185 protein-coding genes, 8 tRNA genes, 4 pseudogenes and 1 riboswitch (1 of these 198 cut by a window edge) are annotated in these 230,686 nt (G+C 40.7%); of the genes and pseudogenes, 117 read left to right on the top strand and 80 right to left on the bottom strand.

Annotation, left to right across the window (positions count from 1 at the left end; translation table 11 throughout):
- From C9J47_RS13825 to C9J47_RS13790, 7 genes are all read right to left on the bottom strand, one after another.
- Positions 1-1,198 carry the 5' portion of an EAL domain-containing response regulator gene (locus C9J47_RS13825; RefSeq protein WP_107254053.1) on the bottom strand. The gene continues 29 nt to the left of window position 1, outside the view, so the window shows 1,198 of its 1,227 coding nt (coding positions 1-1,198); the start codon lies at positions 1,196-1,198; its stop codon lies beyond the left edge, outside the window.
- Positions 1,195-5,289 (bottom strand): transporter substrate-binding domain-containing protein, encoded by a 4,095-nt coding sequence (locus C9J47_RS13820; RefSeq protein WP_107254052.1) that lies wholly within the window; start codon positions 5,287-5,289, stop codon positions 1,195-1,197. The genes C9J47_RS13825 and C9J47_RS13820 overlap by 4 nt, the downstream gene beginning before the upstream one ends.
- Positions 5,283-6,941, bottom strand: coding sequence for a response regulator (locus C9J47_RS13815; RefSeq protein WP_170107509.1), 1,659 nt, complete (start codon positions 6,939-6,941; stop codon positions 5,283-5,285). The genes C9J47_RS13820 and C9J47_RS13815 overlap by 7 nt, the downstream gene beginning before the upstream one ends.
- A 360-nt stretch (positions 6,942-7,301) precedes the next feature.
- Positions 7,302-9,578 (bottom strand): formate C-acetyltransferase, encoded by a 2,277-nt coding sequence (pflB, locus tag C9J47_RS13810; protein WP_107254050.1) that lies wholly within the window; start codon positions 9,576-9,578, stop codon positions 7,302-7,304.
- A gap of 213 nt (positions 9,579-9,791) precedes the next feature.
- The gene (locus C9J47_RS13805) at positions 9,792-11,306 is read right to left on the bottom strand and encodes a DUF3360 family protein (protein WP_107254049.1); all 1,515 of its coding nucleotides are present in this window, start codon (positions 11,304-11,306) and stop codon (positions 9,792-9,794) included.
- Between the two features lie 478 nt (positions 11,307-11,784).
- Positions 11,785-13,521, bottom strand: coding sequence for a 30S ribosomal protein S12 methylthiotransferase accessory factor YcaO (gene ycaO, locus C9J47_RS13800; protein ID WP_107254048.1), 1,737 nt, complete (start codon positions 13,519-13,521; stop codon positions 11,785-11,787).
- Positions 13,522-14,049: 528 nt separating this feature from the next.
- Positions 14,050-15,798 (bottom strand): methyl-accepting chemotaxis protein, encoded by a 1,749-nt coding sequence (locus C9J47_RS13790; RefSeq protein WP_245903467.1) that lies wholly within the window; start codon positions 15,796-15,798, stop codon positions 14,050-14,052.
- Between the two features lie 938 nt (positions 15,799-16,736).
- On the opposite strand from C9J47_RS13790, the gene C9J47_RS13785 reads away from it, so the two are divergent.
- The 3 genes from C9J47_RS13785 (at position 16,737) to C9J47_RS13775 (ending at position 20,033) form a co-directional block, all read left to right on the top strand.
- Positions 16,737-18,104 (top strand): M20 family metallopeptidase, encoded by a 1,368-nt coding sequence (locus C9J47_RS13785; protein ID WP_107254046.1) that lies wholly within the window; start codon positions 16,737-16,739, stop codon positions 18,102-18,104.
- Positions 18,101-19,582 carry a YfcC family protein gene (locus C9J47_RS13780; RefSeq protein ID WP_006232838.1) on the top strand — a complete coding sequence of 494 codons (1,482 nt, stop codon included), beginning with the start codon at positions 18,101-18,103 and terminating at the stop codon, positions 19,580-19,582. Before C9J47_RS13785 ends, C9J47_RS13780 begins: the two co-directional genes overlap by 4 nt.
- Positions 19,583-19,739: 157 nt before the next feature.
- Positions 19,740-20,033 (top strand): ArsR/SmtB family transcription factor, encoded by a 294-nt coding sequence (locus tag C9J47_RS13775; RefSeq protein WP_006232839.1) that lies wholly within the window; start codon positions 19,740-19,742, stop codon positions 20,031-20,033.
- Positions 20,034-20,048: 15 nt separating this feature from the next.
- Here the strand turns inward: C9J47_RS13775 and C9J47_RS13770 are convergent, their stop codons facing one another.
- Positions 20,049-21,776, bottom strand: coding sequence for an ABC transporter substrate-binding protein (locus tag C9J47_RS13770; protein ID WP_107254045.1), 1,728 nt, complete (start codon positions 21,774-21,776; stop codon positions 20,049-20,051).
- Between the two features lie 898 nt (positions 21,777-22,674).
- Between C9J47_RS13770 and C9J47_RS13765 the strand changes: the two genes are divergently transcribed.
- The 4 genes from C9J47_RS13765 (at position 22,675) to C9J47_RS13750 (ending at position 25,889) form a co-directional block, all read left to right on the top strand.
- Positions 22,675-23,445, top strand: coding sequence for an ABC transporter ATP-binding protein (locus tag C9J47_RS13765; protein WP_107254044.1), 771 nt, complete (start codon positions 22,675-22,677; stop codon positions 23,443-23,445).
- A gap of 131 nt (positions 23,446-23,576) precedes the next feature.
- Complete coding sequence (locus C9J47_RS13760) at positions 23,577-24,353, top strand: ABC transporter substrate-binding protein (RefSeq protein WP_107254043.1); 777 nt, start codon at positions 23,577-23,579, stop codon at positions 24,351-24,353.
- A gap of 114 nt (positions 24,354-24,467) precedes the next feature.
- The gene (locus C9J47_RS13755; RefSeq protein WP_107254042.1) at positions 24,468-25,208 is read left to right on the top strand and encodes an ABC transporter permease; all 741 of its coding nucleotides are present in this window, start codon (positions 24,468-24,470) and stop codon (positions 25,206-25,208) included.
- Between the two features lie 3 nt (positions 25,209-25,211).
- Complete coding sequence (locus tag C9J47_RS13750) at positions 25,212-25,889, top strand: ABC transporter permease (RefSeq protein ID WP_107254041.1); 678 nt, start codon at positions 25,212-25,214, stop codon at positions 25,887-25,889.
- Between the two features lie 108 nt (positions 25,890-25,997).
- On the opposite strand, the gene grxB is transcribed toward C9J47_RS13750, so the two are convergent.
- The 3 genes from grxB to C9J47_RS13735 all read right to left on the bottom strand — a co-directional run bounded on the left by grxB (position 25,998) and on the right by C9J47_RS13735 (position 29,301).
- A complete protein-coding gene (gene grxB, locus C9J47_RS13745; protein ID WP_107254040.1) occupies positions 25,998-26,648 on the bottom strand; it encodes a glutaredoxin 2 in 651 nt (216 codons plus the stop codon).
- A 75-nt stretch (positions 26,649-26,723) separates the two neighbouring features.
- Entirely contained in the window at positions 26,724-27,530 is an 807-nt protein-coding gene (gene xthA, locus C9J47_RS13740) for an exodeoxyribonuclease III (protein ID WP_107254039.1), read from the bottom strand.
- 187 nt (positions 27,531-27,717) lie between these two features.
- Complete coding sequence (locus C9J47_RS13735) at positions 27,718-29,301, bottom strand: Na+/H+ antiporter NhaC family protein (protein ID WP_107254038.1); 1,584 nt, start codon at positions 29,299-29,301, stop codon at positions 27,718-27,720.
- A gap of 82 nt (positions 29,302-29,383) precedes the next feature.
- Positions 29,384-29,555, bottom strand: a riboswitch (Lysine riboswitch).
- Between the two features lie 188 nt (positions 29,556-29,743).
- Between C9J47_RS13735 and C9J47_RS13730 the strand changes: the two genes are divergently transcribed.
- Complete coding sequence (locus C9J47_RS13730) at positions 29,744-31,651, top strand: BCCT family transporter (RefSeq protein ID WP_107254037.1); 1,908 nt, start codon at positions 29,744-29,746, stop codon at positions 31,649-31,651.
- Positions 31,652-31,758: 107 nt separating this feature from the next.
- Here C9J47_RS13730 and C9J47_RS13725 read toward each other — a convergent pair whose 3' ends face one another.
- The gene (locus tag C9J47_RS13725) at positions 31,759-32,718 is read right to left on the bottom strand and encodes an endonuclease/exonuclease/phosphatase family protein (protein WP_107254036.1); all 960 of its coding nucleotides are present in this window, start codon (positions 32,716-32,718) and stop codon (positions 31,759-31,761) included.
- Positions 32,719-33,027: 309 nt separating this feature from the next.
- Here C9J47_RS13725 and C9J47_RS13720 point away from each other — a divergent pair, with 309 nt between their 5' ends.
- The 3 genes from C9J47_RS13720 to C9J47_RS13710 all read left to right on the top strand — a co-directional run bounded on the left by C9J47_RS13720 (position 33,028) and on the right by C9J47_RS13710 (position 36,433).
- A complete protein-coding gene (locus C9J47_RS13720; RefSeq protein WP_107254035.1) occupies positions 33,028-33,942 on the top strand; it encodes a LysR family transcriptional regulator in 915 nt (304 codons plus the stop codon).
- Positions 33,943-34,236: 294 nt separating this feature from the next.
- Positions 34,237-35,304 (top strand): alanine/ornithine racemase family PLP-dependent enzyme, encoded by a 1,068-nt coding sequence (locus tag C9J47_RS13715; RefSeq protein ID WP_107254034.1) that lies wholly within the window; start codon positions 34,237-34,239, stop codon positions 35,302-35,304.
- Positions 35,305-35,470: 166 nt separating this feature from the next.
- Positions 35,471-36,433, top strand: coding sequence for a glutathione S-transferase family protein (locus C9J47_RS13710; RefSeq protein ID WP_107254033.1), 963 nt, complete (start codon positions 35,471-35,473; stop codon positions 36,431-36,433).
- Positions 36,434-36,480: 47 nt separating this feature from the next.
- Here the strand turns inward: C9J47_RS13710 and C9J47_RS13705 are convergent, their stop codons facing one another.
- The 8 genes from C9J47_RS13705 to C9J47_RS13670 form a co-directional block, all read right to left on the bottom strand.
- Entirely contained in the window at positions 36,481-38,205 is a 1,725-nt protein-coding gene (locus C9J47_RS13705) for a response regulator (protein ID WP_107254032.1), read from the bottom strand.
- A gap of 140 nt (positions 38,206-38,345) precedes the next feature.
- Positions 38,346-38,430 (bottom strand) — tRNA-Tyr (locus C9J47_RS13700).
- Between the two features lie 101 nt (positions 38,431-38,531).
- Positions 38,532-38,616 (bottom strand) — tRNA-Tyr (locus tag C9J47_RS13695).
- A 100-nt stretch (positions 38,617-38,716) separates the two neighbouring features.
- Positions 38,717-38,801: transfer RNA gene (locus C9J47_RS13690), tRNA-Tyr, on the bottom strand.
- Between the two features lie 99 nt (positions 38,802-38,900).
- Positions 38,901-38,985, bottom strand: a tRNA-Tyr gene (locus C9J47_RS13685).
- A gap of 129 nt (positions 38,986-39,114) precedes the next feature.
- Positions 39,115-39,199: transfer RNA gene (locus C9J47_RS13680), tRNA-Tyr, on the bottom strand.
- A 144-nt stretch (positions 39,200-39,343) separates the two neighbouring features.
- Positions 39,344-39,428, bottom strand: a tRNA-Tyr gene (locus C9J47_RS13675).
- 114 nt (positions 39,429-39,542) lie between these two features.
- Positions 39,543-39,627: transfer RNA gene (locus C9J47_RS13670), tRNA-Tyr, on the bottom strand.
- A gap of 191 nt (positions 39,628-39,818) precedes the next feature.
- On the opposite strand from C9J47_RS13670, the gene C9J47_RS13665 reads away from it, so the two are divergent.
- From C9J47_RS13665 to C9J47_RS13645, 5 genes are all read left to right on the top strand, one after another.
- The gene (locus tag C9J47_RS13665) at positions 39,819-40,928 is read left to right on the top strand and encodes an efflux RND transporter periplasmic adaptor subunit (RefSeq protein ID WP_146150848.1); all 1,110 of its coding nucleotides are present in this window, start codon (positions 39,819-39,821) and stop codon (positions 40,926-40,928) included.
- Complete coding sequence (locus C9J47_RS13660) at positions 40,928-44,059, top strand: multidrug efflux RND transporter permease subunit (protein ID WP_107254030.1); 3,132 nt, start codon at positions 40,928-40,930, stop codon at positions 44,057-44,059. Before C9J47_RS13665 ends, C9J47_RS13660 begins: the two co-directional genes overlap by 1 nt.
- A gap of 259 nt (positions 44,060-44,318) precedes the next feature.
- Positions 44,319-45,437: a 23S rRNA pseudouridine(2604) synthase RluF gene (rluF, locus tag C9J47_RS13655; RefSeq protein ID WP_107254029.1), complete on the top strand. Its 1,119-nt coding sequence runs from the start codon at positions 44,319-44,321 to the stop codon at positions 45,435-45,437.
- Between the two features lie 104 nt (positions 45,438-45,541).
- The gene (locus tag C9J47_RS13650; protein ID WP_107254028.1) at positions 45,542-45,844 is read left to right on the top strand and encodes a PTS fructose transporter subunit IIB; all 303 of its coding nucleotides are present in this window, start codon (positions 45,542-45,544) and stop codon (positions 45,842-45,844) included.
- A gap of 1 nt (position 45,845) precedes the next feature.
- Positions 45,846-46,652 carry a PTS sugar transporter subunit IIA gene (locus C9J47_RS13645; RefSeq protein ID WP_107254027.1) on the top strand — a complete coding sequence of 269 codons (807 nt, stop codon included), beginning with the start codon at positions 45,846-45,848 and terminating at the stop codon, positions 46,650-46,652.
- Positions 46,653-46,704: 52 nt separating this feature from the next.
- Here the strand turns inward: C9J47_RS13645 and C9J47_RS13640 are convergent, their stop codons facing one another.
- Positions 46,705-47,550 carry an AraC family transcriptional regulator gene (locus tag C9J47_RS13640; RefSeq protein WP_107254026.1) on the bottom strand — a complete coding sequence of 282 codons (846 nt, stop codon included), beginning with the start codon at positions 47,548-47,550 and terminating at the stop codon, positions 46,705-46,707.
- A 419-nt stretch (positions 47,551-47,969) separates the two neighbouring features.
- Here C9J47_RS13640 and manA point away from each other — a divergent pair, with 419 nt between their 5' ends.
- The 3 genes from manA (at position 47,970) to aroC (ending at position 52,948) form a co-directional block, all read left to right on the top strand.
- Entirely contained in the window at positions 47,970-49,175 is a 1,206-nt protein-coding gene (manA, locus tag C9J47_RS13635) for a mannose-6-phosphate isomerase, class I (RefSeq protein WP_425440603.1), read from the top strand.
- Between the two features lie 512 nt (positions 49,176-49,687).
- Positions 49,688-51,583, top strand: a complete 1,896-nt coding sequence (locus C9J47_RS13630; RefSeq protein WP_006232864.1) for a PTS fructose transporter subunit IIABC — start codon at positions 49,688-49,690, stop codon at positions 51,581-51,583.
- A gap of 279 nt (positions 51,584-51,862) precedes the next feature.
- Positions 51,863-52,948: a chorismate synthase gene (gene aroC / locus C9J47_RS13625; RefSeq protein ID WP_107254025.1), complete on the top strand. Its 1,086-nt coding sequence runs from the start codon at positions 51,863-51,865 to the stop codon at positions 52,946-52,948.
- Between the two features lie 73 nt (positions 52,949-53,021).
- Here the strand turns inward: aroC and C9J47_RS13620 are convergent, their stop codons facing one another.
- Positions 53,022-53,663 (bottom strand): trimeric intracellular cation channel family protein, encoded by a 642-nt coding sequence (locus tag C9J47_RS13620; protein WP_107254024.1) that lies wholly within the window; start codon positions 53,661-53,663, stop codon positions 53,022-53,024.
- Positions 53,664-54,230: 567 nt separating this feature from the next.
- Here C9J47_RS13620 and C9J47_RS13615 point away from each other — a divergent pair.
- From C9J47_RS13615 to C9J47_RS13545, 15 genes and pseudogenes are all read left to right on the top strand, one after another.
- Positions 54,231-55,466 carry a CDP-glycerol glycerophosphotransferase family protein gene (locus tag C9J47_RS13615; RefSeq protein ID WP_245903465.1) on the top strand — a complete coding sequence of 412 codons (1,236 nt, stop codon included), beginning with the start codon at positions 54,231-54,233 and terminating at the stop codon, positions 55,464-55,466.
- A 276-nt stretch (positions 55,467-55,742) separates the two neighbouring features.
- The gene (gene pseB, locus C9J47_RS13610) at positions 55,743-56,756 is read left to right on the top strand and encodes a UDP-N-acetylglucosamine 4,6-dehydratase (inverting) (protein ID WP_107254023.1); all 1,014 of its coding nucleotides are present in this window, start codon (positions 55,743-55,745) and stop codon (positions 56,754-56,756) included.
- On the top strand, positions 56,753-57,931 hold the full coding sequence (gene pseC / locus C9J47_RS13605; protein ID WP_107254022.1) for a UDP-4-amino-4,6-dideoxy-N-acetyl-beta-L-altrosamine transaminase: 1,179 nt from the start codon (positions 56,753-56,755) through the stop codon (positions 57,929-57,931). Before pseB ends, pseC begins: the two co-directional genes overlap by 4 nt.
- Positions 57,931-58,611, top strand: a complete 681-nt coding sequence (gene pseF, locus C9J47_RS13600) for a pseudaminic acid cytidylyltransferase (protein ID WP_107254021.1) — start codon at positions 57,931-57,933, stop codon at positions 58,609-58,611. Before pseC ends, pseF begins: the two co-directional genes overlap by 1 nt.
- Before the next feature lie 9 nt (positions 58,612-58,620).
- Entirely contained in the window at positions 58,621-59,676 is a 1,056-nt protein-coding gene (gene pseG / locus C9J47_RS13595) for a UDP-2,4-diacetamido-2,4,6-trideoxy-beta-L-altropyranose hydrolase (RefSeq protein WP_107254020.1), read from the top strand.
- Entirely contained in the window at positions 59,673-60,209 is a 537-nt protein-coding gene (gene pseH / locus C9J47_RS13590) for a UDP-4-amino-4,6-dideoxy-N-acetyl-beta-L-altrosamine N-acetyltransferase (protein WP_107254019.1), read from the top strand. The genes pseG and pseH overlap by 4 nt, the downstream gene beginning before the upstream one ends.
- A gap of 1 nt (position 60,210) precedes the next feature.
- Positions 60,211-61,263 carry a pseudaminic acid synthase gene (gene pseI / locus C9J47_RS13585; RefSeq protein ID WP_107254018.1) on the top strand — a complete coding sequence of 351 codons (1,053 nt, stop codon included), beginning with the start codon at positions 60,211-60,213 and terminating at the stop codon, positions 61,261-61,263.
- A 12-nt stretch (positions 61,264-61,275) separates the two neighbouring features.
- Positions 61,276-63,099 carry a hypothetical protein gene (locus tag C9J47_RS13580; protein WP_107254017.1) on the top strand — a complete coding sequence of 608 codons (1,824 nt, stop codon included), beginning with the start codon at positions 61,276-61,278 and terminating at the stop codon, positions 63,097-63,099.
- Positions 63,086-64,048 (top strand): hypothetical protein, encoded by a 963-nt coding sequence (locus C9J47_RS13575; RefSeq protein WP_107254016.1) that lies wholly within the window; start codon positions 63,086-63,088, stop codon positions 64,046-64,048. Before C9J47_RS13580 ends, C9J47_RS13575 begins: the two co-directional genes overlap by 14 nt.
- 325 nt (positions 64,049-64,373) lie before the next feature.
- A complete protein-coding gene (locus C9J47_RS13570; RefSeq protein WP_107254015.1) occupies positions 64,374-65,048 on the top strand; it encodes an acylneuraminate cytidylyltransferase family protein in 675 nt (224 codons plus the stop codon).
- Between the two features lie 320 nt (positions 65,049-65,368).
- Positions 65,369-66,510: pseudogene (locus C9J47_RS13565) on the top strand (ISAs1 family transposase).
- A gap of 52 nt (positions 66,511-66,562) precedes the next feature.
- Positions 66,563-66,958: an FAD synthase family protein gene (locus C9J47_RS13560; RefSeq protein WP_211321751.1), complete on the top strand. Its 396-nt coding sequence runs from the start codon at positions 66,563-66,565 to the stop codon at positions 66,956-66,958.
- Positions 66,958-68,076, top strand: coding sequence for a CDP-glycerol glycerophosphotransferase family protein (locus C9J47_RS13555; RefSeq protein WP_245903464.1), 1,119 nt, complete (start codon positions 66,958-66,960; stop codon positions 68,074-68,076). Before C9J47_RS13560 ends, C9J47_RS13555 begins: the two co-directional genes overlap by 1 nt.
- Positions 68,060-69,955, top strand: coding sequence for a hypothetical protein (locus C9J47_RS13550; RefSeq protein WP_107254013.1), 1,896 nt, complete (start codon positions 68,060-68,062; stop codon positions 69,953-69,955). Before C9J47_RS13555 ends, C9J47_RS13550 begins: the two co-directional genes overlap by 17 nt.
- A complete protein-coding gene (locus C9J47_RS13545) occupies positions 69,921-70,715 on the top strand; it encodes a hypothetical protein (RefSeq protein WP_107254012.1) in 795 nt (264 codons plus the stop codon). Before C9J47_RS13550 ends, C9J47_RS13545 begins: the two co-directional genes overlap by 35 nt.
- On the opposite strand, the gene C9J47_RS13540 is transcribed toward C9J47_RS13545, so the two are convergent.
- Positions 70,686-71,855, bottom strand: a complete 1,170-nt coding sequence (locus tag C9J47_RS13540; RefSeq protein WP_170107508.1) for a CDP-glycerol glycerophosphotransferase family protein — start codon at positions 71,853-71,855, stop codon at positions 70,686-70,688. The two genes, C9J47_RS13545 and C9J47_RS13540, sit on opposite strands and share 30 nt — an antisense overlap.
- 54 nt (positions 71,856-71,909) lie before the next feature.
- Between C9J47_RS13540 and C9J47_RS13535 the strand changes: the two genes are divergently transcribed.
- Positions 71,910-72,866 carry an NAD-dependent epimerase/dehydratase family protein gene (locus C9J47_RS13535; protein ID WP_107254010.1) on the top strand — a complete coding sequence of 319 codons (957 nt, stop codon included), beginning with the start codon at positions 71,910-71,912 and terminating at the stop codon, positions 72,864-72,866.
- A 30-nt stretch (positions 72,867-72,896) separates the two neighbouring features.
- On the opposite strand, the gene C9J47_RS13530 is transcribed toward C9J47_RS13535, so the two are convergent.
- On the bottom strand, positions 72,897-74,801 hold the full coding sequence (locus C9J47_RS13530) for a polysaccharide biosynthesis protein (protein ID WP_107254009.1): 1,905 nt from the start codon (positions 74,799-74,801) through the stop codon (positions 72,897-72,899).
- A gap of 240 nt (positions 74,802-75,041) precedes the next feature.
- On the opposite strand from C9J47_RS13530, the gene C9J47_RS13525 reads away from it, so the two are divergent.
- From C9J47_RS13525 to C9J47_RS13515, 3 genes are all read left to right on the top strand, one after another.
- A complete protein-coding gene (locus tag C9J47_RS13525) occupies positions 75,042-75,605 on the top strand; it encodes a sugar transferase (RefSeq protein ID WP_107254008.1) in 564 nt (187 codons plus the stop codon).
- Positions 75,606-75,679: 74 nt separating this feature from the next.
- Positions 75,680-76,213, top strand: coding sequence for an elongation factor P hydroxylase (locus C9J47_RS13520; RefSeq protein ID WP_107254007.1), 534 nt, complete (start codon positions 75,680-75,682; stop codon positions 76,211-76,213).
- Positions 76,214-76,263: 50 nt separating this feature from the next.
- Positions 76,264-76,533, top strand: coding sequence for a YfcL family protein (locus C9J47_RS13515; protein WP_107241470.1), 270 nt, complete (start codon positions 76,264-76,266; stop codon positions 76,531-76,533).
- Positions 76,534-77,430: 897 nt separating this feature from the next.
- On the opposite strand, the gene C9J47_RS13505 is transcribed toward C9J47_RS13515, so the two are convergent.
- The 4 genes from C9J47_RS13505 to C9J47_RS13490 form a co-directional block, all read right to left on the bottom strand.
- Entirely contained in the window at positions 77,431-79,611 is a 2,181-nt protein-coding gene (locus tag C9J47_RS13505; protein WP_107254006.1) for a YjbH domain-containing protein, read from the bottom strand.
- Positions 79,611-80,474, bottom strand: coding sequence for a capsule biosynthesis GfcC family protein (locus C9J47_RS13500; RefSeq protein WP_245903462.1), 864 nt, complete (start codon positions 80,472-80,474; stop codon positions 79,611-79,613). Before C9J47_RS13500 ends, C9J47_RS13505 begins: the two co-directional genes overlap by 1 nt.
- 18 nt (positions 80,475-80,492) lie before the next feature.
- A complete protein-coding gene (locus tag C9J47_RS13495; protein WP_107254004.1) occupies positions 80,493-81,197 on the bottom strand; it encodes a YjbF family lipoprotein in 705 nt (234 codons plus the stop codon).
- A gap of 159 nt (positions 81,198-81,356) precedes the next feature.
- Complete coding sequence (locus tag C9J47_RS13490) at positions 81,357-81,665, bottom strand: hypothetical protein (RefSeq protein ID WP_107254003.1); 309 nt, start codon at positions 81,663-81,665, stop codon at positions 81,357-81,359.
- 615 nt (positions 81,666-82,280) lie between these two features.
- Between C9J47_RS13490 and C9J47_RS13485 the strand changes: the two genes are divergently transcribed.
- The 26 genes and pseudogenes from C9J47_RS13485 (at position 82,281) to wecA (C9J47_RS13360) (ending at position 109,850) form a co-directional block, all read left to right on the top strand.
- Positions 82,281-83,417: a polysaccharide export protein gene (locus C9J47_RS13485; RefSeq protein WP_107254002.1), complete on the top strand. Its 1,137-nt coding sequence runs from the start codon at positions 82,281-82,283 to the stop codon at positions 83,415-83,417.
- Between the two features lie 64 nt (positions 83,418-83,481).
- The gene (locus tag C9J47_RS13480; RefSeq protein ID WP_245903459.1) at positions 83,482-83,754 is read left to right on the top strand and encodes a four helix bundle protein; all 273 of its coding nucleotides are present in this window, start codon (positions 83,482-83,484) and stop codon (positions 83,752-83,754) included.
- A gap of 157 nt (positions 83,755-83,911) precedes the next feature.
- Positions 83,912-84,352, top strand: coding sequence for an arsenate reductase/protein-tyrosine-phosphatase family protein (locus C9J47_RS13475; protein WP_107254001.1), 441 nt, complete (start codon positions 83,912-83,914; stop codon positions 84,350-84,352).
- Positions 84,353-84,431: 79 nt separating this feature from the next.
- Entirely contained in the window at positions 84,432-86,606 is a 2,175-nt protein-coding gene (locus tag C9J47_RS13470; RefSeq protein ID WP_107254000.1) for a polysaccharide biosynthesis tyrosine autokinase, read from the top strand.
- A 237-nt stretch (positions 86,607-86,843) separates the two neighbouring features.
- Positions 86,844-87,959 (top strand): dTDP-glucose 4,6-dehydratase, encoded by a 1,116-nt coding sequence (gene rfbB, locus C9J47_RS13465; protein ID WP_107253999.1) that lies wholly within the window; start codon positions 86,844-86,846, stop codon positions 87,957-87,959.
- On the top strand, positions 87,959-88,852 hold the full coding sequence (gene rfbA, locus C9J47_RS13460) for a glucose-1-phosphate thymidylyltransferase RfbA (RefSeq protein ID WP_107253998.1): 894 nt from the start codon (positions 87,959-87,961) through the stop codon (positions 88,850-88,852). Before rfbB ends, rfbA begins: the two co-directional genes overlap by 1 nt.
- Entirely contained in the window at positions 88,853-89,731 is an 879-nt protein-coding gene (gene rfbD / locus C9J47_RS13455) for a dTDP-4-dehydrorhamnose reductase (protein WP_107253997.1), read from the top strand.
- 15 nt (positions 89,732-89,746) lie between these two features.
- Positions 89,747-90,292: a dTDP-4-dehydrorhamnose 3,5-epimerase gene (gene rfbC, locus C9J47_RS13450; protein ID WP_107253996.1), complete on the top strand. Its 546-nt coding sequence runs from the start codon at positions 89,747-89,749 to the stop codon at positions 90,290-90,292.
- 136 nt (positions 90,293-90,428) lie between these two features.
- Complete coding sequence (locus C9J47_RS13445) at positions 90,429-90,827, top strand: sugar 3,4-ketoisomerase (protein ID WP_107253995.1); 399 nt, start codon at positions 90,429-90,431, stop codon at positions 90,825-90,827.
- Positions 90,824-91,342, top strand: coding sequence for a GNAT family N-acetyltransferase (locus C9J47_RS13440; protein ID WP_107253994.1), 519 nt, complete (start codon positions 90,824-90,826; stop codon positions 91,340-91,342). The genes C9J47_RS13445 and C9J47_RS13440 overlap by 4 nt, the downstream gene beginning before the upstream one ends.
- Before the next feature lie 348 nt (positions 91,343-91,690).
- Positions 91,691-92,717: pseudogene (locus C9J47_RS13435) on the top strand (ISAs1 family transposase).
- Between the two features lie 185 nt (positions 92,718-92,902).
- On the top strand, positions 92,903-94,003 hold the full coding sequence (locus tag C9J47_RS13425; protein ID WP_107253992.1) for a DegT/DnrJ/EryC1/StrS family aminotransferase: 1,101 nt from the start codon (positions 92,903-92,905) through the stop codon (positions 94,001-94,003).
- A 192-nt stretch (positions 94,004-94,195) separates the two neighbouring features.
- Positions 94,196-95,074 carry a hypothetical protein gene (locus C9J47_RS13420; RefSeq protein WP_107253991.1) on the top strand — a complete coding sequence of 293 codons (879 nt, stop codon included), beginning with the start codon at positions 94,196-94,198 and terminating at the stop codon, positions 95,072-95,074.
- Positions 95,064-96,524: a lipopolysaccharide biosynthesis protein gene (locus C9J47_RS13415; protein ID WP_107253990.1), complete on the top strand. Its 1,461-nt coding sequence runs from the start codon at positions 95,064-95,066 to the stop codon at positions 96,522-96,524. The genes C9J47_RS13420 and C9J47_RS13415 overlap by 11 nt, the downstream gene beginning before the upstream one ends.
- Complete coding sequence (locus tag C9J47_RS13410; RefSeq protein ID WP_107253989.1) at positions 96,511-97,902, top strand: hypothetical protein; 1,392 nt, start codon at positions 96,511-96,513, stop codon at positions 97,900-97,902. Before C9J47_RS13415 ends, C9J47_RS13410 begins: the two co-directional genes overlap by 14 nt.
- A gap of 33 nt (positions 97,903-97,935) precedes the next feature.
- A complete protein-coding gene (locus C9J47_RS13405; RefSeq protein ID WP_107253988.1) occupies positions 97,936-98,844 on the top strand; it encodes an alpha-1,2-fucosyltransferase in 909 nt (302 codons plus the stop codon).
- The gene (locus C9J47_RS13400) at positions 98,837-99,694 is read left to right on the top strand and encodes a glycosyltransferase family protein (protein WP_107253987.1); all 858 of its coding nucleotides are present in this window, start codon (positions 98,837-98,839) and stop codon (positions 99,692-99,694) included. The genes C9J47_RS13405 and C9J47_RS13400 overlap by 8 nt, the downstream gene beginning before the upstream one ends.
- Positions 99,684-100,919 carry a hypothetical protein gene (locus tag C9J47_RS13395; RefSeq protein ID WP_107253986.1) on the top strand — a complete coding sequence of 412 codons (1,236 nt, stop codon included), beginning with the start codon at positions 99,684-99,686 and terminating at the stop codon, positions 100,917-100,919. The genes C9J47_RS13400 and C9J47_RS13395 overlap by 11 nt, the downstream gene beginning before the upstream one ends.
- Positions 100,920-100,949: 30 nt before the next feature.
- Positions 100,950-101,702: a glycosyltransferase family 2 protein gene (locus tag C9J47_RS13390; RefSeq protein WP_170107507.1), complete on the top strand. Its 753-nt coding sequence runs from the start codon at positions 100,950-100,952 to the stop codon at positions 101,700-101,702.
- Between the two features lie 136 nt (positions 101,703-101,838).
- Positions 101,839-103,713, top strand: a complete 1,875-nt coding sequence (locus C9J47_RS13385) for an acyltransferase family protein (RefSeq protein ID WP_107253984.1) — start codon at positions 101,839-101,841, stop codon at positions 103,711-103,713.
- Between the two features lie 263 nt (positions 103,714-103,976).
- Positions 103,977-104,930, top strand: a complete 954-nt coding sequence (locus tag C9J47_RS13380) for an NAD-dependent epimerase/dehydratase family protein (protein WP_107253983.1) — start codon at positions 103,977-103,979, stop codon at positions 104,928-104,930.
- 456 nt (positions 104,931-105,386) lie between these two features.
- Positions 105,387-106,325, top strand: a complete 939-nt coding sequence (gene galU / locus C9J47_RS13375; RefSeq protein WP_107253982.1) for a UTP--glucose-1-phosphate uridylyltransferase GalU — start codon at positions 105,387-105,389, stop codon at positions 106,323-106,325.
- 89 nt (positions 106,326-106,414) lie between these two features.
- Positions 106,415-107,515 (top strand): UDP-N-acetylglucosamine--undecaprenyl-phosphate N-acetylglucosaminephosphotransferase, encoded by a 1,101-nt coding sequence (gene wecA / locus C9J47_RS13370; RefSeq protein WP_107253981.1) that lies wholly within the window; start codon positions 106,415-106,417, stop codon positions 107,513-107,515.
- Positions 107,516-107,589: 74 nt separating this feature from the next.
- Positions 107,590-108,233, top strand: a pseudogene (locus tag C9J47_RS13365) (phosphohexomutase domain-containing protein); the annotation flags it as partial.
- A 63-nt stretch (positions 108,234-108,296) separates the two neighbouring features.
- Positions 108,297-108,434 carry a hypothetical protein gene (locus C9J47_RS27605; protein ID WP_425440602.1) on the top strand — a complete coding sequence of 46 codons (138 nt, stop codon included), beginning with the start codon at positions 108,297-108,299 and terminating at the stop codon, positions 108,432-108,434.
- Positions 108,435-108,743: 309 nt separating this feature from the next.
- On the top strand, positions 108,744-109,850 hold the full coding sequence (wecA, locus tag C9J47_RS13360) for a UDP-N-acetylglucosamine--undecaprenyl-phosphate N-acetylglucosaminephosphotransferase (RefSeq protein ID WP_107254167.1): 1,107 nt from the start codon (positions 108,744-108,746) through the stop codon (positions 109,848-109,850).
- A 35-nt stretch (positions 109,851-109,885) separates the two neighbouring features.
- On the opposite strand, the gene wecA (C9J47_RS13355) is transcribed toward wecA (C9J47_RS13360), so the two are convergent.
- Positions 109,886-110,962: a UDP-N-acetylglucosamine--undecaprenyl-phosphate N-acetylglucosaminephosphotransferase gene (wecA, locus tag C9J47_RS13355; protein ID WP_107253980.1), complete on the bottom strand. Its 1,077-nt coding sequence runs from the start codon at positions 110,960-110,962 to the stop codon at positions 109,886-109,888.
- A 353-nt stretch (positions 110,963-111,315) separates the two neighbouring features.
- Here wecA (C9J47_RS13355) and C9J47_RS13350 point away from each other — a divergent pair, with 353 nt between their 5' ends.
- Together C9J47_RS13350 and C9J47_RS13345 are read left to right on the top strand one after the other, a co-directional pair.
- On the top strand, positions 111,316-112,677 hold the full coding sequence (locus C9J47_RS13350; protein WP_211321750.1) for an MBL fold metallo-hydrolase RNA specificity domain-containing protein: 1,362 nt from the start codon (positions 111,316-111,318) through the stop codon (positions 112,675-112,677).
- Between the two features lie 103 nt (positions 112,678-112,780).
- Positions 112,781-113,074, top strand: coding sequence for a hypothetical protein (locus C9J47_RS13345; RefSeq protein ID WP_425440601.1), 294 nt, complete (start codon positions 112,781-112,783; stop codon positions 113,072-113,074).
- 81 nt (positions 113,075-113,155) lie between these two features.
- On the opposite strand, the gene mnmC is transcribed toward C9J47_RS13345, so the two are convergent.
- Positions 113,156-115,186 carry a bifunctional tRNA (5-methylaminomethyl-2-thiouridine)(34)-methyltransferase MnmC2/FAD-dependent 5-carboxymethylaminomethyl-2-thiouridine(34) oxidoreductase MnmC1 gene (gene mnmC / locus C9J47_RS13340; protein ID WP_107253977.1) on the bottom strand — a complete coding sequence of 677 codons (2,031 nt, stop codon included), beginning with the start codon at positions 115,184-115,186 and terminating at the stop codon, positions 113,156-113,158.
- 219 nt (positions 115,187-115,405) lie between these two features.
- Between mnmC and fabB the strand changes: the two genes are divergently transcribed.
- The 11 genes from fabB (at position 115,406) to purF (ending at position 131,320) form a co-directional block, all read left to right on the top strand.
- On the top strand, positions 115,406-116,620 hold the full coding sequence (fabB, locus tag C9J47_RS13335; RefSeq protein ID WP_107253976.1) for a beta-ketoacyl-ACP synthase I: 1,215 nt from the start codon (positions 115,406-115,408) through the stop codon (positions 116,618-116,620).
- A gap of 415 nt (positions 116,621-117,035) precedes the next feature.
- Positions 117,036-118,202, top strand: coding sequence for a nucleotide sugar dehydrogenase (locus C9J47_RS13330; RefSeq protein WP_107253975.1), 1,167 nt, complete (start codon positions 117,036-117,038; stop codon positions 118,200-118,202).
- Between the two features lie 59 nt (positions 118,203-118,261).
- The gene (locus C9J47_RS13325) at positions 118,262-119,437 is read left to right on the top strand and encodes a 4-phosphoerythronate dehydrogenase (RefSeq protein WP_107253974.1); all 1,176 of its coding nucleotides are present in this window, start codon (positions 118,262-118,264) and stop codon (positions 119,435-119,437) included.
- Positions 119,434-120,447, top strand: coding sequence for an aspartate-semialdehyde dehydrogenase (locus C9J47_RS13320; protein ID WP_107253973.1), 1,014 nt, complete (start codon positions 119,434-119,436; stop codon positions 120,445-120,447). The genes C9J47_RS13325 and C9J47_RS13320 overlap by 4 nt, the downstream gene beginning before the upstream one ends.
- Positions 120,448-120,676: 229 nt before the next feature.
- The gene (locus C9J47_RS13315) at positions 120,677-124,933 is read left to right on the top strand and encodes a FimV/HubP family polar landmark protein (protein ID WP_107253972.1); all 4,257 of its coding nucleotides are present in this window, start codon (positions 120,677-120,679) and stop codon (positions 124,931-124,933) included.
- A gap of 121 nt (positions 124,934-125,054) precedes the next feature.
- Positions 125,055-125,840, top strand: coding sequence for a tRNA pseudouridine(38-40) synthase TruA (truA, locus tag C9J47_RS13310; RefSeq protein ID WP_107253971.1), 786 nt, complete (start codon positions 125,055-125,057; stop codon positions 125,838-125,840).
- Between the two features lie 230 nt (positions 125,841-126,070).
- Positions 126,071-126,994, top strand: coding sequence for an acetyl-CoA carboxylase, carboxyltransferase subunit beta (accD, locus tag C9J47_RS13305; protein WP_107253970.1), 924 nt, complete (start codon positions 126,071-126,073; stop codon positions 126,992-126,994).
- A 228-nt stretch (positions 126,995-127,222) separates the two neighbouring features.
- Positions 127,223-128,488, top strand: coding sequence for a bifunctional tetrahydrofolate synthase/dihydrofolate synthase (gene folC, locus C9J47_RS13300; protein ID WP_107253969.1), 1,266 nt, complete (start codon positions 127,223-127,225; stop codon positions 128,486-128,488).
- Between the two features lie 77 nt (positions 128,489-128,565).
- Complete coding sequence (locus tag C9J47_RS13295) at positions 128,566-129,153, top strand: SPOR domain-containing protein (protein WP_107253968.1); 588 nt, start codon at positions 128,566-128,568, stop codon at positions 129,151-129,153.
- 64 nt (positions 129,154-129,217) lie between these two features.
- Positions 129,218-129,709, top strand: a complete 492-nt coding sequence (locus C9J47_RS13290) for a CvpA family protein (protein ID WP_107241473.1) — start codon at positions 129,218-129,220, stop codon at positions 129,707-129,709.
- 93 nt (positions 129,710-129,802) lie between these two features.
- The gene (gene purF / locus C9J47_RS13285) at positions 129,803-131,320 is read left to right on the top strand and encodes an amidophosphoribosyltransferase (RefSeq protein WP_107253967.1); all 1,518 of its coding nucleotides are present in this window, start codon (positions 129,803-129,805) and stop codon (positions 131,318-131,320) included.
- Between the two features lie 113 nt (positions 131,321-131,433).
- On the opposite strand, the gene C9J47_RS13280 is transcribed toward purF, so the two are convergent.
- Positions 131,434-132,033 carry a Yip1 family protein gene (locus C9J47_RS13280; protein WP_107253966.1) on the bottom strand — a complete coding sequence of 200 codons (600 nt, stop codon included), beginning with the start codon at positions 132,031-132,033 and terminating at the stop codon, positions 131,434-131,436.
- 245 nt (positions 132,034-132,278) lie between these two features.
- Complete coding sequence (locus C9J47_RS13275; RefSeq protein ID WP_107253965.1) at positions 132,279-133,157, bottom strand: LysR family transcriptional regulator; 879 nt, start codon at positions 133,155-133,157, stop codon at positions 132,279-132,281.
- A gap of 374 nt (positions 133,158-133,531) precedes the next feature.
- On the opposite strand from C9J47_RS13275, the gene C9J47_RS13270 reads away from it, so the two are divergent.
- Positions 133,532-134,581, top strand: a complete 1,050-nt coding sequence (locus C9J47_RS13270; protein ID WP_107253964.1) for a response regulator — start codon at positions 133,532-133,534, stop codon at positions 134,579-134,581.
- Positions 134,582-134,700: 119 nt separating this feature from the next.
- On the opposite strand, the gene C9J47_RS13265 is transcribed toward C9J47_RS13270, so the two are convergent.
- On the bottom strand, positions 134,701-136,086 hold the full coding sequence (locus tag C9J47_RS13265; protein WP_107253963.1) for a peptide MFS transporter: 1,386 nt from the start codon (positions 136,084-136,086) through the stop codon (positions 134,701-134,703).
- Between the two features lie 406 nt (positions 136,087-136,492).
- Between C9J47_RS13265 and rfaH the strand changes: the two genes are divergently transcribed.
- Positions 136,493-136,990, top strand: a complete 498-nt coding sequence (gene rfaH, locus C9J47_RS13260; protein ID WP_006232979.1) for a transcription/translation regulatory transformer protein RfaH — start codon at positions 136,493-136,495, stop codon at positions 136,988-136,990.
- Between the two features lie 211 nt (positions 136,991-137,201).
- A complete protein-coding gene (galU, locus tag C9J47_RS13255; protein WP_107253962.1) occupies positions 137,202-138,110 on the top strand; it encodes a UTP--glucose-1-phosphate uridylyltransferase GalU in 909 nt (302 codons plus the stop codon).
- Between the two features lie 55 nt (positions 138,111-138,165).
- Here the strand turns inward: galU (C9J47_RS13255) and folD are convergent, their stop codons facing one another.
- The gene (gene folD / locus C9J47_RS13250; protein WP_107253961.1) at positions 138,166-139,023 is read right to left on the bottom strand and encodes a bifunctional methylenetetrahydrofolate dehydrogenase/methenyltetrahydrofolate cyclohydrolase FolD; all 858 of its coding nucleotides are present in this window, start codon (positions 139,021-139,023) and stop codon (positions 138,166-138,168) included.
- A gap of 362 nt (positions 139,024-139,385) precedes the next feature.
- On the opposite strand from folD, the gene C9J47_RS13245 reads away from it, so the two are divergent.
- The 8 genes from C9J47_RS13245 to C9J47_RS13205 all read left to right on the top strand — a co-directional run bounded on the left by C9J47_RS13245 (position 139,386) and on the right by C9J47_RS13205 (position 149,110).
- Positions 139,386-139,462: transfer RNA gene (locus tag C9J47_RS13245), tRNA-Arg, on the top strand.
- Between the two features lie 593 nt (positions 139,463-140,055).
- Entirely contained in the window at positions 140,056-141,357 is a 1,302-nt protein-coding gene (tig, locus tag C9J47_RS13235; RefSeq protein ID WP_107253959.1) for a trigger factor, read from the top strand.
- Between the two features lie 105 nt (positions 141,358-141,462).
- Entirely contained in the window at positions 141,463-142,086 is a 624-nt protein-coding gene (clpP, locus tag C9J47_RS13230) for an ATP-dependent Clp endopeptidase proteolytic subunit ClpP (protein WP_107253958.1), read from the top strand.
- A gap of 115 nt (positions 142,087-142,201) precedes the next feature.
- A complete protein-coding gene (gene clpX, locus C9J47_RS13225; RefSeq protein WP_107253957.1) occupies positions 142,202-143,482 on the top strand; it encodes an ATP-dependent protease ATP-binding subunit ClpX in 1,281 nt (426 codons plus the stop codon).
- A gap of 137 nt (positions 143,483-143,619) precedes the next feature.
- Positions 143,620-145,992 carry an endopeptidase La gene (gene lon, locus C9J47_RS13220; protein ID WP_107253956.1) on the top strand — a complete coding sequence of 791 codons (2,373 nt, stop codon included), beginning with the start codon at positions 143,620-143,622 and terminating at the stop codon, positions 145,990-145,992.
- A 238-nt stretch (positions 145,993-146,230) separates the two neighbouring features.
- Positions 146,231-146,506, top strand: a complete 276-nt coding sequence (gene hupB / locus C9J47_RS13215; RefSeq protein ID WP_006232987.1) for a nucleoid-associated protein HU-beta — start codon at positions 146,231-146,233, stop codon at positions 146,504-146,506.
- Positions 146,507-146,777: 271 nt separating this feature from the next.
- Positions 146,778-148,649: a peptidylprolyl isomerase gene (gene ppiD, locus C9J47_RS13210; protein WP_107253955.1), complete on the top strand. Its 1,872-nt coding sequence runs from the start codon at positions 146,778-146,780 to the stop codon at positions 148,647-148,649.
- A gap of 194 nt (positions 148,650-148,843) precedes the next feature.
- Positions 148,844-149,110 (top strand): ComEA family DNA-binding protein, encoded by a 267-nt coding sequence (locus C9J47_RS13205; RefSeq protein WP_245903474.1) that lies wholly within the window; start codon positions 148,844-148,846, stop codon positions 149,108-149,110.
- A gap of 122 nt (positions 149,111-149,232) precedes the next feature.
- On the opposite strand, the gene C9J47_RS13200 is transcribed toward C9J47_RS13205, so the two are convergent.
- From C9J47_RS13200 to rrtA, 3 genes are all read right to left on the bottom strand, one after another.
- Entirely contained in the window at positions 149,233-149,412 is a 180-nt protein-coding gene (locus C9J47_RS13200) for a hypothetical protein (protein WP_107253953.1), read from the bottom strand.
- Positions 149,413-149,508: 96 nt separating this feature from the next.
- The gene (locus C9J47_RS13195) at positions 149,509-149,847 is read right to left on the bottom strand and encodes a TehB family protein (protein WP_107253952.1); all 339 of its coding nucleotides are present in this window, start codon (positions 149,845-149,847) and stop codon (positions 149,509-149,511) included.
- A gap of 141 nt (positions 149,848-149,988) precedes the next feature.
- Complete coding sequence (gene rrtA, locus C9J47_RS13190) at positions 149,989-150,558, bottom strand: rhombosortase (protein WP_245903457.1); 570 nt, start codon at positions 150,556-150,558, stop codon at positions 149,989-149,991.
- Positions 150,559-150,567: 9 nt separating this feature from the next.
- Between rrtA and C9J47_RS13185 the strand changes: the two genes are divergently transcribed.
- Complete coding sequence (locus C9J47_RS13185; RefSeq protein WP_107253951.1) at positions 150,568-151,221, top strand: tRNA-uridine aminocarboxypropyltransferase; 654 nt, start codon at positions 150,568-150,570, stop codon at positions 151,219-151,221.
- Between the two features lie 95 nt (positions 151,222-151,316).
- Here C9J47_RS13185 and C9J47_RS13180 read toward each other — a convergent pair whose 3' ends face one another.
- From C9J47_RS13180 to C9J47_RS13170, 3 genes are all read right to left on the bottom strand, one after another.
- A complete protein-coding gene (locus C9J47_RS13180; protein ID WP_107253950.1) occupies positions 151,317-152,684 on the bottom strand; it encodes an anti-phage deoxyguanosine triphosphatase in 1,368 nt (455 codons plus the stop codon).
- Positions 152,684-153,268, bottom strand: coding sequence for a 5'-deoxynucleotidase (gene yfbR / locus C9J47_RS13175; RefSeq protein ID WP_006232994.1), 585 nt, complete (start codon positions 153,266-153,268; stop codon positions 152,684-152,686). The genes C9J47_RS13180 and yfbR overlap by 1 nt, the downstream gene beginning before the upstream one ends.
- 223 nt (positions 153,269-153,491) lie before the next feature.
- Entirely contained in the window at positions 153,492-154,706 is a 1,215-nt protein-coding gene (locus tag C9J47_RS13170; protein ID WP_006232995.1) for a pyridoxal phosphate-dependent aminotransferase, read from the bottom strand.
- A 599-nt stretch (positions 154,707-155,305) separates the two neighbouring features.
- Here C9J47_RS13170 and C9J47_RS13165 point away from each other — a divergent pair.
- The 5 genes from C9J47_RS13165 to menE are packed head-to-tail and all read left to right on the top strand — an operon-like array spanning position 155,306 to position 161,629.
- Complete coding sequence (locus C9J47_RS13165) at positions 155,306-156,619, top strand: isochorismate synthase (protein ID WP_170107511.1); 1,314 nt, start codon at positions 155,306-155,308, stop codon at positions 156,617-156,619.
- A 56-nt stretch (positions 156,620-156,675) separates the two neighbouring features.
- Positions 156,676-158,391, top strand: coding sequence for a 2-succinyl-5-enolpyruvyl-6-hydroxy-3-cyclohexene-1-carboxylic-acid synthase (gene menD, locus C9J47_RS13160; protein WP_107254165.1), 1,716 nt, complete (start codon positions 156,676-156,678; stop codon positions 158,389-158,391).
- A complete protein-coding gene (gene menH, locus C9J47_RS13155; RefSeq protein WP_107253948.1) occupies positions 158,375-159,205 on the top strand; it encodes a 2-succinyl-6-hydroxy-2,4-cyclohexadiene-1-carboxylate synthase in 831 nt (276 codons plus the stop codon). The genes menD and menH overlap by 17 nt, the downstream gene beginning before the upstream one ends.
- A 25-nt stretch (positions 159,206-159,230) precedes the next feature.
- Positions 159,231-160,205 carry an o-succinylbenzoate synthase gene (gene menC, locus C9J47_RS13150; RefSeq protein WP_107254164.1) on the top strand — a complete coding sequence of 325 codons (975 nt, stop codon included), beginning with the start codon at positions 159,231-159,233 and terminating at the stop codon, positions 160,203-160,205.
- On the top strand, positions 160,193-161,629 hold the full coding sequence (gene menE / locus C9J47_RS13145; protein WP_107253947.1) for an o-succinylbenzoate--CoA ligase: 1,437 nt from the start codon (positions 160,193-160,195) through the stop codon (positions 161,627-161,629). The genes menC and menE overlap by 13 nt, the downstream gene beginning before the upstream one ends.
- A 72-nt stretch (positions 161,630-161,701) precedes the next feature.
- On the opposite strand, the gene C9J47_RS13140 is transcribed toward menE, so the two are convergent.
- From C9J47_RS13140 to C9J47_RS13130, 3 genes are all read right to left on the bottom strand, one after another.
- Positions 161,702-163,579, bottom strand: coding sequence for an MFS transporter (locus C9J47_RS13140; RefSeq protein WP_107253946.1), 1,878 nt, complete (start codon positions 163,577-163,579; stop codon positions 161,702-161,704).
- Positions 163,580-163,591: 12 nt separating this feature from the next.
- Positions 163,592-164,188: a TetR/AcrR family transcriptional regulator gene (locus tag C9J47_RS13135; protein WP_107253945.1), complete on the bottom strand. Its 597-nt coding sequence runs from the start codon at positions 164,186-164,188 to the stop codon at positions 163,592-163,594.
- 243 nt (positions 164,189-164,431) lie between these two features.
- Complete coding sequence (locus C9J47_RS13130; protein ID WP_107253944.1) at positions 164,432-164,827, bottom strand: NINE protein; 396 nt, start codon at positions 164,825-164,827, stop codon at positions 164,432-164,434.
- Between the two features lie 395 nt (positions 164,828-165,222).
- Between C9J47_RS13130 and C9J47_RS13125 the strand changes: the two genes are divergently transcribed.
- Entirely contained in the window at positions 165,223-166,092 is an 870-nt protein-coding gene (locus tag C9J47_RS13125) for a Tim44 domain-containing protein (protein WP_107254163.1), read from the top strand.
- A gap of 458 nt (positions 166,093-166,550) precedes the next feature.
- A complete protein-coding gene (locus C9J47_RS13120) occupies positions 166,551-166,796 on the top strand; it encodes a TIGR02647 family protein (RefSeq protein ID WP_011219274.1) in 246 nt (81 codons plus the stop codon).
- Positions 166,797-166,827: 31 nt separating this feature from the next.
- On the opposite strand, the gene C9J47_RS13115 is transcribed toward C9J47_RS13120, so the two are convergent.
- Entirely contained in the window at positions 166,828-167,076 is a 249-nt protein-coding gene (locus tag C9J47_RS13115) for a YkgJ family cysteine cluster protein (RefSeq protein ID WP_107253943.1), read from the bottom strand.
- Positions 167,077-167,338: 262 nt separating this feature from the next.
- Between C9J47_RS13115 and C9J47_RS13110 the strand changes: the two genes are divergently transcribed.
- Complete coding sequence (locus C9J47_RS13110; RefSeq protein ID WP_006233007.1) at positions 167,339-167,773, top strand: YcgN family cysteine cluster protein; 435 nt, start codon at positions 167,339-167,341, stop codon at positions 167,771-167,773.
- A 133-nt stretch (positions 167,774-167,906) separates the two neighbouring features.
- On the opposite strand, the gene dusC is transcribed toward C9J47_RS13110, so the two are convergent.
- Positions 167,907-168,857: a tRNA dihydrouridine(16) synthase DusC gene (dusC, locus tag C9J47_RS13105; RefSeq protein WP_107253942.1), complete on the bottom strand. Its 951-nt coding sequence runs from the start codon at positions 168,855-168,857 to the stop codon at positions 167,907-167,909.
- A gap of 90 nt (positions 168,858-168,947) precedes the next feature.
- Positions 168,948-169,661, bottom strand: a complete 714-nt coding sequence (locus C9J47_RS13100; protein ID WP_107253941.1) for an NAD(P)H-binding protein — start codon at positions 169,659-169,661, stop codon at positions 168,948-168,950.
- 317 nt (positions 169,662-169,978) lie between these two features.
- On the opposite strand from C9J47_RS13100, the gene C9J47_RS13095 reads away from it, so the two are divergent.
- Both C9J47_RS13095 and C9J47_RS13090 read left to right on the top strand, forming a co-directional pair.
- Complete coding sequence (locus C9J47_RS13095; protein WP_107254162.1) at positions 169,979-170,626, top strand: YecA family protein; 648 nt, start codon at positions 169,979-169,981, stop codon at positions 170,624-170,626.
- Positions 170,626-171,057, top strand: a complete 432-nt coding sequence (locus tag C9J47_RS13090) for a (deoxy)nucleoside triphosphate pyrophosphohydrolase (RefSeq protein WP_245903456.1) — start codon at positions 170,626-170,628, stop codon at positions 171,055-171,057. The genes C9J47_RS13095 and C9J47_RS13090 overlap by 1 nt, the downstream gene beginning before the upstream one ends.
- A 79-nt stretch (positions 171,058-171,136) precedes the next feature.
- Here C9J47_RS13090 and dsbB read toward each other — a convergent pair whose 3' ends face one another.
- Positions 171,137-171,667: a disulfide bond formation protein DsbB gene (gene dsbB / locus C9J47_RS13085; RefSeq protein WP_107253940.1), complete on the bottom strand. Its 531-nt coding sequence runs from the start codon at positions 171,665-171,667 to the stop codon at positions 171,137-171,139.
- Between the two features lie 103 nt (positions 171,668-171,770).
- Positions 171,771-173,363 carry a Na(+)/H(+) antiporter NhaB gene (gene nhaB, locus C9J47_RS13080; protein ID WP_107253939.1) on the bottom strand — a complete coding sequence of 531 codons (1,593 nt, stop codon included), beginning with the start codon at positions 173,361-173,363 and terminating at the stop codon, positions 171,771-171,773.
- 453 nt (positions 173,364-173,816) lie between these two features.
- Here nhaB and fadR point away from each other — a divergent pair, with 453 nt between their 5' ends.
- Positions 173,817-174,668, top strand: a complete 852-nt coding sequence (gene fadR, locus C9J47_RS13075; protein WP_107253938.1) for a fatty acid metabolism transcriptional regulator FadR — start codon at positions 173,817-173,819, stop codon at positions 174,666-174,668.
- 107 nt (positions 174,669-174,775) lie between these two features.
- Here the strand turns inward: fadR and C9J47_RS13070 are convergent, their stop codons facing one another.
- The 3 genes from C9J47_RS13070 to C9J47_RS13060 form a co-directional block, all read right to left on the bottom strand.
- Positions 174,776-176,305, bottom strand: coding sequence for a SpoVR family protein (locus tag C9J47_RS13070; protein ID WP_107253937.1), 1,530 nt, complete (start codon positions 176,303-176,305; stop codon positions 174,776-174,778).
- A 62-nt stretch (positions 176,306-176,367) separates the two neighbouring features.
- A complete protein-coding gene (locus C9J47_RS13065) occupies positions 176,368-177,639 on the bottom strand; it encodes a YeaH/YhbH family protein (RefSeq protein WP_107253936.1) in 1,272 nt (423 codons plus the stop codon).
- A gap of 51 nt (positions 177,640-177,690) precedes the next feature.
- Positions 177,691-179,625: a PrkA family serine protein kinase gene (locus tag C9J47_RS13060; protein WP_107253935.1), complete on the bottom strand. Its 1,935-nt coding sequence runs from the start codon at positions 179,623-179,625 to the stop codon at positions 177,691-177,693.
- Positions 179,626-180,228: 603 nt separating this feature from the next.
- Between C9J47_RS13060 and C9J47_RS13055 the strand changes: the two genes are divergently transcribed.
- A complete protein-coding gene (locus C9J47_RS13055; protein ID WP_011219262.1) occupies positions 180,229-180,609 on the top strand; it encodes a VOC family protein in 381 nt (126 codons plus the stop codon).
- 170 nt (positions 180,610-180,779) lie between these two features.
- On the opposite strand, the gene C9J47_RS13050 is transcribed toward C9J47_RS13055, so the two are convergent.
- Positions 180,780-181,655, bottom strand: coding sequence for a D-hexose-6-phosphate mutarotase (locus C9J47_RS13050; RefSeq protein WP_107253934.1), 876 nt, complete (start codon positions 181,653-181,655; stop codon positions 180,780-180,782).
- A 351-nt stretch (positions 181,656-182,006) separates the two neighbouring features.
- The gene (gene gap / locus C9J47_RS13045; protein WP_006233021.1) at positions 182,007-183,002 is read right to left on the bottom strand and encodes a type I glyceraldehyde-3-phosphate dehydrogenase; all 996 of its coding nucleotides are present in this window, start codon (positions 183,000-183,002) and stop codon (positions 182,007-182,009) included.
- 336 nt (positions 183,003-183,338) lie between these two features.
- On the opposite strand from gap, the gene msrB reads away from it, so the two are divergent.
- The gene (msrB, locus tag C9J47_RS13040) at positions 183,339-183,728 is read left to right on the top strand and encodes a peptide-methionine (R)-S-oxide reductase MsrB (RefSeq protein ID WP_245903454.1); all 390 of its coding nucleotides are present in this window, start codon (positions 183,339-183,341) and stop codon (positions 183,726-183,728) included.
- 103 nt (positions 183,729-183,831) lie between these two features.
- On the opposite strand, the gene C9J47_RS13035 is transcribed toward msrB, so the two are convergent.
- Complete coding sequence (locus C9J47_RS13035; RefSeq protein ID WP_107253932.1) at positions 183,832-184,644, bottom strand: DUF2989 domain-containing protein; 813 nt, start codon at positions 184,642-184,644, stop codon at positions 183,832-183,834.
- Between the two features lie 258 nt (positions 184,645-184,902).
- Between C9J47_RS13035 and C9J47_RS13030 the strand changes: the two genes are divergently transcribed.
- Positions 184,903-185,208 carry a YeaC family protein gene (locus tag C9J47_RS13030; protein ID WP_107253931.1) on the top strand — a complete coding sequence of 102 codons (306 nt, stop codon included), beginning with the start codon at positions 184,903-184,905 and terminating at the stop codon, positions 185,206-185,208.
- A 9-nt stretch (positions 185,209-185,217) separates the two neighbouring features.
- On the opposite strand, the gene C9J47_RS13025 is transcribed toward C9J47_RS13030, so the two are convergent.
- The 3 genes from C9J47_RS13025 to sppA form a co-directional block, all read right to left on the bottom strand.
- Positions 185,218-185,886, bottom strand: coding sequence for a glutathione S-transferase family protein (locus tag C9J47_RS13025; RefSeq protein WP_107253930.1), 669 nt, complete (start codon positions 185,884-185,886; stop codon positions 185,218-185,220).
- 84 nt (positions 185,887-185,970) lie between these two features.
- Positions 185,971-186,981, bottom strand: a complete 1,011-nt coding sequence (ansA, locus tag C9J47_RS13020; protein WP_107253929.1) for an asparaginase — start codon at positions 186,979-186,981, stop codon at positions 185,971-185,973.
- An 85-nt stretch (positions 186,982-187,066) separates the two neighbouring features.
- Positions 187,067-188,920, bottom strand: coding sequence for a signal peptide peptidase SppA (gene sppA, locus C9J47_RS13015; protein ID WP_107253928.1), 1,854 nt, complete (start codon positions 188,918-188,920; stop codon positions 187,067-187,069).
- A 159-nt stretch (positions 188,921-189,079) separates the two neighbouring features.
- Here sppA and C9J47_RS13010 point away from each other — a divergent pair, with 159 nt between their 5' ends.
- The 5 genes from C9J47_RS13010 to C9J47_RS12990 all read left to right on the top strand — a co-directional run bounded on the left by C9J47_RS13010 (position 189,080) and on the right by C9J47_RS12990 (position 196,313).
- On the top strand, positions 189,080-191,095 hold the full coding sequence (locus C9J47_RS13010; protein ID WP_107253927.1) for an NADPH-dependent 2,4-dienoyl-CoA reductase: 2,016 nt from the start codon (positions 189,080-189,082) through the stop codon (positions 191,093-191,095).
- A 124-nt stretch (positions 191,096-191,219) separates the two neighbouring features.
- Positions 191,220-191,768 (top strand): NAD(P)H nitroreductase, encoded by a 549-nt coding sequence (locus C9J47_RS13005; RefSeq protein WP_107253926.1) that lies wholly within the window; start codon positions 191,220-191,222, stop codon positions 191,766-191,768.
- A gap of 258 nt (positions 191,769-192,026) precedes the next feature.
- Positions 192,027-193,070 carry a selenide, water dikinase SelD gene (selD, locus tag C9J47_RS13000; RefSeq protein WP_281258959.1) on the top strand — a complete coding sequence of 348 codons (1,044 nt, stop codon included), beginning with the start codon at positions 192,027-192,029 and terminating at the stop codon, positions 193,068-193,070.
- Positions 193,070-194,158, top strand: a complete 1,089-nt coding sequence (mnmH, locus tag C9J47_RS12995) for a tRNA 2-selenouridine(34) synthase MnmH (protein ID WP_107253924.1) — start codon at positions 193,070-193,072, stop codon at positions 194,156-194,158. Before selD ends, mnmH begins: the two co-directional genes overlap by 1 nt.
- A gap of 205 nt (positions 194,159-194,363) precedes the next feature.
- A complete protein-coding gene (locus tag C9J47_RS12990; RefSeq protein ID WP_107253923.1) occupies positions 194,364-196,313 on the top strand; it encodes a DNA topoisomerase III in 1,950 nt (649 codons plus the stop codon).
- On the opposite strand, the gene C9J47_RS12985 is transcribed toward C9J47_RS12990, so the two are convergent.
- Positions 196,310-197,932 carry a GGDEF domain-containing protein gene (locus C9J47_RS12985; protein WP_107253922.1) on the bottom strand — a complete coding sequence of 541 codons (1,623 nt, stop codon included), beginning with the start codon at positions 197,930-197,932 and terminating at the stop codon, positions 196,310-196,312. The genes C9J47_RS12990 and C9J47_RS12985 overlap by 4 nt on opposite strands.
- A gap of 266 nt (positions 197,933-198,198) precedes the next feature.
- Between C9J47_RS12985 and C9J47_RS12980 the strand changes: the two genes are divergently transcribed.
- The gene (locus C9J47_RS12980; protein ID WP_107241410.1) at positions 198,199-198,474 is read left to right on the top strand and encodes a hypothetical protein; all 276 of its coding nucleotides are present in this window, start codon (positions 198,199-198,201) and stop codon (positions 198,472-198,474) included.
- Between the two features lie 130 nt (positions 198,475-198,604).
- Here the strand turns inward: C9J47_RS12980 and C9J47_RS12975 are convergent, their stop codons facing one another.
- Both C9J47_RS12975 and C9J47_RS12970 read right to left on the bottom strand, forming a co-directional pair.
- Positions 198,605-200,464, bottom strand: a complete 1,860-nt coding sequence (locus C9J47_RS12975; protein ID WP_107253921.1) for a DUF3413 domain-containing protein — start codon at positions 200,462-200,464, stop codon at positions 198,605-198,607.
- A gap of 53 nt (positions 200,465-200,517) precedes the next feature.
- Positions 200,518-200,730 (bottom strand): YejL family protein, encoded by a 213-nt coding sequence (locus C9J47_RS12970; RefSeq protein ID WP_006233037.1) that lies wholly within the window; start codon positions 200,728-200,730, stop codon positions 200,518-200,520.
- 89 nt (positions 200,731-200,819) lie between these two features.
- Between C9J47_RS12970 and yejK the strand changes: the two genes are divergently transcribed.
- The 3 genes from yejK (at position 200,820) to C9J47_RS12955 (ending at position 203,782) form a co-directional block, all read left to right on the top strand.
- Complete coding sequence (gene yejK, locus C9J47_RS12965; protein WP_107253920.1) at positions 200,820-201,833, top strand: nucleoid-associated protein YejK; 1,014 nt, start codon at positions 200,820-200,822, stop codon at positions 201,831-201,833.
- 230 nt (positions 201,834-202,063) lie between these two features.
- Positions 202,064-203,284 carry an Hpt domain-containing protein gene (locus C9J47_RS12960; protein WP_107253919.1) on the top strand — a complete coding sequence of 407 codons (1,221 nt, stop codon included), beginning with the start codon at positions 202,064-202,066 and terminating at the stop codon, positions 203,282-203,284.
- Positions 203,285-203,401: 117 nt separating this feature from the next.
- Positions 203,402-203,782 carry a nitrous oxide-stimulated promoter family protein gene (locus tag C9J47_RS12955; protein WP_245903452.1) on the top strand — a complete coding sequence of 127 codons (381 nt, stop codon included), beginning with the start codon at positions 203,402-203,404 and terminating at the stop codon, positions 203,780-203,782.
- A gap of 153 nt (positions 203,783-203,935) precedes the next feature.
- On the opposite strand, the gene C9J47_RS12950 is transcribed toward C9J47_RS12955, so the two are convergent.
- The 4 genes from C9J47_RS12950 to nhaC all read right to left on the bottom strand — a co-directional run bounded on the left by C9J47_RS12950 (position 203,936) and on the right by nhaC (position 208,233).
- Positions 203,936-205,072 carry a M20 family metallopeptidase gene (locus tag C9J47_RS12950; RefSeq protein ID WP_107253918.1) on the bottom strand — a complete coding sequence of 379 codons (1,137 nt, stop codon included), beginning with the start codon at positions 205,070-205,072 and terminating at the stop codon, positions 203,936-203,938.
- Positions 205,073-205,180: 108 nt separating this feature from the next.
- Positions 205,181-205,642: a YjiG family protein gene (locus C9J47_RS12945; RefSeq protein ID WP_107241416.1), complete on the bottom strand. Its 462-nt coding sequence runs from the start codon at positions 205,640-205,642 to the stop codon at positions 205,181-205,183.
- Positions 205,642-206,373: a nucleoside recognition domain-containing protein gene (locus C9J47_RS12940; RefSeq protein ID WP_107253917.1), complete on the bottom strand. Its 732-nt coding sequence runs from the start codon at positions 206,371-206,373 to the stop codon at positions 205,642-205,644. Before C9J47_RS12940 ends, C9J47_RS12945 begins: the two co-directional genes overlap by 1 nt.
- A gap of 420 nt (positions 206,374-206,793) precedes the next feature.
- Positions 206,794-208,233, bottom strand: a complete 1,440-nt coding sequence (gene nhaC / locus C9J47_RS12935) for a Na+/H+ antiporter NhaC (protein ID WP_107253916.1) — start codon at positions 208,231-208,233, stop codon at positions 206,794-206,796.
- A gap of 774 nt (positions 208,234-209,007) precedes the next feature.
- Between nhaC and asd the strand changes: the two genes are divergently transcribed.
- Positions 209,008-210,123, top strand: coding sequence for an aspartate-semialdehyde dehydrogenase (asd, locus tag C9J47_RS12930; RefSeq protein ID WP_107254159.1), 1,116 nt, complete (start codon positions 209,008-209,010; stop codon positions 210,121-210,123).
- Between the two features lie 96 nt (positions 210,124-210,219).
- Here asd and C9J47_RS12925 read toward each other — a convergent pair whose 3' ends face one another.
- The 3 genes from C9J47_RS12925 to sodB all read right to left on the bottom strand — a co-directional run bounded on the left by C9J47_RS12925 (position 210,220) and on the right by sodB (position 215,394).
- On the bottom strand, positions 210,220-213,318 hold the full coding sequence (locus C9J47_RS12925; RefSeq protein ID WP_107253915.1) for an efflux RND transporter permease subunit: 3,099 nt from the start codon (positions 213,316-213,318) through the stop codon (positions 210,220-210,222).
- Positions 213,318-214,502, bottom strand: coding sequence for an efflux RND transporter periplasmic adaptor subunit (locus C9J47_RS12920; RefSeq protein WP_107253914.1), 1,185 nt, complete (start codon positions 214,500-214,502; stop codon positions 213,318-213,320). Before C9J47_RS12920 ends, C9J47_RS12925 begins: the two co-directional genes overlap by 1 nt.
- Before the next feature lie 307 nt (positions 214,503-214,809).
- Positions 214,810-215,394: a superoxide dismutase [Fe] gene (gene sodB / locus C9J47_RS12915; protein ID WP_011219237.1), complete on the bottom strand. Its 585-nt coding sequence runs from the start codon at positions 215,392-215,394 to the stop codon at positions 214,810-214,812.
- Positions 215,395-215,653: 259 nt separating this feature from the next.
- Between sodB and C9J47_RS12910 the strand changes: the two genes are divergently transcribed.
- The gene (locus C9J47_RS12910; protein ID WP_006233051.1) at positions 215,654-215,995 is read left to right on the top strand and encodes a Grx4 family monothiol glutaredoxin; all 342 of its coding nucleotides are present in this window, start codon (positions 215,654-215,656) and stop codon (positions 215,993-215,995) included.
- Positions 215,996-216,077: 82 nt separating this feature from the next.
- Here C9J47_RS12910 and C9J47_RS12905 read toward each other — a convergent pair whose 3' ends face one another.
- Both C9J47_RS12905 and C9J47_RS12900 read right to left on the bottom strand, forming a co-directional pair.
- Positions 216,078-216,344 (bottom strand): Rho-binding antiterminator, encoded by a 267-nt coding sequence (locus C9J47_RS12905; protein ID WP_107253913.1) that lies wholly within the window; start codon positions 216,342-216,344, stop codon positions 216,078-216,080.
- Positions 216,345-216,520: 176 nt separating this feature from the next.
- The gene (locus C9J47_RS12900; RefSeq protein WP_107253912.1) at positions 216,521-217,843 is read right to left on the bottom strand and encodes a Na+/H+ antiporter family protein; all 1,323 of its coding nucleotides are present in this window, start codon (positions 217,841-217,843) and stop codon (positions 216,521-216,523) included.
- 305 nt (positions 217,844-218,148) lie between these two features.
- Here C9J47_RS12900 and C9J47_RS12895 point away from each other — a divergent pair, with 305 nt between their 5' ends.
- Positions 218,149-218,754, top strand: a complete 606-nt coding sequence (locus C9J47_RS12895) for a peroxiredoxin (RefSeq protein WP_107253911.1) — start codon at positions 218,149-218,151, stop codon at positions 218,752-218,754.
- Between the two features lie 108 nt (positions 218,755-218,862).
- On the opposite strand, the gene C9J47_RS12890 is transcribed toward C9J47_RS12895, so the two are convergent.
- The 3 genes from C9J47_RS12890 to rnt form a co-directional block, all read right to left on the bottom strand.
- Positions 218,863-221,325: a VolA/Pla-1 family phospholipase gene (locus C9J47_RS12890; protein ID WP_107253910.1), complete on the bottom strand. Its 2,463-nt coding sequence runs from the start codon at positions 221,323-221,325 to the stop codon at positions 218,863-218,865.
- Positions 221,326-221,357: 32 nt separating this feature from the next.
- The gene (locus tag C9J47_RS12885; protein ID WP_107253909.1) at positions 221,358-222,617 is read right to left on the bottom strand and encodes an outer membrane protein transport protein; all 1,260 of its coding nucleotides are present in this window, start codon (positions 222,615-222,617) and stop codon (positions 221,358-221,360) included.
- A 434-nt stretch (positions 222,618-223,051) separates the two neighbouring features.
- Positions 223,052-223,723: a ribonuclease T gene (gene rnt / locus C9J47_RS12880; protein WP_107253908.1), complete on the bottom strand. Its 672-nt coding sequence runs from the start codon at positions 223,721-223,723 to the stop codon at positions 223,052-223,054.
- Positions 223,724-223,893: 170 nt separating this feature from the next.
- Between rnt and motY the strand changes: the two genes are divergently transcribed.
- Positions 223,894-224,784, top strand: coding sequence for a flagellar protein MotY (motY, locus tag C9J47_RS12875; protein ID WP_107253907.1), 891 nt, complete (start codon positions 223,894-223,896; stop codon positions 224,782-224,784).
- A gap of 169 nt (positions 224,785-224,953) precedes the next feature.
- Here the strand turns inward: motY and C9J47_RS12870 are convergent, their stop codons facing one another.
- Entirely contained in the window at positions 224,954-225,397 is a 444-nt protein-coding gene (locus C9J47_RS12870) for a DUF2753 domain-containing protein (protein WP_107253906.1), read from the bottom strand.
- A 103-nt stretch (positions 225,398-225,500) separates the two neighbouring features.
- The gene (locus C9J47_RS12865; protein ID WP_107253905.1) at positions 225,501-226,112 is read right to left on the bottom strand and encodes a superoxide dismutase; all 612 of its coding nucleotides are present in this window, start codon (positions 226,110-226,112) and stop codon (positions 225,501-225,503) included.
- 163 nt (positions 226,113-226,275) lie between these two features.
- Between C9J47_RS12865 and C9J47_RS12860 the strand changes: the two genes are divergently transcribed.
- Positions 226,276-226,614, top strand: a complete 339-nt coding sequence (locus C9J47_RS12860; protein WP_107253904.1) for a hypothetical protein — start codon at positions 226,276-226,278, stop codon at positions 226,612-226,614.
- A 50-nt stretch (positions 226,615-226,664) separates the two neighbouring features.
- Here the strand turns inward: C9J47_RS12860 and gloA are convergent, their stop codons facing one another.
- The 6 genes and pseudogenes from gloA to C9J47_RS12830 form a co-directional block, all read right to left on the bottom strand.
- Complete coding sequence (gloA, locus tag C9J47_RS12855; protein ID WP_107253903.1) at positions 226,665-227,057, bottom strand: lactoylglutathione lyase; 393 nt, start codon at positions 227,055-227,057, stop codon at positions 226,665-226,667.
- Between the two features lie 24 nt (positions 227,058-227,081).
- Entirely contained in the window at positions 227,082-227,723 is a 642-nt protein-coding gene (nth, locus tag C9J47_RS12850; protein ID WP_107253902.1) for an endonuclease III, read from the bottom strand.
- Between the two features lie 142 nt (positions 227,724-227,865).
- Complete coding sequence (locus C9J47_RS12845) at positions 227,866-228,567, bottom strand: electron transport complex subunit E (protein WP_107253901.1); 702 nt, start codon at positions 228,565-228,567, stop codon at positions 227,866-227,868.
- Positions 228,564-229,199, bottom strand: coding sequence for an electron transport complex subunit RsxG (gene rsxG / locus C9J47_RS12840; protein ID WP_107253900.1), 636 nt, complete (start codon positions 229,197-229,199; stop codon positions 228,564-228,566). The genes C9J47_RS12845 and rsxG overlap by 4 nt, the downstream gene beginning before the upstream one ends.
- Positions 229,200-229,209: 10 nt before the next feature.
- Positions 229,210-230,259: an electron transport complex subunit RsxD gene (gene rsxD, locus C9J47_RS12835; protein WP_107253899.1), complete on the bottom strand. Its 1,050-nt coding sequence runs from the start codon at positions 230,257-230,259 to the stop codon at positions 229,210-229,212.
- A 3-nt stretch (positions 230,260-230,262) separates the two neighbouring features.
- Positions 230,263-230,686 (bottom strand): annotated as a pseudogene (locus tag C9J47_RS12830) (electron transport complex subunit RsxC); the annotation flags it as partial.

The following is a 230,686-nucleotide window of genomic DNA, read 5'->3' as shown; positions in this document are numbered from 1 at the left end:
AATTAAGGTGACGGACTTTGTATTGCCACTCATTGTGCCATGTTGACAGCATGTTCGCATGCATAGGGGCGGCAATGAAATAACCTTGTGCTAGATCGCAGTCAAGTTGTTGCAGTTGATGCCATAACGACTGGTTCTCAATGCCTTCAGCTACTGATGTTAACCTTAGGCGTTGCGTTAACAACAAGCTGGACTCAACAATGGCATGTGCAGTGCGGCTTGTTGGTAAGGCTTGAATGAAGCTCATATCTAGTTTTAATGATTCAAATGGCAGTGTTTCGAGTTGTTTAAGTGATGAATAGCCTGTACCAAAATCATCGATAGATAGCTTGAAACCATGCATCCCCAAGCGAGAGGCGGCTTCTAATGCTCGACCGGTATCTTTAAGCGCATTAGACTCTGTGATTTCAAAATACAGATGGCTGCTAAGGGAATGATGCTCATTAGTTAGCATCAAAACCTGATCAACAAACCCATCTAATACTAATGTATCTGGCGTAATATTAACGGCAACTTTGCGTTGGCAGAGCTGTTTTTGATGCTTAATGATGTAGTGAATACTTAGCATGGCGAGCTCTGCATCTTTGCCCATAGCAGATAATTGCGGTAAAAATCGGTCGGGTACAATCACGCCTAAGGTTGGGTGTTCAAGTCTGATTAAGGCTTCACATCCTACCCATTCCCCTGTTTCAAGTTTAACTAAAGGCTGAAAATAAGGGATAAGCCAACGTTGATCTAATGCTTGTTGTAATGTGGTGAGGCTAAGCTTCTCTGTACATAGAGAAGAGTAGCTTTCCACCTCTATGGAGAGTGACTGGTGTTGCCGTGCATGTTCTAACAGATCCGCCATAACATTCATTTTTGCAGGCTTTATTAATGAACCGAGTAGGTTGAGATCATAGCTTGCACACATTTTACTGACGGCATTGATGACTTTTGGGCTGGTGGCACTGGTAATGATGATGAACCCAGAAAAAGCCTGTTCAGCAATACGGCTTAAAAAGGTGATGCCATCCATTTCGGGCATATTTAAATCACAAATAAGTACATCAGGCTGAAAGTCACCCATTAAAGATAAGGCCTCAATACCTGAAGCAGCACCCATGACTTTATCTGTGCCCTGTACAATAATTTGATTTAATTGTGTTAGTAGAATATGGCGTTGGAAGTCATGATCTTCGATGAGTAATATTTTCATACAAGGCTTTCAACCTGTTGTTCTAGCGAGTGAATTAGTCTGTTAATTTTATCCAATATATTAGGTATATAACTGACGTCACGTTGTTTATTGGTGCTTTCCATCTCTTCGCATGTTGTGGCAAGGGCATTGAATTCCATCATTCTTGCTGCCCCTTTCATCCGGTGACTAATAAGGTGAATCGACTCTTGGTTATCGTGTTCAATAGCGTTCTCAAGCTCATCGAAATCAAGGTGGCATGACTGAACATACTGCTGCAAGATTGTTGTGCATACATCAATATCACCAAAGATAGTACTTAGTTTTGTGATATTAATAGCAGTGTGATGACTAGTCTCTTTTTCTGGAATTAATAGTGCCTTATTCACTGACTCAAACGCCGATAAGAGTGGGAATGCCTCGTTATTGGCCGCATCATCAACCATCAGGTCATTAAAATCCCCCAAATCCCAAGGATCAGATTCAGCCGGCACAGCAAGGGCTGGCGGCGTTGGTGACGCCGAAGTAATCGGTAACCATTGGCTTAACGTTTGTTGGAGGTGCTCTAATGATACTGGTTTAACTAAGTAAGCATCAAAGCCATGCTGTGCACTGCGCTCTTCTTCACCCGATAATGCATTGGCGGTTAGGGCTATTATTGGTAACGGCAGCGCTGCGCGAGACTTTTCATCAAGGCGAATTGCAGCAGTAAGACCGTACCCATCAAGCTCTGGCATATGGCAATCGGTCAGCAATAAATCATACTGTTGATCTGCCATCGCTTGTAAGGCTACTTGCCCGTTATCAACAATATCTGCCGCATAACCAAGATGGTGTAACTGTTGTTGAATGATTTGTTGGTTGATCGGGTGATCTTCGGCAACCAATATCAATTTATGCTGAGCAATCGCTTGTTCACGGGTTACTGGGCTAAGCGGTGTCACTAGCACCTGCTTGGATGGTGATGCTAGGTGATGGGGGGATGTCAGTGCGTGATATAGCTGATCAGACATTAATGGGTTTTGTGAGATAATCCAGCCTAGATCGCTGGGTTCTAAAGAAAGCATATTACGCTGGCGAATGTGTACCCAGCGTACTGCTGGTAAATGTAATGCTGCCCAAGCAGGTGTTATGTTTTGTTCATGGCACCATGTATCAGGTACAAAAATGACATCAAGCTGCTGTTCTGCGGCAATCATCTGTAGCTGACATTTGGTGGTAATAGTCAGTGGCAGGCACGTATTATCCCAGACTTGGAGATAACTATTTAGTATTTCATTATCAATAAGTGCTGGTGTGACAATGCCACAAGTGAGTGATAACTGGGGCTGTTGAGTACACTTGATAACGGGCATATTGATATTGAAGCTAAATGTGGTGCCTTGGTTGATCTGGCTGCCGACATTTATCTCACTGTCCATTAGCTGGATCAATTGACGACAGATAGATAGACCTAACCCTGTACCACTGAAGCGACGTTCGCTACTTAGATCGACTTGTTCAAAGGGTTGAAATAATTTTAATTGATCAGCTTCAGTGATACCTATGCCTGTATCATTCACCGTGAAGCGTAGTATTTGTTGACCACTATTTTCATCATGGTTGATAACATCGATCAATAATGAAACGGTACCGCTTTCTGTAAACTTAATAGCATTATTCAGTAAGTTATTGATAACTTGCTTTAATCGCAACTCATCAATGAGAACAGTATGGGCAATGGTCGGATCAACCCACAAACGAAAGTTAACGCCTTTCTGTTCGGCATTAACGACATGCGGTTGCACCAGTTCATTCATAAACGACGATATTTGCGAGGGTTCTGGTGCTAAGGTAAGTTTTCCCGCTTCGTTTTTAGAAAAATCCAATACATCATTAACAATATTGAGCAGGTTACGGCCAGACTGAGTTAAGTTCTTGTGGATCCCTTGAAGTTCTGGTTGCTGTGCATATGGGATCATCAATTCTAAGAGGCTGAGAATACCACTGATAGGGGTGCGTATTTCATGACTCATCATAGCAAGGAAGCGAGATTTCGCTTCGGTTGCTGACTCTGCTTGCTGACGAGCATGTTCAACTTCAAGTTGCTGACGTTTCATCTGGCTGATATCAATAATAATACTGTTCCACTGCCAGCCTTCGTCTTGCGGGGTAATATGGCAACGAAGTTCTACCCAGCGATCATTGGTTTCCACTGATTCTAGCTTTAGCTCTGTTTTCCAATATCCCTGTTGCGTTGCGGTACGAATAGCATTGAAAATTGTTTCACTATCGTCACGGCGATGCAGTAGCTGAAACATGATTTCAGGTTTCTGATATAACTTATTTGCGTTGATGCCGAGCAAATCATGTACTTTTTCACTGACGAATAATAGCTCGATATCTGATGGGTCATCGCTACGTTGAAGGTGTTGCAGTAATACGCCATCAAAATTATTGGTCAGGTAAGTCAGCTTTTGCTCTGCGGCTTTTCGTTGGCCAATTTCAAGGCTTAGCTTTCGGTTCCAGTAAACAACGAAGCTGACAATAAGCACCACACAGCCAATGATAATCAGTCCCCATAGCAATATTCTCTGATAAGGGATCCCCGACGTTAGCCTTACGGTATTCCACTTACTTTCAATATTAATGAGCTTTTGAGGGGGAATCGCATTCATTGCTTTATTTAATAAATCGCGTAACAGGACATTGTTTGAAGCAACAGCGATACCGACTGGCTGATATTGAAAATCCAGTTTACTCGGTATGATATTCAATCGACCTAAATACTCGTTTTGTAAGAAAACGGACGCACTTGAAAGTGATATTACCGCGGTATCAATGTTGCCGTTAACAATGGCATCGAGTAATTCTGCATTCGAATTGTAGTTTTTTTGTGGGTTGCTGCTATATAGCTGTTTGGTCAGCACTGAACCAAAACGATTGGAGACCGTCCCGATAATCATCTTTTTGTTGATATGCTGTATTGCGCTATTTGCCTTGCCCACCATTATCCACTGTTCTTCACTGTAAGGGGTGGTACATGAAACTAATTTTGCCCGCTCGGGTGTACAGGTAACCGCAGCGACAACATCTATTTTCCCTTCATTCAATTGCTTTAAAATATCTGGGAAGTCGGTTTTAGCTAAAGGCACCAAGGTGATTTTAAGTTGGCGTGCAATCAAAGATAAGACATCGGCCCCTCGACCTGCCATTAGATTGTCTTTGTCGGTAAATTGGTAGGGAAAATCATCAGGGTGATACGCGACTCTCAATGTAGAGTGTTCTTCCAGCCACTTGGCTTCCTCATTATTTAGATTGAGGTAATTTTGATGGGAAATAAATCGTTGTTGTGACTTGGTTAGCCAAGTGTCATAGATTCCCGTTAAAAGATGCTGGTCAAGGGCTTGGTATCCTTTATTTAAATCGTCGATTAGTGCTGACTGTTCACGGTGAGCTGCCATATATAATCGCTCATAGGGTAAGTCAGGCAAAACATGTAAATAGAGATCATTGTTGGCATTCTCATGGGTACGCATGTCATCGAGGGTGATTGAATTGCCAATGTAGACATCAGCTACCCCTTGAAGGACAGCGTTAAAAGCTTGATAGCTTGTCGGGAAGTTAACCATTTGAAGTTTGGCGGACGAAAGCTTAGTCAGCTGCTCGCCAATCGCAAAACCTTGTTCAACAGCGATAAGTTGATGATCAATTTGTTTAAAGTTGGTGATGCTTGGGGTTTTGCTGATCATCGCCATCGATGTGGTCAGTATTGGTTTACTGAAAGACATCACTTTTTGGCGCTCAAATGTTGAAGATACGCCGACAAGAATGTCGACTTCATGGTTATTAAAACCATTGAGTACATCTTGATACGTAGGATAGGTGATTGCTTGTATCCTATAGCCACGCTTTTTCGCTATTTCATGCATTAAAGAGGGTAACAAGCCTGATACTCGGCCTTTTTTTGATACATAAGAAAAGGGAGTCCAATCGAATGCCGGAAAGCCTATGCGCAACGTTTTCAGCTCGTGATTTGAATCTATGTAACCGTTCGAATTGTGATCAATATTCTCAGCCCAAGAAGTGAATGGTAGGGCGAATAAAATCAGTAGCATCATGCTTTTTAACATGTGATTGTGTGTCCTAAGCCTTTGGTCGTCATGAGTTCGACAGGGGTATGTAAGATTGAATATTGGCTTTTTAAATCCTGATACCAAGTAGGTATGGCATGTTGTGATTCGAATACCCAGCGCGCTTCCATGATGATCTCTCGTTGGCTATGGCTTACATTCAACTGACCTTCACACAATATTTCGACTAGGCATCGTGCGAGAGTTGTATCGAAACGATTGTCTGGCCAAAGAGCAAAAATGCTTTGACCTGCTACATCCCCTGTTTGTTGTTTGTATAGTGCTAAAGCGTGTTGATACTCATGGGTTTCGTTTGATAATGATGATTCGATGGTATTAATCCAAGCCTGTTTTATACGCTGGTGGGTTAAGCGTGCTTCGCTAGTAATTAGATTTTCTAATTGCGTAAAAGCCATTAGCATTGGCTTTGTCATACCAAGCAACTGATAGGTATTAAATAAAACGGCATGAAATTCAAAGCTTGTCTGTGTTTGCTCATTAGGTTCAATGCGTTGTAAGTAACGATAAGCAATAAAAGTATTGCCTGATTTTGCCGCTTGCCAAGCCTGTAAAACAAAGACAAAAGGACGATCAATGATTGTGATCCCTTTTTGCTGAGTAAATTTGCACCACATACGCTCAATTGAGATGGGTTTATTGAGTGGGTTTTGTTGAAGTAGCCCCCAAGCAAGTAAGCAATAATAATGTTTATTATCCCAAATTGAATTAGGTAAATGGTTAGCAGCTTCTCGCAAATGACGGAGCAATTCAGCTGTTGGGTGTAAGGTTAGCTCAAGCCAAATCATGCCAAACAAACGCTCAAGGTTACTTTGACTCATGCTATGTGCCTGTGCCCAGTATTGGTATGTTTGTGTAATATCACCACGGCATAATGCTAAGCGCGCACTGAATTCGATAATGAGCAAGTGGTTGGGATATTGGCCTCGTAATGGCTCAATAATTTCTTTCGCTTCAGCGTATTGCTGCTGGCTAAGATACAGCTCAGCCAAATACAGCTGAGCTGGCAAGTAATCATGCTTTTGAGTAAAGCTCCGCAGCAATGATATAGCCGTGGGAATAACGTTATTTGGTACATCTGTTTTGCTAGTCAGTGTATCTGGCGGTGTGCTGTTGACCAGGCTTTTGCACAGGGCTGTAATTGCATGTTGAAATGCGGATTGGGTTGTTGCTTGTTGAAGTGCTTTTCGTGCCCCTTGAATACCGTCTGACTTAAATGCCGCAAAGACATTCTTGTTCAGTTGATGTTGCTTAAAATTAGCGGCGAGGCGTTGGTGTAATACTTCTATACGCAGGGGCTTAACAAGATAATCATTAGGTTCATATTCAGAAAACCCCATGAATACGGGCTTCGAATCATCTGCAGTTATGATGAAAATAAGCGGCTCATGTTTGATGATCTGAGATTGGTGTAGGCGCTCAAGTAACTGGAGACCTGTACTACCAAATCCTAAATTGAAATCAATAAAAATAATGTCATAGCAATGAGCCTGACACATTTTCATCGCATCTGAAGCATTTGTTGAAGTATGAATACGATTCGCTGTGAAGTCACACTTTTGGAGAATCAACTTGGTTGTTTGCTGAATGATAGCGCTGTCATCGATAACGAGAACAAATTTTTCTTGCAGCATAAACAATCGCAAACCTTGTGTGTAGAAAAGCATCACAGATATATGATGGGGTATATTAGATGCGGATAATAATGAAAATAGAGGTGTTAGGCAATATACAGAATGGTATCCAGAATAAAATACAGAAAAAAACAGATAAAAGGTTTTATAGACAACCATTCTGTATCCTTGGTGATACTTTTGAGGGATAAAAAATACAGCTGTAGGCGGATGTCTTTGTTTTAGGGTGAGAGTTTGAAAGACATTGATAGGAATATAGCGATGATGTGGGCAGATAACAAAAAACCGACTATAAAGTCGGTTTTTTATTAGGACAGCGAGAGAAGACTAATGATTAGTTTCTCGTTACTCAGCTCTAAATTATAGAGATGCAGTGAAAGTACGTGCGATTACGTCTTTCTGCTGTTCAGTTGTTAGAGAGTTAAAACGCACTGCGTAACCCGATACACGGATAGTTAGCTGTGGGTAGTTCTCTGGGTGCTCAACGGCATCAAGAAGCGTTTCACGGTTTAATACGTTAACGTTCAAGTGCTGACCGCCTTCGATGCCAGCTTCATGGTGGAAGTAACCATCCATAAGACCTGCAAGGTTAGCTTTTTGAGTATCTGCTTCTTTACCTAGTGCGTTTGGCACGATAGAGAATGTGTAAGAGATACCATCTTTTGCGTCAGCAAACGGTAGTTTACCTACAGACGTTAGAGAGGCTACAGCACCTTTCTCATCACGACCGTGCATTGGGTTTGCACCCGGTGCGAAAGGAGCGCCAGCACGACGACCGTCTGGTGTGTTACCCGTCTTCTTACCGTATACAACGTTAGATGTAATAGTAAGGATTGACTGAGTAGGGATAGCATCACGGTACATTTTCAACTTACGGATTTTGCCCATAAATGTTGAAACTAGTTCACAAGCGATGTCATCTACACGTGAATCGTTGTTACCGAATTTAGGGTAATCACCTTCGATTTCGAAGTCGATAGCAATACCGTCTTCGTCACGGATAGGCTTAACTGTTGCGTACTTGATAGCAGACAGTGAGTCAGCTGCAACAGAAAGACCAGCGATACCACAAGCCATTGTACGACGAACGTCACGGTCATGAAGCGCCATTAGCGATGCTTCGTAGCTGTACTTGTCGTGGCTGAAGTGAATGCTGTTTAGCGCAGTCACGTATTGTGTTGCTAACCAATCCATGAAGTGATCTAGACGATCCATCACATCAGCGTAATCTAGAACTGCATCAGTTACAGGTGCAGTCTTAGGACCGATTTGGATTTTAAGCTTCTCATCAACGCCGCCGTTGATAGAGTAAAGCATTGTTTTAGCAAGGTTAGCACGTGCACCGAAGAACTGCATTTGCTTACCAACAACCATTGGAGATACACAACAAGCGATTGCGTAGTCATCTGAGTCCATGTCTGGACGCATTAGATCATCGTTTTCGTACTGGATAGAAGAAGTATCGATAGATACTTTCGCACAGAAACGCTTGAAGCCATCAGGTAGCTGCTCAGACCAAAGAACAGTGATGTTCGGCTCTGGAGAAGGACCCATAGTGTATAGGCTGTTTAAGAAACGGAAGTTTGAACGTGTTACTAGTGTACGACCGTCAAGACCCATACCACCCATTGATTCTGTTGCCCAGATTGGGTCACCAGAGAACAACTCATCGTATTCAGGCGTACGTAGGAAACGAACCATACGTAGCTTCATTACGAAGTGGTCAATCATTTCTTGTGCTTGAACTTCTGTGATTACGCCAGCTGCGATATCACGCTCAATGTACACATCTAGGAACGTAGATGTACGACCTAGAGACATTGCAGCACCGTTCTGTGATTTAACTGCAGCTAGGTAGCCGAAGTAAGTCCACTGAATTGCTTCTTGTGCACTTGTAGCAGGACCAGAAATATCGTAGCCGTATTTAGCTGCCATAGTTTTGATCTGACCTAGAGCACGGTGTTGCTCTGCAATTTCTTCACGAAGTTGCATTGTCATTTGAAGATCTTCGCCTAACTCGAAACGCTCTTGTAGAGACGTAAACTGAGCGAACTTGTCTTTCATTAGACGATCGATACCGTATAGCGCTACGCGACGGTAATCACCAATGATACGACCACGGCCGTATGCATCTGGAAGACCAGTCAGTACACCAGACTTACGACATTTCATGATGTCAGGCGTGTAAATATCGAATACACACTGGTTGTGTGTTTTACGGTATTCAGTAAAGATTTTAGAAACTTCAGGATCTAGTTCGCGATCGTACGCTTTACAAGAACCTTCAACCATACGGATACCACCGTTAGGGATGATAGCGCGCTTTAGTGGAGCTTCAGTTTGAAGACCAACAATCGTTTCAAGATCTTTGTTGATGTAACCTGCATCGTGTGCAGTGATAGTAGAAATAACTGAAGTATCAAAATCAACAGGAGCGTGAGTGCTGTTTTCCTGCTTGATTCCTACCATTACTTGTTCCCAAAGCGTTGCCGTTGCTGGCGTTGCTTCAGATTCTAGGAAAGACTCGTCACCGACATACGGTGTGTAGTTCTTTTGGATGAAATCACGAACGTTTACATCGTTCTGCCATTCGCCTGCAGCGAAACCTTCCCAAGCTTTAGCAAATTGCTCTGCCATGTTATACCTACCTGTTTCTATTCAGTAGAAAAAATACGTACTGATTACGATGCAATTACGCAATCAATCATCATAAATGATGAACAGTACACTTTTATTAACAATAATACGGATAATGAAAAATTACAGCTTAACTAAATTAAGATTTCATTATTCGTATTAGTGCTTATTTTCAAGTAAAGCAGGGCAGTGCAAGCGCACTGCCCACGGGTATTACAATAGTGATTGAATACCGTATTGACCTTCTAGCATACCGACAGAAAGCATCGCAACTAGACAGATAATCAATACTGATGCTGGGATGATAATACGGTCGAAGATAGACAGTGTTTTAGCACGTTCTTTATCACCGATTAGGCCGTTGTTATCAAGTAGCATAGTGAGTGCCCAAGCCAGTACAGGGTTAGTCACTGCTGCTGCAAAGATACAAATACCAGCAGACTGAGAGTCTTTAGTATCACGAACCATTTGCATACCAGCTTCTAGAAGAGGAAGAAATACACCTACAAGAAGCGCAATACGCATTACTGGTGGCCATACCGCAACATCCATTGGGAAACCAAGGATAGCAACAATAATACACAAACTACCCAGTAAGATACCGCCCGCTGGAATTGGACGCTTAGCAATAGCTGCTGGGATCATGTACGTTCCCCAAGATGATGTAATGTTACCACCACCAACCGCTGTACCTACAATTTGGCGTAGTGAACACGTTGTCATTGTATCATCAACGTCCATCAGTACATTCTTTGCGCCACGAGGGTAGTTTAGCTCTTGGAAAATACGATGACCAAGAAAATCTGGTGACCACATTGCTACTGCTAGAATGGCAAACGGTAATGATGCAAGGAAGTGCTGAAAGTTTGGTAAGCCAAGCATCCAACCTTGATCTGTGCTACCCCACCAGTATACAGGATTTAGATTTGGCAGACCCATTTCAGTTTCAAATGTTAGGTCAAAACCTGCACCCAGTGCCAAAGCAATAGCTAGGCCAGTTGCCGCACAAGCAGGAATCGCTAGCCAACGCTTGCCGATACGAGCAAGGAAAGCATAAAGCACGATATTAACAGCAAGTACCACTAAGCCAATATACCCGAAGCTGCCTTTCGCGGCATCGGCTGTTTCAAGGCTTGTTGCCCAAGACTGGATATCACCAATTTGGCTCATTGCTCCCGTGAAACCGAGAAAAACGAGTAAGCCCCCAGCAACCCCTTCACCGGTCAGGTTCACCAGTTTAGAGCCACCTTTAAAGTAACTCAGTAATAAACCGAATACACCTAAAAGAATTGCAAGAGCAAGAGGGTGTGCACCGGCTAGGGCAATCGTACCAATTAATGGAATCATTGGTCCGTGGTTACCTGCTAAGTTAGCCCTAGGGTTAAAGAAACCAGAGGCTAAAATACAGAAGAGTAATGCTGGGATAAGCATTTCTACACGAGCGACTTCAATGGCAAATTCTTTACCAAGCTCAACATGGTCCCAAGCTTGCGTTAGTCCATCAGCCCAAGACATCATTACCGCAGAATACATTGCGATGATGCCGATAGTACCTGCAAGTGCGGGAACTAAATCTTCCCATTCAAAACGGAAATCACGACCAGGAAGGTTTAACTTCCAGCGGCGTGGCTTCATTATTTTCAATTCGTTATCTAGATACTCAGAGCGGCTAGAGAAGTCAGATGCAGGGCGGTGTTGCTCCTGATAACTTCTTTCTTCTGATGACATATTTGCCTCGTTTCTACGTTAAATAATAATGTTAAATAATAATTTTTTTTATGGTGACCTGTTTGCCGTTCTCTACTAATAACTCACCCTCAAGTAGGAACTGCTATATCAGTGTAATTATATTTCACCAAATTTTAGCAAAGTATACGGGTTGAAGTGGAAGATGGAATTGATCTTGATCACTACCCCTCAAAAAATGTAGTAAAATAACTAAAAAAAATTGAACGAAAAAATAATTTGTTAAAAAATATTGTAGTAAGTGAGTAGGTTATGTGAGTTTGTAATAACCAAAAAATGAAAGAAGATTTGTTAACTAACTATTTTAAAACGAATATAGCTTTGTAGTGTGGGTTTTACGGTCTACAGGGAGTCTACACCAAAAGAGGCAGCCTGGAAGCTGTTAATTACTCGTAATGTGAAGGAATATGAAAGATAAAGCCAGCAACAAAGCTGGCTTTAGAAAGCAATATATCGGTCTCTATTGACCAATATGCATTTTTTGGTATGACGATAGTAACTGCAGATGCGACGGGTATTGGCTCATCGTGAGATCGCCGCCTGTGACACCATAGAAGCGAACCGTTCCTTCAATAGATCCCCATGCTGCGGCAACGGTTTCTACGCCATATTGCAGTTCGAAATCAGCTTTAGCCTGAGCTGGGTCGCTTTTTTCATCAAGTGCAAGATTAAGGCTGGCCACTAGGCAATGGAAGAATTGGATACGTTCAGGACTGTAAGTGGTTGCATTAACCTCAAGGCACCAAGTTGCCAGTTCGAGGGCTAACTCTAGATCGCCACCAGCGAGTGCGAGTAGACATTTTACTTCGCCAATGCGCAATGTTTGCCATGCATCGCCGACTTGCGGTGCTAGGCCGATGATTTCAGCAAGCAGTACAGAGTCATCGTATCCTTCTTCTTCTAAAATACCGTACATTTCTGCGTACTGTTCACCTTCCCAATCTACATTTGGTAGGGCAAGGAATGTCTCACGCAGCTCCAACGCAACGTTATTGTTGCTTTCGATGAGTGTTTCAATCGGGTAAATTTCAGACCAGCTTGGCACTATAATACGACAACAATTCACACCAAGATGCGAGTAATCAGCAATGTAAACATCAGCTCTTGCTTTGGTCATAATCGCCATTAAGTGGCTGAATGATTCTTCAGAATTGCCAGTGAAATTCCAATCAACAAAATCATAGCTTGCATCTGCTTTAAACAACTCACCAGAAACCATCACACATGAGAAGTTCGGTGTATGTGCCGTTTGTTCATTGTGCTGACTGTTATCATCGACTGTTGGCTGTGGGTAAATGCCTAGCTCGATCAGTGTATCGTTCTGCAGTAACTCGGTTACCACTCGCTCAAGTGCAACCTCAAAATGAAGATGAGCCTCAAATGCTGCTAAGCACACATCATTCCCTGGAACCGGTAACATCGCACAAAGCACTGGGAATTCACCGCCCAGTGATGCGTCGTAACATGTCACAGTTAATCCTTTTGCGGCTAATGCTGCAATAGACTCAGTGATTGCTGGGTAGCGAGCCATTACCTCTGCTGGAATTACCGGTAAGCTGATGTCTTTAAGAATAATGCGGTTTTTAATTGCACGAGCAATCACTTCAGATAAACACTGGGTACGTGCCTCTGCTTGCGTATTTCCTGAAGCAATACCATTCGACAAGTAAAGGTTACTAATGATGTTAGCTGGAATATAGACGGTTTCATTGTCAAATTGACGTTCAAACGGTAAACAACATACGCCACGATCCATATTGCTCGATTGTAGATCAACTAAATCGGTACCCAGTAGCTCAAGAGTCGGATCGTAATATTGTGTTAAACGTTCATCCAACATGCCTTCTGGCGGTAAGTTATCTTCACCAATATCAAACCATTTTTCGTTACTGTAGTGAACAACATCGCCATTAGCTAGTGCTTGACCCAAGTAATAGTCATTATAAAAAGCATGGGTTGATAGGCATTCAAAGAATTTACCTAATGCAGACGCAAGGGCTGCTTGCTGTGTTGTCCCTTTACCTTGAGTGGCATTCATCGGTGCATCGACATCACGAATTTGTACTGACCAGACATTCGGTACAGGATTAAACGAAGCAACCTCTTCTATATTGAAACCCAATTTTTTTAATTGAGTTTGGAAATGCTCGATAGATTGTTCAAGTGTGGCATCTTTACCTGTAACAGATGTTTTCATTATATGTCTCTTCAGTAAAAGCTATCGTCAGTATTGATAGGCGCGGAGTATATACCCAAAACACTTGGATGTCAGAAACCGAGGGCATAGATTCCACGCATTCGACTGGCATCGAACAGGTTTTGAAATTGGTTGATTTAACTGTTGAATAAAATGAAGTCATTTACGTTATTGGGGTTATTTTTTACCTAAGTTAGTCAGTTCTGGCTAATAAAACTCGTGATGATAAAGCATATTAGGACGAATGCGGAAGATAACGAAATAATAATTCGTAATGGAATATTTTTAATAGGATTTAACATGAATATCGCAATGCTTATTGTTTTATATTGTAATGATTTTTCGTCAGTCTATATGTCATATATATGCATTGTAAACCGTAGTATTTGAATTTAAGGAGAGAATTATTGGCGAGTGCTGGTTGATTGTTAAGATTAATGATTACGGGGTGGTTTTTTATTTGGAAGCTTGGATGGGAAAGGTTAGTAAATAAAAGGAAGTGGCATTACAGCCACTTCCTGATGAATATTATTGCGCGACCTGGAATTCACCCAGACGGTTTCTCTGATCTTCTGCCAGTTGTGATAAATGGCTACTGGCTTCAGCTGTCTGGCTGATGCCGGCCACATTCTGGCTGATGATGTCATTAATAGTATTTATATTCAGTGTAATATCACCAATGGCTCGGCTTTGCTCGTCAACTGAGGTGGTGACATCGGCGTTGACCTGGCTGATATGATCCAGTGCCCGGGTGATAGAGTCAATCTGGCTACTGGTTTGTTCAGCGATTTCGTTAGTGCTTTTCACTTTGTCTAGGCTGTCATTCACCGCGGTAACGACGACTGACGATTTGTGTTGCAGCAGCTCGATAATGGTCTGAATTTGTTGGGTTGAATCCTGCGTTTTGGCTGCTAGCACTCTGACTTCATCGGCAACCACGGCAAATCCGCGGCCACTTTCGCCGGCTCGTGCCGCTTCAATCGCCGCGTTGAGTGCGAGCAGGTTGGTTTGCTCTGAGATACTGTCAATCACAGTGATGACTTCACTGATTTTGACGCTTTGTTCGTTAAGGTCGACAACCTGACTTGATGTCTCTTCAAGTTGTGTCGTAAGTTCTTGTGATAATTGGCGGGAATGCAGGGCGATAGCTGTGCCTTCAGCGCCCAAGGTCAGTGCTTGTTGGGCACTTTCATCAGCTGTTTTTGCATAGCCGTCAACCAGTTCGGCGGCTGCAGATAGTTCTGTTACAGCGGTGGTTATTTGCTCTACTTGCTGTTGCTGTTCTCGGCCGTTGACTTCACTTTGGGTCATCACTGCGGCAAGTTCAGTTGAAGAGGTGGCGACTTCATCACTAACGCCACGCAGTGCGCGGATAGTGTGGCTAAGTTGAGAAATAGCATCATCGAGGCTGGAACCCAGCATGCCGATTTCATTCTTTCCGCTGATGTTTGTGCGGGTATGCAATTTACCGTCGGCTAAATCTTTCACTGTTAAATAAAGCGTGTTCATTACACCACTAATGGCATTTGACAGTAACATGCTGATTGCCAACGCTAGTAGAGTTGCAATCGCGGTCGCTGTTAACTGACTTGTGGTGACCGACTCTAATAACTCTGATGTTCTGTCAGAAAGCTGTTCAGTTTTATTAATCGATTCTTTTGCCAGGGTGGTAATTAACTGGGTGTTTTCATTACCAAGCCTGATCATGTGCGCAACATTCTCTCTTTTCTCATTTTGTAGCTGAAGAATGTCTTGAAGCTGTTTTTCCCAAAGACGGGCGTTATTTACTAGCTCTTTGTTTTCAGACCAGTTTTCAAAAGGCTGAAGCAGAGTGATGAGCGACTGGGTTTGATCTAATGTTTTCTTCGTTGCAGTGCGGCTCTTGCCTTTAACGCCTTCAGCGATATTAAACAGCATCAGCCCTGCGGTATCTGCCATTTGTGATATATCTTGATTCCATTGCTTCAGATCATCTGCGCTTCTATTTTGGGTTATCTGAAAGTCAGCTTCACTGAGATCAGTGCTGATCCAGCTGGTTGCATCGTATACCTCTTTGATTTTACGACGCTGTTCTCTTAGCAGCTCCGAACTCTGTGTATATTGCTGGTAATTACGGATGAATGTTTCCAGTGTTTGTCTGACTTTTGGAGTCACGGCGCTGTTATCTGTCTGTATTATGCGATTATAGCTTTTCTGAACTTGCGCATAATTTTCGTTATTAACGCGCACCATTTCGTCTAGGCGTTCATAAAACCCTAGCGCATAAATAGAACTCATCCGGCTTACGTCCTGTAGGTCCTGAAATTCTTTCAATGTGTTGTTAAGTGCGATGAAGTCATCGACATTGTCAGTGTTTGTTTCAACTTCTGATAACAGGCTCTGGCTGATTATGATGGTAATGATGAAACATAACACAGCAAAGGCTGAAGATAGCGAAAGTAATATTCGCAATGGTATATTTTTAATTGAATTTAGCATGAGATATCAACGTCGTAATGTTTTTAATAAAATAGAGGAATAATACTTATTGAGTGAGATTATTAATCAATATGCAATAGCGCTGTATTAACTGATATCAATAGTGTCAGTTATTATAATTTTGCTGAATATTATATAGCCAATGGTTGTACTTTAGTAGATGTATTAAATTTATATTTTAATATGGAATATAATAACGAATATCTTATTTTTCATTATACTTGGTAATTGTTCATAATTGATCGCAATTTATAATAATGGGTAATATTGACGACTTATTTATAATTTATCTTGTGTGTAGAACGGCTATGCATTGTTATACCCAAGTTACCTCAAGATGCTCGTTTCAGCGAGAATTTGTTGCCCCAAGACAAGATGATAATTTATCGTTTGAGGTGTTCTACTTTAAATGATCAGCACTATATTGAGTCTAATTAAACGAGAACTCTCGAGTGGATCAGCGTTTGCGCTTCTACGCCATATGTAATTGAAAGGTAGTGCTATTCCAGCACGTAAAATCCCCGACATTAAAGAATGTTCGCTTTATGATCGCTATCCCATTTAGATCCTTAATCAAGTGAAATTTGTCACAGATTGTTACTGCTTGTTGTAGCAGAATCATCCGGTATAAGGAAATCTCGTTGAATATTTATACCAATAATTAAATATCCTTCATTATTTTAGTCTGCATTTCTCTTTTTATGTCGACTAAAATGTAAGGGGAGCAGAGGGATACGATGAAAGCGAAAATAGCGTTAAATATAGATGGTATGCGTGATGATTATATCGAAGCAGTTAAGCGGCTAGTTACCATTCCGAGTGTTTATGATGAGGCAACAGCATCTGAACAAGATCGAGTACCGTTTGGTCAACCTATTGATGATTGTCTAACGCAAACATTGGCACTATGCCAAGAGATGGGTTTCTCGGTGTATAAAGATCCCGATGGTTATTATGGGTATGCCGATATTGGGCAAGGCGAACAAATGATCGGGGTGCTAGGTCACCTTGATGTTGTGCCTACGGGGGAGTTGTCAGCATGGGATTCACTGCCATTTGAGCCAGAAATTCGAGACGGACGTTTGTACGGTCGTGGCACGCAGGACGATAAAGGACCGACGTTAGCGGCTTTATTTGCTGTTAAAGCCTTATTGCAAAGTGGTGTGGTGTTAACGAAGCGAATTCGCTTTATTTTTGGTACTGATGAAGAAACATTGTGGCGTTGCATTGAACGTTACTTAGAAAAAGAAGAAATCCCCCAGTGTGGCTTCACACCTGATGCTAGTTTCCCTCTAATCCATGCTGAAAAAATGCTGATTCAATCGTGGTTGCACGGTGATGGTGACTCCTCGCTATTTCTTGAGTGTGGCGGGGCATTGAATGCCGTTCCTGAATTAGCACGATACCAAGGTCTATTAAGCGATAGCTTAGTGAGTGCACTTGATGAATTCGGGTTTGATTTTAGCTGTGAAGACGATGAAGTTACCGTATTTGGTAAAGCTGCGCATTCAGCCTCTGCCGATACCAAAGGCGTCAATGCTATCGCTCGCTTATGTATCGCATTGAAGAAGATTGGTGTGACTCATCCTCTTGTGGTCTTTATTGCTGAACAAGTTGGGCAAGATGCGAATGCTACAAATATCTTTGGTGATATTGAAGATGTGAGTGGTCGTCTAACGTTCAATGTTGCACAGCTAGATATATCGAAAGAGCACAGTAAGTCGGGCATTGATATTCGGGTTCCCGTTACCTTTAGTAAAGAAGATTTTGATAACGATATTTTGGCTGTGGTTGAGCAGTATGGCTTACATTATGAAGAGTTTGACGTATTACCTTCATTGTATATGCCAAAAGATAGCCCGATCATTCAGACATTGATGCGCGCTTATCAAGAAATAAGTGGTGATGTTGACAGTAAGCCGATGACGTCTGGCGGGGCAACGTATGCTCGAGCCATGCCGAATTGTGTGGCGTTTGGCGCTATTTTTCCTGGGCGCGATAAAGTTGAACATATGCCAAATGAATACTTAATCATTGATGACATGCTCAAGGCGATGAATGTCTACGCCAATGCAATTCATCAGCTGCAAGGAGTGGAGTTATGACAGCGGCAACAGAAACAAACAAGGTAAAGAAGTCTTTTAAGATGCCTACGGTGTACACCATCTTATTCATTATTATCGGCTTGGTTGCGTTACTGACATGGGTAATGCCAGCGGGTAAATATGATTATATGGTGAACGGGACTGATCAAATCATTCCTGCTGCCGAAGTGCTGGACTATAGCGGAGGTGAGCGTTTATTACCGATCCCTGGTACGTATAATGAAATTGAGTCAACGCCGCAGGGTTTCATTGATGTATTGATGGCTCCAATCAAAGGCTTCCATAAAGCCGTTGATGTTGCGTTATTTGTATTGGTGATTGGTGGTTTCTTAGCTGTAACCATGCGAACGGGTGCAATGGATTCAGGTGTTGCCGCTATTGTTCGTCGGTTTAAAGGCCGAGAGCAAATGATGATCCCTGTGTTAATCACACTTTTTGCTGTTGGTGGTTCGACTTATGGTATGGCGGAAGAAACCGTCGCCTTTTGGGCGGTGATATTACCCGTTATGGCGGTAGCGGGTTATGACCGTATGGTCGCTGCTGGTATTATTTTGCTCGGCTCTGGTATCGGGGTGTTGTCATCAACTGTTAACCCATTTGCGACAGGTATTGCCTCGGGCTTTGCTGGTTTACCGATTGGTGATGGTATTGGTTTGCGCTTGGTGCAGCTTGTCATTTTGATTGTACTGGCTTCATGGTATGTCATGCGCTATGCCGCTAAAGTCAAAGCTGATAAATCTGCATCTGTATTGGCTGATATCGAATTTAATGATGAATTCTCGAAGATTAAAGAGGACTTAGGCGAGTTTACCACCAAGCAAAAACTCACCATGGGTGTATTCTTTGGTGCGTTCATGGTTATGATTTACGGGGTTATTCCTTGGGAAGACATGGGTATCACGGTTATCCCAACCTTGTGGTGGTGGTTTGATGAGCTTTCTACACTATTTTTAGCATCAGCAATTTTGATTGCGGTTATTAACCGTATGTCAGAAGGTGATTTCATTAAAACCTTCTTAGAAGGTGCAAAAGATTTGATCGGCGTTGCGCTGGTGGTTGCTGTTGCGCGTGGTATTTACGTTGTGATGGATAATGGTGCCATTATTGATACCATTTTGAACTGGGCTGAAGGCGCGGTTACTGGTCTATCATCTGGTGTGTTTGTTGTAGTGACGTACTTGGTACATATTGTATTAAGCTTCTTCATTCCATCAACCTCTGGGCTGGCAACTGTTTCAATGCCATTAATGGCACCTTTAGCTGACTTCTCGGGTATTGGGCGAGATTTGATCATTACGGCTTATCAATCAGCGAGTGGTTGGATCAATATGTTTGCACCGACTGCGGGGCACTTAGTAGCTGGTCTGGCATTAGCGAAAATACCTTATGAGCGTTTCTTAAAGTGGGTAATGCCGTTTGTTGTCATGGTATTTGTCGTGACTATCGTGATCCTATTTGCAGGGGCTGCGTTGTCATAATCATTCGGTAAGCATTTTTTGTACAAATCTGGTGAGAGGTGAATATAGGAGGGTTAACCTTCGGTATTCACCTCTTTTCTATTATAATGATCGAATCAAAACGCGTTAGAACTCAGATCTAGCGATACAGACAACAGAGTAGCTAACAGGATAGATAATGGAATTAGAGTTTGTCGCAAAAGCACTAAAAGAGTTAGGTCATCCTACACGGCTGTTTATTTTTAAACACCTGGTTAAATCGGGTCATGATGGGTTACCTGTTGGGCGATTACAGGAAGAGTTATCTATTCCTGGGTCAACCTTATCGCACCACATCTCCAGTTTAATGTCTGCAGGTTTAGTAAAACAACACCGAGACGGACGTACATTATACTGTCTTCCACAATATGATGTTTTAGAGGGCGTAATCGGTTTTCTACAAGATGAATGTTGCAGTACGCCCACAGAATAAAAGAACTGCCGATAATTAAGGTGCAGCTTTGATATCAACCGTTTTCATCGCGACTGGTTTTAGCGCCAATACATGTAATAAACGTTCTGGTGCTTGCGGCCATACAAGTGGGCTTGCTTTGGGGTTTTCTTCATTAAACCATCCTGTAAATCGTTGTGTGTTGTACTGGAAAAACTGCACCGTGTTATACAGAGGTACTGTGATTTGTTTACTGGCAACGATATTACTGAGATCGTAAATAATAGCCTGACGTTTCTCTGGCGTTGAAGCTATCGGGAATTGTGCCAGCAACTCATCTATTTTTGTGTTTTTGTAGAAATGTTTGGCATAGCGAGGGTGTTGTGGTGCTTGATAAGCGCTATTAAATGCTGAGTCAAAATACTTATAGGGTGTCGGACCTTGTGGGTAATTCGTTAAAGCCGCCGTAAAATCACCCGCGCTTAGCCTTTCATTAAATTCTCTAAAATCTACCTGTAGTGTGCTGACTTTAATGCCTACTTCTTGCAGCATGTCAGCAAGGAGTAAAGCGGTGGTATCAAAATCAGACCATCCATTAGGTGTCAAGATTGTTAATCCGAGTGCTTTGCCCGACGGTAAATCTCGCCAGCCATCATTATTACCGTCTCTAACATGCAGTTCATCTAATAACTCTTTGGCCAGCAAAGGGGTATAGCGCATGTATTGTTGATACTTTTCATTGCTCAATGGATCTTCCCATTGCTCAAAACCTTGGCTCATACCTGATGCTAAGTGTGACACTTCCCCCTGACCGAATGCCGCTATATCAATCAAAAATTGACGACGAATGCTCATCGAAATTGCACGACGAAATTCGACGTGGCTGATTAATGCCTGTAATTCTGGATCGGCTGCTTTGAAATTGAAAAATAAACTGATGGTGCTCGCAGGGGGCAACCAATATTTAAAATGGGGCGAAAAAGAGGCGTAGTTGCGTTCTATATCAGGAATGAATGACCCGGTCCAGTCAAACTCTCCGGTCATGATTCGAGATATGAAATCGTCATTATTGATGACTTTGGGATAGCGAAGGCAATCAATGTGCCTTTGCTCTGCTTGCCAGTAATAGGGGTTTTTACACTGCAAATAGCCACTTTGGTTTAAGGATTCAATTGATGTAAACGGACCCGTACCAATGGGGGTAGGGTTTGCGTATCGAAGTGGATCAGCAATGAGTCCCCATTGGTGTTGAGGAACAATAGGGAGTAATACTAATGTAAACGCGATTAGGGCATTGGGTTTGTTTAGTTTGATGTAGATTTCATTAGCACTTTTTTTATTTACCGACTTTATCCATTTGTTTATGCCGTGTGAATCAAGTGCTGGAAATTTTTGGACTAATGAAAATGAAAATAGAACGTCATCGACGGTAAAAGGGTACCCATCAGACCACTGAACGCCTTCTCGCAGGGTAAAACTAATGCCACTAAGGTCATTATCAAGCTTGTAGTTTGTTGCGAGTCGGTATTCTGGTTGGTTATTCTGTCGGGTATTAAAAATAATCATAGGTTCAAAAATGAACTCATGTGTCGTTGGCATACTAGACGTTGAATAAGGGTTAAAGTTTGCAACTATCTGATCTTTATACTCAGGAACAAGGGTAAGAATAGTGTTCTTTTTAACGCCTTCTTCTTGCGCTAGAACAATATTGGAAAAGATAGATAAAAGAAGGGATAACAGCGAGAAAATAACGCGAACGTTCAGTTGAAATGATAATTGAAACATATACTAACCTAATACAGCTAACAACAAGACAAAAATATGTCATTTCATTAATTTACAGTATGCATATAGTGTTGGCAAATAGTGCTACGCGAGTATTGTGGCCTCACAGGAAGTAACACAAGTGTAAACAAATCTGGGGCATAGGGCTTATTTAGTTTGATGTAGATCCCGTTTGAACTCTGTTTTTTTACTGACTTTACCCATTGATTTATGCCATGTGAGTCAAGTGCCGGATATTATTGACCTGTGGAAATGAAAACAAAATATCATCAATAGTAGAGGTTTTTCCTTCTACTTATTGAGCACCCTCTAATAGGGTGAAAAGTACGCCGATAAACTCATCATCAAGCTTGTAGCCTATAACGAGCCGATATTTTGGTTGATTATTCTGTTGGATATTAAAAATAAGTTGTGGTTAAAAAGTGAACTCACACGTCATTGAGATGCTAGGCATTGAGTAAGGGGTAAAAATTGCAATTATCTGAACTTTATTCTGAGAAATAAGGGTAAGAACACTGCTCTTTCTACCACCGTCTTCTTGTGCCAGAATAATATTGGAAAGCTAGATAAGAGAAGGAGTAACAGCGAGGAAACAACACGAAAGTTCAATTGGAATGATAATTGAAACATATACCAACCTAATACCGCCAACAACAAGACAAAAACATGTCATTTCAATATTCTAATTTACAGCCTACTCAATATCTTGAGAAATAACACTAGATACGCATTTGCGGGTAAACATTCACTTTGGCTGAATATTCATACCAAACCCATAAAGTTAACAAAATGTTGCCTATTGTGTTTTGTGGTGATACCTTCGTGAATGTGCTTGTAAAACCGACAAACATTTTGCGAGCAATTTCTCGATTTTATGGAGCTACAGGAGTTAGCGCACATGACAGATGTAGTGGCGCTTGAAGTAAAGGACTTACATAAATCTTTTGGTCAGAATGAAGTCTTAAAAGGGATTTCGTTGACGGCTCACCGAGGTGATGTGATCTCTATTATTGGGTCGTCAGGCTCAGGTAAAAGTACCTTTCTTCGATGTGTCAATTTGTTAGAAATTCCGACTCAGGGTGAAATTTGGGTCAATGGCGAACTCATTCAAATGAAGAATAATCGTCGTGGTGAATTTTTACCGGTTGATGAAAAGCAAGTTCAACGTATTCGTTCCCGTTTAGCTATGGTCTTTCAAGGGTTCAATTTATGGTCGCACATGACGGTTCTAGGAAACGTTATTGAAGCACCTATTCATGTTTTAGGGATACCTAAAGCAGAAGCAATTGAAAAGGCAGAAGCTCTGTTAAAGAAAGTCGGTCTTTATGAACGACGTCATTATTACCCAGGTCACTTATCGGGTGGACAGCAACAACGTGCAGCGATAGCTCGCGCATTAGCGGTTGACCCTGAAGTGATGCTTTTTGATGAACCTACCTCAGCGCTTGATCCTGAATTAGTTGGGGAAGTATTAGGGGTAATGCAAGATTTGGCACAAGAAGGTCGTACCATGTTAGTGGTTACCCACGAAATGGCGTTTGCCCGTGACGTATCAAATCAAGTGATGTTTTTACATCAGGGGATTGTGGAAGAACAAGGTCACCCTGAAAAATTATTTAAAAATCCAGAGTCAGAACGATTACAGCAATTTATCTCTTCCATTTATTAGTGAGATAAAGGTATTCACCTCTGGATACGTGTTTATACAAGATTGGATGTATCTGTAACATTGAGTAAAAAAGTGGCTGCTGAACGATGTTGGGGCATGCAGCAGACAGTACATATTATAGGAGAAGTAAGATGAAAAAATGGATTTTAGCAGCAGCAATGGTTTCGGCACTGGGTGCAACATCTTTACAAGCAAAAGAGTACACAGAAGTACGCTTTGGTATTGAAGGTGCTTACCCTCCATTTAGTTGGACAGAGCCAAACGGTGATCTGAAAGGGTTTGATGTCGACATGGCCAATGCGCTGTGTGAAGAACTTCAAACGAAATGTAAGATTGTTGCTCAAGACTGGGATGGCATTATTCCTTCTCTACTTGCACGTAAATATGATGCAATTATTGCTGCAATGTCTATTACTGAAGAACGTAAGAAAAAAATCGACTTTACAGGCAAATACGCACTTATTCCGAACAAGTATGTTGCTAAAAAAGGCACTGTAATCGACTTTTCGAAAGAAGGCTTAAAAGGTGTGAAAATTGGTGTTCAGCGTGCGACAACGCATGATAAATACCTAACCGATAACTTTGGCGACTCTGTCACGATTGTTCGTTACGGTTCTTTTGATGATGCTTACCTTGATCTTAAAGCCGGTCGTATTGCTACCGTATTGGGTGATGCTTCTGCACTGGAAGAAGGTTTAATTAATAAAGAAGGCGGTGAAGGGTATGAGTTTATTGGTCCTTCATTAACCGATCCTAAATGGTTTGGTGAAGGTTTTGGTATTGCATTACGCAAGCAAGACAAAGAACTGACTAAAAAGCTAGATGCCGCGATTATTTCACTACGTGAAAAAGGTATTTACCAAGAAATTGCAGCTAAGTACTTTGCTTATGATGTTTACGGTCAATAATCAGATATTTTGTTATTAACTTAATATTACCTATGTAAGCTTTGATGACCGAAGCTGTATTTTCAAGGGCCCAGAGTCTATATGTAGCCTTTGGGCCTTTTTTGGAGATCTGTCGTGTTAGATTTAAAAGGATATGAATGGGCATTGGCAGAAGGCGCCTGGGTAACAGTCCAGGTTGCATTGTTGTCACTCTTATTCGCAGTAATCTTAGGTATGCTTGGTGCGTTGGCAAAACTATCGCCATACCGTTGGGCAAAAGCCATTGCCACCATCTATACCACAGTCATCCGTGGTATTCCTGACCTAGTATTGATGATGCTGATTTTCTTCGGTGGGCAAATGCTGCTTAACGATAGTTTGTATCGTATCAATGAATGGTTTAATGAGTATTTTACATCCAGCGATCCAACCCATGAGTGGACGGCTTATTTACCTGACTATATAGAGATAAGCCCTTTTGTGGCTGGTGTCTTAACCATTGGTTTTATCTTTGGTGCTTATATGGCAGAAACATTTCGTGGCGCAATATTGGCTGTCGATAAAGGGGAGCTTGAAGCTGGCAAAGCGTATGGCATGAGTAGTTTTAAGTCGTTCCATCGAATTCTATTACCGCAAATGATCCGGCATGCATTACCGGGTTTTGGTAATAACTGGTTAGTACTACTGAAAACAACAGCGCTGGTATCGATTATTGGTTTAGACGATATGGTACGTAAAGGGTCGTTGGCCGCTGGCGCAACGCAAATGCCGTTTACCTTTTATATGACTATCGCGGTTATTTTCTTATTGTTCACTACATTGTCTACATCAGCACTTAAGTGGGCTGAGCGTCGATTTAGCATTCATACGAGGTAATATATGGACTTTAGTATTCTTTTTGAAAGCTGGGACCTTTATCTTGATGGATTTATCACTACGGTGTGGATGGTCGCGGTTGCATTGGTTGTGGGGTTAATCATTGCCATACCCGTTGGTATTGCCCGCAACAGTAAAAATCCGATAATTTATTTTCCAGCATGGGCTTATATTTATTTTTTCCGCGGTACGCCTTTATTAATCCAGCTGTATTTAGTGTATTACGGGTTAAGTCAGCTTATTGAGGTGCAAGGTACCTTGTGGCAAGAAGCATGGTTTTGTGCACTTTTTGTCTTTATCTTAAATACTGCCGCTTATACCTCAGAGATTATCCGAGGGGCAATTAATAGTTTACCGAAAGGGGAAATTGAAGCTGCGAAAGCGTATGGAATGAGTACACCACAAGCATTTCGCCGTATTATTTTACCCAGTGCGATGCGCCGAGCATTGCCGGCATACAGTAACGAAGTGATTTTCATGGTTCATGGTTCTGCAGTAGCAGGTATCGTAACCATTGTTGATTTAACGGGGGCGGCTCGTATCGTTAATTCGCGTTATTATGCGCCATTTGAATCTTACCTTTTTGCAGGTATGTGTTACATGGTACTTACGTTTACTATTATCTGGGGCTTTAAGAAGTTAGAGCAACGTTGGTTGCAACACTTAAGGCCGATTGTGTAATTCCGCTTACTAACAAGCGAGTAGGCTAGAACAGAAACAATATTAAAGCAGCCCAGATGTTCCCGTTACCAATGGAAATATCTGGGCTTTTTTGTGTGATGAGTATAATTAAAGCGCAACGTCATCGTATAAATTGATGTTTGTTAATGCAGCAACTTCATCAATGTATTGGCGTACTTGCGTTGGAAATACTAGCCCTTTAACAACGGTTAAGTTGCGTAAAGAAGGGAACAGGTTTACATCATCGTACGTTAGATTGTTATCACGCTCAGATGGTAGTATTAACCAATCGAGCTCCGTTAATACTGCATTCAATGCTGTGATATATTGCGCGGAATGCGTAAAAGCATCATCAAATGATTCATTAATCATTGCGGACTTTTTGTCATGAAACCAATCTTTGGCTTCTTGGCACTGAAATTCAGGTAAATCAATTTTTAGCCAACGAGGGTAAAGCAATAAGCTACTGTATGGACGTGTTTTCTCTGACCATTGTGCGATCTTATTTGCATCCATGCTTTGCCCTAAAGAAGGCTTGCCATCGAGTTGATCGATATAAGCCGCAATATCAAGGCTCTCGGCCATGTAACTGCCATCTGGCTTTTGTAAAATAGGAACTAAGTTAGCACCGACTTTTTCAATACGTGCTTCAATATCGTGATTCTGTAAGGCAACGAATTCAATGTCAGCTTTTTTATAACCGACAACCATCATCGCTTTTATACAAAACGGACAATGATCAAAAATAAATAATTTCATGGGCTTTCCTACGAGTGCTCAAGAGAAAAGGTGCAAGCTTGTTTTCATGAGCTTGCACTGAAGGTTGAAGGTGATTTATTTAAATGTTGACCATATAGGCGCATGATCAGATGGCTTTTCAATACCACGTAATTCGTAATCAATGCCAGCATCGATACAACGATCAGCAAGTGATGGTGTAGCAAGTACAACATCAATACGCAAACCACGGTTATCGACAAAACCTTTTGAGCGATAATCGAACCACGAGAATTGGTCATCTACGTCAGGGTGTAACTGACGGAACGTATCGGTGAACCCCCAGTCCATTAAGGTTTTTAGCCATTCACGTTCAATGAGCTGAAATGAACATTTCCCGGTTTTTAGCCAGCGTTTGGCATTGGCTGGGCCGATACCGATATCTAAGTCAATTGGGCTAATATTAATGTCACCCATCACAATCACTTCTTCTTCGTTAGTGTGGTGAGTGTTCAAGTAATTCATTAAATCAGCATAGAACTTTTCTTTTGCGGGGAACTTTGTTTCGTGGCTTAGGTTTTCACCTTGTGGGAAATAGCCATTTAACACCGTCACTTTCTTGCCATCTTCCTGTTCAAAGGTTGCCATGATCATGCGACGTTGCGCATCTTCATCATCAGTTGGAAATCCCTTTTGAACGCTAACGGGCTCTTGTTTACACAACATAGCCACACCGTAATGGGCTTTTTGACCATGGTGATAAACTTTGTAGCCCATGGCTTCAACATCAGCTAATGGAAAGGCTTCATCATGTACTTTGATTTCTTGTAGACCAATCACATCGGGTTGGTGCTTTTCAATCAAAGCTTGAAGTTGGTGAAGACGAGCGCGAAGACCATTAATATTAAATGAGATGACTTTCATGTTCTAAATTCCAATTATTATGAGCTTGTTAACTGGTGATTCTCGATATTAGCATACCCCCTTGAAGTACTGTTATACCTAAGCTACTTCAAGGTGGCTTACTGAACGTCAAGCTCTCTACTTTCACATCAAGTGCCTGAGGACATTTGATGTGAAAGGGATAAGGTAATTGGAGGGTGAGCGTCTACTATCGGGCTTCGGCCATACTCATAACAGGTTGGTTTTTACGTAAGGCAAATAAGCAAAACATCACAAACCACAGACCACTGACAATAAGTCCTGCCCATGTTGAATGGGTATAACCGATCGCGATGTAGCCAAGCAGGGCGCCAAAGGCAACAGAAACCGCATAAGGGAGTTGGGTGAGTACGTGATCCATATGGTGGCAACCAGCACCGGTAGCAGACAGAATACTGGTACTGGAAATAGGTGAACTGTGGTCACCAAAAACAGCACCAGCAAGAACGGCAGACAGCATTGGCAGTAACATGCTGATATCACTCGCGGCGGCAATATCGCCTGCTAGCGGTAACATAATCCCAAAAGTTCCCCAGCTGGTGCCCGTTGCAAATGCCATCGCACAAGACAGTACAAAGACCACTGCTGGCAGCATTTCAATAGGGATATTGCCACTGGCCATAGAAGCTAGGTACATGCCTGTTTCCATGTCGCGTACGACAGAACCGATTGTCCAAGCAAAGAACAGAATAATGATAGCGGGTAGCATCGCGCCAATACCTTGCGGCGCAGCTTCTAGCCATACCTTCGCACTTAACTTCAAGCGAAGTGCCAATACCACAGAGACCACCAGACTACAGATCGCCCCGTATACCAGTGAAGAACCGACATTGGTGTGTTCGAAAGCACCGATCACGCTAAAATCGAGACCTTTCGCCGTTAGCACTGCTGCACCGGATTGGACCATGAAGTAGACCGCCGCCGCAGTCAGCGTCAGGATAGGAAGTACCATGTCTATCATGCCGCCATTGCTGCCTTCAGGCGTTTCAATATCAAGACCGGGTGGGCGACCACGAGATTCATCCCATAATTGTCCTTCTAGTGCCCGTTTTTCATGTTTACGCATTGGACCGATATCAAGCTGAAAAGCAATAACACACAACACCATGACAAGGGTAAATACCGCGTACAAGTTCATCGGGATCATCTCGACAAAAGCTGAAATAGGGCTTTGGTCTGTGACGTTATGCGCGACCATAATGCCGCCAATTAGCGCGATAATATAAGCCCCCCAAGACGAGATAGGCATTATCACACAAACGGGGGCTGCGGTTGAGTCGAGCAAATAAGCCAGCTTGGCACGTGAAATTTGGAAGCGGTCGGTGACTGGGCGACAGATGGCACCTACAGACAAGCTATGGAAGAAGTCATCAATAAAAAAGATAAATACCATTAGACCTGTTAACGATTTTGCACTGCGGCGATCCTTACAGCGTACAGCTGCCCAATCGGCAAAGGCTTGAGTCGCACCAGAGACGCTCATCAGGCTGATCAATGCACCAAGCAATAACATGAAGATGATCATATTGGCGTTATCGCTGTTTAGGCTGCCATTAACCCACACAATGCTAAGTACTTTATCAAATAGGTAGTTTAGCGCAGCAGTGGGTGAAAAATGCGTCAGCATAAGGGCGCCGGAAACAATGCCAGTTCCGAGTGATAACAGTACTCGTCGAGTAGTTACAGCTAGAATGACCGCCAACAATGGGGGAAGAACCGACCAAGCGGAATCTGAATAATGGATGAGGTTCATGATCTCTTTACACCTATAAAAAAAGGTGGAGATCTACCAAAAAGAGGTGTAACGAAGACGTCTGAAGAAGTGACTTGTTACCCCTTCAGGTAGCGCTCCATAGGAAAAAACTATGGCAGTCCTGCGCCTATTCGACGCAGACCCAGCAACTGAGTGTGATAACAACAGTTACTTCGGCGCTGACTCCTTTCTCCGGCATCGTCGGTATCATCCTCCGCACGGTTACTTATAGGCAGCGCACCTCTACTGATTAAGGGTTTGCGCTGTCTATACTATCAATAAGTCATCACAGAGCAAGTGTTAAATAGTGGTATTTATTGATATTACGCAACAATCTACTGCTTTCATCGTAACGATGAAAAGATAGATTTGGTGACAGCGGCCTTTATGCATGACTATCTACCTATCTATACATGGAATTTTTCATTATTAAGGAGCAAGCATGATAGATAAAAAACACTTTGAACTGATCGATAAACCAACCTTTTTTGGTGCATTAGGGCTATTGGTCTCGGTTGTGGTGCCATTGTTACTGTTTCCGGTACAAGGGGCTGAATGGATTGCGGTTGCTAAAACGTTTATGACCGATAAACTCGGTTTTCTTTACCTCGCTTTAGGCATCTCTGCTTTCTTTTTCATGATATATATCGTGTTCAGTGATATTGGCCAAATTAAGCTAGGTGATGCTGACGAAAAACCTGAATTTGCTACGGCATCTTGGGCCGCGATGCTATTTTGCGGGGGGATCGGTGCCAGTATTTTGTATTGGGGAACCATTGAGTGGGCTTATTACTATCAGAGCCCACCATTTCAGCTTGAGTCCGGTAGTGAAGAAGCCGTTCGATGGGCTGCGACCTATGGTATTTTCCACTGGGGTCCAATCGCGTGGTCTATTTATCTGATTCCAGCGATTCCCATTGCATACTTTTTCTACGTAAGAAAGCAACCAGTATTGAAAGTGTCGGCGGCGCTCATGCCCGTTATCGGTGAAGCTCGCAGCCACGGTAAACTTGGTAAGTTCATTGATATCCTGTTTATTTTCGGCTTGCTTGGCGGGGCCGCGACAACGCTTGGCCTTGCTGCACCTTTGATTAACGAAGGAATAAGCTACCTCTTTGGCATTCCATCAACCACAACCACACAGATTGGTGTGTTGCTGCTTTGTACGGCACTGTTTGCTTACTCTTCTTACAAGGGGATGGATGAAGGCATTAAAGTGCTTAGTAACATTAACTTCTGGGGTGCGCTGGGGTTACTGGTTTTCGTCTTGTGTGCCGGTCCTACGCTCTTTATGTTAGAAACGGGCTTAGATTCTATTGGGCGTATGCTGTCTAACTTTTTTGTGATGGCGACATGGGCAGAGCCGTTCGGTGGCTATGGTACGTTTGAAGATACGCATTTCCCACAAGATTGGACCATTTTCTACTGGGCGTGGTGGCTAGTATTCGCACCAAGTATGGGTTTGTTCGTAGCACGTATTTCTCGTGGTCGTACTATCAAGCAAATGGTGTCAGGCGCGATTTTCTTTGGCTCGTCGGGTTGTGCGCTCTATTTCATGATTTTGGGTAACTACGGCCTGTCTCTGCAGCTTTCCGGTCAGCTGGACGTTGTCAGTATCTTGAATGAAGACGGTCCAACTCGCGCCATTTTCTCGATTCTTGAACAGCTGCCAATGAGCACCATGGTCATCGCTGTGTTCACTCTCTTGTGTATTATCTTTACGGCGACAACGTTTGATTCCATCTCGTTTATTTTGGCTTCTGTTGTACAAAATAACGTGACAGAAGATCCGATGCGTTGGAACCGTTTGTTCTGGGCATTCACACTTTCATTCATGCCTTCAGTGCTGATGTTTATGGGGGATCTGTCAACGTTACAAACGGCTGCGATTGTCGGTGGTCTGCCATTACTTATTATTGCTGTTATGTTGATGATTTCTGGTGTGAAAGCCGCAACGCTCGATTTGGCTCACCAGGAAGGATATATCGATCCAGTGATCAACATTGAAGATTTCCCAGATGTCGATCCATGGTCAAAAGAAGGTATGGCGATGGCGCAATTTGAACGCTTGAAAGACGAAGCTATTGCGGCTGCGGAAGAAGAGCGCGACAAACTCAATGCTATCTGGGTGCTGAAGAAAGAAATCCGTGCCACAGCCCTGTCAAAAGGCGAATCAGGCATGGAATTAGGTGATGCACCTCAAGAACAATTGGATGAAATCAAGCGTCTTACCGATGAAGCGATGGCAGCTAAAGATCACAAGCTGCAAGCCTCTGAACAAGCGCAAGAAGCGCGTAAGGTATTTGATGATCTAATGCGCGATCGTCAAGAAATGGAAGTGGAAGCATAATCTTGGCAACACCGTAGAATAATTGCAAGCCGTCCTTATATGGGCGGCTTTATATGCGTGTCACAGATACAGAGGCAATACAGCGTTGTAGCTGTGAGGGATGAATATTATAGATTCAATGATAGTGCAATCGGACAATGATCACTTAGGTTGAATGCTTTGACTACCTCTACGTCAGTGGTGAGTTCGCGAAAGCTGTTGTTGACCATTTTCCGTTTGGCTCGTCCATCAAGCACAATGTGATCAATGAAATTGGGATAGTGACGGATTTGCCTGTGTTTTCTCCGTTTGCTATGAATTTTTATACGACATTGACTCTTTTTACCTTCGGTAGCGGCATAGAGTGATAATCCGGTAGGGCGTCCGTCATCCAGTTGTTGCCAAATTTTGTCATTGTGCAATGTGAGCCGTCGATTGAAATCCCCCAATATCATAAAAGGTAGAGGCTCAGCCGCTCGACGGTCTACCCATTGCTCCAGTACTTCAAATTGTCGGTTGAGCTGACGACAAGCCCTATTTTTGGTGCTTTTCTGTTGGCTATAGCAACCACTTTTCAAATGAATAGTCAGCAACCTCAGAGCCGGTTTCCCGTCGTTCAGTAGCGTAATATCAACCCCATAGCGCAAGCTCTTATTTCCTCTTAGATCCAACTGATGTAAATCTGCATTTCGCACGTATGAAATTCCTTCTCGAATGGCAAAGCCGACAAATTGAGGCCAGGGTTGTGCGTAGCGTTTGTCATTGTATTGGCTCTCTCGCTGTCGATGGGAGAACTCAAAGGTATATTCGTCATTCGTTAATACTTTTGAGATAGCTTGGCGATCCGCGACTTCTTGGAAGGCCAAGATATCAGCATCTAACTGGGTCGCTATATTGGCCAGTTGCTGATAATCAACATGGGTGCGCTGGGACGGAGGGTTTTTAATAACAATAGGATCGGATGAGAGCCATTGCAGATTCCAGCTGGCAATGGTCAGTGTGTTTACAGTATGTATGTTCGGTTTGGAAAAGCTACCGTTTACCAGTGTCAAGGCACTGATTAAAAAGAGTGGGAATAGCCATTGCATACAGTCTGTCCGAATGAAATGCCTAATGTGGCTACTTTTTGAATGGATGGGATCAACGATCTATACATGTTGCGAGTCGGCGAACGTTTTGCTGAAAGAAGGCTGGTGCGTTGGGTTATGATTGCGGTCCACATCTATAACCGAAGAATGAGGAGGATTCGGAGCCAAAACTGTTGCGTACGAATATTTTTTCAGGTTAGCCTATGATCGAGGGTGAGGTTTGATATTTATTTTGGAAGCATTATCACGCTTTTATTGTATTTGTATGTATGGTAAGTTTGAAAATTCTCATTCAAGATGCCTAATTAAATGAAACCAATAGATAATCTTGATATCCGCCTATTAAAGCTCTTTCTTATCATTGCTGATAGCGGCGGATTTTCTGCAGCCCAATATCAATTAAATATGCATCAATCGAGCATAAGTAAAAAAATGGGTGATTTGGAAACTCGCTTGGGCATGACATTATGCCAACGAGGAAGAAGTGGATTTAAATTAACCAGTGATGGGTTGAAGGTCTATGAGGCAAGCAAACAGTTATTTAATTGCATCGATGATTTTCAAGTGAAAGTCGATGAAATTCGTAATGTATCGAGCGGCAGTATTAATATTGCTTTTACGGATAACTTAGCAACCAATAAAAATTGTCGGATCCAAACTGCGATCAATACCTTTTGTAATACGCATTCAAAGGTCAATATTAATACCCAGATCTATGATTCATCTTTGATTGAAAAAAGTATATTGGAGAATAAACTAGACGTTGGTATAACCTCTCCAGAAGTGCTTAAAAGCGGTCTTAAATATATTTATATTTTTAATGAACAACAGCAATTATATTGTTCACCATCACATCTAATATTAGCTTTAAATCGCGAAGTCACTGTAGAAGATATTCTGGTACACCCTGTTGTTGATCGTGGGTTGACCCATCATGTGACTCCTCTCAGTTATGCCAGTGAGCATCTGTATAAGTCTACAACGACCAATATGGAGGCGACAGCTCATATGATTCTCTCTGGCCACTTTATTGGCTATCTTCCAGATCACTATGCACAGATATGGATTGAGCGTGATGAGATGGTGAGAATTTCTGCTATTCATGGGTTGGAATATAACCCTAGCTTTTATCTGACTATTAATGAGAAAAATGACTTATCGTATGCGACAAAAGCACTAGTCACAGCAATATTAGATGCGCATGATGTTAATGCTAATTTCTAGTGAGAGTTTTTATTAAGAAGAACGAACTGATTATTTTTTCTTCATAGTAATATATTTATGATCAACTAGTTGTATAGTGTGTTTGTCTTGTTTTATATGCACTCTGTGTGATTATTAAACGAATAATGTACCTTGCATGCATAAGCTGCTCACTCTACTGGTTGATTTATAAAACTCTGTTTGATTACATTGTTAAATGGCTAAGTAAACATCATAAAATTACTATTTAATAGCTCGAATAAATCTATATAACTACCGTTTCTTTTGATTTTGGTTATTTATAGGTTAGTCCATATGCAATATCCCTCTTTATCGATCAACCTTCGAATAATCGAAAATAATACTCGTGAGCTGGTTCAGCTTTGTTGCAATAAGGGTATTATTCCTGTGGGTATAACCAAGCTGGTGGAAGGTTCGGAGCCGATTGTTCGTGCGATGATATTTGGCGGGATCCAAACTATCGGGGATACGCAAATTCAAAACCTGATGAAGTTAAAAGATCTTCCGATCCGAAAAATGTTGCTCCGACGGCCGTTACTCTCGGAAGTCGAGGGGGTGGTATATCATGCTGATATTTCACTGCACTCTGATCGAGCGGTATTAGAAGCATTATCTCAAGCAGCAATAAAGGCGAATAAGCGTCATGAAGTTATTATTATGCATGATTTGGGCGAGCTGCATAAAAAGACTTTCGATGACTCTAAAACTGAAGAACTGGCGGAGTTAGTACTGATGCTTCCAGGGCTTACATTCGTTGGTATTGGCAGTCATTTGGAGTGTTATCATGAGGTTGAATCTACGACCGACAGTGGTACTCTGCCCGTTCATCAGGAAGAGCATACTGAATGGGGGAGTTACTGCGATTTAGATGCTATTTCGGGCGCAGGCGTAACTGGTATTGTGTTGATGATGCCAAGAGAAGGAACACCACGGTTTAATCAACTACGTCTAGGGGCGTCGTTGATCATGGGAGAGGGATTAAATAATGAGTCCATCATCGATATATCGCAGGCACCAATGTACTTACAGGTTGAAGTGATTGAAATTAAAGAAAAGTCTTCAATTCGACTTCATTCTATTGAATTAGATACTTTAGACAATGAATTCTATTTCACTGATCGTGGTGCCAGATTAAGAGCTCTATGTGCGATAGGTGAACAAGATGTCGATATTAGCCAGTTAACGCCAGTTGATGATGGGATTACCATTGTCGGTAGTAGTCATAATTGCCTAATACTCGACATCACTGATGCGACTTCTTGTTATCAAGTTGGAGATGCGCTTAGTTTCTACCTTACATATAATGGTGCATTACAATGTATTACGTCAGAGTATATACATAAACGCTACAGTTTTGCATAACGACTATATTACTTCTAACTATTGATGGCCTTAACGTACAGCGGCATCGAGTCTGCCGTCAGCTTATTCAAAAAATTCAACCATCACCATCAATTCATCACTGCCGATCTTGTTGATAAATCCACATATACTCTAATTGAACGTTTTTTGAGTTAAGGGGGGGGTCATGGGTAAATTAGTTAAAGGTGTATGGCACGATGTGTGGTACGAAACAGATACAAGCGATGGCAAATTTGTTCGTGAAGAAGCAGGTTTTCGTCACTGGTTAACGCCAAATGGAGAGAATGGCCCTGATGGTCAACAAGGCTTTAAAGCTGAATCTGGACGCTATCATTTGTATGTGTCTTTGGCTTGCCCTTGGGCTCATCGCACACTTATCTTTCGTCAGTTAAAAGGATTAACCCCTCATATTGATGTGACGGTTGTCAGTGCAGACATGTTAGAAAAAGGCTGGGTATTTGATGAACCTGAACCCCTTTACGGTTTCAATTTCATGCATCAGGTATATACCCAAGCAAAGCCGGATTATTCGGGGCGTGTGACTGTGCCTGTATTATGGGATAAGCAGACACAAACAATTGTGAGCAATGAATCGTCAGAAATTATCCGAATGTTTAATACTGCGTTTAATGATTTAACGGGTAATCATGATGATTATTACCCGCAAGCACTCCATCCTGTTATCGAGCAATGGAATGATTATATTTACCCTGCCATTAATAATGGGGTATACCGTTGTGGTTTTGCGACCACCCAAGAAGCGTATGAAGATGCTTTTTCTGAGCTGTTTTCAGCCCTTGATACCGTAGATGCACATTTAGCGACAAATCGTTATTTAGCCGGAGAGCAATTAACTGAAGCTGATTGGCGTTTATTCACGACCTTAATCCGTTTTGATGCTGTTTATGTTGGGCATTTTAAATGTAACTTAAAACGTATTGCGGAATACCCTCATATTCAAGGTTATATGAAGGAGTTATACCAATTTACAGGTATTGCTGAAACCGTCGATTTTTATCATATTAAACGTCATTATTATTTTAGTCATACCATGATTAACCCAACGGGTATTGTCCCTATGGGACCAGCACTCGATCTTATTACGTTTCATGGTCGGGATGCTATTTAATATCAATGTTGTGAGCTTGTTTTTTGTAATAAGTGCAAGCTTGCAGATCAAGAGATAAAAGTGGTGACGGTATTTTTACTGTGGTAACGACGCAGGTAAGGATCAATGGTGATGTTATGTTGCGTTTTTGTCATTTTTATCAATAAGCATTGAAATATATTGTTTCGCCATTCTGTAAGAACACTAGGCAGTGGCATCATATTAATCGCCTTTATACTTTCTTTGATCTTGTCTTGATCATAAAGGTTTAATTGATAAAGGCTTTGTAGGCGCCCAAGGTGAGCTTCGCTACAGAGTGGATAGCGGCTGATGATGTCATTGTAATGCTGCAAAGTCACAAGATCTGCAATGTGATCTTGTTCTAATAGCATTTTTGCTTCTTTCAAGTCAATCATCAAGGCCTGGATACTATTAATCGACGTGGTATTTTTCTTGAGTTCTGTAAGTCGGTTTTGGCTATGCCCATCAATACGGTCACGTTGTTTAAATACTTGGTAAATATCAAAAATTAGCTGTGCCTCACCAAGGTGGAACAATGCTGGCAATATTTCGATTAATATTACAGAAGGCAGCTTTGCGATAGCGTCAAAATGTGCTGATAAGCTAACCATCAGTCGGCGCTTAGCTTTTAAAGGTTGATCGTTAGCTAACGAAAAGCGTGCCAGCGTTATCTGACCATAGAGCGTTAAGAAGGGTTGTTGTATGGGTAATAATCGGTTGATAGCCAGTTGATGAATACCTTTGAGTTGTTGAATGAGTTGTCGTTGTAGACGGTGTGAGGTTTGAGCAAAGTACAGTTGCTCAAAAATGGCGGTAAATTCAGCCAAACGGGTTACCCAAGAAACATCAATAATGGGCAGATGAGATGCCAGTACTTTCCCGGCTTTTATCAAACTCTCAGAGTCATTAAGGTTGGCTGCGAGCTGAGCAACTAGCAAGACGCGATGAGTTACACTGGGTGTATAGTTTAAGGCCTGTTTAGCACTGCTAAGAGCATCGTGATATTGCTTATTTTCTTCCTGATATAGTGAAAGAAAGTCATAGGCATCGACATAGAGTGGAGAGCGTGCGACTAGCTGTTGTAGCTTGTGGATTGCAGTATTGATATCTCCTTCATGGTGACTAATACGTGCATCAACGAGACTGATTTTATGGGTTGGATTTTGTGTTATCAGCAATCTTGTCAGTCGTTTAACTTGCTCCCAATCCTTTTGTTCGATTAGCAGATCGAGTAATAATCCTTCAACTTTATGATGATGACCATACTCACTCAGTTGTTGCTTGGCAATACGAATGGCGAGTGGAATATCATTATTTTCAAGTGCAGCGTAAATGGGTTTACGTTGAGCACAATCATTACAGATTTCTTCCAGTTTTTGCTTTAGACCAGATATCGTAATGGGTTTAGAAAGAAAGCTATCTGGTTCAATACTGAGTGTCGTTAAAATGACTTCCCTAGAATGGTCACCAGAGAGAACGAGAATACCGCAGTCGGAAGATAAGAGTTTCTTTTGGCGCAGTAATGTCGTGAGTTCGTTACCATTGAGGGCTTTGTTTAAGTGATAATCTGTTAGTAGAAGCTGGTAGTGATTATTTTGACAGTAACGAATAGCTTCTTCATAACTGAACGCCATATCGATATTGGTGGTGTGTATCCCAATGTTTTTCAGCAAGCTTTTTAATAAAACCGCAGCAGTACGCTGATCGTCAACAATCAGTATTTTTAGTTTTGACCAATCAATCGTTGGTAAGCGCTTCATTTGTTCGGGCATACATGTCCTTTGTGGAATATGCACTTAAGTGTATTTATGTATCTTAGCTGTTTTTTGGGCAAGCATATCTAAAAAAAAGGCGAAAAGAGTGATAAATTTGCACAAAAAAAGCCAGCTGCTTGCGCAACTGGCTTGAATGATGGTGGAGGGAGAAGGATTCGAACCTTCGAAGGCGGAGCCGTCAGATTTACAATCTGATCCCTTTGGCCACTCGGGAATCCCTCCACGGGATTTGTCTGCTTGTTTGTCAACAAGCGGTCTTGCGATGAAAACCGTTTCGTTGTTCAACCTCGTGACAGAAGGTTGCGAAGCCATTTTCAAAATGATGGTGGAGGGAGAAGGATTCGAACCTTCGAAGGCGGAGCCGTCAGATTTACAATCTGATCCCTTTGGCCACTCGGGAATCCCTCCACGGGATTTTTCTACTTGTTTTTCACAAGCGGTCTTGCGATGAAAACCGTTCCGTTGTTCAACCTTGTGACAAAGGTTGCGGTAACCATTTTCAAAATGATGGTGGAGGGAGAAGGATTCGAACCTTCGAAGGCGGAGCCGTCAGATTTACAATCTGATCCCTTTGGCCACTCGGGAATCCCTCCACGGGATTTTTCTGCTTGTTTTTCACAAGCGGTCTTGCGATGAAAACCGTTTCGTTGTTCAACCTTGTGACAAAGGTTGCGAAACCATTTTCAAAATGATGGTGGAGGGAGAAGGATTCGAACCTTCGAAGGCGGAGCCGTCAGATTTACAATCTGATCCCTTTGGCCACTCGGGAATCCCTCCACGGGATTTTTCTGCTTGTATTTTTACAAGCTGCTTTTTATAAACTGTCTTTCAATAAGCAGTTTGCGATGAAAACCGTTTCGTTGTTCAACCTTGTGACAAAGGTTGCGGTAACCATTTTCAAAATGATGGTGGAGGGAGAAGGATTCGAACCTTCGAAGGCGGAGCCGTCAGATTTACAATCTGATCCCTTTGGCCACTCGGGAATCCCTCCACGGGATTTATCTACTTGTATTTTTACAAGCTGCTTTCCATAAACTGTCGTGCTACAAACTGTCTTTCAGTAAGCAGTTTGCGATGAAAACCATTCCGTTGTTCAACCTTGTGACAAAGGTTGCGGTAACCATTTTCAAAATGATGGTGGAGGGAGAAGGATTCGAACCTTCGAAGGCGGAGCCGTCAGATTTACAATCTGATCCCTTTGGCCACTCGGGAATCCCTCCACGGGATTTTTCTACTTGTTTTTTACAAACTATCTTTCAATAAGCAGTTTGCGATGAAAACCGTTATCTTTATCAACCTTGTGGTTAAGATTGTAATAACCATTTTCTAAATAATGGTGGAGGGGGAAGGATTCGAACCTTCGAAGGCAGAGCCGTCAGATTTACAATCTGATCCCTTTGGCCACTCGGGAACCCCTCCACAAGTGCGGAGCGGATAATAACAAACATTTAGACCCTGTAAACCTTTTTCCTTATAAATTTTGTGCGCTTGCTGAATTTTTCATCATATAGGCGGAGATGTACTGTTTATTGCTTAACTTTACACTTCTTTACCCTCTTTCAGCATCGGTTCAGATATCATTTAGTCAGTCCTTTATTAGTGGTTTTAGCATGAAAAAAATAGTTGTTGCTGTTCTAGTTACTGCAGCGTTGACTGGCAGTGGGATTTTCTCTATTCAAAATGGTGTCTTTTCTCAAGGCACTGCTCACGCTGCAGAACAAAAAGCTGGGTCAGCACGCGTTATTGCGGTGACAACCGGTGAGGTCTCTTCTCATCCTATAGCTCAATCGCTTTCTTTAATTGGTAAGTTAGAGGCTGAGCGCTCTGTGTATATTGCGACAGAAGTCGCGGCTAAAATTGATGCGATTCCTGTTCGAGTGAACAGTAAAGTGGAAAAAGGTGATTTGCTGGTCCAGCTTGATGATGCCAAAGCAGAGGCGGCATTGGATGAAGCACAAGCTTATCTCAATGATGAAAGACGCAAATATAAAGAATTCGAACGTTTGGTAAATCGCGGTGCAATTACCCAAACTGAACTAGATGCGATGCAGGCCAGCGTGAATATAGCAGAAGCCCGATTAAAAGCGGCGCAAGCGGCATTGAGTGATTATGCCATTCGTGCCCCGTTTGATGGCACGGTTGGTTTAATTGATTACAGTGTGGGCCATATGGTGACTATGGGTGGTGAGCTTTTCACGCTTGATGATTTATCAGGTATGCGCCTTGATATTCAGGTTCCTGAGCAGTACTTATCATTTTTGTCGGCTGGTATGAAAGTGAGCGCGACCAACCAAGCATGGGCTGGCAAGACATTTAATGGTGAAATTCAAGCCATTGATTCTCGCGTACAAACGGATTCACTTAACATTAAAGTACGCGTGTTATTTGATAACCAAGCCGGATTCTTAAAACCGGGTATGTTAATGGCAGCAACGATTGGCTTTGTGCCACAAGAAGCGGCAATTATTCCGGTACAAGCATTGGAATATTCAGGCACTAAACGTTTTGTCTATTTAGTGAATAATGAAAGCATTGCTACACGTACCGAGGTCATATTGGGTGCACGTATCGATAATGAAGTGGTGATTGAATCGGGTATCGAGGTTGGTGACCGTATCGTAGTGCAAGGTTTAGTGAATATGCGTGACGGTTTGAAAGTGGATGATTTAACCGCAAAAAAGCCCCAAAGCTTGCCCCTAACAGCGGAGACTGATGTCTAATGTGGTTATCTGATGTCTCTGTTAAACGCCCTGTGGTCGCAATAGTACTGAGCTTACTATTATGTGTTTTTGGTATGGTCTCTTTTTCTAAGCTGGCTGTGCGTGAAATGCCCGATGTAGAAAATCCTGTCGTTACGGTAATGACTAACTACAGCGGGGCATCGGCAACGGTCATGGAAAGCCAGGTGACCAGCCCAATTGAAGATGAACTGTCTGGTATTAGTGGTATTGATAATATTACGTCGGTGACCCGAAATGGTATGTCCCGTATTACTGTTGAATTTTCAATGGACTGGGATTTAACCGAAGGGGTGAGTGATATTCGTGATGCGGTAGCACGTGCTAATCGTCGTCTACCGGATGAAGCTGATGATCCTGTTGTGTCGAAAGATAATGGTTCGGGTGAGCCTGCGATCTATATCAATCTGACCTCTTCTGAGATGGATCGGACTCAGCTGACTGATTACGCCCAACGGGTATTGGAAGATCGCTTTAGCTTAATTGATGGTGTGAGTTCGGTAAGTTTATCGGGTGCTTTATACAAAGTCATGTACGTTAAGCTAAAACCAGCATTAATGGCAGGGCGTGGGGTTACCACCAAAGACATTGTCGATACACTTCAAGATGAAAACATTGAACTGCCGGGCGGTGAAGTCCGAAATGATGCGACAGTCATGTCGGTTAGAACGGCGCGTTTATATCTTTCACCTGAAGATTTTGATTACTTGGTAGTACGAACGGCTGATGACGGTACTCCGGTTTATTTGAAAGATGTTGCCGATATTGATGTTGGCGCTGAGAATGAAAATTCCACCTTTAAAAGTAATGGTGTTGCGAACTTAAGTTTAGGCATCGTAACCATGTCTGATGCGAACCCTTTGAATGTCGCCAAAGACGTGCACGCTGAAGTGGATCGGATGCAGCAATTCATTCCTGCTGGTACAACATTAGCCGTCGATTATGATGCAACAGTCTTTATCGATCGCTCTATTTCAGAAGTGTATAGCACTCTATTGATCACTGGCGCATTGGTGATTTTGGTCTTGTACATTTTTATAGGTCAAGCAAGAGCGACCTTGATCCCTGCGGTAACCGTACCTGTCTCTTTAATTTCAGCTTTTATTTCAGCGTACTTTTTGGGTTTTTCGATCAATCTATTAACCTTGATGGCATTGATTCTATCTATTGGTTTGGTGGTCGATGATGCCATTGTGGTGGTTGAAAATATGTTCCACCACCTAGAAAAAGGGGAATCACCATTACTTGCGGCTTATAAAGGGACACGTGAAGTTGGTTTTGCTGTAGTGGCAACCACTGCGGTATTGGTAATGGTTTTCTTACCTATTTCCTTTATGGAAGGCATGGTTGGGCGTCTGTTTACTGAGTTCTCTGTGTTGCTAGCGATGTCGGTCATTTTCTCATCCATTATTGCGTTAACACTGACCCCTGTATTGGGCAGTAAAATGCTAAAAGCCAATGTGAAACCCGGCAAATTTAATCTGTGGATTGATAGCCAGTTTAGCAAACTTGAAAATGGTTACCGTAATGTGGTGGCTATGGCCGTAAAACGCCGTTACTTTGCCCCGTTTATTGTTGCTGGGTGCATAGCGGCGAGCTATGGCTTGATGCAAATTATACCCGCGCAATTAGCACCCCAAGAAGATCGCGGTGTGCTGTTTGCCTTCGTTAAAGGGGCGGAAGGCACCAGTTATAACCGTATGATTGGTAATATGGACGAAGTGGAGCAACGTTTACTGCCCATGTTAGGTAAAGGCATGCTGAAATCGGTGAGTATTCAAACCCCGGCTTTTGGTGGGCGAGCGGGCGATCAGACTGGCTTTGTCATCATGCAGCTTGAAGATTGGGCTGATCGTGATGTGACAGCTCAACAAGCGCTAGGGCAGATCAGCAAAGCATTACAAGGTATTCCCGATGTTTGGGTACGCCCTATGATGCCAGGTTTCCGTGGTGGTTCTTCTGAGCCTATCCAATTTGTATTGGGGGGCTCTGATTATGAAGAACTTTTCCAATGGGCCACTAAACTTCAAGCTATTGCCGAAGATAGCCCAATAATGAATGGCATTGATCTCGATTACGCGGAAACCACGCCAGAATTGGTGGTGACGGTGAACCGTCAACGAGCAGCTGAATTGGGTATTCCGGCGACAGATATTGCTGAAACCTTAGAGATTATGCTGGGAGGGCGTAGTGAAACTACATACGTTGATCGTGGCGAGGAATATGACGTTTACCTTCGTGGTGATGAAAACAGTTTTAATAGTTCAGCCGATCTTAGCCAAATTTATCTGCGCTCAAAGGTGGGTCAGTTAGTTACGCTAGATACCGTGACTAAAATTGAGGAAGTCGCGTCACCGCAACGCCTCAGTCATACAGATAAGCAAAAGTCGATCACGCTGAAAGGTAACCTGAATGATGGTTATACCTTAGGAAATGCTCTCGATTTTCTTGATCAACAAGCGATTGATATTTTACCGAGTGATATCACGATTAACTATTCAGGTGAATCGAAAGATTTCCGTGAAAATCAAAGTGATATCTTTATGGTCTTTGGTTTGGCATTACTGATTGCGTATTTGGTATTGGCTGCCCAGTTTGAAAGCTTTATTAACCCTCTTGTTGTGATGCTAACGGTGCCGATGGGGATCTTTGGCGGCATGGCAGGATTATGGATAATGGGGCAAGGGCTTAATATTTATAGCCAGATAGGCATGATCATGTTGATTGGGATGGTAACCAAAAACGGTATTCTAATTGTCGAATTTGCTAACCAGTTACGTGACAAAGGCATTGAGTTTGAGCAAGCGATTGTGGATGCATCAGTACGACGTTTACGTCCTATTCTGATGACGGCATTTACGACCTTGTTTGGTGCTATTCCACTTATCATGTCGACAGGCGCGGGTTCTGAAAGCCGTATGGCTGTAGGTACTGTGGTGTTCTTTGGTATGGCATTTGCCACATTGGTAACGCTATTAGTTATCCCTGCGATGTACCGTTTGTTATGCTCAAAAACAACCTCACCTGGTCATGTTGCCGCTCAGCTGGAAAAAGCAATGCAGCAAGATTATGTCGGCCGAAGTACACACGGTGAATTACCGCCCAACTCATAGGTAATTAATCGAAAGTGCTCGTACATTAAATAAAAACCGCCGATATTTGGCGGTTTTTTCTTGGGTGAGGGGCTAATAATAACCGCTTGGTTGTATTGATTCTCTTACTCATTAAATCGCATTCTGCGTGATTTTTCATTCATAGGTATAATTAGAGTGTTCTGTTTTGTCGAGATTCAGGTAAAATCACGCTTGTATTATAGATACAGAAAACATCACCCTTGATCGCGTTGCGAAACGCTTACGAAAGAAGAATCCCATGCCACAAAATCAGTCTGACAATAAAGACCAGCTTGAAACACAAAGCAAGCCAGTTCGATTAAATAAATTCATCAGTGATACAGGCTATTGCTCACGCCGTGAGGCGGACAAGCTAATTGATCAGGGAAGAGTAACCATTAATGGTACGCAGCCAGAGATGGGCACTAAAGTGATGCCAGATGACGAAGTACTGGTTGATGATAAACCGTTACGTGCGAAAGAGCGCCCAATCTATATCGCGCTGAATAAGCCGACAGGGGTAACGTGTACAACAGAGCGTCATGTTAAAGATAACATTGTGGACTTTATTGGCCACCGTAAACGTATTTTCCCGATTGGTCGTCTCGATAAGCCCTCTGATGGTTTGATCTTTTTAACCAACGATGGCGATATTGTTAATAAAATTCTGCGTGCAGGTAACTCACACGAGAAAGAATACGTGGTGCGTGTCGACCATCAGATCACCCCTGAATTCTTAGAAAAAATGGCATCAGGTGTTGAAATTTTAGATACGGTAACCTTACCTTGTACGGTTAAGAAAGAAACGGACTATTCATTCCGTATCACGCTAACGCAAGGCTTAAACCGTCAGATCCGTCGTATGTGTGAAGCACTTGGTTACGATGTATATAAATTACGTCGTGTACGTATTATGAACATCACCATCGATGGCCTACCAAACGGTAAATGGCGTTACCTAACCGACGATGAAATTGCGGAAATTAATACCCTGATTTCACAGTCGAGCGGCACTGAAGAAGCATCAAAAGTTGATGCTGAAGGGCAAGCAATTTCTAAAGCCACTGATGCTAAGCTGTTTGATAGCCGTCAACAAGCTGCAGAAGAGCGCCAACGTGATCGTGAACGCGGTATGCGTGATGCAACGTATAAAACGTTTAAAGCCAAAGGTGAGTTCACTCGTACGCGTCGTAATACTGAACGTGATGATAAAACGGGCAGTGCACGCAATGGTGATAATCGCCCAAGTCAGAACCGTGATCGTCAAAGCTCTCGTGATCAAAGCTCTTGTGATCAAAGTACGCGTGATAGCCAAGCACCACATGGCAACAAGCCAAGCAGCGGCATCAAAAAGTGGAAATCAAAAAGAGAGTCATAATTAGCAATACGCTAAATAGCCGATAAAGCGTAAAATGCGAGCTTCGAGTAACTATTTACTTGATGTTCGCTTTTTTATATTTCTGATGTTATAGAGGAAGATACATGAAAATCGTTGCTGTCACGGCATGTCCGACAGGCATTGCGCACACTTATATGGCTGCCGATGTACTTACTAAAACAGCCCATCAATTAGGGATTCAAATTCAAGTTGAAACTCAAGGGGCGATGGGTATTGAAAATCTATTAACCCCACAAGATATTGCCCGAGCAGATATCGTATTGATTGCATCTGATATCGAAGTAGAACAGCGTGCTCGCTTTACGGGCAGTAAAATCCACTGTGTGACCATTGAAGAAGTGTTAATCAATCCGACTGCTGTTATTCAACGTTGTCAGGAATTGTAAAATGATCCAACGGCGCATAACCTTTTATTGTTGTTCGAAAGGCTTACCGTCTTATCAGCTTCATCAGCTAAAACGTTTGGCTGATTATTTCCGCTCATCAGTCACGTTGTTAAATCTTCGTCAGTTACGTAAAGCAGATATTCGCCAACCTCTTCGTATGCTCAGTCTCGCGAGCAAACCGGGTGAACTTTGCCAGTTGGTGATTCAAGGGAATGATGCTGAATTAGCCCATATGGTGTTAACAGAATTCATTGCCGAATTTGCTAAACCTGTTATTCAACGTCGTATGAAAAATGCATCGTCTTCAGGGTTACTAGCTAATATTCAGTCACCGTTACCCTTTGATTTTTCGTTTTCAGTCCACTCTATTTCAACTGTTGATGCTGCAACACCGAAACCTAAAGTGATTGCATCGCTGGTGGATCGGTTGAATCAGCAAAAAGTTAGTACTGGCACTAAAAAACAGTTAGTCGAATGTTTTATGGCTAGGGAAAAAGTCTCTGCGACAGTGATGGGGCAACAGATCGCTTTGCCTCATATCATGCATGAATCGATTACCGTACCGGGTATGACGATATTAAGCAGTAGCGCTGGTATTGAGTGGGGGTCAAACCGAGGACCTGTCACGAGAATGATTGCAATGGTGCTGCCCAAGCCACCACAACGCCCAGTGGTGATGGCTTTTGCCCATTTCTCGCAATGCTTACTCAATGATGATTTCTGTGAAGCGCTAACAACGGCTAAAACGCCTGCTGTGATCCATGCGATTATCTTGAATGCGCTTAGCTCAGTTGAGTCGTTGAGCTAAACTGCTTAGCTTGAGCGTTCAGCTGCTAAACGACTTGTTATACCATCACTCGTTATGTTATCTCCCGGTATTCCGTTGGCGTTCTGCCGGTTTTGTTTTTAAATACCCGACAAAAATAATTCACATCTTGGAAACCGCAGCGTGTCGCGACTTCATGCAAGCGGAAAGGGTACTTTTTCAACATAAACTTTGCCCGTTCTAGCCTTACCCAGCATATATAATCGGCGAGCCGCATGTGCCCTTGTTGGCGAAATAAGCGTGAAAGGTGATTGGGTGAGACGTTAAAGCGGTGTGCAATGGTTTCACGGGTGACTGCTCGGTGAAAATTCTCTTGAATATAGATACAAATCCCCTGATAAAGATCCTCACTGCGTGTTTTTGCTGATTGCGTAGGTGAGTGGATCATCGTGCGGCAATAGCTTAATAATGCCATTAACAAATGCTCATCCATCGGGCTGTGATTTGGCTCTTTGGCTAAGGTATTCAGGGCACTCAAAATGTGGTCGATAGCATGCCCAGTCCAAGCCTGAATACTGTGCTTCTGTACGTCGTAAAACCCAACGCTTTCTTTGCCTTTACTGACTAAGCTGAACCCCAATTGACGTTTGCCAAACAGTAAGCTCAATACCGAACATTCATTTTCCCAATTCGGTTTATTCCAAGTATTAGGGGGAATGTAAATAGCATCACCCGCCATTAGGCTAACTTCGCTAACTCCCATCACGGGATCTTCGAGTTGATTAATATATTCCCCACTTAATACCAGCTCCAGCCGTGGAAAATTGACTTGATAGCTAAAGGCGGGAGGCGCATGTTGATCACCTGCAAACCAAATACGGTTAAAATTCTCCCGTTCAGATAAAACAGTATCAATGATATCGAGAAATACAGTACTCATAGATGCTCATGGTTAAAGTGTGTAAAAGCGCTTAAATAGATGCTAAATGCCACGATAAGTCAGTTAAGTGTGGTAATTAAGCGACAGTATCCTACTGGCTATTTGAAGGGGGATTCATGATCTTAAACAAGATAGCCAATAGTTTATGATGAATGCATATCGCAATCGGGTAAACGATTTTGCTATAGTCTTGCGGCGTTGATCGGCATTGTGTTGGTTGATGAGCTAACAAAACTAGCGGTAAATATCGTTAACGAAACGACTTCCATCAGTTTGCGGCTTCCATAGTTTACGAATAGCCATTTTGTAAATAACCATGCTTCTAATAACTATGGTTGATAACTGGCTGATTGATGAAAGTCGTTTTAACGCATTTGATTTTAATATTCGATCTTGATGATCATATTCAACAAGGATTTATGGTAATGACTGATTCAATCCGTCCTGTATTTTTCAAAATGGATAATGTAATTCAAAATTACCCATGGGGCAGTGTTACTTCTGTGCAGCAGCTGTTTGGCACAGCAAATCCAGATGCCCAGCCGCAAGCTGAAATTTGGATGGGGGCCCACCCAAATGGCTGTTCTACAATCAACATGTCTGGCAAGCCAGTATTATTGTCTGATTTCATTGCAACCGATCCTAATGCTATTTTAGGGGCGAATACTCAGGCGACGTTTGGTGAATTACCTTACTTATTCAAAGTACTAGCGGCTGAAAAAGCACTGTCAATTCAAGTGCACCCAAGTAAAGCCCAAGCCGAAGTTGGTTTTGCGAAAGAAGACGCTGAAGGTATTCCTCGCAATGCGGGTAATCGTAATTATAAAGATCCAAACCATAAGCCTGAATTAGTGTTTGCGTTAACGCCTTATCAAGCAATGAATGGTTTCCGTGAAATTGCCGATATTGTGGTGCAATTTGAAACACTCAATATTCCAGTATTGTCTGACTTAGTGGCGGCATTTTCTGCCGAACAAAACGAAGTCGGTCTACAAGGCTTTTTCCAAGCGATGTTATCTCTTGAAGGAGAAGTGAAGGAAACGGCGGTGAACGCATTGTTAGCTTACGCGAACACCCATCAAGAAGACGCGTTATTTGGTTTACTGATTGAATTAGCAGAGCAATACCCTGGTGATATCGGTCTGTTCGCGCCATTAATGTTGAATGTATTAACCCTTCAGCCGGGTGAAGCCATGTTCCTTGACGCCTGCACACCGCATGCTTACATCAAAGGAACAGGCTTAGAGATCATGGCCAATTCAGATAATGTATTACGTGCCGGGCTAACCCCGAAATACATGGATGTGCCAGAATTGGTGGCAAGCACCTTGTTTGTTACTAAACCAGTAGACAGTTTGTTACTTGCCCCTGAACTGGGTGAGGGTAGCCAGCATTATCCTATTCCGGTACCTGATTTTAAGTTCAGCGTTTATCAGCAAGTAAGTAATACAGTGATCGAGCATTACAGTGCTGAGATCTTATTTGCAGTTGATGCCCCTGTTACTGTGACGCACCAAAACGGTGAAACAATCACAATTGAAAAAGGGGAGTCAGTATTCATTCCTGCTTATGCTCTGAACTATGCTGCTAGCTGTAACGGTTGTTTTGCGAGAGCCTACAACTAAGCTTTTACAAAACCAAGCATATCTAAAAAGACGAAAAGGGATTTAGGCTATAGGCGTAAATCCCTTTATTTTACTGTTCTACATTGTCCTCCCGTTATGTAAATATTTCCCTTTTAGTCACTAGTCCTACAATCCAGTTTTATTTTGTGAGCTTTATCACCTAAATATCGTACATCTAATCAGTTATATAGTTACTTTATTGCAGTGTTGAATTTTCCGTTGGTTATTTGTATTTATTTTAATAGCGATAATTATGGTTAATTCTAATCTTATATCTTTGTATTCTAATGTTTATATGTTGGTTTTATTACGAGTTGGCATATGGTTCTTTATATGAGACATCGATCACACTGAAAGCTGCGTGGTACAAATATCCAGTAAAAGCCTTTTTTATGCTCTATCGAAATGGCTTGCCAGCGACCACAATAGTTATAGACATGAGCGCACCATCAATGGATGAATACATCCTAGGTGTAAAGCGACACAGAAGAGAATAAATCGGGGATAGAACGATGATTACAACTCTCATTAATGAAAACTTAATCAGCTTGAATTTACAAGCAACGACCAAAGAAGCGGTATTTGCTGAAATGGCAGAGATGCTTGCTCAGCAAGGAAAAGTGGGTGATAAAACTCAATTTCTTGCAGATATCCAAGCACGTGAAGAGCTAGGAAATACTGGTTTTGAAGATGGCGTAGCATTGCCACACGCCAAAAGTGCTGCGGTTGTATCACCCGCAGTGGCTATTGGTGTGAGTCGCCAAGGAATAGAATACGGCGCAGAAGACGGCTTACCTTCCAAACTCTTTTTCATGATTGCATCGCCAGATGGCGGCGCCAACCACCATATTGAAGTGTTAGCTGAACTATCCTCGAAGTTGATTGAAGACGGTTTCATTGAGGCGTTCTTAGCGGCAAAAACTCCGGCAGATGCCTTAGCGTTATTGCTAGAGAAAAAAGCAGCCGCACCAAGCGTCGCAAAAGACCAAGGTTTCCTGATTGGCGTAACCGGTTGTCCTGCTGGTGTTGCACATACTTACTTAGCAGCAGAAGCGCTGGAAAAAGCAGCTGCCGCGATGGGGTATGAAATTAAGGTCGAAACTAACGGTTCTATTGGGGTGAAAAATACCCCTACAGCCGAAGAGATAGCCCGTGCCGATGCCATTATCGTAAGTTGTGATAAGCAAGTTGATATGGCGCGCTTTGCGGGTAAAAAATTAATTAAGACGGGTGTAAAAGCACCGATTAAAGACGGTAAAGGCGTGATTGAGCAAGGATTAGCGGCAGCCCCGTTTGATGCTTCAAATGAAAAGCCAACCTCGACAGAAAGCAAAGTGTCAGAAGCGCGTTCAAATCTATACCGCTACCTGATGAATGGCGTATCACACATGATCCCGTTTGTGGTTACTGGTGGTTTGTTGATTGCGTTAGCGTTAGCCATTGGTGGCCAACCGACTGATGCGGGTATGGCGATTCCTGAAGGGAGCTTGTGGCAATCAGTATTAGATGTAGGTGTGATTGCCTTCAAACTGATGATTCCAGTACTTGCAGGTTACATTGCTTTTGCGATTGCAGACCGTCCAGGCTTAGTCCCTGGTTTCATTGGTGGCTGGATTGCAAATGACGGTTCGTTCTACGGTGCTGAAGCTGGAACAGGTTTCATTGGTGCGATTGTCGCTGGTTTACTGGTCGGTTATTTCGTGCGCTTTATCGCAACTCGTAACTACCACAAAATGATTCAGCCTTTAGTGCCAATCATGATTGCGCCTATTACGGGTACCTTGTTTATTGCTGGTGCGTTTATCTTTGTAATTGGTGCGCCGATTGCTGGCTTGATGGAAGGCTTAAATGCGCTTCTAACCAATATGAGCACTGGTAACGTTGTTTTACTGGGTATTGTGTTAGGTGGTATGGCTGGTTTTGATATGGGCGGTCCTTTCAACAAGGTGGCGTTCCTATTCTCTGTCGGCATGATTGCTAACGGTCAGACTCAATTTATGGGGGCAATGGCCTGTGCGATTCCTGTTGCACCATTAGGTATGGGTCTAGCGACAGTGATTGGTCGTAAATTGAATATCTTCGAAGAGAGTGAAATCGAAGCTGGTAAAGCAGCTGGTGCAATGGGCTTGGTGGGTATTTCTGAAGGTGCGATTCCTTTTGCTGCACAAGACCCACTATCTGTTATTCCAGCCAACGTACTGGGTAGCATGGTTGCAGCAGTAATGGCGTTCTCATTCGGTATCACCAACAGCGTGGCACACGGTGGCCCAGTAGTTGCGCTATTAGGTGCGATGAATAAGCCGCTACTTGCATTACTATGTATGGCGACGGGTATGGTAGTCACTGCACTTGTAGCTATATCATTGAAGAAAATGCGTATGGCGAAAGTTCAAACGGCAACAGCGTAACGATATCGGTGTAATTGTATCGGTTATATAAAAGCCGACATACAAGCATTTGATAGATAGGCACCTAATTACAAGGCACCTAATAAACAGGACATCAAATATCACGGTATATGATGTCTTGTTTATTAGGTGCTTTGTTCTTTTTTATTTATCACTAAAACCCTCCTTTTATCTTTGCTTAATTCCCTCTTGCAATCCATGTCACAACTTTGCACTATGTACTCATTAACGAAAACGTTACCTAACGTGATCAAGTAGCGGATAAAGACAGAGGAAGTAATGGCAGGCAACACGATTGGACAACTATTTCGCGTCACCACATTCGGTGAAAGTCATGGTATAGCATTAGGCTGTATCATTGATGGCTGCCCTCCTGGTCTTTCGCTGACAGAAAAAGACATGCAACACGACCTTGACCGTCGTCGTCCTGGTACGTCTAAATACACCACACAACGTCGCGAAGCGGATGAAGTGAAAATCCTTTCAGGTGTATTTGAAGGGCAAACAACTGGCACATCCATTGGTTTGTTGATTGAAAATACCGATCAACGTTCTAAAGATTACTCCAACATCCAAGATTTATTCCGCCCTGGTCATGCTGATTATACTTATCACCAAAAATATGGGGTACGTGATTACCGTGGTGGCGGCCGTTCTTCAGCCCGTGAAACGGCAATGCGAGTTGCTGCAGGCGCCGTGGCGAAGAAATACCTGAAACAGGTTCATGGTATTGAAGTGCGTGCGTACTTATCACAAATGGGTGATGTGAAGATCGATAAAGTCGATTGGGATCAAATTGAACAGAATGCTTTTTTCTGCCCAGATGCAGATAAAGTTGATGCCTTTGACGAGCTTATTCGTAAGCTGAAAAAAGAAGGAGATTCAATTGGTGCCAAACTAACGGTTGTCGCAAGTAATGTGCCTGTCGGTTTAGGCGAACCTGTTTTTGACCGTTTAGATGCCGATGTCGCGCATTCACTGATGAGTATCAATGCAGTTAAAGGTGTTGAGATTGGTGATGGCTTTGAGGTAATCGAACAGCGTGGCAGTCAGCACCGTGATGAAATGACACTTGATGGTTTTAAAACCAATCATGCTGGTGGCATTTTAGGTGGCATTTCTTCTGGGCAAGATATTGTGGCCCATATTGCATTAAAGCCGACTTCAAGTATTACGGTTCCGGGTGAAACGATTACCAGCAAAGGTGAATCTGCAGAAGTGATCACCAAAGGTCGTCACGATCCATGTGTGGGTATTCGTGCTGTGCCAATTGCAGAAGCGATGCTAGCAATTACATTGATGGACCACTTGTTACGGAATCGTGGTCAAAATGCAGATGTAGTGACTAGTACACCAAAGATTTAAGTTTCAACTTACCTCTAAACAGGACAAAGAAAAAGCGGAGAAGCTTAATGGCTTTTCCGCTTTTTCTTTTATTCTAGTTTCTAGTTTCTAGTAACTTGTCTTCTTTTGGCTCTTCGAGTACAAACACAGGTAAACGCCAGCGTAATTGTACAGCCGCCATACGCGCTGTGAATCCCACCACTAATGTTGCGATTGTGGTGATAAGTTCAGGTACTGCAAAATACATCATGCCGTAATACATCACACCCGCTAGCAGTGCAATCGAAGCATATAACTCTTTGTGCAACACCATAGGTTGGCGACGAGTAATCAAATCTCGTAACAAACCACCAAACACCCCCGTAACAACTGCCGAAACAATACAGATAATAGCGGGTAATCCCATATCCATTGCCACACGACAACCGATAATACTGAACACAATTAAACCAATCGCATCTAGAATAATGAAAATCTTATGAAATCGAATAACCCATTTAGCAATCACAGTCGTTAACAAACCCGCTAGACAAGTGATAACCAAATACTGTGGATTTGCCACCCAGCCAAGCGGGTAGTGACCCAACAGCACATCACGGACTGTACCGCCACCAATAGCCGTCGCGCTCGCCACCAACATAACACCAAACCAATCCATGTGACGCTTGCCCGCAGCCAAAGCACCTGTCATCGCTTCAGCAGTAATACCAATAATATAGAGAGTTGTTAAAAGCATGAGAAAAATCTACGTAAAAAGATGAAAAGCAAGATGTACAGATTATATTTGAGATTTTGGTCATATAAAAATGAAAGAAAAAACCTTATGCATGAATTAAAATCATGCTTGTTTGTATGTTTATATCAATCTGAATAATTAACTGACCAGATTAACCCAGTATCTGAATACGTTTCATTGTCAGTTGCGAATTGTAGGTGGACATTACTAGTTAGAGTGATGAGTTAGCTGGTTGCTTTTTCAATGGATTAAGGCTCAGCTCTTATCAGCAATCATTTGGCTACTGAACTGAAAGGCATTGGTCTTTAAATCGGCTAATAATATGGGTGTTTAATTATTATTAAAGTAGCTGCTCATTAAATATGAGATGAACACCTATCAATAAATGCTAAAAAAGTAAAGCAAATTGAAGCAAATTCAAACATAACACGAGGTTAGCTTGATTTTTGATATTCATAACTCTTAAAATTCAGTATCTGTAATCAATGTCGTGTATGATTGTAAAACTACTTAAAGCGACTGATTTTCTGTTTAACGGTCGATGAAAATTAAAGAATAAATATTACAATGATTATCAAGAAACGAACAATTTCGTATATTAAACATAAGCTATCAAGTAATGACACTCTTGATTTGTTAATAAAAAAAATTGTTGTATTTATTGCACAAATTAAATTTCGTTCAAAATATCACTCAACTCGGGTTAATCCAAATAAATTTGTTTTTGAATGCTTCCAAGGAAAAAATGTAAGTGACTCTCCGTGGGCATTGTATAAGGAATTATATAAAAAAAATAAAGATTACAAATTTTATTGGGTGCTAAATTCAGATAACCATCCATTCGTATCTGAGCTTTTAAAAAATAAAAATACAAAAATAGTTATTTATGGCACAAAACAATATGACGATGTATATGCATCATCAAAATACTGGATTACAAATTGCCGACTACCGTTCCGATTATACAAAAAAAATGAGCAGAAATACGTTCAATGCTGGCATGGTACACCATTAAAAAAATTAGGGCTTGATATTGAAGTCGGTACTCACTCGACAACAAGTATGGAAGGGATGCGTTTTAGTTACCATACTGATTCTAGTAGGTATGATTTCTTTGTGTCACCAAGTAAGTATGCATCAAAACGTTTTTGCTCAAGCTTTAATTTACTCGAAGAAAAAATCATTGAACTTGGGTACCCAAGAAATGATGAGTTAATTAATGATAAGAATAATCATCAGAAAGTAAATGATATTAAAGATAAACTTAGTATTGAACGAGGTAAAAAAGTGATTTTATATGCGCCGACTTGGCGTGATAAGCAGTTTTCAGATTCTAACCTTAATTACTATTTTGATAATCCGCTTGAAAATAATAAATTCACTGATAATTTTGATGATAATGTTGTCTTTTTATTTAGAGGGCATTATTTTACCAGTACGAATCAAGCAAGTAAGCGTTTCATTGATGTTTCAGAATATAATAATGTAAACGATTTATATTTGATCTCTGATGCATTAGTAACCGATTATTCAAGTGTATTCTTTGACTATGCTTTGTTAAATAGACCTATTTACTTTTATATGTATGATCGTGAACATTATGAAAATGAGGCTCGCGGTTTTTACCTTGACATTGAAAAAGAACTTCCTGGTGAAATAGTGAGCGAGATGGGTGGTTTGGTGCATGCATTAAAATCGACTCAAAAGCACATTGATCACAAAAATTTCAATCATGCATTTAATCCCCTAGAGGATGGGCAATCAAGTCAACGAGTAATAGAGCGATTATTCGTGGAGTTATGACCGTATTGTGAGTGACAATTCGTTCACAGTTCAAGTTAAGCTATTGATTTAACTCGCTTAAATTGTTTCTTATTGTTATGTTTAATATGTGATAAAATTGCATGGTTTACAATTTGGTTATCTGCTGGGGAGGTGTGTTACTCCATGGCGGTAGCGTATTTTAAATTTGTATTTTGTGGCTTTAATCAACCCTCAAAGATACTAATTATATTTCAGAACTAAAATAACATTTACTCGATAATTTTAAGGTAAATGAATGATCTTTAAGGTAAATAGATGTTAAATAATAAAACCGTTCTAATTACAGGTGGCACTGGTTCATTTGGTAAGCAATTTATCAAAACGATTTTAGAACGATATACTGATGTGAAAAAAATCATTATTTATTCACGAGATGAGTTAAAACAATCAATTATTAAGCAACAGTATCCATCTTATGATTACCCTCAATTACGTTTTTTTATTGGTGATGTGCGTGATAAAGAGCGCCTAACTCAAGCATGTGAAGGTGTTGATGTCATTATTCACGCAGCTGCTATTAAGCAAGTAGATACTGCTGAGTATAATCCAACAGAGTGTATCCGTACTAATATTGATGGCGCTGAAAATGTTATTCATGCAGCTTTAGCCTGTGGTGTTAAAGATGTTGTGGCTTTATCGACGGATAAAGCTTGTGCACCCATTAACCTTTATGGTGCAACAAAATTAGCATCAGATAAATTGTTTGCAGCGGCGAATAATATCCGTGGTTCAAAAGAAATTCGCTTTAGTGTCGTTCGTTACGGTAATGTGATGGGCTCTCGAGGCTCTGTGATCCCATTTTTCTTAAGTAAAAAAGAAAATGGTGTCTTACCGATAACACACCCTGAAATGACCCGATTTAATATTTCACTTCAAGATGGTGTGAACCTTGTTATGTTTGCGCTTGGCAATCATCTTGGCGGGGAAATATTCATTCCTAAAATCCCATCATACAAAATTCTTGATGTAGCAACAGCCGTAGCTCCAGAATGTACAACGCGTGATGTGGGTATCCGTCCTGGTGAAAAATTGCATGAAGAAATGATAACTGACACTGATTCGTTGAATACAATTGATCTCGGCCCTTATTACGCAATTTTACCGTCTGTTTCGTACACATATACTGAAGCTGACTATATGAATCACCATAAGGCAGAAAAAGTGCCGTTTGGGTTTAAATATAATTCGGGTACAAATACTGAGTGGGAAACGGTTGAAGGCATTCGTGAATTAATTAAAGAGCATGTTGATCCTAACTTTGAAGTGTGAGTAATCCTGTGATCCCATATGGTAAACAAGAAATAACCCAACAAGATATCGATGCAGTCATTAGCGTACTGCAATCTGATTTTTTAACGCAAGGGCCTCAAGTTCCAGCATTTGAAAAAGCGCTTACTGACTTTACAGGTGCGGAATATGCGTTGGCAGTCAATAGTGCTACATCAGCATTACATATTGCTTGCCTTTCATTAGGGCTAGGCAATGGTGATTGGTTATGGACGACACCAGTTACATTTGTCGCTTCTGCTAATTGTGGTCTTTATTGTGGCGCTCAGGTTGATTTTGTCGATATCGATCCTAAGACATATAATATGTGTCCAGTATCGCTTGAAGCCAAACTGAAGCTAGCACAACAAAATAATTGCCTGCCAAAAGTGGTTGTTCCTGTTCACTTATGTGGTCAGCCTTGTGACATGAAAGCGATTCGAGGATTAGCAGACCAGTATGGTTTTGCGATAATTGAAGATGCATCTCATGCTATTGGGGGCAAATATGACAGTAAACCTGTGGGCAACTGTGAATACTCAGATATTACGGTGTTTAGTTTTCATCCCGTGAAAATTGTGACGACAGCCGAAGGCGGAGCAGCACTAACCAATAGTGTAGAATTAGCTGAAAAAATGGCTTTATTCCGTAGTCATGGTATTACTCGTGATGAGTCTTTGATGACTGAAGAATCACACGGTGGATGGTATTACCAGCAAGTAGAGCTTGGTTACAATTATCGGATGACTGAGTTGCAAGCAGCCTTGGGGGTTAGTCAGATGACCCGCTTGAGTGATTTTGTGGCAGCTAGGCACCGCTTAGCTGATCGTTATAATCAACTATTGGTTGAACTTCCTGTTACTCGTCCATACCAATTGCCTAATACTTATTCAGGGTTGCATTTATATGTGATCCGTTTAGATCTAGACGCAATTACAAAGACGCACCGTGAAGTTTTTGATGCACTTCGAAATAATGGTATTGGTGTGAACCTTCACTATATTCCAGTGCATACTCAACCATATTACCAAGCAATGGGGTTTACACACGGTGATTACCCTCATGCAGAAGAATATTATCGCAATGCGATTTCTTTACCAATGTTCCATTTAATGACGGAGCAGCAGCAAGATGAAGTTGTTCGTGTTCTTCGTCAGGTATTGTTGGAGACCAAATAGTGCGAATTGCGATTATTCCTGCTCGTGGTGGAAGTAAAAGAATTCCAAGAAAAAACATAAAGTTATTTCATGGAAAACCGATTATTGCTTACTCTATTGAAGCGGCTAAGCAATCAGGTTGTTTTGATAAAATTATTGTGTCAACAGATGATCAAGATATTGCTGATATTGCTTTGAAGTATGGTGCAGAAGTTCCTTTCTTGCGCCCAGCTAATATTTCAGATGATCACGCTACGACCATGGATGTGATACAGCACGCGATTGGATGGTGTGAAAAGCAAAGCTGGGATGTTGATTTGGTTTGCTGTATTTATGCAACAGCCCCCTTTGTTTTGCCGGAATATATAAACCAAGGTCTTAGCGAATTAGTTTCATCAAAGGCAGACTACGCTTTTAGTGTTACTACTTACGCATTTCCGATTCAGCGAGCCATATCATTGTCAGCAGAGGGAGCTGTTAACATGTTCTCACCTGAATATGCTGATACTCGCTCCCAAGATTTAGATGAGGCTTATCATGATGCCGGCCAATTTTATTGGGGTAAAACGTCGGCATTCAAACAAGGTAAAACTATATTTTCTAAGTACTCTAAGGCTGTGGTTATGCCTAGAGTAAGAGTGCAAGATATTGATACACAAGAAGATTGGGATTTAGCTGAGGCGCTGTATTCAGCATTGTGAGGGGTAAGAATGAACGTCGTGATTCGAGCTGATGCTTCTCTGTACATAGGTAGCGGGCACATTATGCGGTGTTTGGTTCTTGCAGAAGCATTAAAGGAGCAAGGCCATAAGGTTAGCTTTGCTTCTCGTCCGCAAGCTGGAGATTTAGTCCAGTTTGTTCGTGACAAAGGGTTTCATGTATATGAGCTAGTACAGGCTCTAGAGGTAAGAGAACCGACCCATAGTGCTGATTATTTAGCTTGGTTACAGGTACCATGGCTGAATGATGCTCAGAGTTTGCTTGAACAGTGCAGCAATGTGGATATGTTGATTGTCGACCATTATGGATTAGACCATGAATGGGAGAAATTAATTCATTCGGCATGGAAATGTAAAATACTTATTATTGATGATTTAGACAGAGAGCATGAGTGTGATTTGATATTAGATCAAAATTTATGGCGTAATACGAGTGAGCGTTACCAAGATTCAATAAAAAATAAAGTGTTAAATGGTCCTGAATATGCGCTGCTTAGACCTAAATTTTATGAATTACGACAATCTAAAGATCAACCTATTGACCAGGTTTTAGTCTTTTTTGGTGGCTGCGATCCCACATCAGAATGCCTTAAAGTAGTAAAAGCTTTAAACCAACTCGGTCCAATACCTTTTAAAGTTAAGCTCGTAACTGGTAACTCGAATCAAGATTATGACCAAATTAAGTCGATCATTAATGATAATGTGTGTTGCTTATTTAAGTTCATAGATAATTTTGAACAAGAGCTTGCTTTGTCGAAGTATGCTATAGGAGCTTCTGGAGTGAGTAACTGGGAAAGACTTTGTTTAAGAGTTCCTACTTCGGTTGTATCTGTAGCTGATAATCAAAGAGAGCTGTCAGAATATTTATCCGAACTCGATATAATAAACTATCTAGGCTCTGGTGAAGAAACGACACCTGAAATATACAAGCAAGAATTGACTAGATTGGCTAATGAATGGGATGACATATCTCCTGAAGCAAAAGTTTCTGTTGATGGTATGGGGGCTCAAAGAGTTATCGAAGAAATAAGGAAAATGTTTTCATGAAAAAAACAACATTAATGGAGCTGGAAGAGAGTCATTTAGATATGATTCTCGAGTGGAGAAATGCTCCGGAAGTTCGTAAAAATATGTATACAAACCATGTAATTAGCACTGAAGAACATTATGCATGGTTTAATAAGTTGCAGAATGATAAAACAAAGAAATACTTTGTTTTTATCAAAGATAATGTACCTGTCGGTGTTATTGGCTTCACAGAGATTAATTTAATAAAAGATACTGCCAGTTGGGCCTTCTATGCGAACCCAACAGCTCCTCGTGGGACTGGTAGTATGATGGAATTTTTTGCTCTCGATTATGCATTTAAAGAGCTAAAACTTCATAAGTTAAGATGTGAAGTCCTCTCATTTAATCAAATGGTTGTGAAGCTTCATACTAAGTTTGGCTTTAAAGTAGAAGGTGAACTTAGAGATGCATTTTATGACGGTGAACAATATCATGACGTCTGTCATTTGGGGATTTTTCCTCAAGAATGGAAAGAAATTCGAGAATCTCTGAAAAAAAAGCTGAGGCTGTAGAATGAAAAACAATGTAATTAGCATCAATGGCCGAAAAATTGGTCCTGAATATCCTCCTTATATCATTGCTGAACTTTCGGCAAATCATAATGGTGATATTAATCGTGCATTCCAGATAATGGAAGAAGCAAAGAAATCAGGTGCTGATGCGATAAAACTCCAAACTTATACGCATGAAACGATAACTATGGATTGTGACTCTGAAGAGTTCAAAATTCGAGGTGGACTCTGGGACGGTCAGACACTTTACGAGCTGTATAAAGGGGCACATATGCCATGGGAATGGCATAAACCTCTATTTGAAAAAGCAAAAGAATTAAACATTACTATTTTTAGTTCACCATTTGACTTTACAGCCGTTGATTTACTAGAAGAACTTGATGCCCCTGCTTATAAAATAGCCTCATTTGAGCTTGTTGATTTACCATTAATTAAGCGTGTTGCTCAAACAGGCAAGCCAATGATTATGTCAACAGGGATGGCTAATGAAGAAGAAATAAAAGAAGCGATTCAAGTTGCAAGAGATAATGGTTGCAAAGAGTTAGTTGTACTTCATTGCGTTAGTGGATACCCAGCACCTGCAGAACAATATAATTTAAAAACTATTGCTGATATTTCTGAACGTTTTGGTGTTTTATCTGGTCTGTCTGATCATACCATTGATAATGCTACAGCTGTTGCATCAGTTGTGCTTGGTGCTTGCCTAATTGAAAAGCATGTAACAATGGATCGTAATGGTGGTGGTGCTGATGATAGTTTTTCTCTTGAACCACATGAATTAACACAACTTTGTAAGGATGCAAAGACTGCTTGGAAAGCAATGGGTAAAATCAATTATGAAAGGACAGAAGCTGAAATAGGGAATGTGAAATTTCGTCGCTCGTTATATGTGGTGAAAGATATTAAGGAAGGAGAGGCGTATACTCCTGAAAATATTAAAAGTATTCGACCTGGCTTTGGTTGTGCTCCTAAACATTATGAATTAATTATTGGTAAAAAGAGCATGCTCAATTTGAAGAAAGGACAACCATTTTTACTTAAGTATATTGAATAGTTGAGTGTTATAGTGTTAAAAAAAGTAATTAAACGAAAAATAAGAGATAATAAACTTTTTTTTCATAAAAACTTACCTCGTAGTATAAAGCTTAATTATTTAGCTAAAGTATTATTTAATGATGGTTTTACAGAGTTTTCTCATCAGAGATTACCACATGGAAAAGTTAGTCCTCTCAGCTTAGACATTCAATATAAGTTGTATATGGTGTCTGAAAAAAATATCAAAGCATTATTTATAGATAACAAAGAATTCATTATAGATAAAATTAACCGTTTTTCGATCGCTTTAATTATTGATTTCATAAAAACGATTCATGTTACTATTGGCTTTTCAAAAAATGACTTGGACCTTCTGCTATGTAAGTCAAAAAAAAAGAAAAAGTCATTAATTACAGCGTATATAATTTTATTTGAGTTGGATAATGAAATTGAAAAAGAAAAAAATAATGATAATAAATATATAAATAGACTAAAAGATGTTTTTTTTGAAGTCAATTTCAATATTGAAAACACAATAGATAAAGATAAAAATATATCTATTAATGAATTTTGGATTACCTGTGAATTCGATAGGTTTATAAGTGAATATTCAAAAATAGAGAACCCTAACTTACGAGAAAATTTACAATATTACTTTGTGACGGAAAATCATCATAAAGTAATAAATATATATAATAATTTACTTAGGAATAAAGAGTATAAATCAATTCAATTAAATCATACTTTTTTCTTCTATTCTTATATGTCAATTTGCCCAGAAAGAATCGCTGACTTCTTTAATGAAATATCAGTTCTAAATATGATCAAATATGAAATATTTTCAGGTTATATTTTAAATAGCATAAATGACGCAGAAGAGTGTAGAAGAAGATATGTTTATGGGCTTCAGAGTTACCTAGATATTGAAAGTGGTTTAAATTATCCAACGAAAGATGAATTAGCCAGAAAAAAAGTGCTTATAATTTCAGAATCAGGAGTTGGTGATGAAGTTCGTTGGGCTAAATTGTACTCAAGAGTAAATAATACCAACATAACAATAACATGTGAGCCTAGATTATATGAATTATTGAAAAATTCATTTAGTAATATTAATTTTTTATCGGTAAAAAGATGCTTTAGAGGAGATGGCAGTTTATTAAGAGATTTTCATAGAAAGAATCTTCCTATGCCGATTTCTCAAATAAAAAATGATTTTGATCATGTAATTACAACAGGCTCATTAATTAATGTTCTTGGTGAAGATTCGATAAAGGCTAGTAATGAAGCATATATAAAGCCTATTAGTGAAGAACTGAATAATATGAATGAAATTCGAATTGGAATTATTTGGTCATCAGGACTAAAAGAACCTTTTCGTCAACTTCGGTATTTATTATCACTAGAAGATATTATCGATTTTAAAAATATTTACAGTGATAGAAATGTAAAATTCATTGCTTTACAATCACCTATTTCTGAAAATGATAAACAATTATGCGAAGATAATGGAATTATAATCCCATATGACGTAGATTTATATAATGATTTCGTTTCAACTGCGACTCTGTTAAAAACATTGAATTGTGTTGTTGGTATGTCTTCTTTTATTACTGAGTTTGCAGCTTCTTTAGGCATTAGGTTTTTTCATATGGCTAACTCGCCTGAGGTATATTATATGAGAAGCTCTGGCTTGAAAAGTGAAGAATGTAAAGATGTCCTATCTAATAATACATTATTAGTTATTCCTGATGATGGTTTTAAAAATAAAACAAGTAAAGATATCAATTTTGCATGCTTTAGAAAGTTAAAAACCATGGTTGATAATATGATTGAAGTTGAATATGACAAATTATAATTTAGAAGAAAATGAAAGTGAAAATTTAAAAAAACTGATCCTACAGGTCAAATTTTTTGAAGCTTATCAACGAAAAAAACAATACATTACTGAGGGGGCTATTAAAAATAATATAGATCTAATTTCTTTATTAAAAGTAGAACTCTATAAATCAGATTTTTCATTTATCGACCAGTTGAATGTAAATAAACATTTAAAGTTATTGAAAGATGACAATAAAAAAAATGCACATGATGTAATTTTAAATAACTTAGCTGGTATTGGTGTCTGTGATAAAAATAATGTAATGATTAGAAATGCCTATTCTGATTATCTAGAAGGGAAGCGAGTATTAATTATTGGACCTTCGTCTGGAAAACAATATAAAGTAGATGCAGATGTAATAATTAGGTTTAATTGTTTAGGTGAAGAAGATACAAATGTTTCTTATTATTCTGGTGAGTTTTTTAGGAATAATAAGAATGAAATAGTAAAGCTAATTGAGTCTGGGGTTTTACATTTTGCTATTATTAACGGTAACTATGTTAAACAAACTAAAGATATTCATCCAGAGATACTCAATAAAATATTGCCTTTAAATCCTTTTATTATGCAAATATCCACTCCATTATTAGCTCTTCCAAGAACCCTGTATGATTTAACTTGTTATGGCGTTAAAGATATATATATAACAAAAATTGATTTTTATACGCGATTCCCTCTACATTCGAAACATTATAAAACAACACTCTCCAGTGTTGATGAATACTTATCTTCATTATCAGTCCATGATTTGGTTTCAAATTATATAATATCAAAACGTTTAGTTGATAGAAATAATTTTAAAGGTGATTGGTACTTTGATAACTTGATAAAGTTGGGAGTGTATAAATACATACATATATTAGAAAAAAACTTCAATAAATCAAAGATCATTCACTCCCATATTGCCTTAAATCATGACGTATAGAAGAGGTTAATCTATACAACGACCTTAAAAAAATGAAGATCATGTCTATTTGGTTTGTTTCACTCAAGCTACATTACAGTATAATAAGAGATGACTAATTGTATTAGTTAAAATGAGGTTGCGATGTTTTTTTGCGACTGTCATGTAACATCAAAAGTAGTTAATGCAGATAAGTACTTAATTTGCTGTTTAAACTGAAAAATCTTGAAGAAATAAAACCTAGCAGTCTCTATACATACAATACAAAGGTCTTCGGAGTCAGTCGTTATTTTTTTGTTGGCCAAGGCTTAAAAATTTTAGCATTTCATATGTTCTAGAGGTTTAAATGAAAAAAGAAATAACAGCAGTAATAGTAGCAAGGGGCGGAAGTGTTCGTGTGAAAAATAAGGCACTTCAAGAGATCAATGGAATTAGTCTATTAGGTAGAAAAATTGAACAGTTAAAAAAATCAACAATTATTGACCGAATAATTGTTGGAACAGAGAGTGATTTGATCAAAGAGGAAGCAATTAATTTTGGGGCTGAAGTAGTTACTAGGCCAAATATAGCTTGTGATGAAACTTTATCAAGCGCTAATTTCATGATTGGCAATATGATGTCATTAATAGAAACTGATATAGTCGTCTGGGCTCACTGTACAAATCCTTTTATAACTGGGAAAACATATGATAAAGCAATAAAGACATTTTTATTGAATGATAGTTGTGACTCATTATTATCAGTCGGTATTTTAAAGGAGCACCTTTGGGATAAAAATCATAAGGTATTAAATTATAATCCATATGCAGAAAGACATACTTTAGCATCAGAGTTAGAACCTCATTATTATCAGGATGGAGGGATATTTATTCAACCATATGAACAAATGAAAGAAAATAGCTATTTCTTTGGGGGGAAACCAATGCTATTTATTATGCCAGAAGAAGAGTTGTGTGATATTAATACTCCTCAGGATCTTGACTATGCTAGATTTATAGCAAAAAACGAAGATGAATGTTAAATATTATCACATGTATTGAAGGAGTATTAAAGAGCCTTTATTTTAAGAAGCAAGATGATAACTTAAACTATTTGAGGTAGGATTTGGTATAAAGTACTAATCACTAATTATTGACGAATGTTCTTGATTTTATAACTTCATATGCTTTATAGATCAGGGCAAGATCATGAAGAACCCTTATTCTGAAAGGGCTTAATCACTGTTGAAATTTAATTAAAACTACCGTTTACTGCACAAAACTGCAATCCCAATTAGGATCAATTTGACGATCTATATCAGCTGTGATCATATACTTATCTTTCGGTATATGGATATCATTCATGAACGGACTTAGCCTTTTGGAGCATATTTCAATAATCAAAGACCCACGGCAACAGTGGAAAATAGAAAACAAATTGACAGACATTATATTTTTGTCGATTGTTGCTGTTATTGGTGGTGCTGATGGTTGGGAAGAAATACAAGATTTTGGTGAAGACCACCTTGATTGGCTCAAGCAATATGGCGATTTTGAGAGTGGCATTCCCGTCCATTGCACTATTAGCCAAACAGATGCAAGAGTGCTTTGCTCTGTGGATGGGGGACTGTCACCAAGCGACTGACGGTGATGTCATTGCGATTGATGGTAAAACTCTGCGTGGCACTTATGACAAAGGAAGGCGTCAAGGCGCAATCCACATGTGCTGCAAATCAAGTGGTTATTGGGCAGGTCAAAACATCAGATAAATCGAATGAAATCACTGCTATACCTGAGCTTCTGAAGCTACTCGACATACGTGGATGCCTTGTCACTATTGATGCGATGGGCTGTCAGCGTGATATAGCTAAGACCATCGTTGGCAAAGGTGCAGATTATTTATTGGCGGTAAAAGGTAATCAAAAGCGCTTAGAGAAAGCCTTTAATGACTACTTTAGAATGGAGATGCTGCAAAACTTCGAAGGAAGCTCATACAGTACTCAGGAAGAAGGGCATGGTCGTAAAGAAACCCGCGTAGCGTTAGTTAATGAAGATTTATCGGTACTGGGTGATATTGCTTATGATTGGCCAGAATTAAAAGTAATGGGTATCGTTGCATCTATTAGGCAAGTTGGAGATATTCCCGCAGAGGACATATCGATTCGATATTACATTAGCTCTAAGAAACTAGATGCAAAAACGTTGCTTGAATCCAGCCGCTCACATTGGTCGATTGAGGTTCAATTGCATTGGAAACTGGATGTTGGCATGAATGAAGATGCATGCAGAATAAGGCGAGATGAAGCGGGTGAAAACTTTGCTGCAATTCGTCATATTGCATTAAATCTATTAAATGCAGATAAAACCTTTAAAGCGGGTTTAAAAAGAAAGCGAACATGGGCAGGTAGAAATAATAGCTACCTATCTGGAGCCTTATGGAGCAAGGAGCTTCGTAATCTTGCCCTGCTTTATAGATACTCAGATTGGAAAGTCTTAGAGTTGTGATATACTTCGAATTGATTCTATCATTATAATTACCACTGAAATGAGGTTAGTTGTGTCTAAGCGAGTTATTACATTTGGCACATTTGATGTGTTTCATATTGGTCATATCAATATTTTAGAGCGTTGTGCATCATTAGGCGATACATTAATTGTTGGTGTATCTAGCGATGAACTTAATTTTAGTAAAAAGCAGCGCTACCCCATTTACGATCAAGCAAGTCGATTGAAAATCGTTCAATCCCTTAAGTTTGTTGACGAAGTGTTTATTGAGCACTCTCTTGAAAAAAAACGTGAATATATTGAATTTTATCGTGGCGATGTGCTAGCGATGGGAGATGATTGGAAAGGGCGTTTTGATGAATTTAATGATATCTGTGATGTTGTTTACTTTCCAAGAACGCCATCGATCTCGACAACAGAAATAATTGAAATTGCTAAGAAGTTTTAATGTTAAAGCGCAAATACAAAAAAGTAATATTTAAACTAATTAGATCACTTGTTGATCCTTTATTTAAAAAAAATAAAAAGAGGGTTGTGCTTTATGCTTCAACAGGTATTTTAGATGCTAATCTAATTTGTGTTGAAGCGTATTTGAAAGCTTACCATCCTGAATTTGAAGTAATTATCATAAAAGGTAAGCATAAGTTATCCATACGCAATCGACTAAAAGCATTAATTTCGTTTTTTACGGCTTATTACTTGATTGTCGATCACGCAATACCTCGGTTTTTAACGAATAATAAAAGGAAAATTTATAATGTCTGGCATGGTATCCCATTAAAAACAATTCGTCATTTTGACGATAAGCGATTCAAAGAGAGCTTTCTGGACTTTGAATCAAAAAATCTAAACGGTTTAGTTTGTTCTTCTATGTTGGATATGGCTGTTATGTCGGCTTGTTTTCAAGTACCACCTAGTCGGTGCATTCTTTCTGGACTCCCTCGTAATGATTTGATATTTCAAGGTCAGTTAGAATGGTATGAGGACGCACAAGAAGCACTGCTTATTGAGCAATTACAAGGAAGAAAGCTTGTCTCATGGATGCCAACCTATCGTGGTTCTTGGCATGAAAATAATGAAATTACGGGCTTTTCTGAACCTAATGAATGCCAACTGTTAGACTTCCTTAAAGCGAATAATGCTGTTTTAGGCGTTAGGCCGCATAAATTTAGTCGCCTTCAGCCCTTTCCCTTATTAGAAGCTGAAGGGTTACTCCTCGATTTGAAAGAATATAATGTTACGAATACGGTCTTAAAACATACTAATATTTTGATCACTGACTATTCGAGTGTCTGGCTTGATTATTCCATCATTTCATCAAATATTTGTTTGTACCTTTATGATGCGCAATTATATGACGGTGAGCGAGGTATGATATATCCACTGAATACGGTTTTCCCTGGTGATATATCTTATGATTTTAATCATCTCTTGATGGCTTTGAATCAATCTATGGCTTCGATGGGCAACAACTCACCGAAAGGTTCAGCTCTCTTTTTTAAATACCGCGATAATAATAATACGAAACGATTTGTCGAGGCCATTTTAGATGAAAAAAATTCATAACTTGATGAAAAAGACTGCTAACCGCCTGTATCGGACGGCCATTCAATATAGTATCGCTGGACGATATAACTTTGTTGAAAAGGTAATCGACGAAGAACATCTTATTCAAATTTTATCAACTGAGTACAAACCTAAATATTGTGTTTCATTCAACGCTGTATGGGAAGCATTTATAGACTTACGTCGAGCTAATCTATTTAGTCAGCTAGATCAGTTGTATTATAAAAAAGATTATTCTGAGTATATTATTCTGCTCGTAAAAAATATCCATATTATTATTCATTTGAATAAAACTAAATATTTAAGTTGGGCTGGATTAGTTACTAAAGGGACAGAGTTATCAAAGTACTATTTAGGTAAAGCCGTCTATTTACATCCGATTGCTATTAATGATATTACAACAGCAATTATCATTGAAGGTTACCCTGATAAAGCCGATATTAACTTATATCTTAGGAATATGACACTACGGTCAAAATTGTTATCACCTCTTGAATTTGGCTATTTGTTGTTAAAGGACGGCGAAGAAACCTATATGAGAAAGCTGGTTAAAAAATCCTACTTTGTGTCTAAGTTAAATGTAAAACAATATATAGCGTTGTTAAGTGCGCTAAATATGCCATCAGTACTTATTAAAATTCATGAAAGAAACAAAGACTATGCCTCTTATGATGTCAAAACATTCGAGCGTATTTATGACGCCTATACACGAGAGGGCTTACTTGATAATGCGAAGGCATTGTTTGATATAGCAGATAAGACTTTTTTTAATAATCAAAAAACACTTTCTAAAGCCATTAATCCACATATTATTAACAATAAATTGGAAAGGCACTATTGGTTTGCGAAAGGTGATCTCGTTAAAGCTTACGCTACTTACCGACGTCAGAACCTTGCACAAGTACTATCTCTGGTTTTTCCTAGTCAGTATACTCAGCTAACATCAGTAATTGAAAAAGCCCATCAACCGTTAGTTTTTGCTAGTTGGGGGCCTGGTGATGAAATTCGCTTCTCGCAGGTCTATAATATTTTAGTCCGTAAGAATTCGAATATTACTATTACTTGCGAACCTCGATTGCATAAAATTCTCTGTGAATTATACCCAGCTGTCAATTTTTTACCTGTGAATCGAACTCGCCGTGTGAATAATGAGTGCGCATCTATCTATGATGCTTTACCCCACAAAAAACTTCATCACTTGATGGATAATGCTCTATTTGATTCAATTGAACGCTACGACTCGATTTCTATGCTGACGGATTTATTATCTGAACAAATTGAAATTTATCTATCAGCAGAGCAAAAATATATTCAACCACCAGTAGCTTGTGTTAAGGATATCGCTTTAAAGAATGAAATTAATGAATTACAAAAAACTGGATGTAAATTAGTTGGGATTAGCTGGCGTAGTTCTATTATGACAACCAGTCGTAATGAGCATTATTTCACTATTGAGCAATTGATGTCGTTATTAAAACTAGAGGGTGTCATTTTTGTTAATTTACAGTATGGTGATTGTGCGGTTGAGCTTAATGAACTAGAAGAAAAGCATAACATTAAAATACATAATATCAATATCGATCATTATAACGATTTTTATAGTGTAATTAATGTTATGCAGGGACTTGATGTAATTGTCAGTGCAGGCACAACAGTCTTGGAATTGGCGGGTTTAGCTGGTACACCAACGTATGCATTAACAAATAGTCATGGTGTATCGTATCGCGTTAGTGAAAGCCATAAGGATTTATGGTTTAGTAATATTCATTATGTTCCATCTATGTCGCATTTAACTAAGTGTGAAGTCGTTAATTATATATCTACTGAGCTATATCGTGTTTTCAATGAAGATAAAACAAAAGTTATTAACAGTAAATAAACGACTGTTTGGTTTCTTTACCACGATCAAACAATTGTTTCCCTTCTTTAAACAAGACGTGGACATCGAAGTTTTTCGTGTCTGCGCAACCATGTTTTGTAGTAAATTTCTTAATATGATTGTAATGTTTATTCCTCTTAAATTACTATTCGTTTTGTCTGGTTCTAAAAATATTGATTTCTTAGAACAAATTGAAATGAAAGTTGGGCGTTCAACTTATATCACTACAATGATGATGATAGTAATTGTATTGTACTTAATAAATACGTGGGTTCAGATTTATAAAGGGAAATTAATTAGTAGACAGCAACAGAGGATTGAAAAAAAACCGTATCAATTTAATGGCAAGGCACTATCAACAAGGATTGTAATACGAACATATGCTGCTTATTGTCAGATTATAGCCGATGTGATACTTATTGTTTTAATTACAGCGTTAATGTTTATTCTTAATGTACACTATGCGCTTTATTTCACGGCTGTGATCTGCGTTTATTTTATCATTATTGAGTACTGGGTTTTTTCAAATCATGACACCAGATTACTCAAGAAACTTAATATTGATAAAAAGCAATTTATTAATGCTCTTTCGAGTATTTTTTACCTTGTTTTGTTCATTGGTATTGTTTCTGTTGTTCTCTCAACAGAAATTCATATCTTATTAGCTATTTTAATACTGTTATTAGTTCGATTAGTAAACGGTGCTCTAAAAACATTTTTTTCCAGCCAATTAATTATTCGTCAGCACTATCTTTCTTAGTTGATCATTTAATAGGCAATCAATATCCTGAGCATTCGGTGTAATGTTCAGGATATTCAGTTGTTCTCCTGGACGATGTCTTTTGTCGATACAGAATAATTTTTCTACACTGTCAATAGTATCTCCCCATGTAACCTCTTCATAATCAAACGAAAATCCAACAGCTTTCTGATAAGCTTCCCTATCATAAGGAATAAAGCCAACGGGCTTATCGAGCATTGCAAAATCACAATAAATACTGGAATAATCAGTCAGTAGAATATCAAATTGGTCAAGGTGTTCAGTGATATCTTCAATAACTTGACTGTTTAGATTGATCACTTGGCTATTGAGGTAAGGGGATAGATCACCTTCAAATTTTGGATGAAGACGAACAAATATCACCATATTGCCTTCAATAAGTTGCTGCTCCATGGTTTGTGTTGAGTAATCTGCAAACGGGAACAATTTAACATCTTCGTATGGACGCCAAGTCGGGCTGTAAAGCACTAATTTCGTTTCGCCATCAGTACGAAACTGATTGATAAAATCAGATTGGCTGTAACTCATTGACTCTAAACGTGGTTGAGACATCACCATGACCTGTTCATGTGATATGCCAAATGCCTTACCAATGTATTCAGCAAAGAAATCAGAAGGGCTCAGGTAATAAGTTACATTTGTGGTCATTAACTTATAATAAGCGCGTTTTAACCAACTCGCAGAACCATCCATTAAACCGATATTCTTAATTGGTGTACCGTGTCCGAGTTGAAGCACAAAGCGGTTGTGATTGAGAAAAATGCCTCCAATTGGTGGATCCATGGTACTCATGATCCAGCCGGCAGCATTTAAGATATAGCACTTATTGCTAAACCCTTTGCTCGATATGAAATAATCACCATATTTTTTGGATAACGCTTCTCGTTTGGCTATATCATTGATAACAAATTTTATCTCGTAGCCTTGTGTTTCAAGATTGTCTTTATGGTTAATAAATAGATATTTTGAATTAAACGTAAAATCGGTATTTACCGTTGAATTAAAAATAATGCGCTTTTTTCTTTTTAATAAAAGGAAGACAAAAGACAGTAAGAATCCTGAGCTGGCATCCAGTAAGCGTTGTATGAGAAATTTGTTTTTATTATTAATTTTAAACATTACGATGAACCAACTTAAATAATTGCGGTATAGTAACATAGGTGTTTTTAAATAATGAGTTTACGAGTGAAAAGGGTATTAGTTACTGGCGGAAATGGATTTATAGGGCAAAGTGTTGTCACTCATTTAGCAGAACAATGTCAGGTTAGAGTATCTCTGCGTAATGAAAGCGCAACATTTAAACGTATTCCTAATGACACGGTGTTTGATAAAGTGACTATCGGAGAACTTTCGGCTGACACTGATTGGTCTCTAGCATTATCAGATATTGATGTTGTTATACATTTAGCGGGTCGCGCACATGTCTCAAGGGACACCGCTGAGTCTCCCATTGATGAGTTTCGTAAGGTTAACCGGGATGCCAGTGTTAATTTATTACGTCAAGCAGCTAAACAAAATGTATCGCGATTCGTTTTTGTTAGTTCAATAGGTGTTAATGGCAATACCACGTTACCAGGCTCTCCTTTTTCAGAACATTCCGTCCCGAATCCAATAGAAGCTTATGCTATTTCTAAGTTTGAGGCTGAGCAATGTTTAATAGAGGAAGCCAGTAAATTAGATGTCGAACTTGTTATCGTGAGACCTCCTTTAGTCTATGGCCCTACAGCGCCAGGCAATCTTAATAAACTGCTTAAGTTAGTAAAATATTGTCCAATCTTACCTTTTGGTCTTGTAAATAATCAAAAAAGTTTTATTTCGATTACCAATCTTGTTGATTTCTTAGAGGTTTGCTCTTTTCACCCACAGGCTGCTAATGAGTGTTTTCTGATTGCAGAGGATGAAGCGATTTCAACGAAAGAATTGACAGATATTTTAGCAAATAGCTGTAATAAAAAGGTCTGCAATCTACCTATACCAGTTTGGATAATGACAAAATTTGCAAAATTAGCAAATAAGGAAGCACTTGCTAATCAATTATTTAATGACCTAGTTATCGATAATGCTAAAGCTAAAAAATTACTAGGCTGGCAGCCGCAATTCTCAATGAAAAGTGGGCTGCCGTTGAATTAGCATTCATGTGCTGTAGTAAGAGTGTTAATTTTACTGAACATTTAGCTTTGGGTTATAAAGTAAATCTTTAATCTCGCACTGAGGGATATAGCCAGTAGGCGTTGTTAATAAAATCTGCCTGAGAGATTCGATATCAAAGATATGACAGCAATGGTCTAAATTTTGTAAAACAATTTCCATTTCAGCCCAAGAGAGTTTGTCTTCTATAGCTGTCATTATTTTAGGGTGCTCGGTACCAGTGACATTTTCACCGATTAATAATTCTTCATATAATTTTTCACCGGGTCTTAAGCCTGTAAATTTAATTTCGATATCACCTTCTGTATTTTCAGCGCACTTTTCACTCATTCCCATTAAATGCACCATTCGCTTTGCTAGGTCGAGTATTTTTACTGGCTCTCCCATATCGAGAACAAAGACTTGACCGTTATTGCCAATATTGCCTGCTTGTATCACGAGCTGCGCGGCTTCAGGAATAAGCATGAAATAACGTATAATATCGGGGTGAGTAACCGTGACAGGTCCACCTTGTTTTATTTGTTCCCTGAAGAGTGGTACAACAGAACCTGACGATCCCAGTACATTGCCAAATCTTACCATGGTGAAGTTTGTTTTCGTCTGATCTTCTGCGAGTGATTGTAAAACTAATTCAGCCATTCGCTTACTTGCGCCCATAACGTTAGTCGGACGTACCGCTTTATCCGTTGAGATTAATACAAAATTTTCTACACCTGCTTTTATGGCTGCTTGCGCAGTAAAGAGTGTACCAAATACATTATTACGTATGCCTTCGATCATATTATGCTCAACAATTGGAACATGTTTATATGCAGCTGCGTGATATATGGTATTAACTTTGTAGTTAGTCATTATGTTTTCGACGCGATTTTTATTTTGAACAGAACCGAGTGCAGCAATAATACGAATTTGTAGTTTTTTAAATCGAACTATTTGGAGCAGCTCTTTTTCGATATTGTATAAATTATATTCATTTAATTCGAATAATACGATTGTTGTAGGATTTCTACTAATGATCTGTCGACATAATTCGGATCCGATAGACCCACCTGCACCCGTTACCATCACAGATTTATTTTCAATGGCGTTTCTCATCAAGTTTTCTTGAGGTGTAACGGTATCTCGACCTAATAAATCGGCAATATCAAGATCTTTAATTTCAGTCAAATTAGCACGGCCCAATGCAACATCTTCTACTGATGGGACTGACTTTATACCGATCGGCCAATGAGAGAGCTTATCGACTAAACGTAAGCGCTCTCCTTTACTGATATTATTAATAGCAAGCAAGAGTTTCACGGGTTGATACAATCCGTTAAGTTGCTCGAATTTTGTACTGTCATAAACACGTAACCCATAAATAATGTTGCCAACTTTATGCTTATCGTCATCAATGAATGCAACAGGGTGGTATTCAGAACCTTGTTTTAATGCGTAGGCTAATTCTCTACCGATTGCCCCGCCCCCATAGATAAGTACATTGGGTTTTCCTCTTCGATAGTGTCGGTCGAAATACATACGGATCAATATTCTTGGTGAGCCTAAGAAGATGACAGCGAGCCCGGTATAAATAGCTGGAACACTTCGATGAATATACGAATGAAAATAAAAGCCTGATATAGCGAGTGCTAATGCTGATGCAACAACGGCGAGAACGATATGACCTAACGCTGGTACTATCATATAGCGCAAAACGGCTCTATAAAGTCCGAGCTTTGCGAAGATAGCAATAGTGACAATGATTGTAACAAGAAAGCTTGCTATTTCATCTTGGCTTAATGGGATTGCCAGCTTACCAATACGCAATGCGATCGCTGCGTAAAGGGCGAATGTGATTGCAAGAATATCATAGGCAATAGTGACTGCACGTTTAGTGGTACGTTTAGCGCTGAATAGAGAAATAATTGGTTGAAGCATGAAAATACACCTAAATAGACTTGTCTACATTGTAATGTTTGTCGTAGTTACAGGCTAGTTATTTACCGTATGATAAAAATTAGTATTTATTTTTTTGATATACACCACTTTGGTAAGTAAAGGCTGCTTAATATATGTACATAAGATAGAGTGGTTCAAAAACGATGCGTAATTGATAGTAGACCTATACAATGGACAAAGCGCTTACTATCATGTCAAAAAGTTGGAATAGAGACAATTATGCATTCACCGTTTATTCGCGTTTTAGATTTGAGCTTTGCATTTATCGGCTTGCTGATTTTATGGCCCATCTTACTGGTTGTGTGCGTTATTGGGTATTTTGATTCAGGTTCTCCGGTCTTTTTGCAACAGCGTGTTGGTCGTAATAAAAAGCCGTTTACATTAATCAAATTACGCACCATGCCCATCAATACGCAATCGGTCGCTACACACATGGTTGATGCCTCGTCTGTGACTCGTTACGGGCATTTCCTTCGCAAAACGAAGTTAGATGAGCTGCCGCAATTGATCAATGTGTTAAAAGGGGATATGAGCTTTGTGGGTCCTCGTCCATGCCTGTTTAATCAGCATGAACTGATTACGGCGCGAGAGCATCGTGGTGTATTACATGTATTGCCTGGTATTACTGGCTTAGCGCAAGTGAATGGCATTGATATGTCTGTTCCAGAAAAATTAGCGAAAGTCGATGAAGAGATGATTCGTACTTTTTCATTGACAGCATACTTTACGTATATTCTACAAACTGCAACGGGTAAAGGTTCTGGCGATAAAATCAAACACTAATACGCGTCATCAATAGTCAGTCTATCGTACCGTCTGACATATACTCTTTTTCTCACGTTTTATATAGCCCTTTTATGCCACATAAAAATGATGATTTAATTGCTATTTTTAATGATACCTTTTTAGACCGCTTTAACACTGAGTTAGTATTAGGCGGTGATGAACCTCTCTACTTACCTGCAGATGTTGATAATGCTCATCACCGTATTATTTTTGCTCGCGGCTTTTTTGCCTCTGCCATGCACGAAATTGCGCATTGGTGTATTGCAGGACCACAACGTCGCTTGTTAGAAGATTACGGCTACTGGTATGAACCCGATGGACGAATCGATGCAGTTCAAGCGGAATTTGAGATCGTTGAAATAAAACCACAAGCTGTTGAGTGGATCTTGTCTGCAAGCTGCGGTTTTCGATTCCAAGTAAGCTGTGATAACTTGAGTGGAGACAGAGAGCCAGATAGGGTAGGCTTCACATTGAAAGTGAGAGAGCAGGTATTATGCTATTTAGTGCAAGGTATGCCCGAGCGAGCTCAGGTTTTATCAGACCGTTTACGTGTGTATTATCAAGTTGACCCCCTGACATCGGCTCAGTTTCCAATGCCTGCTTAGCTCCTAGGCCGTATTCACGCTTACTAATAATTGATTGAAGAGTAATGAACATGATCCAGCAATATGAAGAAAAGTTATCCTGCTTGATAGACCAAATGGTAGAAACAGCCTCTGATGATGAGCTATTTGCTGGCGGTTACTTGCGTGGTCATATTTCATTATCGGCAGCAGAATGTGAGCTTAACGGTATAGCATCGATTGATGTAATGAAAGAAGCGGTTGATACCAGCATAGCGCAAGCACAATCTGAACTAACGCCAGCCGATCAACTGATTGTTAAAGAGATGTGGCAGCAGCTTCAGGCACGTACTTCTGTGTAAATGGCAACTAACTAATTGATACAAAAACGCTGTAATGACCCTCATCATTACAGCATTTCTTTTTATCTGCAGGAAAAACTTACTTCAGAGCTTAACCTAATTTTGCGCACTCAAATATTTCTGCTTGTAATCTGATGCTTTTGCAAAAACAAGCATAGGAAATGCAACTAATACAAAACCGAGAGAGAAAATAATTGATTCATTCGCTAATAATTCGTAGCAGCTTACAAAAAAAATGCTGAGTACGACGAGTAAATTGAATTTATGAACCAATGGGTGGTTCACGGAAAAGTGAGCATAAGCCCTAAACATATCACAACCTCTTCTATGTTGAATTGTCATCAACTTAATTATGTAATCAGTCAATAATATCTCATTTTTATCGTTAACATGCTTATTTTCTCTAGAGTTGGGACTAATCTCTGTTGATTCTCGATTTTTTATTATTGATATGATAGGTGAAGTGTGGTCGTCAATTATATTGACTTCAACGGGAGTGGCGAAACAAACCTGACAGGTTTTTGACATGTCGACGTTATCAATACTATTTTCTAATACCCATTATGTCTGGGGGGGGCGTCTGAGTGAAATGTGGTGTGTGAGCATCTCTTGTAACGGTTCTTTTTTGTCTCAATTTTTGAGTGTAAAAATCATTGTTGTCTTCAATAAAGAGACTTACCTGTAACGCGTTTATTTTTATCTTTTTTTGTGCAGGCATTGATGGTTATTCATAGGGTCAGCTATTTGCACCACTTTATCGATGGAGCTTTAAATAAGCCTTTGTGAACGGTCATAAATGGTTATTTAATCCACCTAGAATATTATAAAAAACGGCTCGACGATTATATTAATCGTCGAGCTGTTTTGCGTTTAAGTGCTCAGACTTCGTGAATACGCTTAGTTCATGGCTTTACGTTCATACCATGGGCTACGCGCATCGGTCACGCCGTACAGATTGTACTTACGGTTCAGCATCTGACCACCATCACGGCTCAGCGGCAACCACGAAATCGTTGCACGGTTGGTGCTCGGTTTCACGGTCATCACATCAAACGGGATCGAGATATAGAAACCTTTGTTGTAGCTACCTTCGCCGTATTCTTCGGCGGTTAAATCGGTTAGGGCAACAAACGCACCGGCAATCACGCCACTGTCAAACTGCTTCGAGAAATCAATGGTAACCCCTCTATCTTCCGTCAGATACTGACCGGCACTGACTTTGAACAAGGTATTCGGTAACCATTCCCATTGTGGCTGGTAGTAGGCGGTTAAGTGGCCTGTCATCGCACCGGTCTGCACGCGGTAGTCACGACCGGTCAGCGGATCGTATTGTACTTCTTCAGTAAAGAAACCAAATTGTGAATCCGGATCGCGCTGGATCACGTAGTTGGCATCGAGGCCTATAGCCCAGTTGCTGCCTTGTGGGCGGTATAACACTTCACTACCGACACCACCAAACATCATTTCTAGGTAGCCACCGTAGGCTTGACCGTACCAGTTGTCACCCATGCGATCCATCCAGGTCAGCTGGAGATTATCCATCCGTACCGGATTATCGTTGATGTACTGGCGGACCAAAGTACGGACACGCTTTAGATCCGTGCCATCGGGCGGCACTTCGTACAAGAATTTGTCATAGTTATCATACAGGTTGAAGTACAGCGAACCACCGACTTCAACATGATCGCCGAACCAATAATTGGCGCCCGCATTGATACCAATGTTGAACATGTAGAAGTCTTCAGAACCACCAATCGATTGCTGCAGTGTCGGTGATAGGCTGAAGTCCCAGTTTTTATCTGATTTAGCAACTAGCTTGCCTTGTGGGGCATCAGGAATATCCACGGTGGTACTGTCTTCCACCTTGGCACCAAAATACTCGTATTGCGCGACTTTGGCGTACTGCTCGCTGTCAATACGGGTTTCAGTAATGGCCTGATGATTGGAGGTTTCAATTAAGCGGTATTCTTTGGCCTCAGGCGATTGGTTCGCAATCACCGTCGCGGCACGCTTATGCGCTTCATTTCGGTCGCGGTACTTAGTTTGCGGCGCAACGACAGTGACTGTGTCGTCTGTGGTGTAAATCGTTGGATCTTCATAACCCGCAATCTGATGCAAGTCCTGAGCAAGTTGTTGCCAATCGGCATCACTCAGATTCTCAGTGCTTGTGTTTCGATGTAAATAAGCCGGTAACGGTTTATCCTGCCAGATGGCTTTGAGATCGTTAAAGTTGGTGTTGAGCGTAAAGCCAAAGGTCCAGGTATTGCCGCGCTCATAACTTAAGCGTGCATCGCCCCAGTTACCGAAGCGATACAGCACGCCATAATTGAATTTACTGTCTTGAGTCATATCAACCCCACCGCGGGTCACCGGGAAGTCGCTGATATAATCATTACCGTCATATTCGGCTTTTAAGCGAAGCGGTGCCCAGGGGCTCCGATATTCGACCCCGCCAAAGACGGCGCTACAGCCCGTGAACCAGCGATCAAAGTCGACACTGCCACCTTTTCCTTTAAAGCTGGTGTCTCGGCCACAGTCAATGCTATTGGCTTTATCGCCAGACAGGTTACCGCTATTACCCATATAGCCCCAGCCCACACCAACGGTGAAATCGAACGGGCCAGCATGTTTACTGGCAGCTATGAATTCGCCATCAAACAATCCAGTTCCGCCAAAGTCACGCACGCCAATAGCGGTTTCGGGGAGCCAGTAGCTTTCCTCTAACAGGCGAACCTTAAAATCGATGCCTTTATCTGTGTATTTGGTATCGCCACTGAAACTGGGATCATCACTGTAAAAAAGATCTTGGACCAAGGTGTAGCGAATAGTGGACTCCAACCACGGCAATAATTGAAGCGAGGCAGTGTAATGCATATATTCATCATTGTAGGTGGCGCCGATGCTGAATTCGCCTTCTGGTGCTGAACGCCCTGTTGGCATTTGGATCAGGCCTACACCACCAAAATCTGACTGTGAAGGGGTTAATACGGGGTAGCTGTAATCATCAGCTTGCGCCTGCAGTACTGGCAACATGGCCAATGTCAGGGCAGAGAGTGAGGTTTTTAAGACAGTATGCATTACAGTGCCCGATTCCTTAGCAGATTAATAATATCCTCGTTCAGCGTTTCAAACCCATCGGGTAATGAAGAAAAGCCTAAGTACACAATGGCGCCTGGGGCAATATCGTGATGATCGCGATTCCAATACGCAATCGGGTGTTGTTCTACCGTACCATCTGGCTGGATCACCCAAGCATCACTGTTATTGGCATTGCTGAGTGGTTTGCTTTTTTTTAGGTAAGCCTCTGCATCAAGCCGAGTTTGCCACTTTGCCCATACAGGCTTGTCGAGGGCGCCTAGCACTAAAATACGTTCAGGGCGTGGCGGCAGAATGAGTGTGAGATCTTGCGTGATGAGGGTGTTCGCCTGCTTGTTTAATCGCACATTGTCATAATCCAATGACGTAAAAATACGCTCACCCGTCGTGAGTTCTGCGATTTGCTGGCTTAAATTCAGTGCCGCTTGTTGTTGTTTACCTTGCCAGTGTGTCGCTAATTGGTTGAGTTGGGTGACAATTGCGTGTTGTTGTGGATGAGGAAAAGCGAGAAAGAGTGCGGCGCCTGTCCAATAAATACGCGAGTCTGTCTTAACATCATTGGCTAAAAACGCCGGTAGGTGCGTCAGGCTGTCGGATAAGACTTGTTTCATCCGCACAGGCGTTGAATAACTGAGCTGCAGTTGACGCTCAAACTGTATTGAGGTGGTAACATTGATGGCAAAAGGCTGAGTGTCTGTTGATGTAAGCGTCGCTGGTTTTGAAATAGTCGGCGTTGATGTATTAGCTGCCAGCGCATAAGTGACAGAGCTACAAGTAATCAGCGCGAGTAGCAGTAGGCGCCATAACTGGGATCGCAATGAATAGCGAGAGAATGATAAAAGCAAGGTTATGATCGTCCGTGTTTATGAATAAGGCTTCAATAAAGTCATGTCAATGACAGGTAAGCCGGGCGCCAGTGTTTGCTGGCTTTTAAGCACTTTCCCTGTTTTTCCATCGATCCAGAATTGATTTTTGTAACTAGTGTCGAGTGCGTCAATGGTGACAGATTCAATAAAATGCCATGTTTCAACTGGGCGCTCATTGATCATAATGACAGCGTTGTCTTGGCGTGCAAACCGAGAGGTTAATTGGTAACCAAAATGATAACCGGGTTGCCAATCAATGGTGCGTTGCCAATGCATAGGCGTACTGGCGCGTTGTAAACCTAACATCAGCGGATCGGGTTGAGAGCTATAGGTCTCAATCAAATTACCCTGAGGTAAGTTCAGGCTTTTGACTAATCGTCCGCCTTCAGTCACCAGCATGCCTTTATCGGATGACACCCATTTGAGTTGTGTTCTTTTGTTTGGGTTCTCTGGGGTTAATGGCAGAGCGGGTTCAGCCAAAGCCAATACCATAAAGGCTTGTGGCCCATTATCAACCTGCGCATAGAGGCTGGCGTAAGGCAGGCGCTGTACGTCATCGCTGGCGAGTTCGGTATCGTTATCACCAAAAAGCGCGAGTGATAACGTATCGTTAACATCATTAAATTTTTGGCTGCAGCCGGTAATACCTGCAGACAGTAGAATAGTCAGTGTTAAAAAGGTAAAGCGTTGAAATATCCGCATCCGAGCTGCTTATGTCCAAATTGAACAAGTAAAGAGTACTAAAAGGGTGGTTGAACGTGCCGTATTTTAATTATTAAAAAACAATAACCGCACTCAAAAGTGCGATCATTAAATAACACAGCTGTTTTTATTATTCTGTATTACATTACAGACGATGTATTAGCCTTGAGCGGCTGAAACAGAAGTCGTTGTGTTGTTGCTATCACCTGAATCTGCAACTGCAACTGCAGCTACTGCTACTGCTACACCAGCCGCTACTGCTGTTGCAGTAATGCCGCCAGCCGCTGCAGCTGTTGCGCCAGCTGTACCTGCTGCAGTACCCGTTGACGCTGCAGTACCCGTTGACGCTGCAGTACCTGTAGATGCTGATGTACCTGTAGTGCCCGCTGTAGTGCCTGTTTCAGTTGCAGCAAACGCAGAACTTGCCATTGACATTGCTGCCAGTAGAGCAATCGTTGTTTTCTTCATTCTATTTCCTTATTTGTATAAAAAATTATAAAAAGATCAAAGGTAATCTTCCTATTAATGATATGGGGATATGTAGACAATGGCAATGGATCCTTAAAAATGTCATAAAATCATTTTTAGTAGATAGGAACAGCGTCTCATTTATTTATGTAGAAATTGTGTTGATACTACTGTCAATTAGAAAGTTTTATCTTTATTTAAGGCTAGGTACCACAGTAAAAGAGGTTTTGCTCGCAACGCGTACTTGAAAGATATAAATTGATTTCTATTTCCCTGTATTGAGTGTAAAATGCAGCTCGATTTCATATAAAAGCCGATTTTATTTATCTACTTTTATAAAGCGATAGCCGTATCACACGGTTAATAAGTGACGTGTAACCAAGTCCTTTTCGCTATAAACATCAGCAGAAAAATAGATGAAAAACACTTCGTCTCTGCATCAATCAGCATATTGGGAGCTGCAACCTAAGGGCGGTAGCATGGAAAAAACCAATAGTGCACCTTAATCAGTATGATTTATCAAGATAGAATAATTTTTAGGAACGAGGCCTTAGCACCGTTTCCCCTTTGCTGCATCTGCAGTCCATCCATTTTTTAAGATTGAATTTATAGCATATGGATTTCACTAAGAAACTGCTTATTACCGTTATGGCTTCGACCATGCTGGTAGGCTGCACCGTGCCTGGTTCTCACTTGACGGTTGATGATAAAAATATTGTTGCCTCTAATCAGTCACAAGATAGCGATGTTAGCGATCAAGTTAATGTTTACCCTTTAACGGCAAATGCTGTTAATCAATTTAAAGCACCTGCAATTTTTTCTAAAACTAACCCAAGTTTAGACGCAGAAATCGTGCGTTATCAATACCGCATTGGCCCTGGTGATATTTTGAATATTACAATTTGGGATCACCCTGAATTGACTATTCCTGCAGGTTCTTACCGAAGTTCTGAAGAATCGGGTAACTGGGTACATGCCGACGGCACCATTTTTTACCCGTATATCGGTTTGGTAAAAGTGGAAGGTAAAACGGTGACGGAAATTCGCACTGAAGTCGCGAAACGTTTGGCAGAATTCATTGAAAGCCCACAAGTCGATGTGAATGTTGCTTCTTTTCGTTCGCAAAAATCGTATGTGACAGGGGAAGTGAACACTCCAGGTCAACAGCCTATTACCAATGTGCCATTAACCTTGCTCGATGCGATTAACCGTGCGGGTGGTTTAGCTGCTGATGCCGATTGGCGCAACATCACTTTAACCCGCAATGGCAAAGAAGAAAACCTGTCTCTTTATGCCTTGATGCAGCGTGGTGATTTAACGCAAAATCGATTGTTGCGTGCGGGCGATATTGTGCACGTGCCACGTAATGATGCTCAAAAAGTGTTTGTAATGGGCGAAGTGAACGATCCTAAGTTACTTAAAATAGATCGCGCAGGGATGAGTTTGACTGAGGCACTTAGTAATGTTGGAGGGATAAATGAATTATCTGCCGATGCAACCGGAGTTTTTGTTATTCGAAGTAATAAACAAACGGCTGAGAATGCCCCGATTATTGCGGATATTTATCAATTAAATATTCAAGAAGCGTCTGCTTTGATCATCGGTACTGAGTTTGCGTTAGAACCATACGATATTGTGTATGTAACGGCAGCGCCTCTGACTCGTTGGAACCGCGTTATTGCGCAGTTAATTCCAACAATTAATGGCTTTAATAACCTGACTGAAGGTGCACTACGAGTAAGAAACTGGTAGTGGAAAGTTGCGAGGGTCGAGAGGCTAGTGTCGAGTAGCTAGTTACTCTACCTAAGGGAAATGAATGCATTATCGAAAGTTAGATGTTTGGCAGAGAAGCTATCAGCTTACATTGAAAGTCTGTAAATTGATAAAGAGCTGTAAGGATTATGAATTGAAAGATCAAATTTCTCGCAGTGCAGTGTCTATACCTTCAAATATTGCTGAAGGTGCTGAGCGCCAGACGGCTAAAGATAATGTGCGTTTCTTATATTTTGCTAAAGGTTCTTGCGGAGAGCTTGTTACTCAGCTGATGCTTGCTAGGGATCTTGATTATATCCCCGAGGCAATAAAATGAACTGATTAACGAGTCAATAGAAGTTGGTCGCATGATCGGTGGGTTGATAAAGTACCGTTCATCGCAAATTAAAGAAAATAGGTAAGAGTGGCGAGGGCTAGTAACGTGTATCTAGTTACTCTCTACTCTCTACTCTCTACTCTCTACTGAGAAACTTATGTTCAATAAAATTCTTGTTGTCTGTGTGGGTAATATTTGCCGCTCACCGTCTGGCGAATATTTATTAAAACAACTCCTGCTGAATAAAACCATTAACTCGGCAGGTGTTGCAACAGCGAAAAGTGGCTTAAGTGGTAAACCTGCCGATAAGATGGCGAATACGGTGGCGCAAGAGCACGGTTATTCGCTTGATGATCATCAAGCGCAACAATTAACCCCTGAGTTGTGCCGTGATCATGATTTGATCTTGGTGATGGAAAAAGGGCACATTGATGCTGTTACTCATATTGCACCAGAGGCTAGAGGGAAAACAATGCTTTTTGGTCAATGGATAGGGCAACAAGATATTCCCGACCCATACCGCCAAAGCAGAGAAGCCTTTGATCATGCGTACATGTTAATAGAACAAGCCGCCAACGCATGGGCACAGAAGTTGTAAAGGCTTTAGTTGCGAGGTTCTAGAAACCAGAACCGAGAAACTAGAATCGAGAAACTAGAACCTAATTACTGGAAAATTCATGAGTGTTACGCAAAATTTACCCGAAAAAAACACCTCTTCTTCTGATGAAATCGATTTAGGCAAATTATTTGGCATTTTGATAGATAATCGTTGGTCTATTATCCTTATCACTTTTGTGTTTGCCATTGTCGGTGTAGCGTATGCGCTATTGGCAACGCCAGTCTATAAAGCCGATGCACTAATCCAAGTAGAACAAAAAAGTAGCGGTATGCCAGCCCTTGGTGATATGGGCGAAATGTTTGGCAGTGAATCTTCCGCAACCACTGAAATTGAAATTATAAAGTCACGCATGATCCTAGGTAAAACCGTTGATAAGTTGAACCTTACCACGGTAACCACAGCGCAATACTTGCCTGTTATCGGAAAGGGATTAGCCCGATTGCAAGGTGCTTCTATTGATCTTGACGTCGGCCGTTTTGATATTCCTGAGCATGTATTAGAACCTGTGTACACTTTGACGGTAACAGATATAAGCAGTGGTCAGTACGTATTAACCGATACTGGCGAGCGTGAAGTATTAACGGGTAAAGTCGGTGAGCTTGCTATTCAAGGCGATTATCGTTTATTTGTCACCTCGATCAATGCCGATACGGGATCAACTTTTATTGTAGCCAAACGTTCTCGTTTAGATGCGATCCAAGATTTACAGCAAAATCTTGCAGTGAGCGAGCGTGGCAAACAAACGGGTATTTTGCAGTTATCCTTGACGGGCCAAAACCGAACGGATATTGAACGAATTTTAAATGATATTAGCCAAAATTATTTTCTGCAAAATGTTGAGCGTAATTCTGCGGAAGCTCAAAATAGTTTGGCTTTTCTTCGTACACACTTACCGAATATAAAAACGGAATTAACCGCTGCTGAAGATAGACTTAATCGCTTTCGACAAGATAACGATTCGATTGATTTAGGTCTCGAAGCAAAATCAACCTTAGATGTAATGGTAACCTTAGAAGCACAGTTAAATGAACTAACATTTAAAGAAAGCGAAATTTCACAACGTTTCACTAAAGAACATCCCGCTTATCTCTCGTTGCTTGATAAACGTAAAGTCTTATTAGGCGAACGAGACCGATTAAATCGCCAAGTACAAAAACTACCGAAAACGCAGCGTGAAGTATTACGTATGACGCGTGATGTAGAAGTGAATCAGCAAATTTACGTACAATTACTGAATAAAGTGCAAGAGCTAAACATTGTTAAAGCCAGCACCGTGGGTAATGTACGTATTCTAGATGCAGCTCAATCTTATACCAACGCAGTAAAACCAAAGAAGCCATTGATTGTGGTATTAGCCACGTTACTTGGCGGTTTGCTGGCAGTGGCCATTGCGCTTTTACGCGCAGCATTCCATCGTGGTGTTGAAAACCCTGATGACATTGAAGCGATTGGCTTACCTGTTTATGCCAGTATCCCAATGTCTGATTGGCAAGTTGAGTTAGATAAAAAAATCCAAAATAAGAAAATAAAAACGGTTAATGAAACTCTATTGACCGTTTCAAACCCTGCTGATTTATCAGTCGAGGCACTACGTAGCCTGCGTACTAGCTTGCATTTTGCGATGATGGAAGCAAAAAATAATATCTTAATGATCTCCGGCCCTAGCCCAAGTATTGGTAAATCGTTTGTGTCTGCTAATATGGGCGCGGTTGTTGCTAAAGCAGGCCAACGTGTTTTAGTGATTGATGCCGATATGCGTAAAGGCCGAATGGAACGCCAAATGGCAAGTACGCATAAATCAGGGTTGTCTGACTATCTATCAGGTCAAATGGCCATTGAAGCTACTATAAAAGAGCCAGGCGTTGAAAATTTACATTATATCAGCCGTGGTGACGTGCCACCGAACCCATCTGAATTACTGTTACATCCCCGTTTCCAAGCGTTAATGGAATGGGCATCTGCGAATTACGATATGGTAATTATCGATACGCCTCCGATTCTTGCAGTTACCGATGCTGCTATTGTAGCGGCTCACGCTGGTACAACTTTTATGGTCGGTCGATTTGGTCAGAATGCAGTTAAAGAGATTGATGTTGCAAAACAGCGCTTTGAGAAAAATGGTGTTGAAGTGAAAGGCTTCATTTTAAATGCCGTAGTCCGTAAGGCGAGCAGTTATTATGGTGGTAATTATGGCTATTATAATTACAGTTATGAATCAAAAAAAGAGCTGTAATCTGACTTCTATTTCTTTTGTGTGTTGGACCTATTGGGACCCGTTCTTAAAAGGTAGTAAAACCCAGTCTTTACAAGGGATAGACCGCAATGGACTGTCTCAAAATGAAATAAATCCGTCTCAGTTTTAAATGAATAACTGAGAGCAACCTTTCAATAAATACAATGAAAAATCCCCTTCATTGCAAAATATGCTTTTGCATCATGGATAGTATCATTTCAAAGTAGGCTTAAATTAGTGAAAATTCTAGTTACCGGCGGCGCAGGTTTTATCGGCTCAGCAGTCGTGCGTCATATTATTGAGAATACAACAGACAGTGTTGTGAATGTGGATTGCCTGACATACGCAGGTAACTTAGAGTCACTTATCTCTGTAGAAGCAAGCGATCGTTATGCGTTTGAGCAAGTCAACATTTGTGACCGAGCAGCGCTTGATCGCGTGTTTACTCAGCATCAACCTGACGCGGTCATGCATTTGGCGGCAGAAAGTCATGTAGACCGTTCCATCACAGGGCCTGCTGCGTTCATTGAAACCAATATTGTAGGCACCTACACATTACTTGAAGCCACGCGCGATTATTGGAATCAGTTAGCTGATACGGAGAAACAAGCGTTCCGTTTCCACCATATCTCAACCGATGAGGTGTATGGTGATTTACCACATCCTGATGAAGTGGAAAGTGGGACAGAGCCTTCAGAAAATGAAAAGCTGCCAATGTTTTTAGAAACAACCTCCTATGAGCCATCAAGTCCTTACTCTGCGTCAAAAGCCTCTAGTGATCATTTAGTGCGTGCATGGCTACGCACTTACGGTTTGCCAACGATGGTCACAAACTGCTCAAACAACTACGGCCCATATCACTTTCCTGAAAAGCTCATTCCACTTGTGATTTTGAATGCTCTAGAAGGTAAAGCACTTCCGATTTATGGGAAAGGCGATCAAATTAGAGATTGGCTATTTGTCGAAGACCATGCCCGCGCACTGTACAAAGTAGTAACCGAAGGGAAGGTCGGCGAGACCTACAATATTGGTGGCCACAACGAGAAGCAAAACCTTGAAGTGGTACAAACTATTTGCTCAATTTTAGATACGCTAGTACCAAAAGAAACAGGGTATGCGCAGCAAGTAACTTACGTGCAAGACCGTCCTGGTCATGACAGACGCTATGCGATTGACTCAAGCAAAATGCAGCGTGAGTTAGATTGGACGCCAGTAGAGACTTTTGAAACAGGGCTTAAGAAAACGGTTCAATGGTACTTAGAAAACAGTGAGTGGTGCAAACATGTCCAAGATGGCAGTTATCAACGTGAGCGTTTAGGCGTCGAGTCAGCAGAAACTAAGGGAAGTAAATAATGAAAGGAATTGTTTTAGCCGGTGGTTCAGGTACGCGCCTTTACCCACTGACTCGTGGTACATCAAAACAAATGTTACCTATTTACGACAAACCCATGATTTTCTATCCAATTTCGACGCTAATGCTAGCGGGTATTCGTGATATTTTAATTATTACGACACCAGAGGATCAAGCTGGCTTTAAGCGACTGCTAGGTGATGGTTCAGACTACGGCATTAACTTTGAATACAAAGTTCAGCCAAGTCCAGATGGATTAGCTCAAGCGTTTATCATTGGTGAAGAGTTCATAGGTGACGACTCGGTATGCTTAGTGCTTGGTGACAACATCTACTACGGCCAATCTTTTAGTGAGCAGCTTAAACGCGCAGGTGAACTAACTTCGCAAGGCCTAGCAACTGTATTTGGCTATCAAGTTAAAGATCCTGAGCGATTTGGTGTGGTTGAATTTGATGAAAACATGAAAGCAGTTTCGATTGAAGAAAAACCAGAAACCCCCAAATCAAACTATGCAGTTACTGGGCTTTATTTCTATGACAACCGTGTTGTTGAAATGGCCAAGCAAGTTAAGCCATCTCATCGTGGTGAGCTTGAAATCACGACACTTAATGAAATGTACTTAAATGATGGTTCGCTGAATGTCGAGTTATTGGGTCGTGGTTTTGCGTGGTTAGATACAGGGACTCACGAAAGCCTTCATGAAGCCTCTTCATTTGTACAAACCATAGAGAACGTACAGGGCTTAAAAGTGGCGTGCTTAGAAGAAATCGCATGGCGCAATGGTTGGTTGAGTGATGAGCAAGTACTAACGCTAGCTAAACCTATGATGAAAAATGAATACGGACAGTATTTAACTCGGCTAGTAAATGACAATCAGAAAAAGGCTGTGAATTAAATGCGGGTACTAATTACAGGTTGCCATGGTCAAGTCGGTTATTGCCTTACAGAACAATTAGCAAAAAATGAAAACACAAGGGTACTCGCCCTAGATAAAGAGCACCTTGATATCACTAATCAAGAGGCAGTAGAGGCGACAGTTGCTGAATTTAAACCAACGATTATTATTAATGCCGCTGCCCATACAGCAGTCGATAAAGCAGAAGAGGAAGTTGAACTTTCTTATGCGATAAATCGTGATGGTCCACAGTATTTAGCCCAAGCAGCACAAAGCATTGGTGCTGCCATTTTGCATATCTCAACCGATTATGTTTTTGAAGGCAACAAAGAAGGTGAGTATGCAGAGAGCGACACGACCAATCCTCAAGGCGTTTACGGGGGAAGTAAGTTAGCAGGTGAAATTGCTGTTGCTAAAGCGTGCGATAAACACATTATTCTTCGTACGGCCTGGGTTTTTGGTGAGCAGGGTAATAATTTTGTTAAGACGATGCTTCGTCTGGCTAAAACGCATGATTCGTTAGGTATTGTGGGCGATCAATTCGGTGGACCCACTTATGCCGGAGATATCGCAGCAGCATTAGTCGTCATTACTAAAACAATTTGTAATGGTGAGAGCGATAAATTCGGTATTTATCACTTTTCTGGTTTACCCCATGTTAGCTGGAGCCAGTTTGCACAGGTTATTTTTGATGAAGCCGTAGAGCAAGCTGTTATTCAACAATCACCGACAGTTAATGCGATTACCACTGAAGAATATCCTACCCCAGCTAAGCGCCCCGCTAACTCTAAATTAGATACCAGATTAATTACCGAAAAATTTGCAATTCAAGCAAGTGATTGGAAATTAGCGCTTGGTAACATTGAAGCTTATACGTAGTAAATCGAGTTCATTATGAAAGTGATAGAAACAGCAATTTTTGATGTGAAGATTATTGAACCTACTGTGTTTGGTGATGAACGTGGTTTCTTTATGGAAACATGGAATCAAGCAAAATTTGAAGAGTTAGTAACGGGAAAGCCAACACAATTCGTACAAGATAATCACTCAAAATCCAAACAAGGTATTTTGCGAGGCTTGCATTTCCAAACTGAAAACACGCAAGGTAAGTTAGTGCGTGTCGTTTCAGGTGAAGTGTTCGATGTAGCGGTGGATATCAGAAAGGATTCACCAACATTCGGTCAATGGGTTGGCGTATTTTTATCTGCAGAAAATAAACGTCAGTTATGGGTGCCAGAAGGCTTTGCACATGGTTTTTATGTAACCAGTGAAGAAGCAGAGTTTGTTTATAAGTGTACTGATTATTATAATCCATATGCAGAACAAAGCATATTTTGGAATGATGCGATTTTAGATGTCAAATGGCCCCTAGAAGGACAACCACAATTATCAGAGAAAGATTCTAAAGGATTGTCTTTTTCAAATGTTATCGCTTTATAGCTATTTTCAATATTTATAAAGTTATTATTTCTTAAGATGAGGTTATATTGATTGTAGCGTAGATATTATAAGGATAAGTTATCCAATTCGGAGCTATTTGATAGATATTCTTTATCTGTAACTAATAGGTATAAGTATGAGCCTAATTAAACTCATTAAGTTAAATCCCTTAGGCGATGATAGAGGTAGTTTGATATCTTTAGAGGAAGGTATCAATATCCCTTTTGAAATAAAAAGGGTTTACTATATTTTTGACACCAAATCAGGAGTTTCCAGAGGTTATCATGCACATAAAAATCTGGAACAAGTGGTTGTTTGTGTAAAAGGCTCATGTCGGTTTATATTGGACGATGGTGATTCGAAAGAAGAAGTTACCTTAAATAGACCTGATGTTGGATTATATATTGATAATATGACATGGCGTGAAATGCATGAATTCAGTGAGGATTGTGTATTAGTCGTTCTCGCTAGTAATATATATGATGAATCTGACTATATTCGTGACTATCAAGAATTTAAGGGTAATAAACTATGAACCTTGAGTCAAAAACAATTAAGATGAGGTTGGTTCAGCCAGATGATGCGAAGTTTATACATTCATTGAGAACAAATGAAAAGTACAATAGTCATCTTTCTAAAATTACAGGTGATGTTAATCAGCAAAGAAAATGGATTGAGAAATACAAAGTTTTGGAGAAAGAAAGTAAAGAATTTTACTTTATAATAGAAAAACTAGATGGGATGCCTTGTGGTACAGTTAGAGTTTACGATCTAACTGATAATTCATTTTGTTGGGGGAGTTGGATTCTCAATGAAAATAAAACGAAATACTCAGCAATAGAAAGTGCGTTATTAGTCTATAAGTTTGGTTTTGACATTCTAGATTATAGTGAATCTCACTTTGATGTTAGAAAGGCTAATGAAAAAGTATTAGCTTTTCACAAGAAAATGGGTGCTGTTGAGTATAAAGAAGACTCTGATAATTATTACTTTAGAGTATCTAAATTTTCAATCGATAAAGTAAGAAAGAAATTTTCAAAATTACTATAATGGTAAAGAATTTTTCAGTTTTGCTATCATTGAAGTATCAAAATCAATTAGTAATCATATTTATGTAAATAAGATAAGTTTTGATTTATATTCAATACATCAAGATAGTAAAGCAACTGTAAATGGAATACGAAAGAAACTAAATTTAAACGAATAAAAAATACCGTTTCTTGGACTAACCCAGGGAAAGCTCATGAAGAGCCCTTATTCTGAAAGGGCTCAGTCACTGTTGAAATTTAATTAAAACTACCGTTTACTGCACAAAACGGTAATCCCAATTAGGATCAATTTGACGATCTATATCAGCTGTGATCATATACTTATATTTCGGTATATGGATATCCGTTCATGAATGGACTTAGCCTTTTGGTTCATATTTCAATAATCAAAGACTTACGGCAACAATGGAAAATAGAACAAAAATTGACAGACATTATATTTTTGTCGATTGTCGCTGTTATTGGTGGTGCTGATGGTTGGGATGAATACAAGATTTTGGTGAAGACCACCTAGATTGGCTCAAGCAATATGATGATTTCGAGAGTGGTATTCCCGTCCATGACACTATTGCTAGAGTGATGGGGATGATATCAGCCAAACAGATGCAAAAGTGCTTCGCTCTGTGGATGGATGACTGTCACCAAGCGACTGACGGTGATGTCATTGCGATTGATGGTAAAACTCTGCGTGGCACTTATGACAAAGGAAGGCGTCAAGGCGCAATCCACATGGTGAGTGCTTTTAGTGCTGCAAATCAAGTGGTTATTGGGCTGATCAAAACATCAGAGAAATCGAATGAAATCACTGCTATACCTGAGCTTCTGAAGCTACTCGACATACGTGGATGCCTTGTCACTATTGATGCGATGGGCTGTCAGCGTGATATAGCTAAGGCCATAGTTGGCAAAGGTGCAGATTATTTATTGGCGGTAAAAGGTAATCAAAAGCGCTTAGAGAAAGCCTTTAATGACTACTTTAGAATGGAGATGCTGCAAAACTTCGAAGGAAGCTCATACAGTACTCAGGAAGAAGGGCATGGTCGTAAAGAAACCCGCGTAGCGTTAGTTAATGAAGTTTTATCGGTACTGGGTGATATTGCTTATGATTGGCCAGAATTAAAAGTAATGGGTATCGTTGCATCTATTAGGCAAGTTGGAGATATTCCCGCAGAGGACATATCGATTCGATATTACATTAGCTCTAAGAAACTAGATGCAAAAACGTTGCTTGAATCCAGCCGCTCACATTGGTCGATTGAGGTTCAATTGCATTAAATCTATTAAATGCAGATGAATCCTTTAAAGCAGGTTTAAAAAGAAAGCGAAGACCGTTAGGTAGAAATAGTAGCTACCCATCTGGAGTCCTTAGGGGTTAAGGGGGCGTAATCTTGCCCTGTGATGTCGTTTCTTAAAGGTAAAGGTAATACCGCCTCTTTAATGATACCAATTATGTTGAAAAACTATATTAATAATTCTAAATATAACACAATATTAATATCAGGTCTTAGTGTAGGTCTTTCATGGGCTACTAATATATTAGCAAGAATAAAAGAGAATAAATATGATTGATTTCCTAAATTTAGGTCGATTAAATAGTCAATATAGCTTGGAATTAAAAGAAGCATGCTCTCGGGTTATAGACTCTGGTTGGTATATTATGGGTGATGAACTTAAAGAGTTTGAAAAGGAGTTCGCTGAATACTGTGGAGTAAAACATGCAATTGGTGTAGCTAACGGATTGGATGCATTAACTCTCGTCATAAGATCTTGGAAAATCATGGGTAAATTTGATGATGGCGATGAAATTATTGTACCTGCAAATACATATATAGCTTCTATTTTAGCAATTACAGAGAATAACTTAATCCCTGTTCTTGTTGAGCCTGATCCTGATACTTTTAATTTATCAATCGAAGGCACGTTAAGTGCAATAACAAATAAAACTAAAGCAATATTACCTGTGCACTTATATGGCTTAATTGCAAATATGCCTGAGATTATGAATATTGCTGATGAGTATAACCTTTTAGTTTTGGAAGACTGTGCACAAGCTCATGGAGCTAGTATTAATTCTAAGCGGGTAGGCTCTTGGGGGGATGCTGGCGCATTCAGTTTTTATCCTGGGAAGAATTTAGGAGCATTAGGAGACGCTGGAGCAATAACAACTAATGATTGTGAACTAGCAAATAATCTAAGAGCTTTAAGAAACTATGGTTCTACTAAAAAATATGAAAATACTTACCAAGGAGTGAACTCTCGTTTGGATGAAATTCAAGCAGCAATGCTGAGAGTTAAACTGAAATATTTGAATGAAGAGACACAGAAACGAAAGTTGATTGCTGCGACCTATAATAGTGGGATAGATAACCCGTTAGTAAAATTACCGTTATGGGAAAATGAAGAAAATCATGTTTTTCATTTATTTGTAATACGTTGTAAAAGTAGATATGAATTATCTAAGCACCTCAGAAATAAAGGCATAAATACAGTAATCCATTACCCAATTGCACCACATAAGCAAAAAGCGTTAGAAGAATTTCAGAATATTAGCTTACCGATAACAGAAAGTATTCATAATGAAGTTCTTAGCCTTCCGATAGATCCACTGCTTAGCTATCGAGAAATTAAATTAGTGATTGAAGCTATCAATAACTTTAGGTAATCATTTCATCGAAACTGCTCTATGAATTATATACCATCAGTTACCATGGGTGGTATATGATAAGGACATATAAACAAATTAATAGACATTACTTCTATGACGATGTTTTGTATTATTAACGGTTTATACATCCAGATAAGTATGAGTAAGTAAACTCGAGTTGCAAGAATATTAGACTTGTAGGATATAAATATGCTAAAGGAAATTATAAAAAAAATACTTCCTCAAAAATTTGTGGATCAAGTAATTAAATATAGAAACAGAAAAAGAAAATTGTTCATGGATAGAGATTTCCTTTCTTATGTTAAAAGAAAAAAAATTGGATTTGAAAAGAATTTAGAAACAATGGAAATCTTGGCTCTTCGGGGCTCTCATGCTGATTATGGCATATTAACAGACCATGAGAAATCTCTATATAATTTAGGATTAACAAGTACAGATATATACTTTAACTACAAACTGTACGAGGCTTACTCTCAAAAAATGACCAATTTGAATAGTGTTATTTTTTTCTACAGTGTTTTTACACCTGGTCTATCCTTAATAAAAATTAGTGAAAAATATCGTCTTGTAGCTTACAAAAAATATTTTGGTGTAGCATATCAAGAAGAGGGGGTTCTAGACTGTAAATTAGAAGCAAAAATTCTTAAAGAATGCAATAAAATAAAAAAAATAAATGTTAGAGAAGACTATAGAGGTTATGAAAATAATCATCATTTTATAACTGACATACCTGTTGAAAAAAGAGCAAAAATTCATTTAAGAGAAAATATCAGAAAACCGGATCAGTTAATTTGGTTAGAAAAGCTAGTTGAGTCTGTTACTAGAGATAATAGGAAGCTATATATTGTCATCCCACCAGCACAAAAAGCTTATGTTAATTCTCTTCCGCATAAAAGTGAACTTTTCTTAGGTGCCTATAATTTTCAAAGTGAAAATGTATGCATTATGGATTTCTATGACTCTCCTATTTTTGAGGACTCAGATCTTGGGGATTATGACCACTTAAATGAGAAGGGAGCATTTAAGTTAACAAGTGAAGTTCTAAGAAGAATAGAAAATGCTAGATAGAAAACTCAAGAATAAAGCCTTTAATGGCGCAGCTTGGTCATTCCTAGACAAAATTATCAATCAACTAAGTGTCGCTATTTTATTGATATATTTATCAAACATATTAGCGCCATCTGATTTTGGACTGATAGCAATGCTATCAGTTTTTATAGCTATTTCACAGTCAATAATTGACTCTGGATTTACGCAGGCTCTGATTCATAAAAGTCATTCGGCGAATGAGAGTGATTTTTCAACAGTATTTTACACAAATCTTATATTATCAGTATTTTTATACTTATTGTTTTATGCATTGGCACCTGCGATAGCAAATTTTTATAATCAAGATGATCTTATTTCAGTTTCTAGGATTCTATTTTTATCATTTATATTTAATGCATTTTCAATTGTACCTAGAGCAAAATTAACAATAAATATCGATTTCAAAAGACAAACCATAGTAAATACAATAGCTGTTTTTGTAAGTATTGTAGTAGCAGTGGTGGCTGTCAAAAATACATGGGGCTATTGGTCACTAGTGTTCATGACTCTCAGTAAGTCCTTTGTGTCATCATTGTTACTTATCATTGTTTGTAAGTGGCTGCCTAAAAAGAGATTCAGTAAAAAATCATTTAGTCAGTTATTTGGTTTTGGTTCCAATTTACTTATATCAGGCCTTATAGCTACTTTTGTTCAGAACTTATATACAATAATACTGGGAAGATTCTTCAATCCGTATCAAGTTGGCTTATATCATCAAGGCTATTACTATACAAATACACTTTCATTTACATTAACTTCAATAATCCAAGGCGTCACTTTCCCAATCCTTACATCAATAAAAGATGAAAAGGAAAAGATGCTTAATACTTATCAAACTGCAATTCAAATTACAGCTCTTATTTCATTCCCTGTTTTTATGGGATTTGCTGCTGTATCGGAGAGTTTTGTATTAGTTTTTCTTGGGGATGAATGGAAAGATATTGTCCCTGTACTGATTATACTCTCATTTGCAAGAGCATTGACGCCAATTAGTAGTCTAAATCTCTATGTACTTAATGTATCAGGAAGAACAGATCTTTTCTTGAGAGCTGATTTAGTTAAGATACCAGTGTTAGTTTTACTATTGTTTATTGCCCTCCCTTATGGAGTAATTGGAGTTTCAATATGCCAGTTAGTTCTTTCTGTTATAGCATACTTTATTAACGCATACTTTCCCGCAAAACTTTATGGATTCAAACTTACTGATCAAATGAAACCGATGTTTCCTGTCGTGATCTCTTCTATTATAATGTACATTGTTGTGATTCAAATTAATTATAATGATCTTTTTTTAGAGTTGCTAGCAAGAGTTTTCGTTGGGATTATTGTTTATTGTTCTTGTATCATTCTCTTTAGAGTTCCTTTCGCAGTAGATATAGTTGAAAAAATAATAAATAAGGTAAGATGTCATAAATATGATGGATCGTGAAAAGCTTAAAAAGTATATATATAAATGCGAAAATATCGAAGATATTGTTACCTTGTCTAAAGTTTATGAAAGATCATTGTCTAATAGTAACCCAGTGGTTTACGCTGAAATAGATTTTGAAAATAAGCTCTTCGATATATTAAAACATAAAATTGATACTAATAAAATATCATGGCCTGATAAAATATCTGGAGTTCTACATATTATAACGGTTCCTTATAATAGTGGTGGTCATACTAGGCTTTGTGAGAAACTAGCAGATATTGATGCTGATTTACTAATATCTGGTAATGAATTTGTTTTTGATGGGTTAGTAAATAGATTGTCAACCTATTTTAGGAATGTATATCAAATAGAAACTTGTAGTGTGGAGAGCCGAATACTTGCAATCATACATAGGTGCGCAATGTACGATAACGTCATTTTGCATATTCATCCTAATGATATTACAACATGTATTGCAATAGGAATACTTAAAAGGTGTGATTATAGTTTTTCAGTTTATTTTGTAAACCATGCTGACCATGTTTTCTCATTTGGTAAATCCATTTCTGATGTTGTTCTCCATATATCTAATCGTGGTTATCAGATAGATAAAATTATTAAAAATGCTAAGTATAAGGTTTCATTTATTGGTATTCCAATCGATATGAAAGAAATGCCGAAACTTAAGACAGATATAAGAAATTTCTTGATGTCAGGTGCTTCATATAAGATGAAACCAGATGAACTATACTCAGCGCCTAGGGTCGTTCAGAGTATCCTAGGTTCAGACAAGAAAAACAAAGTCATGATTATTGGAGCAAAAGGTTCAGACTATTGGTGGTGGTCAACGAAAATAAAATATTGGAGAAGATTAAAAATACATGAACAGCTACCTTACGAAAGCTATATAGCCAAAATTAGCATTGCTGATGCAATAATTGATACATTACCAATAACTGGAGGAACAGCTTTTACGGAGTCGTACTTAAATGGTTTGTTCCCTATTGGTATAAAGACTGCGATTTCCGGCTATAGCCCATTGGACCAAATTAAGCTTGAATCTGTTTGCAATGATACGTTTCAACTTCATCAAGAAGTACAGGCAAAACTCTATAAAGAAGTGAAAATTATTCATGACCCAATTAGAGTTAAAGTACGTTTTAATTGTGCTTTGCGTCGAGAATATCATGATGTCCCTGAAGTGTTGAAGTATGGTGTAAATAATGTTAATGCTCTTTGTAATAAGCAAAAACCATATTTGGGAAGGCAACTTTTTAAGGAAATTATTACAATGAGAACAATTTCCTATAAAATTAAATTGAAAATCATATTTGGACTTTTTGATAGTATTAGAACTAGTCTTGAAATGTTAAAGAAATTGATAGATAAATAATGTTAAATACAAGTAAGGTGAGGTGAAGCTGTAATGATTTACGTAAAGCTTATTGGAGGATTGGGAAATCAGCTTTTTCAAATTGCTTATGCTTATGATCTTTCAAAAAAAACAGGTAAAAAAATTATAATTGATTCATCACAGTATAGTAGTTATAAAGTGAGAGAGCTTGAATTAGATAAATTGGAAATATCTAAAATTGTCAGCTTTGATAAAACTGGTCAGTTAAGTAAATTCAATAGACATGCTAAATTCTATAGAATCTATCAGAAAATAGTTAAGACTGTATTTCGCTCTAGTAATTTTGGTAAGTCTTATTTTTATCAAGCATTAAAAATCGGGTGTCTATTCAATTTTGATCCTCATTATTATAAAGCACCGTCAGACATAAAATCTAAGAGCGAGCTTTTTTTATATGGTTACTTTCAAAGTGAAAAATATTTCATTGACTCTAAAGCAGAAATTAAAAGTATATTGAAAGTTACTAATAAACCTAACTTAAAAGAACAGTATTATTTGGACTTGATTAATGCAAATAAAAATATCGCGATAAGTCTTAGACTGGGAGGTGATTACTTCTCTTGTCCTATTCTAAATGTGTGCGACAATACATATTATATCAAAGCCTTGAGAATGTTAGTTTCTGAAATCAATGTGCGTAATGTTTTCGTCTTCAGTGATGATATAGATAAGGCAAGAACACTTCTTTCTAAGGAAGATAATATTAATTTTGTATATATTGAAAATATGGATGCAGTCCAAAGTTTAAGACTCATGTATAGTTGTGACAACTTTGTTATTCCAAACAGCTCATTTAGTTGGTGGGGTGCGTTTTTATCTGATAATCCGAACAAAATTATTCTTTCTCCATCTCGTTGGTATAATTATCACTGTGACGTCAATGATATTTTTACTTCAGAAATGAGGTTGCTGGATGAATAATAAAGTTAAAACTTGTGCAGCTGTTACTCTATATCATCCAAGTAAGGAAGAATTAGAGCGTCTGAAAGAATATCTACTATTTTTTCCGATAATATTAGTAGTTGATAATACACCTGAAGATACTAACTTAGAGTGCTTTTTTAATGATGAACGATTAAAACTGATATCTAAAGGGGCTAATATTGGGTTATCTAAATCATTAAATCTTATCTGTGAAACAAGTTCTAAACTAGGTTATGATTATTGTTGTGTTTTGGATCAGGACAGTACGTTATCTCTGGATGCAATATCTGAGATCCACAGACTGATTAGTATTAATGTTATAAGCAATGCAGCAATCGTATCGCCTACAATAGTATATGAATTTAAAAACAGCAAAATTGCGAAGTCTAATGAGGAGTACCGTGCTGTCGATTGGGTTATTACCTCTGGGTCATTTATAAATATTGCCATATTTATAAATTCCAATGGGTTTGATGAGAATTACTTTATAGACAGAATCGAATATGACTATTGTATGGAAGCTAGAAAAAACGGGTTTGACATTATTCAAGTTTCTAATGCTTTTCTATTTCAGAAGTTAGGAAGTTCAGAGGAAAGATTTGGAATTAAGTTTTTTCAACATTCTCCATTAAGAAATTATTACCAATTTAGAAATAGATTTTACTATTTTAATTATAAATCTGATGAAAATTTTATAGTTAGATACGTAAGTCTCTTGTTTTTATCAATAAAACAAGTTTTAAAAATCTTGATCTTAGAGACAGACAAAACAAAAAAACTTGAATTTATAGTACTAGCTATAAGAGACTGTTTGTTTGGTAAATTTGGTAAATTTAATGAAAGTTGATTATTTTTATGAGTTAATATACCGAAGTTTCCTAGGGCTTTGGCTATTCATGATGCTAGCTTTTTCTGGGGATTTTACAAATTTCAAATTAATAATTTTAGTTGTTCTGTTAAGTTTAACTCTATTTGAATTAACTCAATTTAGAGTAAATTATAGTTTAAAATCATACGCCGTACTTCTGATTTGGCTGTTTTTAGTAACTTTTAGTTATTTACATGGTTTAGTTATTGGTTTTAAATTTAGTTTTTCTCTATTATTTTATACTGTATTGACGCCAATTATTTGTTTCTTGCTTGCTGCTAGGATCAATAGTGCTAGACTAAAGTTTGTAAACTCAATTCTAATAATTTCATTAGGATTTATATTATTTTTGAGCTTTTATTATATTGGATTTAGGCTTGGGTTCTATTCTATTCCTGCATGGATGTTAGAAATGAGAGCTTTTGGTGGGATAAAGATTACTGATGAGCAATTAGAAATTCGATTAGCGAGTCAAAGCTCATTAATATTTTTACTACCTTATATAGCAACACTTCTATTTTTTGGTAAAAAGAGACTGTTATATACGACTTTTCTTATTGTAGGATTAATTGTCGTGATTTTCTCTGGAAGAAGAGCGTTGCAAATACTGTTCTTTTTGGGGCTTATTTGTTCCGCTGTAATTTATGCTTATGAAAGTAGAATGTCTATAAGTAGTTTGTTTAGATTATTATTAGCAAGTGTCTTCTTTATATTTTGTATGTCTATTATTTTCGACATAATATCAATGTTTACTGACTTGAAAAACCCGCTTGCAACATTCATCAATACGATTTTACTTTCATTTGACTCAAGTAAAGGTGGAGGTGTCGAGCGACAAGAACAAGCTTACGCTTTATTTAATTTCTTCGCAGAATCTCCTTTTTTCGGTAGTGGTCTAAATTCTCACCCTCAATATACTCGTAATGCATCCGAACCTTGGTCCTATGAGTGGGTGTATTTGGCATTGTTGGCACAAGGCGGTTTAATTTTATTTTCATTCTTTTTATTGGTTTGCTTTCTTATTTTATATAGTAATTTTATTAAAGGGAGGGAGTTATTTGAATGTGATTCAGGGATGGTGTTTTACGCGATTTTGACTGGTGGTATTTGTTTCATTATCGCCGGAAGTACAAACCCTATGATTTATTTTTCATGGTTTTGGTTTCTATGTTTTATTAGTTTTAATGGGTTGTGCGACGAGTGATTTTTTTATTTCGATGTGGGAATGTATATAATGATAATTGATAATGAACTTGTATCTATAATTATGCCGGCACACAACGCAAGTAAACATATTATGGAAAGTATAGATTCAGTATTGGCTCAAACTTATGTACATTGGGAATTGGTGATTATAAATGATCGCTCTGTAGATAAGACACTCGATATCATTGAGAAATATTCATTAATTGACGAGCGAGTAAAATTTTTTTCTAATACTTTAGACCAAGGTGGAGCTTATCTAGCAAGAAATATTGGTTTAAAAAAAGCCAGTGGGAAATTCATTGCTTTTCTCGATAGTGATGATAGATGGCATCCACGGAAGTTAGAGGTTCAGCTTAGTGAGATGCAGAGACTTGGTTATCACGCTTGTCATACTTCATATGTAAGAGTTAGCGATACAGGATCAATTATAAATTCAGTACAATGTAAGAGGCACGTGACTTACAAAGATCAATTGAAGACTAATCATATACCAAACCTAACTGGCCTATATAATAGAGAGGTTTTAGGTACTATTTTACAAAAAAATATTGGCCATGAGGACTATGATATGTGGCTTGTTATATTGTCTATGGTTCCATCATTAGGAATTAAAGAAAAATTGGCTTATTATAGAGTCGCGGATGGGTCATTATCTTCAAATAAGTTCAAGTCAGCCATGTGGCATTATAAAATATTGCATTCTCAAGGGTCAATATCATTTTTATATAAGCAGTATTACTTTTTGTTTTATATATACTTTGCGTTATTGAAACGGTTGTAAAGATAGATTTTCCTTATTTATTTATTTATTTATTTATTTATTTATTTATTCTATTTTAAGTGTCTAATTAGAGTGATGCTTCACTTTCGTCACTATATACAATTAATAGTGTCGTTATTTTTAAGGCTATTTTATTATGAATTTTCGCTATGATATAAATGGATTGCGTGCAATCGCTGTTTTAGCCGTTGTATTTTTTCATTTTGCTCCTAGCTTTCTAGCAGGCGGTTTTGCCGGAGTTGACGTTTTTTTCGTTATCTCTGGTTTTCTGATGACTGGAATAATATTTAAAGGGATTGAAAATAAATGTTTTTCTATTTTTTCTTTTTATAAAGCAAGAGCAAAAAGAATCATTCCTGCGCTATCTGTGTTGTGTTTAACTTTGATAGCATATGGTTGGGTATATTTATCGCCAATCGACTATATGAAGTTAGGAAAACATGCTCTAAGTAGTATTACTTTTTTATCCAATGTTGTTTACTGGCAAGAATCGGGATATTTTGATGTAAGTTCTTATGAAAAATGGCTGCTACATACTTGGTCGCTTTCTGTTGAATGGCAGTTTTACATTTTATATCCCATAATGATATTGTTACTAGTGAGGTTTTTTTCTATAGGGCGTGTAAAGATAATTATTGGTGCTTTTACTATAATAGCATTTTTAGTTGGTTGTTTCGCTTCTTATCGGTTTCCTAATGCATCATATTACTTATTACCAACACGAGCTTGGGAGATGCTTGTTGGTGGTATAGCGTTCTTATTTCCTTTTTCATCTAAATTTAGATGGAGAAAACACTTAGAAATAATTGGGTTTGTATTTATAATACTATCTTATATTTTTGTATCTAGTGAGGTTCCATGGCCTGGGTATATGGCATTTTTCCCAGTATTTGGCTCTTTCTTAATAATTATGTCTAACAACCAAACAAGCCTTTTAACTAGTAACAAATTTTTTCAGTATATCGGTAAATGGTCTTATTCAATATATCTTTGGCATTGGCCTATAGTAGTTTTTGGTAGTTATTATTTTGAAAATTGGTGGTTTGTTGGTATCCCCCTTTCCATTATATTCGGTTTTTTTAGTTATCATTTTATAGAGCAGCGAAAGTTTAAGGTAAATTCTTTTAGTTTTGTGGTTTTGTCAATTTTTGTACCTGTAACCTGTTTGTTCATTTATATGGGAAAAGGGTTTGATTATAATTTCCGCTCCATTACAACATCAGATGAAACAAAGTACGTAGAAAAATATCAACCGGATGTATACATTACAGATGAGCTAAAAGCTTATTATGGTGATGAGTGCAACTTTTTTGATTCGCAATTAGGCGTAGCAAAAAATAGAATTTCTGATACTTGTACTGATGAAGGTCTCGGTGGGATTTTAATTTGGGGGGATTCTCACGCACAAGCTCTGTCTTACGGATTAAAAGGAGGTTATCGAGATAAGCCGTTTTATCAAGTTGCCAGTTCAGCTTGTGTTCCTTCACTAAAATTTAATTCTGGTACTAGTGAAATCGAGCTTTCGTGCTTCCGCTCAAATTCGAAAGCTTTCGAAGTTCTTTTGGATAAAGCTCCTGAATTAGTTATTTGGGCTCAGAAGAATCAACATGATAAAACAGATTACTTATCTATAATTGAAACTGCAAGATCTAAAGGTGTTACTTCTAAATTCGTTTTGGTTGGTCCTGTCCCTCAATGGCACCCATCACTACCTGAAGTTTTAGCAAAAAGGCACTTTACCTCGGAAAGTAGAGTAATTAGTGATCTTGCTTTCGATAAAGCTTTATTTTCTTTAGATAGTGATACCAAGTTAAAATATTCAAAACAAGACGAGCTAACATACATTTCTTTAATAAATGAGCTTTGTAGCGAAGCTGGTTGTCTTGCTAAGCTTGATCAAAATAAAACTCCCCTAGTATGGGATTATGGTCATTTGACCCCTAAAGGCTCAGAATATATAGCATCTAATGTAATATGGCCTTTAATAGCTAAAGATAATTTGATTGATTAGGCTACCACCTACTTTTTTTGATGGCAAGTGGCGAAGTCTTGTTCTTGATGTTCATACGACTTTCGTAGCTATTAACCTTAAGGTCATTTCCGATAATTGGGTCATTAAAAATATTGATGCTTTGTGTTGAAAATTAATAAGCTGATTTTCAACTATTCTTGTCTCGATTGTTTACGCAAAAAATTGTGAGGATTTTTTGCATCGATAAAAGTTATTATTTACTAAAGATTATTATAATCTAAAAATTTGTATGAGGACTTAAAATGAAAATATTGGTAATTGGTGGGAGTGGATTTATAGGCACACGTCTAGTGGAATTACTCATAAAAGATGACAATGAAGTTTTTATTTTTGATAAAAATTATAGTGTTAAATATCCTGAGTTAACGACAATAGGCGATGTTCGTGATTTTGGCCTACTGAATTCTGCTTGTGAAGGAGTTGATTTAATTTATAATTTAGCTGCAGAGCATGCTGATAATGTAACACCATTGTCTTTATATCATGATGTGAATGTTGGTGGTGCAGAAAATGTAGTAAAAGCAGCAGAAGTTAATAATATAAATAAAATTATTTTCACTAGCTCAGTTGCAATTTATGGTTTGAATCGTGGTACACCGGATGAAAACACTGATCCCCAACCCTTTAATGAGTATGGGCGTACAAAGCTAGCAGCAGAGAAAGTATTTAATGAATGGCATTCAAAACACAGTGATAGCACGTTAGTGACTGTTCGCCCCGCCGTTGTCTTTGGTGAAAATAACCGTGGGAATGTTTATAACTTGATAAATCAAATCGTATCAGGTCGTTTTTTAATGATTGGTGACGGGACTAACTGCAAGTCAATGGGATACGTTGGTAATATCACTGAATTTTTAAAGCAACAGTTAGACAAAGAATCAGGATATCACGTTTACAATTATGCTGATAAGGAAGATTTATCATCGTCAAATATTGTGTTGATTGTTCGAAAGGAGATGAATATTTTAGCAAGAAATATAAAGGTGCCATACAGTATTGGATTAATGGGTGGGTATGCGTTCGATGTTCTTTCAAAACTTACAGGAAAAAAGTTTCCCGTAAGTTTGGTACGTATTCAAAAATTTTGTGCAGATACGACTATTGACTCAAGCGCTGCAATGTCTTCAGGCTTTATTCCGCCTTATACCTTGGAAGAAGGATTAAAGAGAATGATAAAGCATGAATTTAAGAGTTAACTTAATGATTGAACCTATTGGTATCGATACTACTAAGTAGCTAATCCCTTGTTATATTTTCTCCTCGTAATAAGGAGTTTCTTCTGAGTCCTTTTTGAGACACTCTCATTGTCTTAAAAAACAATATTCTTTATAATTTCGACAGGTAAGTGAACGCTTGCTGGTAGTCATATCTTACACTAAAATAGTACGCTGATAGGTACCTTATGAATCAGGGTGAACGCATGAGTTGATTTTATGTTAATTAAAGTGTTGCTTTTTGTAGTTACGGACTGCGTTCACACTATAACGAAAAACAAAACCTGAAAATAACGCTCAAAAATCACATGTGGCATCCCGATTCACGAACCTTGCTTGTTGGTAATTTGTTACTGATAACAATTTACTAACTCATGCGGTTGCCCTGCCTTATGAATAGAGTGCGACAGGGCTGTTACCCCTCAAAAGGATTTATACATGCACCACATCACCAAAGCCGTTATTCCTGTGGCAGGTCTCGGCACACGTATGCTACCTGCAACCAAAGCGATTCCGAAAGAAATGCTGCCTATCGTTGATAAGCCGTTGATTCAATATATTGTCAATGAATGTGTGGCAGCGGGCATTAAAGAGATTGTATTAGTTACACACTCATCGAAAAATGCAATCGAGAACCACTTTGATACCTCGTATGAGTTGGAAGCCACGCTTGAACAGCGCGTGAAACGTCAATTGCTTGACGCCGTCCAATCGATTTGCCCGAAAGACGTGACTATTATGCATGTGCGCCAAGGCCATGCGAAAGGGTTAGGGCATGCGGTATTGTGTGCCAAGCCATTAATTGGTGATGCGCCGTTCGTGGTGGTATTACCGGATGTAATTTTAGATGAATATACCGCAGATCAATCACGTGAAAACTTAGCGACGATGTTAGCGCGCTATGAAAGCACACAAGCCAGCCAAATCATGGTGGAGCCGGTTCCGATGCACGATGTGTCGAAGTATGGTGTGGTCGATTGTAACGGCGCTGCTCTAAAAGGTGGCGAGTCTCACCCAATGACAGCGATGGTTGAAAAGCCTGCAATGGAAGAGGCACCGTCGAATTTAGCGGTTGTCGGTCGCTATGTGTTATCTGCCAATATTTGGGATAAGCTGGCGATGACGCCTCCTGGTGCAGGTGATGAAATTCAACTGACTGACGCGATTGATATGCTAATGGCAGATGAAACCGTTGAAGCCTTCCATATGACGGGTAAATCTCACGATTGTGGTGATAAGTTAGGTTACCTGAAAGCCTTCGTTGAATACGGTGTGCGTCATGAGTCATTGGGTGCTGATTTTAAAGATTATCTAGTGTCGAGTTTACTCGTTTCGAGTACCGAGGTTGCGAGTATAGAGTTTGCTAGCGTCGAGTAACGAGTAACTAGATTCTAGATTTTCGTATCTCGCCTCTCGTGCCTTGTATCTCGCTCCTCGCCCCTATAACCATTATTAAGTTCACAATTATGATTAATGCATTTATCTTTGTTTTTATAACATCGTTTTGCAGCTTGTTTGTATTTCGAAAAGTCGCCAAATATGTAGGGTTAGTGGATAAACCCAATGCCCGTAAACATCATCAAGGGGTGGTACCGTTGGTGGGTGGGGTTTCTATCTTCTTTACGCTCGCCATTACTTTCTTGCTCTTTACAACAATTGATTCTGGCCTCGTATTGTTTTTGATCTGCGCCACGATTTTAGTCGCCATGGGCGTGGTTGACGACCGTTATGATATCAGCTTTAAAATCCGCTTGGTGATCCAGACGGGGGTCTCGCTCGCCATGATACTCATTGGTGACAAGAGCTTACACAGTTTGGGGTACCTCATGGGCAGTGAAGTCATTGAGCTGTCACCCGTTGCCAGCGCTTTTATTACGATTTTTGCGGTTATTGGAGCCATCAATGCGTTCAACATGGTGGATGGTATCGATGGTTTACTGGGGGGATTAGCGTCAGTGACGTTTGGTGCCTTAGGGTATTTATTCCTTATCGACGGGAATACCGAATTGGCCTTGGTCTGTGGTTTATTGGTCACCGCGATGATCCCGTATATTTTATTGAACCTCGGTTTTCCGCTCGGTCGCCGCTTTAAAGTCTTCATGGGCGATGCGGGCAGTATCTTTATTGGTTTTACCGTCATTTGGTTATTGATTGAAGCCACCCAAGGCGTGGACTCGACGCCGATCCGTCCTGTGACGGCATTGTGGATCATCGCTTTACCCTTGATGGATATGGCCACTATTATGGTGCGTCGTATCCGTAAAGGGCAATCGCCGTTTAAACCTGATCGCGAACACCTGCACCATATTTGTCAGCGTATTGGTCTGTCATCCCACATGTCATTGTTTGTAATTTGTCTGTGTGCATCAATCATGGCTGGTGTGGGGATTTGGTCTGATATGACGCAAATTAATGAAACCGTGATGTTTTGTAGCTTCTTAGCGGTATTTGCGGTGTATTTTTGGGTGATTAGCCACATTTGGAAAGTCACTACTTGGGTACACAAACTGTTTGGTAAAACAGGACCGATTCAGCTCAATGTTGAAGGTAACCCTGCCGGAAAATAATACAGTCGTGTGAAATGGGCAATAAAAGAGCGATAAACCGCATAGGGTTATCGCTCTTTTTGTTTCTAGTGATCACCCGTATTTCAGGCTACATGTTGGAATACGCGTTAGAAGCGCTGGGATTAATGCGGTGTTAACGGGGCCATTACCCACGCCTGCAGTGGCGTATTTAACCAAAACATTCCGTGCGGAAGTGGGCATTGTGATCAGTGCATCACATAACCCGTATTATGATAATGGCATTAAGTTTTTCTCTGCTTCGGGCGAAAAGTTACCGGATGAGATTGAGTTAGCGATTGAAGCTGAACTTGATAAGCCAATGACGTGCGTGAGCTCTGATCTGTTAGGTAAGGCCATGCGAATGGATGATGCCGCAGGCCGCTACATTGAATTTTGTAAAGGGACATTCCCATCAGAGTTTTCGTTAGCTGGATTAAAACTGGTTGTCGATTGTGCGCATGGCGCCGCATATCATATTGCACCAGCTGTCTTTAGTGAGCTAGGTGCCGAGATTGAAGTTATTGGTAATCAGCCGAATGGTTTGAATATCAATGACAACTGTGGGGCGACATCGTTGGGCTTATTGCTGGCGACGGTCGTTGAAAAAGGTGCCGACCTAGGCATTGCAGTCGATGGTGATAGCGATCGCATTATGATGGTGGATAGCCAAGGCAACGTGATTGATGGCGATCAGCTGTTATTTGTATTGGCTAAAGATACTGATCCATTAAGCTCTGAAGCGGTACAAGCTGCGTTACGTGAAGCAGAAACAGCGTTAGAAGTGGGTACAGAGACACCAACAGGTCGTATTTTATTACGTAAATCTGGCACTGAACCGTTAATCCGCGTAATGGTTGAAGCGGAATCCGACGCTCAAAAGTGGGCGCAACATATTGCTGACCAAGTCTGCGCTGCTTAAATAGCATTGAATCATTAAAAAGCGGTGTCTTCGAGAGAAGGCGCCGCTTTTTTTAATGGGAAATGTCTGATATTGCTCTTTTTTTGTACTGCCTATTTATTGTGTCATGCTTTTGTAATACAGTATAGCTAGATTATGCTTATGGGCATGATATTGCATATTGGCGGTTGTGTTAATTTGTGGTGAGTAAATAACATTATTTTGCGATTAGTTCTTTTATGGGCTGGTTAAGAGTAATGCTATTTGCTTTCTATATGTCAAAGCGTTTGGATGCGTTTGGGCAAATTTAAAATTTATAAGGTCATTGCTATGACATCTGCATTTTTCTTTGTTTTTATAACATCGTTTTGCATGCTTTTTATTTGCCGAAAACTAGCCAAAGCGGTTGGGTTGGTTGATAAGCCAAACGCCCGTAAACATCACCAAGGTGTCATTCCCTTGGTGGGGGGCGTTTCAATATTCCTGACATTGATCGTGACATCTTTTCTGTTCCCTCAACTTAAGGTTGTGTCACCACTCTTTATAAGTTGCGCCACAATTTTGGTGGCAACAGGGGTGGTCGATGATCGCTATGACATCAGCTTTAAAGCTAGGTTAATTATTCAAACAATGATATCGCTAGTTATGATTGGCGTTGGTAATAAAAGCCTTCATAGCCTTGGGTATTTGATGGGAAGTGATGTCATTGAATTATCGGTAGTATCGAGTGTTGTTATTACTGTTCTAGGGATAATAGGTGCAATAAATGCGTTTAATATGGTTGATGGTATTGATGGGTTACTCGGTGGATTAGCATCGGTTACCTTTGGCGCTTTAGGCTTCGTATTTTTAATTAATGGTAATACTGATTTAGCGATCTTTTGTGGTTTGATTGTGACCGCAATGATGCCCTATATTTTACTTAATATGGGCTTTCCTTTAGGACGCCGCTTTAAAGTTTTTATGGGGGATGCTGGCAGCATATTCATTGGCTTTACGGTAATTTGGTTACTGATAGAAGCGACTCAGGGGCCTAATATTACACCTATCCGCCCTGTTACCGCATTGTGGATGATCGCGATTCCCTTAATGGATATGGCCACCATTATGGTACGTCGTATTCGCAAAGGGCACTCACCGTTTAAGCCCGACCGAGAACACCTACACCATATATGCCAGCGTTTAGGCATGTCGAATCATATGGCTTTATTTATTATTTGTTTTATGGCTTCTATTATGGCCGGTGTGGGTATCTGGGCAGATATGACACTAGTGTCGGAGTCGATTATGTTCATTAGCTTTCTCTGCATTTTTGCGGTGTACTTTTTTGTTATTAGTCATATATGGCGCATTACGACACTGGTACACCGTATCTTTAAGGTTAGAAAGCCTGCGATATCAGAGCCGTCTAGCAGTGATGGTGTAACGAATCCATAACGTATTAAGTTAATGACTTTGGTATACTGAATCATTCATTTTGTAGGCGATGTGCTGAATGAATGTAGACGAGCAAAAAATACCGACAGATGCGAAAGGTACGACACTAAAATAAAATACACCACAAACAAGCTTGAAAAACTAAACAGCATTATTACTTCAGAGATCTCATTGATTTCACTCCAAATACCAATGTATGCAAAAATTGCAGAAAAGCCACATAGAATGAATAATATGAGTCGATTAGGTAGCCCTAATACTTGAAGTTTATGATGGAGGTGTTGTTTATCGGCTTGAAAGGGTGATCTACCATTTTGTATACGGCTTATTATAATCGTTACCATATCCATTAATGGATATGCGATTAACCATAAAGCCGTTACAGGTTTAAATGATAGATAACTATTTGTTTGAGTGCCATTCAATAGTAGCCAAATAACGGTAAAGCCAATAAAAAGGCTGCCAGCATCCCCCATAAAAACCTTTAAATTCTGACCAAAAATAAATTCAAGATTTAAGATAAGGTAAGGTATTACGGCAATAATCACAATAGAACAGAAATAATAGAGTTCAACGTTATTATTAAACCAGAATAAATAGCCTAAAGCCGAAAGTATAACAATGCTCACCCCGCCAAGTAGCCCATCGATACCGTCAATCATGTTAAATGCATTCATTGCTCCTACTATTGCCAATATACTGACTATACTGCTTAGTAGCGGTGCTAGCGTTAATTCTTTTGGGCTAAATATAGCACCTAAGTTATGTATGCTTATATTTTCAAATTGTATTACCGCTATTGACACAAGTATTTGAATAGCAAAACGTATGTTTACCTGTATATTGTTTTTGTCATCAATAATACCCATTAAAACTAAGATTGATGAGCAGAATAAAAAGACATTATATTTTATGATGAGTGCAGGGTGTAAAAATAAAACCATTGATAGGGTTAGGAAAATAGAAATGCCACCCACCAGAGGGATGAATCCACTGTGTGATTTTCTTAATGATGGTTTATCAACTAGGTCAACAATTATAGCAATACGCCTTAGCGTGAAAATCAAAATAAACGATAATAAGAAAATAACAATCAACTCAATAAACATCATGAATCAAGTCCTTATTAATCATGTTATCAGTCGATATGTTGACTAATACTTTAGTATCGGTTGGTTATATGCATTCTGATACGTTTGTTTTAATTTTATTTTATCAGTGTTTACTGACCAATCAATTATATTGAGCTTAGTGTCAGTATTACAGGTATGTCAAAGTAAAGAGCAAAATATTCATATATTCCTATAATTATTTTATGGTGTATTAGGGGCTATTTTGTGTTTAATATTGGTTAACGCTTTATTTTTACGGTTATTTCCGTGATGTGACTCGAGCAATTTTTCTTCTATTTACTTTCCTTGTATCAGCTTTGGCATCATCCTGAACTTCTCAAGTTCATTAGGAGATGGCAGTGGAGATCTTACATCACGGTGCTAAGGTAGGTGTGACTGGCTCATGTCATGAAATTAAACTGGGACAGCATGGGTTACTCATCGATTGCGGTATGTTTCAAGGTGATGAATCTAAGGGTGTGTTAGATATCGATTTCCCTATCGAACATATTCACGCATTGCTTTTAACCCATAGCCACATTGATCATGTTGGGCGTATTCCTTGGTTATTAGCGGCTGGATTTAAAGGGCAAATCTATGCATCTGAAGCAACTGCGGCTTTATTACCATTAATGCTTGCAGATGGGCTGAAAATTCAACTGGGATTTAATCAGCAGCAATGCGATCAATTTACGCTATTAGTAAAATCACGTTTAAAAGCGATTCCTTATGATTGTTGGGCTCAAATTATTTTACCATCTGGTGAATTGGTTAAAATTCGATTTCGACCAGCAGGTCATATTTTAGGGTCTGCGTATATTGAAATAATGCTTTCAACTGGCGAAATAGTCGTATTTTCAGGAGATCTCGGACCGTGTAATACACCACTATTAATTGATCCTATTTCACCTGAAATCGTTGATACATTAATCATTGAAAGTACTTATGGTGATCAGGTGCATCATGGTATTGAAAGGCGAGAAGCGCAGCTTAAGGAAATTATCGAGCGCTCGTTAATCGATGGTGGGGTAATACTGATACCTGCTTTTAGTGTTGGTCGTACACAAGAGCTATTGTTTGATATTGAAAATATTATTGCGGCGTCTAACGTCAAAAATGAGGCTGTGAATTGGCAAGAAATTCCGGTCATACTCGATTCGCCTTTAGCCGGGGAAATTACAGCGCAATACCGAAATTTTAAAATGCTATGGACAAAAGAAGCGAAAGAACGAAAACAACAAGGGCGTCACCCGTTGTCTTTTTCTCAATGTATTACGATTGAGCTGCATAGTGATCATCAGGCGTTAGTAAACAGGCTTAAAATTTCGGGTGAACCTGCGATAGTGGTGGCAGCCAGTGGTATGTGTGCTGGTGGGCGGATTGTTAACTACCTTGAAGCCTTGCTGCCCGATAAAAGAACCGACGTCATTATGATCGGTTATCAGGCAAGGGGCACGTTAGGGCGAGATTTATATCATGGTAAGCGTGTGATTAAGGTTAATAACAAAATTATAGATGTTAAAGCTCAAATACATACGATGTCAGGTTATTCAGCTCATGCAGATCAGGCTGACTTATTAAAATTTGTGGGTGGAATTAAACAAGGCCCCCAAACAATTCATGTTGTGCATGGTGATAAACAGGCTCAGTTAGCCTTCGCAGAATTACTTCAGCAAATAAAACCACAAGCTAAAATAGTGACTGGGTTTTCTTAAAAATGATAAAAAAGTGCAATTAAAAACCCGTTTATTTTATCTCATCTATAATTTTATCAGTAATTAATTTCGAACGATGTTCGTCGTTACTGATAGGGATTTAATGATGAAAGCGTGTTCAATAATTCTTTTGTTAAGCAGTATATTCGCTTTTTCTGTGAATGCCGCCGATGAAGTGGTGACAAAGTCTACTGCGAATGCCGCGAATACAACAACCGAAGCCGCAGCTTCTAAAGGTACAGCCGCGGGTATTGATACAGCATTTGCTGCATCTGCGGGGGGTATAACGGCAACCGTGGTGGCTGTCGGGGTGGCGGCTATTGTTATTGGTGTTGCAGTCTCTGATTCTGGCGGTGGAGATGACCCAGCACCACCAGTAACCGCTGCTGTAAATTAAGGTGTTATAGTATTCGGCGCAATGTAGTTTTTATATACGCGAGTTGCTTTTATATACGCTAGCGATTTAACGTATAACCTTTTAGCTTTTACTGCCGAGTTGCTTTCCTCGTACTAATCGACGTACCCACATCCGCCCTGGGTGTAGGGCATTGAGCACGGTATGAGGCAGTGGTAATGGATCGCCACAAATTTGAGATGCCAGTAGCTCGCCCAGTAGAGGGGCTGAGCTTAACCCACGAGAGCCTAATCCTACGATGGAATACAAATTCGCATAGATAGGTACTGTTTCGGCAGTCGCTTGGTTATCTCTTAGATCTTTATACTGCTCAATCAACGCTTCATATTGACAAATATTCCCGACAAAAGGTAAGTGGTCACGACTGGCACAGCGCACACCTGCACGAGACTGATTGGCAGAAATATCGACGTTTTTAGGCCATTCTGCATCTGGAATACAATGCACCAAACGTTGTTTATTATCTTGGTGTTCTATTTCACAAAAGGCTAAATCAGCGCTATTTCGACGGTAACTCGCGCCAATACAGTGTGTTTTTGTGATTGTATTTTGTGGTGTTAAATACCCGTCATAACACAGTACTGTTTTTAACGTTGATAATGTATCGTTGGTGGGGATGTGGCTTACTTGCCCGCGCACAGAATAAGCAGGGATCTGCTTGGCTTGTTCAAACTCAGAAAAACGATGACCATTGGCAATAATTACTGTGTTATGAGTAAATTGATTACCCGTTGAATCGGTTAATTGCCATTGTTCATTAGTCGATTTCAAACCACAAATATCTACATCAGATTTCAACGTAAGTCGGCCAGTGTCTTGCGCTTGTCTTATTAAGGCTCGGGTCAGTTCTTGCGGGCATAACCAGCCACCGAATGGGTAGTAAACACTCGAAAAATTCGATGTTATTGCCGTTTTCTGTTTTGTTTGTTCTATATCTAATGCGTGCACCAGCTCTTGAGGGAAGTTACCAGACAGCATTTTATTAATTTTGTTGGTTGATTTTTCATCCCATGCCAGCTGTGTAACGCCACACCAATCGTGTGAAAAGGTGCTATTCATTGCGGCTTGTTCAACAAATTGACGGGCATAGAAAAATGCAGGGCCAAAGAACCGGGTTAAGCAATCATTCGATCCATTGAGTAGTGGGTAAACAGCACCTTGTCGGTTCCCTGAGGCGCCTTCAGCAGGTAAAGAATCGGCACAATACAGTGTGACATTCACTCCTCGTCGAATTAATGCGAGTACTGTCGTTGCAGAAGCAACACCGCCCCCTATAATTGCCACGTCGTTTGCATCTGTCGCAGAGGTACGTGTAAACCATGGCTTTGAATTGGCTTGGTGTTGGCGATTTCTCACGCTGCCTACAAGTAAATGGTGTGTAGGATTATTGCTATGACTATGACTTTCTGCCATCTCAAAACCTGCTTCCGTCAGGCTTTGTTCGAGCATGCTTTGTTGATGAGTGTTTAGAACAGATGTTATCGCCTTAATGGTACTGTTTTCACGAGCCAGTATTGCGATGTTTTTTATTATTGTCTTACTTTTTAGTAATGCCGCTGTACTTTTAGTGGTTTGATGTATGTCTGCTGCTTCTATTTGACTGAAGTCAGTAAACCAAGCATCTACAATTCCGTCATCATTCGTCCATACTTGAGGTATAGAGTCAGTTATATCGCCAAACCATAAATCAAGGGTGAGTAGACCATCATCAAGCACAATGCGATGGCAATCTGAAACCGCTGGAGGGTAGTGAGCATGAAGTTGTTGTGAAAAGTGGGCGAACTCAGGCCACTTTTTAGTCGCTTTAATGAGGTCACTTTTTGTTAGCGGATGTTGCTCAAAGCTGATGAAATGCAGTTCTTTCACTGTCGCGGTAGGGTTTGCTTGACGAAATTGCGTAAATTGTTGGCAAGCAGTAAGAAAGCTAAGGCCGGTACCAAAGCCTGTTTCAGCAATCACGAAGCGACGGCGCGTAAAGGCTTTCCAACGTTCTTGTAATCCATCTTGTGGTAGAAATATATCGCACACATGGGATGGCGATATACGATTATCATTAGAATTAAGAACAGTTTGTTCAATGTGCTTGTCAGACAAGGGGAAAGCCTCGGTTACTTTTACGATATGTTTCTGAGTTTCATCTAATTTTTCATCTGTTAGTTGATAATTAGTGAAAAATCAGAGAGTGTATACCGTTAAAAATGAACGTTAATAACGAAATTATCGGCGATTGTACCCGATTGAGGGGAAAGCTGACCACTTTCTGTGAATAAACCCGTTATTATCGTCAACGTTAAATGACAGTAGGAATTCATCATGAAACGAGCCGTAATTACAGGCATGGGTATTGTATCCAGCATTGGTAACGACGTAAAAGAGGTGTTGGCATCTCTTAAAAGTGGTAAGTCAGGAATTAACTTCTCTGAGCAATTCGCAGAAAATAAACTGCGTAGTAATGTTTGGGGCGATTTGAAAATGAATCCGGCTGAACACATCGATCGTAAAAAAATGCGTTTCATGGGCGATGCAGCAGCATTTGCGTATTTGTCGATGGAACAAGCAATTGAAGATTCAGGTTTATCTGATGATCAAGTTTCTAATGACCGAACTGGCCTTGTAGCGGGTTCTGGTGGTGCGTCATCTTATAATCAGGTGGCAGCAGTAGATATTATTCGTAACAAAGGTGTGAAGCGTGTTGGCCCTTACATGGTACCTCGTACTATGTCTTCAACTGTTTCAGCTTGCTTAGCGACACCGTTTAAAATCCGTGGCGTGAACTACACCATGAGTTCAGCATGTGCAACATCTGCACACTGTATTGGTCACGCGGTAGAGCTTATTCAACTGGGTAAGCAAGATGTTGTTTTTGCTGGTGGCGGTGAAGAGCTTGATTGGTCGTTAACCATGATGTTTGACGCAATGGGCGCTTTATCAACCAAATACAACGACGACCCTTCAAAAGCGTCTCGTACTTATGATGCAGACCGTGACGGTTTTGTTATCTCTGGCGGCGGCGGTATGTTAGTGATTGAAGAGTTAGAGCATGCTCTTGCTCGTGGTGCGAAAATCTACGGTGAAGTCGTCGGTTATGGTGCAACGTCTGATGGCTACGATATGGTAGCACCATCGGGTGAAGGTGCCGTTCGCTGTATGAAGATGGCAATGCAAGATCTTGATGCGCCAATTGATTACATCAACACTCACGGTACATCAACGCCAGTTGGTGACGTGAAAGAGTTGGGTGCAATTCAAGAGTTATTTGGTGAAAATAGCCCAGCAATTTCGGCAACCAAAGCGATGACTGGTCACGCGTTGGGTGCTGCTGGTGTTCACGAAGCAATTTATTCGACGCTAATGCTGAATAATAACTTCGTTGCGCCAAGCATTAACATCGATAATCTAGACCCTGCAGCGGAAGGTTTGGATATCGTAACTGAAACCCGCGAAACTGAACTAAAGACAGTAATGTCAAATAGCTTCGGTTTTGGTGGCACTAACGCGACGTTAGTGATCAAAAAATACGAAGGTTAATTATGTGATTTTGGAAGTAGGGGGCTATACGTAATGTTATAGGCTCTTATTTTTGAAGGCAGTTTTCCGGGGTAGACACTGGCTAACCGTTTCTATTTTTACAGTAGAAACGGAACCATTCAAAGAGACGACTTTTAGCGGAGACATCTTTCGAGTGGTTACATAGCCAGTGCCTTAAATAAACAGACGCAACATTAGTTAGCATGAATGATATTTTCTTTTAAGGGAAGTGTCTATCTCTGGCTGCTAATGCTTTTACCTGGATTTTTTTAACCCGGCTATATGCCGGGTTTTTTTATATCAATTATTCTATTTTTGTTTGTGTTGAAATGTGTTCACCGACTGAGTGGCTACTTTTGGCTTGTTTGTTGATGTAATATAGCACCCGGAAAATATTCTATTTTGAGGTTTAGTAATGAAGATTACTGTTGTTGGTACTGGCTATGTTGGTTTATCAAATGCAGTGCTGTTATCTCAGCATAATGATGTAACAGCATTAGATATTGTTAAAGATAAAATTGAGTTAATCAACAAAAGACAGTCTCCGATTGTTGACAAAGAAATTGAAGAATATCTAGCAGAGAAAAATCTTAACCTTATTGCGACCACAGATAAAGCACAGGCCTACGCTGATGCTGAGTTTGTCATTATTGCTACGCCAACAGATTATGATCCGATTAATAATTACTTTGATACCTCATCGGTTGAAGCGGTTATTAAAGATGTGATCGCATTCAATCCTAATGCCGTCATGGTGATTAAATCAACAGTGCCTGTGGGTTATACCCAACGCATTAAAGAAGAATTAGGATGTGAGAATATTTTATTTTCACCAGAATTTCTTCGTGAAGGCCGAGCGTTATACGATAACCTTTACCCTTCACGCATCATTGTTGGTGAACGCTCTGAGCGAGCTGAAAGATTTGCTAAATTATTGGCTAATGGCGCTATTAAGGAAGATATTGACGTTCTTTTCACTGACTCAACAGAAGCAGAAGCCGTTAAGTTATTTTCGAATACTTACTTAGCATTGCGTGTGGCATATTTCAATGAATTAGATACTTATGCCGCGACGCATGGTTTAGATGCACGCCAGATTATTGAAGGGGTGGGGCTTGACCCTCGTATCGGCTCTCACTACAACAATCCATCGTTTGGCTATGGTGGTTACTGCCTACCTAAAGATACCAAGCAATTGTTGGCGAATTATCAAGAAGTACCAAATAACATTATTGGTGCCATTGTTGATGCAAACTCGACACGTAAAGATTTCATTGCCAATTCGATTATTCAAAAAAATCCCACTGTTGTTGGTGTGTATCGCTTAGTAATGAAAGCGGGGTCTGATAATTTCCGTGCATCTTCGATTCAAGGCATTATGAAGCGTATTAAAGCGAAGGGCATTAAAGTTGTCGTGTATGAGCCGGTATTGAGTGAAAAAGAATTCTATCGCTCTGAAGTGATTAAAAATCTTGAACAGTTTAAGCAAATGTCTGATGTTATTGTTTCAAACCGTATGGACGACGAGCTTAGTGATGTTGCTGATAAAGTATATACCCGCGATTTGTTTGGTTCAGACTAAATATTGGCGATAAACTAGTGTTTTGCCGACATCAATCTCATTTTTTTTCCGGAGATATAATGAAAATCCTTATCGATGAAAACATGCCTTATGCGGCAGAACTGTTTGGTCAGCTTGGTGAAGTGATAACTAAGCCCGGGCGCACGTTGTCAGCCGATGATCTCATTGATATCGACGCATTAATGATTCGCTCTGTTACTAAGGTAAACCATAACCTCATCAGCAAGGCCAATAAACTTCAATTTGTAGGTACTGCAACAGCAGGTCAGGATCACGTTGATCTGGCTTTGCTTGCTGAGCGAGGCATTACATTTACCTCGGCGCCAGGTTGTAACAAAGTAGGCGTTGCGGAGTACGTACTTAGTGCGCTAATGGTTATCGGTCAGCAGCAGGGTTTTTCAATTTTTGAGAAAACCATTGGCATTATTGGTGCGGGTAATGTTGGCAGTTATTTGGCGAAATGCCTTGATGCGCTAGGCATACGTTATTTACTGAATGACCCAATAAAAGAGCAAGAAGGGGATGCACGACAATTCCATTCATTAGAGGCAATTCAAGCCCAATGTGATGTGGTAACGGTACACACTCCGATCACTCGAGAAGGTGAATACCCAACCTACCATCTTATCAATAGTGCTTTTGTTGACGCTTTGCAGCCTGATGCGATTTTTATCAATGCGGCACGTGGCCCCGTTACCGATAATCAAGCCCTAAAGAAAGCGCTTCAATTATCGCAATCTGGTTTAGGTAAAAAATTAACGGCGGTGTTAGATGTTTTTGAGTTTGAACCACAAGTCGATTTAGAATTGTTACCTTTGTTAGCATTTGCAACACCACACATAGCGGGCTACGGTTTAGAAGGCAAAGCACGTGGGACGACCATGGTGTTTAATAGTTATTGTGCTTTTCTAAATATTGATCAGGCGGTGGAAGCATCTAGCTTATTGCCGATAGCACCCGTCCCCAATGTATCGTTAAGCCGTAAATGGGATGATGCGACATTATTTAGCTTAATCCAGTTAATTTACGATATTCGACAAGATGATGCCTTGTTTAGACGAAATATGCTGGAGACAAAAGGTAATGAAGCGCAAATGGCGACTGCATTTGATCAGATGCGTAAAAATTATTGGGATCGACGTGAATATAGTGCGATTACAGTAGCAGGAAAGGTCGATTTTGGGGTAGAGTCGCTGGCTAAATTAGGTTTTACAGTCGTAGAGGACATTCAATGAGTCAGGAATTTGATATAGCAGTACTTGGCGCAACAGGCGCTGTCGGTGAAGCTATCGTTCAGGTGTTAGAAGATCGTAATTTTCCTGTTCGTAATCTTTACTTGCTAGCAAGCGAAAATGGCGCAGGTAATGCGTTACGTTTTAATGGCAAATCAAAGTTAGTAAAGAACGTTGACGATTTTGACTGGAGCCAAGTACAGATTGCATTTTTCTCTGCGGGTGAAGAAGCGTCTGAATATTGGGCGCCAATTGCGACTGATCATGGCGTCATCGTAATTGATAACACCTCACTTTTCCGTTACGACCATGATGTACCACTTGTGATCCCAGAGGTTAACCCTCATGCGATTGCTGATTACCGTAACCGTAATATCATCGCGAACCCAAATTGTTCGACGATTCAAATGCTGGTAGCACTTCAGCCTATTCATGAAGCTTACGGTCTTGAACGTATTAACGTTGCGACTTATCAATCAGTATCTGGTTCAGGTAAAAAAGGGATTGATGAGCTAGCTGGCCAAACGGCAAAATTGTTGAACGGCCTTGCAGCAGAAACGAAAGTATACGATAAGCAGATTGCATTTAACTGCCTGCCACATATCGATGAATTCATGGACAACGGCTATACCAAAGAAGAAATGAAAATGGTGTCGGAAACACAGAAAATTTTGGGTGACGGCAATATCCGTGTTAACCCGACCTGTGTGCGTGTACCTGTTTTCTATGGCCATGCAGAAGCACTACATGTTGAAACAAGCCAACCTGTAAACATCGATGAAGCAACCCGCTTATTAGACGATGCAGAAGGTATTGAAGTGTTCCATAATAACGATTATCCAACGCAGGTGAGTGATGCGACGGGTAAAGATCATGTAATGGTGTCGCGTATTCGTGAAGATATCAGTCACCCATGTGGTCTAAACATGTGGGTTGTTGCTGATAATGTCCGTAAGGGTGCTGCGACCAACAGCGTTCAAATCGCCGAGCTACTGATTCGCGATTACATGTAAATAGAAATAGATGTGGGTAGCACGTGATGTGCTTCTCACAACTTCATTTTCATGATCCTTTAGGTAAAAGCGCTTTGACTGTCTTGACATTCGTTGTGTACAAGCAACAATCGTTAAAATCGACTTCAGTTATTTTTTGAAATGCCGATAGAAATTTGGATGAAAGCTTTTGCTTTAATTATTAGAAATAGCTTTCAATTTCATACCCTGCCAGAGAGGATAGCGGGCAGTGCCTAACCTACCTAAATTCGTAACACGCTTCATTTTACCGGTTGCCTTCGTAACAACAGTTTTTCAACTACCGGTGCAAGCGAATACAGTACGTATCATTGGCCCATCTGATGATGATCAGCCGTTTACTATTTCCGATCGTTATCGTGATACTGGGGGGGCAAATAGCTATTCCTCGTTAGCGAATAATCAAGCGAATAGTCTCTATGGCCCTACAATAGCCAATGAGACGTTATGGGGTATCGCCTCTCGTTATCGTCCGAACAATTCAGTTTCTATTTACCAAGTAATTGGCGCTATTCATCGTGCAAACCCGCAATCTTTTGAAAATAACAATATCCACGGGTTAGAACCTGGTAGCCAGTTACGCATGCCTACAATGGCGCAAATTCAACGTGAAGACGTTGCAAGTGTTAAGCGTCGTTTAGAGGCAGATCAACGTCGCCAAACACGATCAGCTTCGACGACATCTGGAACCTCTAGAGCGGTAAAACCGTCGACGCAATCAACCGCTCAAGTTGTCGCGACACCAATTGCAAAACCTGAAAAAGCAATCGTGGAATCGGTTACGCCACTGAAAGCCCGCTCTACATCGCAACAAAGCATATCAAAAGCCAGTGCATCGCAAAAAAGCACATCAGAACGGGCAGTGATACCCCCGAAACCTGAACCGACAGAGTTACAGGAACAGCTTGATGCTTCTGATGAACAGATGACTAAGCTGTTAGAAAGTAACCATTTGCTTCGTGTTCGTTTATCTGAAATGCAATATGAAGTTTCGGCACTAAAAGACCAAATCACCGACGATGAAGCATTACGTGGTGAGATTATAGGCTTCCTTGAGCAGCAAAAAGAACAGGCTCAAGTACAAACAACAGACACGGAACCGTCATGGTTTGATCAATTTATTTCTAATCCTTGGTTGTTGGCTGCGGCAGGGTTGATTCCTGGAGGTTTGATTGCGGGCGCGATAGCATTCTTCATGTTACGTCGTCGTAAGGATGACGAAGATTCAGATATTAAATCATTAGAAAATCAGGAAGGCAAAGAATTACCGATTGCACCTGCGCCATTAATGGCAGATACCACAGATAATGAATCTGATTTAATGTTAAGTGAAGATCAGGATATTGATGATCTATTTGCTTCCGATGATTCTCTGTTTGGCAACCCTGAAGAAAGTTTGTTTGATAATGATACGAATCCTGCATCCAGCGAAATGCTAGATGATACGGCAAGTTTAGATTTATCTTCTGATCTGGATGATGAGTTTGGTTTAGATCTTGATAGCAATAGTGGGCTTTCATCGCGCAGTATTTCAGTTAAAGGCGATGATCAGGCGATTGGTCTTGAAGATATGGAGCGTGCTCTCGATCAAATGGAGCCATCTTCAGAGCTAAGTTCAGATGAAGCACTTGCCGCAATGTGGGAGAAATCACTGCAAGAGCAAGCGGATGATGAGCCAGACTTTGATTTATCTGATGATGCCGACAATGAATTTGATTCTGATTTGATGAGCAGTAATAGTATTGAGGATGGTCTGTTAGATCAGTCTATTCTTGATGATCTACTAGCGGAAGTTGAAGCAGAAAATGAAAACGAAGATACAAAGAATAATACGACTGCGTTTTCAGAAACGCTAGAAGCGAATATAGAAGAAAGTGCAGCATCCAATGCTGAGGAAGTTGTTGATCAAAGTGAATTGGATGCATTATTCGATTCGTTTGATAGTTCAGATACTGATTTATCATCAGAAAATGGTAACAGTGATGACGCTGAACAAGCTGCGGTTGATCAAGCGCTTGCTGACGCTGAAGCCATGTTTAATCCGGCGGTGGTTACTGAAAGTGACTATTTTTCAGCACAAGAAAATGATGTAGCAGAAGAAAGCACAGCTCAACAAACTGATTTTGATTTGAACTCTGAAGCAGATGTCATTGATGAGTTGATATTTGAAGAAGGAAGTACTGCATTACTTGATGATATTGTTGAAGATGATGAATTTAGCAGTGATATCGAAATTGAAGAAAATAGTACGGCATTACTCGACGAGTTGTTATCAGACGGCAGTGCTGACGACGCAGAATTAACGTCAACAATTGAAATTGATGAAAATAGCACCGCCTTACTTGATGAATTAATTGGTGATGCTGAAGTAGATACAGATGATGATACTGATATCGACGCCAATTCTTTTTATGAAGAAGAATTAGAAGATAATACTGAACTTGACCAGCTGATCATCGATGAAAATAGCACAGACTTACTCGATGAAATCCTTGAACACAAAAATCACGTAATAGATGCTGACGATAAGGTTGCCGCTGGTCACCTTACTGAGCCTAACTTGCTCGATGATAGTATTCAGGATGAGTTCAGTGATCCTGAGTTTGAAAATGCATTATCAACACCTTTACAAGAGCAGCAAGGTTTAGGCAAAGAAGAAGTAACCAATAAGCCTGATGCTGATTTTCCAGAATCAGAAGCTGCAACATTTGATGCCATTTTAAATGAAGCATTGCATCCAGATGATGTGGCAAAAATAGCGCCAGAAAAAACAGTTTTGGAGTCGACTACAGATAAGTCATCCACAGAAGAATCCGCCGACGATATTGATACATTGCTTAGCGATATTGACCATGTGATCAATGAAATAGATGCTGAAGAGTCTGAAGATAAAGATGTTGAAACCATTGAGCGTAGTGTTTCCGATTTACTTGAAGAGCTAGATGCAGCAGAAGCTCTTGTTGCTGAAAATGAAAATGAAAATGAAAATCAAAGCGAAGAACAGCCAATTGTCGATTTAGATGATTTTCCTATTTTTGATGAAGAAGCGGCATTATCTGAATTAGACGAAAGATCACCTGCTAAAGATTCAAATCCTATTGGTTCTCAGATAGGGGAATCGCTCTCTGTTGAGGAGTTACCTGAGTTTGATGAAGATACCGCCTTCAATGATCCTGAAGCTGATACATTAGAAGAGGATCTTTCATTATTATCAGAAGATGATGAACGCATTGCGCTCGATAACGTTGTTAAAAATTTGCAACAAGCGGTAGAAGCCTCTGAATCTTACGGTAATAACGTTGCTCAACCGCCACGAGCTGAAACATCCTTTGAGCATGAGCATGAGCATGAGCATGAGCATGAACCTGCATTTGAAGCGATTGATCCAACTACACTGCCTGAATTCAGTGAAGATGATGCATTGCAAGCATCGCTTGAAGAACAGAATGAGCTTGAACAGTACGAATTAGAACAAGGCCTTAAGGCTAAGTCTCCCGTTACACAAACAGCTCCACAGAGCGCGACTGACTCCCAAGTGAATGCGCGCTTTCAAGAACCCGCCGCTGATATGTTCGATGAAGATTTTGTCGATTCAGCAGGGTTAGACATGGAAGCACTGCTTACTGAACCTGCAGCTACGTTTACAGAAGCGATGTTTACAGAAACGTTGGGTGAACAAGCTATGCATGAATCAGCTATGGGTGAACAAGTCATCGCTGAACAGCTAGCTGAAGATAAGGAACAGAGCCCACAAAAATCCGACGTTGAACTTGATGATCCGATAGTGCCAGAGCATACCAAAGAGGATGCAAAGGTAAGTGTAAATCAAGAAATTGAAGCCGCAGAACGTGATGGATTATTATTTGATGAGCCGTTAGGTAACACTGAGCAAGATCTAGATTTTAATAGTCTTGATTTCATGAATAGCGACATGATTGAAAATGATGCTATTGATTTATCTGTACCAGAAGAAGACGCTGCTGTTTGGGCTGGCTCAACACCTGAACCTGAACTGGAAAGTGAAGATTGGTCTATTCAGCCCGAGATGCAAGTTGAAGATGTCACCTCGGTTGATCCTGAATCATTAATTGAAGAAAGCGAAGAGCCTGCTTTAACGTTTGCAGAGCCAGCCAGTGTTTTACTGGATGAAGAAGAACCGCTCGCTTCTCCTTACATCAGCATTGATGAGCTAATGAAAGAAGAAGAACTCACTAACCCTGTTGATTTAGATACAGAGCCGCTAAACCTTGAGGTAGGATTGGATGAGTTCCCTGATGTACTTGCTGGCATAGAATCTTACGATGTTGATAGTCATGGTGAATATTCAAGTAAATTGGATCTCGCAAAAGCCTATTTAGAAATGAATGATGCTGAAGGCGCAATAGGTCTACTTGAAGAAGTTGCCCAAAAAGGTGACTCAGTAAGTCAGCGTGAAGCAACGAAATTATTAACACAATACAAGCGTTAACCCTTTAATATCCCCTTAGGCGAGCTATCAAGCGTCTAAGGGGCTTCTTTTCCTACACTCTATTCCTTATAATCCCTTCCTTTGAAATTGGCCATGCGCCGCTCTGAGAACGAATTTAATTATGCGAATAGCTTTAGGTATTGAGTATGACGGTGCAAAGTACTGTGGTTGGCAACGTCAAGTCGATGTAGATAGCGTACAAGAACGCTTAGAAAAGGCGCTATCGCATATCGCAAATAAACCGATTGCCGTATTTTGTGCAGGGCGAACTGATACAGGTGTTCACGGCACGGGGCAAGTTGTTCACTTCGATGTTGATGTTGACCGTCAAATGGTAGCATGGACGATTGGTGTTAATGCGCATTTACCTCGTGATATTTCCGTTCGTTGGGCAACGCAAGTGAGTGATGATTTTCATGCCCGCTTTAGTGCAACAGCACGTCGCTATCGTTATATCATCTATAATAATGCACTACGTCCCGCTATTTTTGGTGTTGGTGTTAGCCATTACCATGGGCATTTAGATGAAAAGAAAATGCACGAAGCTGCACAGTACTTAGTTGGGGAGCATGATTTTACGTCAGTACGTGCGAGCCAGTGCCAATCTCGTAGCCCATGGCGTGCGATGAAGCATGTAAATGTCAGCCGTCAGGGTGATTTCGTCATCATTGATATCAAAGCGAATGCTTTTGTCCATCATATGGTACGTAATATTGCGGGTAGTTTAATTCGCGTTGGTCGTGGTCAAGAAACACCCGAATGGATGAAGTGGGTACTGGAACAAAAAGATCGTCGTGTGGCGGGTGAAACGGCAAAAGCTGCTGGATTATACTTGGTTGCCGTTGATTATCCTGAAGAATTTGGTTTACCAAGTTCGCCATTAGGGCCTATTTTCCTGCCAGACTAACCGTTTTTAGACGAATATTATTACTGGATTACAGGTTAGCATCGTCCGTATTGTTGATAGAGCAGTGCATGTTTTTTTGAATTAAGTACTGTATTTTTGGGATCTCGCATAAGGTACAACCAGTTTTTTATCTACAGACTGGCAACTTTGTGCTTTAATTCCCCTCTTATAATTATTGAATTTGTATCCTCGGCGTAAAATAAGCGGGGGAATTAAATTAAAGGTCATTCATGAGCTGGCTTGAAAAGATTCTAACTAAAAGCAATATTGTCTCTTCTCGTAAAGTGTCAATCCCTGAAGGGGTTTGGACTAAATGTACTTCGTGCGAGCAAGTGCTTTATCACGCCGATCTGGAACGTAACCTAGAAGTTTGTCCAAAGTGCGATCATCATATGCGAATGAAAGCTCGTCGTCGTCTTGAAACGTTTCTTGATACGGAGAGTCAAGTGGAGTTGGCTGCAGAGCTAGAGCCAAAAGACATATTAAAATTCCGTGATTCTAAGAAATATAAAGATCGTATTTCTGCCGCTCAAAAATCAAGTGGTGAAAAAGACGCACTTATCGTAATGAAAGGTACATTGCTAGAGCAACCGATTGTTGCTTGTGCATTTGAGTTCTCTTTCATGGGCGGCTCTATGGGCTCCGTTGTTGGTGCTAAGTTTGTTCGTGCTGTTAATGAAGCCATCGAAAGCAATTGTGGATTAGTGTGTTTTTCTGCCAGTGGCGGTGCACGCATGCAAGAAGCCTTGACGTCACTGATGCAAATGGCGAAAACGAGTGCAGCATTAGAGCGTTTATCTGCAAAAGGTTTGCCGTTTATTTCCGTATTGACAGACCCAACAATGGGCGGCGTATCAGCTAGCCTTGCAATGTTAGGTGATATTAATATCGGTGAGCCAAAAGCATTGATTGGTTTTGCTGGCCAACGCGTTATTGAGCAAACAGTACGTGAAAAACTTCCTGAAGGTTTCCAGCGTAGTGAATTCCTGCTTGAGCATGGTGCAATTGATATGATTGTTAACCGTCGTGAAATGCGCCAGCGTATTGGTGGTCTTGTTGCTAAAATGACCAACCATTCTTCACCTTTAGTTGTGCCTATTGAACAACCTAAACTGGAAGAAAGTGCACCAGAGCAAGCAAAAGAACAAGAATAAGCCATTCGTTTATTCTTGTTGTTCGAAAATTGTTTAGTATTGAATAGAAAGCGCCTGTTGAATGTATTCAACAGGCGCTTTTTTATATCAATAATTTGAGGCTTTTTAATCAGAAAATGTTTCAAAATGCTAGCAGTAACAATTTATTAGTTTGTTTGGATTAATTTAACGACAGTTCAGTGTTAGATTAGACGCTCCAATGGGTATCAATAAGTGAATATATCACCAATGTCTGGATTGACTGCACCACATGCCACAGCCTCTTTGCCTTCATGGCTGACCTATTTAGAAAAACTTCATACCAGCGCGATTGATCTAGGGTTAGATCGTGCGTTTGCTGTCGCTCAAAAAGAGCAATTGATCAAACCAGCAGGGCGGGTTATTACCGTTGCGGGAACGAACGGGAAAGGGTCTACCTGCGCCATTCTTGAAGCGATATTGATTGATGCGGGCTACAAGGTAGGGGTTTACAGTTCACCTCACCTTATTCGTTACAACGAACGTGTTCGTATTAATGGACAAGAACTTGATGACAGTTACCACAGTGCTGCCTTTGCTCATATCGAACAAGCCCGTGGTGACATCAGTTTAAGTTTATTTGAATTTGGAACATTAGCCGCACTGCATTTATTTAAGCAGCAGCGTGTTGATGTAGTGATTCTAGAAGTTGGCTTAGGTGGACGACTAGATGCAACTAATGTTGTCGATCACGATGTTTCTGTTATTACCAGCCTAGCTGTTGATCATGTTGATTGGCTTGGTGATGATATTGAAGTTATTGGTTTTGAAAAGGCGGGTATCTTCCGTTCTGAAAAGCCAGCGATTTGTGGGCAACCTAACCCTCCTGCAAGCGTGCCAGCTCACGCCGATGATATTGGGGCTGAGCTTTATCAGGTTGGTTACCAGTTCAGCTATGAGCAGCAAGGAGATACTTGGAGCTGGAATTGTGGGGCATTTGATTTAACAGATTTACCTATACCAGCATTACCACTTCCTAATGCCGCGACAGCACTAATGGCGCTGGGTACTGCAGAGCTTGAGATTAGTGATAAGAATATCGCAGCAGGCTTGGCTAAAGTATCGTTGCCTGGCCGTATGGAACGGGTGAGTGAGTCACCACTAGTGTTGATGGATGTGGCACATAATCCTCATTCAGCTGAGTACTTTTCATCACAATTAACGCAGTTAAAATTACGCGAAAACAAAACGCGTATTCATGCGGTTGTGGCGATGCTGCACGATAAAGATATTGCTGCAACAATAGATGAGATGAAAGGCATTGTTGATATGTGGTATCCCGCATCTTTGGAAGGTCCGCGTGCTGCGAAAGCCGATGAGATTATCAGCCACTTATCAATCGATGTAACAGGCTTTGCCTCTCCAGAGTTGGCATTTGACGCAGCCTTAACACAAGCAGCATCAGACGATGTGGTAATCGTCTTTGGCTCGTTTTACACTGTCGGTCAAGTATCGAGTTATCTCTCTCATCGTTAGTCTCTTTGTGATTAATGAACAGAGACATTTTCGCAGAAATTTTTTTGCGATTAGCCCCAGAATAAACAGGAGTATATGTGGCGAGTAAATTTCAAAATCGTCTGATTGGTACCATTGTTTTAGTTGCTATTGGTGTGATTTTTTTACCTGATTTATTTGATGGAAAAAAAGAGCATTACCAAGAGCAATTTGCCAGTATTCCTTTACAGCCTGACATTGCAGATCAGGAGGAATACGCTGTTATTCCTGAACCTGAATTTGAAGATGTTATACTGCCGCAAGAACCGGTATCGGCCGTTATTGGTGACGAAGGGTTTAAACTTACGTCTGATTCAAAAATGGCTGCTGTGGTAAAAAGTGCTGAACCTTTAGCGGTGAAACCACAGCCCGTTGAGCTACCAAAGACAAACAATGTAAACAGTGGTTGGGTTGTACAGCTTGGCGTTTTCCGTAATTTTGAGAACGCGCATAGGCTGGTGGCTGATTTACGCAAAGCGGGATTTCAAGCGCATGTATTTCCTAAACAACCAAAATCGGGTGACTTGGCAAGAGTCGTTGTTGGTCCTGATGTCTCGAAAGATAAACTTTCTGACCAAGCTGTTCAATTGGAAAAATTAACCGGATTAAAAGGCCAATTGGTTAGATTTAACCCATTAAATCCTTAGGTAAACGTTTGCGTTCTCATTTTTTCTGTTAGAATACGCATCAACAAGACGATATATATAAATGATGATCTGGATAGATTACGTAATTTTAGGTGTGATTGGCTTCTCTGCACTGGTCAGTTTGATCCGTGGATTTGTTAAAGAAGCTTTATCGTTAGTTATTTGGTTTGCTGCCTTTTTCATTGCAAGCAACTTCTATAATCAGTTGGCGGCTTACTTTACCAATATTCAGGACGACACGTTGCGAAATGGTAGTGCGATTGCTGTCCTGTTCATTTCAACGCTGGTTGTTGGCGCGGTAGTGAACTACGTTATTGGGCAACTCGTACAGAAAACAGGTTTGTCTGGTACAGACCGTGTACTCGGCGTTGTATTTGGTGGTGTGAGAGGGGTACTCATTGTATCTGCCATACTATTTTTCATTGATACCTTTACTGGATTTTCAAGTGCTGATTGGTGGAAAGCGTCAGAACTGATTCCTCAGTTTGGTATGGTGATTGAATGGTTCTTTTCATATATCAAAGATACATCAAGTTTTTTACCCGGCGCACTGTAGCGTCGGCTTCTTATCAATTGTATGTGGCAACAGTGTTACTTATGCTATTGCTGCGCACAATCTGATATTTAATGCGTGACGAGGATTTAGGACATGTGTGGTATTGTCGGAATCGTGGGGTCTACCCTAGTAAACCAGTCTATCTATGATGCACTGACCGTGTTGCAACACCGTGGTCAAGATGCTGCCGGTATTGTTACTCTGGAAAGCAATCGTTTCCGTCTGCGAAAAGCGAATGGACTTGTTCGTGATGTGTTTGAAGCTAGACACATGCAGCGTCTTCAAGGGAATGTGGGTATTGGTCATGTACGTTACCCAACAGCAGGAAGTTCTAGTGCTTCAGAAGCTCAACCATTTTATGTGAATTCACCTTACGGTATTTCTTTGGCACATAATGGTAATTTAACAAATGCTGCTGAAGTTAAAGAATCTTTATTTACCCATGCACGTCGTCATGTTAATACAACATCAGATTCTGAAATTCTGTTGAATGTATTGGCAAATCAACTCGAACTGTCTAACTCTTACCCTTTGAAACCTGAAGATATTTTCACTGCGGTACGTGAAGTTCATCGACATGTAAAAGGTGCATATGCGGTTGTTGCTATGGTGATTAGCCACGGTTTAATTGCATTTCGTGACCCACACGGCATTCGTCCTTTATGTATTGGTAAGCGTGACATTGATGGTTCAACAGAATATATGGTTGCTTCTGAATCTGTTGCACTTGATGCAGTAGGTTTTGATTTCATGCGTGATGTTGCGCCTGGCGAAGCCGTATATGTTACTTTTGATGGTCAATTATATACTGAGCAATGTGCTGATAACCCTGTATTAAATCCGTGTATTTTTGAGTTCGTCTATTTTGCTCGTCCAGATTCATTCATGGATAAAGTCTCAGTTTATAGTGCACGAGTGTGCATGGGACAGAAATTGGGTGAGAAAATCAAGCGCGAGTGGGATGATCTGGATATTGATGTTGTTATTCCTATTCCAGAAACATCATGCGACAGTGCATTAGAAATCGCACGTACAATCGACAAACCTTATCGTCAGGGTTTTGTGAAGAACCGTTATGTTGGCCGCACATTTATCATGCCTGGTCAGCAAATGCGCCGTAAATCAGTTCGTCGTAAATTGAATGCGATCCGTTCTGAATTTAAAGGCAAGAATGTACTATTAGTCGATGATTCTATTGTTCGTGGTACAACATCTGAACAGATCATTGAAATGGCACGTGATGCAGGGGCCAACAAAGTGTACTTAGCATCAGCTGCACCAGAAGTACGTTTCCCTAATGTATATGGTATTGATATGCCATCGGCAAATGAGTTAATCGCCCATGGTCGCGAAGTTGACGAAATCAGTAAAATGATTGGTGCTGATGGCCTTATTTTCCAAGATCTGGAAGACTTAGTGGCAGCGGTAGCTGAAGGGAATCCTGATATTAAATTATTCGAAACGTCGGTATTTAATGGCAGTTATGTAACGGGTGATATTGATCAACAGTACCTTGAGTTCTTAGATTCGTTACGTAATGAAGACTCTAAAACTCAACGTGAAATTCAGCAAGATCTTGCTAATCTAGAGCTTCATAACGAAGGCGTTTAATTAGCGCTGAGTGATCAAGCTTGATATATAAAAAAGTTTGAAATAAAAAAAGCGAAGCCAAGAGCTTCGCTTTTTTGTCTGTAGAATTTAGCTTGCCGTTTGAATGGAGGCCTTTAATGGCTAAATTGTGGGCCTAAACCGTATTCCCATAGGATCACAGAGCCAGCTAAAATTGATACTAATAAAACCAAACCACAGGTTACAATCGAACTGGAATAAATGAATCCACGCTCTTCTGGTATGTGCATAAGAATTGGTACACCTGTATATAAAAGGTACACCGAGTAAGCAATACCCAGCAAACCAGCAATCATTAGAAACCAGATGTGCGGATATAAGGCAGCGATACTGATCATAAACAGTGGTGTGGCAGTATAGGCTGCAAGCTCAAGTGCTTGTGTATAGCTTGGTGTAGAACCAAAGGTATGGCTCATCCAATACGATAAATAGGCGAGTGCAAACACCCCCACAACTAATGCGAAATACATAGCAATCGACATGCTAAGTGCACTTGCTTGGGTTAAGTAGATAGGTTGACCAACACCTATTTTCCAACCAATAAACACACTAGAAATAAACGCAAATAGAGGCGGTAAAGTGGCAATAATAAGAATGTGACTGAGACTTTTTGTAACTCCCTCATGTTCCTTGTCAATTGTGCGCCACTCTTGTTTAGGGTGGGTGTAAATTCCAAATAAATGTCCCAAAATCATAACGTTTCCTCGTTAAAAAGTGCCAGCCGAGCACATAACTATCGTTAGATATTCGATGTTGAAAGGCAAAGTTGCGCATTTCACTACTATTAACATTTAGTCGGAGATTGGGAAGTTAGCAAGGAATGGCGTTATTCAAGGAATAAAAAAGCCAATTGGCAATACCAACTGGCTTCATAAAAGCGTCAACCTATTTAGGACTAGACAACATTAACCTATTTTTTGAATTAAACTAAGAATTATAGTTAGCTTAATGCATAAAAGTCGCTTGCAAATTCAATGAATAGACGAAGCTTTTCTGGTTGGTAATCTCGATGGTTGTAAAGAAGATAAACTTCACGAGGGTTCGCTGACCAGTTATTCAGAATGCGTACAAGCTCGCCAGACTCAATGTATTGCTCTAGCATTACATCTGGCATGAGTGTAATACCTAAACCTGCGCAGCATGCCTTACGAACGACATCAAGCTGATTAGCTTCAAAGAGACCACGTTCATTGATAGCAACGGTATCACCATTATGATCTGAGATACGCCAACGAAGCAGTGGATTGCCTTTTAGCAAGGTATGATCATGAAGGTCTTGAGCATGTTTAGGTTCTGGATTGTTTTTGAGATAGGTAGGGCTCGCAACCAGAATATCTTTTACTGCGCTAATACGGCGGGCGATAAGCGTAGAATCACGCTGTGGACCAACTCTAAACATAATATCCCAATCAGTTGGATCTAACTGTTCGGGCTCACTACTCATATGTAATTCAATGCTGATAGCTGGGTGCTTTAGCATAAATGCATTCAACATTGGCTGCAGTAGCACTTTCGTTAAATTAGACGGTGCAGCTATTTTTAACTTACCAGCAGCGCCTTTACATTCTTCACTAATGTGCTCCGTCGTATCAACAAGCTGTTGAAGTAAGGGGGCACAATCATCATAAAACTTTTGTCCAGCTTCTGTTAATGACAGTTTACGAGCGTGACGGTTGAGTAATCGAAGATTCAAACATTCTTCTAGAGCTTGAATACGACGGGTCAGAGTTGCTACCGGCACTTGTGTTTTACGAGAGGCACCTGTGTAGCTGCCATTCTCGACTACCATGCGGAATAAATTCAAATCATCAAGTTTCATATGGGATCATTTTTGAAAACTCATTACAAGGAATTGTATAACAAAATGTTTAAAAATATGATGCTTATCTTAAAGTTTTTAATTTAAATTGCAGGTGAGCGTTTTTATGCTCTTAAGTTGATGATTAATTTTTATAAAAATGTCTGTTTTTTTGATGTAGTCTGCAGAAATGAGTACTTTTTACTGTTCTTTATCTTCCCTTCCTGACGAATGGGTATTTTCATCCTATGCTTCTGATAGGAAGATTAATAACCTTACCACCCTAATGTACTTTATTATTGATATAGGCATTTGATTAAGCTGCAGTTAATCTAAACTCATTGAGTTGATTGAATTTCATGCTACTTGATGCTGTTCTGTGGAGGATACTCTCATTGCTTGAGGGGAAAGATGTACTCGTTGTTGAGGATGACCCCGTTTTTCGGCACATGATCTGTGGCTTTCTAAAGAGCCAAGGATGCATGGTGCGTGAAGCAGAGGATGGATTAAAAGGGCTTCAAGCATTACGTGAAGTGATTCCTGATATATTGTTATGCGATCTTGCGATGCCTATTTTGTCAGGCATGGAATTTGTCGAAGAAATATCGATGCAGTATCCGATGGTGCCAGTCATTGTTATCTCTGGTACGGGGGATATGGCAGATGTTGCGACGGCATTACGGCATGGTGTCAAAGATTTTTTGATAAAGCCACTCGATAATATCATGGTATTAAAGGCGTCTCTTTTATCTGTGCTTAAGGCGCAAGACTCTTCTGAAGAAGGCAGAGATTTCACGAACCAATGGTTCGGTGCTGGAGAAGATAAAAGCGTTATTGATGAAGAGCTTGAATGGCATATTCAAGAATTGCAAGACAACCCAACTATTGCCAGAGAGTTATTAGTTGGATTGATGCCCGAAACTGAATCAAAATTTGGTGATTGGCAGATTAATTATTGCGTACTTCAATCTATAGACGTGCAACCTGTTTTGCTCGATTACACGTGGTTAATGGATGGGCGGTTAGCGTTTTACTTAGTGGATTCGGCATCTGATAGTGAGCAAGGTACAGCAACCACATTACTTATACGTGCGCTGTTTAATGACTATATTCGTACTCGAATGGCAGATGAAAATAATTTAAATCACCTTATTCAGCTAATTGAAAAGGGGATGAAGCATTCTGACTATTCTTCGCCGATTAAAGGTTTATTCGGAATATTTAGTGCTTGTGATCGTAGCTTGAATGTTATTTCTGCAGGCTTAGGCGCGGTATTACAAACCAGTGAAGAAACAACATCTATCATGGCACAACCATGGCTTGGTCAAGGTGCCATAAATAATGACACTATTCATTTATCATTATCAGACTTTGGTGGCAGATTATCTTTAAGTGAAATAGGTTCGGCAAGTTTCAGTGTCACACTAAAGCGACTGGAAACGTGATAAGTGATATAGAGAAAGGGGTAGAGAAAGCGTCTATCGACATTATACGAAATGAAGTAGGGCGAGTAGTAAGAATCGGGATTCTAACACTCGCCCTAGTTTAAGCTAAAAACTATGAATTATGCTTCTACAGCTTTACCATTCACATCTTCAACTGCTTTTCCTTCTGCACCATGCATCCAACGAACAAGTTGGTTTGAGCAAAGAAGCAGTAATACACCTGCAATTGTTGCAGCAATTGCGATACCGCTGAATATAGCCATTGGACCTGATTCACCCATTAATGAACCAATAATACCAGCGACATAGTTAGCAACCGCATTGAAGCCAAACCATGTACCCATCATTAATGATGCTAAACGTAGCGGCGCAAGCTTAGTAACCATGGATAGACCAATAGGTGATAGACATAGCTCTCCAAGTGTATGGAAGAAATATGCACCGACTAACCATAGCATTGATGTTTTCACTGTGATGTCGCCACCTTGCTGCATTACTGCGCCCATCATGAATACAAAGCCGATTGCAAGGAAGAATAAGCCCATTGCGAATTTGACTGGAGAGTTCGGCTCTTTAGGACCCATCTTCACCCAAAGTGCTGCAATGATCGGCGCTAATGTAATAACGAAGAATGGATTTAATGATTGGAACCAAGCTGCTGGCACTTCAAAACTACCAATCATGCGATCAGTATATTGTTGTGAGAAGATGTTCATCAAACCGCCAGCCTGCTCAAAGCCAGCCCAGAAGATAACAACAAACAAGCCCATAATCATGATGACTTTTAGTCGGTCACGTTCTTGTGTGGTTAATGGCTCTTTTTTACCTGATTTATTCATTTCAGCAGCGCGTTTAGCGGCGGGTACTTTACCAATGTTACCAAGAATACGTTCAGCAAAAATAAGTTGAGTGACTAAGCTGATAACCATACCAATACCAGCGGTAAGGAACCCGGCTTTCCAGCCATAATTCATTGATGCAGTACCAGCAATAATACCTGCTAATAAAGAACCAAGGTTGATTCCCATATAGAAAATAGTGAATGCACCGTCACGACGATGATCGCCATCTTGGTAAAGATCGCCAACCATTGTTGAAATATTTGGCTTGAAAAGACCATTACCTACAATTAATAGCGCAAGGCCTAAATAGAATGCCGTTACTGCATTAGGGTCAATCATGCTGTGCGGTAATGCCAGTGTAAATTGACCTAAGGCCATTAATACACCACCAATAATAATTGAACGTCGTTGACCTAAGAAGTTATCAGCAATCCATCCACCAATTAAAGGGGTGATGTAAACAAGGCCGGTGTAGATGCCGTATAGGTTAAGCGCGTCTTGTGTCGACCATCCTAGGCCGCCGTTGATGGTTTTATCTGTAAGGTATAGAACTAAAATTGCGCGCATGGCGTAATATGAAAAACGTTCCCATAATTCGGTACCAAACAGAAGAAACAAACCTTTTGGATGACCTAATAAGTCACCGCTACTACGATTGTTCATAATTATTCTCTATGTTTTATTATTTATGTGTTTGCTAATGCTGCTAGTTTTATAAAGCACAAACTTTTACTCTGCAAGTTTTCACAATCTTGAAATATAACCCCAACATTGTAACTTGTTGTTTTTTAATGAGTTGTGGCTTATTTGTACAAAGGTGGAAACTAAGTTCTCTCCAGCTTATATGAAAGATAATCCTTGCTAACAATTATTATATGGATTATTAATCTTGGTTTTTGTTTTTATATGGTGTTATATGTTGATATTTTTGATAATTCATTATTGTTACATTTGTAACATCTTAAGAGAGATGAAATCAAAAGCATCAAAATGGATACATATTTTGAGTTGTTCTTTATGCGGGAATTATTATAATTTGATGCAGCGTATGTAGATTGCAGAGATTGTTATGAAAGATTGGTTCCTTCTTTACTGTAAGCGAAGTGAGCAAGAGCGTGCGGTTATAAATTTGGACAGGCAAGGTGTCGAATGTTATTACCCTCAAGTTAGCGTGAATAAAATTGTGCGTGGTAAACGAGTTGAAACCAGTGAACCCCTCTTTCCTAGCTATATTTTTGTGTATTTTGACCCTGAACATTTAAGCTACACAACGGTACGTTCTACGCGTGGTGTTGCTGATTTCATCCGACAAGGTGCCCGGCCGCAAATGGTTCAGCAAGAGCTGGTATATGGTTTGATGATGAATGAAAACTGTGAAGATCACCAAGCTAAGCTCTCTAGTTTACCTATTCCTGGTGAGTGCCTACAGCTAAAGCAAGGGCAATTTAAGGGGATAGAAGCGATCTACCAAGAAGCAGATGGTGAAAAACGATCATTTATGTTGATTAATCTATTGGGTAAACCTGTAAAAGTCAGTGTTGAAAATGAAGATATCGTAAAAGATTAATTCTTGAGAGGCCCGTAAGTTTCAAATGAAATTTACGGGCTTTTTTATATAAAAAAGACAAAAAAGAGCAAGGCTTGTATAGTTGGGACATTAAAAGCGATGAATGAAACAGTGACACATAACTTTAATTACCGCTTATAAAAATCAGCATGATGGCATTGGTGCTGCTTTGGGTGTCACCAACATCTTTTGAAAATTAATGGAATTGATAATGAAGAATACTTCCCTTGTTCGTAAAGCCGTTATCCCTGTTGCGGGTCTTGGTACACGTATGTTGCCAGCAACGAAGGCTATCCCGAAAGAGATGTTGCCTATTGTTGACCGTCCTTTGATCCAATACGTGGTAAACGAGTGTGTTGCAGCGGGTATTAAAGAAATTATCTTGGTTACCCATTCATCAAAGAACTCGATTGAAAACCATTTTGATACCTCTTTTGAATTGGAAGCGACATTAGAGAAACGTGTTAAGCGTCAACTACTTGAAGAAGTACAAAGTATTTGTCCTAAAGATGTAACGATCATGCACGTCCGTCAGGGTCAAGCCAAAGGTTTAGGCCATGCGGTGCTAAGTGCGCACCCGTTAGTGGGGGATGAACCTTTTGCTGTTGTTCTACCTGATGTTGTTCTTGATGATGTTGCCAGTGATTTACGCACTGAAAATATGGCTGCAATGATTGCAGCGTTCAATGACACAAAAATAAGCCAAGTAATGGTAGAGCCCGTTCCAATGGCTGATGTATCGAGTTACGGTGTTGCTGATGTCAGCGGCGTTGACTTAAAGCCGGGTGAAACCGCAGCAATGACTAAAGTGGTAGAGAAACCAGCGCTTGAAGATGCTCCCTCAAACCTTGCGATAGTGGGGCGTTACGTGCTTCCTGCTGAAATTTGGAGAATGCTAGAACGTACCCCTGTTGGCGCAGGTGATGAAATTCAGTTAACAGATGCTATTGATATGCTGATGGAGTCTCAGCAAGTTAATGCGTTCCATATGTCAGGAAAGAGCCATGATTGCGGTACTAAGCTTGGTTACATGCAGGCTTTTGTTGAATATGGTATTCGCCATAATAGCCTTGGTGATGATTTCAAAGCCTATCTAAAAGACATGGTTAAAACACTTTAAATGGGAAATGGCGAGAGGCCCAAGGCCACTCGCTTTTTTCTTTTCGCCTCTGAGCTTAGTCCGAATGATACTGTTCACAAGCTAATAATGTATTCTCGATTAACGTAGCGACTGTCATTGGACCCACACCGCCAGGTACGGGGGTAATGTATTTTGCTTTTTCACGGGCAACATCATATTCCACATCACCCGCTAGTTTACCGCTATCTAAACGATTGATACCTACATCGATAATTGTCGCCCCTTCTTTAATCCAATCACCTGGAATAAAGCTAGGTTTACCCACGGCAACAACCAAAATGTCGGCTTGTCTTACATGGTGCTCAAGATCTTGAGTGAAGCGGTGACATGTGGTTGTTGTCGCACCTGCTAATAGCATCTCTAATGTCATTGGTCGACCCACAATATTGGATGCGCCAACAATAACAGCATGTTTACCACGTACGGGAATATTGTAACGCTCTAGCAGAGTGATAATGCCTTTTGGCGTACACGAACGGAGTTTAGGAATACGCTGGCTTAAACGACCCACATTATATGGGTGGAAACCATCGACATCTTTTTCCGGGTCGATATGCTCAAGTATTTTTGTGGTATCAATACCTGCAGGCAGTGGTAGCTGTACTAAAATACCATCAATCTCTTTATTGGTATTTAGCTCGTTAATTAATGCTAAAAGTTCTACTTCTTTTGTGTTTGCAGGCAGATCGAATGATTGAGATATGAACCCAACTTCTTCACAAGCTTTACGTTTGCTGCCAACATAAATTTGAGAGGCTGGATCTTGCCCTACAAGTACCACGGCTAAACCAGGTGCTCGTAACCCAGCTTCAACGCGTGCTTTAACGCGTGCGGCTACTTCTTGTCGAACCGTTTGGGCTATTAATTTGCCATCAATAATTTGAGCTGCCATGTTTTTCCTTTTGGGGTAGGGCTAAGAATAAGCAACGCAATTGTCTCAGATAATGTGATTAAGGTCTACCGCGCAAACGTTTGCTTTTTGTTTGTTCGAGCGCATGGCTATCATTAATAGCCAAATGATAGCCATGCCATTGGCTTAAATTACTTAGGAGAGAGAAGAGAGGGGGGATATTTCAGACTTGAATTAAACCATGTTGTTGGAACTTTGACCGCTTAACACTTAAAGTGGAAAAATTCAGGGAAAAGCATTGACCTTGTATCGTAGCGACGTATAATTCTGCCCCGTAACGCAATGTTACGTCAGTGATTTCGTTTTTAGTTATCACCGAACTTAGTTATTAAAAATAACACAGAGCGCCCTTAGCTCAGCTGGATAGAGCACGTCCCTTCTAAGGATGTGGTCGCAGGTTCGAATCCTGCAGGGCGCACCACCTCTTTCTTGTTCATCTCATTTTTTATCATCTCTTTCTGATCATCACATGATTGAAGCATAGTTATCATCATCTGATTTCGTCTTTTCAATACATTATGATTAAGCCGCGTTACACAATCTACGTTGTTTAGCTATAAAGTTATTGATAAGTTCGTTTTTTGAACGATAAATTCGATCCGATAAGATTGAATGTTTTGACTAATCTTTATACTTATCTTGTTTCCCATTCGGTTGTTTTTGCGTCTTTTACGTTGAAAAAGCATGCTTAAAGCAGATTTTTTACTTTTCGCCCTTGAAAATCGAATTTTAGCCCCTATCTTGTCCTGAAGTTGCATTTGATTGCGGTTTGACATTATCAGCCTCGACGGCAAGTGCTCAGATCGCTATAATAGCGCGTTAAATTTCTAGTCCTGTGGCTTTTTGCTCTTTGGAAGATGGTTTATCTTTGGAATTGTTAAGTCAGAAGTACTAGAAATTAGCAGAATTAGAGGTGTTATGGTTTTAGCCGTAACACGAAAGGATGCCACCGTCTTAAATGACTGTTCGGCGACATCACTCAGGAAAACTGAGTAAGATTTGAGGTTTAATAAAATGCAAGTTACCGTTGAAACTACTGAAGGCCTAGAACGCCATCTAACTATTACAGTTCCTGCTGCTAACATTGAAAACGCAGTAACTGCAGAGCTGAAAAAAATTGCTAAAAATCGTCGTTTCGATGGTTTCCGTCCTGGTAAAGCACCGATGAAAATGGTTGCTCGTATGTTTGGCGGTTCTGTTCGTCAAGATATCCTAGGCGAAGTAATGCAGCGTCACTTTATCGAAGCTATCGTTAAAGAAAAAATCAATCCAGCGGGCGCACCTACTTTTACTCCAGTAGACATGGCTGAAGGTAAAGATCTTGTATTTAAAGCTTCTTTCGAAGTATTCCCTGAAATCGCTTTAGCGGGTCTAGATAAAATTGCTGTAGAAAAGCCAGCAGTTGAAGTAAAAGACGAAGACGTGACTAACATGCTTGATACGCTACGTAAGCAGCAAGCAACTTGGTCTGACGTTGATGCTGCAGCAGAAGCTGATAGCCGTGTAACTATCGATTTCATCGGTTCTATCGACGGTGAAGAATTCGAAGGCGGTAAAGCTGACGGTTTCGCTCTAGCTATGGGCCAAAACCGCATGATTCCTGGTTTTGAAGACGGTATCGTTGGTAAAAAAGCAGGCGAAGAATTTACTCTAGAAGTAACTTTCCCTGAAGAATACCATGCTGAAAACCTAAAAGGTAAAGCAGCATCTTTCGCAATCACTCTACATAAAGTTGAAGCACAGGAATTGCCTGAGCTAACTGAAGAGTTCATTGCTAAGTTTGGTGTTCTAGACGGTTCTATTGAAGGTCTTAAAACTGAAGTTCGTAAGAACATGGAACGTGAACTTAAGCAAGCAGTTAAAGGCCGCATTAAAGAGCAGGTTCTTGATGGTCTTGTTGAGCAGAACGATATCAATGTTCCTACTGCTCTTATCGATCAAGAAATCAACGTACTACGTCAGCAAGCTGCACAGCGTTTTGGTGGCGATGCTAAGAACACGCCTGAACTACCACGTGAGCTTTTCGAAGAACAAGCTAAGCGTCGTGTAGTTGTTGGTCTTCTTATCGGTGAAGTAATCAAAACTGAAGAGCTAAAAGCAGACGAAGATCGCGTTAAAGCAATCATCGCTGAAATGGCTTCTGCTTACGAAGATCCAACAGAAGTTGTTTCTTACTACGAGCAGAACGAAAAGATGATGAGCAACATGCGTAATGTTGCACTAGAAGAGCAAGCTATTGATGCGCTTCTTGCTAAAGCTCAGGTTACAGAAAAAGAAGTTGGTTTTAACGATTTAATGAACCAACCAGCAGCTTAATTTGCTGAAATTGCTGTAGAGATTTGACTTTGTTTCGAATCATCTGCTAACAATGGTCCGTGTGAGTCATTTCATTCGGGCCATTTATTTTAGGGAAATAACGTTATGAGCTACCAAGAAAGAAACGCAATGTCTCCAATTACGGATGCGCTGGTTCCAATGGTGGTCGAGCAGACTTCTCGTGGTGAGCGTTCTTACGACATTTATTCCCGATTACTAAAAGAGCGTATTATCTTCCTGACCGGTCAGGTTGAAGATCATATGGCTAATTTAGTGGTTGCACAGCTATTGTTTCTTGAATCTGAAAACCCAGATAAAGATATCTTTCTGTATATCAACTCACCAGGTGGTTCTGTTACTGCTGGCATGTCAATTTATGACACTATGCAGTTTATTAAACCAAATGTGAGCACTGTATGTATGGGGCAAGCATGTTCTATGGGAGCATTCCTGCTAGCTGGTGGTGCAAAAGGTAAACGCCATTGTCTACCTAACTCTCGAGTTATGATTCACCAGCCGTTAGGTGGCTTCCAAGGACAAGCATCGGATATTCAAATCCATGCACAAGAAATTCTAACTATCAAACAACGTTTGAATAACCTACTTGCTGAGCATACCGGTCAACCTTTAGAAATTGTTGAAGGCGATACAGACCGTGATAACTTTATGTCAGCAGATCAGGCGGTTGAATACGGTTTGGTTGATTCTGTTTTGGCGCAGCGTGATTAATTCTTTCTGATGGTTTTGTTGTGCAGCTTTACTGTGTAACGGAGCAAAATAGTAAGAATTGTTATACACTCAAAACAAAGCAATGATGGGTGTAAACCCAAAATGAGGTTAGCGAATGACAGATAAGCGAAAAGAGAGTGGTAGTGGAAAACTGCTGTATTGCTCTTTCTGTGGAAAAAGTCAACACGAAGTTCGTAAGCTAATCGCTGGCCCTTCTGTGTATATTTGCGATGAGTGTGTCGATCTTTGTAACGACATCATTCGCGAAGAAATCAAAGAAGTGATGCCTAAGCGTGATGGCAATGAACTTCCGACTCCGCAAGAAATTCGTACAAACCTGGATGATTATGTTATTGGTCAAAACCATGCGAAAAAGGTTTTGGCTGTAGCGGTATACAACCACTACAAACGTCTTCGTAATGGCGACACTACAAGTGATGGTGTTGAGCTAGGTAAAAGTAATATTCTACTTATCGGTCCTACTGGTAGTGGTAAAACGCTTCTAGCTGAAACGCTAGCACGTATGCTAGACGTTCCATTTACAATGGCTGACGCAACGACGCTGACTGAAGCGGGTTATGTTGGTGAAGATGTTGAAAACATCATTCAGAAGCTGCTACAGAAATGTGATTATGATGTAGCTAAAGCTGAGCGCGGTATTGTTTATATCGATGAGATCGATAAGATTTCTCGTAAGTCTGATAATCCATCAATTACGCGTGACGTATCTGGTGAAGGTGTTCAGCAGGCGCTATTGAAATTGATTGAAGGTACAGTGGCTTCTGTTCCACCACAAGGTGGTCGTAAGCATCCTCAACAAGAGTTCTTACAAGTAGATACTTCTAAGATTCTATTTATCTGTGGCGGTGCATTTGCAGGCCTAGATAAAGTTGTTGAGCAGCGTGTCGCAACGGGTACGGGGATTGGCTTTGGTGCTGATGTTCGTTCAAAGAGCGAAGAGCGTACAATCAGTGACTTGTTTAAGAAAGTAGAACCAGAAGATTTGGTTAAGTACGGTCTTATTCCTGAGTTTATTGGTCGTTTGCCTGTAACAGCAACGTTGACTGAACTTGATCAAGATGCATTGGTTCAAATTCTTCGCGAACCAAAAAATGCATTAACTAAGCAGTACGCTGCGCTACTTGAGCTTGAAAATGTTGAGCTTGAGTTCCGTGACGATGCATTAGTTGCGATTGCACGTAAAGCAATGGACCGTAAAACTGGTGCCCGTGGCTTACGTTCAATTGTTGAGGCTGTTTTACTTGATACAATGTATGAACTGCCATCGGCTGTTGGTGTAAGTAAAGTTGTTATTGATGAGTCTGTTATCAACGGCGAGTCAGAACCACTTATGATTTACGAAAACACCGAAAATCAGGCGGCTGGTGCTGAATAAGTGTCTAATAACTGCACATAATGAATAAAAAAAGGAGGCTTTGGCCTCCTTTTTTGTTTTCTGTTACTTCTCCCGTTGAATAATAGTGGGTTACCCCCATATACTCATTAAAGAGACCAAAAGGAAGAGAGAAGCATATGAACCTGGAGCGTTCCGAGCGCCTTGATATTCCGGTTCTGCCACTGCGTGATGTGGTGGTATACCCTCACATGGTGATTCCATTGTTTGTGGGACGGGAAAAATCAATTCGTTGCCTTGAATCAGCAATGGATAACAATAAACAAATTTTACTGGTAGCTCAGAAAGAAGCTGCCACAGATGAACCTGTAATTACAGATTTGTACGATGTAGGTACAGTTGCCACTATTCTGCAGTTATTGAAATTGCCAGATGGGACGGTGAAGGTTCTGGTTGAAGGTCAGCAGCGTGCGACGGTTGAAAATCTCGTCGATAATGAGTTTTTCAGCGCGCAAGCCGAATTTTTGGTTACACCAGAAATGGATGAAAGAGAGCAGGAAGTACTGGTACGTACTGCTATCAACCAATTCGAAGGCTTCATTAAGCTGAATAAGAAGATCCCACCAGAAGTGCTAACGTCTTTAAATGGTATTGATGAAGCGGCACGCCTTGCTGATACCATTGCTGCGCACATGCCTTTGAAGTTGGCAGATAAACAGAAAGTACTCGAAATTATCGATATCACAGAGCGTTTAGAGTTCTTGATGGCGATGATGGAATCTGAAATCGATTTGCTTCAAGTTGAAAAACGCATTCGTGGACGCGTTAAGAAGCAAATGGAAAAGAGCCAGCGCGAGTATTATCTAAATGAACAAATGAAAGCCATCCAAAAAGAATTGGGTGAGCTTGATGATGCACCAGATGAATTTGAATCTTTAAAAATAAAGATTGAAGCATCTAAGATGCCAGCGGAAGCGAAAGAGAAGACAGAACAAGAGCTTCAAAAGCTTAAAATGATGTCTCCTATGTCTGCGGAAGCAACTGTCGTGCGTGGTTATATCGACTGGATGCTGAGTGTGCCTTGGCACAAGCGTTCTAAAGTGAAGCGCAACTTAGCGAAAGCTGAAGAAGTGCTGAATGCCGATCACTACGGCTTAGAACGCGTTAAAGAACGTATTCTTGAGTATTTAGCGGTTCAAAGCCGTATTAATAAGCTGAAAGGTCCAATTCTTTGTCTTGTTGGTCCTCCTGGTGTAGGTAAAACGTCACTAGGTCAGTCTATTGCTGCCGCAACTGGACGTAAGTACGTACGAATGGCGCTAGGCGGTGTTCGTGATGAAGCTGAAATCCGTGGTCACCGTAGAACGTATATTGGTTCTATGCCGGGTAAGCTGATTCAAAAAATGGCTAAGGTTGAGGTGAAAAACCCACTGTTCTTATTAGATGAAATCGACAAAATGTCATCTGATATGCGTGGCGATCCAGCTTCTGCTTTACTTGAAGTATTAGATCCCGAGCAAAACAACGCTTTTAACGATCATTACTTGGAAGTTGATTACGATCTTTCTGATGTAATGTTTGTCGCAACGTCTAACTCAATGAATATTCCAGGTCCATTACTTGATCGTATGGAAGTTATTCGTCTGTCGGGTTATACCGAAGATGAGAAGTTAAATATTGCGAAAAATCACCTACTCGATAAGCAGATTCAACGTAATGGCTTAAAAGTGGGCGAGATTGAAGTTGAAGATTCAGCGTTAATCGGCATTATTCGTTACTACACACGTGAAGCGGGTGTACGTAGTCTTGAGCGAGAGATTTCAAAACTTTGTCGTAAAGCAGTAAAAGAAATTTTATTGAATAAAGACGTCAAGAAAGTCACGATTAATCAAGCTAACCTTAAAGACTACCTTGGTGTGCAGCGTTGTGATTACGGTAAAGCCGATGAAAGCAATCGTATTGGTCAAGTGACAGGTTTAGCGTGGACTGAAGTCGGTGGTGATTTATTAACCATCGAAACGGAGTCAATGCTAGGTAAAGGTAAGTTGACCTACACGGGCTCACTCGGTGATGTGATGCAAGAGTCGATTCAAGCAGCAATGACCGTTGTAAGAGCACGTGCAGAGCGTTTAGGTATTGCTACCGACTTTTACGAGAAGCGTGATATTCACGTTCACGTACCAGAAGGTGCAACACCAAAAGATGGCCCAAGTGCTGGTGTCGCAATGTGTACGGCACTTGTTTCTAGTTTAACAGGTAACCCTGTTCGTGCTGATGTTGCAATGACGGGTGAAATAACCCTACGTGGTGAAGTGTTGCCAATCGGTGGCTTGAAAGAGAAACTGTTAGCAGCCCACCGCGGTGGTATTAAAACTGTCATCATTCCTAAAGAGAATGAACGTGACTTGGAAGAGATTCCAGCTAACGTAATTGCTGATTTGCTCGTGCGCCCAGTACGTTGGATTGATGAAGTGCTAACGATAGCGCTGCAGAATAATCCAACAGGCATTGAACTGGTAAATGCCCCAAATAGTGATGTGCAGCAAAGTTAAGTAAAGAAAAGACGCTTTCAAGTGCGAAAAGCCTTGTCAGCGTTTTTTTGTCTGGCTATAAGTTAGGTCTAATTCGCTGTTAGCTCAATAATATCAATGCATACACTCAATCTTGGGTTGTTGTATTGGCATAATAAAGCTTGATAAATATTTTGGTTGTCCGCTGTGAAAGCTCAAATGAAATGGGTTTTCGCAAACAAGGTTGCTTACGGACAATGTTCATAGAGGGGATGAAATCGTGAACAAAACTCAGTTAGTTGATAAAATCGCAGAAAGTGCAGATATCTCAAAAGCGTCTGCAGGCCGTGCTCTAGATGCATTCATTGATGCTGTATCTGGTACATTGAAAGATGGTGATCAGGTTGCTTTAGTGGGTTTTGGTACCTTCTCAGTACGTGAACGTGCAGCACGTACAGGTCGTAACCCTCAAACGGGTGAAGAAATTCAAATTGCAGCAGCGAAAGTACCAGGCTTCAAGCCAGGTAAAGCACTTAAAGATTCTGTAAATTTATAAGCGTCTGCAATATTAGCTCTTGTGATAGAGCTGGGCAATTAGCCTTGTGTTTACGTTGTGTGAAATTACAGCACAAAGATTATTGTCGGTTGTTTATACAATTAGACAAATCTGATGAGGCGCATCGTGTAGATGCGCTTTTTTTACTTTATACTGGTGTAATTTATATCAGATGATATTGCGGTAGACAATTAGCGAGATTAGTTGATTGTTAGCGCAGGCATTACTCACAGTACCATATCAGCTAGACATGTAGGAGATACGGCAGATTATGATGGAACGATTGCGCGAAGGCGTTAACAGTATTTGGGTTAAGGTTATTCTTGGCTTAATTATTTTTTCTTTTGTTTTTGCCGGGGTCGGTAGTTATCTAGCCGGTGGTAGCCAGCCAGCTGCAGCAAAAATTAATGGCACTGAAATTAGCCAAAACGAATTTGAACAGGCTTACCAAAATGAGCGCAACCGAATGCAGTCACAGCTTGGTGACTACTTCTCGACGCTATTAGGTGATCCTGAGTATGTTAAGCAGTTCCGTCAAAGCGTTCTTGATCGCATGATCAATGACGTATTGATCGAACAACGTGCTACAGAGCTTGGTCTTCGCATCAGTGATGAGCATATCCGTAAAACGATTACCTCAATGCCTGAATTCCAACGTGATGGCCAGTTTGATAATGACTCGTACACCATGTTACTGCGTCGTTCAGGTTTCACACCTGATCAGTTCGCGGAATACATGCGTACAGACATGCTGCGTACGCAATTCTTAACCGCAATTCAGGGTAGTGACTTTGCTCTAGATAGTGAATTAACAGCACTTCGCAAGTTAGAAGCTCAGCAACGTGTGGTTCGTAGCCTTACATTAGACCTTGCTGACTTTACTAAAAATGCAACGGTGACTGATGAAGAAGCTAAAGCATTTTATGAGCAAAACCCTCAAATGTTCACTCGTCCTGACCAAGTGAAAGTTGCGTATATCGAGCTTTCTGGCGAAGGTTTAAAAGATACGCTGGATGTGTCTGATGAAGATGTAAAAGCGTATTACGAAGAACATAAAGATAAGTACAGTTCTGTTGAGCAACGTCAAGTTAGCCACATTTTAGTTCAGGGCGACAATGCAGATGCGAAAGCAAAAGCTGAAGCGCTTAAAGCTGAACTTGATGCTGGTGCTGATTTTGCTGAGCTAGCATTATCATCATCTGATGACACATACAGTGGCAAAGATGGCGGTAAGCTAGATTGGTTTGAACGTGGCGTGATGGATCCTGCATTTGAAGATGCTGCATTTGCTCTTGCTAATAACGGTGATATTTCTGGTGTTGTTAAATCGTCTTTCGGTTACCACATCATCAAATTAGACGCAGTTAAAGCTAGCCAAGTTAAACCATTTGCAGATGTTAGCGCAGAAATCATTGTAGAGCTTCGTGAACAGCAAGCTGCTGAACACTTCTACGATATGCAGACAAAGTTAGCGGAAACAGCATTCGAGATGCCTGACTCGCTAGACGACGCTGCTGCTGTCGTGAATGCAACGGTTCACACAACAGATTTCATCTCGCAAACTGATGCACAAGGTGTATTGGCTAGCCCTGCGGTTATGCAAGCATTGTTCAGTGCTGAAGTACGCGAAGATGGTTTAAATTCTGATATTATTGAGATTGCACCAGAGCACGTGGTTGTTGTACGTGTTGATGATTCTCGTGACGAAATGGTATTACCATTTGATGACGTTTCTGCAAAAGTGAAAGCGCAACTTGCAAGCCAGAAAGGCGAGCTGAATGCACAAGCTAAAGCAGACGATCTTATTGCAGCACTTCGTGTAGGAAATACAGATGCGCTTGAAGCTGAAGGTTTAAGCTTCGGTGAAGAGCAAACGATCAGCCGTTCAGGACCTGATCGTATGGTTTCTCAAGTGGCATTTAGTTTAACTAAGCCTACTAATGATAAATCCGTGTACGGTATGACGCGTGACGCTGCTGGTAACGTTCAAATTATCGCCCTTGATAAGGTGATTGATGTTGATGTTACTAAAGAGGCAATCAGTAGTGATTTTGCTAAACAGGTTGAGCAAATGAATGCGCAGCAAGATGTGGCTGCAACACTTCAAGCGCTTCGCGATACTGCAGAAGTAAGTTATCCATAATTGGATACATCTGCAAATTAACTGAAATTGATATTTTTATTAACGGGTCGCCATTGTGCGACCCGTCGTTTTTATACTGTAAAAACGTTTTTAAATCTTCCCCTTCGTTTCTGTCTTCAGTTATAACCACTGTGGTTTATCACTAAGTACTTAATTGAATATACAAAGGAATAGAAATGAAGACGATGATTAAAATGGCACTATTTTCAATATTTTTACTCTTAGCACCGTTAAGTCAGGCTGCTAATGAGTACGAAGGAATTGAAATAAAAGTTAATATTAATAATGCAAACGCAGAAGAATTAGATAAGTTGTTGGTTGGAATTGGTCCTGAAAAAGCTGAAAGTATCATTATCTACCGTAAAGAAAATGGAAATTTTCAGACCGCAGATGATTTGATCAACGTGAAAGGTATTGGTTCTTCAACCGTTAATAAAAACAGAGAAAGAATTGAATTATAAATGACTGGTAGATAACACCGAGAAGGAGATAAACGTAGTACTCCTTCATGAATGGATGCACAGCTTCGACAGGAGAGGTTGTTATTTTGTAAGTTGACTCTGTTAATCGATGAACGCTAATTCTATGTCTTCTGATAAGTAAATGCAGCCCGAGCGGTAGATAAAAACATGTTGTAGCCATAGCACTGGTATTCGCTCATTAGTACCTGTGCATTTTCTAATGAAAATTTATATTTACCTCGCTTACCCACTCGAACAATTCCCTCTGGTAGTTTTATATTCACACGATATAGAGCTGTCATTACGTTACCTTTTTGAATTTAAAGAAAGTACAGATAAACCTTCCTTGGTTATATGAATTAAAAAAACAATGACTTAATTATTCTTTTGAGCAGTCACTACTTCTTTGCATTAAATAGTGCTTGGCCCGTTTTATCTTTGTTTGACCAAAAATTAATGTTGAATTGGGCATCATTAGATAATTCGACACGATGCCAGTATTCAGGAGGGCTGGTCGCAAACTGCCCTGCGTGAATAGCAATGATGGCTTCTGGCTCTGTCGCATTCTCATCCGCAAAACCATAGTAAGTGACAGTGCCTTCCATTACGCAAAGCTGACCGAAAACACCTTCAGCGGTATTGTGATGAGAGAGCAAAGCGGCTGGTACATTATCTTTGGTAAAGAAAGGAGTCGAACGTTGTATTTTCCAATTTTTAGGGATGCGTAAGTGGCTCATAATTAACCTCACTGATAACAAATGCATGCTGACCATAGGAAGTGATTCATCGATCACTTAAGATGTATTCATAATACACCTATCAAGGGGCGATTCAAGATCGATTCTCATTTGCATTGAGTGAAAGTAGTATTGATTAGGTTAATTGTGTGTTTCTTCAGTACCTTGTTGGGATGAAAAAAAGCGGAGAAAGCCTGACAGTGAACCTATTAACGCGCCAATTAAGTGTGCTTCGGTTGCCACACGAGCCCCAATTAATGCTTCTGAGCTTGGCGATCCGCCATAAGCTTGCTCCCAGGCAATCTTGATGATTACCCCTACAAATAACAGCCAGCCACCTTTAGTTTTTGTGCGTATATCATTAATGGCCCCCCAAGCAAATATGCCATGCAATACGCCAGATAATCCAGCGTACCATTGCATGTTAGTGGCGAATATTCCGCCGCCTATTCCGATAGAAAGCACAATGATTAAAGCGGTGTAACGCTTGGCATTAAAATGGGCACGAAAAATAAAACTAATAATTAGGAGTGCTAATGTATTCATTAACAAATGTGCCCAATTGGTATGTGTTAGATTTCCTGTTAATATCCGCCATATTTCACCCTGAAGAATCGCATTACGATCCCAAGCAAGCCAAGGCTGAAGTGTGGGTATTTGCGCAACAAGGCAGATAGTAATGACGAGAAATAAATACGTACGAATAGACAAGGCAACCTCATGAGTCGATATTGTGGACAGTGTAAAAAGGCTAAAAAAGCCTGTATTTGTCACTGGGTTCAGGTCATTGATGCTAAAACTGAATTATGGATATTACAACATCCATCTGAGATTAATCGAGCGATTGGCACAGCGCGAATACTTACTTTGTCATTGCCGAACGCACATCTATGGGTGGGTGAAGATTTCTCTGAACACGATGAAATAAATGCCTTGCTCAGCGATAAAAATAGAGATGTGTGGATAGTCTACCCTGGGGATGGCTCAATCCCTATTTCTCAACTCGTTACGTCTTCGTTATCAATGCACTCTGATACAGTGAAAGAGGGGGTGTCGAATAAGATCCGAACATTAATTCTATTAGATGGGACGTGGAAAAAAGCGTTTAAGATGTGGCAGCTATCAAGTAATTTACAGCTATTGCCAACCGTTAATCTTGATAATGCTGACAATGGTAATTATCGCATCCGTAAATCACCTAAAGATCAGGGGGTTTCAACGGTAGAAGCGGGTTATTTAGCGTTAATTGCACTTGAAGAACACCCTGAAAAATTTCAACCATTATTAGATACCTTCAATAAGATGATTGATTTTCAGATTCAGCAGATGCCTGAAGGTGTTTATCAGAAAAATTATGGCGCTTCTAGCAACTAGCGCTCTGTATGCGAGTTAACCTCAAAATGCAGTTTTTTTGCTGAAACGAGCATCTTGAGGTTATCTGGGGATAGGGTTCAACTTACCTTTAACGTTTATAAACCATGCCCTTCATTGCCAATCGCGATTGCAGCTGTTGGTTGGAAAAGGGTGCTATACAATCGTTGAGCAAATCCATCGGTCATTCCTGAAATGTAGTCAGCAATTATACGGTGTGAATTTTCATTTTGCTCAACGGCGTGTAGCCAACGCTCTCGGGTATTTTCTGGCAGTAAGCGTTCTGGATCTGATGCAAAGGCATCAAATAATTCCATCACTAACTGCTGGCCTTTGTATTCAGATAATTGAATTTCAGGCTTTTGCACCACATAAACGCTGACGAATTGCTTTAATACATCGAGTGCGCGTTCCATTGGTTCAGTTAAAAAAGCGTTCCATTTCAGTAATGGTTCTTCAAAGCAATCAATGCCATCTTGAATCGTTGGGCCAATGTGAATGGATGTAAGTAGAGCATTTACCATTGCACCAATCGCATCTTTGCGTTGGTAATGCGTGCCGAACAAGTTTTTACTCAATTGCGTAATGCGTTCTTCTAACCAAGTGTCACCACATTCTGCCAACTTACTGGCTACAGCATTTTGCCATTGCTCTCGGTTTACAATCCCCATCACAATGGCATCTTCTAAATCATGCACACCATAAGCAATATCGTCGGCTAGCTCCATGATCGAGCAATCAAGCGACTTGAAGCGGGTTTTCTGGTGTTCGAGTGGTGATGACCGTTCAGCGCGCATCTGCTTAAACAATGCTTTGTCGTGATCAGACAAGGCTTCAAGCACCCATTGGAATGCCTTATTATCATCACTATAAATTCCTTTAGCTGGGTGCCAGTCTTTGGCTTTAAGGTGACGGAAATTACTGACGTCGTTAGGGCGATCTGTGGCTTGAGTCTCTTGAATATAAGCCGGATATTTAAGTAAACCCAGTAGGCTGCGTCTAGCGAGGTTCATTCCGTGGTGTTCGGTGTAGGGCTCTAGCAAGGTAACAATACGAAATGTTTGAGCATTACCTTCAAAGCCGCCGTGATCGCGCATCATGTAATTTAAAGCGACTTCACCACCATGACCAAAGGGAGGATGGCCAATGTCATGAGCAAGGCAGATACTCTCCATTAAGCTATTTGACGGTAATAAATCACGAAAATCTGGTTGTTTGATTTTTAATTGAGCAACAATACCCGTACCGATCTGCGAAGCTTCTAAGGAGTGCGTGAGACGAGTGCGATAGAAATCATGATTGCCCGCACCGTGTACTTGCGTTTTTGCTTGTAAGCGTCGAAAAGCGGCGGAATGCAGAATACGGGCGCGATCTCGTTGATACACAGAGCGATGATCGTTACGGCGCATTTTTTGTTCGTTACTCTTTCGTTGTTCCCAGCCAGGTGATAAAACAAAAGTAGTCATTAACTGATGTCATCCAGTGTTAAATTAAAGCTCTCTACAAACGTGTTAAGGAAATATTCCATTTCAGGTGTAGAACGTGTTTGTAAGGTTTTTTCTAAGCGCTTTTTCGCTTGGGTAAATTCGTGATTACCAGCATTGAGCTCTTCAAGGCACTTCAGATAGGCACATAATGAATCCGCTTGTTTCACTATCACATAGTCATCTTTATTGATGCAATGGCTATCAAGCAGTGGCGCATAATCTTCCTGAAATTCTTCTGGTAACATAGATAACAATTTTTGCTCTGCTGCCAATTCGATTTTTTTGTATTCCTCTGCAATCGCAGGGTTGTAATACTTGATCGGGGTTGGCATATCTCCAGTCAATACCTCGCTGGTATCGTGAAACATACCTAAAAGAGCAATACGTTCTGGATTGGTATTACCATCAAATTTTTTATTTTTTATCAGTGCGAGAGCGTGAGCAACAAAAGCAACTTGAAGGCTATGTTCTGAAATGTTTTCAGTTGATACACAACGCATTAGTGGCCAACGCTGAATTAGGTTCATGCGTGCTAGGTGCGCGAAGAAATGACTTTTTTCCATATCGGATGATCCTATTTCAGAAAAGAAAGACCAGTGGCTTGGGTATAATATTAAAGGTAACAGAAAAAGGCTAAAAGCAGGTAAACAAAAGCCCCAGTAATAACTGAGGCTTATAATCTAAAATGATGTTGATGCTGAGGAACGTTAAACGACTGTGTCGATATTAACGGTCAACTCTTTTGGCGATTCCTGTTATTGGTGCTGCCTGTTATTGATCATGTTGCTATTGACGATAGTTGTGCAAGAAGCGTTCTAGTCGACCAATTGCCATTTCTAAATCATCGACACGGGGTAAGGTCACAATCCGGAAATGGTCCGGTTTCACCCAATTAAAGCCCGTACCATGCACGATAAGCACTTTTTCTTGTTGTAAGAAATCCAGTGCCATGCGTTGATCATCAACGATGTTGAATTTTTTCTGATCTAACTTCGGAAATAGATATAGCGCTCCTTTGGGCTTCACACAAGAAACGCCAGGAATTTGAGTGATCAAGTCGTAGGCCTTGTCACGCTGCTCTAATAAGCGCCCCCCCGGTAAGATAAGCTCATTAATACTCTGATAGCCGCCAAGCGCAGTTTGAATAGCATGTTGCATGGGTACGTTGGCACACAGACGCATAGACGACAGCATCTCTAGCCCTTCAATATATCCCTTAGCTTCATGCTTAGGACCAGATAGCACCATCCAACCTGCGCGGAAACCACACACTCGATATGATTTCGAAAGGCCATTAAATGTGATACAGAAAACGTCTGGCGCAAGTGGTGCGATAGAAGTGTGTTGAGCACCTTCATATAAAATCTTGTCATAGATTTCATCTGCAAAAATGATCAGCTTATGCTTACGTGCAATCTCAACGACTTCGAGTAAGAAATCACGGCTATAAACAGCACCCGTTGGGTTATTCGGGTTGATTAATACGATTCCGCGAGTATTGGGGGTGATTTTCTTTTTAATATCGTCAAGATCTGGATACCAATCTGATTCTTCATCACAAATATAATGTACAGGGTTACCGCCAGACAAAGAAACTGCCGCGGTCCATAATGGATAGTCAGGAGAGGGAACTAAGATTTCATCATTGTTGTCTAGTAAAGCTTGCATCGCCATGACGATCAATTCAGATACACCATTACCGATATAAACATCTTCAACATCAAGATCGAGTAAACCGCGTTTTTGGTAATGCTGAACAATAGCTTTACGTGCAGGATAAATGCCTTTTGAATCACAATACCCTTGAGATGTAGGTAGGTTACGGATCACATCTACCAGAATCTCGTCTGGGGCATCGAAACCAAATGGGGCGGGATTACCAATATTAAGCTTTAAAATTTTATGACCTTCTTCTTCCATGCGCTTGGCATGCTTCAGAACGGGACCACGTATGTCATAGCAGACATTATTAAGCTTGGAGGACATCCCGATGTTATGCATTATTGTTTTCCTGCGAATTATTTTCTTATACAGCCAAATTACACTATAAAACAGTATGAAAGGAATACCCGACAGGTAAAAATCAGGTTAAACAATATTTTGTGCAATAAAACTCTTTTGATGGGAGTGTGATCTACTGCTTTATGCTTTGTCGTTTAGATAGAAACACCGTTTAAAGCAATAAAGTAAAAACTCCAACCTGTGTGTTTTGATCAATAACCATATTTTTTGCTGAAAAATCATTATTTTTAATCAATATACTGTTGGATTTATCAATTACTACAGAGCTTAATCCCATTTATTGGTTAGAATTTCGTCAGATTTCTATTTCTTATTGTATAGAAGCAAGATATAGCTGAAAAACGGACTGCCTGAGAAGGTGTACATTTCACTGAGGGATAACGCTTAATAAGCGTTCGATATTTATATTGAGTGGTCACACTAATAGTCAGCGTGTGATTAGTGGGGTAGAATACCTGTTCATTATGAGGTTATAGATTTAACTATCATAAGGGTAGGATTGTGTGCTCAATGATAGGCACATTTTACAATCAGCCAGGGATGACCGTTATGGTGCAATAGAGCTGAGTGAGGTTACCTTGACCGCATTACAAACTGCAGTTGATCTTTTAATTCAGAAAATTCAACAATCTTCAGATACAACCCAACGATTAATGGTATCGCTGGATTTACCAGCCAATACTGATCTAATTGATTGGATGGATTCCCAACCTCTATTTCCCAAATTTTATTGGCAATCTCGAGATAGCCGTGAAGAGGTTGTAGCATTAGGACAAGTCAAAACATTCACCGACCCTATGGTGGCTGAGAAAGTGCTTGCTGATGATCAGCGTATTTGGGGGGGGCGTTCATTCGATGGACGGACTAACCGCAACCGTCGTTGCCTTTCTTCTTTTTTCTTTTTACCTCAACTTGAAGTTATCCGTATGGATGGTAATTGGCAGCTTGCTGTTAATCTGTCTACTGATAAAGAAAAGATGGTTGAAGCATTAAATAAAATTTCATCAACGGCAATCGAAGTCGCTGAGATCAATAGTCATATTATTGGCCGAACACATGCTCCAGATTATTCGGGCTGGTCATCAATGATCGCTCAGGCGTTAGATTCTATTTCGAATAAAGTGTTTGAGAAAGTAGTACTTGCACGCCGTACAACACTGACGTTAGATACACCAGTTGCCCCTGCGCAATTATTAAAGGCAAGCCGTAAAAGTAACAATCATAGCTTTCACTTTATGATGGCGCTTGATGCTAAGCATTGTTTTGTTGGTTCAACGCCCGAGCGATTATTTCATCGCCATGATCGTGACTTAAAAACGGAAGCCTTAGCGGGAACCATTGGACGAGGTTTCGATGCCTCAGAAGATCACCGTTTAGCAAATTGGCTAATGGCTGATAATAAAAATGGCTACGAAAACCGTTTAGTGGTTGATGATATTGTGAATCGCTTAACGCCATGTTGTGAGTCAATGAACGTGGCGCAAACACCAGAACTGATTCGTCTACGAAAAGTCCAACATTTAAAGCGTGGCATTGATGCTCAGCTTCATGAGCAAGTCTACAGCGCTGATTTACTTGATAACCTTCAACCTACTGCTGCCATTGCAGGTTTACCTCGAGATAAAGCGTTAGCGTTTATCAGTGAGCATGAGCCGTTTGCGCGAGGTTGGTATAGCGGTGCTGTTGGTTTCCTAAGCCGCCAACGTAGTGAGTTCTGTGTTGCCATTCGTAGTGCGTTAATAATGGGTGATGACATTCACTTGTTTGCTGGGGCTGGCATTGTGCCGGGTTCGACAGCAGACAGCGAGTGGAAAGAATTGGATCGAAAAACTGCAACTTTGTGCAGTTTATTAGAATCTGATAGCCCTGAGTTGGAGCGAAAAACAGCATGACCGCTGAGGGTATAAAAACACAACCTACAAAAGTAAAGCTTAAAGCAACAGGAACTATGACTTCTCAGGTGAATTATCGCGCAGCATTAAATACGCTTTGGGCGAGTCTAATGCTGGAAGAGTTAGTGCGCATGGGAGTGAAACATATTTGTATCGCCCCAGGATCTCGTTCAACGCCGTTGACGCTAGCTGCCGTTGCCAATAGTAAGCTTACTATTCACACGCATTTTGATGAGCGTGGCTTAGGTTTTCTTGCGCTTGGTATTGCGAAAGCATCGCAAGAGCCTGTTGCTGTCGTGGTCACATCTGGTACTGCTGTTGCCAATTTATTGCCTGCCGTGGCTGAAGCCGGTCTTACTGGCGAAAAGTTGGTATTGTTAACCTCTGATAGACCTGTTGATTTGATTCAATGTGGTGCTAATCAGGCCATTGTTCAACACGGCATTTTTTCACAGCATGTGACCGCTTTTCATGATATTCCCTCTCCAACGCTAGATATTTCCCCCGCTTGGCTATTGTCGACCATTGATGAAGCCATGCAACTGCAACAGCGGCAAGGGCGCGCAATACACTTCAATTGTCATTACCCTGAACCGCTATATGGGGATGATGTCGATTTTTCAGAATACCTTGCCCCGGTTTCTGAGTGGAAAGGTGATGAATTACCCTATGTATTGCACCAGCAAGCTTTAGCTCCGCATATCGCGATAGATAAACGGCAATGGCAATCATTAACCCAGCGTAAAGGTGTTGTGATTGTAGGGCGTTTAGCGCCAGAAGAGCTGGGTCAAGTTACCTTGCTGGCTGAAAAACTGGGGTGGCCATTATTATTGGATCCACAGGCTGGTGGCAGTAGTGCATGGGCAGGCTTTGATGTTTGGCTGCAAAATGCCAGTTGTCAGGCGTTTCTTCAACAAGCTGATACGGTTATTCAGTTTGGCGCCCGTATTGTTTCTAAGCGTTTATTACAGTTTATTGCGACGAGTACCATCGATAACTATTGGTTGATTGATCCCCGTGCGGGGCGTTTAGATTCAACACATCGTCGTAGTTCGCGTATTCAAGCGCCTATTGCTGAGTGGGCAACATACGCCTTGCACCTTACTGAAAGCAGTTTACAGGCGGGCTGGGCTAAGTCTTTGCAAGTTGCATCTGAACGTTATTTCGAGATGCTGGGTGAATATTCAGATCAACTTACCGAATTATCTTTAGCGGCAAATTTAGGGGCGTGGTTACCCGATAAAACCGAATTGTTTTTGGGTAATAGCTTAATTATCCGTTTGTTGGATATGGTGGGTAAATTACCCTCAACGGCGACATTTACCAATCGTGGGGCGTCAGGCATTGATGGTTTGATAGCGACCATCGCTGGCGTTAATAAAGCCAGACAAGCGCCAGTGGTAGGGTTGTTGGGTGATACATCACTGTTATACGATCTTAATTCATTAGCGTTACTGCGTGATGTATCTCAACCCGTTGTGATCATCGTAACGAATAATGATGGTGGTGGTATTTTCGATTTATTGCCAGTACCAGATCTTCAACGTGATGAGCTCTATCGTATGCCGCATGGGCTTGAGTTTAGTCACGCAGCGGCAATGTTTGGTTTAGCTTATCACTGCCCAGAATCATTGCCTCAAGCCGAAGAACAATGCCTGTACGCATTAACCCAGCCCAAAACCACAATCATTGAAATTAAAACCCCAGCAGGTGAGGCGGGTGAAATGATAAAAGCATTATTTGGGATGGTCAAAAATGCGGCTTTACTCTGAAAGTTTTGGTGTATTGAGCAATGGCGTACAACCCACGTTAGTGTTTCTACACGGCTTATTAGGGGCGGGCCAAGATTGGCGTCATGTGGTGAATACATTATCGTCAGAGCACCCTTGTATTACGTTCGATTTACCTGGGCACGGTAAAAGCCAGATGGTGCAAGCCATCGACTTTGCTCACGCTAATCAGCTTATTCTTCAAACCTTGCAACATCGTAATATTGAACAATATGTATTGATTGGCTACTCAATGGGTGCACGATTAGCGATGTATCATGCGGCATCCATACATTCTAATGCCGTCCCGCATTCAGGCGAGAAGTCAGCGCGCAAGAAAATACCACAATTAATGGGTGTTGTTATAGAAGGTGGGCATTTTGGTTTGCCACAAGCAGAATGTGCGACAAGGTTTGCAAATGATCAAAAATGGGCGCAGCGTTTTACATATGAGCCACTTAACCAGGTTTTACCTGACTGGTATCAACAAGCGGTATTTTCGTCACTGAATCATGACCAAAGACAAAGCTTAGTACTGAAACGCAGTGGTAATCTTGGTTCTGGTGTTGCACGTATGCTACTGGCTACATCATTAGCGAAGCAACCACAATTATTACAAACAATGGAAGCATTAGCTTTGCCGACCATTTATGTGTGTGGCGAGCGAGACAAAAAATTTAAACGTCTGGTCGAAGGCACCCAGTTACAGTATCAGGTGATCGCATCGGCGGGGCATAATGTGCATGTTGAGCAACCTTATGCATTCAGCATGGCAATCAATAATTTTGTAAAAAAGATTGGAATTAATCATGGCTAAAACTGTAGTTCTGACAGAAGAAGATATTCGTAGCGCGAAATTATATCAATACCAACTGCCTATGGATTCAGGTGTTATTCTTCGCACTCAACGCCTAGCAACACGTGAAGGTTGGATCGTTGAATTACGTGATGGCGATAAAGTCGGTTTCGGTGAGATTGCACCTTTACCTGAGTTTAGTCATGAAACTGTCGAGCAAGCTGGCCAGCAAGCAAAACAGTTACTTGAAAGTTGGATTCAAGCTGAAACCGTTGACTTATCACAAGCGCTGCCATCGGTTGCGTTTGGTTTGAGCATGGCAATGTTAGAACTGGCTTCAGAGTTACCAAAGAAAGGTAATTATTTAGTCGCGCCATTATGTTCTGGCGATCCTGATGATTTGATCGTTCGCTTGAATGAAATGCCAGGTGAGAAAGTCGCAAAGATTAAAGTAGGTATGTATGAAGCGGTGCGTGATGGCATCGTGGCAAATATGTTTATTGAAGCGATTCCTGAAGTACGTTTGCGCTTAGATGCGAACCGTAAGTGGACGCCGATTAAAGCACAGCAGTTTGCGAAGTATGTGAAGCCTGAGCACCGTGCTGGTATCGCGTTCCTAGAAGAACCTTGTAAGACACCAGAAGACAGCTTGGCGTTTTCTAAAGAAACGGGTATTAACATCGCGTGGGATGAAACCGTGCGTGACGAAGGCTTTGAAGTAAAAGCTGAACCTGGCGTGGTTGCTATTATCATCAAACCAACGTTAGTGGGCTCTGTGCAGCGTTGTATGGACTTAGTTAAGCAAGCGCATGCGATAGGGCTTACGGCTGTTATCAGTTCTAGTATGGAGTCTAGCCTTGGCTTAAACCAGCTAGCTCGCTTTGCAGAATGGCAAACACCGGGTGTTATTCCTGGTTTAGATACAATGCAACTATTTAAGGCGCAACTTGAAACGTCGTGGCCTGATTGTGATTTACCGAAAACAGCATTGTCTGATTTAGAGGTGGTATGGCAGAAGTAACTCAATACTTCGCCACATGGCCTTGGCAACATTGGGCAGAGGAGCGACCGTCAGCGGTCGCTCTTTCTTTTGGTGCACAATGTGTCGACGGTGAATGTATTGGCGAGCAACGATTCAGCTGGGCGGAAATGAGCCATCGCGTTGATGAGTATGCACAGGGCTTAATTGAACAAGGCGTCAAACGTGATCAAATGATTGCGATCGTTGCACCTAATTCGATTCAGGTTATATGGCTTATTTTAGCTACGCTACGCATTGGTGCCCGTTATGTTGGGTTAAATCCGAAAAATACAGAAATAGAGCTAAATGAACAACTAGCTCGATTAAATAATGATTACATTTGGTATCCAGCACGTACTGTTCATCAATTCACAACAGGTAAACGCCTGCATTTATTGCAGCCAGAACAACCTCGTATTGTACCTGTTACTTGGCAGCAAACACGACCAGCAACCCTAACCCTGACATCTGGCTCAACGGGTATACCTAAAGCCGCCGTTCATACTGCCGAAAATCATCTTGCCAGTGCTGAAGGGTTACTTGAAATGATGGATTTTGGCAGTGATGACAGTTGGTTGTTATCTTTACCTTTGTTTCATATTTCAGGGCTCGCTATTTTTTGGCGCTGGTTATACCGAGGTGCCAAGCTGGTGGTTACGGAGCCTGCCTGTTTTGAGCATTCACTGACTATGGTGACGCATGCTTCTCTCGTGCCGACGCAGCTTCAGCGTTTATTAGCCTCTAAGCAGGGGGAGGGCAATGACACTTTACGATTGAAACAAGTGTTATTGGGTGGTGCAGCTATTCCTGTTAGCTTAACAGATGCCGCTGAACGTATTGGTATTAGCTGCTGGTGTGGTTACGGTATGACAGAGATGGGGTCGACCGTAACTGCAAAAAAAGCAGATGCGAGCGGGGGCGTAGGCACTGTTTTAGGCAACCGTAACTTTATGATTAAAGACAGTGAAGTGTATGTTCAAGGCGCGACCTTATGCCTGGGGTATTATCGTAATAAAATGATATTTCCAGCTTGTGACGGAGAATGGTTTGCCACCCGTGATTTAGGTGAATGGCGAGGCAATGAACTGCACATATTGGGGCGTGCTGATAACATGTTTATTTCTGGTGGCGAGAATATTCAACCAGAAGATGTCGAGAAAGTATTAATGACCCATACGAGTGTCAGGCAAGCTTTTGTATTGCCAATGGATGATGCAGAATTCGGGCAACGACCAATCGCCATCGTAGATACCGACTCGGTATTATCTAATGATGTTATTGCATCACTAGAAAGCCACATGACAGATAACATCGTGAGTTTTAAGCGACCGATTCGTTACCTAGCATTGCCAAAGGAACTAGCAACATCGGGTATTAAAGTGTCGCGTAAGCAGTTAAGTGAGTGGTTAGCGCTGCAGCTTTAAATGATGTGATATAAAAAACAGGGCGATGATCAGTGTTATTGATCATCGCCCTTTTTTGTATTATTTCGCCACCTATGGATTATTGCCACGTAAGGCAACGATTCGTTCACGCAGTTCTGAGCTATGAGTATTGTCTGATGGTGAAATTGGTTCTCCTGCGACGACAGTAACCTTTGACCAAAAACGTTTTGGCATCTTCAATAGAGCGCAACCTCGTTCTCGGCTGAAAAGGCTGCCCCATAACCCCTGTAAAGCAACGGGAATGACGGGAACAGAAGAGCGCTTAATAATGATATCAATACCACGTAAGAATGGGCCTATTTCACCGTCGTAGGTGAGTTGCCCTTCAGGGAAGATACAAACAATGTCGCCATTTTCTAAATATTGGGTGACTTGCGAAAAGGCTCTATACACTGAACGACGATCATTAGGATCAACAGGAATTACCTTACAGGCTTTACAGAATGTCGAGATAAATGGCAGGCTAGAAATGTCTTTATCCATTAGGAAACGGATAGGACGAGGGTAAGCTCCCGCCAATAATAATGCGTCCATGTAACTGACATGGTTACAGACAATCAGTGCACCGCCTTGTAGGGGAATATTCTCTAAATCCTTGTGTTTTACTCGATACATGGTATGTGTAACGACCCACACCAAAAAGCGCCAGAAGAAATCGGGTACTTGCACGTATAGGTAAACAACAACAACAAAGTTAGCTATTGATAGAAACAGAAAGAACTGAGGAATACTAAATTCTAATACCGACAAAAAGACAATCGATAGAATGGCACTCGCTACCATGAATAGCGCATTCCAAATGTTATTTGCCGCAATGATTTGTGCGCGCTCATCTTCTTTTGCACGGCTTTGCATCATGGCGTAAAGAGGCACAATGAATATCCCGCCAGAGACGCCTAATAGTATTAATGCGATGAAAATATGGAAAAGCTCAGGCTGAGCAATAAACTCAATAAAACTGTTTGATATTGGTACTACATCTGGCGAAGCAAAGAAAAGAATTGCACTGAATAAAGTAATACCAAAACTACCCAGAGGAACAATACCTGGCTCAATTCGGTGGCCAGACAGGCGGTCACATAATAGTGAGCCTGTAGCAATGCCAATTGAAAATAATGCGAGTAAGAAAGAGACAGAAGCCGCGCCACCACCAAGGTGAATTTTAGCAAAATTAGGGAATTGCGTTAGGTAACATGCCCCTAAAAACCAAAACCAACTAATGCCTAACACACATTGAAAAACGGTTTTGTCTTTTTTGGCTATTGCTAATGTATGGCATGTTTGTTTAATTGGTTGCCATTTAAATTCAATATTAGGGTTACTCGGTTTCGCTTCAGGTATTTTACGGGACGTGGCATACCCTAAAACAGCAAAAGAGACGACACTAATTGCTGCAATTAAAGGAGCATCTTGCTGGTTGGCTATCACGCCAGCTAACAAGGTACCCAGTAGAATCGCTAGAAAAGTACCGGTCTCGACCAACGCATTACCTGAAACGAGTTCTTCTTTTCTTAAATGTTGGGGTAAAAGTGCATATTTGGCTGGGCCAAAAAATGCCGACTGGGTTCCCATCAAAAATAATAGAATCAGCAGCATCATGTAACTTTCGGTGAGAAAGGCGATAGCAGCTAAAGCCATAATAATAATTTCAGCAAACTTTACGATACGCATAATCTGCGCTTTATCGTATTTATCTGCTAATACACCTGCCGAAGCTGAAAAAAGGAAAAAAGGAAGTATGAATAAGCCAGCTGCGAGGTTAATGATCAGATCTGAATCGAGGGGCAATGTACCAGGAGCAGAAAATGCAATAAGAATGAGTAAGATATTCTTATAGACATTATCGTTAAAAGCCCCAAGAGCCTGCGTAAGAAAATAGGGTAAAAACCGCTGCTTAGTTAAAAGGCGCGATTGGGGCTGAACACTCATCAAATACTCCGCTTATGCGTTCCAAGCGTTTAAATATGTATCTAATAAGTTGTCTATTAGTGCTTTTGCGTCAACCGGAACGGAAGTGAATAATTTGTCATCAACACTTAATAACGTAATACCATGAACTCCCGCCCATAAAACACGGCTTGCTTCTAAGATATCAGCATCAGATTTTTGAGGGGTAATTTGACGAATTAAGGTTTCAAGCATACTTGTCATATTATTGATTCGTTCAGCTTGCCATTCAGGAAGCTCATCACCATTCATTGTGTGCTGGAAAATTAACTGCCAGCGATAAGGGTGAGCGGCTGCAAATTCTTGATAGCAATAAGCGAGCTTACGAAGTGCATCTTCTGGTGATGTTGCTGAATTCATCTGAGCTTCAGCTTCAGCGAATAATTCATCAAGTGTTTGCGCTACAGCATGAAGCAGTAGTAGGTTGTAGTTACCAAATACATTCACTAATGTGCTTGGTACATAGCCAATCATGCCAGCGACTTTTCGTAAACTTAGTTCGTGATGCGGGTGTTCATTTAAAAAAAGCTTCACTTGCTCTAGTGTCATGCTTACCAACTCTTCGCGAGTGTGGTCATTTCGTCTTGCCATCGAATAGTACTCTTAATGATTTATTTGTTGTTATTATTATAATGAAGAAAAAGGCAACATAGCCGTCGTTTTGTGACTTAGCTTAATTATAGAACGACGTTCGATATTCTAGTTGCTCACTTACGATATGGTCAAGTAATTAGCCAACTCTGAGTGCGAATAAAAGCCTATATGTGATAACACTCTCACTTAGAGTGTTATCATAAATATAGCCCAACAAAAAAACATGATTTTATTGAATGTTTATGCGCTACGTTCAGAATTTTTGACTGAAATCTGATCGTTCAACGTCCAGAAATCGACAAGAATACCGATTAAAAAGAAACCAAAAGTGCACAAATATAGAATACCAGTAAGCCATTTACCCATATACATTCGATGAAGACCAAAGACACCTAAAAACGTTAATAACAGCCACCCGACGGTATAATCAATATCGCCTGCTTGGAAGCGAAAATCCGCTTCGCGATCCATCGCGGGGATGAGAAATAAATCGATCAACCAGCCTATCCCGCACAAACCTAATGTTAAGAACCAAATTGTGCCAGTAACAGGTTTGCCATAGTAAAATCGGTGAGCACCTGTGAAGCCGAAAATCCATAATAAATAGCCAATTAACTTACTATGTGTATCTTGCATAAATATTCCCGTAGTTGTTCTTATTTAGAGTGGTTACGCCACAAGGTTATATACTTGTTATATTCATTTTTTGACAAGGTTTATAGAGAAAAGTGCAATAAAAAATTGTTTTGAAACAACATACTAGTCTTTTATCTTTATTTATGATTTGTCACTGTCAGATTGTACAGATAAAAGTGAATATCAATCTTTTTTTGTTAATGTGTTTCGATCTTAATATTAGTTTATCCGTTTAATATCTTTAATCAGCATGGATTAAAAAGTCTATTATTCAACCGTTTGAACGTATTTTTACATTATCATCATCATTAGTAACAATTTGCAGATGAGGATTGATTGACTTTCTAAAGTATACAGATAGGATGCAATCAGAACATGGCAAAGGTAATAATAATATGAAACGCTTCTTTACTCTGTTTGCTTTGATCGTGGCGGTGTCGTTTTCGGCTCCTCATGCAGAAGCAAAGAAATTTGGTGGTGGCAAATCGTTTGGTAAAAGCTTTAAAACAGCGCCTGCGAAACAGCAACAGCCACAACAAACGAATACAATTAATAAACAAAATCCAACGGCTGCACAATCAGGTAAGAAAGGTCTGATGGGTGGTTTGATGGGCGGGTTATTGGCTGGTGGCTTACTTGCTGCATTCTTTGGTGGTGCGTTTGACGGCATTCAATTCATGGATATTCTTATCTTTGGTCTGATTGCATTTGTCATCTTCAAGCTATTCAAAACAATGCGTGGCACTAAAGGGACACCAACGGGTCATCGTGAAGCGTATGCAGGGAACTCCCCGCAACAGCAGCACAATACTCAGCAGCGTCAACAAGCGCCTGAAATGAATGCAGCGCCTCAACAATCTGGTTATGTATCAACAGATAGCGATGTGCCGTTTAATTTGCCACCTAATTTCAATATGAATGCGTTCTTGAGCGGTGCTCGTGATCACTACCGTATTTTACAAGGTGCATGGAACCACAACGAGCTTGATAAAATTCGTGAATACGTTTCACCTGCTTTATTAGCTGATTTGACGGCAGAGCGTGCAAAACTTGAAGGTGAGCAGCATACAGAAGTGATGTATGTTGATACTGAAATGGTACGTGCTGACTTTGATGCGAATTTAGCACAGCTAAGTATTCAATTCTCAGGTCGTTACAAAGATCGTAATGAAGAGCATGAAGCTGACATTACCGATGTTTGGCATTTAGAGCGTGATTTACGTACGCCTAATGCACCTTGGTTGATTGTTGGTATTCAAGCTTAGGCATTGAATTAGCGATGTAACTGTATAAATAGAAGCCGCTTTAATCGAGCGGCTTTTTTGTGCCTGTTAATCTATACTGGTTAAAATCTATAATTATGGAATTGGTATAAAATTGTATTGAAGCACTCTTTTTTCGTACCACGAGAGTATGGTGAACAGATGGTTATCGGTTTCAAAAAGTAGAGTCTGTAACGTTGAGTAGATGATTGAATTCATTGTTATGCGCATTGCGCACTTGTCATAAACAGGAGTGGTGGCATAGTGAGCGACAGCATAATGAATACGATGGGTATAAATATCCAAATATTTGAACTAGGTCGCGATATCTGCTTTAAAGGTTTCCAGAGATTGATCTCTACACCTACTTTTATTCATATCAGGCGCTATTATTAAGCAAGTTGGTATTTAAACAAAACAGACCAAGTCTCGATTGGTAGTAAAATTATATAGAGGTGACTATGCCATATACTGCAGAACTTGTTGATGAAATGAACCTTCTTGTTAGGTTTCCAATGCACAGCGATTTGGAAGGGATCAAGGTCCGCGGTGATGCTGCGCCTGAAATGGTAGCAGCAGCAAAACGCTTGTTTACTAAAGGTTTAGTAACGCAAGAAGATGGTGGTTATTTAACATTTTCTGGCCATCAAGCCGTAGAGCATGCTAAATCAACTATTCGTATTTTAACGGGTACCGTAGCCGTTTAACACATTACAACAATTAGAGCACAACTTGTAATTAGGTTATGTTTTCTAGTTCCATAATAATAGCTAAAGCTTGCTCGTTTGATGTACCACATATATCAGGGCAAGCTTTAAAATTATGGCATACCGCTGGCCGTTCTGGCTGACCAAAAATTGTGCAAAGATTCTTCTCGTTTAGCTGAATGCAGCGAACACCAGCAGGCTTACCATTTGGCATGCCGGGAATAGCAGAAGAGATACTCGGTGCAATACAACAGGCACCACAACTTAAGCGACATTCCATCTCATATCCTATACTTCACGAAGATATATCGTTGGGTTTTACAACCAAACACGACATTTACAAAAGGTTGCGCAAGTTACCACTCATCGTTCTCGGGGTCAAAATTTCATGCTTTTTAATGGTGTAAATAATAATGCCTCTTATTACAGCTATTCTTAAGACTTAATCCGCAGTATTCGCTTGCACTTTAATCATTAGACAGCTATAAAACCGCCTCCTTAGCTATATAGGCTAGGGTTAGGTAATGAATAGGTTGGGTAGTATGGTACGTTTTTGGGAAGATAAAGAATTAGCAATAATGACAGATCAAGAGTGGGAATCTCTCTGTGATGGTTGTGGTAAGTGCTGTTTGCATAAATTAATTGATGATGCGACAGATGATATTTATTTTACCAATGTTGCGTGTAGCTTACTGGATAACAACACTTGTTCTTGTAAAGACTATCAGAACCGTTTTGAGTCTGGTGAAGAGTGTTTAAAGCTAACACGTGAGCGTATCGACGAGTTTGTTTGGCTACCAGAAACGTGTGCATACCGTTTGCTTGCTGAAGGCAAACCGTTACCTGAGTGGCATCCTTTAATTACAGGCTCTAAAAAGGCCATGCACAAAGCGGGTGAATCGGTGAAAGATCAAGTTGTCTATGAAATTGACGTCATCGATTGGGAAGATCACATTACCAACCACCCGAACCGTTAATCGCGTTATTGAATTCTAATAAAACCCCGGCAATGATGACTTATTATAAGTTACGCATTGCCGGGGTTTTGTGTATCTAATACCAAGAGAAAGTCTTACAAATTAAGATCGAGTACTTAGGTCACTATAAGGCTTAAGCATGTGCTAATGCTTGAGCCCGTTGCAGAATTTCAACAATGGGGGCTGCTTTATTCAAACTGCGAATGTCGACAAATAATTCTTTAGCCTCAGGATATTCATGACGCAGGTAGGCAAACCACTGCTTAACACGATTAGGGTAGTAGAGCCCTTTATCACCTTTGATTTCAAATTCAGAAAACTTAAGCAATAGCTGAATAACATGGTGCCATGGCATGTGTGCTTCATTGCGTTTTATGACATTACACAGGTTGGGTAAATTGAGCGCACCACGGCAAATCATCAAGGCATCTGTTTGGGTAACGTTTAAGCATGCTTGTCCGTCTTGGTAGTTCCAGACTTCACCATTAGCAATAATGGGAATAGAACTTTTTTCTTTTACTTGACGGATGTAGTCCCACTTTATTGTTTCGGCTTTATAACCATCGACTTTTGTACGAGCATGAATAGCAATTTCATCACCGCCAGCCTGTGCTACGGCATCGACAATTTCAAAGCAGTGCGTTGGGTCATCCCACCCTAAACGAACTTTTGCTGTTACAGGTTTCGTTGGGCAAACAGCATTACGTACTTCTTTGACTATTTGGTAAATCTTTTTGGGTTCTTTAAGCAGAACTGCACCACCGCGATTCTTATTTACCGACTTCGCTGGGCAACCAAAATTAATATCGATACCCGCCGAGCCAAGATTACTTGCACGGTATGCATTTTCAGCCATCCATACAGGCTCTTGACCTAACAGTTGAACACGCACAGGTGTTCCTGACGTTGTTTTTCCACCATGGTGAAGCTCTGGACACAGGCGATAAAAAACGCTACTTGGTAATAAGCTATCAATAATCCGAACGAACTCTGTGACGCAAAGATCGTAATCATTGATGTTTGTTAGTATTTCTCGCATTAAAGGGTCTAAGACACCTTCCATTGGACCTAAAATTACTCGCATATCACCCGTGGCTTTATCTGTGTGGCTACAAAAAGTGTAAGGTGCGAGATTTTAGTGCCCAAAGGCGTGCTTGTCATCTAATCTTATGCGTTAAGCCGATTTATTCTTATCGTTCTTGTGTGATGACTTTTTTCTTTTTAATGCTTTTCCTGATATTACCTGTGTTTTTTTACTATCGGTATACTCAGGTTCTAAACTTAGGGTAAGCATATTACGGGCAACATCTTCAGCAGGAATGGGCTCTAAATTACCAAGAGGGCCCATCAAAAGAGGGTGGATCATTTCAAATAAACGTTGAACAATAATTTCATCTTTACGGGGTTTAGAACGTTCGCCCGTTAATGGCCCTGGTCTAACAAATGTGCAGCGAGCAAAGCCCATCTTGCTGAGTGCTTGCTCCATTTTTCCCTTACAGCGTAAATAGTGGGAAGGTGACCACGGGTGAGCACCAAGACTGGATACAACCGTAATATTTTTTACGCCCAATAAATGCATCGTATTAGCCACATCTTTGACTAATTGATAATCAATAGCTTCTAAATCTTTGCTGCTGCCAGCTTGCTTCGTCGTCGTGCCTAGGCAGATATAACCGTATGTTGGTGTATGATCTGTCTCGTTCCATGTTGTTACCCGTAGTTCTGGGTGAACAATTTGCGTGAGATTTTTACTGTGAAAAGGCAGTTCACGGCGTGACAAAGAATAAACGATATTAAAATGCTCGCAGGCCAGTAATTGATGAAGAAGTTCATCACCAACTAGTCCACTAGCACCCGCAATAATCGCACTCGCTTTTTCTTGACGCATTATGTTGTCCCTAACTACCAAAAAGAAAGACGTATGAAGTCATGTGGATATATATCTACCCAAGTTACCTCAATATGCTCGTTTCAGCGAGAATAAAACCAGTTTTGCCTTTATCTTCATCAAATTTCAATACTATTTATGTAAAATTGCAGCGTTGGTTGAAGATAAAGTTTAGTTGCACGCTTTGGTTTAACTATTTGTTAACGTTAGTGATGGGGTTATTAACGTAGAGTTTGCTGCCCTGTTCCTCGCATCCTCAGGTTGTTGAGGTATAATCGGGCTATATTGAGAACCGTATGATAGAACCGGAAAATAAAATGACAGATTTAATGACACTACCAGCTGATTGGGACGGCATGCCAGCCGCATTCATTGAAGGCGCACTTTTGGCTGCGAATGCAAACCCGAAGCCACTAGTTCCAGAAGCATGGTTACCAGTACTTATTAATGGTGGTGTGGTTGAAGAAGATCAAAAAGATGTGACCGATGAGCAGAAAAAGGCAATCCTTAGCCACTTTCAAATGCAGTATCAGTACATCAAAGCAGGTGAGTACGAACTACCAGAAAGTCTTGTGTGGAATGTAGAAGACGGGGTAAACGAATCGTTAGGACATTTTGCAGAAGGTTTCCTAAGTGTATGGCCTCAAATCGAACCTAACTGGGCCGAACAAGCTATTTCAGATGGCACTATGCGCATGTTGTCTGCGCTTATTACCACGATGATGCTGCTGCTTGATGAAGAAGATACATTAGCGCAAATGAAAGAGGCTGGAATGACAAGCCTACCAACGCCGAGCGATCTTTATCCTCAGGTATCACTTATGATTGGTGAAGTGGTAATGGCTGCTGATGAAATACAGCAGGGCGCGGGTGCACAAGCTGTAAACCCGTATAAAGAAACAGGCCGTAACGATGCTTGTTTATGCAATAGTGGTAAAAAATTCAAGCAATGTTGTGGTAAGTAATGCCGCAAAAAAATATGCGCAACACTGCGGAATCGGTAAGCATTAAACCGATTATTTTGGTTGTGGCTGGGGTGATTGAAAAACAAGGTCGTTATTTATTAGCGCAGCGTGTTGAACATGCCTGTCAAGGTGGTTTATGGGAATTCCCCGGTGGTAAAGTGGAAGAGGGAGAAACCCCTCAAGCTGCTTTAGAGCGAGAGCTAACGGAAGAGCTGGCTATTCAAACAACAACAGGTCGGTTTTTAGCTGACAGTGTGTTTGATCATGGCGATAAGATAATTCATTTGAAAGGATACCTCAGCCATTGGGAATCAGGCTCATTAGTTTTACACAGCCATCAAGCGAGTGTATGGGCTGAGTTAACGGAAATAAGCCATTATGCACTTTGCCCTGCAGACTATCCTATTTTAGAGGCCTTAGTCGCCAAATAGAGCACATTAAAAAAGGAGAACGTGATGTTCTCCTTTTTTGTTTAAACCGTTTAATGGTGTTTTATATCAATCTAGACATTTACATATCCAGAATGGTATTCGTCCTCTTACTAAAAAACTGAGCAATAACGATCAATGCTAATGCGACTAAATTACCTGCAAAGATAATAACGAGCCATTGTGGCATTGATTGCCCAAGGAAAGTCCAAACAACTTCTGCACAATCGCCGTAAGCTTCGAACATCCATGGAACCCATTTATTCAATGGTGCCCAATTAGGGAACTGTACAAAGAGATCACAGGTTGCAAAAGGTGAGGGGTTGAATTGATAACCCACATGTTCAATCGATAGCTGTAAGCCTCTTACTGCGCTGTAACCCCACGCAATAAGCCCAGCCCAACGAATGATGGCATATTGTGGAGCAATAGCGCCTAACAGTGCTGCAAACGCAATGCCCATCATGGCAACGCGCTCATAAATACACATTACGCAAGGCCCTAGTTTCATACCATGTTGGAAGAACAGAGCACTGCCCTCGAAAAAGACAATACACAGTAGTAACAGTAACCAAGATATACGGCTTTTTGAGAATGTGTTCAGAAATTGCATATGATGTTCTCTAAGCTAATTGAAGTCAAAAGTATAAAAGAAAGCCCTGACTAATCAGGGCTTTTACATTTCTATCAGACACTCATAATCGAGAATAATTCAATTAATGTCCAGCCGCAGGTGCAATCGTCGACATAACTTCACCCGTATTATGAACCAGCCAGCCCATGTCGTAGAACCATTCAGTCATTGGCAGAAGCATAAATTCGATACCTGCTAAGCCAACCAGTGCAAGTACAATAGTATAAGGCAATGCCATATATACCATACGACCATACGAAAGGCGGATTAAAGGAGCAAGTGCTGAGGTCAGTACGAACAAGAATGCAGCTTGACCATTTGGTGTTGCCACTGACGGTAGGTTTGTACCCGTGTTAATGGCAACCGCTAACATGTCGAATTGATCACGAGTAATCGCGCCATTGACTAAAGCAGATTTGACTTCATTAATGTAAACCGTACCAACAAAGACGTTATCCGACACCATAGAAAGTAAACCATTGGCGATATAGAACATCGTCATCTGTGCATTACCGTTAAGGGTCAGCACCCAAGAAATAATCGGTGTAAATAACTGTTGGTCAATGATTACAGCAACTACCGAGAAGAAAACGGCTAATAATGCGGTAAACGGTAACGCTTCTTCAAACGCCTTACCTAAAGCATGCTCTTCAGTAACACCAGTAAACGATGTAGCAAAGATAATAACAGTCAAACCAATCAAGCCTACTGCTGCTAAGTGCATGGCTAGACCGATAATTAACCATACTGCGATCAGTGCTTGCGCTGTTAATTTAGCGTAATCGATATTTGTACGGCTTTTGCGTTCTTCGTTATCATAATCGACCAAAATTCTACGTACGTTTTCAGGCAAATGTGTTCCGTAACCGCAAATTTGGAATTTTTCGACCAAAGCGCACGTCAATAATCCACACATAAAAACAGGAACCGTCACTGGCGACATGCGAAGAATAAACTCACCAAATAACCAACCAGCTTGGTCGGCAATAATCAGGTTTTGAGGTTCACCAACCATTGTCATTACGCCACCTAATGCTGTACCGATACCGGCGTGCATAAGTAGACTACGTAAGAATGAGCGGTAATTTTCCAGATCATCTCGGCTCACTTCACGCACGTGAGTATCTGTGGTGTGATCATGAGAAGTATTAGGATCTTGTCCTGATGCTACTTTGTGATAAATGCTATAGAAGCCGACTGTAACGCTGATAACAACGGCGATAACTGTTAGTGCATCAAGGAAAGCGGAAAGAAATGCAGCCATTAAACAAAAAGATAATGACAGCAGAATCTTAGAGCGAATACCAATCAGTATTTTAGTAAAGATATAAAGCAGTAGCTGCTTCATAAAGTAAATGCCAGCTACCATGAAGATCAGTAGTAGTAGTACTTCAATATTCGCAACCAGCTCATGTTTGACCTGAGCTGGGCTAGTCATACCGATAGCAACAGCTTCAATAGCTAATAATCCGCCAGGTTGGAGAGGGTAACATTTTAGTGCCATTGCTAATGTGAATATAAATTCGACAACTAACAGCCAGCCAGCAACAAAAGGATCAACTAAAAAGAAAACAAAAGGATTGATGATAAGAAAGGAAATTATTGTAATTTTATACCAATCAGGCGCTTTACCTAAAAAGTTCTTAATAAACGCGTTCCCTAGCGAAATAGCCATCTTTGGGGGTCTCTTATAGTGTACGTGTTAATAAATGAGCTGGGCGCGGCCTTTGTATCTAAATCAGACCTCTAAGCTAAACATCATATCTGGTTGATTAAATAGATGGTGTTTAACTTAAAGTAGGCAGCAGCGTCCATTCAGCTCCCATTATTTATTCGATGCTAACTGTACCGTTAGATCAGAATCAGTCAAGTTATGTAAGCTGATGTTACATAAATTACTCAGGTTTCACCTCAAAATGAGAATATTAATGTGCTAGAAACTCACGGTATGCAATTTACAGTTAAAAGTGTAAGCAAATGTTGCGCAGAATCAACTTTACTTAACATCCAGGCCTGAATGTGCATCTATAGCCAAGTTATAATCCTTTCTGTAATTTCGCCTATTCTTGAACTAGTGGTATGATGAGTGAATAAAATATAAACAAGAAGCAAATTGGATAGCATTTAAATGGTTATAAAGGCTGACAGCCCAGCAACGTTTGCTGAGAAATATATCATTGAGAGTATCTGGAATGGTCACTTTCCTCAGGGTTCGATTCTTCCAGCTGAACGTGAATTATCAGAACTGATTGGCGTAACTCGAACAACATTACGTGAAGTGTTACAACGGTTAGCTCGTGATGGATGGTTGACTATCCAACACGGTAAACCAACACGTGTGAATAATTATATGGAGACTTCAGGTCTTAGTATTTTAGACACTTTGATTACGTTAGACGGTCAAGATGTTCAGAGTGTACTTGAAGATCTATTAGCTGCTCGTACTGATATCAGCAGTGTGTTCATGCGCTATGCCGTGAAGGGTAACGGTAAAGAATCTAGTGAATTGATTGAGCATGTTATTCAATCATGTGAAGAACTGTTGAATGCAAATAGCTTTGCTGAATTCGTAGAAAACAGCGATGACAAGTTGCCACTTATGCAGCAAGTTAAGAAAATTGTTGATAAATATGGCAAAACGGATCCTGAATTGTGTGAAGCAGTTTGCCGTGCTCGTGCATTTAACTATTATGATTATCGTTTGTTCCAAGGTTTAGCGGGCAAATCAGGTAACAAGTTGTATGTATTGACGATTAATGGTTTGCGTAAAATTTACACCCGTGTGGGTGGTTATTATTTCATGAGCCCAGAAGCGTGCCAGTTAGCACTAGATTTCTACCGTGAAATGCAGTCTTACTGTGATAATAATCAACCGGAACATGTTGCCGATCGTTTAAAGAAATATGGCCGTGAAAGTGGTGCGATTTGGTACAGTAATCGTATCGAAATTGCACGTTACTTATACGAAGAAGAGCAGTAACTGTTCTTTAATTTAGATATATAAAAAGCCGAAGGTAATATTACCTTCGGCTTTTTTATTGTCTTCTTTACGTTATTTTTTACACATTCTGTAATATAAAATAGGCTTTATATTTCAGTGTTATATTGATTTTGAATAGGGCAAGTTGCCAGAATTTGTGTTCTGCCATCAGGCATCTCTTCTTCAAGCGTTACATCAAATCCCCAAATACGGTGCAAGTGTTTAATCACCTCATTATAGCTATCTGCGAGTGGTACACGATTGTGTGGTACATAACGAAGAGTTAATGAACGATCACCTCTAAGTGCCACATTCCAAACTTGAATATTGGGCTCATTATTACTGAGGTTGTACTGAGAGGATAACTTTTCACGGATGGCACGATAGCCTTCTTCATTATGAATCGCATCGACTTCCACATAGTTGTGTCTGTCATCATCATTGACGGCAAAGAGTTTAAAATCCCGCATTAACTTCGGCGAAAGATACTGGCTAATAAAGCTCTCATCTTTAAAATTTCTCATCGCAAAGTGTACGGTTTCTAACCAATCTTTACCTGCAATATCAGGAAACCACTGTTTATCTTCTTCTGTTGGTTTTTCACACATACGTCGAATATCTTGGAACATAGCGAAACCAAGGGCATAAGGGTTAATGCCGCTGTAGTAAGGACTATTATATTCAGGCTGTGCCACGACATTGGTGTGACTGTGAAGAAACTCCATAATGAAACGATCAGTGACTAATCCATCGTCATAGAGGTGGTTCATGATGGTGTAATGCCAAAACGTCGCCCAACCTTCGTTCATGACTTGGGTTTGTTTTTGCGGGTAGAAATATTGACTAACTTTACGCACAATTCTAACTATTTCTCTTTGCCAAGGCTCTAGCAAGGGGGCGTGTTTCTCGAAGAAATAAAGAATGTTTTCTTGGGGCTCAGAAGGGAAGCGAACCTCTTCTGAATGGTTTTCTTTTTCTTCGTTTACCGGAATTGTGCGCCATAGTGAATTTACTTGAGTTTGTAAATAATCTTCACGTGCTTTTTGGCGTGCAGTTTCTTCTACTAATGATATTTTTTGTGGTCGTTTATAGCGATCTACACCGTAGTTCATTAATGCGTGGCAAGAATCGAGTAGTCTTTCGACATCCTCGACGCCATACCTTTCTTCGCATTCTGTTATGTATTTACGGGCAAATAAAAGATAATCAATGATCGAACTTGCGTCTGTCCATGTCTTGAATAAATAGTTACCTTTGAAGAAAGAGTTATGACCATAACATGCGTGCGCCATGACTAACGCCTGCATAGTGATGGTGTTTTCTTCCATTAGATAAGAGATACAAGGGTCTGAGTTTATAACAATTTCATAAGCCAGACCCATTTGACCATGCTTATAGCCACGTTCTGTTTCGATAAAACGTTTACCAAATGACCAATGATGGTAATTAATTGGCATGCCTATACTGGAATAAGCATCCATCATTTGTTCAGCTGTGATGATCTCTATCTGATTGGGATAGGCATCTAACTGATAATGGTCAGCAATACGTTTGATTTCTACGTGATACTGTTCAAGTAGGTCAAAAGTCCAATCTGGACCATCACTGAGTGTTTTTGTCTTTGTGGTTGTAACCATATAACACACTCCCCAAAAGCGCTTATTGACATTAAAAACGAATCATCAACACGTGTTAGCCACTAGCTGACTTGTTTTTTAAATAGCTCCCTGAATACAGGGAAAATGTCATCCACAGTCCTTATGTTTTGCATTGCAAAGTTGGCGTGAGTTCCTTGCAGTGCTTCGTATTCTCTCCAGAGCGTTTGATGTGCTCGTCGAGTTATTTCGATATAAGAGTAATAACGGGTTACTGGTAGAATCTCTTTATTGAGTAATTCACGACAGCCTGGCGAGTCATCAGCCCAGTTATCACCATCAGATGATTGAGCCGCATAGATATTCCATTCAGCAGGGGAGTAACGCTTTTTGATGATGTCATTCATCATACGTAAGGCGCTGGATACAATCGTGCCCCCAGTTTCCTGCGAGTAGAAAAACTCGTGTTCATCGACTTCTTTAGCTTGTGTATGGTGGCGAATAAAGATCACATCTACATTCTTGTAGGTTCGATTTAAAAACAAGTACAGTAAAATATAAAAGCGTTTCGCAATGTCTTTTGTGGCTTGATCCATCGAACCAGAGACATCCATTAAGCAGAACATAACAGCTTGGCTGCTTGGCTGAGGACGACGCTCATAGTTTTTGTAGCGTAAGTCAAAGGTATCAATAAACGGCACACTGCTTATTTTCTTTTGCAGTGCCTCTATTTCGTCTAGAATTTTCTTTTCTTCAAATGGTTGTGCAGGTTCAGTGGTCTGTAACAAGTCTAGGGCTTGTTCAAATTCACGTAGCTGTCTGCGTTTTCCTGCTGTCATTGCAGTTCGGCGTGCTAACGAATTTTGTAATGATCGTACTATTGCAATATTCGACGGTACACCGGCTGATTTATAACCAGAACGAAATGTCTTCCATTCAACAATTTTATTGAGTTGGTTCTTTTGAAGGTTTGGTAATTCCAAATCTTCAAACAGCAAATCAAGATATTCATCTTTCGATATTTGAAAGACGAATTCATCCTCTCCTTCACCATCTTGGCTAGCTTGACCTTCACCTGCGCCACCTTGCCCACCCCCACTAGGGGGGCGTTCAATACGATCGCCGGGGCTAAATTGGTCGTTGCCTGGGTGAACAACATTACGTTGTCCACCACGGCCCTGATGAAAGCTTGGCTCTCTGATATCGCGAGAAGGGATAGTAATATCTTCCCCGCTCTCAACATCGGTGATCGAGCGCTTATTGACCGCATCCGCAATTGATTCTTTAATTTGCGATTTATGGCGGCGTAAGAAGCGCTGGCGGTTCACCGTGCTTTTATTTTTACCATTGAGCCTGCGGTCTATAAAATGCGCCATAAGCTCTCCCCCTGTTTATTTATCCTACCGCGTGTTTATCAACTTCTGTATTTATGAAGACTTACGTACGCGTAGATACCATTCAGATAACAACCGTACTTGTTTGCGGGTGTAACCCTTTTCCATCATTCGAGCGACAAAATCATCATGTTTCTTTTGTTCATCTGTTGATGTTTTGGCATTGAAGGAAATAACAGGAAGCAGTTCTTCTGTATTTGAGAACATTTTCTTCTCAATTACAGTGCGCAGTTTTTCATAGCTGGTCCAATTTGGATTTGTTCCTGCATTGTTAGCTCGTGCACGAAGTACGAAGTTCACAATCTCGTTTCGGAAATCTTTTGGATTACTGATCCCAGCAGGTTTTTCAATTTTTTCCAATTCATTATTCAATGCTGAACGGTCAAATAGTTGCCCTGTATCTGGGTCGCGGTACTCTTGATCTTGAATCCAAAAATCAGCGTAACTCACATAGCGATCAAAGATGTTCTGACCGTACTCAGAGTAAGACTCAAGATATGCGGTTTGGATTTCTTTTCCAATAAACTCAACATATTTCGGAATCAAATAACCTTTCAAAAATTCAAGGTACTTTTCAGACAGATCTTGCGGGAATTGTTCACGCTCAATTTGCTGTTCAAGTACGTAGAATAGATGCACTGGGTTCGCTGCAACTTCAGAGTGATCGAAGTTAAAGACTCGGGATAGGATCTTAAAGGCAAAACGAGTCGATAGACCGTTCATTCCTTCATCGACACCTGCGTAATCACGGTACTCTTGGTACGATTTTGCTTTAGGGTCGGTATCTTTTAATGTTTCACCGTCATAGACACGCATTTTTGAATAGATGCTTGAATTTTCAGGCTCTTTCAAACGAGAAAGTGCTGTGAATCGAGCAAGGATTTCTAGCGTGCTAGGTGAACATGGCGCTGAAGATAGTTCACTGTTTTGCAGTAGTTTTTTGTAAATTCTGATTTCTTCCGAAACACGTAAACAATAAGGCACTTTCACGATGTAAACACGATCGAGGAAGGCTTCGTTATTCTTATTATTTCGGAATGTTTGCCATTCAGATTCATTAGAGTGAGCCAGAATGATACCGTCAAACGGCAGTGCTGATAAACCTTCAGTACCGTTGTAGTTGCCTTCCTGTGTGGCTGTTAGTAGAGGGTGCAGCACTTTTAGCGGCGCTTTAAACATCTCTACAAATTCCATCATCCCTTGGTTAGCTTTACACAAGGCACCTGAGTAACTGTATGCATCAGGATCATCTTGTGAGAAGTGCTCAAGCTGGCGAATATCTACTTTACCCACTAAGGCTGAGATATCTTGGTTGTTTTCATCACCAGGCTCAGTTTTAGCAATACCGACTTGATCTAGAATAGATGGACGTACCTTGATAACTTTAAATTTGGTGATGTCACCGCCAAATTCATGCAAGCGTTTTGCTGCCCAAGGAGACATAATGCTATTTAGATAACGATCTGGAATGCCATATTCTTTATTAAGAATATCGCTATCTTCATTTTTATCGAATAAGCAGAAAGGGTGGTCATTAACGGGGCTGCGTTCACCGTTTGCCGTTAAAATATAGATGGGTACTTTTTGCATTAAGCTTTTTAGCTTTTCAGCTAATGATGATTTACCGCCACCTACAGGGCCAAGTAAATACAAAATTTGTTTACGCTCTTCTAGGCCTTGTGCTGCATGCCTTAAGTAGGAAACAATTTGTTCTATCGCATCTTCCATGCCATAGAAATCTTCGAATGTTTCGTAGCGTGAAATCACACGGTTAGAGAAAAGTCTGCTCAAGCATGGATCTTGAGCGGTATCGATCATTTTTGGTTCACCGATGGCCATAAGCAGACGTTCTGCTGCGTTCACATATGAACTACGGTCATTACGGCAGATCTCAAGGAATTCTTGCAACGAAAGCTCTTCATCCTTGGCTTCTTCATAGCGTTGACGATAATGGTCAAAAATACTCATGGTATGCCCCCTGAATCGTTCTTTAATCAATTAGAAAGGACGAAAACAAAAAACTTTCACATCCCTCATATCTAAGACTAGACCTAACTGATCAAAATGCTGCACTGAGTTGTTGGTTTTTAAATAAATTTCCTTTTTTCTTTCATTTCGCTAGCTTGTATATTTCTTGTTCACAATCTTACTATCCTCTTAAAAAATGGGAGATGCAAGCAAGATTGTTAGCAAAATGTAACTGAACTTCGCTGATATTCAGTATTTGTTCTATCAATAGTCGTTAACATCATTTAATTAATATATCTTGGTTTTATATGCTTTATTATCGATATTCTTTAATTGAATAAAGCCTTTGACGTCGATTTTATGGAGTATTACTGCGTTTTGAAGGCTGTTCGTATAATGATAAGAAATGTACTTTTACCTGTTTGTGTGATTTTTTGTGCTATACGAATGAATTTATTTGTCTATTTTTGAGAGTGAATAAAAAAATACATTGAATTGGCTGTATTTTTCTTTGTTGATGCTTATTTTTCGAGCGAAATCAACAACCCTGTTTTAAGCTTGAGAGATAGAAAAATAAAAAGTATAGATAGGGGATTTTGATTTATGGGTATTTCACGTGTTGATACAGTATCAATTCCTGTTTCTAATCAGGGTCAGTCATTGTTATTTTATCGTGATGCGTTGGGCTTTGAATTAGTACGTGATCATCATGCAAATAATAAGAAACGCTGGATTCAGCTCGCACCTAAAGGCGCGGAAACAACCATTAGTTTAGTGGTGCCATTTGCTGGAATGAAAGCGGGTTCTGTACAAGGCCTGGTGGTTAAAACTGATGATATAACATCAACTTATAATGAATTAGCGGATAGGGGGGTGAGCTTGTCTGAGATTGTGTCACTTATTGGCGGCCGCTTTGCAACGTTCACGGATCCAGACGGCAATGGTTGGGTACTCATTGAAGCAACATCGCATATGATGGCTTAATGAGCATTGCTTATGTCGTGGATAATTTTCTTTTTCATCGAAGATAGCTGTAATCAAAGACGTTTGAAATCTGATTGTGAGTTTTTAGCATGTCGGTATTAAAAAGCCGCACAGCTATGCGGCTTGTTTAACTGAATATTACAGCTCAGTGGTGTCGAATGAAAACCCGATTACTTTTTCACAGAAATCAGTGTGCTTAGGGTGTGAGATTGACCTGGCGCTAACTCAATACCTTGACCGTGAATCGTTGATTCAACACACACCATGGTTTCAAAACTATTATCAGCCATGTCACTCATGTTGATTGATAATTCTTGCCAAGGGTTCCAAATAACCGCTGCATTATGACCTTGGTTCTCAACCGCAATTTGGCGTTGATTATTTTTATCATTAATCTCGATGATGTCTTGTGGTGAGGTGTAAACGCGGTCTACCTCTTGAGTGAATATGAGCGTGTCGCCACCTTCAGCAATTTTTCCACTTTGTGTGCTATCGTTGTACTCTTTACCCATACCTGTAATTTCAATGGTATTAATATCAGCAACAGTAAAGTAAGTGTGTAAGGCTCCGCCGTATGACCAGCTATGATCATCGATATTGGTTGATGTTAAGTGGACTTTAAGCTCTGTACCAATTTCAAAAATCAGTTCATTTTTGAATTTATGTGGCCACATTTCACGTGTTGATTCAGAGTCTTCTAACATCAGCGAAATAATCACACCATTGCTATTTTCACGGTGTTCTTTAAGTGTCCATTGGCTGTTTCGTGCAAAACCATGCGATGGCGTTGCCGCTTTACCAAACCAAGGCCAACAAACAGGAATGCCGCCACGAATGGCTTTAGTTGTATCAAACTCAGCTTTTTCACTAAGCCATATTACATCTTGCTCACCTGATGGTTTGAACCAAATTAGGTGTCCACCATGAAGAGATATACCTGCTTCTGCAGTATCATGAATAACACGAACTATTTTCACGCCCTGAAATTCACAAATGGTAACAGCATCTGAAAGTGCATTAATCGTTGAAAGCTTACGTAAATCCATCGACTATTCCTTACTTAACTATGATTTAAATGTTTATTCAGCTATTTAATCAAAATTTCGTGTAGAAAAGATAGCGGAATAAGCACTTATTTTTCGTTTAAAAATATCATTATTTATGAAAACTTATTTGTTAAATTTGTAAAATCTCAACAAAGGGAACGGATGTAAAACTGACTCTGTAGCGGTTCAATGATACTAAAAGTGATCTATTTATAGTGTTGTTTTGTCACTTATAATACTAAAGGGGTGGGGTTATTGAATATGGCGGTGTAATTATCAATTGTTCTGTGTATAACAGATATAAAAAAAGGTAGCTAATAGCTACCTTTTTATCACTTTACTAAGTAATAATTACTTAGAGATGTGAGCAACTAGATCAAGAACTTTGTTTGAGTAACCGATTTCGTTATCGTACCAAGATACAACTTTAACGAATTTGTCAGTTAGCGCAACACCAGCTTTTGCATCGAATACTGAAGTCTGAACTTCACCGATGAAATCTTGAGAAACAACAGCGTCTTCAGTGTAACCAAGAACACCTTTAAGCTCGCCTTCAGATGCTTCTTTCATAGCAGCACAGATTGCTTCGTAAGTAGCAGCAGTTTTTAGGTTAACTGTAAGGTCAACAACAGAAACGTTTGCAGTTGGTACGCGGAAAGCCATACCAGTTAGAAGGCCGTTTAGTTCAGGAAGAACAACGCCTACTGCTTTAGCTGCACCAGTTGAAGATGGGATGATGTTCTGAGAAGCACCACGACCACCACGCCAGTCTTTAGCTGAAGGACCATCTACAGTCTTTTGAGTTGCTGTAGTAGCGTGAACTGTTGTCATAAGACCAGATTCGATACCGAACTTGTCGTTAAGAACTTTAGCAACAGGTGCTAGACAGTTAGTAGTACAAGAAGCGTTAGAAACGATGTCTTGACCAGCGTAAGTAGCGTGGTTAACGCCCATTACGAACATTGGAGTAGCGTCTTTAGAAGGACCAGTTAGAACAACTTTCTTCGCGCCAGCAGTGATGTGCTTACGAGCAGTCGTGTCGTCTAGGAAAAGACCAGTTGCTTCAGCAACAACGTCTACACCGATTTCGTCCCACTTAAGATCTTCTGGGTTACGCTCAGCAGTTACACGTACAGTGTTACCGTTTACTACTAGGTTACCGTCAACAACTTCAACAGTACCGTTGAAACGACCGTGAGTTGAATCGTACTTAAGCATGTATGCCATGTATTCAACATCGATAAGGTCGTTGATGCCAACAACTTCAATGTCATTACGCTCTACAGATGCACGGAAAACAAAACGTCCAATACGGCCAAAACCGTTAATACCAACTTTGATAGTCATTACAGTAGCTCCACAACTTAATTTTTTATGAAAGATAACTGGTGGTAAAATTACAGAATCCTTAGTGACCCTGCAAGTAAAAAACGAACTTAAATTGCTTAAGGTCAAAAAAAAGTCCGTATTTTTTTACATTCCTACTACAACGTTGTTAATTTGCACACTATTCGTTCAAATATCCAGCGTTATAGTTATTAACTTTCAATATGGTGCCTAATAACAAAAAATTGTCTTAGGCAAGTAAACAAATCTTCAGAGCAGAAAGTATGTGCTACAGTTGTGATAATTGGCAAGCCTAAATGTCAGTTAGTTCTGAAATGGATGAAAATAGGTTTTAAAATGACTAATAAAACAAATGCTTATTGGCGAGAACACTTAACAGAAGATCAGTATTATATTTGTAGAGAGAAGGGGACTGAGGCTCCTTTTTCGGGAACATTACTGCATAATCGTGATACTGGACTTTATAGTTGCACATGTTGTAAAGCGCCTTTATTTGTATCCGACAACAAATACGACTCTGGCTGCGGCTGGCCAAGCTTTGATGCGCCTGTGAATAAGGAAGCTGTCCGATATATTGAAGATATTTCACACGGTATGCAGCGTACTGAAATTCGCTGTGCAAATTGCGATAGTCATTTAGGGCATGTATTTCCTGATGGGCCAAACACAACTGGTGAGCGGTATTGTGTTAACTCGGTATCTTTAGTCTTTGAAACTAAAGACTAAAAAGTGATTGAAATTTAAAAGGACGAGAGTGTCCTTTTAAAAATATCATATTAACAGTAAGACGCTACGATACCGGAATATACTGGTTCGTTATTTTGTGGTTTTATTTCATCATATCTGCTGTGAACTTCCCTTTCTTGAGAGCATTTGTGATTTTATTAGCACTGTTATCTAATGCCTCTCGTTTACTGTCTGCCATTGGGTATAAAGCCGCAAGCTTTTCTTTGTTCGCGACGGGTAGGTTAAAATGTGATCCTACTGTTGCCCAGATATACGCATTCTGAGTAAACCCTTCCTGATGTGAAATGGTAGCCAGACTCTGGATAATTTCAGGCTGAATTCTATCGCCTTTTTTATACAGCTCTAGCGCATGCTTCAATAGCGCCAATGTTTTTTCTTTATCTTTATAGGTGTAGTAGGTTGCGAGAGCGAGCTGCAAAGCGGGTGTTTCTAATTTTTGGGTACCCTCTAATAATAAAAATTGACGCAATGCATTTTGATCACCTTGGCTCCAACGGTAATAAATAATGTCAGGATCCGGTGACTTTGATAGTTCTAAGTTCAAACGTTTTAGGGAGTTGTAGCTATGAATGAGTGCATTCATGCGGATGCTCTTACGTTCTTTTAATTCTGTTGGCTCAATACGTGCCGCGTACTCTAAGCATTTTTGATAATCATATGTGAATTGAAGCTCTTTGAATTTTTCTGCATCTGTTGGGTTTTTCTGCACATCAAAACGCTGCCAAATTAAATTTGTGCGTTGAATACGACACTGGCCATCGTTGACGTTTAGTTCTGCACACAATGCGGGGTAACTTTCACATAAACTGTCTGTTGTTCGATGGCGCTCGTAGCAGCCGCTTAATAGGGTTGTTAGCGTCGCTAAGATCGTCAGTTTAATGAGTCGGGAAGGCATAAATTATCGTCACTCGTCAACAGGTTAAAGGTGGCAGCAAATTCTATAGTTTATTATTTATAGTTCTGCCAGTAAATGATCTGGCATCAATGTGAACGACAATATGAATGTGATCATCAAAGCAAAAATACGGTTCTTACTTGACTGTTTTTGCCATGCCTTTATGGTTAGCGGTAAGAAAGCAATAAGGCTTATACCATATTTAACGTAATGGCGGATCGTAAACGCACGGATAAGAATCGTGCAACGGAGTGAAAAATGGATGTAAAACAACTATTAGATGTAATGACGCCAAAAGTATATCAGCGAATCTCGACAGCGGTTGAAATAGGTAAATGGCCTGATGGATCGGTATTAACCCAAGAGCAGCGTGATTCTGCACAGCAAGCCGTCATGCTATACCAGTCGCGACATAATGAAAATGCTGAACATATGTCGGTAGAAGCCGGTGGTGACATTAAATTTAAGTCAAAAGCAGAATTGAAGCGCGACTTCGGCGTAAAAGAACCGGTATTAGAATCTGACCTCAATGATATTGCGCGCTTTGGTCATAACGATTTATAAAGAAAGTCTTTAGTCTGCTTTAAAGATCATGGGTTCACAGTAAAAGCTACTGAGCTCATGATTTTCTTCACTGATGAGATTCGCAATCCAAGGTTCTTGCTCTATCATGCTAATATAAGCATGTAACTTGGGGTAATGTGAATTGAGCCTTAACCCTGCCATCCAGCCATTTCGAAAGATGCTCCATAAGCTCACTTCTGCCATAGAAAAGTGTTCGCAAACATATCCTTTTGCTGGTATTTGCTGTTCTAAATAATTCAATACCATAGGAAGGTGATGTTGTAAGCACTGATCGATGGCATCTTGATCAACGTCTTTATTAAGAATTTTACCTCGTAATACTTTTTGATAGAAAAGTATCCCACCAATGAGTGAGGTTAATCGTGTATCTGAATATTCTTCTAGCCAACGTATTTTGGCCCGATCTTCTGCTGTACCTGGGTAGAGGGGCGGTACGGGGCATATATCGTCTAGGTAATGTGCGATAACGGTGGAATCCATGATCGTTTGATTATTATGTTCTAGAACGGGCACTTTTCCCATTGGATGACGTTTATGAGCCAATTCTTTTTCAAGATAAGGGTTTAGCGGCTGTAGATCATAAGCAATGCCCTTATAGGCAAGTGCCAACATGATTTTTCTAACAAAAGGGGAAATGGATGCACCGTGCAAAATCATAGTTATTTCTCAAGCTAACTTTATTGGTAATAAGTGTAGCTCTAAAAAAAGAGCCGAATTAAATTCGACTCTTTTTTGATGATTTTACAGGCTAAGTTCACCACGTAAATTTTGCTGCATCATACTGCGAATTGTTTCTACCGGAAGATCGGTACTTAACAAGTAGTGCAGTTTAGCGAGTGCAGCTTCAGGGGTCATATCATAACCGCTTAACACACCAGCATCAGCGAGTGCGCAGCCTGTCGCGTAACCCCCCATATTCACTTTGCCAGAAAGGCATTGCGTAAGGTTCATTACAATCACGCCACGTTCACTTGCTTCTTTCAGTTGAGCCAGTAAATCGGGGTTTTGTGGTGCGTTACCTACACCAAATGTCAGCAAAATCATTGCATTAACAGGTTGGCGTAAAGTATTACGAATCACTTCAGGTGAAATGCCAGGGTACATTGTAATGACACCAATAGGCTGTGGTGTTATTGCATTGACCTTAAAATCACCTTCAGGCTTCTTATCAAGTTCAACATTGTTCAACTTGATATTAATACCAGCCTCAAGCAAAGGAGGCATGTTAGGTGAGATGAAAGCACCAAAGCCGTCAGCATGTGCTTTGGTGCTTCGGTTTCCACGAATTAGTTGGTTATTGAAGAACAGCGTTACTTCATTGATTGGGTAATTAGCCGCAATATGAAGTGAATTCAATAGATTACTTTGCCCATCAGAACGTAATTCAGCTAAAGGAATTTGCGATCCTGTTACAATAACGGGCTTATCTAGGTTCTCAAACATGAACGACAAAGCTGAAGCAGTGTAAGCCATGGTGTCCGTACCATGCAAAATGACAAAACCGTCATACTTGTCGTAGTTTGCTTTAATATCATCCGCGATACGCTGCCAATCCTCTGGCGACATATCAGACGAGTCAATAAGTGGCTCGTATTCGTGGATAGTAAATTTTGGCATTTCTGCACGGTGAAATTCCGGCATTTTATCCAGTTGATTTTGCATAAATCCAGCAACAGGTACGTAGCCATGATCTGACTTTTGCATACCAATGGTGCCGCCGGTGTAAGCAATGTAAATATTTTTTCTTTCCATAATCGGGTACAGACTTATCGGTTTTGGTGAGCGCATTATACGGTTAACGAACGGTAAAAAAAGCCCAGCATATGCTGGGCTGATCTCACTTCTCGATATTACTGCAATTTAGGCAGAAGGCATATTGCCCTTTTGGGTCGTTAAAGTTACTGAGTGTTGTGTAGTCTGTTACAACTTGTCGAGTGACAGGTTGTAATGCACTTGGAAGCTGACCAAGCACCATTGTGGCTACTTTTGTGCTGACTTCACTTGAAAACTGCTGTAAGAATTTCTCAGCAGTGCTGAGTGGTTCTTCCATCCAGTTCAGCTCGTAAGTCTCTAATTTTGCAAGTTCAACTGCAGCGGCAACGGCATCATCAAAATCACCAAGCTGATCGACAAGCCCGAGCTCCATCGCATCTTGCCCCGTCCATACACGCCCTTGTGCAATTTTATCTGCTTGCTCTAGTGACATGTTACGGTACTGGCTTACTAAGCCGATGAAGCGCTTATAACCGTGCTCAACACCGAGTTGGAAAACCTGCCCCACACCTGCTGGTAGTTCACGTGTTACACCAACACCTGAAAATGGAGTAGTGCCTACGCCATCACTGTATACGCCCATTTTTTCCAGCCCTTTTTCAAAGGTGGTAAGAATAGCGAAAATACCAATAGAGCCAGTAATGGTTGTTGGTTGTGCGATAATGCGATCAGCACTTGCTGATATCCAGTAACCACCTGAAGCGGCAACACTCGACATTGATACAACAACGGGTTTACCTGCTTGCTTTAACGCATCCACTTCATTACGAATGATTTCAGAGGCAAATGCACTGCCTCCAGGGCTATCAACACGTAAGATAACGGCTTTAATATCATCATCTAAACGAGCGTCTCGTAATAACGCCGCAGTTGAATCACCACCGACTGTGCCTTGGCGTTGTGTACCATCAATGATGGCACCACTGGCTACCACAACGGCAATTTGGTTATTACTTGGTAAATCGGTGTTGATAATTGTTGGTTGGTATTCGTAATAGCTGATTTGATTAAAGCTGTGTTCGCCATCACTGCCGAATTCTTCAATCATTTTATTACGTAACTGAGGACGAGAAATGAGTTCATCTACTAAACCCATTTTTAGTGATAGTTTGGCAAAATCACCATCAACAGCTTTAAGCTCTTGAACAAAGTCATCAATATTAGGCGTCAATGTTGCAGCATCAATATGGCGGTTGTTCGCGACATCAGTGGTAAAAGCACCCCACAATTGATTTAACCATACGGTATTTGCTTCTCGTGCTGGAGCAGACATATCATCACGGGTATAAGGTTCAACAAAAGACTTGTACGTACCGACACGGAAGACATGCGTATTAACGTTAAGCTTTTCTAGCAAGCTTTTGTAATACAGCGAGTAAGAACCGTAACCCGTTAGCATTACACCACCGTCTGGCGACATAAATACTTTATCTGCATAACTGGCTAGGTAGTATTGGCTTTGCCCAAAATTATCGCCATAAGCATAAACAGGTTTACCTGCTGCTTTAAACTCAGCAATCGCCTTCGCGATATAACGTAGTTTGGTTAAGCTGGTTTCAGACATACCTTTTAGGTTGAGAACTAAACCTTCAATTTTATTATCTGTCGATGCTTTTCGAATGGTTTCGGTAATATCGAACAGTATATTTTCTTGCGCAGGGGGTTGTCCTAGTGCATTTGATGCAATGCTATCAATAGGATTAATGTAGCGACGCTGCTCTACGATAGGGCCTGATAAGTCTAAAACTAATGCGGCTTTGTCGGGTTGTTCAGGTGTATCTTCACCATAATTAAACGCAACAAAAATTGCGCCAATTATGATCAAGAAAAATAGATTGAGAATAAGTTGCCGGGTGAAACTGATCAATTTCCAGATAGCACGGAATATTCTTCCAATTCCTTTAAATATTGCTTTCATGAACGTTCCTGATGATGATTCTTGTTCTTATCGTAACTTAGTAAACAAGGAATTACATTTTTAAATCACGCAATGTTACTTTGATGTAAACAAATGTTTGAAAAATGTTGTGATTGTGCAATATACTGGTCAGACCATAATCAAAAAAGAATGGAAGCCATGGACGATAAATCTTACCCTCATCTTTTAGCACCGTTAGATCTTGGTTTTACCCAATTGCGCAATCGTGTGTTAATGGGATCAATGCATACTGGGCTGGAAGAATCTCGCGATGGTTTTAAAAAACTCTCTGCTTTTTATGCTGCTCGTGCCCGCGGCGGAGTGGGTCTGATTGTAACGGGTGGCTTCTCACCAAATTTCCGTGGGCGTTTGCATCCCTTAAGTGCAGAATTTAGTTCTGCGCGTGCTGCACGTGCTCACCGTGCAATAACCGATGCTGTTCATGGAGAAGGCGGAAAGATAGCCCTACAGCTTCTTCATGCAGGTCGTTATGCTATGCACCCTTTAGCGGTGAGTGCTTCAGCGATTCGTTCACCGATATCAAAATTCACCCCAAGAGAGATGAGTTCTCGTCAAATCAAAAAAACAATTGAAGCCTTTGCTAAAAGTGCAGAATTAGCACGCGAAGCAGGTTATGACGGTGTCGAACTGATGGGTTCGGAAGGGTATTTAGTCAATCAGTTCATTTGCAAGCGTTCAAATCATAGATATGACGAATGGGGCGGCAGTTACGAAAACCGTATTCGTTTACCGATTGAACTAGTTAAGGCAGTAAGAGCTCGAGTAGGCAAAGAGTTTATTATTATTTTCCGCATCTCAATGCTGGATTTAGTTGAGCAAGGTAGTACTCAACAAGAAGTGGTTCAGCTAGCAAAAGAATTAGAAAAAGTGGGCGTCACCATTTTAAATACGGGTATTGGTTGGCATGAAGCGCGTGTTCCAACTATTGCCACCCAAGTACCAAGAGCTGCCTTCGCATGGGTAACAGAAAAGCTGAAAAACGAAGTTAATATTCCATTGGTTACCTGTAACCGAATTAATACTCCACAAGTTGCTGAGGATATTCTGTCTGCTAATCAAGCTGATATGGTATCAATGGCCAGACCATTCCTAGCTGATCCAGATTTTGTTGCGAAAGCCGAGCAAGATCGTGCCGAAGATATTAATACGTGTATTGGTTGTAATCAGGCTTGTTTAGATCATGTGTTTGTGGGTAAACGGGCGAGTTGTTTAGTGAACCCACAGGCCTGTTACGAAACCGAATTAGTGCTAAAACCTGCGGCAAGTGAGCGTAGTATCGCGATAATCGGGGCGGGACCTGCCGGGCTAGCATGTGCGGTTGCGTGTGCTGAACGTGGTTTCTCTGTTGATCTGTTTGATAAAAATGATTACGTCGGTGGTCAATTTAACTTGGCGATGCGTATTCCCGGCAAAGAAGAATTTAAAGAGACCATTCGCTATTTTACACGTCGTTTAGAGCAAACGGGTGTGGTTGTGAAACTGGGCCATGAAGTTCAAGCTGATGAGCTAAAAAGTTACGATGATGTGGTGGTCGCAACGGGGGTAAAACCGCGTATTCCAAATATTCCAGGTGCGCTTGATAGCGACAAAGTCATTGATTATCAAACTCTGATTCGTGACAACGTACAATTGGGTCAAAAAGTGGCAGTGATTGGTGCGGGTGGCATTGGCGTGGATGTATCAAGCCTGTTAACGGAACCCGAGCATCAAGATCTAGATACTTGGCTAAAAGATTGGGGTATTGATCAAACTATTGAGCATGCTGGTGGTTTGTATCCTCATGAACAATATGTAAGTCAACGTCAGGTATGGCTGATGCAGCGCAAGCCGGGAAAAGTAGGGAAAGGGCCGGGTCGTACTACGGGGTGGATTCACCGCAAAGTGTTAGAAAAACGTGGTGTAGAGCTGTTGGGTGGTGTGAGCTACGACAAGATTGATGACAAAGGCTTGCATATTACCGTTGAAGGCCAGTCTCGTATTTTGGATGTCGACCATATTGTGATGTGCGCTGGGCAAACATCGGTTGAAGAGTTGTCTGAAAAGCTACAAGCATTGAAAATCAATACGCATGTTATTGGTGGTGCAGATGTCGCTGGTGAAGTGGATGCTAAACGTGTTATTCGACAAGCGGTAGAGTTAGCGGCAAAGCTATAACAGTGCTGCGTCAAAAGGCAACCAGATTTAAAAGGGAATCGCAATTCCCTTTTATTTACAGGGTTTTGCGCTAATGGTTTTATGATACTGTAAGAACAATTATTATTTGCAGTTCGAGGTTGCTATGGATGCACTAACGCTACTTTTAAATCGCCGCTCTTTACCTAAGCTAATGGCGCCTGCACCGCAAGGTGAAGTGTTAGATAATATCTTTCGTGCTGGCCTTCGGGCTCCTGACCATGGTGGTTTAACCCCTTGGCGCTTTATTGTTTCGCAAGGTGAAGGGTTACAGAAATTTGCTGATATTTTGGTGAATGCAGCCAAGTTTGATGGTGCTGATGAATCCGTGATTGAAAAAGCGAGCAAAGCCCCGTTTCGTGCGCCAATGATTATTACTGTGGTTGCAAAAGTAGCTGAACACAATAAAGTCCCTGTTATTGAACAGCACTTGTCGGCAGGGTGTGCCACTCAAGCCATGCAAATGGCTGCGGTTGCACAAGGCTTTTCTGGCTTTTGGCGTACTGGAAAATGGGCGTATCACTCTGTCGTACGTGAATCTCTCGGTTTAACTGGAGATGATCTGATTGTTGGCTTCCTATATATGGGCACCCCGGGTTGTCGTGAAGCGAAAGTGAATGAGCGAGATGTTAGTCAGTTTGTTGAGTATCTATAAGAAGTTAGGCAATAAGTAGCGGTTAGTAATCAAGAATGAGTAAGCCTCGCTAAATAAATCGAGTTAAATATGCTTGATTGAATAAATATAACGCCTTGTTGAGTGATCAACAGGGCGTTTGTTGTTTATAGGTATGCATTAACGTTGATTGATCGTCGTGATAAAAATGCCACTCTTTTGATAGTAATCAAGCCCTATAGATGACACCTGCACCTTGCAGGAGTAGTATTCACGGTTCTCAAAATTATTTCGGAGCGTATCATGGAAAATGTTCGCCTTACTCAATACAGCCACGGTGCAGGATGTGGTTGTAAAATCTCTCCTCAAGTTCTTGATACTATTCTCCGAACTCAGTTAGCACCATTTTCAGATCCTAACCTTCTTGTCGGCAATGAAAGTAAAGATGATGCGGCTGTTTATGATTTAGGCAATGGCACTGCTGCAATTAGTACCACAGATTTCTTTATGCCGATTGTCGATGACCCATTTGATTTCGGTCGCATTGCGGCGACAAATGCAATCAGTGATATTTATGCGATGGGCGGTAAGCCAATTATGGCGATTGCAATTCTAGGTTGGCCTGTCAATGTACTGGCACCAGAAATCGCTCAACAAGTGATTGAAGGTGGTCGTTCAGTGTGCCGTGAAGCGGGTATTTCTCTTGCTGGTGGTCACTCGATTGATGCGCCTGAACCTATTTTTGGCCTGGCAGTAACAGGTATTGTCGATACCGATCGTGTAAAACGTAATAACCGTGCAGAAAATGGCTGTAAGTTGTATTTAACTAAGCCGTTGGGTATTGGTGTATTAACAACAGCAGAGAAGCAATCTAAGTTAGCGGATGAGCATAAAGGCTTAGCACGCGATTGGATGTGTAAACTGAATATTCCGGGTCAAGATTTTGCCAATGTTGAAGGTGTAAAAGCCATGACCGATGTGACAGGTTTTGGTTTGATGGGACACCTAAGCGAAATCTGTGAAGGTAGCCAGCTAAAAGCACGTATTGATTTTGATAATGTACCGTACTTACCTGGTGTATTTGATTACATCGCACAAGGTTGTGTACCAGGTGGCACCACGCGTAATTTTGATAGCTATGGTCAAAAATTAGGTGCAATGACAGAGCAACAAAAAGCGTTGTTATGCGATCCACAAACATCGGGTGGCTTACTTATTGCCGTAACCCCTGATGCGGAAACAGAGCAGCAGCTGCAAGTGATTGCTGCACGTCATAATATTGAACTGCAAGCTATTGGTGAAATGATGCCGTTAGACGGCGATACATTGATTGAGATTTGCTAATGTCACGCCAAAATTGTGAAGATTTTCGTCAGCTGTTTGTTAATGATACCCCGTTGATGGATATGCGTGCACCGATCGAATTTGCTCAAGGTGCATTCCCAACATCTATTAATCATCCTTTAATGGAAGATGAAGAACGTAAAGCGGTTGGAACATGCTACAAGGGGCATGGTCAAGATGCCGCGATTGCGTTGGGTCATCAGCTAGTTAATGGCGATACAAAAGCAGCACGACTTGCACAGTGGAAGGCATTCGTAGAAGCAAATCCAGATGGTTATTTGTATTGTTTTCGTGGTGGGTTACGTTCACACATTACTCAGCAATGGCTAAAAGAAGCAGGTATTGATTACCCGCTGGTTGTTGGTGGATATAAAGCTTTACGCCGTTTTTTAATTGAGACTATCGATGCGGTTGCGCAGCAGCCGATGACGATTGTTGGTGGCAATACTGGTAGCGGTAAAACCATCATGGTGAATGAACTCGCCAGTGGCATTGATTTAGAAGGCGCAGCAAACCATCGTGGATCTTCGTTTGGCCGTTATGTAACGGCGCAACGAACACAAATTGATTTTGAAAATGTATTAGCTGTGGAAATGCTTAAAAAGCAAGCGCAAGGCTGTACACATTTTGTGTTTGAAGATGAAGGTCGTGCAATTGGATCGGCGAGTGTGCCTCTCTCAATTAATACCGCAATGGGCAATGCAGATGTAGCGATTGTTGATGATCCGCTAGACGTGCGTATTGATCGTTTAGTGGATGATTACGTTGTGCGTATGCAGCGTGACTATATTGCACAATACGGTGAGCAGCACGGCTGGGAATTATTCACTGAATACCTTGAACGTGGCATGTTTGGTATTCGTAAGCGACTTGGTATGAAGCGCTATGAAGAATTATTGGTAGCGCAACAACAGGCAATTGCAAATCAGAAAAGTAATGGTTCATTGACTGAGCATGATAATTGGTTACGCCCACTCTTAATTGAATATTACGATCCAATGTATACCTATCAGTTAAGCAAAAAAGCGGAACGCATTGTGTTCCGTGGTAATTACCAAGAAGTCAAAAGCTGGTTAGCTGATAAATAAAGTTGGTTAGTTGACTAATAAAGACAGCAAGCCAAACTGATTAAATCGAAAACACCCCGTATTTCTATGCTTATGATTAGGTGCGAATACGGGGTGTTTCTTTTAACTTTTTTATTTAACTGTTGTTATATCCAGTATTGTGTTGCCCGTTAACTCGCTTTTCGGTACAGTTTCTTCATCTTTTTTGTCATTGTGTATTATTTGAATGACTCGTCTATATATTGCAGAAAAACCCAGCTTAGGTCGTGCGATTGCCGCGGTATTACCTCGCCCTCATAAAAATAATAATGGTTATATTGAAACCGGAAATGGGGACATAGTAACTTGGTGTATCGGGCATTTGCTGGAACAGGTTGAACCTGATGCCTATGACGAGAAATACAAAAAATGGAACATGACAGATCTACCTATTATTCCAGAACAATGGCAGCTTTCTCCACGTAAATCGGCTAAACAGCAATTGGCTGTGGTGCGTAAACTCGCCAAACAAGCCACTGACATTGTGCATGCTGGCGATCCTGATAGAGAAGGGCAGTTATTAGTTGATGAAGTGATCGATTACGTTAAAGTTTCCGCTAAAAAGAAAACGGCCATTCAACGATTATTGATTTCAGATTTAAACCCAGCAGCGGTAAAACGTGCCTTATCAACCATGCGCAGTAATCGTGAATTTATCCCTTTATCCGTTTCTGCTTTAGCACGCTCACGCGCTGATTGGCTATACGGTATGAATATGACTCGAGCGTACACTTTGCTTGGTCAGAAAGGCGGTTATCGGGGGGTATTGTCTGTAGGACGAGTACAAACCCCTATTTTAGGGTTAGTGACTCGACGTGATGACGACATTGCGAATTTTAAGCCGAAACCTTTTTACGAAGTATTTGCCTTGATCCCTTATCAAGATATGGATATTCGTGCGCGCTGGAAGCCAAGTGAGGCGTGCCAACCTTGGCAAGATGAAGAAGGGCGAGTGCTCAACCGTCAGTTGTGTGAGAACGTGCTCAAGCGCATTAAAGGGCAGCCTGCAGAAGTGACAGAGTCGGAACGTAAAGAAACACGTCAGGCGCCGCCTTTACCGTATTCTTTATCAGCGTTACAAATTGATGCTGCGAAACGATTTGGTATGAGCGCTGCTGATGTATTGGCGAACTGCCAGTCTTTATATGAAAAGCATAAAGTGATTACTTACCCTCGTTCAGATTCTCGCTATTTACCCAACGAGCACTTTAAACAAGCTAACGATGTATGCCGTGCGGTGGCATCCAATGCGAGCGAGTTGTTGCATGCATGTAACGGGGTAAACACGGCGTTGAAATCGAAAGCGTGGAATGACAAAAAAGTAGACGCTCACCATGCAATTATACCTACACCAAAACAAATCAGCCCTAATGCATTGAGCGGTAGCGAGAGTAAAGTCTACCAGTTGATTGCGCGTCAATATGTCATGCAATTTTACCCTGCCGCAATTTATGCTGAAGCGAAGTTAGTGTTTACCATTGCACAAGGGCACTTTATTGCCCGTGGTCGTCAGCTAATGAGTACCGGATGGCGAGAATTATTAGGGCGAGATCAGGCTGAAGACAAAGCGAAAGCCACTGGAAATAGTGAGCAAGGGCTAACAGATAAGGTTCCACCTCTTGAAAAAGGTACGGTTCTGACCTGTCGAGAAGGTGAAATCAAAGACAAGATGACCGAGCCCCCCAAAGCCTTTACTGAAGCAACGCTATTACAAGCGATGACGGGGATCGCCCGTTTTGTTTCGGATAGTTCACTGAAAAAGATATTACGAGATACCGACGGCTTAGGTACAGAAGCGACTCGTGCGGGTATTTTAGAGTTATTGTTTAAGCGACAGCTATTGATGCGGCAAGCGAAAAATATTCATGCGACGGATGCGGGGCGAGGGCTAGTTTACGCATTGCCTGATGAAGCTACATACCCCGATATGACGGCTCACTGGGAGCACCAGTTGCAAGACATGGCCGATAAAAAATGTGCTTATCAGCCATTTATGGACGCTTTACAGCAGCAAGTTGGTCAGTTGATGGATAAAGTGAAATACAGCGAAGTGCCTGAGAGCTTGCGCCAATTGAAATCACCAGAACCCAGAAAACCAATGAAAAAAAAGCGTTATACAAAAAGTAAGAAAAGCTAAATGACAAAGTAGCGATTACGACCTTGTGATTTGGCTTCATACAGTGCCATATCGGCTTGTTTGAATAATTCATGATAAGAGCGGTGTGCAGCCGGAATAACCGTACTTACTCCAATACTGATTGTGACGATTGTCGAGTCACAGTTAGTATTGGCACATTTTGTTCTGGTTAGTTTCAGTTGTTGAATTTCAGTTAATGCTTGTGTGGCTGAATATTGTGCCGCATGTGTATCTTGCCCAGGTAGCAAGAGCACAAACTCTTCACCTCCGTAGCGAGCAAATAATGCACCTGCTCTACGTTCTAGTTTTTCTAATGTGGTAGCAATAGCCTTTAAACACAGATCACCAGCAGCATGCCCGTAATTGTCGTTGTAAGATTTAAAATTATCCACATCCATGATCAATAAGGATAAAGGCAGCTGATGCCGTTCAGCTCGACGCCATTCTTCGATGATTCTTTCATCAAACACTCTACGGTTAGCAATGTTAGTAAGCGGATCGAGTTTCGATAAACTTTCTAGCTTTTGATTTACAAGCTCAAGCTCTGCGGTTCTTTCTGTGACACGTTGTTCCAATTCTTTATTGAGGTTTCTAAGGTTCTCTTCAGCTTGCCTGCGCACGATATTCTGAGACAGAATAAAACCAAATTGTTTGAGTAAGTGAGGGTGGTAGTCATACAATGGGGTGCCTGTTAGTAAGTTATCACAAGCGATCCAACCTACAGGGGTATCTTCATCCCATAGGGCAATATAACAACTCCAACCAAAGCCGACTTGTTTAAGGTTGTGATACAGCGGCGTATTATTTTCAATCGCTAGGTATTCTTTATTTGATCGGGTGTGTGCTAAATACCATTGATTAGGAATGTCGGATTCAAAATAATGTTCATCAACCGTTTTACCATGCAGATCTGTACCATAAGTACCGCGCATACGGTTATTTTTGTTGCTAATAAAAATGGCCATACGATCAATTTGTAACTGTTTTTTTCCTTCTTCAACAGCGGTATAAAGCATCTCGTTCATTGAGTGCGTACGCCAAAGCCTAAAAGAAATATCATGTAATGCTTGTAGTTGTTCTAATAAGTTTTTTTGCTCGTGCTGACTAATTTCTAATTCACGTTCAGCTGAACGCCGCCCCCAGAGCTCATCTTGAATAGACTGAGTAAGAAAGCCTGTATCAATTTCTGAGGCTAGCAATGAGGTTAGCGTGGAAAATGCCTGACAATCTAGTTGTGGTTCGCTAAGCGGTATATCAACCACTAAGCATCCTATAATGCGAGATCGACGCTCTAAAGGTAGCCATAAACGTTGTACATCATGTTGGTGTGTAACATGTGGTTGGTTGTGCTTTGTGAATTCTATGATTTGATCTAATGGAAAATGATTACTATCAGAAATCTCACAAGGAGGAGATTGATAGCTTATCCCTTGGCGATTCATCTTAAGTAAAACTTTCCACGTTGATTGAGAGTCGACAATGATTTGGCAATGCAGTGCATTAAAGCTTTCACAAAAATTACGGCAAGTTAACTCACAAATTGTACGCAAGCTATGGGCCTTTCCCCATTGCTCGATAATTCTCTGATAGAAAATACTTAGCTGTTGATTACTTGCCACTAGCGCAGTTCCAAATGATATGTATCGATTAATATGAGCTTATTTTTAACCAAATTTCGCTAAAAGTATGCGTATACCCCCCACTATGTCGGGATAAATCATTTAGATTTATAAAATTGCGATGTATGCCTCATCGGCACATTAAGTACAGTCTCGAGAATGATAAATCATCATGATAATTTTTGCTGGGTGTTAAAAATGAGACAAATTCAAATGCCTTGATTGACTAGTTTTAAAGACTAAAGCAATGAATAGTGAGGGCACTGATGTTCTTAATTGTGCGTATAAGTATTGCTGCTGGCATGTTGATTATTTTGAGCGGATGCTCTGCTACACGGCATGATCAGTTATCGAATTTAGGCTTCACTCGACACTATCTCGATGGCTATCAAGATGGGTGTAATAGCCGTAAAGAAGATCTGAACACCTATTTAGAGGGCTTTCGTCGAGATCCCGAGCGAATGAAGGTTGAAGATAAATATGCGAGTGGTTGGAATGATGGTTACGAACAGTGTTATGCCGATAATGCTGAATACCATTAACGTAGTCAACTTTAGGCTCAGTTCTAATGTGTCAACTTATCTCAGGACGGACACTATTTTAGGACGAGGCAGTCGATATAAAAAAGGCAACGAAATCGCTGCCTTTAATTATTGCGGGTTTGGCTGAAGGCTAATTTGGCTGGTAAAAGCGTTTTAGTTCATTCATTACCTGCATTAAAGTCGATAACCTAGGTTTACCTTCACTCATCAGCTTGTAATCTTCATCGTAAACACGGTAATTACCGTACTTATCAACGACAGTAGTGCTGTTTTTCTGAATCATTACGATATCACGGTCATCTCCAGCGAGAATCCAGCGTCGTTTGGGATCTTTCTCAAACAGGTTCGTACCACTGCTGTACGTTGTTGGTGCTGAAGCGACTTCTAGTAGTGATTCCATTAGGGTCGGTACCACATCTAAATGACTGGTTATACGGTCAATTTTTGCTGGTGCTTGCTGTGGCCAATGTATAACCATAGGTACTTTTAATTGGTACTGGCTATAGTTGGTGTCTGCACCCCAGCTATTGGTGCCTGTCTCGTTAAATTCAGTACCGTGATTAGCTGTGATAATAACAATCGTGTTATCAAGTACCTGTTTACGTTCTAGTTCGTCGAGAATATCAGCAATTTGCTGATCAACATGATATGCCGCGTTGCGGTAACTATTTTTAAGCAACAGATTGGAATCTACGCCTACGGTATTTATTTTAACGGTACCCAGCGAAGGGGTGAATTGTGGTACATAATCACCACCTTCTTCGAATTCTTCCACAGATGTTAGCTCTAGATAACTGAACCATGGGTTATTATTCTGTTCACCTAACCAAGTTGTCCAATCTGCAATTGCTAGATTATCGTTAGTTTTTTGCTCTGATTTTTTCGATAATTGCTCTTCAAGCTGTTCATCATTAAAAATAGCTTGAGAGTAAATTGAAGATTTAAATTGATTACCACTGAACAGGCCAAAGTCATAACCGCGTTTCTCCAATGTATTCAGAAGTATCGGGGTAGTTCCTTCTGCGCGTACGCTATTAACGTAACCACCAGGTAACCCGTAGAACAAACCAAAAATACCCACTATGTTGTCATTGTTAGCACTGTAATGATTGGTGTAGTTTAGATTTTGGTTAGCAAACGCAAATAGGTTAGGCATGGTTTTGTTGTTAACCATGTCACTGCGAAGGTTATCAACCATCACGACGAGTAGGTTTTGACCTGTACCCAAGCCATCAAAATTCAACTTCTCAGTTGGGTAGCGAATACGCTGGCTTTCACTTAAGCCTTGCTCGGCACTCCGCTTGGCATAATCTTGAAGATCAAGTAGCCCGTGCTTTTCCATAAAGCTTTTCGCTGTCATTGGGTATGACAATGGAAAATTTGAACGTTGCATAGTGACAGGATGATACAAGTTAGCATCAGCCCAAATATATAAAAGATGGCTACCCAGAAAGGACATACCAAACACGATAGCGATAGGCACGCCAACATGTTTACGAGTGAGCTTCCTGAGTTTTCGCCATAGCCATTCTGACAGAATTAACTGTAGAAGGAAGATGATCGGAACAACAATAAAGAGGTACTGCCAACGGGCATTCAGATCTGTTTTCTCACCACTTAACAATAGGTCCCAAACAAGGGGACTTAAATGTAAGCTTATACTTTCGTAAGCATGAGTATCTAACAACAATACGGTTAGACCAATCGTGCCGACTAATACGGCAAAAAACCGCATTAAGCGTTGTGAAGGGATCAAAAAGCTCGCAGGGAAAATGATTAATATATAAAGACCAAATACCAGAAAACCAAAATGACCAACCCAGCTCAACAAGAGGTAAAGTTGTCCAAGTAAGGTTTCTGGCCATTCAGAATGCACAATATATCGCGAGCCTAATAGCATGGCTGCGATGATATTGAAAAAGCTGAACCAGTGTCCCCAGCTAATTAGCTGTGAGACTTTGTCTTTATAATTATTTCCGCTGGCGACCATATATGTCAGTTCTTCTCAGTCTTAAATATCGTTTACTACTGCAAACTTAAATCTTATTTAGTTGACTTAAGCAGAGCTTGAGAAAATTGCTCGGCAATTTCTTTTTTCTTTGATGCTGGTACATCGGCATTAATGATGTTGGTTGCGATGTTACCTACAACCATCAGCGCTAGTTCAGCTGATGCATCATGCTTTTCAAGTACGTCAAACACATCGCTAATGATCTGTTCAATTTTCTGATTTGTATATTTTGAAGTAATTGGCATAGGAAATCTTGTTTAATGTCTTAGTTTAAAGTTTAAGAAAGCGCTCTATAATAACCCACACTCTAGTCTTACTGATAACCTTTTCCATTATGAGTCTTACACTTTCTAATGTCATCCTTCATCAGCTGACAAAAAACGACCAAGATGAAATCGAGATTAACCTAAGAAATCAAGTGCTTGACGCTGATTCTTCTACCGAAGGTCTCGTTGCTGAACTACATCGAGTATACAGCAGTAAAGGGGCAAAAGGCTTCGCTCTCTTTGCTGAAGACAGTGAATTTTGTCATTGGTTGAAACAATATCGCACTGGCGAAATGGATTTCTTAACATTTTCTAACCAATCAGCGCAGCGTTTACAGGTTGAACTAGCAAAATATCCCTTCGCTGAAGCTGGCACATTAGTGATGACAGAATACCAATCACTGGCTACTGATTATTTATTTATTGGTTTGTTGCCAACTTGCCACAGCATGAAAGTGACTGAGCAATTAGATATCAGTGCCACCGATTACCTTGATGTCGCTAAAATGGATATTGTTGCCCGCATTGATTTATCATCGTGGGAAACAGATTCGGATTCAAATCGTTACCTGACGTTCATTAAAGGGCGTGTAGGGCGAAAAATTTCAGATTTCTTCCTAGATTTTCTGCAAGCAGTCGTTGGTCTTGATGCTAAAGAACAAAATCAAGTTTTGATGCAAGCCGTTGAAGATTTTTGTGCCGATTCTCGCCTTGATAAAGAAGAGAAGCAGCAATACCGCAAGCAGGTTTATGACTACTGTAATGGCCAATTACAAGCTGGTGATGAAGTGGCGGTCAAAGAATTGGCTGGTGAGTTACCACCAGCAGAAGACGGCACTAATTTTTATGAATTCACGTCAAAGCAGGGCTACGAGCTAGAAGAAAGTTTCCCTGCTGATCGTACCGCAATGCGTAAATTGACCAAGTTTGTGGGTGCGGGTGGTGGCATGTCGATTAATTTTGACAGCATGCTATTAGGTGAGCGTATTTTCTATGATGCTGAAACCGATACCTTGACTATTAAAGGCACGCCACCTAACTTGAAAGATCAGTTATTACGCCGTTTGAATACTGATAATTAATATCTAGAGGCCTAGCGCCTTAGTTCGATGGTATTTACTCAAACCACCTAGCGTGCTTTTGTGCAACACAAGAGTAAACTCGGTGGTTTTTTGTGCCTGTTTCTCATCGTAATCGCTTGTTGGTATTCACCAATATATTGTCTATTATTTTAGTCATGTAAAACAGATTTCATACCAAGGTGTTGAGAATCATTCTCCTTACTTTAAATGTTAACTTTTTAGGTGGTTAAATGAGTAAAGTGCAGTCGTTCGATTGTCGGCGAACTCGTCAAATACTTTATGTCATGCTCGTGATTGTTGCTGCCTCTATAGTAGGAGGCTGCTACTTTTCTTATCAATTAACTCAAGTATTGAATGCTATTTCTCAAATATCGACTTTAGAAAGTGAGGTAGAACAACTGCAACATGGCTTGCTTGTGTATGCCTCAAAGCTGGCGTTGTTTAATATGGCTCTGATGGTCGTTACATCACTTTTGGCTATTACTTCAATATTTACTGCTGTAAAAATGAGTGCGGTTAACCCAGCCGAGCAACCATTTGTTGCCTCTCAAGAATCACCTCAATCTGTGAGTCGTCTTTATTCCTCAGAAGATACGATCTTAGACATCAATTCTATTCTAGAAAGTATGGATGGTGACAAAGAATCCGTTGTGATGTTGTTAGAGATATTTCGAGATGAGTATTCAACTTACGGACTACGATTGAGAGGATTGATTGAAGGTTCACAGATCGAAGAGGCATTACGCTTAGTACATAATTTAAAAGAAGTTGCCGGTAGTCTTGGTGCTCCAAGATTAAAAGTTGAGTCTGAACGACTAGAAAAGAGCTACCAGCAACAAGAACCTGTAACTCTTAATGATGCCGACAAATTGGCAGAGATTATTTACTTAGTGGTTAATGCGATTAATGAATATTTGATTGTTGGAATAAAAAATTCCAGCGATGTTGCTGCCCCCCTGAATATAGAAGCAAAGAAGACCTCATCTATCGTCGACGCAAGTAATAAAGCTAATGAAGCGTCGGGGAACACTGATCTGTCAGTGGCTGATACTGATAAAGAACCGATATCTTCAGAGCTAACAACAAAGGCTGCTATCGATATTCCACTTATGCTAGAAGCAATGGGTGACGATCCAGAGTCTGTGCGAATGCTTTTAGACATATTTAAGGATGAACATGCATCTGATGCGAAAAAATTACACCAGTTAGTATTGCAGTGTGAGCCAAGCAATATTAGCGAACCTGCAATCAGAATTGTACATAGCTTAAAAGGTGTGGCAGGTAGCTTGGGTGCTGAAAGGTTAAAAGAGATAGCAGGTGAAATAGAAATGAAGTTCATACAACATCAAGTTGTTGCTAATGCAGAGTATCACGCTTTATCTTTAGCTTTAGATGAATGTATTACGCAAGCTTCATCTTATATACCTGAAGGATCTAATGAACATGCTTAAGACTGGAAAGAGAAGGTTTTATTACAGTATTTTACTCTGTAAAGTGGTGTATTTATCAACATAAAAACGTGATCGAAGTATTGTTTTGATCTTAATCAACAGTCTGATGGTGCAGCGGTGGATAATAGCCGCACTATGACAGTACTAAATAGACATTCAGTTCGTACGCAACGTGAACTGGATACAGTGACGGCGATGATTCGTCTATATTGTAAAACGTTGCACCGTGGGGCAATTATTTGCCCTGAATGTGAAAGTCTTTTCGAGTATGTTGAAAACAGAGTGGTCAATTGTCGTTTAGCCGATGAAAAGCCAACGTGTTTACAATGTCAGGGGCAGTGTTACCAATCAGCAAAGCGTTTGCAAATCATGCATGTTGTGCGCTGGTCGTTACCAAGGTTCTTGTGGCGGCATCCAGTTAAAGCGCTACAGTTTAAAGTCGATGAGATACGTTCAAATACTATTTTATCATCACGTAAAACAGGCGACATTAAATAGCCTTATGACGGTGATAGATTAAGATAGCGAAGGGCGGGAGCCACTGAAGTAGAGTGTTACAAAGGCTGTGTTTTGATAGTTGTTTTTCGGTAATCATCAAATTACCGAAGTGCAGTTAACAGATCACAGCCTTTTTATTATATATGTTTTATATTAACCAGCAATTTTGGTTAATACTTTCATCAGTAGTTTAATGCGAGGTTCGATAGTATCGAGCTCTAAGTACTCATCAGCACTGTGGAAGCCAGCACCAGCAGGACCAAGGCCATCAAGTGTTGGAATGCCCATTACCGCAGTTAGATTAGCATCTGAGCCACCACCCACTTCTTGCCACTTAATATCGATACCAAGCTCTTTGCCTGATTCTTCAACCAATGCCATCAGTGCTTCTGTTTTCTCTGTTGGCACCATCGATGGTTTATGCGCTTCACGTTCAACCGTGATAGTTACGCCTTCCACAAAGGGGGTTTCTGTTAGTGCACGAATTTTCGCATCAGCATCTGCGTATTCGTCGTTATCCCAGAAACGTACATCAACAACTGCTTCTGCTGAATCAGGCACGATGTTCGCACCTGCACCACCTTTGGCGATACCGACATTTAACGTAGTACCCGATTCAAAATTGGTTAAATTGTTTATCGCCAAAACCCAGTTGGCCATTTCAGTGATAGCACTGCGACCGTTCTGTGGTTCATTACCAGCATGCGCAGCTTTACCTGCGAATGTTAGACGGTAACGAGCCATACCTTTACGCGCTTTCACTAAAGAGCCATCAGCACGTGCTGCTTCTGCAACAAGTACATTCTTTGCATTAACGGCAACGCTTTTTAGCCATGATTCTGAGTGCAATGAACCGATTTCTTCATCAGGGTTCATGCAAATGCAGATAGATAGCTTATCGAGTGTTTCTTTGTCCATATTACGTAAAGCATGAACAACATTAAGTAAGCCCGATTTCATGTCTGAAACACCGGGGCCGTAAGCGCGTTTTTCATCAAACGTCATTGGTCGTGCAGCAGCAGTCCCTTCAGGAAAGACAGTATCCATGTGACCAATAAGCATTACGTCGATATCGTTGCTTTCTGGTTTGTTACGTACTTCTAAACCAGTACCCGCAATACCACAATCGATACGCTTAACATGCCAGCCCATATCCAGATATTTTTGTTGCATCTGGGTGGCAATCACTTCGATACCTTCTTTAGTGTATGTACCGCAATCAACATCTATTAGTGGGCGAAGTTCTTGTAAGTAATTTTCTAGAGAGAAATCTTGTAGGGCGAAAGTCATCGGAAACTCCAAAGAGACTCAGTGGTGAGCTTTAATCTTGAAAAGAAAGGAGAGAGAAGAGATCTCTCTCCATTAATTGCTATATACGAAAAGCTGTATATGGAAAACCTATACCAGAATGTTCATTACAAACATGGCAGCAAAAGCGTTGAGCACAGATAGGGCAATCATTACTGGAATGTATCGGCCTTCAGTTTTGATTGGGCCCATAATACGACCCATGTATTGAACTTGAGAGCCCATAAGGTAGATTGCTGGGGCTAAAATTGCGATGTGTTGCCCATTTAAGATACCTTGGTCAAACAATGTAATAACCACACCTACTGCACCGCCCATCGACATCCAAGCACCGATCAGCACAGCAGCAGCTTCACCAGGAAGACCAAATACAGCCATAATGGGTGAGAATACGGTGCCCATAAGCTCTAAAGCGCCAGTGATCTGCAATGCTTTGATGATCACAAAAGCCATTAATACGTTGGGTACAGTTGACGTTGTTGCAATTACCCAACCTTTTTTAGCACCTTCAACGAAAATGTCTGTCACCATTGGTTTTTTAGCCGTAGTCATTATGCTGTTTCCTCTTTCATTTCAGGCTTTGTATCTTCTTTATCTGCTTTACCTTCAGTAATGTTTAGGTATAAGCGGAACATGTTGGCACCGACAAATTTAAAGATAAACATGATGGCAACAGCGAGACCAATAGATGATGTAACCGCTGGCGTACCATCTGTATTGGTTAATGTGAACAGCACAGCACCAGAAGAGAAGAAGTTAACAATGGCCGCACCCGCAGAAAACTGGAACATAGTGAAAATATCGGTTTGCCGCTTGGTTAGATGACCTTCATCTTTTAATTGGCGCGTCATCGCCGCACCTGCATCTGTACTTTGTAGCGAGGCTATAAGTGCAAGACCAGAGTTTCCAGGAATACCCATTAAAGGGCGAAGCAGCGGCGTTAGAATTTTACGAGCAGCATCTAGCGCGCCATAGTGTTCTAGAACATTGATCATGCCTAAAGCGAACATTACTGTTGGGATTAACGTTAACGCGAAAATGAAACCGTCACGAGCACCGCTACCGCCTTTACCGCGCAGTGAGGTTGTAGCCGTTTGGATGCCATCAGCAGTGTCGTTTACAGCGTAAACAACGTTACCAAATGAACCATTTAAGGTTGTGAAATCAAAAACGCCATACCATTCGTTTGATTGAAGTAGCCCAGAAAAGAAGACCATAGCAAAGGCGAGGGCAATGTAGCTGCCAATCGTTACTTTGCGGTCTTGTCCAACCTGATTGCTCATGAATATAACCCCTTAGGAAATTAAAATCGCAAATGCGAAGATGTGTCTTTCGTAATCCTGTTCAAAAGCTTTAATATTTTGATACAAGTGAAAACTAAGATTTAAATAAACTAGCGCTATTTTCACTGATTTTGATGGGGTTTTATTGATTGGGGTCAAGATGTGCTACTGAATATTAACACTTTGGAGTTAGTTGATGTTTTTGTGATCTTATTCACTAAAAATACACCATTAATATGTTTTTAAACTTAATGGCTTATTTTACGTATTTGTTAATTTAAATTAATAGATTACAGTCGCTTATATTTTAGTATAAAAACATAAGCGAACGATATATTGCTGAATATATACAGAGAAAGTATAAAAAAAGAGCGCTATTAGGCGCTCTTCTTTGAGTTGTTTGTTTTGTGTTTTTTACTGTTAAGCTGTTTGCTGAGTAACCGCTAGGTTCTCATTGTCATCAGTTTCTTCGATAATCGTTGGTGGGCAACGGTCAACAAACCAACCCATGTAAGATGTCACGATAGTCACAATAATACAGACGAAGCTTAACCACATAAATGGTGCGTAAGAGAAGGTTGCAACCCCCAAGATACTCGCCATGTAAATACCGTTATCACTCCAAGGCACCATACCAGATGTTAACGTACCGCCAAATTCCGCGTTACGAGACAGGTTCTTACGTTGGTAACCTAGGCGGTCGTAGTTCTTCGCACAGATTTTAGGCGTTAGAATTAATGATACGTACATCGCAGAACCAAATACGTTACCAAAGAATGCAGTCGCAATCGTGGATGTAGCTAAGCTACCCGCAGAGTTAACGCGTTTTTCGAATAACTTAGCAACAGTTTGTAGTACACCTACTTTATCAAGTAGACCACCAAAACCCAGACCAAAGATGATAACGGCAACTGAACCCAGCATAGAAGACATGCCACCACGGTTTAGAATCGCATCAATGAAGTCAACGCCAGAACTAATAGAGAAAGGTGCCCATGCAGTGTTAAATGCCACTAGTGGGTCCATATCTTGAACCATTACCGCCCATACGATACCTAGTAGCGAACCGAAAGAGATAACAGGGAAAGACGGTAGGCGCATTGCCAGTAGGCCTAGAACAATAATCACAGGGATGAAAGAGAATGGAGAGATAACAAACTGATTTTCCATCGCAAGAATGACAGAATCAACCTGAGCCATGTCCACATTACCTGCATAGTGCAAACCAGCAGCGGTAAATAGAATACCTGTAATGATGTAACTGATTAATGCGATAGGTAGCATGCCTTTGATGTGTTCCATCACTTCTACGCCAGACATAGAAGAAGCAAGAATTACCGAATCAGATAGTGGCGACATTTTGTCACCAAAGTAACAACCTGAAAGTACAGCACCTGCAGTCATTGGAGCTGGAACACCAAGACCTTGTCCAATACCCATCATCGCAATACCAGCGGTACCCGCAGCACCCCAAGATGTACCTGTTGCTAACGCCGTTAGTGAACAAATAATCATGGTTGCAAGTAAGAAAATGGATGGATGAATGGCTTGCAAGCCGTAATAAATGATTGTTGGAACAATACCACCTGCAATCCAAGTACCCACAAGAGCACCTACAGCAAGCAGTATTAATACAGCCCCTAAGCCATTTGAAATGCCTTGGGTTGCCGCCTTTTCAAGCGATTTGTAGTCATGGCCAAGTTTGATACCTAGCGCAATAATAATGAACCAGCCGATATACAGTGCTAGTTGAATAGGTAAATCAAGTTTAGCGGTGAAAGAGAATGCCAGTGCAAGGAAAGTACCAAGGGCAAGGATCACTTGCATTAGCGATGGTAGCTTCATAGTCTGTTTTTCCATACTGTTAACCTTGTTTGATCGAGCATATTAAAGGGGAAACCCTGAAACTAACGTCAATAAGAACGTTAATAATTAATTTTTTTTTCTGATCACTGAGCCCTTCTTTAAAGAGACTCATGTTGTTTCGGCGCTACTCTATCTAAATGAGTTACTCACTGCGATAGATATTGTACTTTTCTGTGACCTGAATCTTTTAGTGCTAGTAAACGTTTAAAAATCTATGTTTACATGTACTATTACTGTTAAATTTAAGTGTTGGGTTTGTTTTTGTGTTGTTTTTTAATCGATTTATAAGTTGTGTTTTTATATTAATGTTGTGTTTTTTAAAGTGTAAATAACTACATATACTTATTTTACTGGTCTTTTAAGTTCTAATTGTCAGGCGGTGTAGACTATCAGGGTGTGGGTTCTTATTCAAAAAATGTGGTTTATTTGATTTTGTTGTTTGGCGGTAAAAAATCTTGTCTGGAGTGTGAATTGTTCACTTTTGTTGGCTATTGATGGTAGTTTGCTCACCTTTAGTTTGTTTTCTAGCCCGTATTAATTGTTGGTCTAATGTGTGTATTTACTGTCTTATGTGCCAACTAATCTTTAAGTATTAAGTCAGTAAAATAAAACGTGTCTGGGATTTTTATTCAATTTCTTCAGATTCTGCTTGTTTTTCACAGTTTAAATCTCTATAGATGGGGATAGAAATACTCATTCTTTTAGTAATGGGAATATTACTACGGGTGTAGAGTTTGTAATTATGAACAAGGAGTGTAGCAAGCGATGATGAAGGTTGGTTTAGTTGGTTGGCGTGGCATGGTGGGTTCTGTGCTGATGCAGCGCATGGTTGAAGAGGGTGACTTCAATTTCATTGAGCCTGTATTTTATTCAACATCTCAAATCGGAATCCCAGCGCCTAACTTAGGCAAAGATGCTGGCTTACTGCAAGATGCGTTTGATATTGAAAGTTTGAAAAAGCTGGATGCCATTATTACCTGTCAAGGTGGTAGCTATACAGAAAAAGTATACCCAGCATTGCGTGCTGCAGGTTGGAAAGGCTATTGGATTGATGCTGCCTCTACATTACGCATGGATCCCCAATCTATTATTACGCTAGATCCGGTTAACTTTGATCAAATCAAACAGGGTATTCATAGCGGAACTAACACTTACGTTGGTGGTAACTGTACGGTTAGTTTAATGCTAATGGCGGTTGGTGGCCTGTATAAAGAAGGCCTTGTTGAGTGGATGACATCGCAAACCTACCAAGCGGCTTCTGGTGCGGGTGCGAAAAATATGCGTGAGTTGATCAACCAAATGGGTGTGATTAACGATACGGTGTCAAGTGAGCTTGCAAACCCAGCAACATCGATTCTAGATATTGATCGTAAAGTATCTGAAACCTTACGTTCACCTGGTTTTCCTGCGCAAGAATTTGGTGCACCGCTTGCGGGCTCATTAATTCCGTGGATTGATGTGAAGCGTGACAATGGCCAGAGTAAAGAAGAGTGGAAAGCGTCGGTAGAAACAAACAAAATTCTGGGCTTACAAGATAACCCAGTGCCGATTGATGGTACGTGTGTACGCATTGGTGCGATGCGCTGTCACAGCCAAGCATTAACGTTGAAGCTGAAGAAGAATGTACCGTTAGATGAGATCGAAGAAATGATCGCATCACATAATGATTGGGTTAAAGTGATCCCGAACGATCGCGATGCGACCGTTCAAGAGCTTAGCCCTGCGAAAGTAACAGGTACATTGTCTGTTCCTGTTGGTCGTTTACGTAAACTGGCAATGGGTGATGACTTCCTTAATGCTTTTACTGTGGGTGACCAATTACTGTGGGGTGCTGCAGAGCCACTTCGCCGTACACTTCGCATTATCTTGTCTGAAAAAGCGTAACGCGAAAAAACCGACATAAATAAAAACGCCTGCACATGCAGGCGTTTTTGTTTGTTACCGAGAATAAGGTTTGTAATTGCTGGCCTTCATGTACCTTTAGCCTCTTAATATTTCTTTTGGTTCACGACTTTTTTTAAACAAATGCAGCATGTCTTTTTGCTTTAACTTCGCCATACCGACATAAGCCACAGGTACGACGAATAATGAAAAGAATGTCCCCGCTAATAATCCGCCAACTAATACCAACCCAATATTAATTCGCCCTAATGAGCCCGACCCAGAAGCTAGAGCGAGTGGTAAAGATCCTAAAATCATCGTTAATGATGTCATTAATATTGGGCGTAAGCGTGATTGCGCGCTGCTTAAAATAGCCTCAGCAGCGGATAACCCATTACTTCGTTGCTTATTGGCGAATTCAACTAAGAGTATGCCGTGTTTAGTGACCAGCCCGACCAATGTTAATAGCCCTATCTGGGAGTATATGTTCAGGCTTTGGCCGAAGACCCGCAGTGTTAGCAAGGCACCCACGATACACAGTGGTACTGTCAACAGGATGATTATAGGGTCGACAAAGCTTTCAAATTGCGCCGCTAATATCAAATAGATAAAGACAATGGCTAGCAAAAATAGTGCTTGGGTACCCGTCTGGGAATCGGTCAGATCTTTGACTATCCCGTTATATTGATAACCTTGAGAATCGCTTAACAATGTCGGTACTTGTTGGTCTATGTAGGTTTTGATATCACTCGCGGTATAGCCAGGCATCAGATCAGCAGTGATTTCTGCGTTGTCTTGCCCCATAAAAGTTTTAAAGTTCGATTCTGCTGTTGCCTGTTTAATCGAAACAAATTGAGACAAAGGCAGTGTTTGTCCTGATTCTGATGTTACATAAAGCTTATCCAGCACTTGAAAATCACCCAAGGCTTTACGGTTCACTTGTACTTGGATTGGGTAGGTGAACCCGTCATCAGCTTGTAAGTCTGCGGCTTTTACTGAGCCTAAAAAGGTCGATAATGCATTGGTCACATCACTGTAATTCACGCCTGAAAGAATAATCGCATTACGATCAATGGATAAATCGAAACGTAGCTGATCCCTTAGCATCGAGTTGTTGATATTTGTGAGCCCTGGGTAATCATCCAATAATTTTTCGACTTTACTGGCTGTATCAGAAAGCGCATCGGTATCTCTATCGAGTGTGGTTAATTCTAGAATGAGGTTGGTGGCAATATTTAAATTATCTGCCGAGCGAACGCTGAATGACATATCGTAGGCAGACACTGTTTTTCTGGCTTTTTCGATCAGCTCTTTGACAACATCCTCAGCACTGGTTGCTCGCTCTCCCCATGTTTTAAGCAATACATGGTTGGTGGGTGCCCCTTCTATATATGACAGGTTTGCCCCAATGGCAGCATTTCCATCCATTACGCTATTGAGCTCGGCGTTATGATCGAGGTGGTATTGGCGCCCAACCCCCGTCGGAGCAACCGATGTCACATCGATAAATCCAGTGTCTTCGGTTGGTAGCAATACGCGAGGCATGGTCCATAGAGCCATACCTGATAACACGACCAAGATTAATGCAATCGCAGACATAACGCGCTTGCGCTCAAACCACTTACGCAGCTCTTGGATATAGCGATTTGTTATTTGGTTTATGACACCATCGATAGCGGTAAACCATTTAGGCTGCTTAACCATAGGTTTGATCAAGTAGGCACTCATCATCGGTGACAGTGTTAATGCGACGATGCCTGAAATAATAACGGCAGCTGCCAATGTGAATGCGAACTGGCGGAACAAGTCAGCCGTTAAACCAGACATGAGGCCGATAGGTAAATAGACCACAGCCAGAGTCAGGGTCATGGCGATAACGGGGAAAATAATTTCTCGGCTGCCTTTAAGCGCAGCGTTGAAAGGAGTCTCACCATTTTCTACATGTCGGTAGCAGTTTTCCACCACCACAATGGCATCATCGACCACCAAGCCGATGGCTAAGATAATAGCGAGAATCGTTAAAACGTTAATGCTAAACCCCAGCCCAGCCATGACGGCAAAAACACCAATAACACACACCGGAATAGTAATGATGGGCACAGATGCTATACGGAAAGAGCCCATGAATAAGACAACAACCAAAGACACTAAAATAATCGCTTCTACGAGGGTAGAGAAACCTTCGTCAATGGCTGCCTTAATAAAATCGGCTTGGTTATACACCATTGTCATCTCCATACCATCGGGGAGATGTTGTTGCATGCGGTTGATTTCTGCTTTTACATTTTCAGCCACAGTGACAGGATTTTCGCTGCTTAGCGGTAAAATTTGTAAAGACATAGCAGGCTTGCCAGAAACACTCAGCAAGCTTGGCGTTAAGCTTTCTTCCCCCATTTCGACATTGGCGACATCGTTGACTCGAATAACATTGCCGTTATTGACACGTATAACAAGATCTTTTACATCATCAATGTTTTCAACTTGGTTGACGGGATTAATTGAGAAGTCTCGCGCTTCGCCCATAATCGTACCCGCTGTAAATGTCGCGTTATACGAACTCAAGGTACCGACAACATCTGCTGCTTTTATATTGAGTGCCATCATGCGCTCTGGGTTCAACCACACACGTACTGCTTTAGATGAACCACCATAAGGACCCCATACACCACCCACACCTTGTATTTGCTGAAATTGAGGAACCAGCTGCTGGCTAATGTAATCGTACATTTTTTGCTGATCGATACCACCAGTATTCACGAAGGTAACAATATTACTGGCAGCACTTGTATCTGATGAGTCATCAGTGACAGTGGGTTTGTCCGTCATACTGGGTGGAAAGTCGTTAATTGCCTCAACACTACTACGTAACTTGTTCATTAAGTTCGTGTATTCAATGTCATCGACATCATCGTTAAACAGAATGTTTAGCGAACAGCTGCCTTCTTGGCAATCGGTGCTCATGGTTTTAACGTTGTCGATACCGGTGGCGGCATCAATCAGTTTATCTGCCACATTACGTGACATAAATTCCGCACTGGCACCAGTAATTGAGGCACTTACCGTTGCTTTTGGTGTGCTATGTTCAGGGAAGTATTGAATGTCCAGTTTTTGGAATGAAATCACCCCCAATAACACGACGGCAATACTCAGTACTGAGGCAAATACTGGATGGCGAATGCATATTTCAGGTAGGCGCATTAGTTCACCTCGTTTGTTGGTGTTTCATTTGCCATAACCGATGTTGATTTAGCCGATATTGGTGCCACTGCTGCAGATGGTTCAACGGGTTCTGGTGTGAGTTCTGCTTCCGGCTTCACCGGTGCTGGAACCGCATTTTTTTTACCCGCTGGCTTATGGTTAATGACGGTGATAGGTGTGTTGATTTCAAGCTTTTGTTGACCAGTCGTTATAACCTGATCTCCTTCCTTTAGGCCTGTATCCACAATGACATAGCCGTCATTGGTATTTTTCCCCAATGTGACATCCTGTCTGGTCGTGCCACCATTGTTATAAAGCCAGACATAACGTTCGTCGTTTTGCGCCAATACCGAGTTTTGTGGCACGACGAGGTGTGAGTTACCTTTATGGAAAAGCTGTTTTACGTTAGCAAACATACCTGGGGCAAGACGATTATCTGGGTTATCAATACGGGCATGAATTTCTACACGCCCAGAGCTGACATCGACAGCAGGTGCGACATAATCAACCACACCTTCAAAGGTCGCTTCTTTAAACGCTTCCACCGTAACTGTTACCGTTTGTCCTTTAGCGGCTTTACCTAGATCGTTTTGGCTTATGGCGTATTTCACTTCAACAGGGTTGAGGTTATAGATGCTGACCAGTGTAGCCGATGCCGCGATATGGCTGCCGATAGACTGGGTAAAGCTAGAAAGCTGACCATTAAATGGTGCAATGATTTGATAATCACCTAATGCTGCTTTTTTCTGGCTAAAATCAGCTTTTGCTAGATTCACTTCTTCTTTCATTTCATCCACATCTTGTGGAGATAAAGCATCAGGCTGTTTGGCGAGCAAGTTTTGAATACGAGCAAGTTTGGTTTTTGCTAACCCTAAAGAGCTTTTGGCTTTATCGAAATCGGCTTTGGCCTTGGTGCTATCTAGTTCTGCAATTAGGTCGCCTTTTTTCACTGTATCACCATCTTTAAAGTGAATGGCGGTGATTTTTTCTCCGGCACTGAAAGTAAGCGCGGCAGAATCAATAGCATTAATCTTTCCCACTTCTTGAATAATGTCTTCAAAAGATCGCGTTGAAATGGTTTCAATAGTGACAGGAACAGGGGCTTGTTCATTGGCAATTGCAGCAGATATGGGTGACATTAATGAGCTCACAAGCAGTATGTTCGAAATGCTTTTTTTATTCATTTGTCGGGCTCTTTGAATATTTTATTTTTAATAAGAGCTTTTTTTTACGTGCTATGACGGTGGGGAATGTCAGGCAAAGGTTAAAAAATATGCCGGAATGTAAGTTTTTATTTTTCTGAAGCTTACATGAACTGAATATGAATAGATTGGTAATTAAGCATACAGGTGAGGTTATAAATCAGGCCAAAAGTATTGTTGGACTTGATAGTAAAACTCCCCTTATTATTAAGAGATAAAAAGACAGCTATAAAAAAGCCTGCAATTAAGCAGGCTCTGTTGGCAATAATTGATCCGCAATGAAGCGATATTATGCCGCTAGGTTCTTCGCTACGAATTCCCAGTTTACTAGTGACCAGAAAGCAGCCATGTAATCAGGACGAACGTTACGGAAATCGATGTAGTAAGCGTGTTCCCATAGATCAACCGTAAGAAGAGGAGTAACACCTTCTTCTGTGATTGGAGTACCAGCATTAGATGTGTTTACGATTGCTAGAGAGCCGTCAGCGTTCTTAACAAGCCAAGTCCAAGAAGAACCGAAGTTGTTGATTGCTGAATCAGTGAATTTCGCTTTGAATTCTTCGAAAGAACCGAATGCTTTAGCGATAGCGTCTGCTACTTCACCCGTTGGTTCGCCGCCAGCGTTAGGGCTTAGGCTGTGCCAGTAGAACGTGTGGTTCCAGATCTGAGCTGCGTTGTTAAATACACCACCAGTTGAAGTCTTGATAATTTCTTCAAGAGATTTCTCTGCTAGATCAGTACCTTCAACAAGGCCGTTTAGCTTAACAACGTAAGTGTTGTGGTGCTTACCGTGGTGGTATTCTAGCGTTTCTTGAGAGATATGTGGCTCAAGAGCGTTGATTGCGTACGGTAGAGCTGGTAATTCAAATGCCATTGCTCAATTCTCCATTTGGTATATTTGAGAGGGTCAAGCCCTCGACATTGCTTCCGGCAGACTTCAAACGAGCCTGCATTATTTTTCTAAACTGACGAGTTTTATTTTAGCAAGTTTTTACTTTATTAAAAGCCCTAAACGCTAATAATCGTCATGTAATATATCCTTACAGATAATAGGCGTTTTTTTCCAGTCCGTGACAAAGTAGAATGTGACTGTTATAAGACCCTATATAAGCAAATTGTTGTAAGAGGAAGCTATGGAAACCATCGATAAGATTAAGCAGCAGATTTCAGAAAACCCAATTCTGCTGTACATGAAAGGCTCTCCAAAACTACCAAGCTGTGGTTTTTCATCTCAAACGTCACAAGCGCTAATGTCATGTGGTGAGAAGTTTGCTTACGTCGATATTCTTCAAAACCCAGACATCCGTGCAGAACTACCTGTTTACGCACAATGGCCAACTTTCCCACAATTGTGGATCGAAGGTGAGCTAATTGGTGGTTGTGATATCGTTCTGGAAATGTTCCAGAAAGGTGAACTTCAGCCGCTAATCAAAGAAGCTGCTGTACGTCGTGATGGCGAAGCTGCTGCTGAGTAAGCGCTAATATATTCCCCCCTTCTTTTAGGTGGGGTTATGTATACAAAGCCCCGCAGGTTGGGGCTTTGTTGTATCTGGCTGTTTAGCTACCTGCAATTAATTCCCGCCCGAATTCAGCATTCGCAGTGAGTGGGGTAATAGCAATAATGGTATCTAAGCGTATTGATTGCGATTGTCCATCTTGCTCTATGATTAACCATTCTGTTTTATCTGCTTGGGTTTTGGTGTCAATCGCCGTGCCGACCAAAGTTGTCTGATCATTGAGTTCGATAGAAAGCAGATAACGTCGCATACAAGCAATCTCGATAAAGTCGTACCGTTGGCATTGAATCGGTTGGTAATCACTCATATGCGTCCTGTGATTTTGTCAGTAGATATATAACCAAGTTACCTCAAGATGTTCGTATCCGCGAGAATTTGTTGGGATATAGGCTAGGCAAAGGTTAACAATCGACAGGTAAAAAAAATCCGCCCCTTAAAGGACGGATTCAGATGTTATGTTTGCCTATGTTATTTAACCAAAGGCTATAGAACCATTGATGCTAACCAACCAAATGCGATAAGTGGCAGGTTGTAGTGTAGGAACGTTGGAACCACTGTTTCCCAAACGTGTTCATGCTGACCATCAGCATTCAAACCCGCTGTTGGCCCTAACGTTGAATCAGATGCCGGTGAGCCCGCATCACCCAACGCAGCCGCTGTACCAACAAGCGCGATTGTCGCCATTGGTGAGAAACCAAAGGTTAGGCACAAAGGAACATAAATCGTGGCAAGAATAGGGATAGTTGAGAACGAAGAACCAATGCCCATCGTCACAAACAGGCCAACAACCAGCATCAATAATGCCGCTAGTGGTTTGTTATCACCAATAACAGTAGCAAGAGAACTAACCAGTGTTTCAACACCACCTGTTGCTTTCATTACTGAAGCAAACCCGGCAGCTGCAATCATGATAAAGCCGATCATTGCCATCATGTGTACACCTTTAGTGAACACATCATGCGTTTCCTTCCACTTAATCACACCACCAAATGTGAACACCATGAAACCAGCAAGACCACCAATAATCATCGATCCGCTATATAGTTGAGCACCTAGTGCTGCAAAAATAGCGACGACCGCAATATAGACATGGCGCAGGTTAATTTCTTTGTGTTCGGGCTCGTTAGCTAGAATTTTTTCTTCAGAATACTCGCGCGGCTTGCGGTAAGTGACAAATGTTGCCAAAAGTAGGCCGAAAATCATCCCAGCAGCAGGTAAAAGCATCGCCACGGGTACTTGGCTTGCGGTTACATCTAGCCCGTTATCATGCAGGTTCTTCAACAAAATGTTGTTAAGGAAGATGCCGCCAAAGCCAACAGGTAGAACCATATAAGGTGTTACTAAACCAAACGTTAGTACACATGCAATTAAACGACGGTCTAATTTTAACTTAGCAAAAACATGCAGTAGCGGTGGAATAACAATCGGAATAAACGCGATATGCACCGGAATAACGTTCTGAGAAGAGATAGCCAGTAAAACTAAAATGATAAGAACGCTATATTTAACGCCAGTTGCTGCTGCTGCATTCTCATGTCCACTAATGCGTTTGATGACTTTTTGAGCCAATACATCAGTAATACCAGAGCGGGAAATAGCGACAGCAAAAGTACCAAGCATTGCGTAGCTTAATGCCGTCGTTGCACCGCCACCTAGGCCGCCTTCAAATGCAGATACTGCTTCGGTTAATGGCATACCACCAATTAAGCCGCCGATTATGGCACTAAAGGTAAGCGCAACTACTACATTAACCCGCATGAGCGCGAGTAAAAGCATGACGCATACCGAAATTACTACAGGGTTCATAAAACTAAGATCCATCGTTGTGTTATGTCATAGGTGAAAAGCAGAGAATTATTAATTATGTGATGCACTTAATTATTTTTCTCATTTTTTTATTATATTTTGAGCTGTTCTACTCAAAAACAATCAGTTTGCTGGAATTTTCTCACATGTCGAGTAAAAGTTGATACTCGTACGGAATTTTATTGGCATTGTGCCAAGTGTCTTAGTCTTGTCATCTTCACGACGCTATACTGAGATTTACTGTATTGGTAGACAGAACATAACGTTACTGTCGATTTCAACGTTAAAAGTTAATGGAGTTAACCATGAGTGTATTAGTAGGTCGTCTGGCACCTGATTTTACTGCAGCCGCAGTGCTTGGTAATGGTGAAATTGTTGATAGTTACAACTTGCTTGAAAATATCAAAGGTAAAGCCGCCGTTATTTTCTTCTACCCACTAGATTTTACGTTTGTATGTCCATCAGAATTGATTGCCTTTGATAAGCGTTATGCTGATTTCCAAAGTAAAGGTGTCGAGGTTATTGGCGTATCTATCGATTCTCAGTTCTCGCACAACGCATGGCGTAACACACTAGTAGAAGATGGCGGCATTGGCGAAGTACAGTACCCACTAATTGCAGATACCAAGCATGAAATTTGCAAAGCTTATGATGTTGAACATCCTGAAGCTGGCGTTGCGTTCCGTGGTTCATTCTTGATCGATAAAGAAGGTATGGTTCGCCACCAAGTGGTGAATGACTTACCGCTGGGTCGTAATATTGATGAAATGCTACGCATGGTTGATGCACTTCAATTCCATGAAGAACATGGCGAAGTGTGCCCAGCACAGTGGGAAAAAGGTAAAGAGGGTATGGATGCATCACCAGCAGGTGTCGCGGCATACTTATCAGAGCACACCGACGATTTGTAATCGTACTGGTGTAAACGCTGAATAATTCGTTAATGTTTTGATGATGCGTAAATAGATAAAAAGAAGGCTAGCCACATGGACTAGCCTTTTTAGTTTTAAGAAGCGAATTTATGGTGTCGTTGTTAGAATACCACCGTTGTTGTTAACTGTAAGGGTGGTACCATCGCCATTAATCAGGCTAGCTACATGCTCTTGCATTTCAAGGGTCGCAGGTTTGCCTGGGGGAAGTGACGTTTCTTGCATGAAACTAGTGTGACTTCCTACAGTGAAGAAGGCTGCCGTTTTCAGTGGTTTGTCTCCTGTAACATTATCTATTGTTGGAGTTAATCCCAGCTGTGCTTCTGATACAAGGTTTAAAGTACCTGCAAATGCTGAGTAGGGTTTCATGATATCAGTCCCCTCAACCGTTGCTCTTGGTGTCAGATAATTGGGGATAGTACTGTCATCAATAGTCATCGACATATAAACAGGCGTTTGTTCACTAATAAGTGGCGCGTGATTGAGTGGGTCGACTGTATCCAAGATAGTTTGAGAAGCATATGCAAATTCGCTGTATAAGCTATAAATAGATTCGAGTTGGCTGAGTGACTCATTACTACCACTATTCACTAGCGATCGTTCGTATAGTCCATAACAAGTTGCCATTTGTATCAAGCCTGAGTTACTACATACCGCCGCAAATTCATCACTGCTTGCCGAAAGTAAAGTACCTTTGACAAAGTTACCAAATGAGCCTGACTCAAGAAGTAAATAGGGAATACCAGCTCCTGGGTTTGCGAGCGCAAACTTATTGATATTAAAGAGCAACGGGTCTGTTTCTTCATTGACCGTACGATTGGCAACATAGGCCAAATCAATACCTGTAATTGCCCCTAGAGAGTGACCAACAAAATTAACGCCTTTGGTTGGGCTAAGCCAGTTGAGTTCACTGGTTGGATCGATAACACCGGCTTCTATCTCAGCTGCAATCCTTGCAAACTGAAGACCGATAGCTACGCGCAGGTTGATTTGATCTGTAATGCTCTGACGAATATTATCCCGACCAACAGGAAGATATAGTAAGTTCAGAAAGATGCTTGGATCTGTTGAAGCATTAACTGTGCTTCCATCTGGAAGTGAGATGCCTCGAGTGCCATGTAGCGGTAGGTCGATTGCGAAGATGGCGTTACATGAATTACTAATAATTTCATCGGGAAGATTACTGGTTTGCAATGTATCTTTGTCGGCGGTTATTCCGTGTTGGAAAATAGTCACTTGGTTAGCGCCCACAGCCTGACAAGCTGAGCCATCTGGCGGTGTGATAAGTGTATATTCTACTTGTTGAACCGATTTAAGTTTGGGCACCGGACTATAACGAGTAATCAGGCGCTCTTCATCTAAAGGCTTGCCATCGGACAGGATGATATCTTGACCTGTTAACAGTGGTAGGATTCTCAGCTGAATCTCTGGGTTTGTTGCAATTTTTTCGAGATCTTCAAGCGTGATTTCAAGTTCAGTTAGCTTAGCCATCACAATGGCTTTGTCAGCATCTGGGCCATTTTCAAGTACATACTGGATACTGGCAAGGCTAGGCATGCCGCTCTGCCAAGGTGTTGAAGCAAACTTTGCAGCATCTGTTTCTAGATAGTAAGGCAGGTAGACATTACCTTTGTATACGTCTTTATTATTATCTGAAGCAGCAGTATCTTTAATAGGGGTTGTCATGGTAAGTAGCTTTGAGAGATCTTCAGAAGACACGTCCGTACTAATTGCTGTGCCTGTCCAGACTTTATCTGCTCCTTTTTGCAATGCTAGAGCTGAGGCCGCTTTTGCTGCATACATCACATCACCAGCTGATGCAGTTGTAAACCAGTTAGAGAAGATGATTTTATCTTTATCTATTCCAGCTGCAGCAAAAGTTGCTTCACTTAAATGGGCAACTTTTTGTGCAGGCTCTAGTGCCATATCTGGTGTTGGGGTAGTTGATTTTAATACAGCATAAGTGCTGCTCATTCCTACTGGGTTACCTTTTTCATCCTTAAGATCAGATGTAACAGCAAACTGGTACTGGCTAGCGGGCTTGAGAGGTTTTAAGAAGATAATTGTCAGTGTTTTACCTGATGCACTAACTATGAAATCACCATTAGCAACCGTTAATGGTGTAGGGGAGGTATTGGCATAATCCGATGAACTTGGGTCACCCGTTTCTAGAAGATAAAAACCATCTTCAGCAGTTTCAGCATTAAGGTTATTGCCTGTAAACTCAATAATTATTGGTTGGTTTGTGCTCCAGCCATCCGTTTTGCCAAGTGCAACGGCAGGGTTAGAAATATCCGTTGAGTACCCTTCTGTACCGACATCGCCATCCGTTTTTATCGTGCCGTCAAAACTGTCCATTGCAAGGTAAGTTGGTGTAACGATAACAGGTTTTGAAGGATCACTAACAAGGTCGAAATTAATTTTTGTTTCTGCTTTTAAACTTTCACCAATATTTGGATTTAATGTTGGGTCACCAGAAGTGGTGGCATCATCACCACACGCAGTTAAGCCAAGCGTTGAAGCAACGAGCAAAGCAAGTAATTTTTTATTCATGAAATTTTTCCTTAAAGATCTTATCGCGAGAATTAGAATTTGTAGTTAACTTGTGCTGCACCTAGCCACGCATAGTTTTTGCCACTAAATTCATACTCTCTGCCATCGACATACTCTTCCTTAAATGTGTCGCTCTTGCCGTAAAGGTATGTGACACCGAGATCAAATGATAAGTCATTGTTATAAAGGTAAGTAAAGCCAGCTGAATACCAGTAACGGTCAGTATCAGGGATGCTTAATGTGGCCTTACCTGCTTGCTCATCAAACGCGAAGCCTGTACGGAGTATCCATTCAGGGTTAAGGGTATATGTTGCACCGATGGAGTAGCGGAAGTTATCGTCATAATCTTCTTCTTTGAGCAGACAGGTATTATTTATACAGTCATCACTTGTTGCTTTAAGTTCGGTAAATTTGCTCCATTGAGTCCATTGAACACCATAGTGCACAGCCCATTGCTTTGATAATTGGTGAAAACCACCAATTTCAGCAATTGCAGGAAGAGGGACTTTTAGAACACCATCAACGGTGGCCGGGTTGGTTGGGGAAGCACCCGCAACACCACTACCTTGATAATCAGTGAATTTACCTTCGAACTCTAAATCTACTTGCGAGCGGTAGCTAAAACCAAAGCGGTTATTTTCATCTAATTCCCATAAGGCACCAATATTCCACCCCCATTCCCACGTATCACCCTGAAGATTGATAAGTGTTTGGCTTGGTTCAGTGTCATATATAGGTGCAAGGCTTCCGAAATTACGGTTTAATTCCGCATCGGCATAAACAAGAGATACACCAGCACCAACACTGAAATGTTCATTTATTCGCCATGAGATGTTGGGATTAATATTTAGGGTGATTAGATCGGTCATGCCTGCTAAAGCACCGAAATTTGCATCTGCGGGGTAGTCGGTTGCGAATCCATAATTCGAAAATATCCCAATCCCCCAAGCTAATTGATCGTTAATCGGTTGAATAAAATAACCAGCTGGCACAGCAGCAAAGGGGGCAACATTATTGTACGTTTGGCTTGGAGTGCTATCAACAGTAGATATGTCAACGGAAGGGTCAATCAGAGATAAACTACCTGAAAACTCCATGCGTTCAAACATGGCCATCGCTGCGGGGTTGCGTGCAAGAACAGATGCGTTATCTGCTACTGCAACTTCACCTGAGAATGCTCGGCCAAGGCCAGATGCAGAGTGTTCATTAACTTGGAAGCCCGCTGCATTTACATTAAGTGACATGAAAGCGGCTGTTACGGCAATAGCACTGAATTTTATATTTTTGGACATTATTATTTTGCCTCTTTATTCGCTTCTTTATTTAGCTTCTTGTTCTTCATTCCATGAAGGAAAAACAACTCAATTTTATTGAGCTTCAACAATGTTCAGATAAATAGAGCCATGTTAAGCGCGCTGAAAGGAAAGGATGCCATCTAGGTATAGATGCGTCATATCCATATGATGCAAAGTGATTATGCTTGCGCGATTAGTCTCTCATGGACATAACCTAAAACAATATGAAACACAGTTATGGAGTATAAAGAGGAAAGTTTTAAATGTTAACCCGATGTAAATCACTGTTTTTAATATTGATGGGCAATTGAGCAGTATTCGATTAAATTGCGTTTTAAACGTTTGTTTTAAATAAAACGATCGTTTGGAATTATAGATCTAAAAGCCCAGCAGTGCTGGGCTCATAGGAGGTCTGATGAGTTTTGGGTGTTTTAATTTTGAGACTTTTCGTTTTCTTCTGTTTGAGATTCAAAAAGCGGCCATCCGCCTAATTTTTTCCATTTGTTAACAATCTCACAAAATAGTTCTGCTGTACGCTCTGTATCGTATAGGGCAGAGTGTGCTTCTTTGTTATCAAATGCGACGCCAGCCGTCTTACAGGCTTTCGCTAAAACAGTTTGACCGAATGCTAAACCGCTTAATGCGGCAGTGTCGAAAGTGGCAAAAGGGTGGAAAGGATTGCGTTTTAGACGGGCACGTTCTGATGCTTCCATTACAAAGCTATGGTCGAAGTTAGCATTGTGCGCAACCATGATCGCACGTGAGCAATCAGCGGCTTTTTGTTCTTTACGTATTTGCTTATAGATTTCTTTTAATGCCGTTTCTTCAGACACAGCGCCACGTAATGGGCTGAACGGGTCACGAATGCCATTAAATTCTAATGCTTCTTTATGTAAAACTGCGCCTTCAAAGGGTGCTACATGAAAGTGAATGGTTGACGCTGGTTTTAACCAACCATCTTCATCCATTTGTAATGTAACGGCACAGATTTCAAGTAGGGCATCAGTTTTAGAATTAAAGCCGGCAGTCTCAACGTCAATGACTACGGGGAAGTAGCCGCGGAAGCGACTTTTTAATGTATTTAGTTCGTTTTGTTCGCTCATAACACTGCTGTCGATAAAAAATAGGCTGGCATTATGTCAGATTCAGAAGTCTAGCTAAACCTTCTGGTTACAAATGTTCATAATCTGACGGTGATCGACTAAAGATTTTTGAATTAAATTCGATACAATAGGAAGTAGCGCAAAAGCCCTGTTGTTAGATTTGGAAAAGCATGAATACATTTTTTAAAATTGTTTGTTTAAATGCTTCGGTATTAACGAGTTTAGTATTAAGTCCGTCAGTCATGGCTGCTAAACAATATGTGGCGACACCAGCACAATCAAGCTGGAAAGTTGCAGTCGATACGCCACTTGAATGCCGTATGATTCATGCTATTCCAAGTTATGGAGAGGCTCAATTCACGTCAAAGGCGGGGAAAAAAATCAATTTAGATTTTGAGCTTAAAATGCGCCGCCCTATGGGTGAAACACGCAATGTCAATTTGGTGTCAATGCCTGCGCGTTGGATGCCGGGTGAAGCGGCTGAACCGATAACGCAGATCCAATTTTTTAAGCAGTTCGATGGTTACGTCGGTGGTCAAATGGCGTGGGCAATGTTATCTGAGCTTGAAAGTGGGCGTTATCCTACGTTCAGTTATAACGATTGGCAGCATCGAGATAAAATGATTGAAGTAGGGCTTTCAGCGGTGTCTTTTCAAGCGCCATATCAGCAATTTAGCGTCTGTCTAGATAACCTGCTTCCATATAGCTTTGAAGATATCGCTTTTACTGTGTTGCATTATGATATGGATAGCGATGAATTGAATAAACCTTCTCAGCGGCGTTTAGCTCAAATTACAGATTTTGTGCGTTACAGTGATGATATTGATTTGGTGTTACTAGCGACCTACAGCGATTCTACAGGTGGTACCAATGTGAATCAGAGCTTATCTGAACGCAGAGCAAAGAAATTGGAAGAATACTTTATGTCGCTAGGGCTACCTAAAAATCGTATTCAAGTCGAAGCGTATGGTAAGCGTCGTCCAATAGCAGATAACGATACCCCAATAGGGCGTAATAAAAACCGTCGTGTTGTTATCTCGTTGGGTAGAACAATTATTTAATACGTATTTCACTATAGCTGGTGGCTTATTGACGATAGTAGAAAGAGTTTCGTGTGTATAACGCGAAACTCTTTTTTATTGAGGTGATATTTTTGCTTAATGTTGTTCTTTGTATCACTCTTACTACCCTGTAGCCTCGTTTTGTCCCCTTGCTTATTCATAACGGGTATTAATGCAGTCGAAATTTAGCAATTAATTCACATTGGTTGCTCGTACTGATGTGAGAGAGCTGCTTTGCAATAATAGGGTTTGGATGGCGCTTTAAAAATTCAATTAATGCTGAACGGCAACATCCGATGGTTTCAATAAAAGCATCACATTCTTTTCTTGGGCATTGTGGGATCAGCGACATCACTTGCTCAGATGCAAGCTGAAGATATTTGAGCTCATAATCACTGTCTCCATTCTTACGCCAAAAGTCGGCAAGGTTATGGCATGAAACTACCTTAATGGTAAGCAGATCTTCTAACTCATCACGTGTACCATGAATCGGTTCAAGCTGCTGAGATTCAGCTAAAGCAAGTTGATAATGAATAATAGACATCATAGGTTTGTTACTGTTTTCGGCTTCCGTTGCTAGTAGCGTATGTGTTTCCCACCTTGAAACGTCCATGGTTTTTCCCTTTTTTAACCCCAACGTTGAGACGTAAAGGGGGCGTGATATTAACGGTAATTTATATTAATCAGCACTCATTCTTGTGGAGTAAAACTGCTGATTACTGTTGTAATATATCTAAGTAGTGCTGCGAGACTTGCTCCCAATCGACCACATTCCACCAAGCATTGATATAATCAGGGCGTTTATTTTGATAGCTGATGTAATAAGCATGCTCCCATACATCAAGGGCTAGAATTGGCTCGCCGCGGTTGTCTGCAATATCCATTAAAGGATTATCTTGATTGCTCGTTGCCGAGATCTCTAATCGCCCCTCGACAACGGAAAGCCAAATAAATCCGGAACCAAAGTGGTTTGTTGCTGCATTAGAAAATGCTTCTTTAAATAATTCAAAATTACCGAAGTGGCAGTAAATTGCTTCAGCGAGTAAGCCTGAAGGTTGGCTGCCTCCTGCTGGTGACATACATTGCCAGTAAAGATTGTGGTTAAAGAAACCGCCACCATGGTTTCTTACTGCTGGTGAATGTGATGAGACATTGGCAAAGATAGTATGTAGTGGCTGGGTTTCAAGCTCTGTTCCGGCAATGGCAGCAACGAACTTATCAAAGTACGTTTTGTGATGACGGCTATAGTGGATCTCTACCGTTTTTTTATCGATATAAGGTTCAAGTGCATCATAAGCATAAGGTAACTTTGGAAAGCTAAAAGGCATAAAAGAGACTCCCTTGATTATTCCTATACATGGTAATGATAATCACTCCCATTAACAACCATAACTTTTTTGAGATTATTAACTATGATTAGGTTGGACCCAGTGATGAATATTGTGTTAATCATCGCTGAAACATATAACTAAGAAGAAAGAGTGGTGTGAAATGAAGAAAATTATTTTATTGCTAATGGTGTGCTCATTTTCCGTTTTTGCTGACGATAAAGCGGTGGTTGGTAGTGACGCGACTGAAGCGCTAGAGCAAGTTACCAGTGAAGTGACTTCAGAGTTAATCACGGTAGAGCGAGCAGAAGAGCTAGGTTTAAACCGAGCAATAACCTATGAAGTATTCAGTACTGTCAGTGTTGATAATTTAGAGCATAACATTGCCGAAAGAGTGAAAGAGTCGAAAGTACCTTTTTATTCCGTAGAGTTTAATGAAGCAACACAGAGCGACAGCAATTACCGTGCTGAAGTAACGGAATATTTTAGTAAAGTTGAATAATCTATACACTAAAATCAAAAAAGCCCGATGATCTCGGGCTTTTTATCGAATTATGCGCGTTGGATTAGTTCGATTTTGTAACCATCAGGGTCGGTCACAAAGGCAATATGTGTGTTGCCGCCTTTAACAGGGCCAGGCTCGCGAGTTACATTGCCGCCAGCAGCTTTAATGGCATCACACGTTGCATAGATATCTTCAGTGCCAATAGCTATGTGACCAAAAGCGTCGCCCATTTCATATTCAGTTGTTCCCCAGTTATAGGTCAACTCAATAACAGCACCTTGCGATTCATCACCATATCCGACGAAAGCAAGTGTGTATTTATAGGCTTCATTTTCACGCTTACGAAGTAAATCCATGCCCATTACATTGGTATAAAAATTAATTGCGCGGTCTAGATCACCGACGCGAAGCATTGTGTGAAGAATACGTCCATTAGCCATGTGTTACTCCAGTGCGTTTTAAGATTATTCGTCAGGGTATATTTTGTCTTTGAATTCACAGAGGTCTTCAATAATACAGCTGCCACAGCGAGGTTTACGTGCTATGCAGGTATAACGTCCGTGTAGAATTAACCAATGATGCACATCTACTTTGAATTCTGTTGGCACGACTTTAAGCAGTTTTTCTTCTACTTGGTCAACGTTTTTACCCATGGCAAATTTGGTACGATTCGATACACGAAAGATATGGGTATCAACGGCAATTGTTGGCCAGCCAAACGCGGTATTTAGCACTACATTTGCTGTTTTTCGCCCAACACCTGGCAGTGCTTCTAGCGCTTCACGATCTTCTGGAATTTCACCATTGTGCTTATCAAGTAAAATCTTGCAGGTTTTAATGACGTTTTCAGCTTTGGAGTTAAATAACCCAATGGTTTTAATATACTGCTTAACCCCCTCTACACCTAAATCGAAGATGGCTTGTGGTGTATTCGCGATAGGGTAGAGTTTATCTGTCGCCTTGTTAACACTCACATCTGTCGCTTGAGCTGATAAGAGAACAGCAATGAGCAGCTCAAAGGGAGAGTTCCACTTTAACTCTGTTTCAGGCTGAGGATTTTCTGTTCGTAAGCGTTCTAGAATTTGGATACGTTTTTGGTTGTTCATTGCTTGCTTCCTGGCTGCACCGCAAGTGGCTTGTTATCACATTAACTAACGTAGGGAGGAAGTGATGGGCGGTTGAGTCGCCCATCATGTGATAAATGTTTTGCGGTTTACTTTGTACGATTAACAACAATACGAATTGGCTCTAATTGGCTGATGTAATTCGTGCTCGTTCGATTTCTGGCTTTTTCTCGGCAGTTAACGCGTTTTTCTCTTCACGTTTCTTATCGATCACATTTTTTAACGCAATCATGAAGCCGACACCTAGGAATGCGCCAGGTGGCAGCATGGCAAGCAAGAAGCTGCTGTCAAAGCTGAATACCTCAATACGCAGTGACGAAGCCCAATCACCCAGTAGACGATCTGCACCATCGAAGAGTGTACCGTTACCTAAAATCTCACGCATGGCACCTAGTACAACGAGCACTGCTGTCATGCCTAGCCCCATCCATAATCCATCTAAGACTGCGGGAATTGGGTCGTTTTTAGAGGCAAATGCTTCGGCACGACCAATAATAATACAGTTAGTCACAATCAATGGAATGAAGATTCCTAATGATTGGTATAAACCATAAGTGTATGCATTCATTAGTAATTGTACGCATGTTACTAAGGCTGCAATGATCATTACAAATACTGGAATACGGACTTCTGATGGGATCCATTGACGTACCAAAGATACGATCAAATTAGAACCCACTAAAACCGCTGTTGTCGCTAAACCTAAACCAAGGGCATTGGTTACTGTTGCCGACACAGCTAATAATGGGCACAAACCTAATAGTTGTACAAGGGCAGGGTTATTGACCCACATGCCATTTTTCATTAATTCTTTATTTGTACTCATGATTTACCCTGACAGTTTAGAGGTTGACTGAGTAGTTCTTGCTGGTAGCGTTCAAAGTATAGTGAAACATTCTTCACCGCCTTTACAACGGCACGCGGTGTGATCGTTGCACCAGTAAACTGATCGAACTCACCACCGTCTTTTCTTACAGCCCATGCAGGATCTTTTTCACCTTGCAACTTCTTACCTGTAAAGGCATAGATCCAATCAGTAATACGGGTTTCGATTTTATCGCCTAAACCGGGTGTTTCATTGTGTTGTAGAACCCGAACACCTGTTACATAACCCGCCATGTCTAAACCGACAATCAGTTTAATCGCACCACTGTAACCATCGGGTGCTATGGCTTCTATGGCAACACCCGTAGGTTTCCCATTTTTTTCCGCTATGTATGCTGGCATGGGAGCAGCTGTACCGATATATTGCTGGTTAGTAATGAGTGTGCAACTTTTATACAGCTCATTGTCATGATTGGCTGCTGGAATCACCTGATTAAGAACTTTTAGCAGCTCTTTTTGCTGTTGTTCTAGAATTTTATCTTCTGTCAGTAAGTGGGTGACTGACACTAATGCTGTTGCCAATAAGGCAAATATCGCTAGCACTCCACCATTTTTTTTCATTGCATTTAGCATGGTAGCGCTCCTAAGAATGACCGAAAGTACGAGGTCGGGTGTAATAATCAATCAGTGGTACACACATGTTGCCAAGTAAGACCCCAAATGCGACCCCATCAGGGAAGCCACCCCAAGTTCGAATAAGGTAAACCAGGAGCCCAATGAGTGCGCCAAAGATGATGCGTCCTTTCACTGTCGTTGATGCCGAGACGGGATCGGTCGCAATAAAGAATGCCCCTAACATGGTTGCACCAGAGAATAGGTGGAAGATAGGAGAAGCAGTCCCGTCAGGATTTAATACGTAGGCAATACTGCTAATCACAAATAGCGCACCTAGCATTCCTGCTGGAATTTGCCATTGGATAATGCGCATTTTCAGCATGATTAAACCACCAATCAAGAAACCAATATTGACCCACTCCCAGCCTATACCTGCAATGGATCCATAGATTGGGTTTGCTAATGTTTCAGAGGCCGTTAGCCCTGTGGTTAATGATGTTTTGAATGTATCAAGTGGTGTTGCCATTGTTACGCCATCGACTGACATGCGTAGCTGATGAACACTAAAGCCATCTTGAGTGAACCCTGTAAAAACAGAATATACACTATCAATTAATGATACTGGCTCGGCACTTAATGACGCCGGTGGTAACCATGTTGTCATTTGTACTGGAAAAGAAATAAGCAGTACTACATAGGCCACCATTGCTGGGTTAAAGAGGTTTTGCCCTAGGCCGCCATAGAGATGTTTGGCGATAAGAATGGCAAAAATCACCCCAATTACCGTGATCCACCATGGTGCTAAAGGTGGAATAGATAAGCCCAATAAAAGACCGGTTAGTAATGCACTATTATCTCGAAGATAAGGCATTACTGGGCGTTTTCTTAATTTAACAATGACAGCTTCAGTGACAACTGCAACGGAAGACGCCAACAGAACTTGGATTAACGTACCCCAGCCAAAAAAGAACCATTGTGCAGCTACACCGAAAACGGTGCAGAAAATAACGGTACGCATAATGCTGCTGGTACTGCGACGATTATGGGTATGCGGAGAACTGGCGATTTTGAAAGCCACGGCTTAATTATCCTTGTTATTCGGTTGAGCTTCTTTTTCTGCTTGTTGTGCCGCTTTACGGGCTTTCGCACGTGCAACGGCAGCAGCAATAGCGGCTTTCTTCGGGTCGACTTCGGCTTCTACCGTTGAAGCAGATTCTGTGTTAGAGCTAGAGTCAGGTTCTGCTGTATCAGCTTGTTGCGCTGCTTTACGGGCTTTCGCACGTGCAACGGCAGCAGCAATAGCGGCTTTCTTCGGATCGACCTCGGCTTCTACCGTTGAAGCAGATTCCGTGTTAGAGCTAGAATCAGGTTCAGCAGCATCAGCTTGTTGCGCTGCTTTACGGGCTTTCGCACGTGCAACGGCAGCAGCAATAGCGGCTTTCTTCGGATCGACCTCGGCTTCTACCGTTGAAGCAGATTCCGTGTTAGAGCTAGAATCAGGTTCA

This window comes from Photobacterium indicum (assembly GCF_003026215.1).
GTDB classification, from domain to species: domain Bacteria; phylum Pseudomonadota; class Gammaproteobacteria; order Enterobacterales; family Vibrionaceae; genus Photobacterium; species Photobacterium indicum.
Note: the sequence above shows the minus strand (reverse complement) of the source record. Positions and strands in the feature narration are given on the sequence as shown.

What these genes read in the sequence shown, in the direction of transcription:
- C9J47_RS13820 (WP_107254052.1), bottom strand. Translation starts at nt 5,289, where the DNA reads ATGTTAAAAAGCATGATGCTACTGATTTTATTCGCCCTACCATTCACT.
- C9J47_RS13815 (WP_170107509.1), bottom strand. Translation starts at nt 6,941, where the DNA reads ATGCTGCAAGAAAAATTTGTTCTCGTTATCGATGACAGCGCTATCATT.
- pflB (WP_107254050.1), bottom strand. Translation starts at nt 9,578, where the DNA reads ATGGCAGAGCAATTTGCTAAAGCTTGGGAAGGTTTCGCTGCAGGCGAA.
- C9J47_RS13805 (WP_107254049.1), bottom strand. Translation starts at nt 11,306, where the DNA reads ATGTCATCAGAAGAAAGAAGTTATCAGGAGCAACACCGCCCTGCATCT.
- ycaO (WP_107254048.1), bottom strand. Translation starts at nt 13,521, where the DNA reads ATGAAAACATCTGTTACAGGTAAAGATGCCACACTTGAACAATCTATC.
- C9J47_RS13790 (WP_245903467.1), bottom strand. Translation starts at nt 15,798, where the DNA reads ATGAGTTCTATTTATGCGCTAGGGTTTTATGAACGCCTAGACGAAATG.
- C9J47_RS13785 (WP_107254046.1), top strand. Translation starts at nt 16,737, where the DNA reads ATGAAAGCGAAAATAGCGTTAAATATAGATGGTATGCGTGATGATTAT.
- C9J47_RS13780 (WP_006232838.1), top strand. Translation starts at nt 18,101, where the DNA reads ATGACAGCGGCAACAGAAACAAACAAGGTAAAGAAGTCTTTTAAGATG.
- C9J47_RS13775 (WP_006232839.1), top strand. Translation starts at nt 19,740, where the DNA reads ATGGAATTAGAGTTTGTCGCAAAAGCACTAAAAGAGTTAGGTCATCCT.
- C9J47_RS13770 (WP_107254045.1), bottom strand. Translation starts at nt 21,776, where the DNA reads ATGTTTCAATTATCATTTCAACTGAACGTTCGCGTTATTTTCTCGCTG.
- C9J47_RS13765 (WP_107254044.1), top strand. Translation starts at nt 22,675, where the DNA reads ATGACAGATGTAGTGGCGCTTGAAGTAAAGGACTTACATAAATCTTTT.
- C9J47_RS13760 (WP_107254043.1), top strand. Translation starts at nt 23,577, where the DNA reads ATGAAAAAATGGATTTTAGCAGCAGCAATGGTTTCGGCACTGGGTGCA.
- C9J47_RS13750 (WP_107254041.1), top strand. Translation starts at nt 25,212, where the DNA reads ATGGACTTTAGTATTCTTTTTGAAAGCTGGGACCTTTATCTTGATGGA.
- grxB (WP_107254040.1), bottom strand. Translation starts at nt 26,648, where the DNA reads ATGAAATTATTTATTTTTGATCATTGTCCGTTTTGTATAAAAGCGATG.
- xthA (WP_107254039.1), bottom strand. Translation starts at nt 27,530, where the DNA reads ATGAAAGTCATCTCATTTAATATTAATGGTCTTCGCGCTCGTCTTCAC.
- C9J47_RS13735 (WP_107254038.1), bottom strand. Translation starts at nt 29,301, where the DNA reads ATGAACCTCATCCATTATTCAGATTCCGCTTGGTCGGTTCTTCCCCCA.
- C9J47_RS13730 (WP_107254037.1), top strand. Translation starts at nt 29,744, where the DNA reads ATGATAGATAAAAAACACTTTGAACTGATCGATAAACCAACCTTTTTT.
- C9J47_RS13725 (WP_107254036.1), bottom strand. Translation starts at nt 32,718, where the DNA reads ATGCAATGGCTATTCCCACTCTTTTTAATCAGTGCCTTGACACTGGTA.
- C9J47_RS13720 (WP_107254035.1), top strand. Translation starts at nt 33,028, where the DNA reads ATGAAACCAATAGATAATCTTGATATCCGCCTATTAAAGCTCTTTCTT.
- C9J47_RS13715 (WP_107254034.1), top strand. Translation starts at nt 34,237, where the DNA reads ATGCAATATCCCTCTTTATCGATCAACCTTCGAATAATCGAAAATAAT.
- C9J47_RS13710 (WP_107254033.1), top strand. Translation starts at nt 35,471, where the DNA reads ATGGGTAAATTAGTTAAAGGTGTATGGCACGATGTGTGGTACGAAACA.
- C9J47_RS13705 (WP_107254032.1), bottom strand. Translation starts at nt 38,205, where the DNA reads ATGCCCGAACAAATGAAGCGCTTACCAACGATTGATTGGTCAAAACTA.
- C9J47_RS13665 (WP_146150848.1), top strand. Translation starts at nt 39,819, where the DNA reads ATGAAAAAAATAGTTGTTGCTGTTCTAGTTACTGCAGCGTTGACTGGC.
- C9J47_RS13660 (WP_107254030.1), top strand. Translation starts at nt 40,928, where the DNA reads ATGTGGTTATCTGATGTCTCTGTTAAACGCCCTGTGGTCGCAATAGTA.
- rluF (WP_107254029.1), top strand. Translation starts at nt 44,319, where the DNA reads ATGCCACAAAATCAGTCTGACAATAAAGACCAGCTTGAAACACAAAGC.
- C9J47_RS13650 (WP_107254028.1), top strand. Translation starts at nt 45,542, where the DNA reads ATGAAAATCGTTGCTGTCACGGCATGTCCGACAGGCATTGCGCACACT.
- C9J47_RS13645 (WP_107254027.1), top strand. Translation starts at nt 45,846, where the DNA reads ATGATCCAACGGCGCATAACCTTTTATTGTTGTTCGAAAGGCTTACCG.
- C9J47_RS13640 (WP_107254026.1), bottom strand. Translation starts at nt 47,550, where the DNA reads ATGAGTACTGTATTTCTCGATATCATTGATACTGTTTTATCTGAACGG.
- manA (WP_425440603.1), top strand. Translation starts at nt 47,970, where the DNA reads ATGGTAATGACTGATTCAATCCGTCCTGTATTTTTCAAAATGGATAAT.
- C9J47_RS13630 (WP_006232864.1), top strand. Translation starts at nt 49,688, where the DNA reads ATGATTACAACTCTCATTAATGAAAACTTAATCAGCTTGAATTTACAA.
- aroC (WP_107254025.1), top strand. Translation starts at nt 51,863, where the DNA reads ATGGCAGGCAACACGATTGGACAACTATTTCGCGTCACCACATTCGGT.
- C9J47_RS13620 (WP_107254024.1), bottom strand. Translation starts at nt 53,663, where the DNA reads ATGCTTTTAACAACTCTCTATATTATTGGTATTACTGCTGAAGCGATG.
- C9J47_RS13615 (WP_245903465.1), top strand. Translation starts at nt 54,231, where the DNA reads ATGATTATCAAGAAACGAACAATTTCGTATATTAAACATAAGCTATCA.
- pseB (WP_107254023.1), top strand. Translation starts at nt 55,743, where the DNA reads ATGTTAAATAATAAAACCGTTCTAATTACAGGTGGCACTGGTTCATTT.
- pseG (WP_107254020.1), top strand. Translation starts at nt 58,621, where the DNA reads ATGAACGTCGTGATTCGAGCTGATGCTTCTCTGTACATAGGTAGCGGG.
- pseH (WP_107254019.1), top strand. Translation starts at nt 59,673, where the DNA reads ATGAAAAAAACAACATTAATGGAGCTGGAAGAGAGTCATTTAGATATG.
- pseI (WP_107254018.1), top strand. Translation starts at nt 60,211, where the DNA reads ATGAAAAACAATGTAATTAGCATCAATGGCCGAAAAATTGGTCCTGAA.
- C9J47_RS13575 (WP_107254016.1), top strand. Translation starts at nt 63,086, where the DNA reads ATGACAAATTATAATTTAGAAGAAAATGAAAGTGAAAATTTAAAAAAA.
- C9J47_RS13570 (WP_107254015.1), top strand. Translation starts at nt 64,374, where the DNA reads ATGAAAAAAGAAATAACAGCAGTAATAGTAGCAAGGGGCGGAAGTGTT.
- C9J47_RS13555 (WP_245903464.1), top strand. Translation starts at nt 66,958, where the DNA reads ATGTTAAAGCGCAAATACAAAAAAGTAATATTTAAACTAATTAGATCA.
- C9J47_RS13550 (WP_107254013.1), top strand. Translation starts at nt 68,060, where the DNA reads ATGAAAAAAATTCATAACTTGATGAAAAAGACTGCTAACCGCCTGTAT.
- C9J47_RS13545 (WP_107254012.1), top strand. Translation starts at nt 69,921, where the DNA reads ATGAAGATAAAACAAAAGTTATTAACAGTAAATAAACGACTGTTTGGT.
- C9J47_RS13540 (WP_170107508.1), bottom strand. Translation starts at nt 71,855, where the DNA reads ATGTTTAAAATTAATAATAAAAACAAATTTCTCATACAACGCTTACTG.
- C9J47_RS13535 (WP_107254010.1), top strand. Translation starts at nt 71,910, where the DNA reads ATGAGTTTACGAGTGAAAAGGGTATTAGTTACTGGCGGAAATGGATTT.
- C9J47_RS13530 (WP_107254009.1), bottom strand. Translation starts at nt 74,801, where the DNA reads ATGCTTCAACCAATTATTTCTCTATTCAGCGCTAAACGTACCACTAAA.
- C9J47_RS13525 (WP_107254008.1), top strand. Translation starts at nt 75,042, where the DNA reads ATGCATTCACCGTTTATTCGCGTTTTAGATTTGAGCTTTGCATTTATC.
- C9J47_RS13520 (WP_107254007.1), top strand. Translation starts at nt 75,680, where the DNA reads ATGCCACATAAAAATGATGATTTAATTGCTATTTTTAATGATACCTTT.
- C9J47_RS13515 (WP_107241470.1), top strand. Translation starts at nt 76,264, where the DNA reads ATGATCCAGCAATATGAAGAAAAGTTATCCTGCTTGATAGACCAAATG.
- C9J47_RS13505 (WP_107254006.1), bottom strand. Translation starts at nt 79,611, where the DNA reads ATGCATACTGTCTTAAAAACCTCACTCTCTGCCCTGACATTGGCCATG.
- C9J47_RS13495 (WP_107254004.1), bottom strand. Translation starts at nt 81,197, where the DNA reads ATGCGGATATTTCAACGCTTTACCTTTTTAACACTGACTATTCTACTG.
- C9J47_RS13490 (WP_107254003.1), bottom strand. Translation starts at nt 81,665, where the DNA reads ATGAAGAAAACAACGATTGCTCTACTGGCAGCAATGTCAATGGCAAGT.
- C9J47_RS13485 (WP_107254002.1), top strand. Translation starts at nt 82,281, where the DNA reads ATGGATTTCACTAAGAAACTGCTTATTACCGTTATGGCTTCGACCATG.
- C9J47_RS13480 (WP_245903459.1), top strand. Translation starts at nt 83,482, where the DNA reads ATGCATTATCGAAAGTTAGATGTTTGGCAGAGAAGCTATCAGCTTACA.
- C9J47_RS13475 (WP_107254001.1), top strand. Translation starts at nt 83,912, where the DNA reads ATGTTCAATAAAATTCTTGTTGTCTGTGTGGGTAATATTTGCCGCTCA.
- C9J47_RS13470 (WP_107254000.1), top strand. Translation starts at nt 84,432, where the DNA reads ATGAGTGTTACGCAAAATTTACCCGAAAAAAACACCTCTTCTTCTGAT.
- rfbA (WP_107253998.1), top strand. Translation starts at nt 87,959, where the DNA reads ATGAAAGGAATTGTTTTAGCCGGTGGTTCAGGTACGCGCCTTTACCCA.
- rfbD (WP_107253997.1), top strand. Translation starts at nt 88,853, where the DNA reads ATGCGGGTACTAATTACAGGTTGCCATGGTCAAGTCGGTTATTGCCTT.
- rfbC (WP_107253996.1), top strand. Translation starts at nt 89,747, where the DNA reads ATGAAAGTGATAGAAACAGCAATTTTTGATGTGAAGATTATTGAACCT.
- C9J47_RS13445 (WP_107253995.1), top strand. Translation starts at nt 90,429, where the DNA reads ATGAGCCTAATTAAACTCATTAAGTTAAATCCCTTAGGCGATGATAGA.
- C9J47_RS13440 (WP_107253994.1), top strand. Translation starts at nt 90,824, where the DNA reads ATGAACCTTGAGTCAAAAACAATTAAGATGAGGTTGGTTCAGCCAGAT.
- C9J47_RS13425 (WP_107253992.1), top strand. Translation starts at nt 92,903, where the DNA reads ATGATTGATTTCCTAAATTTAGGTCGATTAAATAGTCAATATAGCTTG.
- C9J47_RS13420 (WP_107253991.1), top strand. Translation starts at nt 94,196, where the DNA reads ATGCTAAAGGAAATTATAAAAAAAATACTTCCTCAAAAATTTGTGGAT.
- C9J47_RS13415 (WP_107253990.1), top strand. Translation starts at nt 95,064, where the DNA reads ATGCTAGATAGAAAACTCAAGAATAAAGCCTTTAATGGCGCAGCTTGG.
- C9J47_RS13410 (WP_107253989.1), top strand. Translation starts at nt 96,511, where the DNA reads ATGATGGATCGTGAAAAGCTTAAAAAGTATATATATAAATGCGAAAAT.
- C9J47_RS13405 (WP_107253988.1), top strand. Translation starts at nt 97,936, where the DNA reads ATGATTTACGTAAAGCTTATTGGAGGATTGGGAAATCAGCTTTTTCAA.
- C9J47_RS13400 (WP_107253987.1), top strand. Translation starts at nt 98,837, where the DNA reads ATGAATAATAAAGTTAAAACTTGTGCAGCTGTTACTCTATATCATCCA.
- C9J47_RS13395 (WP_107253986.1), top strand. Translation starts at nt 99,684, where the DNA reads ATGAAAGTTGATTATTTTTATGAGTTAATATACCGAAGTTTCCTAGGG.
- C9J47_RS13390 (WP_170107507.1), top strand. Translation starts at nt 100,950, where the DNA reads ATGATAATTGATAATGAACTTGTATCTATAATTATGCCGGCACACAAC.
- C9J47_RS13385 (WP_107253984.1), top strand. Translation starts at nt 101,839, where the DNA reads ATGAATTTTCGCTATGATATAAATGGATTGCGTGCAATCGCTGTTTTA.
- C9J47_RS13380 (WP_107253983.1), top strand. Translation starts at nt 103,977, where the DNA reads ATGAAAATATTGGTAATTGGTGGGAGTGGATTTATAGGCACACGTCTA.
- galU (WP_107253982.1), top strand. Translation starts at nt 105,387, where the DNA reads ATGCACCACATCACCAAAGCCGTTATTCCTGTGGCAGGTCTCGGCACA.
- wecA (WP_107253981.1), top strand. Translation starts at nt 106,415, where the DNA reads ATGATTAATGCATTTATCTTTGTTTTTATAACATCGTTTTGCAGCTTG.
- wecA (WP_107254167.1), top strand. Translation starts at nt 108,744, where the DNA reads ATGACATCTGCATTTTTCTTTGTTTTTATAACATCGTTTTGCATGCTT.
- wecA (WP_107253980.1), bottom strand. Translation starts at nt 110,962, where the DNA reads ATGATGTTTATTGAGTTGATTGTTATTTTCTTATTATCGTTTATTTTG.
- C9J47_RS13350 (WP_211321750.1), top strand. Translation starts at nt 111,316, where the DNA reads ATGGCAGTGGAGATCTTACATCACGGTGCTAAGGTAGGTGTGACTGGC.
- C9J47_RS13345 (WP_425440601.1), top strand. Translation starts at nt 112,781, where the DNA reads ATGATGAAAGCGTGTTCAATAATTCTTTTGTTAAGCAGTATATTCGCT.
- fabB (WP_107253976.1), top strand. Translation starts at nt 115,406, where the DNA reads ATGAAACGAGCCGTAATTACAGGCATGGGTATTGTATCCAGCATTGGT.
- C9J47_RS13330 (WP_107253975.1), top strand. Translation starts at nt 117,036, where the DNA reads ATGAAGATTACTGTTGTTGGTACTGGCTATGTTGGTTTATCAAATGCA.
- C9J47_RS13325 (WP_107253974.1), top strand. Translation starts at nt 118,262, where the DNA reads ATGAAAATCCTTATCGATGAAAACATGCCTTATGCGGCAGAACTGTTT.
- C9J47_RS13320 (WP_107253973.1), top strand. Translation starts at nt 119,434, where the DNA reads ATGAGTCAGGAATTTGATATAGCAGTACTTGGCGCAACAGGCGCTGTC.
- truA (WP_107253971.1), top strand. Translation starts at nt 125,055, where the DNA reads ATGCGAATAGCTTTAGGTATTGAGTATGACGGTGCAAAGTACTGTGGT.
- accD (WP_107253970.1), top strand. Translation starts at nt 126,071, where the DNA reads ATGAGCTGGCTTGAAAAGATTCTAACTAAAAGCAATATTGTCTCTTCT.
- folC (WP_107253969.1), top strand. Translation starts at nt 127,223, where the DNA reads ATGTCTGGATTGACTGCACCACATGCCACAGCCTCTTTGCCTTCATGG.
- C9J47_RS13290 (WP_107241473.1), top strand. Translation starts at nt 129,218, where the DNA reads ATGATCTGGATAGATTACGTAATTTTAGGTGTGATTGGCTTCTCTGCA.
- purF (WP_107253967.1), top strand. Translation starts at nt 129,803, where the DNA reads ATGTGTGGTATTGTCGGAATCGTGGGGTCTACCCTAGTAAACCAGTCT.
- C9J47_RS13280 (WP_107253966.1), bottom strand. Translation starts at nt 132,033, where the DNA reads ATGATTTTGGGACATTTATTTGGAATTTACACCCACCCTAAACAAGAG.
- C9J47_RS13275 (WP_107253965.1), bottom strand. Translation starts at nt 133,157, where the DNA reads ATGAAACTTGATGATTTGAATTTATTCCGCATGGTAGTCGAGAATGGC.
- C9J47_RS13265 (WP_107253963.1), bottom strand. Translation starts at nt 136,086, where the DNA reads ATGAACAATCGTAGTAGCGGTGACTTATTAGGTCATCCAAAAGGTTTG.
- rfaH (WP_006232979.1), top strand. Translation starts at nt 136,493, where the DNA reads ATGAAAGATTGGTTCCTTCTTTACTGTAAGCGAAGTGAGCAAGAGCGT.
- galU (WP_107253962.1), top strand. Translation starts at nt 137,202, where the DNA reads ATGAAGAATACTTCCCTTGTTCGTAAAGCCGTTATCCCTGTTGCGGGT.
- folD (WP_107253961.1), bottom strand. Translation starts at nt 139,023, where the DNA reads ATGGCAGCTCAAATTATTGATGGCAAATTAATAGCCCAAACGGTTCGA.
- tig (WP_107253959.1), top strand. Translation starts at nt 140,056, where the DNA reads ATGCAAGTTACCGTTGAAACTACTGAAGGCCTAGAACGCCATCTAACT.
- clpP (WP_107253958.1), top strand. Translation starts at nt 141,463, where the DNA reads ATGAGCTACCAAGAAAGAAACGCAATGTCTCCAATTACGGATGCGCTG.
- clpX (WP_107253957.1), top strand. Translation starts at nt 142,202, where the DNA reads ATGACAGATAAGCGAAAAGAGAGTGGTAGTGGAAAACTGCTGTATTGC.
- lon (WP_107253956.1), top strand. Translation starts at nt 143,620, where the DNA reads ATGAACCTGGAGCGTTCCGAGCGCCTTGATATTCCGGTTCTGCCACTG.
- ppiD (WP_107253955.1), top strand. Translation starts at nt 146,778, where the DNA reads ATGATGGAACGATTGCGCGAAGGCGTTAACAGTATTTGGGTTAAGGTT.
- C9J47_RS13205 (WP_245903474.1), top strand. Translation starts at nt 148,844, where the DNA reads ATGGCACTATTTTCAATATTTTTACTCTTAGCACCGTTAAGTCAGGCT.
- C9J47_RS13200 (WP_107253953.1), bottom strand. Translation starts at nt 149,412, where the DNA reads ATGACAGCTCTATATCGTGTGAATATAAAACTACCAGAGGGAATTGTT.
- C9J47_RS13195 (WP_107253952.1), bottom strand. Translation starts at nt 149,847, where the DNA reads ATGAGCCACTTACGCATCCCTAAAAATTGGAAAATACAACGTTCGACT.
- C9J47_RS13185 (WP_107253951.1), top strand. Translation starts at nt 150,568, where the DNA reads ATGAGTCGATATTGTGGACAGTGTAAAAAGGCTAAAAAAGCCTGTATT.
- C9J47_RS13180 (WP_107253950.1), bottom strand. Translation starts at nt 152,684, where the DNA reads ATGACTACTTTTGTTTTATCACCTGGCTGGGAACAACGAAAGAGTAAC.
- yfbR (WP_006232994.1), bottom strand. Translation starts at nt 153,268, where the DNA reads ATGGAAAAAAGTCATTTCTTCGCGCACCTAGCACGCATGAACCTAATT.
- C9J47_RS13170 (WP_006232995.1), bottom strand. Translation starts at nt 154,706, where the DNA reads ATGCATAACATCGGGATGTCCTCCAAGCTTAATAATGTCTGCTATGAC.
- menD (WP_107254165.1), top strand. Translation starts at nt 156,676, where the DNA reads ATGACTTCTCAGGTGAATTATCGCGCAGCATTAAATACGCTTTGGGCG.
- menH (WP_107253948.1), top strand. Translation starts at nt 158,375, where the DNA reads ATGCGGCTTTACTCTGAAAGTTTTGGTGTATTGAGCAATGGCGTACAA.
- menE (WP_107253947.1), top strand. Translation starts at nt 160,193, where the DNA reads ATGGCAGAAGTAACTCAATACTTCGCCACATGGCCTTGGCAACATTGG.
- C9J47_RS13140 (WP_107253946.1), bottom strand. Translation starts at nt 163,579, where the DNA reads ATGAGTGTTCAGCCCCAATCGCGCCTTTTAACTAAGCAGCGGTTTTTA.
- C9J47_RS13135 (WP_107253945.1), bottom strand. Translation starts at nt 164,188, where the DNA reads ATGGCAAGACGAAATGACCACACTCGCGAAGAGTTGGTAAGCATGACA.
- C9J47_RS13130 (WP_107253944.1), bottom strand. Translation starts at nt 164,827, where the DNA reads ATGCAAGATACACATAGTAAGTTAATTGGCTATTTATTATGGATTTTC.
- C9J47_RS13125 (WP_107254163.1), top strand. Translation starts at nt 165,223, where the DNA reads ATGAAACGCTTCTTTACTCTGTTTGCTTTGATCGTGGCGGTGTCGTTT.
- C9J47_RS13120 (WP_011219274.1), top strand. Translation starts at nt 166,551, where the DNA reads ATGCCATATACTGCAGAACTTGTTGATGAAATGAACCTTCTTGTTAGG.
- C9J47_RS13115 (WP_107253943.1), bottom strand. Translation starts at nt 167,076, where the DNA reads ATGGAATGTCGCTTAAGTTGTGGTGCCTGTTGTATTGCACCGAGTATC.
- C9J47_RS13110 (WP_006233007.1), top strand. Translation starts at nt 167,339, where the DNA reads ATGGTACGTTTTTGGGAAGATAAAGAATTAGCAATAATGACAGATCAA.
- dusC (WP_107253942.1), bottom strand. Translation starts at nt 168,857, where the DNA reads ATGCGAGTAATTTTAGGTCCAATGGAAGGTGTCTTAGACCCTTTAATG.
- C9J47_RS13100 (WP_107253941.1), bottom strand. Translation starts at nt 169,661, where the DNA reads ATGCGTCAAGAAAAAGCGAGTGCGATTATTGCGGGTGCTAGTGGACTA.
- C9J47_RS13095 (WP_107254162.1), top strand. Translation starts at nt 169,979, where the DNA reads ATGACAGATTTAATGACACTACCAGCTGATTGGGACGGCATGCCAGCC.
- C9J47_RS13090 (WP_245903456.1), top strand. Translation starts at nt 170,626, where the DNA reads ATGCCGCAAAAAAATATGCGCAACACTGCGGAATCGGTAAGCATTAAA.
- dsbB (WP_107253940.1), bottom strand. Translation starts at nt 171,667, where the DNA reads ATGCAATTTCTGAACACATTCTCAAAAAGCCGTATATCTTGGTTACTG.
- nhaB (WP_107253939.1), bottom strand. Translation starts at nt 173,363, where the DNA reads ATGGCTATTTCGCTAGGGAACGCGTTTATTAAGAACTTTTTAGGTAAA.
- fadR (WP_107253938.1), top strand. Translation starts at nt 173,817, where the DNA reads ATGGTTATAAAGGCTGACAGCCCAGCAACGTTTGCTGAGAAATATATC.
- C9J47_RS13070 (WP_107253937.1), bottom strand. Translation starts at nt 176,305, where the DNA reads ATGGTTACAACCACAAAGACAAAAACACTCAGTGATGGTCCAGATTGG.
- C9J47_RS13065 (WP_107253936.1), bottom strand. Translation starts at nt 177,639, where the DNA reads ATGGCGCATTTTATAGACCGCAGGCTCAATGGTAAAAATAAAAGCACG.
- C9J47_RS13060 (WP_107253935.1), bottom strand. Translation starts at nt 179,625, where the DNA reads ATGAGTATTTTTGACCATTATCGTCAACGCTATGAAGAAGCCAAGGAT.
- C9J47_RS13055 (WP_011219262.1), top strand. Translation starts at nt 180,229, where the DNA reads ATGGGTATTTCACGTGTTGATACAGTATCAATTCCTGTTTCTAATCAG.
- C9J47_RS13050 (WP_107253934.1), bottom strand. Translation starts at nt 181,655, where the DNA reads ATGGATTTACGTAAGCTTTCAACGATTAATGCACTTTCAGATGCTGTT.
- gap (WP_006233021.1), bottom strand. Translation starts at nt 183,002, where the DNA reads ATGACTATCAAAGTTGGTATTAACGGTTTTGGCCGTATTGGACGTTTT.
- msrB (WP_245903454.1), top strand. Translation starts at nt 183,339, where the DNA reads ATGACTAATAAAACAAATGCTTATTGGCGAGAACACTTAACAGAAGAT.
- C9J47_RS13035 (WP_107253932.1), bottom strand. Translation starts at nt 184,644, where the DNA reads ATGCCTTCCCGACTCATTAAACTGACGATCTTAGCGACGCTAACAACC.
- C9J47_RS13030 (WP_107253931.1), top strand. Translation starts at nt 184,903, where the DNA reads ATGGATGTAAAACAACTATTAGATGTAATGACGCCAAAAGTATATCAG.
- C9J47_RS13025 (WP_107253930.1), bottom strand. Translation starts at nt 185,886, where the DNA reads ATGATTTTGCACGGTGCATCCATTTCCCCTTTTGTTAGAAAAATCATG.
- ansA (WP_107253929.1), bottom strand. Translation starts at nt 186,981, where the DNA reads ATGGAAAGAAAAAATATTTACATTGCTTACACCGGCGGCACCATTGGT.
- sppA (WP_107253928.1), bottom strand. Translation starts at nt 188,920, where the DNA reads ATGAAAGCAATATTTAAAGGAATTGGAAGAATATTCCGTGCTATCTGG.
- C9J47_RS13010 (WP_107253927.1), top strand. Translation starts at nt 189,080, where the DNA reads ATGGACGATAAATCTTACCCTCATCTTTTAGCACCGTTAGATCTTGGT.
- C9J47_RS13005 (WP_107253926.1), top strand. Translation starts at nt 191,220, where the DNA reads ATGGATGCACTAACGCTACTTTTAAATCGCCGCTCTTTACCTAAGCTA.
- mnmH (WP_107253924.1), top strand. Translation starts at nt 193,070, where the DNA reads ATGTCACGCCAAAATTGTGAAGATTTTCGTCAGCTGTTTGTTAATGAT.
- C9J47_RS12990 (WP_107253923.1), top strand. Translation starts at nt 194,364, where the DNA reads ATGACTCGTCTATATATTGCAGAAAAACCCAGCTTAGGTCGTGCGATT.
- C9J47_RS12980 (WP_107241410.1), top strand. Translation starts at nt 198,199, where the DNA reads ATGTTCTTAATTGTGCGTATAAGTATTGCTGCTGGCATGTTGATTATT.
- C9J47_RS12975 (WP_107253921.1), bottom strand. Translation starts at nt 200,464, where the DNA reads ATGGTCGCCAGCGGAAATAATTATAAAGACAAAGTCTCACAGCTAATT.
- C9J47_RS12970 (WP_006233037.1), bottom strand. Translation starts at nt 200,730, where the DNA reads ATGCCAATTACTTCAAAATATACAAATCAGAAAATTGAACAGATCATT.
- yejK (WP_107253920.1), top strand. Translation starts at nt 200,820, where the DNA reads ATGAGTCTTACACTTTCTAATGTCATCCTTCATCAGCTGACAAAAAAC.
- C9J47_RS12960 (WP_107253919.1), top strand. Translation starts at nt 202,064, where the DNA reads ATGAGTAAAGTGCAGTCGTTCGATTGTCGGCGAACTCGTCAAATACTT.
- C9J47_RS12950 (WP_107253918.1), bottom strand. Translation starts at nt 205,072, where the DNA reads ATGACTTTCGCCCTACAAGATTTCTCTCTAGAAAATTACTTACAAGAA.
- C9J47_RS12945 (WP_107241416.1), bottom strand. Translation starts at nt 205,642, where the DNA reads ATGACTACGGCTAAAAAACCAATGGTGACAGACATTTTCGTTGAAGGT.
- C9J47_RS12940 (WP_107253917.1), bottom strand. Translation starts at nt 206,373, where the DNA reads ATGAGCAATCAGGTTGGACAAGACCGCAAAGTAACGATTGGCAGCTAC.
- nhaC (WP_107253916.1), bottom strand. Translation starts at nt 208,233, where the DNA reads ATGGAAAAACAGACTATGAAGCTACCATCGCTAATGCAAGTGATCCTT.
- asd (WP_107254159.1), top strand. Translation starts at nt 209,008, where the DNA reads ATGAAGGTTGGTTTAGTTGGTTGGCGTGGCATGGTGGGTTCTGTGCTG.
- C9J47_RS12925 (WP_107253915.1), bottom strand. Translation starts at nt 213,318, where the DNA reads ATGCGCCTACCTGAAATATGCATTCGCCATCCAGTATTTGCCTCAGTA.
- C9J47_RS12920 (WP_107253914.1), bottom strand. Translation starts at nt 214,502, where the DNA reads ATGAATAAAAAAAGCATTTCGAACATACTGCTTGTGAGCTCATTAATG.
- sodB (WP_011219237.1), bottom strand. Translation starts at nt 215,394, where the DNA reads ATGGCATTTGAATTACCAGCTCTACCGTACGCAATCAACGCTCTTGAG.
- C9J47_RS12910 (WP_006233051.1), top strand. Translation starts at nt 215,654, where the DNA reads ATGGAAACCATCGATAAGATTAAGCAGCAGATTTCAGAAAACCCAATT.
- C9J47_RS12905 (WP_107253913.1), bottom strand. Translation starts at nt 216,344, where the DNA reads ATGAGTGATTACCAACCGATTCAATGCCAACGGTACGACTTTATCGAG.
- C9J47_RS12900 (WP_107253912.1), bottom strand. Translation starts at nt 217,843, where the DNA reads ATGAACCCTGTAGTAATTTCGGTATGCGTCATGCTTTTACTCGCGCTC.
- C9J47_RS12895 (WP_107253911.1), top strand. Translation starts at nt 218,149, where the DNA reads ATGAGTGTATTAGTAGGTCGTCTGGCACCTGATTTTACTGCAGCCGCA.
- C9J47_RS12890 (WP_107253910.1), bottom strand. Translation starts at nt 221,325, where the DNA reads ATGAATAAAAAATTACTTGCTTTGCTCGTTGCTTCAACGCTTGGCTTA.
- C9J47_RS12885 (WP_107253909.1), bottom strand. Translation starts at nt 222,617, where the DNA reads ATGTCCAAAAATATAAAATTCAGTGCTATTGCCGTAACAGCCGCTTTC.
- rnt (WP_107253908.1), bottom strand. Translation starts at nt 223,723, where the DNA reads ATGAGCGAACAAAACGAACTAAATACATTAAAAAGTCGCTTCCGCGGC.
- motY (WP_107253907.1), top strand. Translation starts at nt 223,894, where the DNA reads ATGAATACATTTTTTAAAATTGTTTGTTTAAATGCTTCGGTATTAACG.
- C9J47_RS12870 (WP_107253906.1), bottom strand. Translation starts at nt 225,397, where the DNA reads ATGGACGTTTCAAGGTGGGAAACACATACGCTACTAGCAACGGAAGCC.
- C9J47_RS12865 (WP_107253905.1), bottom strand. Translation starts at nt 226,112, where the DNA reads ATGCCTTTTAGCTTTCCAAAGTTACCTTATGCTTATGATGCACTTGAA.
- C9J47_RS12860 (WP_107253904.1), top strand. Translation starts at nt 226,276, where the DNA reads ATGAAGAAAATTATTTTATTGCTAATGGTGTGCTCATTTTCCGTTTTT.
- gloA (WP_107253903.1), bottom strand. Translation starts at nt 227,057, where the DNA reads ATGGCTAATGGACGTATTCTTCACACAATGCTTCGCGTCGGTGATCTA.
- nth (WP_107253902.1), bottom strand. Translation starts at nt 227,723, where the DNA reads ATGAACAACCAAAAACGTATCCAAATTCTAGAACGCTTACGAACAGAA.
- C9J47_RS12845 (WP_107253901.1), bottom strand. Translation starts at nt 228,567, where the DNA reads ATGAGTACAAATAAAGAATTAATGAAAAATGGCATGTGGGTCAATAAC.
- rsxG (WP_107253900.1), bottom strand. Translation starts at nt 229,199, where the DNA reads ATGCTAAATGCAATGAAAAAAAATGGTGGAGTGCTAGCGATATTTGCC.